We start from the raw sequence: 194433 nt of genomic DNA, 5'->3' as shown, positions 1-194433 counted from the left end.
TGGGGGCGCCCGCCCCGCCCCCGCCGCGCCCCGGGGCGGCGGCCCCCCGGGGCCCCCCCCGCCCCCCCCCCCCCACGACGCGAGCACGACTCCGAAGAGCCCGCTCAGACCTCTCCGCCTCATCACGATCCCCCCCGAGACGGAGAGGCTAGACTCCGGCGCTCGCGGTCACCGCCCGACGCGCGGGTCCTTCACGCCGATTTGACGGTCACTCTTCGCCGCCGCCGGCGTCCATCGACTCGTAGATCTCCTTGCACTCCGGGCATACCGGGTACTTCTTCGGGTCACGGTTGGGCACCCAGACCTTGCCGCACAGCGCGATCACGGGAGTGCCGCTGACGGCGCTCTCCATGATCTTGTCCTTCTGCACGTAGTGCGCGAACCGCTCGTGATCACCGTCGCCGTGGGAGAGATCAGGCCTGGTGTCGCTCTCCGGAAGGATCTTCGTACTCACGTGCTCAGTTTAGTGACGGATCCTCGGGAAACGTCGCGACGAAGGCGAGTTCACCGCCCTGGCGGCGCAGAACGGCGGGCCACAGCCCGTCCGGCTCCTCCGCGAACACGTCCCCGGACTCCGCCGAGAGTACGTACCACGCGCCCTCGTCGATCTCCGACTGAAGCTGACCGGTCCCCCAGCCGGCGTAGCCCGCGAAGACCCGCAACCGGGCGACCTCCGGGGCGAGGATCTCCGGTGGCACGTCCAGGTCCACGAGGCCGACTCTGGCCACGGCCGGGCTGCCGTTCAGCGCCCGCCAGCCGAGCGGCTCGTCGGTGCCCGGGACGTGCGCGAGGGCGAGCGCGCTGTCGAGCGCGACCGGCCCGCCCTGGAACACCACCGACGGGCCGGTCACCAGCTCCGACCAGGGCGGAAGGACCTGGTCGACCGGCACCTCGGTCGGCCGGTTCAACACGACGCCGAGCGTGCCGCCCTCCGGCTCGTGCTCCACGATCAGGACCACACTGCGCCGGAAGTTCGGGTCGGCCAACTGCGGCGTCGCTACGAGCAGCCGACCGGTGGAAATGCCGTCGTCCATGCCTTCATCATGCTTTGCTCGGGAGCGGAGGGAACACAGGACGGTCGGGTCGGTCGGTTACGCGCGCGAGGAGCGTGGGTAATCGGCAGAATACCGGCGTAGATCATCACCCCCCGGAGGATGCGATGCCGCTGTCGAGGGTCGCGATCGCGGCCGTCTTCTTCATCGTGGGGGCGCTGATCGTGTTCCCGATGCTCACGGACTCCTCGCCGCCCTCCCGGGCGGCCGGCAGCACGCCCGCCCCCGGCGTCAGCGTCTCCGCGACCACGAGCCCGAGCCCGACCAAGAGCTCCCGGCCCACGCACAAGGCGTCTCCGACCCACAAGGCATCGCCCACGCACTCGCCGACGCACGGTTCGATCGGGGAGCCGTTGCCCTCCGCCGGCTCGTCCGCGCCGCTCAAGGTCCAGATCGGCAAGGTCCGCTGCCCCGGGCGTACGGTCCAGGTGTCGGTCGTCAACGGCAGCGCGCAGGCCGAGGACTACGCCATCCTGACCGACGGGTCGATCTCGGTGGCGGACCGCATCCCGGCGGGCGCGACCCGCAGGTCCACCGTCAACGTCGGGGAGGACCGCACCACGACCGTCGCCGTGACCTGGCGCAACCTGCCGGTGCAGAGCGTCGACCGGCACGCGAACTGCGTGCGGAAGACGTCGGACCAGACGCTGCCGCACACCGGCCCCGACAGCGGGATGATCGTCGCGCGGGTCGCCACCGGCGTCGCCGCCATGCTGACCGGCGTCATCATCTTCTGGTACGGCCGCCAGTGGCCGCGCCGCCGGGGCAAGATGTTCGACCGCTGAGCGGCGCCCCGTTCCCTCGGCGAGCCACGGCCGCGCCGGCGGAGCAGCGCCCGGACCTCCGGCCGGCCCGTCCGGAGCGGGCAGGCGCCTTCGAAGGCCGCCGCCGGGTGGACGGACGTCTCGCCGCGCCCGCCCACCCGGCGGTCAGGTCACTTGGCGCCGCCGGCGGCCTTCTGCACGGCGGCGGCGACGGCGTGGGAGACGTCCGCGTGGAAGACGCTCGGCACGATGTAGTTCGGGCCCAGCTCGTCGTCGGTGACCACGTCGGCCAGGGCGCGCGCGGCCGCCAGGAGCATGTCCTGCGTGACCGTGCGGCTCTGCGCGTCGAGCAGCCCCCGGAAGACGCCGGGGAAGGCGAGCACGTTGTTGATCTGGTTGGGGTAGTCGCTGCGGCCGGTGGCGACCACGGCGGCGTGCTCGCGGGCGGCGGCCGGGTCGACCTCCGGGTCGGGGTTGGCCAGCGCGAACACCACGGCGTCCTTGTTCATCGTCGCGATGTCGTCGCCGCTCAGGATCCCCGGGGCCGAGACGCCGATGAACACGTCGGCGCCGCGGACGGCGCCGCGCAGGTCGCCGGTGTAGCCCTCGGGGTTGGTGTTCTCGGCGATCCAGCGGAGCGAGTCGTCCAGGTCGTCGCGGCCGGTGTGGACCGCGCCGTGGTAGTCGCACACGACCAGGTGCTTGGCGCCGGCGTGCATCAGCAGCTTGAGCACGGCGTTGCCGGCCGCGCCCGCGCCGGCCAGGGCGATGCGCACGTCGGCGAGGTCCTTGCCGACGACCCGCAGGGCGTTGGTCAGGGCCGACACCACGACGATGGCCGTGCCGTGCTGGTCGTCGTGGAAGACCGGGATGTCGAGCAGGTCACGGAGCCGCCGCTCGACCTCGAAGCACCGCGGCGCGGAGATGTCCTCCAGGTTGATCCCGCCGAACGCCGGCGCGAGGATCTGCACCGTACGGACGATCTCGTCGGTGTCCTGCGTGTCGAGGCAGATCGGCCAGGCGTCGATCCCGGCGAAGCGCTTGAACAGCGCCGCCTTGCCCTCCATCACCGGCAGGGCCGCCTCCGGCCCGATGTTGCCCAGGCCGAGGACCGCCGACCCGTCGGTGACCACCGCGACGCTGTTCCGCTTGACGGTCAGCCGCCGGACGTCCTCCGGGTTGCGGGCGATGGCGAGCGAGACCCGGGCGACGCCCGGGGTGTACGCCATGGACAGCTCGTCACGGTTGCGCAGCGGCACCTTCGACTGCATCTCGATCTTTCCGCCGAGGTGCATGAGGAAGGTACGGTCGCTGACCTTGTGGATGGAGACGCCGTCGAGGCCCTCGAGCGCGTCGACGATCTCCTGGGCGTGCTCGGTGTCGCGGGTGGCGCAGGTGACGTCGATGCGGAGCCGGTCGTGGCCCGCGGGGGTCAGGTCGAGCGCGGTGACGATGCCGCCCGCGCCCTCGACCGCTCCGGTGAGCTGGCTTACGGCCTTGCCGCCCGCCGGCACCTCGAGGCGAACGGTGATCGAATAGGACACGCTCGGCACGGTGGCCACGTCAACTGCTCCTTTGTGAGGCGAGAGTCCGCACGCCAATGGTGTCATCCCTGCGTACGAGGCGACGACGAAGGTCAGCTCACCGCGTGCGCCGCCGTCACGACCATGTCGACACAGGCAGCCGCGGCCAGCCGCGTACTGTCGATGACCAGATGATAAAGGCCGGGATCGGCCGGGTCCGCCCGGTAGAAATGTTTGACGTACGCGGTTCGTGCCCGGTCGTTCTCGGTGAGGAGACGCTCGGCCTCCTGCGCGGACAGCTCCATCGACTCCTGGACGCGGGCGATCCGCCGTCGCCGTGGGCCGTCGAGGCGGACGTGCAGCGCGGCGGGATGGTCGGCGAGCACGACCTGCGCGGCGCGGCCGAGGATCACCGCGCCCTCGCCCCGGTCGGCGACCTCCTTGATCACCTGCTCGGTGTGGTGGACGAACTCCTCTTCGGGGACGACGCCGCGCTGCGGAAGGTGGACGTCCATGCCGCCGAGCGTGACGTTCGGCAGGCGCGCGGCGTCGGCCAGGAGGCGGCCGAGCCCGTGCTCGGCGCGGTCGTCGTGGGCGAGCGCCTCCTCGAGCGAGCAGCCGAGGTCGGCGGCCACGGTGTACGGGATGGCGCGGTCGATGAACGGCACGCCGAGGTGCTCGGCGACCGCGGGGCCGATGGCGCTGCCACCCGCCCCGAACGTCGCGGAGATCGTGATGACTCCGGTCATCACCCGCCCCTCCCGTCGAGGAAGGTCAGAAGAGTGCCGAGGCGAGCTTCCGCCGGGCACGGGTCACGCGCGGGTCGTCCGGCGGCAGGACGTCGAACAGCGCGAGCAGGTGCTTGCGGGCCACCTCCCGCTCGTCGCCCGCGGTCCGGCGCACCGTGGCGATGAGGCGGTCGAACGCGTCGTCGATCCGGCCCTCCACCAGCTCTAGGTCGGCCGCCTTGACCTGGACGGCCGCGTCGTCGGGTCGGTCGGCGGCGTCCTTGCGCACCGTCGCCGGGTCGTACGACTGGGCGCGGCGCTGCAGGTCGACCAGTGCTAGACCGCTCTTGGCGACGGGGTCGTTCGGCGCGGTCTCCAGGATCCGCCCGAACGCCGTGGCGGCGCCGTCGAGGTCGCCCCGCTGCAGGGCGGCCTCCGCCTCGATCTCCAGCGGATCGGCGGCCGGCTGCTGGACGGCGTCGTCCGCGCCGTCGTCCTCGGGCAGCAGGCCCTGCTGGCGGAGCGCCGCGAAGAGCTGGTCCAGCACCTGGCGTACCTGCGGCTCGGGGGCGGCGCCGTTGAGAACGGGGAGCATCTGGCCCGCGACCACGGCCGCGACGAACGGGATGCCCTGCACGCCCATCCGGGCGAGCTGCTGGCCGAGCGCGGGGTTCGCGTCGATGTCGACCTTGGCGAGCACCCAGCGGCCGTCCGCCTCATTGGCGAGCTTCTCCAGGATGGGGCCGAGCTGCTTGCACGGCTGGCACCAGTCGGCCCAGAAGTCCACGAGCACCGGCACGTTGCGCGACCGCTCGACGACCTCGGTGTTGAACGTCGCGTCGGTCACGTCGATGACGTGTTGCGAGGAGTCGTCCGAGGCTCCCGAGGCCGGGCGCTGCTGCTGTCTCTGGGCCGCGGCACGCCGCGCGCCGAGGTCGATCGCGCCGTGCAACGAGAAGTCCGATGACGTCATGTGTCCATCCTGCCGCATGCACCGCCGAACGAATACGCGTGGCCGTCACGTAATCGATCAAGCACCCTCAATGATCACTCGGGTACGTTCCGTGGCCGCCGCTCCGGGGTGATCCGGCGACATCAGAAGCGGGCGGGCTCGGAGTAGTCGCCCCACTCCTCGCGCAGCGCGCCGCAGATCTCGCCGAGGGTGGCCTCGACCCGTACCGCGTCCAGCATGGCGGGGATCAGGTTGTCCTCGGTCCGGGCCACCTCGGTCATCCGGCGCAGCGCGGCGTCGACGGCCGCCTGGTCCCGCGTCCCACGCCGTTCGGCCAGGAGACGGTTCTGCTCGCGCTCGACCTCGTGCCCGACTCGCAGGATCTCCAGCGGCTCCTCGATCGACTGGGTGTGGCAGTTCACCCCGACGATCTTCTTCTCGCCCTTCTCCAACTGCTGCTGGTAGGTGAACGCGGCGTCGGCGATCTCGGCCATGAACCAGCCGTCCTCGATGCCGCGCAGGATGCCGCCGGTGATGGAGCCGTCCGGGCTCATGTCCTTGATCCGGGCGAAGATCCGCTCGGCCTCCTCCTCGAGGCGGTCGGTCAGCGCCTCGACGTACCAGGAGCCGCCGAGCGGGTCGACGACGTTGACGACGCCGGTCTCCTCCATGATCACCTGCTGGGTGCGCAGGGCGATCTCGGCGGCCTTCTCGCTCGGCAGCGCCAGGACCTCGTCGAGGGCGTTGGTGTGCAGGGAGTTCGTGCCGCCGAGCACCGCGGCGAGCGCCTCGACGGCGGTGCGCACGACGTTGTTGTCGGGCTGCTGGGCGGTCAGCGAGACGCCGGCGGTCTGGGTGTGGAACCGCAGCCACTGCGCCTTCTCCGACGTCGCGCCGTACACGTCGCGCATCCAGCGCGCCCAGATGCGGCGTGCGGCGCGGAACTTGGCGATCTCCTCGAAGAAGTCGACGTGGGAGTCGAAGAAGAACGACAGGCCGGGCGCGAACCGGTTGACGTCGAGCCCGCGGGACAGGCCGAGCTCGACGTAGCCGAAGCCGTCCGCGAGCGTGAACGCCAGCTCCTGCGCGGCCGTCGAGCCGGCCTCCCGGATGTGGTAACCGGAGACGCTGAGCGGCTTGTACGCCGGGATGTCGCGCGCGCAGAACTCCATGAGGTCGCCGATGAGGCGCAGGTGCGGCTCCGGCGCGAAGAGCCACTCCTTCTGCGCGATGTACTCCTTGAAGATGTCGGTCTGCAGGGTGCCGTCGAGCCCGTGGACGTCGACGCCCTGGCGTTCGGCCGCGACGAGGTACATGCAGAAGATCGGCACCGCCGGACCGGAGATGGTCATCGAGGTCGTGATGTCGCCCAGCGGGATGCCGTCGAACAGCACGTCCATGTCGGCGGCGGAGTCGATGGCGACGCCGCAGTGCCCGACCTCGCCGAGCGACCGGGGGTCGTCGGAGTCACGGCCCATGAGCGTCGGCATATCGAAGGCGACGGACAGGCCGCCGCCGCCCGCGCCGAGGATCATCTTGTACCGCTCGTTGGTCTGCCGGGCGTTGCCGAAGCCCGCGAACTGGCGGATGGTCCAGGTGCGGCCGCGGTAACCCGTGGCGTACAGGCCGCGCGTGTAGGGGAACTCCCCCGGCCAGCCGATGCGCTCGAACCGGGGATCCGCGGCCGGCGGCCCGTACACCGGATCGACCTCGAGGCCGGAGAGCGTGGTGAAGTCGGCGTCGCGTCGGCGGGAGCCCCGGGAGGTCGGTCGGGGTCGGTTGGTCGGGGAAGAGTCGTACCTCGCCTGCCAGCGACGACGACCCTCTTCGATGTCCCGCATGTCCATGAGCGCTCCTCAGGCCGGTGGCTCTCCCTAGATACTAGGATGTCCTAGTATCTAGCCGCCAACCAGTCTGATGGCGGAGAGACGCGGCCTACTCCTCGAAGTCGCCGGCGGCGACGCGGAGGCCGCGCAGCGTCTCGAACATCCGCTCCAGGTCCTCCGCGTCGTACGCGCCCAACCCGAAGTCCGCGGCGAGGAGGTCGGCGGTCGCGCGCTCGACGGTCTCCCGGCCGCTGTCGGTGATCTCCGCGAGCACGCCGCGGCCGTCGCGGGGGTTGGGCCGGCGCCGGACGTACCCCTGGCGTTCCAGCCGGTCGATGATGTTGGTGACGCTCGTCGGGTGCACCATCAGCCGCTCACCCATCCTCGACAGCGGCAGCGCGCCCTTGCGGCTGAAGGTCAGCAGCACGAGCGCCTCGTACCGGGCGAACGTCAGGCCGTACGGCTTCAGCAGGGCGTCGAGCTCGGCGATCAGGATGGCCTGCGCCCGCATGATCGAGGTCACCGCCAGCATGGCGGGCGACCGCCCCCAGCGGCGCTCCCAGAGATCTCCGGCGCGGGCGATCGGATCGAAAGGCAGGTTGAGCGGCTTGGCCACTCACATACGTTATCGCCTGCCCGGCCCGACATCGGCCGAATCAAGCTTGATATAGCCGCGATCGACCTGTGAATCCCGCGAATCAGCCGCAATCCCGGCGGCCGCCTAAGGAACGCTGACACTCATCATCAAGGCAAGTTATAGTTCCATTGTCGACGCGTGCGGACGACGGCAAAGAGGGGCGTCGCGCAGCGGTTCAACGCAGTGATCGCCCCGGACCTCGCGCACGCGTCGCCAATTCGGGGGGTAATTATGATCGGGAATTCTTCCGCGATCGTGGCACGGGGCCTGGGCATCCGCCGCAGCCGGCGGTGGATCCTGCGTCCCACCACGTTCGACGTGACACACGGTGTCGTGGGCCTGGCCGGTCCGGCGGGTCCGGGCAGATCGGCGGTGCTGCAGGCGCTGACGACCCTGCGCCGCCCGTCCGTGGGCGACCTCGAGGTGCTGGGCCACGACGTGACCCGGCGGGCCGGGCGGCGCGCGGCGCGCGCCCGGATCGGCCTGTTGCCCGCGCGATTCGCCTGGACGTCCGGCTTGTCGACCCGCGACTTCGTCGCCTACGCGTCCTACTACAAATGCACACCCCGCCGGGCGGTCGACGCGATTCTGGAGCGATTCGGGCTGAGCGACGCCGCGGCGCTCGAAATGGACATGCTTCCGCAAGATCTGCGATTGCGCGCCGGGCTGGCCGCGACCTGTGTGCACGAGCCGGAACTCGTCTTTCTGGACGAGCCGCTCGCCGGCATCGGTGATTCCGAGCGGGAGGATCTGATCCCGCTGCTGCGGAGCCTGGCTCCGACGGTCGTGGCCACGGCCGCCGATCCGGCGGAGCTGACGGGGTGGTGCGATCGGGGTTTCAGCATGGTCCGGGGCCGCCTCGTCGAGGTGCCGTGCGCCCCCCGTCCCCGGCTTCGGGTGCCTGCCGGTGTCTGACCTCGGGCGGGTGCTGCGGATCGACGCTCGCCGTACGGCCTTGTTCCTGGCCGTGCCGGCGCTCGCGTTCCTCGGCGCCGTCGCGGCGTGGCGGGCACTGCTGCCGGGCGTCGCCTACTGGGACGACGCCGTCGCGGCGCTGTTCTCCTCGGTGTGCCTGCTCGGTCCGGCCTCGGCGGGGTTCGCCGCCTGGGTCGCCCTGCGCGAGCACCGTCTCGACTACCTCCGGGGGCTGACCGCCCGCTCCCCCGCCCTGGGCCCGCTGCTCGACCTGCTCCTGCTGGTGATCGTCACGCTCTGCGCGTACACCGTCGTGGCCCTGGTCGTCGCCGCCAAGACGATGATCCATGTGGAGGCGGGCCACCCGAAGCCGATCGGGCCGCTCGCCGGGGCCCTCACGCTGCTGGTCTACACCGTCATCGGCTATCTCGGCGGCCGCATGGTCCCGCGGCTGCCGGCCGTCCCGGCCGTCGCCGTCCTCACCTACCTGTGGGGCGCCGCCCGCCCCGGTGCCTGGGCGGACCTGCTGCCGCCGCCGGGCATCGGGCACATCGGGCTGTTCGCCGCGCTGCGCACCGAGCTGCTCGCGGGCCAGGCGCTGTGGGCGCTGGGGCTGGGCACCGTGCTGGTCACCGGCTACCTGTGGGTGCTGACCCGGCACCTCTGGCTCGCGCTCCCGGCGGTCGCGGCGGCGGGCGTCGTCGCGGGCACCACCGTGTGGCTGCACGGCCAGCAGCGCACCCCGCCGGTCGTGCCGCGCGCGTTCTCGTACGCCTGCCGCCAGTGGCCGCTCACCGTCTGCGTGCACCCGGCGCTGCGCGCGGCGCTGCCGTCGCTGGAGGCCGGGCTGACCCCCCTCGCCACCCGCCTGAGCGGCACCCCCGGGCGGTTCGTCCGGGTCGAGCACCGGCCGGACAACGACTTCCCCCGGCCCGGCCGCGGCGTCGTCTACATCCACCTCAGCGACCTGTCCCCGGGATACGCCCACCGCGCCGAGCAGGAGATCGACATCAGCCTGCTGGACGCGCGCACCTGCGGCGACCCCGGGCACGCGGCCGGCGCGCACTACAGCGCCCTCGTGTCGGCGTGGCTGCTCGACGAGGCGCCGCCGCGGCTCACCGACGCCGTCGCCGCGCGGAACTTCGCCCGCTGGGACGAGCAGCGGCGCCGGAGATGGCTGCGCGCGCACTACGCCCGGTACCACTCCTGCGCCCTCCGCGGCAGGGACTTCCGCGAACGCTGACCGCACAATCCACGAACGACGTGCTCTATCTGCCGGTATTCACTATCGTCGGGCCGTGGACTGGAGCCTGCTGAAGTGTGCCCGCTCGGGGCACGTCACCTATGCCCCCGACGAACCGGCCCTCCGGGACCGGCTGCACGTGCCCACCCCCGCCGGAGAGGCCTGGCGCTGCCTGCGCTGCGGCACCTACGTCCACGGTGAGGCGCACGGGAGCGGCCCCGCCGACCGCGCCCCGCTCGTCGCGCGCGGCCGGGAGCTGCGGGACGAGCTGATCATGCGCTTCTTCGCCATCGAGCGCGTGATCCGCGGCCTGCTGATCGTCGCCGCCGCGTACGGCGTGTGGCGGTTCTCGGCCAACCGGGGGTCGATCCAGCGGGTCTTCGAGAAGGACATCCCGCTACTGCGGCCGCTCGCCCGGCAGATCGGCTGGGACCTGGACCACTCGCGCATCATCGAGGAGATCCGGCACGTCTTCACGCTCAAGTCGGAGACGCTGACCTGGTTCGCGGTCGGGCTGCTGGCGTACGCCGTGATCGAGCTCGTCGAGGCGGTCGGCCTGTGGCTCGGCAAGCGCTGGGGCGAGTACTTCGCGGTGGTCGCGACGTCGTTCGGCCTGCCGGTCGAGATCTACGAGCTGACGGACCGCGTCACCGCGGTCCGCATCGGCGCGCTCGTGATCAACGTCGGCCTGGTCCTGTACCTCGTCATCTCCAAGAGGCTGTTCGGCGTCCGCGGCGGCAAGGAGGCGTTCGAGGCGCACCGGCGCGGCGAGTCGCTGATCGAGGTCGAGCAGGCGGCCGTGGCCCCGCACGCGGAGGCCGCCGGATAACGAATTCGCGCGAACGACCAGGTCACCCGCCAGTGCCACCGGGGCCGTACGTCCCGGGGGATGAGTGGGCCTCTTCCGGGGTAATCCCGGTCTTAGCCGAGACCCCTAGAGGAGACGAGAATGGTGCGACCGGAAGCCCCCGAGGACGAACCGGCATCCCCGCGGCCGCGCCGGCCGGGTGTTCGCTGGATCGCGTTCATCGTCGTGCTCCTCGCGCTGATGTACGCCGTCCTGCAGGCCGTGCACGCCCTTCCGCACTGGCTCGACCCCTTCAGCGAGAAGACCAAGGACCGCAGCGGTCCCGCCGTCCTGCGGTCGATCCAGAACCTCTCCCGGTACGAGGCCGCGACCGGCAACTTCCAGGTCATCGTGGACCTGGAGAAGGACGCGCGGTTCCTGCCCGGCGCGATCCGCGGTCAGCGGACGCTGTTCGTCGGCACCGGGAGCGTCGACGCGTACGTCGACTTCTCCGGCCTGGGCAACGGAACCGTCACGACCGACAAGGACCGCACGTCGGTGACGATCCGGCTGCCGCACGCCAAGCTCGAGAAGACCAATTTGGACCCGAAACGCAGTTATGTGTTCGCACAACAGCGCGGACTGTTCGACCGAATTGGGCAGTTCTTCAGCTCGAACCCGAATCAGCAGCAGCAGCTCTACGTGCTCGCCGCCCAGAAGATCCAGGATGCCGCGGGCTCCAGTGGCCTGGCCGAACGGGCCGATACGAACACCAAACAGATGATCATGAACCTACTGCGCGGTTTGGGCTTCAAAACCGTTACGGTGACTTACGCCACATCACCGTGATCTTACCGAGACGGCCTGCGGGGAATAGCACTAACAAAGGGCCGGTTACGGATAAACCGGGGTGATCGTTGTGTCCGTGGCAGGCGCGTCCGCTCTTCACCGCATGTCCGCTCTCCATCGCCGGCCGACCTGGCCGCTCGCGCTGCCCATCGCGGCGGCCGCGGTGGCCGTCGCGCTCCCCGCTCTGAGCGGCTCGACGCCCGAGCGGCCGGCCAACCTCGTCATCGGCGACCTGTTCCCGAACGGCCAGGAACTCCTGCTCGCGCTGATCCTCCTGGCGACCGCGCGCGGCGTGCTCCTGCGCCGCCGGGTCGCGTACTACGTCATCCTGCTGCTCACCGGCCTGTCGGCCCTCGACGCCCTGAGCACCTGGCAGCTCGGCCGGCTCGTCCTCCTCACCGCCGCCATCGGCGCGTTCGTCCGGTACCGGGGGGAGTTCACCGCCTCCCCCAGCCGGGTGCGCACCGCCGTCCGCGCCGGCCTCATCACGTACGGCCTGGCGATCGCGTACGGCCTGGCGGTGATGATCCTGCAGTGGCATCAGATGACGCCCGGCCCGAGCCCGGCCGACGCCGGCCGCGAGATCCTCGCCGGCCTCACCGCCTCAGGCCCCGGCCCCATCCACTTCAGCGGCTCGGCCGACCACTGGTTCGAGGCCAGCCTGGGCGTCATCGGCGGGGGCGGGCTGCTCGCCATGCTGGTCACAATGCTCACGCCCGCGCCGCCGCCCCCGGCGGGCACCGACCGGGAGCGCGCCGAGGCGGCACGCCTGGTCGACGACCAGGGCTCCGACACCCTCGCCCCGTTCGTCCTGCGCAGCGACAAGTCGTACGTCTTCAGCCCCGACCGGCGGGCCGTCATCGGGTACCGCGTGCTGTTCGGCGTCGCCGTGGCGGGCGGCGACCCGGCCGGCGACCCGCGCTCCTACCCGGCCGCGGTCGCCGAGTTCGCCGCGCTCGCGGAGCGCTCCGGGTGGCGGATGGCCGTGCTCGGGGCCCGCGCCGACCTGCTTGACCTGTGGCGCCCGTACGGCCTGCGCTCCATCGAGATCGGCGACGAGGTGCTGCTCTCGCCGAACGAGTTCGGCCTGAGCGGCCGGAGCATGCGCAACGTACGGCAGGCGGTGCAGCGCACCCGCAACGCGGGCGTCACCACGCGGGTCGCGCGCGAGGGCGACCTGACCGCCGACGAGCTCGCCCGGCTGCAGACGGTGGCCGCCGAGGCGATGGGCGGCACCGAGGAGCGCGGGTTCTCCATGAACATGGACGACCTGCTGACCGGCCGGCACGCCTCCTCGGTCGTCGTGATCGCCTGCGACGCCGAGGGCGCGCCGATCGGCTTCCAGCGGTACCTGCCCAGCGCCTGCGGCCGGCGGCTCTCCCTCGACGCGATGCGCCGCGTCCCCGGCGCCCCGAACGGCCTCAACGAGCGGATGATCGTCGATGTCATGGAGTACGCCCGCGACCGCGGCCTCGATGAGGTATCGCTCAACTTCGCGGCGTTCCGGGAGCTGTTCGACACCGCCGAGCGCGGGCCGCTGGAGCAGGGGGGCTACCGCCTGATCCACCTGCTCGACCCGCTCATCAAGGTCGAGTCGCTGTACCTGTTCAACCGGAAGTTCCGGCCGCGCTACGTGAGGAGGGCCGTGGCCTTCCCGTCGTGGGCGAGCCTCGTGCCCGTCGGCGTGGCCCTGCTCACCCTCGAGTTCGGCCACCGCCGCCCACCCCGCGCCCAACCCGATCCCGCCGCGGCCGCCGACCAGGTCCCGGAGGACGGCTACGCCCCCTCGCCGTGGCGCTCCGCCGGGTGACGCGAACGCGTGCGTTCAGTCGCTGGTGAGGGCGGCGATGAGTTCGTCGGCGGCGGAGTAGGGGTCGCAGTCGCCGGACAGGACCTTGCCGGCGAGCACGTCGAGGCGCTGGTGGCCGTGCAGGTCGCCCATCCGCTCGCGGAGCGCGGTCACGGCGATGGCCTCCACCTCGTCGCGGACCCGGGCCAGCCGGCGCCGGCGGAGCTCGCCGGACTCCTCCATCCAGGCGTGATGCTCGTCGAGCCGCCGGATGACGTCGTCGACGCCCTCGCCCTTGACCGCGACCGTCGGCACGATCGGCGGCTTCCAGCCGACGTCACCGGCGAGCGCGATCATGTTGCGCAGGTCGCGTACGGTCTGCTGGGCGCCGTCCCGGTCGGCCTTGTTGACGACGAAGACGTCGGCGATCTCCAGGATCCCCGCCTTCGCGGCCTGGATCGAGTCGCCCATGCCCGGCGAGACCAGCACGATCGTCGAGTCCGCCAGCGAGGCGATCTCCACCTCCGCCTGGCCGACCCCGACGGTCTCGACCAGCACGACGTCACAGCCGGCCGCGTCGAGCACGCGGATGGCCTGGGGCGCCGCCCAGGACAGGCCGCCCAGGTGGCCGCGGCTGGCCATCGAGCGGATGAAGACGCCGGAGTCGCTCGCGTGGTCCTGCATGCGCACCCGGTCGCCGAGCAGCGCCCCGCCGGTGAACGGCGAGGACGGGTCGACCGCCAGCACGCCGACGCGCAGCCCGCGCTCCCGGAACGCCTTCACCAGCGCGCCGGTGGACGTGGACTTCCCGACGCCCGGGGCGCCGGTCAGGCCGATGACCCGCGCCCGGCCGGCGAGCGGGTTCAGCGCGGCCATGATGGGCCGCAACTGCGGCGAGGCGTTCTCGACGAGGGAGATCAGCCGCGCCAGTGCGCGCGGCTGTCCCTTCCTCGCCCGCTCGACCAGATCCTCGACGTCGACGTTCCGCGCCACCCCGGGCCCTCAGACCTTCAGGATCAGGGCGTCGCCCTGGCCGCCGCCCCCGCACAGTCCCGCGGCGCCGACGCCGCCGCCCCGGCGGCGCAGCTCGTACGCCAGGTGCAGGACGATCCGCGCGCCGGACATGCCGATCGGGTGGCCGAGCGCGATGGCCCCGCCGTTGACGTTCACCTTGCCGGCGTCCACGCCGAGGTCGCGCATCGACTGGATGCCCACCGACGCGAACGCCTCGTTGATCTCGATCAGGTCGAGGTCGCCGACGGTCAGCCCCTCCTTGCCCAGGGCGTGCTTGATGGCGTTGGCCGGCTGGGACTGCAGCGAGTTGTCCGGGCCGGCGACGTTGCCGTGCGCGCCGATCTCGGCCAGCCAGGTCAGCCCGAGCTCCTCGGCCTTGGCCTTGGACATGACGACGACCGCGCACGCGCCGTCGGAGATCTGCGAGGACGTGCCGGCGGTGATCGTGCCGTCCTTGCTGAACGCGGGCCGGAGGCGGGCCAGCGACTCGGCCGTCGTGTCGGCGCGGACGCCCTCGTCCGCCGCGAACACGACGGGCTCACCCTTACGCTGCTGGATCTCCACCGGGACGATCTCGTCGTCGAACAGCTGGTTCTTGACGGCGTCGGCGGCCCGCTGGTGCGAGCGGGCGGCGAACTCGTCCTGCTCCTCGCGGGAGATGCCGAGCTTGGCGTTGTGACGCTCGGTCGACTCGCCCATCGAGACGCCGTCGAAGGCGTCGGTGAGACCGTCGTGGGCGGTGGCGTCGAGCACCTCGACGGAGCCGTACTTGTAGCCCTGGCGCGCCTTCGGCAGCAGGTGCGGCGCGTTGGTCATCGACTCCATGCCGCCCGCCACCACGACGTCGAACTCGCCGGCGCGGATGAGCTGGTCGGCGAGGGCGATGGCGTCCAGGCCGGAGAGGCAGACCTTGTTGATCGTCAGCGAGGGGACGTTCATCGGGATGCCGGCCTTGACGGCGGCCTGGCGGGACGGGATCTGTCCCGCGCCCGCCTGCAGCACGTGGCCCATGATGACGTAGTCGACCTGGTCACCGGCGAGTCCGGCGCGCTCCAGGGCGGCGCGGATGGCGATCGCGCCGAGGTCCACCGCTGCGAAGTCCTTGAGAGAGCCGAGCAGGCGCCCGATGGGCGTCCGCGCTCCGGCGACGATGACGGAACCGGCCATGAAACGAGACCTCCGACGAATGGTGGGGGCGACGTTTGCCAACATACCCACAAGAGAGCCGAGACTTTCCAGGGAGGCCACCGCCATGCTCACCCGAATCGATCACGTCGGGATCGCATGCCATGATCTTGAAGAGAAGATCGCTTTCTACGAGAGCACGTTCGGTCTGATCGTGGCGTCCCGGGAGGTCAATGAGCAGCAAGGGGTGAAGGAGGCGATGCTCCACGTGGCGGACGGCCCTGCGGGCGCGTCGTACGTCCAGTTGCTGGAGCCGTTGCACCCTGATACGCCGGTCGGGAAGTTCCTGGCGAAACGGGGAGAAGGCGTGCACCACATCGGATACGGAGTCGAGGACGTGGTGGCCGCGCTGGAGAGCATCGGCGGCAAGGGCGTGCGACTGCTGGACGAGCGTCCGCGGCACGGATCGATGGGCGCATCGATCGCGTTCCTGCACCCCAAGGATGTCGGCGGCGTCCTGACCGAACTTGTCCAGGCGAGGCCGCGCGCGCACTGACTCATTGTCACCCGGGCAGAACCCGGTGCCTTACCCGATCGCTACATGGGCGCTGACAATCGCGACAAACTGCCCAGGTCGTAAAGTTGAGCCCCCAACACGGCAGTGTCGGGAGTACTCTGCTGTCGCCGGAAAGTGGTCCCGCACGTGCCGTACCCCGTAACACGCAGTACTCGCGCGGCCATCGTCTGGTACCTCCACCACTTGTAGCCGTCTCGTCACAGCAGGATTGAGCCTCATGCAGTCCGACATCGACGCCCAGCTCAGCAACTTCTTCGAAGACAGCACGCCCCCACGCGAGTTCGACGTGGTGCTGCGCGGCTACGACCGGCACCAGGTCGAAGAGCACATCAAGCAGCTCGACACCGAGGTCCGCCAGAGCCGCGAGCAGACTCAGGCGTTGCAACGGGAGCTCTCCGACGCACATCGTCAGCTCCAGGAACAGGAGCGACCCACCTATTCCGGCCTCGGCGCGCGCATTGAGCAGTTGCTGCGCCTCGCCGAGGAGCAGGCGACCGAGCTCGTGCAGGCCGCCCGCACGGAGGCCAATGAGATCAAGGCCGCCGCGAAGGTCGACGCCGCGGAGCTGCGCGCGGCCGCGGAGAGCGAAGCGGCCGATGTCCGCGCCACCGCCAAGCGCGAGGGCGACGACATGCGCAACACGGCGGAGCGCGAGGCGGAGGAGGTGCGCACGGCGGCCCGCCGGCACGCCGACGAGCTGACCTCCACCACCGAGCGCGAGGTCGCCAAGCTGCGCGCCACCGCCGACCACGAGGTCGCCGAGAAGCGCGCCGCCGCCGAGCGGGAGATCGCCAAGCTCCGGACCACGACCGAGCGGGAGGTCGCCCAGCTGCGGGCGTCCACCAAACGCGAGCGCGACGAGATCCTCACCACCGCCAAGCGCCAGGCCGACGAGATGCGGGCGCAGGCCAACCGCATCCTCGAGGAGAGCGAGGCGCAGCGGGCCCAGGCCGAGGCCGAGTTCGAGATCCAGCTGGCCGCCCGGCGCGAAGAGGCCGAGCGGCAGGACGCCGAGCGGCACGCGGCCGCGCAGAGCGCCACGCAGAAGCTCGTGGCCGAGGCCGAGCAGCGCGCGGCGTCCGCCGAGCAGCGCGCGACCAAGGCGACCCAGCAGGCCGAGCAGACGCGCCGCGAGGCCGACAGCCACGCCAAGCAGCTCGTCGCCAACGCTCGCAAGAACTCCGAGCAGATCATCGCCGAGGCGAAGTCCCAGGCCGAGCACCTGCTCACCGAGACCAAGAGCGAGGCCGAGCGGATGCGCACCACGGCGCAGCGCCAGGTGGACGAGCTCACGCGCCAGCGGGACAGCATCACCAGCCACCTCAACCAGCTGCGTCAGCTCATCGGCGGCGTGTCCGCGCCGATGGGCGGACCGACCGAGGAGGCCATCTCCGCGCCGCCGGAGAAGCCCGCGATCGCCCCGGCCGAGCCCAAGCCCGCGCCGAAGCCGGCGCCCGCCCCGGCCGCGCCCGCGCCGGAGGCCAAGAAGAAGGACGACGACGACGACTGGTGGCAGGAGTAACGTCGTCCGCCGTTAGACCGCACTGAGCCGGACAAGAGCCTAGGGGCAGAGATCCCCTAGGCTCTTGTCAGCATCTAGCTCAAGGAGACGTGCGTGCCGGCGGAAACCCCCCACGACGGCGGACAGCGCGAGGAGGTCGGGACCCTCGCGGACAGTGCCCGGCAGCCGGCGGGCGAGGTCGCCGCGCTCGACCCGGTCACCGACATCGCGGCCCGGGAGCGTGAGGCGGGCGTCGACGCGCTGTTCCCGTTCGGCCGCCCAGGCCGTCCGCTGACCCGCAGTCACCCGTTCATCTTCGGGTTCTACGGCGCTCTCGGGGTGCTGGCCGCTTACATGCTGGTCAAGGCGGTCACCGACGCCCGGCAGGTGATCGTCCTGATCGTCGTCGCGCTGTTCCTCGCCGTGGGCCTCAACCCGGCGGTCGAGGCGCTGACGCGGATGGGGGTGTCCCGCCGGTGGGGCGTGCTCATCGTCTTCCTGTGCCTGGTCGGGTTCTTCGTCGGCTTCGGCTTCGCCATCGTGCCGCCGATGACCGAACAGATCACCGCCTTCATCAACAACCTCACCAGCGGCAACGGCTACCTCGAGCAGTTGGCGCACAACCCGAAGCTGCAGGACTGGGACCACCGCTACCACCTGCTCGAACGCGCCCAGACGGCGCTGCAGAGCAAGGACCTGGGCAAGCAGGCCGCCAACGGGATCCTCGGCGTCGGCCAGGTGGTGATCAGTGGCGTGTTCAGCACGTTCACCGTGCTGATCCTCACGCTCTACTTCCTCGGCTCGCTGCCGAACATCACCGGCTTCATGTACCGCCTGGCGCCCCGGTCCCGGCGCGCCCGCGTCGCGCTGCTGGGCGACGAGATCCTCTCCCGTATCGGCGGGTACGTCGCCGGCAACGTCCTCATCTCGGTCATCGCCGGGATCGTGTCCTACATCTACCTGCTGATCGTCAACGTCCCGTACGCCATCGCGCTGGCCATGCTGGTGGCCATCACCGACCTGATCCCCCTGATCGGAGCGACGATCGGGGCCGTCCTCGTCACGGCGATCGCGTTCTTCAACGGCTTCTGGACCGGCATCGCCACCGCGATCTTCTTCCTGATCTACCAGCAGGTCGAGAACTACGTGGTCCAGCCGAGGGTGATGAAGAGGTCCGTCGACGTCCAGCCGGCCGTCACGGTCATCGCGGCCCTGCTCGGCGGCGCGCTCCTCGGCGTGATCGGCGCGCTGCTGGCCATCCCCACCGCGGCCGCCGTCGCGTTGATCCTCCGTGAGGTCGTCATGCCGCGGCAGGAGAGCTCCTGACCGTACGGCCGTCGGGTCAGCGGGTCGTACGGCCGAGCGCCGCCGCGAACTCCGCCACCGCGTCGTTGAACAGCTGCGGCTGCTCGACGGCGGTGAGGTGGCCGGATCCGGGTACGGGGGTGAGCTCCGCGTTCGGCAGCGCGTCGGCCATCGCCCGCGCGTCCTCCTCCGTCGTGATCTCGTCCTCCGCGCCGTGGATGACGAGCGCCGGGGACCGCAGCTCGGCGAGGGACTCCAGGGCGTCCGGGCGGGCCGCCATCGCCCGCTGTGCCCACGCCGCGGCCGCCGGGGGTGCCGACTGCACGAGTCCGCGCACACGCCCGTAGATCAGCGCGCGCTGCCGCATCGTCGTCGGCCCGACCAGCCGTGGCAATAAATCCTCGAGGAGGACGTCCACGGTCTTGTCCTCCTCCAGCCGCTCCGCCATGCGCAGCCGGCCGGCCCGCGCCGTCTCGGTGTCGGCCGTGGCCTTCGTGTCGGCGAGCACCAGGCCGAGGACGCGATCCGCGTGCCGGCGGCAGAACGCGAGCGTGACGTAGCCGCCCATCGACAGGCCGCCGACGACGGCCCGGTCGATGCCCTTCGCGTCGAGCAGCGCCGCGACGTCGTCGGCCATCACGTCGACCGAGGGTTCCGCGGTGCCGAGCGGGGACCCGCCGAAGCCGCGCAGGTCCGGTGTCACCACCCGGAACCGCGCGGACAGTGCCTCCCGCTGGGCCAGCCACATGGCGGACGACAGCGGGAACGCGTGCAGCAGCACCAGCGGTGTCCCGTCTCCGACGTCACGGCTGTACAGCTGCACGGCTATCACCTCATCGGGAAGAATCCGGCTCAGCCCGGCGAACGCCCGGACCCAGCTCATCCTGACCGCTGCGGATCGATCCGCCGAGAGGGTGACCGTCTTCGGTCTCGAAGGTTTAGAACTTCCTTTTACTCGACCTCGGTAGGAAGCGGGTACGCCTCCGGCGCGACGCGGCGCACGATCTCGTTCAGCACGATCCGGACGTACGGCTCGCCCACCCACAGGTGCTTGGCGTCGTCGACGCCGACGACCTCCGCCTGCGGCACCCGCTTGAAGCGTTCGCGGGCCTCCGCCGGCTGCAGGTAGTCGTCGCGTTCCGGGACGAGCGCGACGAGCGGGCGGCCGAACTCCGCCCAGGCGTCGAGGTCGGCGTCGGTCGCCCGGTGCAGCGGCGGGGACAGCAGGATCGCGCCCTCGACGAGCGGGTCGTGGCCCCACTTGAGTGCCAGCTCGGTGCCGAACGACCAGCCGAGCAGCCATGCCCGCGGCAGGTCGTGGTACTCGGCGTACTCGAGCGCCGCGGCCACGTCGTACCGCTCGGAGTCGCCGCCGCCGAACTCGCCCTCGCTCGTCCCGCGTTCGCTGGTCGTCCCGCGCGTGTTGAACCGCAGCACGGCGAGCCCGGCGAGGGCCGGCAGGCGGTAGGACGCCTTGCGCAGCACGTGGCTGTCCATCATGCCGCCGTGCGTCGGCAGCGGGTGCAGGCAGATGAGGGTGGCGACCGGCGGCCGGTCCTCGGGCACGGCCAGCTCGCCGACGAGGGTGAGGCCGTCGGCGGTCCGCAGCTCGATGTCCGTACGACGCGCGGGCAGCACCGTGCTCGCCCGGATCTCCCCCATCGCGGTCCCTTCTCAGTAGCGCGGTCCCCGACGGGACCGTTGAATGTTCGGCAGCCGGTTCAGCCGGTGGTTCCAGCACGGCCGGTGCCAGTGCCGCCGGTCGTCGGGCCCACCGGCCTCGGCGGGCCAGGCCACGAGGTGCCCGACGCCGGGTGTGATCTCCTGGTCGCAGCCCGGACAGCGGTACGCCTTGGTCCCGCCGGCCACCGGCCGTACGATCCAGTCGCCGTCCGGCCCCTCCTCGATCCGCTGCGGACCGCCGAACGCGCTCGCCCCGGTCTCCCGGACGGTGTCGCGACCACGGCGGTTCTTGCGCGGACTCATGGCGTTCAGGGTACGGGGACCGGGTCGTACGGGACGAACCACCCACCCGCCACCGCACCGTCGCCCGGTCGACCTACAAGCGCGAGATTTCTTGCTCACCGGAGTGGCCGGTCGGCCGCGGTCACGAACGGTCTCTTGAAAAGCAGTCCGCGTCTACGCGCGGACCGAACTTAGACGAAGGTGAGTCGGACATGACCGCGAAGAAGGACACCAAGACCACCGGCACGAAGAAGGCGTCCGTCCCGGGCCCGTACCGTGGGATGAACGTCAACAACACCGACGGCCTCGTGTCGCTGCCGGGCCAGAGCATCGCGCGGCCCCGCACCGACAGCTGAAGCTGAAGCTGAAGCTGAAGCTGACAGCAACATGGGAGCGGCCCTGCGGGGCCGCTCCTTCCTTTTCGGGGTGCTGGTCATCTCAGCGGAACGTGCGGCCCGCGGTGAACAGCTCCTCCAGCAGCGGCGCGGGCGCGTAGGCCGGCTCGCGGTACTCGGTGTAGAGGGCGCGCAGCACCTCGACCGCGTGGCCGAGGCCGAGCCGGTCGAGGTCGGCGACCGGCCCGATCGGGTACCCGCAGCCGTAGCGCATCGCGGCGTCGATGGAGTCCGCGTCGGCGTACCCCGTCTCGAGCATGCGGACGGCGTCGTTGAGGTACGGGACGCGCAGCGCGTCGACGATGAACCCGGCCCGGTCGCGGCAGTGCACCGGACGCCTGCCGAGCGCGGCGACGTACTCGGCGGCCCGGCGCACGACCTCCGGAGCGGTCACCACGGTCGCGGCGATCTCCACGAGCTCGCCCGCCGGGTCGGGAAGGTTCAGCCCGATGACGTCCTGCGGCCGGTCGGTTGCGGCCGCCACCTCGATCACCGGCACCGTGGTCGTCGTCGTGGCGAGGACGGCACCCGGCTTGGCCACGTCGTCGACGGCGGCGAACAGCGACCGCTTCACCGACGTGTCCTCGGCCACCGCCTCGACGATGAGGTCGCAGTCGGCGAGCAGCCCCAGCTCGGTGCCGCCCTCGACGGGCTGTTCCAGCGCCGTACGGACGGCGTCGGCCTTCTCCGCGTCCCCCGCGACGAACCGGACGTCGGCCCCGGCCCGCAGGCAGCCGCTGATGAGGGCGACGGCGAGCGGCCCCGACCCGACGACGCCCACCCGCGGCGGCGCCCCGGCCGGTTCGGCCTCGGCCGTGGCGGCCGGCTCGTCGTAGGAATAGAAGCCGCGGCCGGTCTTGCGGCCCAGCAGGCCGGCGGTGACCATCTGCCGGAGGATCGGCGCGGGCGCGTGCCGCCGGTTCCGCGTCTCCCGGTAGATCGCCTCGCAGACCTCCAGCGAGACGTCCAGCCCGATGAGGTCCATCAGTGTCAGCGGGCCCATCGGCAGGCCGGTCGCCTTCATCGCCGCGTCGATGTCCTCACGGCTCGCGTGCCCGGCGTCGTACATCGCCGCCGCCTGGTTGAGGTAGCCGAACAGCAGCCGGTTCGCGATGAACCCGGCCCGGTCGCCGACCGTCACGCCGACCTTGCCGAGCCGCTCGACCAGCCCCTGAACGACGGACAGGGCCTCCGGCCGGGTCAGCACGGAGTGAATGATCTCGACGAGTCTCATCACCGGCGCGGGGTTGAAGAAGTGCACCCCGACGACCTGCTCCGGCCGGTTCGTGCTGACGGCGATCTCGGTGACCGACAGGGACGAGGTGTTGGTGGCGAGCACGGCGTCGGCCCGGCAGACCTCGTCGAGCTGCTCGAACACGCGGCGCTTGAGCTGGAGCTGCTCCGGCACGGCCTCGATGACCAGGTCACAGTCGCTGAGCGCGCCGAACGACGTGGACAGCGTGATCCGGTCGAGGATCGCCTGCTGCTCCTCGGCGGACAGCTTCCCGCGCTTGACCGCCCGGCCGGTGGAGTTCTCCAGGTGACCGCGGCCGCGCTTCAGCGCCTCGTCGCCCACCTCCACCCCGACGACGTCCAGCCCACTGCGGGCCAGCACCTCGGCGATCCCGGCCCCCATCGTCCCGAGCCCCACGACCCCGACCTTGTTCAGCGAAGCAGCCATGCCCGCAGTCTCCCAAAGCCCCGGCCCGCTCCCAAGACCAGCCCCGACCGGGAACCGTCACCGGCGCCGATCGCTCGGCGAAGCCGCTTGAGCGACGGAGTCTCCGCCGTCGTCGGCGCTCAGGACCTGGTGTCGCCGTCGTCGCCGAAGTCGGGGACGTCGGCGGACAGCAGGTGATCGGCGCCGCCTTCGAGGGCCTTGGCCGTCTCGGTGGAGCGGGGAAGCATGGTCTTCTCGTAGGTGTGGATCGCGTCGTCGACGGTGGCGACGTTCGCGAGAGCGAGAGCGAGTTCACTGGCGTCGAGCATGGCGAGGTTGACGCCGACGCCGAGCGGAGGCATGAGGTGGGCGGCGTCGCCGAGCAGGGTCACCGTGGGGTTGTGTTCCCAGGTGTGCGGGACCGGCAGGGCGAAGATCGGACGGTCGACGTAGGGGCCGTCGTTGTCGCTGATCATCTGGCGCATGCGGGGCGACCAGTGGGCGTACTCCTCGAGTAGCAGGGCGCGGATGCCGTCGGTGTCGTCGGCGGCCAGGCCGCTCGCGGCGATCCAGTCGACCGGGACTCGTTGGATGAGGTAGACGCGGATGTGGTCTCCGCTGTTGCGCTGGGCGAACAGGCCGCGGTCGCCGTCGGCTGCGGCGGCGCTGCCCTGGCCGACCAGCTCGGCGATGTCCGGATGCCGGTTCTCGACGTCGGAGAACCATGCCTCCAGGAAGCTCACCCCGGTGTACGCGGGAACGGCGGGAGACACGGCCGGGCGTACCCGGGAGAAGGCGCCGTCTGCGCCGATGACCAGATCGGTCTCGACGGTGGTGCCGTCGGCGAAGTGCAACCGCCGCGATCCGTCGGCGGGCCCGCTGATCGTGTCGAGGGCGCGGCCCCAGTGCACGGTTCCCGGTCGCAGTGAGTTGAGCAGCAGGTCTCGCAGTTGGCCACGGTCGATCTCCGGTTTGAAGAGCTCGTCGGCCGCCGGGACGTTGTGGAACGTGACCGTGCCGGTCGGGTCCATCTGCCGCATTTCCTGCCCTTCGGGGCGGGCCAGCTCGAAGAACGTGTCGAGCAGGCCGGCTTCGCGCAGGGCGATCTGGCCGTTGTCGGCGTGCAGGTCGAGCGTGCCGCCCTGGTTGCGCGCGTCGGGCCCGGTGTCGCGGTCGTAGACGGTGACCGCCATGCCGCGCTGCTGGAGGATGCGGGCGCAGGTCAGCCCGCCGGGCCCGGCGCCGATGACGCTGATCCTGGCGTGGTCGGGTGCTGGGGAGTTCATGACCGTTCCTTCCCATCGGATGCTCTCAGCGCCCAGAAAAGCAGATCGAGTCGAAAAGTGCAACGAGTTAACTTATCTTCCGATACAACTTGTGGATACACTCAACTCATGACCGTGCCTCCTGTCGGCCGTCGCGAACGCAAGAAGGCGGCCACCCGGCAAGCGATTGCCGACGCGGCGCTGCGGCTCTTCCTGGAGCGCGGCTACGAGCAGGTGAGCATCCGTGACATCGCCGACGCGGCCGACGTGTCGCCCGCCACGGTGTTCAAGCACTTCACCGGCAAGGAGGCCCTGGTGTTCGACCAGGACGAGGCCCGGGAGTCGGAACTGATCGCCGCAGTGCGGCAGCGAACCGCCGGCCAGAGCATCCTCAACGCCCTCCGGCAGCACGTCCTCGACACCTGGCTGCCGATCGCAGCGCATCCGCAGCGGGCCGAGTTCATCAACTTGGTGGACTCCACGCCGGCGCTACGCGCGTACGCCGAACGCATGTGGACTCGGCATACCGACGCCCTCGGCGCAGCCATCGCCGACGAACTCGGCGTCGACCACGACGACCTCGCATGCGCGACTCTCGCGCGATTCGTCCTCGAGGTCCCGGCTCTCGCTCGCGGCCGGCAGGACCGCCGAGCCGCCGTCGAGACGATCTTCGACGTCCTCGCCCACGGCTGGCGACCGCCGAACGAGTCGCCCGCCCCGTAGCGCCCCGGGCCGTTGCTCCGGGCCACCTCGCGGACCGGACGAAGACGAAGTGGGTCTGACATGACCACGAACAACGACACCGCCGCCATGCCGCAGGACTACCCGAGCCCGTCGGCCGCCGTGCGACCGGGCTACTCCGAGGGCGCGGTCACCGAGCCTTCTGTACGCCGTAGGCGCCGTACTGGGTGGCGGCCAGTTCGGCGTACAGGGAATTGGTGGCGAGAAGGTGGGCGTGACTGCCGATCGCCTCTATCCGGCCGGCGTTCATGACGATGATGCGGTCGGCCAGCGCGACAGTGGACAGCCGGTGCGCGATGATCAGCACGGTGGTGCTGCGGGCGGCCTCGGCGACGGTATCGCGCAGCGCGGCCTCGTTGACCGCGTCGAGTTGTGATGTCACTTCGTCGAGAAGGAGCAGCCTCGGGCGGCGCAGCAGAGCCCGGGCGATGGCCACGCGCTGGCGTTGTCCTCCGGACAGTTCGACGCCATGGGGCCCCACCTCGGTGTCGAGTCCGAGAGGGAGGCACTCGATCATGTCGTTGAGGCGGGTGGCGCGCAGAATCTCGCGCAATGCCTCGTCCCCGGCGGACGGGGCTCCGAGGAGCAGGTTGTCACGCAGGGTTCCCGACAACACGGGCGTCTCCTGCTCGACGTAGCCGATGAGGGCCCGGAGCCGGGCGATCGGCCAGGCGGTGACGTCGATACCGTCGAGGAGGACCCTGCCGGAATCGGCCTCGTAGAACCGTTCGAGCAGGGAGAAGATGGTGGTCTTGCCGGCCCCGGACGGGCCGACGATCGCGGTCGTGCCCAACGCCGGAATCGCGAAAGTGACATCGTGGTGCGCCTTCGGTGCGTCCGGCCGGTAGCGGAAGTGCACACCTTCGAACGCCACCGCGGCCGGGGCGGGGCCCGCGCTCCCGTCGCCGGACCTGCGGCCGAGCCGATCGTCGCGGCCACGCTCCTGGCGAGGTTCCACCGACGGGCCGGTGGGTTCGCGGGGCAGCTGTTCGACCTCGCGAATGCGAGCGACCGCCCCGGCACCGACCTGGTAGCCGGTGACCGCGGCCACCAACTGCTGTGCCGCCGGCAGCAGGTAGGACACATACAGCAGGAATGCGATCAGAGTCCCGACATCGATGGCCTTGGAAGCCACCCGTGCACCGCCGACGCCGAGCACCGTCAGGAAGGCGATCTCTGTCGAGGGCCTCGCCGCGCTGCCGGCGAGAGCCTGCCATTTGGCGGCGCGCAAGCTGCCCTGCCAGGCCTGGACGGCGGCGGCGTGGATGCGTTGACCTTCGGCCTGCTCGGCGCCGGCGGCTTTGACGGTTCGGAAGGCGCCGAGCGTCCGTTCCAAGGCCGCCCCCATCAGTCCAACAGAGCTTTGTATCTGGCGAGTGGCGTGCCTGATCCGTGGCAGTACAACACTGATCACCGACCACGTCAGCGCGATCACGGTCAGGGTGACGGCGAGGAGCACCGGATCCAGCAGTGCCATCAGGGAAAGCGTGGCGAGTGTGGTGAGGCCACCCGTGACCAAGCCGATGAGAGAGGTGGTCGTGACCTCGCGCAGTAAGGTCGTGTCGGAGGTGACCCGGGACATCAGATCACCCGGTTCGGAGTGGTCCACGGCACCGACCCGTAGCCGAAGCAAGCATGACACCATCCGCCCGCGCGCGGACAGCACCACCGACGCCGCGGTCCGCCGCAGCACATAGTCGGCGAGGGCTCCGATCGCGGAACTCACCATCACCAGGGCGGTCATGAGCAACAACGTCGCCGTCAGGGCTCGACGATGCGAGAGTTCGTCGATGAGCCTCCGCGTGACCAGTGGGAGCGCGAGGCCGGCCGCCCCGCTCAGGACACTCAGCACACCGCCTGAAAGAAGGGCGAGGCGGTACGGCCGCACATAATCGAGCAGCACCCGCCAACCGGCTGAGCGATCATTCATTCAAATAGACGCTCCAAATAGGGGAAGGGGTTGCGATCGGCTTGCGAACCACAGCCCCTTCCAACTTGCTTCTGAAATTGCCATCTGCAACTCATCCGAAGCAGGGCGTGTACTTGTATTGGCCCTGGGAAGGGTCTTCCTTCGTGTCACCGCTCCACCCTGCTATCAGCTGCGTCGCCGGTCCGATAGACAGGATCCAGGGAGGTTGATATTCGACATTGCTCATCTTTTCCTCCTACGTCAGGCACCTATCGCCTTCTCTACCTCATTATATACGTAAAGTCGCACACCGATTCGCGACGATCTCGGAACTTTTTCTCTCTATGATGCATAGTTTGCCGTATCATTAGAATGATCAAAACGGAGATTCGGAAACGTCGATGACATTCACGCCTCGAGATCGCCGAGACGAGAGGGGATGGGTCTTCTCGATGCTCAGCCAGATGATCAATGAAAGCGTAATATCGAGGCGTTGCAGCTGCCGGGAGGTCGCCGTCACCAATCCGGCTTGTTTGAGTACGCTGGAGATAATGTCTGGATCGAATATCTCCCAAACGTCGCCAGGAGCCTGGCGGATCAGCTTCTGAAGAGTCGGCTCGTTGCGCGTCAATCCCAAGAAGTACACCTCATCGAAGCCCACCTTGCCAGCCTTCCGCCTGCGGATGATCTCGGGAAGCAGGCCCTCCATCGTGGCAGCGAGGACTGGTTTTCTCTCTCCCGGAGCCGGTCGCATCCGGGCCTGTATCCCCAGTCCGAGAGCGAAGACTCGCGGATCAAGGAAGGGGTGAGAACGTGCGATGCCAAGAGGTGCTGACACTCCCCATCGAACCGCGTCGCCAGCTCGTTGCTCGACCATGTCAATAGCCAAAGACAGAGCCGTCTGAGAACACCTCCGGTACCTGCGTTGGAGCTGCTCCATGGTTCGTTCCCGCAAGTCGTGGCGACGCGCGAACCCTGGTCTGACCCATGGCGGAATCGTGGCGTCCGTTTGCCGACTGAGTCGCTTCTCAGTGCGACGGTGGAATAGGGGTATCCGCCACGCCGACGCAATCGGTTCAATGCCGTACTGCTGCAGGATTCCCCACGGTCCACTGTTGCATTCATACGCCCAGATGTGAACGTGCCTCCACGCCTCCAGCATCCTTCTGCTACGCAGCAAGTCCGCCAGATAGTATGGCTGTATAACGTGCACCTCGTCAGATCCAATGCCCGTGAGCACGGTCAGACAACCTTCTCGGGCAGCCGCATCGGTAGTGCATCGGGCTATCGGAAAGCTCACCAACCCCGGATAAGGCTCATCGCAGAGCGGAGGATCTTCGAAGGGATCAAAGAAGAGCATGTCATCTGCCACGATCTTATGGGCACACATATTCTCTTCACCGCGGAGAATCGTATCGATATATAGTTGCTCTTCGGCGAGAAGGGGTAGCTTCTCGTAGATCAGAGACAAAGTATGCAGCGGATACTCGCCGGCGCCGGAGCGGATCAGATCCCGGGCAAGCAAAGAAATCGAGGTGGAGTCCATTCCTCCAGATAGATGAGCCATCGTGCGTCCATGGATCCGCTCCCGGGTCGCCGCAGTGAGCATAGGCCGGTATTGCTCAGCGATCTCCGCCGGATCATCTGAACCTGGATCCACAATTCTCGACATCCAATCGAAGCACTTGCGCCGCTCGACCTCTGCTCCCGAAACTCCCATTATCACCGCTGTGCCGGGAAGTACTCGCGCGATACCCGCGTACGCGCATTCTTCTCTCGGCTCTTCCTCATGAGGCAGCAACGCCATCAGGTACTCGGCGAAGTATTCATCGTTCAGGCGTTGCGGCTTCTGCGTGGCCGCCAGAGCACTCATTTCGGTAGAGAACAATTGCCGATCGGGTCTGTTCATCCAGAACAGCGGATATCCGCCCATCGGGTCACGAGTTCCGATCAGACGTCGCCCCTTCGCATCCCAGATCACGAGCGCGAAGTCCCCCTCCAGTAGGTCCAGGGCCGACATCCCCATATCTTGATAGGCGGCGAGCGCGAGGTCCGCATCGTTTTCATACAGAGCCGGTGACACCGATTTAATTTTCGATATCAGGTCCTGCTTGTAATAGAGCGAACCCATGAGTGCAGCGATGTCCCCGTCCCTACGGATCCACGACGTCAGGCTCGATGGTTGCCCCGAATGAAGAATTGCGACCTGAACCTGGATCTTTCCTGATCGGCGAATGACAGTAAACCCCGGCGCCATCGACCAGGCCTCCTTCATCGTTATGTGTAGCGAGCGACGGGTGTATGCCGCCGACAGATATCCTCGTCATCGCTGACGATGAAGCCATCCAATTCACACCAACAGTGGAATGCCACCGGGTACGCCACCCCCACCACCAGCGTCGGCCGCAGACCTTGGTCGCGGAGGAGAGCCCAAGAGCACAACGCCTGGTCTTTGCAGTCGAGGGGCAGGGGATGGCGGGCCCTGAGCCGACGATTCGTTTCCCTGATGAAGTCCGCCAGTCGTCGGTGATCTGAACAGGCGGCTCCGGCAGGTGCCGGCCCCTGCCGACGGCAGGCCTGCCATGTTGCAACCGCTTGCGACCAGCCGAGCACCCGGACGGAGACGTAAGAAAGGGTCATCAAAGCCGTCATGCGCGTTTTGACCGAGCGCGTTCTGGTCTGCACCAGCCACAACAAGATCAGCACGATTCGAGACAGTATCGCCGACCGTCCACCAGCCGGTTCAGGGATCTCATTGAGAGAACAGATAAGACCTCTATCCATCAAATCACGCAAGAACGCATCGAGATCTCTATGCACTACCGAGAGAGGCGCCGAGTAGCTGACTGCGGATTTTTCGGCTGCCAAGGCGCTACCGCCATCAAGGACATCGTGCAGCATCTCGACGGCCGTGTTGGAGAGAGCGTAGAACTGTCCACCAAGATCTAGTAGTTGTCCCGTTCCGTCGGGAAGTCTTAGCAACACCACATTCGGTGACAACCGATACTCGCTGCCTACCCCTTGGAGAACCTGGACCTTCATATCGCTCCCCCGCGGCACCTCGGCTCGCCCGGCTGCGCGACTCCGATCTTCATCTCCAACCATCGATGTGGCCGCAACAAAGAAGATCTCCGTTGTCGCCGATCATCGACTCCGATTCATCGGCGACCCAGACCTGTCAGTGCGACATGACCACATATACACCGTTCCGTCCCTCGCTTGAGTCAAAGCAAGGCCATGCTTCATGACAGAATCAGTTGTTCGGCCTCCTGTAGGGTCGTTCGGAGACCTGTTGGGCGGGTCATTCTTTCGTCAAATATGTCACGCGTCGGCCGGCGATCACCCCGCATGCGACACGGGGAGGAGACCCGGTCTCCGCGGTCGGCTGAGCCGAGGAGCGCGTCGCCAGCGCCGACGATCGACGGCCCCCGGCTCGGGGGACGGCACCGCCGACCGGCTGTGCCGCCCCCTCCCTGCTGTTGCCGGTTTTGCTGACTAGCCGCAGGAGTAGCCCTCGTCGCCCCAGTCATCGTCGTCGGTTCGGATCTGGGTGGAGATATGACCGGCGGCGGTGTGCTGAGGCGCGACGGCGATGCCGTTGTGCGGCGCGACGGCGATCTGCGCGCCGGCCGGGACGGCGGTTCCCAGGAACAGGGTTGTTGCTCCGGCGAAGGCCGCTCCTGAGATGGCGATAGCCATCCGCTTGGGAATTCTCATGGAACACACCCCTTTGTTCGATCGACGGACATGCAGTTGGCACACGCTCTGGTCTGAACCGGTACGCGATATGCGGCGCCCATCCACACTCCACTCGACCTCGCATCACTCCCCGAATCAACCCATATCTCGCCATAAGGCTGAAGTTTCACTGATGCTTGGCTGGAGATAAGCGTGTGCTTTAGCAAACCCCAGGCCGCCTTCACCAGGTCTTTTGCGTAGCGTGTCCGATCGCGTCAAGGACGAAGCAAGCACGTTCCGTCACCCCGGTGCGGGGAAGGAGGACCGGTTCATAGCCATAGTCGGTGTAGGCCGCGACGCAGGCGTGGAAGGTCCGCTCCGCCTCCTCGGGAGTCTGACGACGGTCGTCGTCCCGCCGGTAGATCTCCGGCCAGTGCGGGGCGACGAACACCCGGCGGTCGTACCGGAACCGCTGCGCGGCGGCGTGCAGGTGCGGCGGTACGGGCGGCCGCATGAGCCGGAGATAGCCGATGACGTCGACAACGCCGCGATCGAAGAAGACCGGGGTGTTCCCGGCCGCCCCGTACTCCGTCGCGTGCCGGTAGGAGCGCAGGTCCCAGCCGAGCATGAGTTCGGCGAACAGCCCGGGGTCACGCCAGGGCAGCGCCTCGCCGCCGATGGCCACCTGATCCTGGATGATCGCGCGACCACCCTCCGGCGCGCACGCGAACCGCTCGCGGCGCAGTTGCTCGATCAGCGTCGTCTTCCCGGCTCCGGGCCCGCCGGTGACCACGACGAACCGGCTCTGCGACTGAACGGACATGCGAGATCCTCCTCGGTACGGGGAAATGCGGGAACACGCTCGGGGTGAGCGGGAGTTCGCCGGTGGCGCACTGCGGCGAGATGGGGAGAGGCGCGCGGCCGTAAGAGAAGTGGCGCGCGGAGGATGGCGCGCGAGGGGCGCGCGGGCGCTTCCAGGGTAGCGATCAAGCACGGGGAACCCTGGCGTGCCGGTCGAGCTCAGCCGCGCAGGCGGAACCAGGTCGTGGTGCCGTCGCGTTCGGCCTCGACACCCCATTCGGCGGCGAGCGCGGTCACGATGACGATGCCCCGGCCGTTCTCCGCGAACGCCTCGTCCCGCACGTGCGGCACCTCGCCGCCCGCGCCGTCGTCCGCGACGCAGACCTCCAGCACGTCGCCGTCCCGCGCGACCGTGATGCTGACGTGGCCGCCCCTGCCGGACTCGGTGTGCACGACCGCGTTGGTCACCAGCTCACTGGCGCACGACTCGGCGTCGTCGACGGCCGGGGGGTCCTCCCCCACCGGGTCCCGGACGGCCGGCCTCACCTTAGATGAGGCGGCCCGCGTCCTGATGCGCTCACCGTCGTCGCTGAGCCGCATCGAGAAGGGCCTGCACCACGTCCCGGTACGGGACCTGGAGTACATCCTCGGCAAGTACGCCGTCACCGACCCCGCCGTACGGGACCGCCTCTTCGACTGGTGCCGCAACGGCCGCAAGAAGGGCTGGTGGCAGCGCTACGCCACCGACCTCTCCCCCGAGATGATGGACTTCATCGGCCTAGAAGCCGACGCCACCTTCATCGGACTGTTCGAACTGATCCTGGTCCCTGGACTGCTTCAGACCGAGGCGTACGCCCGCGCCCTCATGGAGACAGGCCCGTTCGCGGACGATCCCGAGCGTGTCGATCGGCTCGTCGCCGTGCGAATGCGCCGCCAGGAACTGCTGCACGAAGCTGACCCACCCAGGCTGCGGACGATCCTGGACGAGGCCGCGCTGCGGCGTGAGGTCGGCGGCCGCAAGCTCATGCGAGCCCAACTCCAGATTCTGCTCGACATTTCGGTTCTACCTCATGTAACTATTCAGGTGATCCCGTTCAGTGCAGGCGCACACTTGGGCGTGGCCAGCGCATTTGGCGTCATGCACGTCGGCAGTCGCAGTGACCTTCAAGTCGCGACAGTCGACTCACTGACCGAGATGTCCTATCGAGAAGAGAACACCCAGGTCAGGGCTTATTCAGCAGCTTTCGAACACCTGCACGCGACCGCTCTCTCCGATCGCGACAGCCAAAAATTCATGCAGCGGGTACTGTCGGAACTATGACGATTGTCAGTCTCTCTAAGGCGTCTTGGCGTACCAGCAGCCACAGCGCAAACCAGGGCGGCACGTGCGTACAGGTGGCCGCCCTTTGGCGGACGAGCAGCCGCAGCGGAAACCAGGGCGGCGAAGTCGCCGTCGTGCGTCCTGGTCTCAGCGGGCGATAGGGATTTTTCGGACGGATCGCGCCAAGCAGTAGCCGGGTCGAGCGCTGTTGGCCTTCGGTGGGCGTACCGGATGCTCGGTGAAGCGGTCCGACCGGCCGCGCTCCGACCTGGTTCGCCACGTCTGCGCCAGAGCTTCGCCGAGCCTCTGGCCTGCGGCTGATCCGGCAGTGGATCATCGGATGCGGCCGGACCGCCGGCGGCCGCTTGATGCAGGATCGTCGTCCGCCGGGGCGCCTCTGGTCTTTCTGCGCCGTCTACTGGGAGTAGAAATATCTCCTCCCAGTAGACACTCCAGGAAATGCGCCCCTCGCAGGTGGGTCCGGTCCCTCCCGTTCGGCGGATTTCGGCCTGACTTCGTCCCTGACGCGCGACGATCCGGTGGATCAGGTGCACCTGGCCGACGGTGAACGGCTGACGCCCATCGCGGGGAACGGCGCCGGCGGGACTCGGCACCGCCTCATCCGTGGTGACGTCAATGTCTGTTTCCTGCCAGCATCGTGGCGCCGACGCTTCCTACGGTTGACGTGTGAAAACCGATATTGCCGACGGCGATCAGCACCACCGATTGCCCAGCCCTGTCGTCTGGTTCATGTCGCTTGCGGCTGCGCTCGGGACAGCGACGATCTACCCCTTGCAGCCGGCGATCGCCGAGGTGGCGAGCTCGTTGGACGCCTCGCTCGCCGCGGTCGGGGTAGCGCTTGCGTGCGGACCGATGGGGTACATGGTCGGACTCGGTCTGCTCGTCCCCCTGGTCGACCGATTTCCTCCGGGGCGGGTGCTGTCGGCGCAGGTCGGCGTCCTGGCGGCCGCCCTGTTCGTGAGTGCCGTCGTCGGCGATGTATGGGCGTTGGGCGCGGCGATCGGCGTGACCGGGGCCTGCTCGGCAGTCGGCGCGGGCCTCAGTTCGGTGGTCGGCCGGCTCGCGTCCCCGCATCGGCGAGCGGCGACGCTGGGGATCGTGACGGCCGGGATATCGGCGGGGATCCTCGCCGGCCGGATCGTCGGCGGCTGGCTCGCCGAGGTGATCGGCTGGCGTGGCATGCTCATGATGTTCGCTGCGGCCTGCGCGGCCGTCGCGGTGGGCTTGCTGCTGGTGGTCCCGGGCACCCGGGGAAGAGCCGAGCGTGGTTATCTCGCCACGCTGAGGTCGATTCCGGGCCTGTTCGTCCGGCATCCCGCGTTGCGGCTGGCCGCTGCCCGTGGTGCCCTGTGGTTCTTCGCGTTCTGTGCGCTGTGGGCCGGGCTGGCGGTGGCGCTCTCGAAGCCCCCTTACTCGTACTCGGCAGAACGTATCGGCATGTACGCGCTTGCCGGCCTCCTCGGCATTCTCGCCACCCGGATCTCGGGCATGTGCACCGATCGTGTGGGCGCGCGCCGCGTGATCCTCGTAGGCCTGGTGATCTCCGGAGCCGCGGCGGCGATCGTCGGGTTCGTCCTCCCGAGTGCCGCCGCGGCCTTGGCCTGTCTGGCGCTGTTCGACGCCGGGCTGTTCGCCGCACAAGTCGCGAATCAGAGCACCATCCTCGCGATCGACCCCGCGGCACCCGCGCGGTTCAACAGCGCCTACATGTTCGTCTACTTCGTCGGCGGAAGCCTCGGGACGGCATTCGGCGCCATGGCCGTCGAACGGTTCGGCTGGCCTGTGACAACGGCGATCATCTCGGCCGCCATCGCCATTGCCGCGGTGATCACGCTGGGCGGGAACGATCGCTCGGTTCGATCCACTTCCGCAGGTCGCGCTCAAGGCCATCTTGTCCGGAACTCTTAGCCCCGGTCCGATCAGGCGATAGCGGGCCTTCCCGGATGGTGTGCTCTTCCGAGCCGTACGACGACACGGCCGCCCTGGGTGTGAGGCGGTGCGCCGACCTCACACTTCGGTGCGCTGTCTCGTCGAATCGGTGACGGCAACTGCGACCGAGGGAGTCGGCGACACCATGAGCACCCAGTCCGAGTCGGGGCACGGTCGGCCCGATCCGGGCCTGAACGCGATCATGAGCGAGCGGCGGCAGCTGATCAATCTCGCGTACCGCCTGCTCGGCTCCCTGGCCGACGCCGAGGACGTCGTGCAAGAGACCTACACCCGCTGGTACGCCATGTCGCCGCAGCAACAGCAGGCCATCGAATCCCCCGGTGCCTGGCTGACGAAGGTCGCTGGTCGCATCTGCCTGGACCTGCTCGGCTCGGCACGCGCCAGGCGGGAGCGCTACGTGGGCGAATGGGTTCCCGAGCCGCTGCCCGAACCCACCGAGTGGATCAACGGGCGGTCGGACACCACGGGCGATCCGGCGGACCGGGTCACTCTCGACGAGTCGGTCAGCATGGCCTTTCTCGTCGTGCTCGAATCGATGACGCCGGCCGAGCGTGTCGCGTTCGTCCTGCACGACGTCTTCCGCTACTCCTTCGCCGAAGTGGCCGACATCGTCGGCCGTACGCCGGCGGCATGCCGCCAACTGGCCTCCTCGGCCCGCCGCCGCATTCGCGAATCGCAGGCTCCGGCGCCTTCCGCGAACCGGCAGGCCGGAATCGTCAGGGATTTCAAACAGGCATGGGAGGCCAAGGACCTGAACAGCCTCATCGGCCTCCTCGACCCCGACGCCACGGTGATCGCCGACGGCGGCGGCGTCGTCGCCGCCGCGCTCCGCCCGATCGAAGGCCGCGACCAGATCGCGCACTACGTCGTCGACCTCGCCGCCAGGGCACTCGCCAGCGTGACGCTCCTGGAGCGTACGGTCAACGGTCAGCCAGGTCTGGTGATCCAGCAGGACGGCGTCACCGTGACGGTGTTCGCGTTCGAGGTCGCCGACGACCGGGTCAAGCGCATCTGGGCGGTACGCAACCCCGACAAGCTCGGGCCCTGGACGACGGGCTGACGGGAGCCACGCTCGGCGGAAGCGGCTCTCCGGCCGCGCTTTCTGGCGGTTCGCCGCGCTCCTGCGTCGCTTCGCCGAGCGTTCCGCTCGGCCGTAGGCATGAGCGGCCGAATGCGGCCCGGCCCGGTCAGGCGCGTGGGTCGACATTCCAGGTGGTGGGAAGCTCCGTGTCGCAGAAGGCGCAGTGGTAGTCGTCGTCTCGGACGACGTTCCGCTCCGCGCAGGCCGGGCAGCGGCGGAAGACGACCGGGTGGGTGAAGGCGTCCGGGTGCTCGAGGCCGGCGCGGTCGAGAGCGTCGCGGACCACGGGCCAGGTCGTGACGTCCGGGCAGTAGCCGGTGGACTGGTTGCTGATCTCGTGCACGATCCAGCGGCCCTGGCGGTGGTGGAAGGACAACTCTCCGGCGCCCAGAACGGGCGCTCCGCCCGCACAGGCGACGTGCTCGCTTCGCCGTGGCGCCAGCCGCAGCGTCCCGGTCAGGTCGACGACAAAGGTGAAGGGCTCATCGAGTTCGGCGGCGTCTCGGCCGGTGAGCCAGGCGATGAGGTCGCCGGGAGAGCCGATCCCGTATCCCTCCTCGCCCGGCTTGACCGTCGAGAGCAGATCGACGGGACCGACGTATCGGTAGTGCCGCACGGTCACCCGATCAAGCTAACCGCTGCGCCGTCGGCGGGCGGCCGAGCGCGGGGCGGGTGAGGCCGGTTAAGGCGAGGGCGCGGGTGGAGGCTTCGAGGATGTCGCCGAGCGCCGTACGCGCCTGGGTGAGGTCGGCGATGCGGGAGTCCAGGTCGGCCATCTGGGTTCTGAGGTGGTCGAGCACGCACGCCTGGAGCTCGGTGCCGTCGCCGGCGAAACACGGCATGAGCTCGCGGATGACCCTGGTGGGGAGCCCGGCGGCGAGCAGCGCGCGGATGCGGGCGACGGTGGCGGGGGCCTCCGGACCGACCAGGCCCGGCCACGCCGACGAACTCCGGCGGTTGCTGATGGACCTGGTCGAGCCGTCCCGAGGGCACGAGGGCAGCCTTCAGTACCACCTCCACGAGCAGGAGGACGGCTTCATGGACGAACTGCCGGCCCACCTGAAAGGGGCGCCCGAGGCGTACTTCGGCGTGCTGAGAAGTCCCTATCCGACCGTTGGGGCCTGAGCGGAAAATCGGAGGACTTCGGGCGGAGCAGACCGCAAGATGCAGCCATGGACCGTCAGGAAATCAGCGCCATCGCCCACGGCGACCATCCCATCGCGGCTCCGATCTCGGACGAATCGGTGGGGGTCCTGCTCGATCGCGCTCTCCGGCGGAGCGACGAACGGGTCCTCGATCTCGGCTGCGGAGCGGGGACCTGGTTGATACGTGCGCTGGCCGACCGTCCCGGGCTGCGGGCGGTGGGCGTCGACACCGACGCCTCGGCGATCGCTCGCGCGGAGAAGGCCGCGACCGCCGCAGGAGTGTCCGACCGGGTCGTCTTCCACGCGATGGATGCCAAGGACTTCACCGCACCGAACCGATTCGATCTGGTGCTCAGCGTGGGCGCCGCCCATGCTTTCGGCGGGCTCCTGCCGACCCTCGACGCGGCCGCTGGTCATCTCGCGTCCGACGGCGGGCTGCTCGTCGGTGACGGCTTCTGGGAACGTCCGCCGGGCCGGGCGACTCTCGACGCCGGGTTCGAGGCCGAGGAGTACGACGATCTCGCCACGACCGTCGACCGGATCACGGACCGCGGGTGGGTGCCGATCTACGGGCACGTCAGCACACGGCAGGAGTGGGACGACTACGAATGGTCCTGGACCGGCACCCTGTCTCGCTGGGCTCTCGAACACCCCGAGCATCCGGACAGTGATCAGGCCCTCAGGGTCGCGGCCGAGCACCGTACCGACTGGCTGCACGGCTATCGCGGCACTTTCGGATTCCTCACCCTCTGCCTGCGCCGCGCGCATGACCGCTGAGCCGTTCGCAGGCTCCTGAGCGGCGTTGCCTGCCGCCGCCGCTGAAGGGGCCGGCGCGGTTCTCCGCGCCGGCCCCTTCGTACGCCGCTCGTCTCTGGCGGCCGCGGCGGCATGCCGGGCGGGGACCGGGCGACCCGCCCGGCGCAACTTCAGGCGGGTCGCCCGGGGGTTCACGGGGTGGCGTCGGGGTTCACGCCGACGACGATCGTGGCGAGCAGGCCGTGGGTGATCGGGCCCTTGCGGAGCGGGCGCAGGGTCAGGAGGCCGGCCGATCCGCCGCTCTGGTAGATGCCGTCCTCCTCCAGCTTCGTGCGCCGGGTGGTGTTGATGGCGTACGGCTGGAGCTCGCCGATCCGCTCGGTGACGTTCTCGTCGAAGAAGAACTGGCCGGTGTGGGCCACGTGGCCGCCGGTGTACTTCCGGCCGACGACCTTGCCGCCGATGTGGACCTTGGCGTGGATGTGGATCGCCCGGCCGATGTACCAGCCGGGGTACAGCGTGCGGAACTCCACGACGCCGTGCCGGTCGGTGAGCTGGACGCCCCGCAGGAAGGTGAGCTTGTCGGTCGGCTCGGCGTGCCCTCCACCGCCGCCCGGCGGCGGCGATCCGGGCGGCGGCGCGGTCGGCGTGCCGGTCGGCGGTGGCCCGCCGGGGCCGCCGCCGTTCGCGCCACCGACGCCCATGGCGGTGTATCCGGAGTACTCGCCGAGCGCGTCGCAGTGCCAGATGTCCAGCGCGGCCTTCGGGATGGGCGCGCAGGTGGCCGCGTTGACGACGGTGGCGCGCAGGATGACGGGCACGCCCTCCTTGCGCTCGGTGATGTCGCGGCGGAAGAGCTCGTAGTCGAGGTAGTACGGGCCCTCGGTCAGCTCCGGAACGAGTACGCACGCCGGGCTCGGGCCGCCTGGCGTGCGCGTGGTGGAGGCGCCGGCCGCCGCGCGGCCCAGCGCGACGACTCCGGCGGCGCCGAGACCCGCCCCGCCGAGGGCGGTGAGGGCCGCGCGGCGGTTCACGCCGCCGGCTTTCGGGGACTGCTCCTGCTGTTCGTGGTCGGTCATGCGCTCGCCCACCCTTGGTTGACATCGGCTATGACGATCAGTCGGCCCCCGCGTGGAGGACGCTAGGGGTCTCCCATGAGATTCGGATGAGAGCGGACTGAGAACCGTGAGATTTCCCGCCGCCGTCCGTCGATCCGGCGGAGTGTGGTTCGTATAGGGGGTGAGACACGGCAGCACCCCACGACCGAGGAGAGGACTCCGATGAAGCAGTACATCCTCACCGTCTACCAGCCCGACGGAGACCCGCCGCCCGCCGGCGAGCTGGAGAAGATCATGCAGAAGGTCGAGGCCTGGAACGAGGAGCTCAAGGCCGCCGACGCCTGGGTCTTCACAGGGGGGCTTCATCCCGCCGACACGGCTACGGTCGTACGGCTCCGGGACGGCGAGACGCTGACCACCGACGGCCCCTACACCGAGGGCAAGGAGCACATCGGCGGCTTCACGATCATTCGGGTGGCCGATCTGGACGCCGCCCTGAAGTGGGCGGCCGAGTTCACCCGCATCACGACGCTGCCCGTGGAGGTGCGGCCCATGCTGGACGGCGACTGACATGACCGCGCCCTCCGCCACCGCACGGGTCGAGCGGGTCTTCCGTGAGGAGTACGGCCGCGCGGTGGCCGTCCTGGTCCGTGTCTTCGGCGACATCGGCATCGCCGAGGAGGCGGTCCAGGACGCCTTCGCCGAGGCGCTGCGGCGCTGGCCGTCCGCCGGGCCGCCGCCGAGTCCGGCGGGATGGATCATCACCACCGCCCGCAACCGCGTGATCGACCGGCTGCGGCGGGAGGCCTCGCGCGCGGACCGGCACGCCCAGGCCGCCCTGCTGTACGCCGCCGACGAGCCGCCCGAGGAGGGTCCGGTGCGCGACGACCGGCTCCGTTTGATCTTCACCTGCTGCCATCCGGCACTGGCGCCGGCCGCGCGGGTCGCGCTGACGCTCCGGCTCCTGGGCGGCCTGACCACCGCGGAGATCGCCCGCGCGTTCCTGGTGCCCGAGCCGACGATGGCTCAGCGGCTCGTCCGGGCGAAGGGGAAGATCCGCGACGCCGGGATCCCGTACCGGATCCCCGACGAGGCGGACCTGCCCGACCGGCTGCGAGCCGTGCTGGCCGTCGTCTACCTGATCTTCAACGAGGGCTACGTGGCCGGCTCCGGTGATCGGCTGGTCCGGGAGGAGCTGTGCGCGGAGGCGATCCGCCTCGGCAGGCTCCTGGCCGAGCTGATGCCCGACGAGCCCGAGGTCGCGGGGCTGCTCGCGCTGATGCTCCTGCTGGAGTCGCGCAGGGCGGCCCGTACCGGGCCCGACGGGTCCCTGGTCCCGCTGCCCGGGCAGGACCGGAGCCTCTGGGACCGGGACCTGATCGCCGAGGGACAGGACCTCGTCCGCCGGTGTCTACGGCGTGATCGGCCGGGGCCGTACCAGATCCAGGCGGCGATCAACGCGGTGCACAGTGACGCGCCGGACGCCGCCGCCACGGACTGGGGGCAGATCCTGCGGCTGTACGACCTGCACCTCGCCCTCGACCCGAGCCCGGTCGTGGCGCTGAACCGCGCCGTCGCGGTGGCCGAGGTGGCGGGGCCCGAGGCGGCGCTCGCGCTCGTCGACGCTCTGGACCTCGACCGCCACCACGTGTACCACGCCGTGCGGGCCGATCTGCTGCGCCGCCTCGGCCGCACCATTGAGGCCGAGCCGGCGTACGAGGCGGCGATCGCCCGTACCGAGAACACCGTCGAGCGCGACTTCCTGCGCCTTCGCCTTCAGGCGCTCACCGGCGAGGGGCCGGAGGTCACAGCACCCGGCTGAGGAACGCCCGCGTCCGCGGGTTGGACGGGGCGTCCAGCACCTGCGCGGGCGGACCCGACTCGACGATCACACCGCCGTCCATGAACACGACCCGGTCGGCGACCTCCCGCGCGAACCCGACCTCGTGCGTCACCACCACCATCGTCAGGCCCTCCTCGGCCAGCGCCTTCATAGTGGCCAGGACCTCGCCGACCAGCTCGGGGTCCAGCGCACTGGTCGGCTCGTCGAACAGCATCAGCTTCGGCCGCATCGCCAGCGCACGGGCGATCGCGACCCGCTGCTGCTGCCCGCCCGACAACTGCCGCGGATACGCTCCGGCCCGGTCCTCCAGGCCGACCTTCCGCAGCAGTTCCAGCGCACGCTCCCGGGCCTGCGCGCGCGGCTCACCGCGTACGCCCGTCGGCGCCTCGATCACGTTCTGCAGGACCGTCAGGTGCGGGAACAGGTTGAACTGCTGGAACACCATGCCGATCTCACGGCGCTGCCGGGTGACCTCGCGCTTGCGCAGATGCCGCACCCGGCCGCCGTCCGCGCGGAACCCGATCAGCTCGCCGTCGACGTGGATGGACCCGCCGTCGATCGTCTCCAGGTGGTTGATGCACCGCAGGAACGTCGACTTGCCCGACCCGGACGGGCCCAGCACCACGACGACCTCTCCCGCGTGCACGTCCAGATCGATCCCCTTGAGCACCTCCAGGTGCCCGAACCGCTTGCGGACCTGCCAGGCCCGCACCATCGGCGGCGTATCGACCAACGGTTCTGCGGTCACGGGGCCTCCTTCGTCGGAGGGGCGATCGTGCGGACTGCGCTTTCGATTCCCTCGCTCCGCTCGGTCACGATGGCACCTCCGGAGTCGTCGGGGCCGCCTGGGCGCGGCGGCGCATGAGGACGAAGCTCCAGAAACCCTGCGGCGCGTTACGGGTGGCGCCGCGGGCGTAGTGCCGCTCGATGAACGACTGCCCCACGTACAGCACCGAGGTGATCACCAGGTACCAGAGGCAGGCGACGATCAGCAGCGGGATCGTCTGGAACGTCCGGTTGTAGATTGACTGAACGGTGTAGAGCAGGTCGGCCAGCGCGATCACGCTGACCAGCGACGTCGCCTTCAGCATGTTGATCACCTGGCTGCCCGTCGGCGGCACGATGAACCGCATCGCCTGCGGCAGGACGATCCGCCGCAGCGTCCGCGCGTCGCTCATGCCCAGCGCGTGCGCCGCCTCCATCTGCCCCGGGTCGACCGCCAGCAGCCCACCACGGATGATCTCCGCCATGTACGCCGCCTCGTTCAGCCCGAGGCCGAGGATCGCCGCCAGCAACGGCGTGATCAGATGATTCGTCGACCCGCTCGCGAACTCCGGCCCGAACGGCACCCCGACCGACACCCGCGGCAGCAGCGCCGACAGGTTGTACCAGAACACCAGTTGCACGAGCACCGGAATGCCGCGGAAGAACCAGACGTACGCCCCGCACGACGCCCGCAGCAGGGGGTTGTCCGACAGCCGCCCCACCGCCAGCAGCACCCCGCCCACGATGCCGACCGCCATCGCGATCACCGTGAGCTCCAGCGTCGTCACGATCCCCTGGCCGATGATCTGGGCGTTGAAGTAGCGCCCGACGACGTCCCACTCGAAGTTGTCGTTGGTCACCAGCAGGTGGACGAGCTGCGCCGCCAGCACCAGCAGGATCAGCGAGGCCACCCACCGCAACGGATGCCGGGTGCGCGCCGCGCCGGCGACATCGACCTGCGGGTCCGTGTCGCGGGAGGTCTTCTCCGTCACTGCCACGAACGGTTCACCCCTTCCTGGGCGCGAGGTTCACGCCGGGCTTGTCCAGGGAGTTCGCCGACAGACCCCACTTCGTCATGACCTTGCCGTACGTGCCGTTGGCGATGAGCTCCTTGAAAGCGTCCACCAGCACGTCACGCAGCGGCGACCCCTTGGCGACCACCGCCCCCTGGAACAGGTCGTCGAACCCGTTGGCCTTACCCGTCCCGGCCAGCTCCAGCGCGTTGCCCGCCTCCTTTACGAAGTAAGTCAACGGCGCCTGGGAGGAGAAGAACGCGTCCGCCCGGCCCGACCGCACCGCCAGGATCGACGTCGGCTGGTCCTTGTACGACTGGACCTGCACGGCCGGCTTCTTCTGCTGGACGCAGGTCTGCGCCTGCTTCTTGATCACGTCTTCGGCGGAGCCACCGGCCATCACCGAGATCTTCAGCCCGCACGTGTCGGCGATGGAGGAGATGTGCTTCGGGTTGCCCTTCGGCACCGCGAACACCACGAACTCCCGGACCCAGTCGACGAAGTCGTTCGCGGTCTCCCGCTCGGGGAAGTCACCGATCGGACCGATCGCGAAGTCGTACCGGCCCGCCTTGATCCCGCTGAGCTCGCTCGGCAGCCCGTCGACCGTCACATGCTCGATCTTCACGCCGATGAGCTGCGACAGCGCGGTCGCCATGTCGGCGGCGGCCCCGGTCAGCGACCTGCCGTCCGAACCGGCGATCTCGTACGGCGGGAACGAGCCGTTGTTCACCGAGATCAGCTTGCCCGCGGACTTCACCTTCGCCGGCAGGCGGTCGTTCAGCTTCTGGTTCAGGGTCTGCTTCAGATCGGCGGCGCCGACGCCCGACGCCTTGGACCCGCTGCCGCCCCCGTCGACCTCCGACGGGTTCTTGCCACAGCCGCTCACCACGAGGGCACCCGCGACGGCGAGCGCGGCGACGATCCGTTTCGACACGGTAATGCTCCTAACGAATTGACGGGTCGACGAAGAAACGCCGATTGGCGAGCACCGGCAGCTTGCGGCGGGCGGCCTCCAGCTCCTCGCGGTCGGCCTCGGCCCACAGCAGCCCCGGCCCATCGCCCAGGCGGCCGCGGACGATCCCGAGCGGGTCCACGACCATGCTCGCGCCGATGTTGCGGCGGCCGCACTCGCCGGACGCCGCGACGTAACAGGTGTTCTCCAGGGCACGGGCGGTCACCATGACCTCCCAGTGCCACTCCTTGGCCGGCCCGCGCACCCAGGCCGCCGGCAGCACCAGCAGCTCCGCACCCCGGTCGACCAGAAGCCGCGCCATCTCCGGAAATCTTACGTCGTAGCAGGTCATCAGGCCGACCTGCCATCCGGCGCAGTCGAACACCACCGGCTCGCCGTCGCCCGGGCGCACCCGATCCGACTCCCGGGCCCCGAAGGCGTCGTACAGGTGGACCTTGCGGTAGGTCGCCACGATCTCGCCGTCCCGGACGGCCACGAGCGTGTTGTGCACCTTCCCGCCGCCGGCCGGTTCGTGCATCCCCACCACGACCGTCGTGGCCGTGCCCGCGGTGTGCTCCCGCAGGCCGGTCAGGAACGGGCCGGTCAGCGGCTGGGCCGCGTCGACGATCCGCAGCGGCTCGTCGATGAACAGCGCCATGGCGTCCTCGGGCAGCACCAGCAGGTCCGCTCCCCCGCCGACGGCCTCGTCGATCAGCGCCTGGCAGGACTTGAGATTGCTCGTCCAGTCCTCGGCGACGGCGTACTGCCCGACAGCGATCCTCATGCGAACAACTCCTCGGCGTCGATCGGGTGCGGGGCGATGCCCTGCGCGTGCAGCTCCTCGCAGAACGCCGCGCTCATCGCGGCGTTGGCGGCCCTGCCGTACGGCATCCAGTCCGGGCCGAAGATCTCCGCGCTCGCCTCCAGCTCCGCCAGCAGCCACGGCGTGGTGTCGGTGAGCATGCGGCGCCGCTCCGTCCACAGCCGCTTCGACTCGGTGAACAGCTCCTCCAGGGCCGAAGGCAGCCACGGGTACCGGTCCACGACCGCCCGCTTGACCGCGAGGAGGTGGATGCCGGGCACGAACCCGGTCTGGCGGAAGTAGTCCAGCTCCGCGCCGCGGTGGTCGTCGTACAGATGACGGAACCGGCTGCCGGGGCCGAACAGCTCATCCGGCATGAACGGCGTGAAGATCGCGTCGAACCGCCCGTCGGCCAGGCCCTCCACCAGGGACTCGCCGTCACCGGCCACCTTGACGTTGGGCGGCAGCGGACGCGTGCCGACCCGGTCCTTGCCGGTCTCCCCCGCCACCAGCGGCCCGACCGTCCACGCGATGCCGCCCAGGTCGACTCCCGCCGAGCGCAGCAGCGCCCGCGTCCAGGTGTTCCCCGAGTCCGGCCAGCCGGTCAGCCCGATCCGGGCCTCGGCCAGGTCCTTGGGCGACGTCAGCTCGCTGTCGCGCCGCACCAGCACACACCGCTGCCGGAAACCGCGCATGACGAACACCGGAAGACCCAGCAGCCGGTCGTCACCGCCGCCGCGCCCCAGCGCGTACCGGCTGAACGACGTCTCGCCCCCGTCCAGTTCGGGCTCGGCGAGCACGTCCGGCGTCACCGCCCGTGACTCGATCTCCAGCTCGAAGTCTCGGGATCGCACTCGGCCGGTCACGAGTGGAACCAGATGATCCCAATCGCGCAGGGCCAGGCGAATCCGTGGAACCGACACAACGCTCCATTCGCTCGACATCCCTCGATGGCGACCGACAATATGTTCAGCGAAGAGCGAGTACAATACTCATTTTGTTATCGTACAAAGATTTATCGCAATGAAATCGATAGAACGGCAGGTGGGAGCCCATGCCCGAGCCCTCGATCGACGCCGCCTGGCTCGCCGAGCGCATCGGTGACCGCAGCGCCCGGGGCATCGCCTCGGCCATGACCGACCTCATCCGGCGCGGCGACATCCCCGCCGGCATCCGCCTGCCCACCGTCCGCGCGCTCGCCGCCGTCCTCGAGGTCAGCCCCGCGACGGTCGCCGACGCCTGGTCGACCCTCCGGCGGCACCGCGTCGTCAGCGCCCAGCGCCGCCGCGGCACCGTCGTCGTCGGGCCGCCCAGCGTGCCGCACCCGGTCCGCTACGAACGCATCGGCGACTTCGGCGGCCGTCCGGCGATCGACCTCGCGATCGCCGCGCCCGATCCCGCGCTGCTCCCCCCGCTGGAGAAGGCGCTCGCCGCCGCCGCCCACGCCGAACGCCTCAACGACTACGCCCGCGAGACCATCACCCCGCGCCTGCGCCGCGCGGTCGAGCCGACCTGGCCGTTCCCCGCCGAAGGGTGGCTCGTCGCCGGCGGCGGCTACGAAGGCGTGCAACTGGTGTGCCAGACCGCCGCCCTGCCCGGCGACCGCATCGCCGTCGAGGACCCCACGGGCGCGCGGCTGCTCGACATCCTCGAAGCCCTGGGAGCCGACGTGATCCCCGTCGCCTGCGACCGGGAGGGCCCGATCCCCGCCTCCCTCGCCGAGGCCCTGGCCACCAACCCCGCGGCGTTCGTCTACCAGCCGCGCGCGCACACCCCGTGCGGCCACTCCCTCAGCCGGGAACGCGCGGCCGCGCTCGCCGCGCTCCTCGCCCCCACCAGCACCCTGGCCGTCGAGGACGACGGTCTCGGCGAGGCGGCGGCCACGCCACCGGTGAGCGTCGGCGAGCACCTGCCCGCGCAGACGGTCCTCGTCCGGTCCTACTCCAAGTCCCACGGCCCCGACCTGCGCATCGCCGTGCTCGGCGGAGCCGGCGACACGATCGAACGGGTCCGCGTCCTGCGCAGCTTCGGCACCGGATGGACCAGCCGCATCCTGCAGGACGCCCTGGCCCATCTGCTCGAGGACCCCGGTTCCCGTGCCGCCGTCGACCACGCCCGTACCGTGTACGCGCGGCGGCGCGAGGGCCTCGCCGCCGCGCTCATCGCTCGCGGGATCCCCACCGCGAACGAGGACGGGCTGATGCTGTGGGTGCCGGTCGCCGACGAGTCCGCCGCCCTCGTCACGCTCGCCGCGCACGGCGTCGCGGCCGTGCCGGGCAGCCGCTACCAGGTGCGCCCGTCCGCGCCGCACCTTCGCGTCGCCACCGGCCAGCTCACCGACGATCCGGTCCGGCAGACCGAGATCGCCGACCTCATCGCCCGCGCCGCGGCGTCCCCCGGCGGCTTCGACGCCCATGTCTGACGGGCCCGTCGCCGCGGAGCCCGGCCGAAGTCGCACACGACCATGTGGCGCTGCGGCTAAGGTGGGCGACCGTGCGCCTCGTCATCGCCCGGTGCAGTGTCGACTACGCCGGCAAGCTCACCGCCCACCTGCCCATGGCCCCGCGGCTCATCCTGATGAAAGCCGACGGCAGCGTCTCCATCCACGCGGACGACCGCGCGTTCAAGCCGCTGAACTGGATGAACCCGCCGTGCACCGTCAAGGAGGAAGAGGGCCGCTGGACGGTCACGCACGGCAAGTCCGGTGAGCAGCTGATCCTGACGATCGAGGAGATCCTGCACGACTCCAGCCACGAGCTGGGCATCGATCCGGGCCTGCAGAAGGACGGCGTGGAGGCCCACCTGCAGGAGCTGCTGGCCGAGCACATCACGACGCTGGGCGAGGGCTGGAAGCTGATCCGCCGGGAGTACCCCACGGCGATCGGGCCGGTCGACATCCTGTGCCGGGACGACATGAGCGCGACGGTGGCCGTCGAGATCAAGCGGCGCGGCGAGATCGACGGCGTCGAGCAGCTCACCCGCTACCTGGAACTGCTGAACCGTGATCCGCTGCTCGCGCCGGTCCGCGGGATCTTCGCCGCGCAGGAGATCAAGCCGCAGGCGCGGGTGCTCGCCACCGACCGCGGCATCGACTGCGTCACCCTCGACTACGACGCGCTGCGGGGCATCGAGCGGGACGGCACGCTCTTCTAGATACCTGACAGAAGATGGCAGCCTTCACCGCCATGCTGGTTCCATGAGCAAGCGAGCAGAGGGAACGTTCGTCCTCGACACCTGGGACGCCGAGAAGCCATATGACGAGCGGGACGGGGCCACGTGCACGCGGGTGCACGTCGAGAAGACGTTCAGCGGGGGCCTCACCGGCGCCAGCACCGCCGAGCTGACCACCGTCGGCACCGAGGCCGGGCCCGCCGCGTACGTGGGGATCGAGCGGTTCGAGGGCACGCTCGACGGCCGCACGGGCGCCTTCCTCCTCCAGCACAACGCGGGCGCCGAGCACGGCAAGCCGTGGCTGACCTGGAAGATCGTGGAGACGAGCGGCACCGGCGACCTCAAGGGCATCAGGGGCGAGGGCCAGATCGTCATCACCGAGGACGGCGGGCACTCCTACTCGCTCGACTACGAGCTCGGCTGATCCGCCGCGTCAGCGTTTGTCGCGCTGGCCCTCGGCGAGCGCGCGGGTGAGCCGGTCCGCGCCGCCCCGCCGCTGTATCCGGGCGAACAGGCCGGGGGCCAGGCCGCCCAGCACCACCCCGAAGCGAACGGACGGCGGGGCGACGTCGACCTCCGCGCGGTCCCGCTCGATGGCGCGGGTCACCGCGCGGGCGACGTCGCCGGGCGTGTTGGTGCCCAGGCCCGGCGGCAGGCTCACCCCGGAGTCGGCGAACATCCCGGCGTCCCGGATGAACCCCGGATAGATCGCGGAGACGCCGACGCCGGCCGGCCGCAGGTCCTCGCGGAGGCCGAGGGCGAGCCCGCGCAGCCCGAACTTGGTGGCGTTGTACAGCGCGGTGCCGCCCGCCGCGACCTTGCCCGCGATCGACGACACGAAGACCACGTGACCGCGCCCGCGCGCGGTCATCTGCTCGGCCGCCAGGCGGGCCATGACGATCGGCACGCGCAGGTTGACGTTCACCGCGCGGTCGATCTCCTCGAGCGTGAAGTCGGTGAGCGGCCCGCTCGCGGGCAGCCCGGCGTTGGCGACGAGGATGTCGACCGGGCCGGCCTGCTCCAGGACGCGTACGGCGCCGTCGCGGTCGGAGAGGTCGGCGACGAGCGTCCGGGCGCCGAGCTCGGCGGCGAGGGATTCGAGCACGTCGGCGCGGCGGCCGGTGAGCACCAGCGACGCACCGCGCGCCGCCAGCTCCCGTGCGACGGCCTGGCCGATGCCCCCGGTCGCCCCCGTCACGAGGGCGGTCGCGTCAGCGATCCTCATACCGGCATCCTCACATGTCAGGCCGCGTCGGCAAGGCCCGCCGCGCAACGGGTCCGCGCTTCGTCGATCATGCGGTACCGCACGCCGTACCGGAGCGTGCGCATGAGGGCGTGGCCGGCCACCCGGGTGGCGGGCGAGAGGGGCGGCCGCCCGCCGAGCAGGGCCAGCGCCCACTCCGGCAGCAGGTCGGTGGCGACCCGGGCGAGGAGCGCGCTGGAGATCCGGGTGGCCGGGGTCGGCCCCTTCGGCCGGCGCAGGAACGCGACGGCCTGCAGCACCTCCTCGCTGACGGTCAGGCGAGGACGCGTCGCGGCGAAGTAGTCCTCCGCCTCGGCGACGGGCGTCGAGCCGTACGTCATGCCGAGCACGAACGACGCCGTGAAGCCGAGCCGCTTGATCGGGTCCCGCAGGTAGTCGGAGAAGCGGTTGGTGCCGTGGGTCACCGGCTCGTTCAGCGTGCCGAGGATCAGCCCGGAGACCCCGCCCAGGACGGCCGAGACGTCGCCGTGGACGTGCCAGATCGCCGAGTCCGGCCCGAACAGGCCCGGGTCGCCGGGCGGCCCGGTGTACTGCTCGCCCGGCAGGTGCGCGGCGGCCATCATCGCCCAGAACGCCTCGTCGATGGACGTCCGCGGATCGAACCGGCTCATCCGTCCTCCGATGCTCGGTGGTACGGCGACCACCGTACGCGATCTGCGACAGGATGCAATATCTGTCTCACGTTTCGTACCTGGCGAGACCGGTACCCTGCGAGGCATGCCGCAGGCCACCACCGACGTCCGGGAGCGGGTCGTCAACGCCGCCGAGCGCTGTTTCGCGCGGTACGGCGTCGCCAAGACGACCGTCGAGGACATCGCGGCGGCCGCGGGCCTGTCCCGGGCGACCGTCTACCGCAGCTTCGCCGGCGGGCGGGACGAGGTGATCCTCGAGGTCCTCCTCCGTGACCTGCGCCGCTTCCTGGACCGGCTGGCCGGGCGGCTCGGCGCGCAGAGTTCGGTGCCCGACGGCATCGTCGAGGGCGTGATCGACGCCGTCGCGTTCGTGCGCGGCGAGCCGCGGGTGGCGGCCCTCCTCACCCCCGAGGCCGCCGGCCACACCCAGACGGCCGTGGCCGGGGCCGCCCAGAGCGTGCTGCGCCTGTGCGCCGACCGCGTCCGGCCGTACTTCGCGGCCGCCCAGCGGGAGGGTCTGCTGCGCGCGGACATCACGGTGGAGGGCGCGGTGGAGTTCCTTTTCCGGATCATCTCCTCGATGATCGTCCTCCCCGGCGACGGCGATCCTCGAGACTTCCTGCGCACCTATGTCGTCCCCGCCCTCACAGAGAGCGATTGATCGATGTCCAACGTAAGCGCGGTGCGGACCGCCGTGCGGCCCAGCCCCGCGTTCCTGTTCGTCCTCGGCCTGTTCGCCCTGTCCGGCCTGGCGGTCTGGCGGTACGGCATGAGCCCGGAGCGGACCGCCCGGCTGTTCCTGTTCCTGTTCGTGGTCAGCGGCTGGATCGTGTCGCTGTGCCTGCACGAGTTCGGGCACGCCTTCTTCGCCTGGCGGTCCGGCGACCGGAGCGTCGCGACCAAGGGCTACCTGACGCTGAACCCCCTCAAGTACGGCGACATCACGCTGAGCTTCCTGCTGCCGGTGCTGTTCGTGCTGCTCGGCGGGATCGGTCTGCCGGGCGGCGCCGTCTACATCGACCGGGGGGCGATCCGCGGGAGGATCCGGCACAGCCTGATCTCGGCGGCCGGCCCGATCGCCAACCTCGTCTTCGCGATCGTCCTCGGCGTCGTCATCACCAACCTGGCGAAGGACCCGGCGCACCTGCTGTTCTGGACGGGGATGGCGTTCCTCGCGTTCCTGCAGGTCACCGCGGCCGTGCTCAACCTGCTTCCGGTGCCCGGCCTGGACGGCTTCGGCATCGTCGAGCCGTACCTGCCGCGTACCTGGGTCGCGCAGGCCAACAAGATCGGCGGGTACGCCTTCATGGCGCTGCTCGCCCTGCTGTGGATCCCGGCCGTCAACGAGCAGTTCTTCTCCCTCGTCTACCACCTCACCGACCTGTTCGGGATCGACCAGGACCTCGTCGCCGTCGGCCACGGGCTCTTCCGGTTCTGGCAGAGCGTCGACTTCGGCGGCTGAGCCCCGCCGGCCTCCCGTGTCCACCGTTCGGTGGACACGGGAATGACCGGACCGCCGATCCCGGACCGGCCGGATCGCCGCGACGCTGGAGGCATGAACGACACGGCGGTGCGGGTGCGCGACCTGCGCAAGCGATACGGCGACGTCGACGCGGTGAACGGCGTCGACCTCGACATCTTCCGGGGTGAGGTCTTCGCCCTCCTCGGCCCGAACGGGGCCGGCAAGAGCACGACGGTGGAGATCCTCGAAGGGCACCGGCGGCGGACCGGCGGTGAGGTGTCGGTGCTGGGAACCGATCCCGGCAAGCCGACTCGGCAGTGGCGCGCCCGCCTGGGGATCGTGCTCCAGACCTCGAACGAGCAGCCGGAGCTGAGCGTTCGCGAGATCGTCCGGCACTTCGCGGGCTACTACCCGCGGCCCCGGGACGTCGACGAGGTGATCGAGGCGGTCGGGCTGACCGACAAGGCGGGGGCCCGCCTCGCGCACCTGTCCGGCGGCCAGCGGCGGCGGGTCGACGTGGCGCTCGGCATCATCGGCGACCCCGAACTCCTCTTCCTCGACGAGCCGACGACCGGGTTCGACCCGGACGCGCGGCGGCGGTTCTGGCGGCTGATCGAGGGGCTGGCGCACGGCGGCACGACGATCCTGCTCACCACCCACTACCTGGACGAGGCCGAGGCGCTCGCCGACCGGGTCGGCGTCATCGCCGGCGGCCGCGTCGTCGAGGTCGGCTCGCCGATGGAGCTCGGCGGCCGGGCGACCGCCGCGGCGCGGGTGGGCTGGCTCGGGCCGGAGGGCCGGCAGGCGATCGAGACCGACTCCCCCACGCAGGTGGTGGCCGAGCTGAGCCAGAAGTTCGACGGCGAGGTGCCGGAGCTGACCGTCACCCGCCCCACGCTCGAGGACGTCTACCTCACCATGATCGGAGAAGCCCGATGACCGCCGTCGCGATGCCCTCGCCCGTACGGATCGGGCTGTCCCGCGGGTCGCTGGAACTGAAGGCGTTCTTCCGCGAACGGGAGGCCGTCGTCTTCTCCCTGGGCATGCCGGTCATCCTGCTCCTGATCTTCGGCACGATCTTCAAGGGCGAGGTCGGCCACACGGGCGTGGACTTCCGGCAGTACTTCGCGGCCGGGATCATCGCCAGCGGCATCATGTCGACGACGTTCGTCAGCCTGGGCGTGGCGATCGCGCAGGAGCGCGACGACGGCACCCTCAAGCGGCTGTACGGCACGCCGATGCCGAAGGCGGCCTACTTCATCGGCAAGACGATCGCGGCGCTGGTCCTGTCGGCGCTGGAGACCGTCCTTCTGTTCGCGCTGGGACACCTGCTGTTCGGGCTGAAGCCGCCGAGCACGCCCGAGCGCTGGCTGACCTTCGCCTGGGTGTTCGTCGGCGGGGTGACCGTCTGCACGCTGCTCGGCATCGCGATCAGCAGCGTGCCTCGTTCGGGCCGCAGCGCGGCGGCCGTGCTGAACGTGCCGTACCTGGTCCTGCAGTTCATCTCGGGCGTGTACTTCACCTTCGGCGACCTGCCCTCCGGCGTCCGGCAGGCCGGCGCGCTGTTCCCGCTGAAGTGGATCAGCCAGGGGCTGCGGTCCGCGCTGCTGCCGGACACGCTGCTGGCGGCCGAGCCGGCGCACGCCTGGGAGCACGGGCGCACCGCACTGGTGCTGGCGGCCTGGGGTGTCGCAGGCTTGGTCCTGTGCCTGACGACATTCCGCTGGAAGCGCCGCCGCGACGGATGAAGACCGACGACGCGTGGGACTGGGGACTGGGCCGCTGGGAGACGTACTTCGGCCTGGTCCTCGTCTCGACCATCATGTACGTCCTGAACGACCACCCGACGGGCATCGGTCTGGTCGCGACGGGGATCCTGCTCGTCACGGTGCCGTGGTACGTCCTGTTCGGCCGTCGTTTTCTCGGACGTGACACGTCCGCCCGGGGGGCGTACGCGTACGTCGGCGGGCTCATCGTGCTGTGCGGCGCGGCGGCGCTGACGGCCCCGGAGAGCTCGCTCGTGCTGTTCGCTGCCTGCCCGCAGTGCTTCATGCTGGTGCGCTGGCGGGAGAGCGTGGCCGCGCTCGTGCTCCTCAACGCGGTCCCGGCCGTCCGGTTCTTCCGTGGCAGCGCCGACACGGGAACGGTCGTGTCGTTCCTGGTCTGGACCGTCGTGGTGATCGGGTTCTCCGCCTTCTTCGGCCTCTGGATCGAGCGGATCATCGCGCAGAGCACGGAGCGCCGCGAGCTGATCGCCCAGTTGGAGACGACACGGGCGGAACTGGCCGAGGTGAGCCGGGAGGCCGGCGTCATGGCCGAGCGGGAGCGGATGGCCGGGGAGATCCACGACACGCTCGCCCAGGGCTTCACGAGCATCCTGATGCTGCTGCAGGCGGCCGACGCGTACGTCGGGCGCGACCCGGAGGCGGCGCGGCGGCAGCTCGGCCTCGCGGCGCGCACCGCGCGCGAGAACCTCGCCGAGGCCCGCGCCCTGGTCGCCGCCCAGCCGCCCGCGCCGCTCGGCGGCTCCTCCCTGGACGAGGCCGTCGCTCGCCTGACCGGGCGGATGCGCGAGGAACTGGGCGTCACGGCGGACTACACGCTCACCGGCGAGCCGCGACGGCTGACCGCCGGGGCTGAGGTGGTGCTGCTGCGGGTCGCCCAGGAGGGCCTGGCCAACGTCCGTAAGCACGCGAAGGCCGACCTGGTCGAGGTGCGCCTGGCGTACGCCCCGGAGTCGGTGCGCCTGGAGATCCGCGACGACGGCGTAGGGTTCGGTCCCGACGCGGCGCGCGGCTTCGGTCTGCACGGCATGCGCGAGCGGGTCGGCCAGGTCGGCGGCGCGTTCGACGTGCGCAGCGAGCCGGGGGCCGGAACGACCGTCACGGTGGAGGTACCTGCGTGATCAAGGTATTGCTCGTCGACGACCACCCGGTCGTCCGCGAGGGGCTGCGCGGCATGCTGTCGGCGGAGGACGACCTGACGGTCGTGGCCGAGGCCGGCGGCGCCGCCGAGGCGGTCACGGCCGTCCGCGCGCACGAGCCGGACGTCGTGCTGATGGACCTGCGCATGCCGGGCGGCGACGGCGTCGAGGCGACCTCGCGCGTGCTCGCGCAGCGCCCCCAGACCCGGGTCGTGGTGCTGACGACGTACGACACCGACGCCGACATCCTCCGCGCGGTCGAGGCGGGCGCCGCCGGCTACCTGCTCAAGGACGCCTCGCGGCACGACCTCGCGCAGGCGGTACGCGCGGCGGCGCGCGGCGAGACGGTCCTGGCCCCCTCGGTGGCGGCCAAACTGGTGTCCCGGATGCGCTCGCCGGTCGAGCTGTCACGCCGGGAGATCGACGTGCTGCGGCTGGTCGCCCGGGGCCGTACGAACGCGGAGATCGGCCGGGAACTGCTGATCAGCGAGGCGACGGTCAAGACGCACCTGCTACGGGCGTTCGGCAAGCTGGGGGTCTCCGACCGGACCGCCGCCGTCACCGCGGCGATCGAACGCGGCATACTCCCCGCCCCCGGTCGGTAACGGGTAACTTACTGGACTACAGCTACCTCGTTGGGACCAAGGTGACGCCATGACCGCGACCGCGAGTGAAAAGACCGCCGAGACGTTCCGCTCCCTGAACCCGGCGACCGGCGAGGTCGTCGGTGAGCACCCGATCCACGACGAGGCCGCGGTGAACGCCGCGATCGAGCGCGCCCGCGTCGCCGCGGTGTGGTGGGCCGGCCTCGGCTGGAAGGAGCGCCGGGTCCGGCTGCTCAACATCAAGGGCGCCCTGACCCGGTCGCTGCACCGCATGGCGACCCTGATCCACCAGGAGACCGGCAAGCCGGTGGCCGACGCCCAGCTCGAGACGGTCCTGGCGATCACGCACCTGGACTGGGCCGCGCGCCACGCCCAGAAGGTCCTGGGCCCGCGCAGCGTGTTCCCCGGCCTCGTCTCCATCAACCAGAAGTGCGTCCTGGAGTACCAGCCGCTCGGCGTCGTCGGCGTGATCGGCCCGTGGAACTACCCGCTGTTCACGCCCGTCGGCTCGCTCGCGTACGCCCTGGCGGCCGGCAACGCGGTCGTGTTCAAGCCCTCGGAGTACACGCCGGGCGTCGGCCTGCTGCTCGCCGAGATCATCTCCGAGGTCATCCCGGAGGAGCCGGTGTTCCAGGTCGTGACCGGCCTCGGTGACACCGGCGCCGCGCTCGCCCGCGGCGCGGTCGACAAGATCGCCTTCACCGGGTCGGCGCCGACCGCCCGCAAGGTGATGGCGGCGTGCGCCGAACGCCTCACCCCCATCGTCGCCGAGTGCGGCGGCAAAGACGCGTTCATCGTGGCCGCCGACGCCGACCTCGACCAGGCCGCCGAGGCCGCCCTGTGGGGCGCGATGTCGAACGCGGGCCAGACCTGCGTCGGCGTCGAGCGGGTGTACGTCGTCGACGGCGTCTACGACGACTTCGTCGCCAAGCTGACCGAGCAGGCGCGGGCGCTGCGGCCCGGCGAGGACCGCACCGCCGCGTACGGCCCGATCACGATGCCGAGCCAGCTCGACGTCATCAAGCGGCACGTCGACGACGCCCTCGCCCGGGGCGGCCGCGCGCTCGTCGGCGGCGCGGACGCGGTGAAGGAGCCGTACGTCGAGCCGGTCGTGCTGGTCGACGTGCCGGACGACTCCGCCGCGGTCCAGGAGGAGACGTTCGGCCCGACCATCACCGTGCACCGGGTCAAGAGCGTGGACGAGGCCGTCCAGCGCGCCAACGCCACGTCGTACGGCCTGGCCGGCGCGATCTTCTCCCGCAGCCGCTCGACGGCCATGGAGGCGGCCCGGAGGCTGCGCAGCGGCATGACCTCGGTCAACGCGGTGATCGCCTTCGCGGCCGTCCCGGCGCTGCCGTTCGGCGGGGTGGGCGACTCCGGCTTCGGCCGCATCCACGGGGCCGACGGGCTGCGGGAGTTCGCCCGCGCCAAGGCCATCACCCGCCAGCGCTTCGCCGCGCCGATGAACCTCACGTCGTTCAAGCGCACCGACAAGGACATGGCCAAGCTGCTGCAGCTCGTCAGCCTGCTGCACGGCAAGCACTACCGCTGACGCCGGATGGCCGGCGGCGCCTCACCGGCCGTGCCCGCCCCCCCCCGACCACCGGCTCACCAGTCGTGCATGCCGCCGTCGGCCAGCCGTGCGACCGGCAGGTACTTCGGGTCGTACGGGTGCCGCCGCGCGGCCTCCTCGTCGAACTCGACGCCGAGCCCCGGCCGGTCCGACGGCCACAGCATGCCGTTCTCATAGCGGTAGCCCCAGTCGAAGACCTCGCCGGCCGGGTCCCGGTGGCCCATGTACTCCTGGATCCCGAAGTTCGGGATCGCCAGGTCGAGGTGGAGGCCCGCCGCCAGGCCGATCGGTGAGATGTCGCCGGGGCCGTGCGAGCCGGACCGCACGCCGTACAGGTCGGCGAGATCCATGATCCGGCGCACGTGGGAGATGCCGCCCGCGTGCGTCACGGACGTGCGGATGTAGTCGATGAGCCGCTCGGTGATCAACTGCTGGCAGTCCCAGATCGTGTTGAACACCTCGCCCACCGCCAGTGGCGTGACCGTGTGCGAGCGGATCAGGCGGAACGCCGTCTGGTCCTCGGCGGGCGTCGCGTCCTCGATCCAGAACATCCGGTACGGCTCCAGCGCCGCGCCGAGCCGCGCGGCCTCGATCGGGGTCAGCCGGTGGTGCACGTCGTGCAGCAGGTGGAAGCCGTATCCGAACTCGTCGCGGACCCGCTTCATCAGGGTGGGGATGAAGTCGAGGTACGCGGCGGTGTTCCAGACCTCCTCCGTGGGCAGCGCGCCGGACGCCGGCTCGTACAGGTGCGGGCCGGTGTGCACCCCGTACGTCGAGTCCATCCCGGGGATCTTCGCCTGCACGCGCACGGCGGTGTAGCCGAGTTCGCGGTGGCGCGCGACGTCGGCGAGGAGGTCGTCGACGTCCGCGCCGCTCGCGTGCCCGTAGACGGTCACCGCCTCCCGGGCGCGGCCGCCGAGCAGCTCGTACACCGGCAGCCCCGCGACCTTGCCCTTGATGTCCCACAGCGCCTGGTCGACCGCCGAGATCGCCGTCATCGTCACCGGCCCGCGCCGCCAGTACGCGCCCCGGTAGAGGTACTGCCACGTGTCGCCGATCCGGGCGGCGTCCCGGCCGGCCAGCAGCGGCAGGACGTGCTCCCGGAGATACGCGTCGACGGCGAGTTCGCGCCCGTTCAGCGTCGCGTCGCCGTAGCCGACGACGCCGTCGTCGGTCGTCAGCTTGAGCGTGACGTAGTTGCGGCCGGGAGCGGTGACGATGACCTCGGCGTCCCTGATCTTCATGCGTCCTCCGGGAGCGGATCGGTGAGGTTCTTAGACGCGCCGCGGTGGCTTAGGCGGCCCCGGGCGGCGGGCGGGCGGACTTAGTCCCGGGCGGCGACCGGGATGAGGCATTGTTCCGATGCCCCGCCCACCGCCTTAGGACGAACCTTATGAGTGCGAGGCCGGACCGTCCGGCTCGCGCCGCAAGGAGCACGAACGATGCACCCGGACATCCTCAAGGCCCTCATGGACGAGCGTGACCGTGAGGCGCGCGAGGTCGAGCAGCCCCGCCGCCTGCTGCGCCGCCGCGCCCGGTGAACCTCCCGAAGTCTGTGCGCCCACGCTGAGCCCCGCCTGAACAGGCGCCCTCCATCCAGGCGGGGCTCGACGCGGGCGCACAGGCCGCCGCCGCGAGAGCGCGCCACCGGTCCGGCGGTGTGCGCGACCGCGGTCGGGGCGTGTCTGCCGGCTCCGCCGGCAGACACGCCCTAGGCGAATTCGGTGGGAGGCAGCAGCGGGCCGCCGGCGATCAGGTCGGCGGCCCGTTCCGCCACCGCGATCGTCGGGGCGTTGGTGTTGCCCCGGGGCACCGCCGGCATGACCGACGCGTCGACGACGCGCAGGCCGTCGACGCCGCGCACCCGGAGTTCGGGGTCGCAGACCGAGTCGTCGGCACCGCCCATCGCGCACGTGCTCGTGGGGTGGTAGAGCGTGACGACCTGCCGGCGGACCCACTCGGCGAGGTCCTCGGCGTCCTCTCCGGGGGCGTACTCCCCACCCACGATCCGGGCCAGCGGGCCGGTCGCCGCGATCTCCCGGGCCTGCCGGACGCCCGCCAGGAGAACCTCGAGATCGGCGTCATCGCCCAGGTAGTTCGGGTCGATGAGCGGCTTCCACCGCGGGTCGGCGGACCGCAGCCTCACGCTCCCCCGGCTTGCCACGGCGACGGTCGTGGCGAACACCGACATGGCGCGCTTGTTCGCGTCGGTGAGGCCCTGGTCCAGGTACGGCGTGGGGAGCACGTGGTACTGCAGGTCCGGGGCGGGCAGGTCGGGCCGGGTCCGTACGAAGCCGCCGCCCTCGGCGACGTTCGAGGCGTACGGGCCGCGCCCCAGCGTCTGGTACAGCATGAGGCTGCGCAGGTTGACGCCCTCCCACAGCGCCTTCTTGCTCGGGGTGTGCCACATGACGGGCACCATCGGATGGTCCTGCAGACCGGTGCCCACGGCGGGCAGGTCCACGACGACGTCGATGCCGAGCGAGCGCAGGTGGTCGGCCGGCCCCACGCCGGACAGCATGAGGAGCTGCGGCGAGTTGACCGCGCCCCCGGACAGGATCACCTCCCGCCGTGCGACGGCCCGCTGCTCCGTCCCGCCGCGCAGGTACGCGACCCCGGTGGCCCGCCCGTCCTCGATGACCACGCGGGTGACGAGCGCGTCGGTCGCCACGGTGAGGTTCGGCCGCTCCGCGGCGCGGGACAGGTAGCCGTCCGCGGTCGACCAGCGGCGGCCCCGCCGCTGCGTCACCTGGTAGAAGCCGACCCCGTCCTGCTCGGCGCCGTTGAAGTCGTCGTTGGCGGCCAGGCCGAAGTCCGTCGCCGAGTCGATCCAGGTGCGGACCAGCGGATGCTTGAAGCGCAGGTCCTCGACGCGGAGCGGCCCGCCGGTGCCGTGGTAGTCGGACGCGCCGCGCTGCTGGTCCTCGGCGCGCATGAAGTACGGCAGCAGATCGGCGTACCCCCAGCCCTTGCAGCCGTACTCGTCCCGCCAGGTGTCGAAGTCGTGCCGGTGACCCCGGATGTAGATCATCGCGTTGGTCGACGAGCTGCCGCCGAGAGTGCGGCCGCGCGGCCAGTAGACGGTACGGCCGGCCGCGTTCGGCTGCGGGGCCGTTGTGTAGTCCCAGTCGTACTGGCTCTTGAACAGCGCCGCGACCCCGGCCGGAATGTGGATCTCTGGGGCGTCATCGGGCGGTCCGGCCTCCAGGAGGAGGACCTTCGTGCCGGGGTCCGCGGTCAGCCGATCGGCGAGCACGCAGCCCGCACTACCGGCGCCGACGATGACGTAGTCGTACACGGCCGCCTCCACGCCTCGAGAGCCTGCGCGAAACACTATCGATCAGTGGCGAACCGGAACAGTGGCCCGAATCACGTTCTAGTGCACGATTTCCGGCATCCCCGCAACGAGTCGACTAAGGATCGGCGCGACTACCTCGTAGCGCGCCAGATTAGGGATTTCCCGGCGCAGGCGGCGGGACGCGACGTACGGTAATCGCCGTGCAGCTTCGGTATGGGTTCCGCCTGTACCCGAACGGACCTCAGCGTGCGGCGCCGGCCAGGGCGTTCGGGAGCGCTCGCGTGGTGTTCAACGACGCGCTGCGCATCCGCAAGGACGCCCGCGTCCGTCGCACGGCCCCTCAGGCGACTCACTAGGGTGACGGCATGGCGAAAAAGCGCGACGACCAGCCCGTCGTCCTGTCGAAGATCTACACGCGGACCGGCGACGACGGCACGACCAACCTCGGCGACATGAGCCGTACGGCCAAGACCGACCCTCGGCTCGCGGCGTACGCCGACGTCGACGAGGCCAACAGCGCGATCGGCGTCGCGCTCGCCATGGGCGACCTGCCGGAGGACATCGCCACGCTGCTCACCCGGGTCCAGAACGACCTCTTCGACGTCGGCGCGGACCTGAGCACCCCGATCGTTCCCGACCCGAAGTTCCCGCCGCTGCGGGTCACCGAGGACTACATCACCCGGCTCGAGGCCGCGTGCGACGAGCACAACGCCGACCTGGCCACGCTGCGGAGCTTCATCCTGCCCGGCGGCACTCCGGGAGCGGCGCTGCTGCACGTCGCGCGCACGGTCGCGCGCCGCGCCGAGCGGACCACCTGGGCGGCGCTGACGGTCCACGAGGACATGAACCCGCTGACCGCGAAGTACCTCAACCGGCTGTCCGACCTGCTGTTCATCCTCGGCCGCAAGGCCAACGGCGACCGCGGCGACGTGCTGTGGAAGCCCGGCGGCGAGCGCTGAGCCGGTCGGCGTCCGGCGCCAGGTGATCGGCGAGCCCGGCGGAACGGCGCGTCAGGCGCTCAGGGTGCCCGACGGGGCGGCGCGTCAGGCGAGCGGGGTGCCGGGCGGGGCGGCCTCGAGCCAGGCGAGGAAGCCGGTCAGCGCCGCTCCGCTCATCGCCAGCTCGACGGTGCCGTTGCCGTCCTGGATCTCGAGGATGCCGGCGTCCGGCTGAAGGGCGGCCTCCTCCTCGGCCTCCGGCTTGCGGCGCCCGGAAACGACGAGGCCCCGGCGGTGTACGACCCGCCGGGGCCTCAGCCGAATGCCGAAAATCGCGAACCAGAGCAGCTCGTCACCGTTGTACCGACCGATGCCGAGCCGCCATACGCCACGGCCGTAGGGGTCGCGGAGGCTGCACTCGACCGTGCCGCCGCGGCGTTCGAGCAACCAACGCCGCAGCGACAACAGGGCGAACGCGGCGAGCACCGCCACCAGGACGACAGCGAGCAGCCCGCCGATGTCCCACGCCAGGTACTCGCCCACTCCCCCCTGCTTCCCCCACGAGTCCGGTGCCGGTCAGACCTCTTGGCCGGCGGCCCGCAGGCGCGCGCGGGCCCGCCGCTGCGCGACCGCGGCCTCCTCGCCCTCCAGGCCCGAGACCCGCTCGTACTCCGCGCGGGCGGCGTCGAGGTCGATCTCGCCGCCCAGCTCGGCGTACTCGGCGAGCACCGACACCTCGTCGGAGGCGACCGAGAAGAAACCGCCGGAGACCATCGCGGAGATGGTCTCCGACTCGTCGGCGGGCTTGATCCGCACGACACTGCCGTCCACCAGCAGGCCCAGGACCGGCGCGTGACCGGGCATGATGCCCATCTCACCCTCGATGGTCTTGGCAACGACCATATCGGCTTCGCCGGCCCAGATCTCACGCTCCGGTGAGACGAGCTCGACGTGCAGCTTTGCCACTTGCTCTCCTCCGAACGCGCGAAGCGTTACTTCTGCAGCTCCTGGGCCTTCTTCTCGGCCTGCTCGATGCCACCGACCATGAAGAACGCCTGCTCCGGGAGGTGGTCGTACTTGCCCTCGGCGATGGCCTTGAAGGACGCGACCGTGTCGCTCAGCGACACGTTCTCGCCCTGCTGGCCCGTGAAGGCCTCGGCCATGTACATCGGGTGCGACAGGAACCGCTCGATGCGGCGCGCGCGCTCGACCGTGACCTTGTCCTCTTCGGAGAGCTCGTCGATGCCCAGGAGTGAGATGATGTCCTGCAGCTCCTTGTAGCGCTGCAGGATCTGCTTCACGTGCTGGGCGGTGTCGTAGTGCTCCCGGCCGAGGATGACCGGGTCCATGATCCGCGACGTCGAGTCCAGCGGGTCCACCGCCGGGTAGATGCCCTTCTCCGTGATCGCACGGGAGAGCACCGTCGTGGCGTCGAGGTGCGCGAACGTGGTGTGCGGCGCCGGGTCGGTGATGTCGTCCGCGGGCACGTAGATCGCCTGCATCGAGGTGATCGAGTGACCACGGGTCGAGGTGATCCGCTCCTGCAGCTCGCCCATCTCGTCGGCGAGGGTCGGCTGGTAACCCACGGCGGACGGCATACGGCCGAGCAGCGTGGAGACCTCCGAACCCGCCTGGGTGAACCGGAAGATGTTGTCGATGAACAGCAGCACGTCCTGGTTCTGCACATCGCGGAAGTACTCCGCCATGGTCAGCGCGGACAGGGCCACCCGCAGACGGGTGCCCGGCGGCTCGTCCATCTGGCCGAAGACGAGCGCCGTGTCCTTGAGGACGTCGGCCTCCTTCATCTCCAGCAGCAGGTCGGTGCCCTCACGGGTGCGCTCGCCGACGCCCGCGAACACCGAGGTACCACGGTGGTTACGGGCGACACGGGTGATCATCTCCTGGATGAGCACCGTCTTGCCCACACCGGCGCCGCCGAACAGGCCGATCTTGCCGCCCTTGACGTACGGAGTGAGCAGGTCGATGACCTTGATGCCCGTCTCGAGGATCTCGGTCTTGCTCTCGAGCTGGTCGAACGCCGGCGCGTGCCGGTGGATCGGCCAGCGCTCGGTGACCTCCAGCGTCGAGGACGGGACGTCGAGGGACTCGCCGATGGTGTTGAAGACGTGGCCCTTGACGCCGTCGCCGACCGGCACCGAGATCGCGGCGCCGGTGTCGACCACCGGCGCGCCGCGGACGACGCCGTCGGTGGGCTGCAGCGAGATGGCGCGGACCATGTTGTCGCCGATGTGCTGGGCGACCTCGAGGGTCAGCGTCCGGGTCTCACCGCCGATCGTGACCTCGATCTGCAGCGCGTTGTAGATTTCCGGCATCGTATCGACGGAGAACTCCACGTCGATGACGGCGCCGGTGACGCGGGCGACGCGGCCCGTCGCCGTGGCTGTTTCTACCGAAGCAGTCATGGTGACTCTCACTCACTCCCCGCGGAGCTCTCGGCGAGCGCGTTCGCGCCACCGACGATCTCGCTGATTTCCTGCGTGATCTCGGCCTGACGGGCCTGGTTCGCGACCCGCGTCAGGTTCTCGATCACATCGTTGGCGTTGTCGGTCGCCGACTTCATCGCCCGCCGCCGCTGCGCGTGCTCGGAGGCGGCCGCCTGGAGCAGCATGTGCCAGATCCGGCTCTCGATGTAGTTCGGCAGGAGGGCGTCGAGCACGGCGTCCGCGGAGGGCTCGAACTCGTACGCCGGAAGCACGCCCTGGCTCTGCTCCTCCGGGGCCTGCTCGGACTCCTCGATCTCCAGCGGCAGCAGCCGGCGGACCTGCGCCGTCTGCGTCAGCATCGACACGAACTCGGTGTAGACGACATGGATCTCGGCGACGCCGCCCTCGTCGGCCGGCTTCTCGAACTCACGGACGAGAGCACGGCCGATGGTCTCGGCGTTCTCGAACCGCGGGTTGTCGCTGAAGCCGGTCCACTCCCCGGCGAACTCGCGCTCGCGGAAGCGGTACCAGCCGACGCCCTTGCGCCCGACGATATACGGGATGGGCTCCTTGCCCTGCTCCCGCAGCATCGTCATCAGGCCTTCCGCCTCGCGGATGACGTTCGCGTTGTAACCGCCGGCGAACCCGCGGTCACTCGTGATGATCAGCACCGCGGCGCGCTTGCTGTCGGTCCGCTCGGTCAGCAGCGGGTGGCCGACACCGACGTTGTGGCTGACCAGCGCGGAGATGGCGCGCGTGATCTGCCGGGCGTACGGCCCCGACTCCCGCACCCGCTGCTGTGCCTTGACGATCCGCGACGAGGCGATGAGCTCCTGCGCGCGCGTGATCTTCGCCATCGACCTCGTCGTGGCGATACGGCGCCGGATCGTCCGAAGCTGGGCACCCATGCCTTACTTCTTCCTTACGCGGGTGATCTTCTCCTGCTCGACGTCACCCTCATCGATGGCCTCGACCGGCTGCTCCTGGACGAGCAGGCCGTGGTTCGTGGTCTCGAAGCCCTTCTTGAACTCCGCGATGGCGTCCTTCAGGGTCGACTGGGCGTCGTCGCCGAACTGGCCGGTCTCCCGGATGCCGTCCAGCAGACCCGACTGGTTGCGCTTCACGTAGTCGAGCAGCTCGGCCTCGAACCGGCGGATGTCCTCGATCGGCACGTCGTCGAGCTCGCCGTTCGTGCCCGACCAGATGGAGACGACCTGCTGCTCCATCGGGAACGGGTTGTTCTGCGGCTGCTTGAGCAGCTCGACCAGGCGGGCGCCGCGGTCCAGCTGGGCGCGCGACGCGGCGTCCAGGTCGGACGCGAACGCGGCGAACGCCTCCAGGTCGCGGAACTGCGACAGGAACAGCTTCAGGTTGCTGGTCGCCTTGCGCATCGCCTTGGTCATCGCGGCGCCGCCGACGCGGGACACCGAGATACCGACGTTGATGGCCGGCCGGACGCCCTGGTTGAACAGGTCCGTCTCCAGGAAGACCTGGCCGTCGGTGATCGAGATGACGTTCGTCGGGATGTACGCCGAGACGTCGTTGCCCTTGGTCTCGATGATCGGCAGACCCGTCATCGAGCCGGCGCCCATGTCGTCCGACAGCTTCGCGCACCGCTCCAGCAGCCGCGAGTGCAGGTAGAACACGTCACCGGGGTAGGCCTCGCGGCCCGGCGGACGGCGCAGCAGCAGCGAGATCGCGCGGTACGACTCGGCCTGCTTGGACAGGTCGTCGAACACGATCAGGACGTGCTTGCCCTCGTACATCCAGTGCTGGCCGATGGCCGAGCCGGTGTAGGGGGCGATGTACTTGTAGCCTGCGGGGTCGGACGCCGGAGCGGCCACGATCGTGGTGTACTCCAGGGCGCCGGCCGCCTCGAGGGTGGCCCGCACCTGCGCGATCGTCGAGCCCTTCTGGCCGACCGCGACGTAGATGCAGCGGACCTGCTTGCTCGGGTCGCCGCTCTCCCACGCCTGCTTCTGGTTCAGGATCGTGTCGATCGCGACGGTGGTCTTGCCGGTCTGCCGGTCACCGATGATCAGCTGCCGCTGGCCGCGGCCGATCGGCGTCAGCGCGTCGATCGCCTTGATGCCGGTCTGCAGCGGCTCGCCCACCGGCTGGCGCTGCATGACGCCTGGCGCCTGCAGCTCCAGCTCGCGGCGGCCGGTCGTCTCGATCGCGCCCTTGCCGTCGATCGGGTTCCCCAGCGAGTCCACGACGCGGCCGAGGTAGCCGTCGCCGATGGGGACCGACAGGACCTCGCCGGTCCGCTTGACCTGCTGGCCCTCCTCGATCTTGGAGAAGTCGCCCAGGATGACGACACCGATCTGGCGAACGTCCAGGTTCAGCGCGATGCCGCGCGTGCCGTCCTCGAACTCAAGGAGCTCGTTCGCCATGGCCGAGGGCAGGCCCTCGACGAAGGCGATGCCGTCGAAGCACTCGACGACGGTCCCGACCTCCTCGCGCGCGGCGGTCTCCGGCTCGTAGGCCTGGACGAAGCGCTCGAGCGCGCCCCGGATCTCCTCCGGCCGGATCGTCAGCTCCGCCATGTCTTCTTCGTCTCTCTCCGTGAGTCCGATGCTTGGTTCAGCTCGACCGTTCGATTCGCCGGCGGACGTCTTCCAGCCGGCGAGCGATGGTGCCGTCGATTTCCTCGTCCCCGATCTGGACGGAAATACCACCCAAAACGGAGGGGTCGACCTCAATGTTCAAGTGAACGTCGCGGCCGTACTGCGCCGACAGCGCGGCCGTCAGCCGCGTCTTCCGCGCCTCGTCGAGCTCGACCGCCGTGCGGACCACCGCGACCAGCCGGTTGCGGCGCTCGGCGACGATCCGTCCGTAGCCCTCGAGCGCTCGCTCCAGACTACGTCCTCGGGGATGTGCCACAGCCTCGCTGACCAGCCGCAACGTCGCCGCCGCAGTCTTGCCCTCCAGCAGCGTGGTGACCAGCTCGACCTTGCGCTCGGCCGGCACCCGCCGGTCCACCAGCGCGCCCCGCAGCTCCGGCTGCCCCTCGACGATCCGTCCGAACCGGAAGAGCTCGTCTTCCACGTCGTCGATCCGCGACTGCGCCTCGGCGGCGGCCGCGACGGCGGTCACCGCGAGCTCCTCGACCGCGTCGGCGAGCTCGGTGGACCGCGCCCACCGCAGCCGTACGACGTCGCCGATGAAGTCACGGACCGCCGGGGCGACCTTGCCGTCGAGCACGGCCGTGGCCAGCCCGGCCCGCCGGTCGGCCGGCTGGGCCGGGTCCGACAGGGCCCGGCGCAGCACGTGCTCCCGGTCGAGCAGGTGCACCACGGCGAACAGCTCGTCGCCGAACGCCGCCGGGTCACCAGCGGTGGACAGGACGGCCTCGAGCCGCTCCCTGGCCTCGACGAACGAGGCCCTGCTCGCGCCGATCATTTCTTACGCCCCCGCCCGCGCACGGTCCTCGAGCTCGTCGAGGAAGCGGTCGACGGTGCCGCGACGCCGGGCCTCGTCCTCGAGGGACTCGCCGACGATGCGGCCGGCCAGCTCGATCGCGAGCTCCCCGATCTCCGTACGGAGCTGGGTGAACGCCTGCTGCCGGTCGGCGTCGATCTGGGTGTGCGCCTGGTCGACGAGCCGCTGTGCCTCGGCCTGCGCCTGGTCGCGCAGCTCCGCGATGATCTGCGCCCCCTGCTCGCGCGCCTCCTCGCGGATCCGTGCGGCCTCCTGCCGGGCCTCGGCCAGCTGCGTCTGGTACTGCTCGAGCGTCCGCTGGGCCTCGGACTGCGCCTCCTCGGCCCGCTTGATCCCACCCTCGATCGCGTCAGTGCGCTCCTCGAGCGCCTTCTGGATGCGCGGGATGAGAACCTTGCCGAGGAAGAACAGCACGACGAGGAACGAGAAGATGCCAACGATCATCTCGGCCGCGTCAGGGAAGAGCGGGTTGGGGTTCTTGCTCTCCGCCGCTAGCAGCCCCGCGTGTTGCGCCAGGTACATGGCGTGCACAGCCTTCCGTAAAAAGTCTTGGTCAGTAGACGAACGGCATGACCAGACCGATCAGGGCGAGCGCCTCGGAGAAGGCGAAGCCCAGGATCATGTTCTGGCGAATGACGTTGGTCATCTCGGGCTGACGGGCCATGGCCTGTACGCCCTGGCCGAAGACGATGCCGACGCCGATGCCCGGGCCGATGGCCGCGAGGCCGTACCCGATCGACTTGAGACCGTGGTTGATGTCGACGGCGGCGGCGAGGAGGTTCGTCATTCCTTTTCCTTTTCACTCGGCCGGTGGGGCTCCCCACCGGTCAGGTCTTGGGGTTTTCGGGTTGCTATCAGTGGTCGGCGTACAGACCGGCGCTGATGTAGAACGCCGCGAGCAGTGCGAAGACGTACGCTTGCACCGCCTGCACGAACAGCTCGAAGGCCGTCATGAAGATCGTCAGGATGACGCCGAGAATGCCGACCGGGGCGCCCAGCGGGGTCAGCTTCTCGAAGAGGAAGTGAAAGCCTACCGTCGCGAACAGCGCGACCAGGAGATGGCCGGCGAACATGTTCGCGAAGAGCCGGACCGCGTGGGTGAACGGCCGCAGCAGGAAGGTCGAGGCGAACTCGATCGGGATGACCAGGATGTAGAGCGGCCACGGCAGGTCCGGCGGCATCGTCGCGTTCTTGAGCAGGCCGAAGAAGCCCTGGTGCTTGACGCCGACGACCCAGAAGGTCGCGTAGACCAGCAGGGCGAGGACCATGGGGAACGCGATTCGCGAGTTCACCGGGAACTGCGCGATCGGGATCACCGACATGAGGTTGCCGAGCCAGACGAAGAAGAACAGCGGCACCAGCAGCCGCATCCACTTCTCGGCGTCCTTGCCCAGGAACGGCCGGGCGATCTCGTCCCGGACGAACATGTAGAGGACCTCGCCGACGTTCTGCGCGCCGCGGGGCACCAGCTTGGGCTTGGCGAAGGCGGCCCAGAAGAACGCGACGATGACGATCGCCACGATCAGGCACAGGACGATCGGCTTGGCCACGGCGAACGGGCCGATGTGGAAGAGCGGCTTCCACTGGAAGAGGCCGAGGCCCGGGGCCTCGTCTTGGAAGTCCTTGGCGAGGAGGTGCGGCGCACTCACCCGGCGATCCTTTCGCAGTCGTAGCTCATCAAGGCGGCAACCTTGCTGTCGTCTCGGTGGGCTACGGCTCCGCAGGCCCTACTCAGCGGCCGTAGCGGGCGTAGACCAGGTAGCTCGCGAAGACGAGGCCGAATACCAGCCCGATGGGAAGCAGGGCCGGGACGTGGAGCCAGCGTGCGAGCAGCCACCCCGCTCCGCCGTAGACCAGCATGCCGCCCAGCAGGGTTGCGGGCGCCGCTGACATGTCGTTGGCGAACTTGCGGTTGTCTGCATCGCTGGGCTGACGCCCATCCCCGGTCATCGCGTCTCGGACGATAGCAGGCCACCTCCCGCGTAGTCATATTGGAGTAGTCCATTGTCATCATGCGCCCGACTTGCCCTGGCTCTGCGACCGGGGGGCGGGTTCGACATACGGGGCCTTCACCTTGAGGGTCGCGTTCGTCTCGGCCGCGAGCCAGACGACCGTGAGGGCGATCACCGTCCAGCCGAAGGCACGAGCGTTCCACAGGGTCACGTCTTTCAACGCGATGACCAGGCCCAGCACCACGATGAATTTCACGAGGAAGCTGAACAGGCCGGCCATCAGGACCATCTGTTCGGAAATTTTCGTGACATAGCTGACGACGACCACGCCGAGGGTGAAGAATGCAAGCACCACGACGGTCCCGAGCGCGGAGCCCAGGGCTCCCTTACCGCCGGCGAAGAGCAGGCCGGCGATGATCGCTACCAGGCCGACGAGGCCGGTCGGGATCGCGGCGCCACGGAGGATCCGGGCGTCGTTGGAGTGCATGAGTGCTCCGAGTGTTCACGGTGGGTGTTCGGTTGCCCGCTCGTGAAAGGTATCACAAGCTTCTCACTGGTCGGAATGACCTACCAAGTAATGGTAAAGTCCGCAGCTCACGCGGCCTGCCGAGGACGCTTGTCCGAGGGAGTTTCCTCGCCCGTCCGGTGTCGCCGTCCGTGCGGGCGTAGCTGCGGGAACGCCATCACCACGAGTGCGGCGATCGCGACGACGGTCGCGGCGGCCAGCACGAGCAGCGGCGACTTGGCGGCGGACAGCGCGACCACTCCGAAGGAGAACAGCGCCGTCCAGAGGTACATCACCAGCGCGGCGCCCCGGTGCGAGTGACCGAGGTTCAGCAGCCGGTGGTGCATGTGCTTCTTGTCCGGCGCGAACGGCGACCGCCCGCCGTACGTCCGGCGGACCACCGCCATCAGCATGTCGGCGTAGGGGACGACGAGGATCGCCACCGGCAGCAGCGGCAGCAGCGTCGGGAACCGGTTGATCGACCCCTTCAGGGCCACCGGGTCGAACCCCGACACGGTGATCATGGACGTGGCCAGCATCAGCCCGATCAGCATGGAGCCGGTGTCGCCCATGAAGATCCGCGCCGGGCTGAAGTTGTGCGGGAGGAACCCGACGCACATCCCGGCCAGCACCGCCGCGATCAGCGCCGGGGCGCTCTGGTGATCGAGGTGCGCGACGACGGTGACCAGATAGGCGTACACGAAGAAGGCGAGTGCCGAGACGCCCACGATGCCCGCGGCCAGCCCGTCGAGCCCGTCGATGAAGTTCACCGCGTTGATCGTCGCGACCACGACGAGGATCGTGACCGGCACGCCGTACGACGGCGGCAGCGCGAGGGTCGCGCCGGGCAGCGGGATCCACAGCAGCTGGACACCGTTCATGATGAGCAGCCCGGCCGCCGCGACCTGGCCGGCCATCTTGGTCAGCGCGTCGATCTCCCAGCGGTCGTCGGCGATGCCCACCACGACCAGCAGCCCACCGGCCGACAACAGGCCGACCCACGTGGGGCTCTCGGTGAAGACGTCGCGCATGTGCGGCAGCCGTGAGGCCATCAGGAGCGCGGCGCACATCCCGAAGAACATCGCCAGGCCGCCGATGCGCGGCGTGGGGATGGCGTGCACGTCCCGGTCGCGCACCGGCGTCATCGCCTTGAAGGCGATTGCGAACTTCCGCACCAGGGGAACGAGAAGGTAGGTGACGATCGCCGCCGTCAGGAACGTGAGGATGTACTCCCGCACCGCCCGCCTCCCTCCACCGTCCACCGAGCCCGCCGTGCGGGACCCAACTCTATTCCCGATGACCAAGCGGCGATGGTCACTCGCACCGTCCCGGCGAGGCACGTCGGCCTGGCCCGGGCAGGTTCCATGGCAGGACCGCGTTATCCATCCCTGAGTGTGCCGATGATCACACAACCGTCCGGGCCGCCTGCTATAGGTTCGTCTCCGCTCCGCTACGATCATCGCCCCACCGCGGCGACGTCTCCTGCTGAGGTCAGACGCCCGAGACCCCGCGCTGGTTCGGCTCCCGGCGATTCACCGACGGCCGGAATGCACGAAAGAAGGACCCTAGACCCCGCCCCCGACATTCCTCTCTACCGGCCTCAGGTCATGCGTCACGCATGCCCGTTAGATGTCGGTAGCCCCCCATCGGTTCCAGTCCTTTCCCGGCCACAAAATCACCCGAAAAACCGGCACATCGCATTCTTCGGAAGTGCTACGGTCCTTCCCGTTCATCCAATCTCCGAACACGGAGGATCAATGCGTCGCATTGCGACTCTTGTCGCCACGGGGGCCGTCGCAGCCGCTGCCGCCATCGCCCTCGCCGCCGGACCGGCGAGCGCCGACACCAAGAGCATGGAAAGCGTCGGCAGCAAGGCGGAGCTCCTGAAGGCCGGCAGCCAGCCGCAGGTCAGCGCCACCGCCGTCGCCACTCCCTACTCCTGGGCGACCAGCGGAAGTTCCGGTGTAACGGGGGCCGCGGCGAAGGGCCGCTGGGGCCACTACACCTCCAAGGGCAAGAAGAAGATCAAGATCACCATCACGCTGAAGGACACCGCCCCGAGGGACGGCAAGTACGCGGGCTTCGAGGTCAAGAATCCCAACACGGGCGTGATTCACAAGTACTACGCGACCGCCGCCTACGCCACCGGGACGAAGTACTACTTCGGCACCTACGTGTACGTCCGCGAAGCACTGGTCGGCTCGGACGGGTCGTTCACGCCCGCTAAGGGCTGGAAGAAGGTCGGCTGACCTTTCGCCGTCTGACGGGCTCCGCGGCGCGGCGGGGCCCGTCTTCTTTTATGCCCGGCGAACTCAACGAGTGCTAACATCCCCGTCCGGCACGCCCAAAAGCGATCCTGGAGGGATCAATGCGGCGAATCGCGACGGCCACCCTCGCAGCCGGCGTCATCATCACGACGTTCGCCCTGACCACGACGCCCGCGGACGCGGCGGTCGGCTTCTGGCGCACCGTCGGCCTGTCCGGGGTCGACGCCTTCGGTTTCTACAACACCGAGGCGTCGAAGGTGACGCTGACCTTCGACCTGAAGGACACGAAGAAGGACGGCTACAGCGCCGCCCTCCGCTTCACCTTCACCGGCACGAAGAAGCAGAAGGACGACGTACGGGTCGTCGCGCTCACGGGCGACCAGGTCCAGGACAAGTGGCAGACCGTCACGTCGGCCCGGATCAAGCACATGTACGTCCAGGAGTGCCGCGGCACCTGGAGCAAGGGCAAGTTCACGACCAAGAAGTGCGGCGCCTGGCGCCAGCACTACTGACCCTTCCCAGCGCTCCGTCTCTCCTGTTCGAGCTGGACAGGATCACTCCCCCTCGCTGGAGGACCTTCGCCGCCGAGGTGACCTTGCCGTGGACCAGAAGTTACCAAGATCCCTGGCGTTCGCTGCTCTTAGAGAGCAGTGAACGCCAGGGATCAGGTGTGGGGGCGACTAGATCGCCGACGACGACGCCGACCAGATGACAGGTCCGCGCTTCCGGCACGGATGAGACATCGCCGGTCTTGCCCCCGAGCATGGTGGGGCAAGACCGGTTCTCGTCGCTGGATGCGCGAAGACCGGATGGGCTGGTCAGTGCCGAGGATTGTTGTCGCTACCACGACAGAAATCCTCGGCGAGATCCGGGCTCAGCGGTCGGTGGGCGCGTCCTTGTCGGCGTTCGTGTGGTCTGCGGAGGCAGGGGGCTTCGCGTCCGTCTCGGGCAGCGGCGGACGGGCGTTCTGCGGGTCCTCAGCGAGCTTCGCGGCGTCCTTGTGGTCGTCGTCGGCCGGCGGCTCCGGGGTCGGGTCGTCCTCGTCGCTGAGGAGGACGCCGCAGACCTCGCGGAGGCGCTCCTCTGAGATGGCGCCCGCCCGCAGCAGGCGCGGGACCGCGCCCGTCAGGTCGACGATCGACGAGGGCATGTCGTCGCCGCTCGGGCCGTCGTCCAGGTAGACCGAGACGGAGTCGCCGAGCTGGGTCTCCGCCTCCTCGGCCGTGCGCGACGGGGCGGCGCCGGAGCGGTTGGCGCTGCTGACCGCCATCGGGCCGGTCTCCTTCAGCAGCTCCAGGGCGAGCTGGTGCAGCGGCATCCGGATCGCGACGGTGCCCTTGGTGTCGCCGAGGTCCCAGGCGAGGGTGGTGTTGGCGCGGCACACGATCGTCAGCGCGCCGGGCCAGAACTCGTCGATCAGATCCTGGCCGTACGTGCCGAGGTCGTCGACCAGCGCCTGCGCGGCGCGCACCGACCCGACGAGCACAGGGGACGGCATGTCGCGGCCGCGGCCCTTCGCGTCGAGGAGCGCGGTCACCGCGCTCGGCGTGAACGCGTCCGCGCCGATCCCGTACACCGTGTCGGTGGGCAGGACCACCAGCTCACCACGGCGGACGGCCGAGACGGCGTCCGCGATCCCCTTCGTCCGCTCCAGCGGCTCCGAGCAGTCGTATCGTCGGCTCACGCCCGCCATTCTTCCACCGCCGCGCACCCGCCCGGACAGGGATCACCCGTTCCGGCAGCGGATCACTCGATCACGATCAGGCGGCCTCGATCAACGCCACCCTGGCCGTCGACGGATCCGGAACCGCCTCCCCCGCTTCGCGCAGGCCCGCGAGATGGAACTCAATGGCCTCCCGCATCAGAGAGATGGTCTCCTCTTCGGTCTCTCCGACGGCGACGCATCCCGGCAGGTCCGGAGCGTATGCACCGTAGCCGCCGTCCTCGGCGCGCTCGACGACCACCGCATACCTGCTCGTCACGGCCTCCTCACTCCAGCCTGCTTCAGGATGCTCTGCTCGGTCCCCGGGGGCAAGGTACATGGCGCAATCATCGCGACACGGTGCGTCACCGCACGTGGGAAGTTCGCGAGAACTGTGGATATCGAGGAGGTCAGTCGGTGCCGAGGCGGGCGGTTACGAAGCGGTCGCGGCCGGTGAGGTCCTTGTGGTTGCGGACGTCGCGCCAGCCGAGCTCCTCGGCGAAGATCCAGTAGACCGGGTGGCCCTGGAGGTCGCTGTGCTCGACGGCGACCCAGCCGCCCGGGCGCAGCAGACGCCGGGCCGTACGCTCGACGACGCGGACGGCGTCGAGGCCGTCGTCTCCCCCGCCCCACAACGCCGCGGCCGGGTCGAAGTCGCGGACATCCTCCGGGACGTACTCCCACTCCGACATCGGGATGTACGGCGGGTTGCTCACGACCAGGTCGACCGCGCCGTCGAACTCGTGCAGCGCGTCGCCGAAGTCGCCGAGGTGCAGCCGGACGCGGCCGCGCTCGTCGAGGTCCTCGACGTTGCGGGTGGCGTGGACGTACGCCTTCGGGTCCTTCTCCACGCCGTGCACCCGTGCGCGCGGGACCTCCTGGGCGATGGACAGCGCGATCGCGGCCGAGCCGGTGCCGAAGTCGACCACGAGAGGGTCGCCGACGTCCATCTTGTGGAGCGTGTCGATGGCCCAGCCGGCGAGGACCTCGGTCTCCGGGCGGGGCACGAACACGCCCGGCCCGACCTTCAGCTCGAGGTAGCGGAAGAACGCCCGGCCGGTGATGTGCTGCAGCGGCTCGCCCGCCTCACGCCGCGCGATGCCCTCCCAGAACCGCGCGTCGAAGGCGGCGTCGGGCACGGTGTGCAGCTCGGCGCGCTTGACGCCGTGCACGAATGCCGCCAGCTCCTCGGCGTCGGCGCGCGGCGACGGAACCCCCGCGGCGGCCAGGCGCGCCGTCGCACGGGCGATCTCGTCGGACAACAGGTGGGTCATGTGGCTTCGGCGAGTCTTTGCTCCATGTCGGCGTCGACGAGGGCCTGGGTGACGTTGTGCAGGTCTCCGTCGAGTACCTGGTCGAGGTTATATGCCTTGTAGCCCACGCGGTGGTCGGAGATGCGATTCTCCGGAAAGTTGTAGGTGCGAACCCGCTCGGAACGGTCGACGGTGCGCACCTGGCTCTTGCGCTCGGCCGACGCGGCGGCCTCGGCCTCCTCCTGGGCGACCGCCAGCATCCGGGCGCGCAGGATGCGCAGGGCCTGCTCCTTGTTCTGGAGCTGGCTCTTCTCGTTCTGGCAGGACACGACGATGCCGGTGGGCAGGTGGGTGATCCGGACGGCCGAGTCGGTCGTGTTGACGCTCTGGCCGCCGGGGCCGCTGGAGCGGAAGACGTCGATGCGCAGGTCGTTCGGGTCGATCTGGACGTCGATGTCCTCGGCCTCGGGCATGACGAACACGCCGGCGGCGCTGGTGTGGATGCGGCCCTGCGACTCGGTGGCGGGGACGCGCTGGACGCGGTGCACGCCGCCCTCGTACTTCAGGCGGGCCCAGACGCCGTCCTCGGTGCCCCGGGACTTCACGGCGACCGTGACGTCCTTGTACCCGCCGAGGTCGGAGTGCTGGGCGTCGATGATCTCGGTCTTCCAGCCGACGCGCTCGGCGTAGCGGAGGTACATCCGCAGCAGGTCGCCGGCGAAGAGCGCGGACTCCTCGCCGCCCTCCCCCGCCTTGATCTCGAGGATGATGTCCTTGTCGTCGTTGGGGTCGCGCGGCACGAGCAGGCGCCGCAGCGTCTCCTCGAGCTCGTCGATGCGCTTGTCGAGGTCGGCCGCCTCCTCGGCGAAGACGGGGTCCTCGGCGGCCAGTTCGCGCGCGGCGGCCGCGTCGTCCTGGGCGGCCCGCAGGTCACGGGCGGTCTCGACGATCGGCCGCAGCTCGGCGTAGCGCTTGCCCAGCCGGCGCGCCGTCGCCTGGTCGGCGTGTACGGCCGGATCGGCGAGCCGCTTTTCGATGTCGGCGTACTCGCCGACGAGATCGTCGAGATTCACGTCAGGTCCTCGGTCAGCCGGGTAGGTGGGCGGACAGGCGGAACGCCGGCCGGGGCGGCGTGCCTCCGGCCGGCGTAGCGGTCCGACCTACTTCTTGTTGCCGCCCGCGGCCTTCTTGCCGAAGCGCTTCTCGAAGCGCGCCACGCGACCACCGGTGTCGAGGATCTTCTGCTTGCCCGTGTAGAACGGGTGGCAGCTCGAGCACACGTCGGCGTGGATGACGCCGTTCTGCGCGGTGCTGCGGGTCTGGAAGGTGCTCCCGCACGTGCACGTCACCGTGGTGACGACGTAGTCGGGGTGGATCTCAGGCTTCACTATCTCTCCTCGCTCCGGGTGGTCGCCGGGTCATCCCAGAGGGAGTTCGGGGATGTGAACCGGTACCACAGCGTGTTCCAGTGTGCCAGACACGACAACATGCCGAGGCCACCGGGCATTCCCGCGCCGGTCCGGGGGCTCAGCGCAGCGGGGCGCCGACGTCCTGCAGGTGGCCGAGCGCGTGGGCGTACGACTCGATCAGGCCCTCCTCGGTGTACGGGAGGTCGAGCCGCTCGCAGTGCGCCCGTACGAGGGGCTGGGCGCGGCGCAGGTTCGGGCGCGGCATGCCGGGGAACAGGTGGTGCTCGATCTGGTAGTTCAGCCCGCCCAGGAACCAGTCGGTGACGAGGCCGCCGCGGACGTTCCGGGAGGTGAGGACCTGCTTGCGGAGGTGGTCCCAGCGCTCGTCCGGGCCCGGCATCGGCATGCCCTTGTGGTTCGGGGCGAAGGAACAGCCCAGGTGGACGCCGAGCACCGCCTGATGCACCAGGATGAAGAGGACCGCCTTGCCCGGCGACATGACGCTGAACACCAGGCCGAGGTAGCCGGCGAAGTGCAGGGCCAGGAAGGCCGCCTCGACGAGCGCCGTACGCCGCTGCCGGGCGCCGGTCTCGCCGCGCGCCGCCGAGATCACCGACCGGACGCTGGAGACCTTGAGGTTGAACCCCTCCAGGAGGAGCAGCGGGAAGAACAGCCGGCCCTGGTTGCGGGTGAGCCACCGGGTGACGGCGCCGCGCCGGTCCGCGGCCTGTTCGGCCGTCCAGACGAGGACTCCGACGCCGACGTCGGGGTCCTTGTCCACGTGGTTCGGGTTCGCGTGGTGCCGGTTGTGCTTGTCGGTCCACCAGCCGTAGCTCAGGCCGACCGCCAGGTTCCCGACCAGCATTCCCATGAGGCGGTTCACGCGGCGGGTCCCGGCGATCTGCCCGTGGCCGGCGTCGTGCCCGACGAAGTAGAGACGGGTCGTGAGGATCGCCGCGGGCACGGCCAGGGCGAGCTGCCACCAGGAGTCGCCGACGAACGCGATCAGGGCGAACACGGCGCCGTACAGCAGCAGGTCGAGGCCCACCGTGCCGGCGTAGCGCCGAGTGCGCCGCTCCAGCAGACCGGCGGCGCGCACCTCGCGGATCAACGGGGCGAAGTCGCTCCTGGGCAGGGTGGCTGTCTCGGACATGCGGAAGTCCCCTCGCGTTCGTGGATTAGGTACTGACTGTCACGAGACGCTAGGGACGCGCCGGTGACGCGCCCAGCCGGTGAGCACCCTAGGGATCGGTAGGTTTACCCCCGGTTAAAAGTGGTGCTGGCACCACCATAGCCCGGTTCTCAGGCCCAGTGACCGTAACGCCGACAATCGGCACGCTCGACGGTGAATGATGAGATCCGGAATCGGAGGGAACAGTGAAGAACGGTGCGCTCGCGGCCGTACGAGGTCTCGCGATGGCGTTGCTGGCGTTGCCGGTGTCGCTGGTGTTGTTCGTCTTGTCCATCGTGTTCTTCGCTGTGACGTTCCCCGTCGGGATCGTGCTGTTCCCCCTGGTGACCCGCCTGGTCCGCGCCTATGCCAACGCGCGCCGGCGGCTGGCGCACGAGTGGTTCGGCGTGGAGATCAAGGAGCCGTACAAGCCGAAGCCGAAGTTCCGCGGCGGGTTTCGCGGCATCCTGCAGCGCTACCGGTGGGCCGTGGCCGATCCGGCGACCTGGCGGGACGTGCTGTGGCTGTTCGTGGACGCGACGGTGGGCTTCGTACTGGGGATCATCGCCTTCGTCCTCCCCATGTACGGCCCGTACGGCTGGGTGCTGGCGGCCGGCGTCTGGAAGCCGATCCACGACGCGGGCGGCGGCGAGTGGTACACCTTCATCCACGTCATGAGTCAGGACACGGCCGACAACGCGGCGCTGCTCGGCGTCGTGTACTCGGTAATCGGCATCTGGCTCGCGCCCCGGCTCATGCGGGCGAGCTCCGTGGTCACGAAGGGACTGCTCGCCCCGACGCGGGAGCGGGAGCTGGAGCTGCGGGTCGCGCACCTGACGGAGTCCCGCTCCGACGCGCTGGACACACAGGCGGCCGAGCTGCGGCGCATCGAGCGCGACCTGCACGACGGCGCGCAGGCGCGGCTGGTCGCCATGGGCATGAGCCTGGGCACGATCGAGGCGCTGATGGACCGCGACCCGGAGAAGGCCCGGCGGCTCCTCGCCGAGGCGCGTGAGTCGTCGTCCAAGGCGCTGACCGAGCTACGGGACCTGGTCCGCGGCATCCATCCCCCGGTGCTGGCCGAGCGCGGCCTGGGCGACGCCGTACGGGCGCTGGCGATGGCCAGTCCGCTGCGGACCGAGGTCACGGTCGAGCTGCCCGGCCGGCTGGAGGCCCCGGTCGAGTCCGCGGCCTACTTCGCGGTCTCGGAGGTGCTGACCAACGCGGCCAAGCACTCCGGCGCACAGCGGGTCTGGATCGACATCCGGCACGAGGACGACCGGCTGCGGATCGTGATCACCGATGACGGCCGGGGCGGCGCCGACGCGTCCCATGGCACGGGACTGCACGGGATCGAGCGGCGGCTCGGTACATTCGACGGTGTCCTGGCCCTCAGCAGTCCGGTGGGCGGTCCGACCATGGTCACGATGGAGCTGCCGTGCGTCCTGACGTCCCCCCGGCGCTGACCCCCCGAGAGGGAGAGTGATGCGCGTCGTCCTCGCGGAGGACCTGTTCCTCCTGCGCGATGGTCTGATCCGGCTACTCGAGGCGTACGGCTTTGAGATCGCCGCGGCCGTCGACAACGGTCCTGAGCTGACCCGGTCGCTGCTGACGCTCAAGCCCGACGTGGCCGTCGTCGACGTACGCCTGCCGCCGTCCTTCACCGACGAGGGTCTGCAGGCGGCGCTGCACGCCCGGCGGGAGATCCCCGGCCTGCCCGTGCTCGTGCTGTCCCAGCACGTCGAGCAGTTGTACGCCCGGGAACTGCTCGCCGACGGCAGCGGCGGCATCGGTTACCTGCTGAAGGACCGGGTGTTCGACGCCGACCAGTTCATCGACGCGGTGCGCCGGGTCGCGGCGGGCGGGACCGCGATGGACCCGCAGGTGATCTCCCAGCTGCTGGCCCGGAACGTCAGGAACGAACCGCTCGGCGCGCTGACGCCCCGGGAGCGCGAAGTGCTGGAGCTGATGGCCGAAGGCCGGTCGAACACCGCGATCGCCCAGCGCCTCGTCGTCACCGAACGCGCCGTCGCCAAGCACACGTCCAACATCTTCGCGAAGCTGAACCTGCCGCCCTCCGACGACGACAACCGCCGCGTCCTGGCCGTCCTGGCGTTCCTCGACGGCTGAGCCGGGCCGGCCGGCCCGGTTCAGCGGCGCCGCAGCTCCGCGCACTTGGCGGTGAACTCCTCGGCGCTGAGCAGCCCCTCCTGGCGGAGCCGGACCAGCTCGCCCAGCTTGACGGCCAGGTCGCCGATGCGGCCCACCCAGGCGCGTACCTCGTCCTTGCCCGCGGCCGTGCGTCCGGGGTGGCGTACCGCGTCGGGCCACACCGGCGTTCCGGCGAGGTACGCGTCGATCGCCGCCTCGAACCGCTCGCCGTCGGCCAGAGGCCCCGCGCCCTTGGGGGTGCGTCCGTCCCCGTCAACCGTTCCTACGGACTGAGCATCGATCGGGTGTGCTCAGCCGGATGCTCCGAACGGTGTTGAGCATCCTGGTTCCCCGCGTTCGCTTCGCGTCCGGGCGGCACGGATCGTGTCCGTGGTCTCAGGACGCGGGGGCGGGGTTCCTCACGCCGTGGGGCTTCCGGTGCGGCCTGTACGGTCCGATGCCCCTGCTCATCGCTCTGGTGAGCAGGGGGCGGTGCCGTCCGTCGCCGGATCGAGTGTCCCAGGGCGCGTCGTCCGATTGCCACCGCCGCCGCCTCATGGCGACTGACACCGCGCCGCGGAGTGGTCAGAGGGCGCTGCCAGTGCTGGGCTCCCCATTTAGAGGTGTAGGCCGGGTCGACGGCGACGATCGTGACGCCGAGTTCGGCCGCCATGCCCACCAGCCTGCCGCGCAGCCTGCTCACCGGCATCCCGGAGATCAGCTTGCGGAACCGCTTGCGGTGCCCGTGTTTCTCACGGGTCGTTTCCGCGGTGAAGTCCAGGTCTTCGATCGCGATAGCGAGATCGTGGTGTTTTGCCCAGCGCAACAGTTGGATAAGGGCATGCCGGACCTGGGCGTCACGGTGGGTCGAACTGCCGGTCAGGTCGTAGTGAAACGGGCGCGGCGCGCCGATGGGGTTGCCGTAAGGGTCGAGTCTCCAGGCGGCCAGGTGGTCAGCGTTGGTGTCCACCCCGATCACACCCCCAGTCCGGATGGTTTCCAGCGGGGTGATGATGACCGGTGGGATCGTCCACGAGGCGGTCACATACCAGCGGCCACGCTCCACGTCCTCATGGATGCGGTAGGCCACCGCCCGATTCGTGGTCACCCGGTCGCGCCACTGCTCGCCCCGGTGCGGGAACGACACCGGGGCAGCGAGGACGTACCGGCCGTGCCCGGCATTGGCCAGATACGCCAACGGAGCCGGGAGCTTAATACTGACCTCACCTTCAGGGGTGATGCGGATCGTCTCGTTCCCGTACCGCTTGCCGGACTCGCCATCGGCATGGATGAACCGGCGTTCGGCCTGCCACCTCGCGCACCATTCGGCCTTGGTGAGCTCGGCGGCCTCCAGGTTGTGCCGGGTGCGCAACAGCCGCTTACCACCCCGCACAACCCGCACTCGCGCGGCCTGATAATCGACCTGCAGGCACTGGAGCCGATCCTGAAGCAAGCGCAGGCGCCGCGTCTTGGCGAACCACTCCTCGGGGCTGCGATACCCGCCTGGCGCTTTCTTCGAGCCCTTCTCACCGAGCGGCACAGACAGGCGGTACGTGATCGTGGCGATCCCGGCCTCGAGACTACGGATGTAGGCGAGTTGGCTGCGCCGCGCTAACGCCCACAGGTCATTTGTGGCCTTGGTGATCGAACCGGCCCACCGCGACGACGACTCTGCGGTCAATGCCCGTTTGCGGTCCGCCCACGTGCCGGTGTCGTGATCCGACCCGGTCGCACATCGAATTTTCAGATCACGGCAGGCGAGCGAGCCGAGATGGTCACCCACGAGCCGCAGCACCGTCAGATCCTGGGCTGTGAGCTTCTTGAGCCGGTCACGGATCGCCACACCCGATGGCCCGACCGCAACGAACGGCGCATCAAATCGACGCAGTTCAGTCATAACGGGCCGCCTCCAGCGTCTTGTGAGCGCAGCTCCGGCCGCGCCCCGCCATGAGCACGGCGCAGAACCAGGTCAACCGCCATGCCCCCTGCTGAGTCGCAGGGAACACGCGACCCCGTCCACCAATCCGGAACCGACTACATGCCCTGGCGTCAGCGGTGAGCGATGCGGAGACTGAACCGATCCCCTGCGCCCGTATCCACTCCGCCGAATGCACACGGCAACCATAGCGTCACCGAAAGCAACAGGCTGTGCACTTCTGCATAGCTGGCCTCAGCAGTTCGCTAAGCCGTTCCCATAAATACGCACATCGGCGCATGCTGCGTCATTTACCGCGCCCGTACGGGCCGTCCGGATCAGCTCTGGCCGAGGTAGGCGAGCACGGCCTTGACCCGCCGATGGGTGCTGTCGGTGTGCTGCAGGTCGAGCTTGAGGAAGATGTTCGAGATGTGCTTCTCCACCGCGCCGTCGGTGACGAAGAGGCGGCGGGCGACGGCGGCGTTCGACAGGCCCTCGGCCATCAGGCCGAGGACCTCCCGCTCGCGCGGGGTCAGCGCCTCCAGCCGGTCCCCCCGGCGCCGCCGCCCGAGCAACTGGGCGATCACCTCGGGGTCGATGACCGTGCCGCCGGCGGCGACCCGGCGCACGGCGGCGGTGAACTCCGCGAGGTCGGCGACCCGCTCCTTCAGCAGGTAACCGACGCCCTCCGCGCCGTCCCCGATCAGGTCGGTGGCGTAGCGCTCCTCGACGTACTGGGAGAAGACGAGGATCGGCGTGCCCGGGACCCGCCGTCGCGCCTCCAGGGCGGCCCGCAGGCCCTCGTCGGTGAACGACGGCGGCATCCGGACGTCCACGATGGCGAGGTCGGGGCGGTGCTCCGCCACGATGTCGACCAGCCCCGGGCCGTCACCGGACGTGGCGACCGTCTCGATGTCCTCGTCCGCGAGCAGGCGGATCAGCCCCTCGCGCAGCATTACGGCGTCTTCCGCGATCACCACCCGCACGCCACCAGACTAAGGCCTGTCTCAAAGCCCCCGTCCGTAGCGAGCGGCCGCGCAGTAGGACAGCGGGGCTTTGAGACAGGCCTAGGGGGAAGGTCACCACACGCAGGGCAGGTCCGCGCGGATCACGGTCGGTCCGCCGCGCGGGCTGTTCACCGTCAGGATGCCGTCGATCCCGGCCGCGCGGTCCGCCAGGCCCGCCAGTCCGCCGCCCGGTGTGGCCTCGGCCCCACCGACGCCGTTGTCGGAGATCTCGACGACCACCCAGGTCTGGTCCCGGGCGACGCGCACGGCGGCCTGCGTCGCCCGGGCGTACTTCGCCACGTTGGTGAGCGCCTCGGAGACGATGAAGTACGCGATGCTCTCCACGGCGGCGGGCGGTCTGGTCGGCAGGTCGATCTCCACCTCGACGGGCATCGGTGCCCGGGCCGCGACCGCGGAGATCGCCGCGTCCAGCCCGCGGTCGGTGAGGATCGCCGGGTAGATCCCGCGCGCGAGGTTGCGCAGCTCGGCGATGGCCTCCTTGGCGCCCGCGTGGGCCTGCTGGAGCAGTTCCTGGGCGGCGACCGGATCGGTCTCGAGCTTCGCCCGGGCGCGGCCGAGGTCCATCGCGACGGCCAGCAGTTGCTGCTGGGCGCCGTCGTGCAGGTCGCGCTCGATCCGCCGCCGCTCGGCCTCCGCGGCGTCCACCCCGCGCGCCCGGCTGGCCCGTAGTTGCGCCGTACGGGCCCGGAGCGCCTGGGTCTCGTTCGGTCCCAGGAGGTACCTCGCGATCGCCCCGTGCGCCGCCCCGACGATCCGCACGGCGTACATCGCGAGGACGAGGACGCCGATCCCCAGCGGCACCGCGGGCAGCGTGCTCACCGGGCCGTCCAGCCAGAAGTCGTGCCCGGCGAGCGTCACGACGATGTAGCCGCCCCGATTCTGCGTGATCCAGATCGGCATCGTGACCAGCGAGATCGTCGCCGTCCACAGCACCATCGAGATGACGAACTCCGCGATGCCGATGGGGAAGGCGAGGAGCAGGTAGACGAGGTCCTTCCAGGTCGCGGGGTCGGCGGCCATCGCCTTCCACTTGCGCAGCAGGTTGTTGCCGGCCGGCAGCGCGCGGTACGGGCTGGGGACGTCCACGCCGAAGGCCAGGCGCGCGAGCCGCCGTTCCAACACGGCGGCGCCCCGCCAGAGCACCATGGTCAGCGCTAGGCCGAGGACGCCCACCCAGATCACGAGCGTCCCGACCGAGACCGAGAGCAGCACCGCCAGCGCGACGAAGTAGGCCAGGCCGAATGGGAAGTGCAGCAGCAGGAAGGCGGCCGACCGCCAGGTGAGCGGATCCTTCAGCAGGCGCAGCGGGCCGCGCCTGAAAAAGGCCGATGTGTCGACGGTGCCGTTCACCGGGGTCCCTTCCTGCCGTCTGAGCGTACGGGTCCAGCCTGCTGAACGGCGGGGCGTCCCGCCATGGAGCATTCCAGCCTTCGGCAGGTAGGGCTACCCCCACCTCGTCCGGCCCGGGAAACGACGACGCCCCGGAGGCGTGCTCCGGGGCGTCGTGTCACGCGGGTCAGTCGTTGAGCGTGGTCTTCTGCACCTGCAGGAGGAACTCCGCGTTCGACTTGGTCTCCTTCATCTTCTCGATGAGGAGCTCCAGCGCCTGCTGGGTGTCGAGCGCGTGCAGCACGCGGCGCAACTGCCAGACGATCCGCAGCTCCTCCGGAGCCAGCAGGATCTCTTCCTTACGGGTGCTGGAGGCGTCGACGTCGATCGCCGGGAACACCCGCTTGTCGGCGAGCTCTCGGCGGAGGCGGACCTCCATGTTGCCGGTGCCCTTGAACTCCTCGAAGATGACCTCGTCCATCCGCGAGCCGGTCTCGATCAGCGCGGTGGCCAGGATCGTCAGCGAGCCGCCGTTCTCGATGTTGCGGGCGGCGCCGAAGAACCGCTTCGGCGGGTACAGCGCCGTGGAGTCCACACCACCGGACAGGATCCGGCCGCTGGCGGGCGCGGCGAGGTTGTACGCGCGGCCGAGACGGGTGATCGAGTCGAGCAGCACGACGACGTCGTGGCCCAACTCGACGAGCCGCTTGGCGCGCTCGATCGCCAGCTCGGCGACCATCGTGTGGTCGTCGGCGGGCCGGTCGAAGGTCGAGTGGATGACCTCGCCCTTCACCGACCGCTGCATGTCGGTGACCTCTTCCGGCCGCTCGTCGACGAGGACGACCATGAGGTGGCACTCGGGGTTGTTCTTGGTGATCGCGTTGGCGATCGCCTGCAGCACCATCGTCTTACCGGCCTTGGGCGGCGAGACGATCAGACCGCGCTGGCCCTTGCCGATCGGGCTGACCAGGTCGATGATCCGCGTGGTGAGCTGGCCCGGCTCGCTCTCCAGGCGCAGCCGCTCCTGCGGGTACAGCGGGGTCAGCTTGGAGAAGTCGACGCGGCCCTTGGCCTGCTCCGGCTCCATGCCGTTGACGGTGTCGAGGCGGACCAGGGCGTTGAACTTCTCCCGGCGCTCGCCCTCGCGGGGCTGGCGCACGGCACCGGTGATCACGTCGCCCTTGCGCAGGCCGTTCTTGCGGACCTGGGCGAGGGAGACGTACACGTCCTGCGGGCCCGGCAGGTAGCCGGTCGTGCGCACGAACGCGTAGTTGTCGCGGATGTCGAGGATGCCGGAGACCGGGATGAGGACGTCGTCCTCGCTGATCGTGGGCTCGGAGTCGAAACGCTCGCGGCCGCCACGGCCCCGGTTGCGCTCGCGGAACCGGCCGCGCCGACGCCGGCCGCTGCCGTCCTCGTCGTCGGAGTCGGACTGCTGACGCTGGTTCGGACCGCGCTGGCCCTGGCCGCGGTCCTCGCCGCGCTGCCCGCGGTCGTCGCTGCGCTGCCCGCGGTTGTCCTCACGCTGGCCGCGGTTGTCCTCGCCGCGCTGGCCGCGACTGTCCTCACGCTGGCCGCGGTTGTCCTCACGCTGACCCTGGCCGTCCCGGTTGCGGTTGCCGCGCTGACGCTGCCGCTGACCGCCCTCCCGGCCCGCGTGGTCGCGCGCTCCGCCGTCGCCGGCGGACTCGGTCTTCTCGGCCTTCTCGGCCTCGACCTTGATCTCCTGCTGCTCCTGCGCCGGCGCCTCTTCGCGCTTGGCGGCACGCTCGCGCTTCGGCGCGGCGGCCGCGGGCGCGGCGGCGGTCTCCTGCGCGGCAGGGGCCTCGGCGTCGCTCTTCGCGGCGGGGGCCTGGTCACCGCCTCCGGCGTTCTGCGTCTGCCGCTCTTGGATGGCGGCGATGAGCTGGCTCTTCCGCATTCCGCCCGTACCGCTGATCCCGAGGCTCGAGGCCAGGGCCTTGAGCTCGGGCAGCACCATCGCCGACAGGCCGGTGCCCGAGCGGCGGCGCCGCGGCGCAGCCGTCGTCGCCTTCTCGGCGGACGCGGCCTCAGAAGTCGTGGTGACTGCTGCGTCCGAGAGGAGTTCGGTGGATTCGCTCACTAAGGGTCCTTCCCAGGGAGCGGGTGTGGCCGCCGTCGGCCAGGCAACCCGGTCGTGCGAACCGGCGGGGGCGCCGGATCAGTCGAGCTCTGCTGATCTTCAGGTGATCGGCGAAGAGTTCTGGCCACATCCAGATGGTGGAGGCAGGTCCTCGCGAGAGATCCCCGATTCCGATACGTCCGTAGTTTTGGCTGAACGCTGAACAACGAGCGATTTCGTTGCCGGGGAACCACATCCGTGTCACACGGCCGACATAAGTCGGAGTGGCTGACGAGCCCACGCCCCCGTACGGGGCATCTGGTGCGGCACTTAGCCTAACATCACCTGGGCACACTGCTATTCCCCGGAGACTCGCGTTTCCTGACTGATCGGCTGAACGCATGCGCCGTGGGGGTCAACGTTCAGCGGGTGTATGTGCCACGAAGTACCCACTTCCGAGCCGATCGAATCAACATCGACCCCGGAGACCAGCGCAAGGACCGTCGGCCCGGCCCCCGACACCACCGCGGGCACGCCCCGCGCGCGCAACCGGTCCACCAGCGCGACCGACTCCGGCATGGCCGGGGCGCGGTACGCCTGGTGCAGCCGGTCCTCGGTGGCGTCCAGGAGCAGCTCCGGCCGGGCGGTGAGCGCGGCGATCAGGAGCGCGGCGCGGCCGGAGTTCGCCGCGGCGTCGGCGTGGGGCACGACGTCCGGCAGGAGGCCGCGGGCGCGCTCGGTGGCGAGCCGGTGTTCGGGCACGAACGCCACGGGGCGTACGTCCGGGGCGACGTCGAGCCTGGTCATGCGCGGTCCGGCGGTGCTCTCCCAGGCGATGGTCAGGCCGCCCGCCAGGCACGGCGCGACGTTGTCGGGGTGTCCCTCGATCCGCGTGGCCAGCGCGAGGACGTCCGCGTCGGTGAGGCCCGCGCCCTCCGGATGCAGGGCCCGGGCGGCGAGGATCCCGGCGACCGTCGCGGCAGAGGACGAGCCGAGCCCGCGCGCGTGCGGGATCCGGTTGACGCAGCGGAGCCGAAGCCCGGGCGCGGGCGCCGGACCGATGAGCGCGTACGTCTCCCGGAACGTCCGCACGATCAGGTGCTGCTCGCCGCGCTTGGCGGTCTCCTCGCCCTCGCCCGTGACGTCGATCCACACCCCGGAGTCGGCGAGCTCGATCTCCACGTCGTCGTACAGGGTGACCGCCAGCCCCAGCGCGTCGAACCCGGGACCGAGGTTCGCGCAGGTCGCGGGGACCCGTACGTGGACGGCCGCGGGCGTAGGCCGCCTGGTCATGAGACCTCCTTCGTCGGCCTCATGACCAAGGTGCTCTGCTTACCGGTTCCCTCGCTCCGCTCGGTCACGCGAGTTCCAGGGCGGACGCGGCGGCGTGCGCGTCGACCGGCACCGTGATCGGCGCCGGGGCACCCGAGATGGCCCAGTCGGGATCCTTCAGACCGTTGCCGGTCACCGTGCACACGACGCGCTCGCCGCGGCGCAGGAGACCCTCGTCGGCGGCCTGCAGCAGCCCCGCGACACTCGCCGCCGACGCCGGCTCGACGAACACGCCCTCCTCCCGGGCGAGCAGCCGGTATGCGGCCAGGATCTGCCGGTCGGTGACGGCCTCGATCGCTCCCCCGGACTCGTCCCGCGCCTTGAGCGCGAGGTCCCAGGAGGCGGGGTTGCCGATGCGGATCGCCGTCGCGATGGTCTGCGGCGCCGTGACCGGCTCCCCGCGGACGATCGGCGCGGCGCCGGCCGCCTGGAAGCCCAGCATGCGCGGACGCGCGTCGGACTCCTTGTAGCCCATCCAGTAGGCGCTGATGTTCCCGGCGTTGCCGACGGGCAGGCAGTGCACGTCCGGGGCCGCGCCGAGCGCGTCGATGATCTCGAAGGCGGCGGTCTTCTGGCCGTGCAGCCGGAACTTGTTCACCGAGTTGACGAGCGCCACCGGATAGTCGACGGCGAGCTTGCGGGCGAGCTCGAGGCAGTCGTCGAAGTTGCCGTCGATCTGCAGCAGCTTGGCGCCGTGCACCAGCGCCTGCGCCAGCTTGCCCATCGCGATCTTGCCGCGCGGCACGAGCACCGCGCAGACCATCCCGGCGCGCACGGCGTACGCGGCCGCCGACGCGGAGGTGTTACCGGTCGAGGCGCAGATCACCGCCTTGGCGCCGTCCTCGGCGGCCTTGCTGATCGCGAGCGTCATGCCGCGGTCCTTGAACGAGCCGGTCGGGTTGGCCCCCTCGACCTTGAGGTACACCTCGCAGCCCGTGAGCTGAGAGACCCGGGTCGCCGGCAGCAGGGGCGTGCCACCCTCCAGAAGGGTGACGACCGGCGTCCCGGCCGTCACGGGGAGCCGATCGCGGTACTCCTCAATGACGCCACGCCATGCCCTGCTCACGATGTTCCTCCTGACCTGCGCTGTCGTCCAGCGAGTCTACGGCCAGCCGGACGCGCGTCTCACGTCGTTTCACATCCTGGACGTTCCCCCGCGGACAGGATCATCGCCCGTGCGCTTGGTGGCCGAACCTCGCATACGCGACCACGTGACCATCGCCCTCGCAAACTACGAGCACACCGAGTCGGGAATCCGTGACCCAGGTGGCTACCAGTTCATCCGCAGCGCTCCGGCCACGGGCCGTGGTAGACGGACAATTCCGTGGAGCGGGCAGGAGAGGCCGGCTCGCCGTCAAGGCGGACCGGCTTCTCGGCGGATTTCCCGATACCCGTCGACGAAGCTATAGAGCGCGGTAGGGTGCGGTGCCATGCAGTTACGGTACGCCTACCGCCTTTACCCCACCCCCGCACAGAGCATCGCGCTCGCGAGGGCGTTCGGGTGCGCGCGGGTGGTCTTCAACGACGCCCTGCGTGCACGACGCGACACCCACACGGCCGGGCTGCCGTATCTGTCGGATGGGGAGTTGTCCAAGCTGATCATCACCGAGGCGAAGAAGACCCCTGAGCGGGCGTGGCTTGGTGAGGTATCGGCCGTGGCGTTGCAGCAGGCGCTGGCCGACCTGAACACCGCCTACCGCAACTTCTTCACCTCGGTAACAGGCAAGCGGAAGGGGCCGAAGGTCGCGTCGCCGCGGTTTCGGTCTAAGAAGGACAATCGGCAGGCGATCCGCTTCACCCGCAACGCCAAGTTCGCCGTCACCCCGGGCGGAAAGCTGTGCCTACCGAAGATCGGGGATGTGGCGGTCCGCTGGTCCCGGCAGTTGCCGTCCGAGCCATCCAACGTGACGGTCATCAAGGACGCGTCCGGGAGGTATTTCGCCTCCTTCGTCGTTCAGGTCGGCGAACAACCCCTCCCACCGGCCGATGCCGAGTCCGGGATCGACCTGGGCCTGTCCCACTTCGCGATTCTGTCCGACGGGCGGAAGATCAGCTCTCCGCGGTTCCTGCGCCGGGCGGAGAAAAGACTCAAACGTCTGCAGCGGGCACTGGCCCGCAAACAGCCCGGATCACGCAACCGGGTCAAGGCGCGCCTGACCGTGGCCCGCCAGCACGCCAAGGTCACCGACGCGCGTCGACAGTTCCACCACCGGCTGTCCACGGAGTTGATTCGCGATAATCAAGCGATCTACGTGGAGAACCTGCCGTTCTGGGACTAGCGCGCACGACGCTGGCCAAAAGCGTGCATGACGCCGGCTGGTCGTCCTTCGTGGCGATGCTGGAGTACAAGGCTCGCCTGTATGGGCGGACCGTCCACCGGATCGACCGGTGGTACCCCTCCTCCAAACAGTGCTCCGTTTGCGGGGCACGGGCCGAGTCGATGCCCCTGGACGTCCGATCCTGGACCTGCCCATGCGGAGCGGTCCACGACCGGGACGTCAACACCGCCAAGAACATCCTCGCCGCCGGACGGGCGGAGAGACTAAACGCCTCCCACACCCGTGGGCGGGACGGCACAAGCCGTCCCGGTGGAGGGCAGCTAAGACCACCCCAACCCGGTGGCATGCCCCTTGAAGCAGGAAGCCACAGAGGCGCCGCATGACGCGGCACGGACTGAATCCCCGGCCTCCCGGCCAGGGAGCGCGTCAATGGGAATGGAAGGCCCATCGGCTGGCCGGTCCGGCCCGACGAGACGCTGGTGACGGCCACCCTGCTGTAGAGGTTCCAGCCGAGGTAGACGAGCACGAATGGGAAGAGCGTCCGGCCGACCGCGGTGACGTACGGCTCGTCGGGATCCTTGATCACCGACAGGCCCCGGCCCAGCGTGAACATCATCCCGATCGTCACGACCAGCGAGGCCAGCACGGCCACGCTCAGCGGCAGCAGGATGACGGCCTGCCGGAGGCCGTGATGACGGCCGCTCCCGAGGTGGGAGATGCCCTGGAGCATCACGTAGCGGATGATCGTCCCGGCGCTGAACCACATCGCCAGCGGCACGAAGTACCGCACCGCGAGCCGGAACGCCGACACCGGCAGCAGCGCCGTGCCGAGCGCTCCGTCACGCCGGGCGGCGGAGCGGCCCGGCTCGGCGGGTTCGGCGGCTGGTGCGGCAGAGGCGGCCATCGCCCCGAATGCTAGTGGCCCGGCCTCGCCTCAGCGGGCCGTTCGCCCGCGCACCAGCCGCTCGCTCGCCCTTCCGGTCGTCTCTACTCGTCGCCTTCGACGCGCATGACGCTGGCGACCTCGCGGACGATCTCCTGGTCGCGGAGGTGCTCGACGGTGGCCGAGAGCGCGCCGTCGGGGGCCCGGTGGGTGACGATGACGAGCTGCGCCTCCTCGCCGTGGCCCTCCTGGCGTACGGCCTGGATCGACACGCCGTGGTCCGCGAAGACGTCCGCCACGCGGGCCAGCACGCCGGACCGGTCCGCCACGTCCAGGGAGACGTGGTAGCGCGTGACCGTGTCCGCCATCGGCAGCACGGGCAGGTCGGCGTACGTGGACTCGGCGGGCCCGCGGGTGCCGTGCACCCGGTTGCGGGCCACCGCGACGAGGTCGCCGAGCACCGCGCTGGCGGTCGGCGCCCCGCCGGCGCCCGCGCCGTAGAACATCAGCGAACCGGCGGACTGCGCCTCGACGAACACCGCGTTGTACGCCTCGCGGACGTTCGCCAGCGGGTGCGTGCGCGGGATCATCACCGGGTGCACGCGGACGGACACGCCGCGGCCGTTCCGGCCGTCCTCCGACGGCACCCGCTGGCAGATCGCCAGGAGCTTCACGACACAGCCCATCGCCCGGGCGCTCGCCATGTCGGCGGAGGTGACGTCCGCGATGCCCTCCCGGTGCACGTCCGCGGCCGTGACCCGGGTGTGGAACGCGAGCTGGGCGAGGATCGCGGCCTTGGCCGCCGCGTCGAACCCCTCGACGTCGGCGGTCGGGTCGGCCTCGGCGTACCCGAGGGCCTGCGCCTGCTCCAGCGCCTCGGTGAAACCGGCCCCGGAGGTGTCCATCTTGTCGAGGATGTAGTTGGTCGTGCCGTTGACGATCCCCATCACCCGGTGCACGTGGTCGCCGACCAGCGACTCGCGCAGCGGGCGCAGCAGCGGGATCGCGCCCGCCACGGACGCCTCGTAGTAGAGGTCGACGCCGTGCTCCCGGGCCGCGCCGAAGAGCGTCGCGCCGTCCTCGGCGAGCAGCGCCTTGTTGGCCGTGACGACCGACTTTCCGGACTTCATCGCGTCCAGCAGGAGGCCGCGCGCGGGCTCGATGCCGCCGATCACCTCGATCACGATGTCGACGTCCGGGCGGGTCACCAGCCCGGTCGCGTCCGTGGTCAGCAGCTCCGGCGGCACGCCCTCGCGCCGCTTGTCCTTGCGGCGCACCGCGATGCCGACCAGCTCCAGCGGCGCGCCGACCCGCGCGGCGAGGTCGTCCGCCTGCTCGTGCAGGAGGCGCACGACCTCGGTGCCGACGACGCCGCAGCCGAGCAGCGCGATCTTCAGCGGTGGTCTCAGGGGCTGGACGGAGCTCACGGCGACACCTCCAGGCGCAGCAGATCGTCCTCGGTCTCGCGGCGCAGGATCAGCCGCGCCCGGCCGTCGCGTACGGCGACGACCGCCGGCTTGGGCACGTGGTTGTAGTTGTTGGCCAGCGAGCGGCAGTACGCCCCCGTCGCCGCGACCGCGACCAGGTCGCCGGGGGCGAGGTCGGACGGCAGCCACAGGTCGCGGACCACCATGTCGCCGCTCTCGCAGTGCTTACCGACCATGCGGCTCAGCATCGGATCGGCGTCCGAGCGCCGGGAGGCCAGCGCGGCGGTGTACTCGGCGCCGTACAGAGCGGTGCGGATGTTGTCGCTCATGCCGCCGTCGACGGAGACATAGGTGCGCAGCCCCTCCAGGGGCTTGACCGTGCCGACCTCGTACAGCGTGACGCCGCCGGGCCCGGAGATCGTACGACCGGGTTCGACGGTCAGCCGTGGGATCGGCAGGCCCTTCTCCTCGCAGGCGCGCGTGACGATGCCCCGCAGGTTGTCGGCGATGTGCTTTGGATCGAGCGGGTCGTCGCCCTCGAGGTAGGCGATGCCGTACCCGCCGCCGAGGTCCAGCTCGGGCAGTTCGACGCCGTGCTCGTCGCGGATGGCGACCAGCAGCTCCACGACGCGCCGGGCGGCCAGCTCGAAGCCGTCGGTGTCGAAGATCTGCGAGCCGATGTGGGAGTGCAGGCCGACGAGCTCGAGCTCCTTGATGCCGATGACCCGGCGGGCGGCCTCCTGCGCCGTCTCGCGGGCGAAGCCGAACTTCTGGTCGTCGTGCGCGGTGGCGATGAACTCGTGCGTGTGCGCCTCGACGCCCGTCGTCACCCGGACCAGGACCTTGGGCCGGACGCCCAGCTCACGGGCGAGGTGCCCCAGGCGGGCGATCTCCTCGTACGAGTCGACGACGATGTGGCCGACGCCGACCTCCAGCGCCCGCGTCAGCTCGGCCGTCGACTTGTTGTTGCCGTGGAACGTGATCCGCTCCGGCGGGAACTCCGCCCGGAGCGCGATCGCGAGCTCTCCGCCGCTGCAGACGTCGAGCCCCAGCCCCTCGTCCCGCACCCACCGGGCGACCTCGACGCACAGGAAGGCCTTGCCGGCGTAGTAGACGTCGCCGTCGCTGAAGGCCGCCGCGAACTCCCGGCAGCGGGACCGGAAGTCCTCCTCGTCGTAGACGTACAGCGGCGTGCCGAACTCCGTGGCGAGATCACGGACGTCCACGCCGCCCACCGTCAGCACCCCGTCCTCACGGCGGGCGCCGCGCGGCCACACGCTGGGAACGAGCGCGTTCAGGTCGCTCGGCGGAGGCAGGGGGTGGTCCTCGGGCAGCACGTCCGCGTGCCGAGGACCGGCCGGGTGAACTCGACTCATCGACTGCTCTTTCTGTAGGGGCTCAAAGACGATCGTTCGGGGTCTCGCCGAGCATGCGGAGGGCGTTGCCCAGGACGACGTACGCCGCTTCAGCCAGGCTAAGGCGTGCGCGATGGTGACCGGTGATGGGCTCGTCGCCCTTGGGCAGGGGCGAACACCATTCGTGAACGTCGTGGTACGCGTCGGCGATGAGCTCCAACTGCCGGGTGAACGGCCGCGGGTCGTCCGTCCGCGCCGCCTGCTCGGCCCGGCTCGGGAACTCCGCGAGCAGCGCGAGCAGCCGTGCCTCCCGCGGGTCGGTCAGCGGGCCCTCGGCGGCGCGGACGCCCAGCTCGGCGGCCTGCCGGCGCACGGCGGCCGCCCGCGCGTACGCGAAGCGGACCACGAAGCCCGGATTCTCGAAGGTCAGCGGGCGCTCCGGCCAGGTCGCCCGCGGCACCGCCACGACGCCGTACGTCTCGTCGATGCGCGCGATCAGCGAGGCGCTGACGCCGATCGACAGGAAACCCGGCCCCGTCACCCGTACGTCGCCCACCCCGGGCATCCGGCCGAGCCGGGCGGCGAGCAGGCCCGCGATCTCCGTGGCGGGCCGCCCGGCGGCGCGCGCGAGCCGCAGCGGAAGCGGCGTCGCGTACTCACCGCTCGCGGTGACCGTGGCGGGAACGCGGTCGGGCACGGGCACGGCGAACTCACCCTCGTCGACCGCCCCACGGACGGCGGCCACGACGGCGGCGTTCAACTCGGCCAGGGTCACTCGATGAGACTAACCGACCAGCATGTGGACATTCGGCCGTCACGGGCCGTCGGCACGCGAAATCCTCCGGCCGATGCCGCCGGCAGCAGTGATCTCGCCGCTCCCCTGGTCAGGCCACCGGGCCCGCGCCGGCCAGCTCGCGGACCGTACGGATCAGCTCGGCGGGGTCGAACGGCTTGGTCACGTAGGCGTCCACGCCGATCTCGTGCCCGCGGCGGATGTCGTGCTCCTGGGCCCGTGCGGTGATCATGACGACCTTGATGTCCCGCGTCAGGGGGTCGTCGCGCAGCTTGACGGCCGTCACCCAGCCGTCGAGCCGGGGCATCATGACGTCAAGGGTGATCACGTCCGGCGCGATGTCCCGCACCCGGTCGAGGCAGTCCTGCCCGTCCACGGCGGTCAGCACCTCGAAACCCTCCAGCTGGAGGTTCACGGCGATCAGCTGCCTGATCACCTCGTCATCGTCGACGACCAGTACACGTCCCAGGGTCACGACCGCCAAGCTAACGCCTTCCCCGGCCCGGACACGCGGATAACGGCCACACTCATGCCACACACCCGCGGATCCGCGGGCTCGACGATCTTTTCCCGCGCTCGGGAGAGCGACGTTCGCCCAGCTCATCCGGTCCCGATCGAGCGGCGCGGCGGCAAAACGTGTTCGAGTGTGGTCGGTGAGCTGGTAGTCTCTATCCGTCCCGAGCCCCCTTAGCTCAGGGGATAGAGCACCGGCCTCCGGAGCCGGGTGCGCTGGTTCGAATCCAGCAGGGGGCGCCTTCCAGCAGTCAGCGCGATCTAGCGGCTGACCTGGACAGACGCACGAAGAACGGGCCGGACTCCAGTCTCACTGAGTCCGGCCCGTTCTCGCTGTTCGGCACTGTTCACGAGAGACCTGCGAGAGAGCTTCTCGCGTTCCCGACGCTCCTCCGAAGGCAATCCCCCGCGCGTCACGCCGGAGAGGACGCTGCCAGCCAGCGGAACGCCGAACCCTTGGTGTGGTGTAGACGCTACGCGCGGGTCCTCCGTGGACGTCGGGATCCTCACCGACCCCGGGGGGCGGTGCTACGCCGTCTTCGCGGCCGACGATGAGTCCCTGCCGGAGGTTGCGATCCTCACCGACCCCGGGGGGGCTGGTGCTGCCTCAAGCGAGCACTTCTTAGAGCCTTCAACCCAAAGTTGCGATCCTCACCGACCCCGGGGGCCGGTGCTGCCACTTCTGCCGCCCGTTGTCAACGGTTGACTGACCAACGTTGCGATCCTCACCGACCCCGGGGGGCCGGTGCTGCCCCACGCCGTTGGCGCCCTTCGGCCCGGCCCAGTACGAGTTGCGATCCTCACCGACCCCGAGGGGCCGGTGCTGCAAGCTGTCTCCGGCCGCGCAGGACCTCGTCAAGCACTGGTTGCGATCCTCACCGACCCCGGAGGGCCGGTGCTGCCGAGGGCAACGCGTCTCATGGCCCGTTCCTATCGCATGTTGCGATCCTCACCGACCCCGGGGGGCCGGTGCTGCCGCACGGGCCCAGCGCCTCCTCGGGCTGACCACGTGGGTTGCGATCCTCACCGACCCCGGGGGGCCGGTGCTGCTTCGCCCGGACCTCAGCGGCTCCGGCACCGGTCGAGTTGCGATCCTCACCGACCCCGAGGGCCAGTGCTGCCAGAAGCTTGTCCGTAATGTTGCCGATGACCACGCCGTTGCGATCCTCACTGACCCCAGAGGGCCGGTGCTGCCCAGTCACTCGCGCACCCGGCGTACGTAGGTTCCACTGGAGTTGCCCCATCCTCACCGACCCCGCGCGGGCCAATGCTGCACGGGTCCCTCGCCCCACGCATACCCGATCAACCGGACGTTGCGATCCTCACCAAGCCGGAGGCCAGTGCTGCCCCAGAGAATCCCATGATTAATGACTTTGTCGATGACGTTGCGATCCTCACCGGCCTCGGAGCCCCGGTGCTGCCCGGCCCGGGGAACTTCCCGCGCTCGTTGATCTGCTGGTTGCGATCCTCACCACCCCCCGGGGGGGCGGTGCTGCGCTCGGCGGCTTCGGTTGCACCCGGAACCTTGCCGGTGTTGCGACCCTCACCGGGCCCAGAGAGCCGGTGCTGCTCGTCTCCTTCACGCCCTTTCGGATCCCGGCGTCCTGTTGCGATCCTCACCGACCCCGGAGGGTCGACGCTGCTAGGAGACCTGGGTCCGCGATTGCGCCATGTATCTGCGGTTGCGATCCTCACCGCCCCCGAGGGACCGGTACTGCGCCGCATGTGTCCGTGTGATGGTCAATCGATCACTCGTTGCGATCCTCACCGATCCCCAGAGGCCGATGCTGCGGACGCCGCGCCACCTTTGGCCTTGCAGACCGACCCGTTGCGATCCTCACCGACCCCGGGGGCTGGTGCTGCCCGTCGGGTCAGCAGACGATCCGTCTGCCGCGAGTCGGGTTGCGATCCTCACCGACCCCGGGGGGCCGGTGCTGCCGATCTCCACGACCGACGCCGGGTAGCGGGCCGCGGTGTTGCGATCCTCACCGGCCCCGGAGGGCCGGTGCTGCCCGCAGACTCGGGCGTCTGGAGGCGAGATAGATGGCGGTTACGATTCTCACTGACCCCGGAGGGCCGGTGCTGCACGCCGTACACACGCCACACGTCGCCGCCGAGCGGGGTGTTGCGATCCTCACCGACCCTGGAGGGCCGGTGCTGCACCTGCGGAGGTACCCCAGTGAGGGTCCTCGTTTAGGTTGCGATCCTCACCGATTCCGGAGGGCCGGTGCTGCATCACCTCGGGCCGGGGTTGCGATCCTCACCGACCTCGGACGGCCGGTGCTGCGCCCAGACGGCCAGGACGTCGTAGGGCGTGTGGGTGACGTTGCGATCCTCGCCGACCCCGGAGGGCCGGTGCTTCTGAGCTCTACACGGAGCACACGGACGTCTCTCTGCTGTTGCGATCCTCACCGACCGCAAAGGGCCGATGCTGCCACCGTGTACCGAACGATCGCAGAGACCGAGGGCGTGTTGCGATCCTCACCGACCCCCGAGGGCCGGTGCTGCAAGGTAGTGAGACCCCGAACCGGCACCGCAGATTGAGTTGCGATCCTCACCGAACCCGGGAGGGCCGGTGCTGTCTCGTCGCCTCATACACCGCAGCGAGCACATACCAGTCGTTGCGATCCTCACCGGTTCCGCCGGTGCTGCACGGGCCGCCAGGATTAGGCCCAGTTCCCCGGCCGCGATGTTGCGATCCTCACTGACCCCGGAGGACCGGTGCTGCCCGCAGACCCTGATCGAGGCGGGCGTCTTCCTGGGCATTGCGATCCTCTCCGGCCCCAGAGGTTCGGTGCTGCCTTCCCCGAGGTATACGACGCGCCCTCGATGGCCTTCACGTTGCGATCCGCACCAACCCCGAGGGGCCGGTGCTGCCCTCATCGTCGCCGGTAGCGGTCTCGTCGAAGGCGACGTTGCGATCCCCGCCGACCCCGGAGGGCCGGTGCTGCGCCGGCGATCGGCCCGACAGGGCAATCCTCGCCGCGGATGTTGCGATCCTCACCGACCCCGGAGGGCCGGTGCTGCGCCTCGGCGAGGGTGTTCGCGATCGGGGTGCCGGTGTTGCGATCCTCACAGACCCGAGGGCCGGTGCTGCGCCAAGGACCTGCATGGCGGCCAGGGCTGGGCCGCACTGTTGCGATCCCTCACCGACCACGGAGGGCGGTGCTGCTGGTTAGCTTGCCCATCGTATAAACGCCGTCGACGTTACGGTTTCGTTGAGTCTTAATTCAGTTAAGAAGTTACGTGCCTCGCTCCGAGGACTGTTCGTCAATTCGTCTCCGTTATTCCACGATTCTGGTGAGAGCGACCTCGCCCGGCAGATCGCCTTCGTTGACGGTGATTGTGTAGTCGGTGAACACTCGAGCTGGGCTCTTCTTAGTGGGCGCGATTTGGATGTGGTCGAAGAGCTGATGGGCTGGGGCGGAGCCGTATGCGTCGGCGTGGGTGAACACATATAGGCGACGGAGAGCCATTTCGCCACGAGAGGAGGCGCGGTCATGTTCGAACATGAGGGTAGTGGCGCGCCAGAAGATGGCCAGGTCGTCAGCGGTGACGCCGGTACGGCGGGCGAGGGGGGCGCTGTAGTGGCCGTAGCCGACGTACAGTCCGTAGGGGACGGCGTGTTTGGTGCCCATTTCGGTTGACTCGCCCTTGTCGATGTCGGCTTGGCGGGTTTGGGTGACGCGGGTGATGCCGTGTTCCTGGGCGAAAATCGGCTCGACGGTGCGGGAGAAGGTGAGCTGGATGGGGCCTTGGACACGTCCACAGGAGAATTTCTTGCCCTTTTCCCCTTGGTCGCGTCCGGTGGTCATGACGGCGCCGAACATGCGGACGTCGAAGAAGGTTTCGCACATCCATTTTTGGGCTTCGGTGGCGGCTCCGGGTTTGCCGGGGGTCAGGCCGCGGGCGGCGTAGGCGCGTTCGTGTTGGGCGTTGAGGGAGACGCCGGCTTCGACGTAGATGTCGTAGCCGGGTTGGCCTTCGCCGAGGAGGGCGACGGTGTTGCGGATCTTGCGTTTGATAGCGACGTCGGTGACAAGGCCTTGCATGGTTTCGGGATCGACGCGGGGCATGCCGCCGGCGTCGGGGTCGCCGTTGGGGTTGCCGTCGCGGACGTCGTAGATGAACACGAAGTCGTGTTTGCGGGTGGAGTCCAGGTGTGCAGCGGTGGTGGCCATCGTGATCCTTCCTCAGGGGTGGGCGGGGTCAGGCGTCGGCCGTCGCGCCTTTGGCAGCGCGGGCGGCGGCAATGTCGGTGGCGCGTTGGTGGTCGTAGCCGAGGATGAAGCGGGCTTGGCCGCGCATGTCCAGATGCGCAGGGGGTTCTTCTTTCAGGCGGGCGACCAGGTCGATGAGCCTGCTGTCCAGGGCGTAGCCGGCGCCCCTCGTGAGTTGGCTGCGTTGGAGCTTGCGCAGATGGGCCTTAGCGTTGACGCGCAGGCTTCGGAAGGTGGCCAGCGGTTGTGTCATCGCGACGCTGAAGTAGCGGTCGGCGATGGTGGTGTTGACCTCGGGCAGGGCTTTGCGCTGGATGGCTTCGAAGACGGCGAAGGTGCGGCCCCACAGGTAGGCGGGGTCGTCGGCGTCGATGTTGAGTTCGGGCATGAGCGGCTCCTGGTTGCGACGGCGGTGGGGTGGGCGGTTGAGGATCAGCCGCAGCAACGCGATGCGGGGCGGGTCGATGCGGTGGTCGGCGCGGATGCGCTGCAGCAGGTTGGGCAGCAGGCTGGTCGGCGGTGGGGTGGCGCGGATGGCGGCCAGCAGCAGGACGCGTTCGGTCGCGTGCGGGGCGGTGCCGGTGATGTATTGGTTGCGTCGTTTGTCCCAGCGCCCGGCGGCCTGCACCAGCCGCCGCAGCGGCACCGGTTGCGGGCCGTCGTCGTTCCAGGGGTCAATGACCTGGTGGTCGGTGAACCAGGTCCCGAGGTTGGCTTTGAGAGTGGGGATGGGGACCTCGATCCAGTCCCGGACCACGACCCGGCTCTGGTTCGCCCCGAGCGTGACGGCGTAGAAGGCGTTCTCGTCTGTGGCCGCGAGAGCACGGTCGCCGTAAGGGCGATGGGCTGCGCGGATGAGTTCTTTGACGTCGGCGAGCTGGGGCGTGAACACCGACTGCAGCCAGTCGGGCTCGGCGGGGTCGCGGAGCCACCACACCAGGGCGCTGTCGGTGTTGCGGTGGTGGTGGGCCCGGTCGGTGAGCAGGGCGTTGAGGGCAGCCATGACCTGGCTCCCGCAGTCGGCGCACACCGGGGTGTTGGCCAACTGGATGGCACCGCCCCGGCCTTGGGCGGGCTTGTTGATAGAGATCAGCTGCGCATCACGACCCCGCCCGGACGCGGCCGGGATGGCGCCAGCTTTGATCGGTTCGGGAATCGTGGTCAGCAGCGACCCGACCTGCCCGCACACCAGGCACACTCCCGCCCCGCCTGAAGTGGTGGTGCTTTTGCGCTGGCCGACGACCTGTGCCCAGAACGCCTGGGCTGAGGGCTGCAGGTGCGCCCACGCGCTGTCGACGCGGATCGCGACCGTGTCCGACGGCTTGGCTTCCTCCGGGATTGTGATCTGCAGGTGTCGCTCGGCGTCGAAGAACGTGCATACCGCTTGGGCGGCCGGGTCGGTGGGGGCGCTGTCGCGCCAGCCGTGGATGAGGGCCACGTACTGGTCGTTGCGTTGTTCGGCGTCGCGTTCGGCTTTGTCGCTGTCGTCTTTGAGCATCCCCAGGACGTATTCGAGGGTGTCGACCAGCAGCATCGGGGGCGGGGTGCGCCCGGACCGGTAAATGTAGGGGGTGGCCAGCACGCGGCCCGCAGGGTTGCCGGCATCGGCCAGCGAGCCCAGCTCGACCGGCCGGGATGGCTCGGTGGTGTCGAGGTGGATGACCCAGCGGATGGCGCGTTTGCGGTAGTACGGCGGTGGCAGGTCGACGCGACCCTGCCCGTGTTCGATCAGTTTCTTCAGCAGCATGCGGTCACCTCCTCGCGGCGGCGGGGCCGGCGGTGGGGAGTTCAGCGCCGTGCGGTGGCACGCCCATCACGCCGTGCTTAAGTTCGGCATGGAACCAGCGGTACGTCTCCCCGGCCGGGCTGTAGTGGATGCTGTGCAGCATCACGCCCAGGTCTTTGTCATCGGTGATCGTGTCGCGGTCGGTGGCTGGCCCGAAGGAGGCCGAGCATTCCCGGGTGCCTAGGAACGGCTGGGAGAAGCACCGGCCCCGATCTACGCGGCGGCGCAGCTGGTGACGGTATTTGGCTTCGGGGTCCTTGGCGTGGGAGCGGAGCCGGATCTGCGCGTGGATGCGGTAGGCGACGTCGCGCAGGAAGACGGTGTTGCGCTGGTCTCGGTCGTTCTCCACGTCGTAGCGCAAGCTCGGGTCGGTCATGGCCTTGCGGATCCAGTCGACGGTGAGCATCGAGCCGACCTCGTTGCGGCGGATGGAGGTCCAGCGGATCGGGGCCAGGACGTCGATCTGGGTGATGATGTAGTCGAACTCTGGCTTCCAGTAGATGGCCTCCAGCACGCCCTTGGCGGCCGAGGGGGTCATGACCTCATAGCTGAACCGTTCGGTCTTCAGCTCTGGCCGGGTGAAACACGCGTACGGGCCGGCGACCTCGACGACGACCGGGCCATGCCGGTACCAGGGATGTTCGGTTCTGCTCACAGGCTGTTCTCCTGATCCTTGGGGGGCGTGAGTTCGATGCCACGCTGTGGGTGGTAAGCGCCGCGCCACTCATACAGATCACCGACCAGTTGGCGGACTGGGTGCGGGCTGCCGTCGGCCACCGCGCTGCGCGGGATCGCGGCCAGGTGGGGCTGCAGCTTGCGGAACACCCAGGCGGGGGCGGGTTTGGGCGATCGCAGGAGCCGCAGCAGCGAGTCGCACTCGCGGGCGGCGTCCCCGGTGGCGTAGCGGGTGATGACGGGGACGGTCCGTTCATCGATCATCTTGAACAGCCGTGCGACCTCGGGGAAGTCCAGGTCCCGGCGCAGCTGCTGGATGGTCGTGCCGACGCTGGCGTCCTCGACGCCCTTCAGTTCGAACCGCTCTTTGTAATACAACGCCAGCGCGCCCGGGTCGTCAGGGAACGCCCGGCCCGGACCGAAGTGCCGTCGGGTCGCCGTCAGTGCCGCCCCGTACACCGCCCATGCTCCCGGGTCGCCGTCGGCCGGATCGAACACGATCACACGGCCGTACGGCAGCAGGCCGTTGCGGTTGGCTCGCCCGGCCGCCTGCTGCAGCGCATCGGCGGAGGCCCATGCCCGGATCACAATCGGGAAGTCCAGATCGACCCCGGCCTCGACCAGTTGGGTGGACACCACCGCCACCGGCTCACCGACCGCCAGTCGTTCTCGGATCTGTTCCAGGACCGCGTTGCGGTGCGCGGCGGCCATCCGCGTCGACAGGTGCAGGACCGGCCCCTCACCGGTCCAGCACTCGGAAAGGTGGCGGTGCAGATCGGCGGCGTCTTTGGTGGTGTTGGCGATCACCAGCACCTGACGTTCCCGGCCCGCACGCTCGGCGACCTGCCGTAGCGTCGGCTTTGGTCGAAGCCACCACTCATACCGCGCCCGGCGCAGCTGCCCGTACAGGTGCTCCGGCCGGGCGATCACGTCGTGAATTTGCAGTTCACGGAAGGGGCTGAGCTCGAAGAACGCCGGCTGAGTGGCCGAGGCCAGCAGCACAGTGGTGCCGAAGTATTCGGTCAGATGCCGCAGCACCGACAAGATCGGCAACAACAACCGGTCCGGCAGCGCCTGGACCTCATCCAGCACGATCACCGACCCGGCCAGCCGATGTAGCTTCCGCATCGCGGAGGGCCGGTTGCTGAACAACGACTCGAACAATTGCACTGTTGTGGTCACCACGAACGGCGCGTCCCAGTTCTCCGCCGCCAGCCGCTGCCACCGGCTGGCGCGCCTGCCTCCGTCCAGATTCACGCCACTGTGGTGCTCCAGAACATGGTCCTCGCCGAACAGCTGCCGATACACCTGCGCGTTCTGCTGAGTGATCGACAAGAACGGCACCGCCACCACGACTCGACCAAGGCCATACCGGCGGGCGTGATGCACGGCGAACCCACCCGCCGCGATCGTCTTGCCCGAACCCGTCGGCGCCGGCAACCGGAACATCCCCGGCCGTGCCACCGCCGCGGCGACTGCCTGCTCATATACCTGTTCCCGGATCGCATCCACTGGCGACGGTTCAGCCGCCGTCAGCAGCTGTGCTCGGGACCGCTCGAAGGCGTCGGCGAGCACCCCTACGGGCGAGACCGAACGCCGCAGTTCACCGCCGTTGAAATGCTGCTCGGTGTCGAGGAAGTCCGCATCGACCAGCGCACTGAACACCAGGCGCAACAGCAACTCCGCCGCGAACGCATCCGGCCGCCCCGCCACCCAGTCCGGCAGCGAAGGTCGAATCCCGGGGTGGATTTCCGGGACCAGCTCCGCTGCCCGGGTGACCGCTTCGGTCACCCGCTCCCACTCGCTGGCTTCGACCGCCATTAACGCGGCCTTCAAGGTCGCACGCGAGGGCAGCCCACCGTGATGCCCGAAGACTGCGGCCGCCAGCGGGCCAAGACCCTGCTCATGCGCCAGCCAGGTCCCCGCGAGCTTGTGATCGATCCCGATCGGCTCATCCTTCTCGGCGCGAAGCAGGGCTGCCTGCCACCCGCATGCCGCCTTCCCGACGTCGTGCACCAGCCCCAGATACGCCGCTAACTCTCCCGCCCCGAACACCTCCGCGAACCCTCGCGCGAGGGCGGCCGTACGACGCAGATGCTCCGGCAGCCCATGCCACTGGCCATCCCCGTTGGCGCTGTGAGCGTAGACAGACACCGAAACCTCACCTCCTCCATCGGGACTCTCAGCATGCGAACGGTAACGGAGGGGTCTGACAAAACCAGAGACAGGCTCTCCGCAGGCATCCAGCTTCTCCGCACAGAACCGTTGTTCAGCTGATATCGAGCTAGAACGGCGATGAAGGCCGACGAGTCGGCCTCCATCGCGACATTCGGGCGTTTCTGTGCTAAAGCCCGCTTCGCTGAACATTTCGATCCTCGACGGTTCCTCGTCGCTGCTGGCGAGGCTAGCACTTCGTTCAACGGAGTGGGCATACTCAGCTCCGTCCATGTCCCGACTTGCGCTAGCGTTCATCTCCGTGAGCCCGGTACGGCGCGATGGCGATAGCTCCCTGCTAGAAAGTCAGCCTCAAGCGGCACCCGCTCCGACGCTGCGGGACCAATGTCTGAGCTGAAAAAAGTCCGCACTGGGATCGGCGGGTTAGGGGTTCTGGCAGCAACCCTGGCCGCCGCAGGTCATTCATGGGCGGCAGCGGCATGCCCAGTCATGGCCGTGATTATCTATGTAATCGGCGAGTTGATGCTCCAGCATCGGCGCGACTCAGCGATTGCAGAGCGCGCCAACGCCAAAGATCTGGTGGCCTACGAGGCGGTGAAAGCCGGCAGTATCAACTCAGCTGACCTCGCTGCCTACCTCCTCGACAGACACCATTCGGACGAAAGCGGGCCTGCCGGGTGAGCTAACCGCAGTCGGCTCGGCCGTCCCGATCATTCTTTGAACTGCTGGGACTGCATTGTGACTCGTCCGCAACCAACTCGGAACCGCCTGCGTGGACCGCACGGCCGAGGCCACCGCTGACCGAATTCCCCTCGGGGTCGGCGCTGCTGGGGCATCCCGGGGCACCATCGCTAACCAGTAATGGCCCTTTGCGATCCTCACCGACCCGAGGGGTCGGTGCTGCCGTCCGCGCTCACGGTCCAGACGATCACGACCGGCACGCTGCGATTCTCACCGACCCCCGGGGGCCGGTGCTGCCAGTGACCGGGACGAGCGTGTTGGCCGTGAAGGGCCCGTTGCGATCCCCACCGACCCCGGGGAAGGCCGGTGCTGCGTCGGGGTGACTGGTGCCGTGTTGGTGCTGATCTACATGTTGCGATCCTCACCGACCCCGAGGGGCCGGTGCTGCTTGATTGTTCCAACTCCAACGTGCGAGAGCCGTACAGAAGTTGCGATCCTCACCGACCCCGGGGGCCTGTGCTGCGGCAGCCATAGACAACGTTGCTTCCGGCCCAGGCAGTGTTGCGATCCTCACCGACCCCGGAGGGCCGGTGCTGCCGACAAGGCGCTGGCCGGCCAGCGCGAGAACTACCAGGTTGCGATCCTCACCGCCCCCCGGGGGGCCGGTGCTGCCCGTGATCTTCCATTGGTAGCCTGCCATCTCCTTGCTCGCGTTGCGATCCTCACCGACCCCGGGGGGCCGGTGCTGCTCGCCACTGTTCGGCAGGAATCCTGGCAGTGTGACGTTGCCGCCGCAGCTGTCAAGCATCAGAGGCTGCCACGATCGCCGTCATCAGGCTGCGGGTCACCCTCCTAAGGGACCGGAGCGCCTTCGCGCAGGGCTCGTTGTATCCGTCGGTTCACTGCCATTTCCTGGTTGTCGAGACAACCCGCGTATCGCTTGAGGAGTACCTCAACGGAGTTACCTGCTCTGTTGGCCACCTCAGCGGGATTGACGCCTGCGTTCAGCCATGTCGTGAGTGCAGCATGGCGTAGGTCGTACGGTCGCCCCGCGAGGGGGGAGTCGACCTGGGCGGGCGTGAATGCGAGCTTCCTCGCTTCCTCCCAGACGCGGGAGAACGTCGTGGATCCGACGATGCCACCGCGCTCGTTCTGGAACAGACGGCCGTCGTCGGCAACGCCGAACTCCTTGATGTGCGCTCTGAGGATTTCCACCAGCCACGGCGGGATGGGCACGTTGCGCACCGCGTTGGCGTCGCGCTGCTTGAGTCCCCGAGGGTCGTGCCGGTTGCCGCTGTCGGTCCACTTCTTGGTGGTAACCGGCAGCGTCTTGGCGAGGATGAGCCTCCCCCATCCCTTCTCGGGGAGCTCGCAGTCGCTCTCACAGAGGGCAACGGCCTCGGCCGGTCGGAGTCCGGCGTAGTACAGGACTGCGAAGAACGCCTCCAGCCTGCGCCCACGGGCTCGGTTCCATGACCCGACGTACGAGACGGCCGTCAGTAGCTCGCGTGCCTGGGCATGGGTGATGACCACGCGCGGGTCGACACGATCTGCGGTGGCCGTCCGCTTGGCCTTGAGTCGCTTGAGCGGGTTGTCTGGGATCTCCTCCAGCTCGACGGCGTATTCGAGGGCGGTGTTCAGGCCGCGTCGGCGGCGTCGGAACGTATCGCCAGCAGCCCTCCGCCCTTCCATGGTGAGCGTGAGCCGGTGGAAGACCCGTCGCACGATCGCAGGGTCGGTGATCGAACTGAGCGCCAAGGATCGGCGGCTGAGCCAGCGCACTGCAGGCTCAAGCTTTCGCGGCGGGTCCGCCTGAGCGTTCGCCGGGTGCACGGCCCACAGGAATGCGTGCCGGAGAGCCGTGTCGGTAGGGCGCTCTGGCCCGCCTTCGACCATCACGAGCATGGCCATCGCGAGGCTGTCCGTGATGGATTCGCGGGTCTTCGCGGCAGCTCCCTCCCAGCGAACGGCGACGTAGGCCTTGCAGAAGGCGAAGAAGCTGTTCGCCTTCTTGATCTTGAGCATTGACTGCGGCAGTCCCGTCGCGACGTCGAACTCCTCGCCCCGGCCCATCGCCTGGATCAGTTCGGAGCGGAAGCCGTCGGCAAGCGCGAACGTCGCGAACGTGCTGGTGAACACCTCACCGGCGACAACCCACCGCACCATGTGCGGCTTGGTCTTGCTCTTCGCCTTGCCGATCTTCCATGGTCGCCGGACATCCCGAGTGGTGCCCTTGCTGCCTGGCGTTCCGCGCCGACGAGGTGCGGGCGATTCCTGGACGGCGGTCACGCTTCGACCTCCTCGAGGTCGGCGAGCCAGCGGTCCAGTTCGACGCGGCGAATCCGTATGCCGCCGTTCGGGAGTTTGATCGAACGCGGCCCCTTCCCAAGCTGCCGCCAGCGGTAGAAGGTGGCGCGCGGGACGTCGATCTCGGCGAGGACTTCGGAGATCGTTAGCAGCTTCCCCATGAGGTGTCTCCTGCTGTGATCGGTTGGTATCGCGTCACCGGCGCCGTGCTTGGTGGCTGTGCCGCCGGTGACCGTGGTGGCTGTGGAGCTGCAGACGCCCTGTTGGCGCACGTGGGAGAGGTAGCGCGTAAGCAGAAATCAGCAGAAGTTGTTCTGCTGCTTTTCGCTTACGCCCGCCAGCGGACCGGAGTGATCGAGTCGTGTGGCGGAGGCAACGCCTTGTCGCACTCATCGGGCGTCCTCCAGTGCGGCGGGGTGGACCTCGTACAGGGGCGCGGGCGGGCGTCCGCGACCGGTGCGCGGTGGTGGTGGAAGGCGGCGGATCCAGCCGTGGGTTTCCAGGACGCGCAGGGCCGGGTCCATGTCGGTGATCTTTTTGAACCGGGAGCGGAGTGCGGGTTGGGCGTCACGGGCGGCGAAGCGTGTGGTGGTGGTGTGGCGGGTCCAGTCCAGGAGGGCTTTGGCGTCGGCGGTGGCCGGGTCGGCTCCGATGGCGTCGTAGGCGGATTTGGCGTGTGCGGTGAAGTAGTCGCCGATGTCGCGGGCGTCGGCGAACGTCGCGGCGTCGATCGGGCGGTTCCAGCCGTCGCGTAGATGCTTGGCGAGGTGGAGGAGGCCGGCGATGCGGACGACGGCTCCGACGAACTTGCCGCCCCAGTCGGTCATGTGGGCCAGGTCCCCGTCGGCGCGGAAGCGGGGTTCGGTGTCGGCGAGCAGTTGGGTGATGGCTTCGTGTGCCTCGTCGGTGAAGGTGAGTGTGGCCGGTTCGGGCAGGCGTGCGAGTGACAGGATGAGGGTCTTCATGGTGGTCTGGTAGCTCGCTTCCTGGTCGGTGGGCATGGGGGCGGGCCGGTTCTTGCGGTGGCCGAGCAGCGAGTCCGGTACCGCGTACAGCAGTCGGCCGAGCAATCCCTGATCGCGGAATTGCGGGGTGTCGCCGAGGGCGGCCAGGACGCCGGGCTGGGTGCAGATGCCGAGGGTGACGGTGGCGGCGTCGACGTGTTCGGACGCGCGGCCGACGCGGTCGACCCGCAGCTCTTCGCCGGCGTGGCCTTTCTTCAGGACTGCGAAGTTGGGCGCGCCGGAGTAGCGGCCGGCCGCGATGGAGAAGATCTCTCCCTCGGGTGACAGGACCGCCATCCGGCCGCCCTGCTCGCACAGCAGGGAGGTGAGGACTTCCACCGTGGCGTCGTCGGAGAACAGCCGCGGGCGTGCGGGCACGGTCGCGGCGTCGAGGGCGAGTTTGGCCTCGGTGGCCTCCATGAGCACAAGCGCGCGCTGTGTCGGGTCGAGGCTGCTGGCGTTCTCAGCGGTCTTGGCGGCCTGTTCGGCTTGTGCTTCGGCGACCCGCCGGGTGATGACCGCCTCGGCGATCATCGGCTCCGCTTCGGTGATCAATGCTTTCTCAGCGGCCTTAATAGGTGCGCACATCGCCCGGTAGACCTCGGACTTGCGGTTGCCGGGCGGCAGAACGACGACGACGAACAGGTTCGCCGGTTCCTTCCAGGCCGGGGCCTGGATCCAGACCTTGCCACCTGCCGCAACGGCCAGCACGGCCAAGGCGAGGCATCCGGCGAGGTCGGCGGGTGTCTGGGTGACCTCGGCGAGCGATGCGGCGTACTCCCCCAGCCAGTCCGGCAGGGTCCACAGCGGGAAGGTCGGCAGCGCAGTGACGGTGGCGGTCAGTGGTGTGGGTTCGGGCCACCCTCGTACGTCGGCAGCCGTGATCGCGGCGAGTTCGGCGCTGACGGCTCCGCGGAGTTCGGTGATGGTGCCGTCGGCGGGCGCGTCGTAGCCGAGTTGGATGAGCCGGGTGCCGGTGTCGATCACGCGCCGGGCGTAGGCCAGGTCGCGTACGAGGTGGGCGTAGTAGCCGGCGGTGGCGGCGGTCGGTACGGCGCTGACGAGGGTGTGCAGGTACGGGCCGCCGCCGACCTTGACCAGGTCGCGGCCGAGGGCGCCTGCGACCGGGATGGCGTGGAACGGCTCGCCGCCATCGGCCAGGCCGGTGATGGCCTCCCAGATCCGGGCGTGGGCGGGCCGGTAGAACTCGCTGCCGTCGAGGATCTCGCGGACCTCGGCCAGCACGGGCGGTGCGAGCATCACCGCGCCGAGCACGACCTGTTCGGCCTGGATGTTGTGCGGCTGGACGCGGGACAGGTCGGCGTCGGCCTGGTCGCCGTCGAGGACCCGCAGCGTGCGGGCGGTACTCATGCCGCCTCCGACGGGTGGGTGATCTCGTTGATCAGGGCGCGGGCCGTCGTGTGGGACGTGCGCAGGCGGCGGGCGAGCGTGGTGGCGGTGCCTCCGGCGGCGAGGATGCGGGCTGCGGCGAGGCGGCGTTCGGTCGGGGTGAGTGCCACCGGGCGTATGCCTCGTGCGGCCAGGTCGATCGCGATCGGGTCGAGGATGCCGTCCTCGGGGAGTAGCCGGGCGGTGCGGCGTCGGGCTACCGGCTGGCCGGACGGAGCCGAGTGCTTCATGATGGAGATGCCTCCTTCGGTTACGTGATCGGTTGGGGGCTGCGGTCCGGCGTCGTGCTTGGTGGCTGTGCGCCGGACCGCTTTCGCGTCTCTAGAGCCGGTCGCGGCGGCTCCGGTTGGCGCGGTCGTGGGTGCGGGCGAGGTAGGTCCAGATGCGCCGGCCGGTGCGGATCTTGCCGCCGGTTCCCTTGCAGGCGTGGCAGTGCCGCCAGGCGCGGCCGGACGGTGAGTGGAACCGGCCGAGGCCGCCGCAGTTACGGCACGACCGGAACGGCCAGATCGCGCAGCTGATGAGGTAGACGACGACGGCGAAGACGGCAGCGATGACGATGGCTCCGCTGCCTCCGCTGTGGCTGCTAGCGGCGGCGATCACAGGTGTCACGGGTGGCCTCCAGGCGCGTTTCCGTGGGTTGCTGCAGGTAGGGGCGCTAGGCGCTTGATCGCTGGTCAGGCGGTGGATCGGGTGCTAGCGGGGCCGCTAGGTCTAGCGGGGTGAGGCGCTAGACCTAGCGACTCGGCGCGCGGTCACCGGCGGCGGGCTTGCGCGGCTTCGGCGGCGGCGATGACGTCGGCTCGGGTGATCCCGCGACGGTTCGCGCGCTTGCCGTTTTCGTCCTGTCCCCAAACCTGGCCGGTCGGGATGCCGTATGGCTTGAGGGCGTCGGCGAGGCCGGTCGGTGTCCATCCGCCGTACAGCTCGGGCCGCAGCTGGGCGAGGCGGGCGATGACGGTCTCGGACCAGACCTTTTCCTCGTCGGCGCTGGTCACGGACAGGATGTCGGCGACGAGGGAGATCTTCGTGTCGGCGACGTCGGTGTCCTCGCCGGCGGCGTAGCCGGACAGGGTTCCGGCGGCCTTGCGCAGGGCGCGGGCGCGCTCGCAGATGGCGTCGGCGCCGGGGTTGTCGACGTAGTAGGACCGGACGATCTGCGGGTCGTCCTCGTCGCCGACGAGCCATCCGATGCCCTTGTCCTTCTTGGCGAAGGTGGTGGCCTGGATGCCCTTCTTGTACATCGAGGTTCCGAGGATCATGTCGTTCTCGACCTGGCCCATGACCCGCAGGCACAGTCGGATCCCGACGTTCGCGCTGATCGCGGTCGGTAGGGAGTCCTTATCGGGCCGCTGGGTGGCCAGCAGCAGGATGACGCCCAGGGCACGGCCGAGCTTGATGATGGTCGTGCACAGCTCGCCGGCCTCCTTGCCGAACCGCGGGTGAGCGAACAGGTTCTGGCACTCGTCGATGATGAACACCAGCGGGAACAGCCGCAGCGAACGCTTGGCGGCCAGTTCGGGTGTGACCTTGTTCTCCGGGCAGATGTCCTTGGGCAGCTCGCGGATGGTCTTGGCACGCCGTTCCAGGTCCTTGGCGACCTCGCCCAGCGACTCGACGCAGCGGGCGAAGGTCTCGTCGTCCTGGCCGGAGGCGTAGTGGTGGGCGACCTTCTCGCACGCCGACAGGTCACCGGTTCCCTTGAGCTCGAACACACGCATCTGCGCGAGCGGGTCGAGGGCTGCGGCCAGAGCGAGGATGCGCAGCGCGAACGTCTTGCCCATGCCGGGCATCGCGCCGATGAGAGCGTTGGCATACATGAGCGTGAGGGCGACCTGGCGGCCGCGCGGGTCGGTGCCGAACGCGAACGCCTCGAACAGGCTGACCTTGCCGGTCTTGGCCAGCGGCCAGGCGGCGGGCTTGACCTGGGACATGTCGCGGTCACCGACCCACAACGCCATCCGGCCGGGGTGCTCGTTCGGCACGCTCTCGGGCCACACGCAGCCCAGTGGCCGGCGCAGGCCGGAGGCGAGCTTTTCGCGGCGGTCCATGATGTCGGACACGGTCACGCCGTACGGCAACTCGACGTCGGCGCGCCAGCCGGGGCCGTCGCGGGTGATCGGCGCGGGGAAGGTGATGCCCTCCCCTCCCTTGGCGATGGCCTTATTGATCTCCCCGATGCCGAGGGAGGCCAGTGCCCGGATGACGACCTCGGACGTGAGCTTCTGGACGCGCGGGACGATCACCGCGACGTCGATCAACGGTTTGTCGGCCGGTGAGCCGTACCAGCCGAGCGCGGACACGATCATGCCGAGGGCGAGCAGTTGGGCCAGGCCGGGCGCAGCGAACAGCGTCGACGCGGTGATGAGCGCGGCGACGAGGGCACCGGCCACCACGATGCGGCGGTAGACGACGCGGGCGTCGCGCATCCGCATCAGCTTCAGGTACGTCTCGGGATCGTTCTTGGCCACGGCGTCGAGCCGTAGCGGCATCCCCTCGGCGTCCGAGGCCCACCGGCTCACCGCCGTGACGAGGCGTACGGCACCGCGCGGGGACCGGAAGGTCAGGCGCGCGCCGTACACCGGGATGCGGGCACCGTGGTAGGCGGCGGTGTGGCCGATGTGCCCGGCCGTCCACCGGACGGCGTCGGTGAACTCGGCGCGGTCGCGCAGCCACGGTGCGATCACCGGACGACGCTGCACCGTCCGGGTCTTGAGGGCGGTGGCGAATTTGCCGGGTTCGGGACCGTCCGGGCTGTCGACGCGTACGCGCGTCGTGCCCTCGTCCTCGCTGGTGCGCCGACGGGTGTCTTCGGCGGCCTCATGTCGTGTGGCCGGTGTGCAGGCACCGGGGAAGTCGATCAGCTCTCCCATGCCGTTGACGTCGCTCATTGGGCGTCACCTCCTTCGGTGGTGTCGGTCTTCAGGCGGGCCAGCAGTGCGCCGACGCGGTTGTTTCCGGCGGTCTGGCCGGCCTGGCGGAGTGCGGCGGCGAGGGTGTCGCGGGTCAGGACCTCGCCGCGCTCGCCCGCCTCGGCGGCGATGCGCCGTCCGGTCGCCATGAGGTCGTCAACGTTCGGGACGGTCCGGCGCTTGGTCCGTGGCATCCGGCGGTCGGACCGTCGCCGCCTGGTTGGCGCGCTCGTCCGGCGATCCGTCGTGGACGATGCGGGCTCGCCGTCCGCGGAGCCGTCCGCTCGTACCGGCGCGGCGGGCAGGTCGGGAAGGTCGGCGGCCGGGGCCAGCTCGCCCAGCTTGTAGAGGGCTTTCGTACGGCGCGGTGCCCTCCACCGCCAGGCGATCGGCCCATAGGTGTCTTTGAGGTCGGTGAGGGCGAGGATGCGGTCTCGCTCCCGGACGAGCGCGGCCGGGTAGGAGCGGATCTCCCACAGCACCATCCGGCGCCACAGCCGGACGGTCGGTGCAGGGGCGAGCAGCCACCGTGACAGGCGGACCGAATCCATCCGCGTACCGGCGGCCAGTCCGGCGCGGGCCCGGACGACGTGTGCGGCCACCTCCACGGCGGCGACCCACAGCGCAGGCAGTATCGCGTGGGCGACGACCCCGAACATCGACCGCTCGTCGGCGACGTTGAGGTAGACCGTCGCGCCGGTGAGGGACCAGGGGATCAGTCGAAGCCACCGGATCCGCATGTCCAGCCGCGCGAGCACGATGTCCAGCGCGGAGAACACGGCGATGCCCAGGTCGATACCTATCGGCACCGTGAACGCGAACCATCCGAACGAGTCGGAGGCGGCGGCCTTGACGCGGGCGAAGCTGTTGGCGAAACCGATCAGCCCGAGGGCGGCGACCAGGCCGCCGACCACGACGACCGCGGTCTGCTCGTTCTCGGTGAGCGGCCGGGTACGCGGCTCGGTGCCGAAACCCACCGAGTCCTGTACGGGCACCAGGCGTGGGGCCCCTGCGGTGAGGCGGGTGTCAGCCGTGGTCACGGTGCGCCTCCGCTTGCGTTGTCGGTCGGGCGGGCCCGCGCGGCGTCGTACGTGGTGACTGCGCACCAAGCAGGCGGGCGAGTGCTCGCCCTGGAGTGCCGTTCGCGTGCAGAACCGCGTCGGCGACGAGCAGGATGTTGCTCGCGTCGAGACCGCAGAGCCGTGCGCGCAGATCGACCGGGACGCCACCGAGGCCGGCGGCGATCCGCAGGACGGAGGCCTCGCTCGACGAGCACGGCAGCTCTCCGGCGTCGAGCGCGCAGACGGCGGCGGGCCAGTCGACAAACGCCGCAGACCCGGCGCGGCCGGACTCGACGGTCGCGCAGGCGTCCACGAAGTCCGAGCGCCGGAGCCACACACCGTGGCCGATCAGCAGCTCGACGGCGGCCTCAGTCGGCCGGTCACCCTGCGCGCCGATGCGCAGAAGCGCGGCCAGTTCGTCGGAGGTGCGTCGCATGCTCACGCCACCTCCTGGCGGACGTCGCCGGCGCCCTGCTCGCGCTGCCGACGGAATGCGGCCAACTCGGCGATCTCTTCGGCGGTGGCTCCCGCCCAGATGCCGCGGGCGGGCTTGGTGCGGATCGCGTACTCCAGGCACGCGAGCTGCACCGGGCAGGTGGCGCAGACGTCCTTGGCCACGTCCTCGCGGGCGGTGCGGGCGTCGGGGTGCTCGATCCGGTTGATCGGGTTGGGCCCGTCGTGGAGCTCGGGGTCGAATAGGCACTCGGCCCCGTCGAGGCATTCGTCTCGCAAGTCGGGCGTCGCCAGCTTGCTGGGATGGACGTTCACGTGGTCTCCAGTCGTTTGAGCCGTGATCGGTTGGGTGCGGCAGGCCCGATGCCGTGCTTGGTGGCTGTGCATCGGATCAGCCGAGGTGCAGAGCGGAGGCGAACTGAGAGAGCGCGGTGGCGCCCTGGGAGATCAGTCCGCCGAGGTTGTTGACCATGTGCGCGGCGGCGGTGGGGTTCTTGAAGACGAAGACGATGACGATCGCGCCGAGCACGTAGCGCGGCCACTTCCTGGGCTGCGAAAACATCAGCGAACCTCCCCCGACTGTTCGCTATACAAGTGGTACATGTATAGGTAACGACCCTGCTCGACCACCTGTCAAGTCCCTTCTGCTTGTGGCGCGTCGGCCTCGTGCCGGCCTGACGTGACCAAGGCTCCCCGTCGGCAAGGCCTCGCAGTAGATGACAGCAGGTGACTGGAGATGACTGTCAGCCCTTGTCAGGGCGCGCTGAACCGGCAGAATGGCAGGCCAGTAAACATGTGCGACCTGTTCTGCTAGGAGCGCCGGTGACCACCCCGTTGCGAGCACAGCGGGAACGCCGCGGCTGGACCAAGACACAGCTCGACGCACGCCTGCGCGGCGCCGCCAAGAGGCGCGGCGAGACGCTCCCCCAGCCTGAGAGCCTCGCCCGACAGATCGCGCGCTGGGAGAACGGCCACGGCGGGATGACCCAGCTCTACCAGGAGCTGTTCTGCGAGGTGTACGGCTGCTCTCCGGCCGAACTCGGCTTCGTAACGTCCGCCGAACCGGTCACGCCCGACCTCGAGCCGGCCGACGAACTGGCGGTAGAGCTGGCGCGAGCGTCATCCGTAGACGCCGGCGTCGCGAAGCTTCTCCAGGCCCAGACCGACGGCATCCGCCTCCTCGACGCCCGCCAAGGCGCACAGCTCATCCGGGCTCAGATGGCCGCGCACATCACCCACATCGAAGAACTCAACCGACACGCCGTACGGCCGGGCGTACGCGGCCTGCTCGCCAAGGTGCTCGCCGACACATCCGCCCTCGCCGGCTGGCAGGCACTCGACGTCGGCACGCCCCGCGAATCATGGGAGCACTTCGAACGCGCGAAGGCCGCAGCCCGCGAGGCCGAAGACTCATCGCTCCTCGCCTTCGCCACCGCCGAACAGGCCTACGTCCTGCTCGACCTAGGCGACGCGACACAGGCCGCCGAACTGGTGGCCTACGCCCGCGAGCAAGCCGGAACGGCGGTACCCGCCTTAATGCGAACCTGGCTCGCCGCCGCGCACGCCGAGATGTCCACCGCCAGCGACAACGCCGACGCCGCGCGACTCGCGCTCGACGAAGCGAGCGACCTCCTCCCCGCCGAATCTGACGACGTGCTGCCTTACCTCGTACTCAACGAGACCCACCTCGCCCGCTGGCGCGGCAACTGCCTCGCGCGACTCGGCGACGAAGACGCCATCGAAGAACTCACCGCCGGCCTCGCCGCCGTCGCCGGCACCTACGCCCGCGCCGAGGCCGGCGTCCGCATCGACCTCGCCACCGCCTTACTGGTACGCGGCGAACAGGCGGCAGCTGAAGAGCAACTACGCGCCGCACGCCTCCTGGTCAGCCGCACCGGATCGTTTCGCCAGAAGCGCCGGATCGTAACCCTTACCGAGCGCGAGCGGTAATCCGAACGTCGGCCTGTAGGCCGGGTTCTTAACCGGCAGGTCTCTGAGCTGCGTCCACGCTGCCCCCTTGTCGCTGGCCTGGGCGGGATGGTCTCGGCTGTTCTCAACGTTTCGCGCGTGATCGCGAGGCGATGTGCCCTCGCAGATCTGGGTGATCTTCGCTGCGCCAGTGGTCGACCTGAGCTTCTACCTACGAGCATGGCGTCTGATCTGCGGTGACGCTTGTGGATGTCTTCCGGCGTCTTCCGCTGGTTTCCGTGCGCTCACGGAACTGAGACGGAGCACGCTTGCCCCGGCGCTGCAGTAGTTGGTGAACTGCCAAGGGGATTTTGCTGACCTCGTCTGTCTCGTCGATCGCGCCTCTGGCCTGCGGCAAAGGTGTCTGGGCATTTCTCGTCGTTTCACGCTCGATCACGTCGTCGTGTGCCCTGGATGTGCCCCGCCTGCGCTGGAGCGTTGCGCTGGTGGCCAGCTCCGGCCAGGTGAGCGGCGTTTCGGATCATCCGAGGAGCTTCTACTCGTCTCTGTAGGTAACCGGTTCACCTGGTGTTATGCGGCATTAGTTGCAATCAACGCAGCTTGCGTCTGGTCCGGTTTTCGCGCCACAAGTGGTGCCTATGGCACGTAGGGTGACCATTGTGCTGGAGGTTGAGGCGGGCGAGCTGCTCCTGGTGCGCTTCTCCCCAATGAACGTGCCAAAACTTGTCGAGGATGCCGAAGACTCTGCGGATGAGCTGGTGGCGCGGGGCGAGAAGCCGATCTACTCCATCTCGACCTTTGGCCTGGTCAAGACGCCTGACGCCAGCGTGGAAGATCTCATCGTGCGGATCTGCGCTGAAGCCCCATGTGGCGGCAAGACGATCTGGTTGACGACCGGCTCCGCCTTGACCGAAGCTGGCTTCGAACCCAGGCTGTCCGAGCCGCCGCCGCATCATTACGATGTGGTACTGGGCGAACGATTGCTCGTGTCGGACGTTGAAAGACTCGTCAAGTCCTTCGAGCCCGGACGGGAGAAGAACCCCGCATGGAGGAAAAAGCGATCGTGATCAGGCCGCCTGTGGTGAGGATCCAGATCGACCTGAACGCGCGGAGCAGCGACGGCTACGTGAGAGCTCGCTTGTCGCGCGCTGACGGCCCAGTCGTGTCTGGGGACCAGGTCCAGGTGTACGAGCCGGATGACCGTGTCGCTGCACCAGCCCGCGTAGCGCGGATTGATCACCATCGAGGCTTCGTCTACCTGGATGTGGACTGGGCCCGGCTGGATGATGATGATCACGTACAAGTCCCGGTGGTTCTTGTCGCGAGTTCTCGTGGCCTGGTGAGTAACGCAGCAACCGCGCGGACGATGCGGCTATCCGTGACGGAGCGTGTTCGGGCAACTGCGTTCGTGCCAGTAGGAGACCCTGGGCCGCTGACGAGTCACCAAACACGATCGGCAACCGTACCTTCGCGTATTACCAAGAAAGATGTGACGGCCGCCTAGTGAAGATCCTTGCCTGTCTCCTGTGTGACCGTGCGACGATTCGCGAAGGTCTACTCCACATCCTCGGCGGCGGCGCTACCCTCCTTGGCCGCCCCAACTTGCCTGCGGCCTTGGACGTGGATCTGGCGTTGCTTCTGCAGCCAGATGATCCTGAAGAGGTTCTCGGGGACCATCGAATCGGAATCACTGTCGCACCGGAGGGCGGTTCCACAGTCGCGCAGGTTGAGTTTGCGTTGATGGCTGCTTCCCTCGATCCTTTCCCTGACCCGATGCCAAACCTGCCGATTTCGGTACCACTGCGTAACGTTGCTGTAAGTGCGTACGGTCGTTACATCGCGCGTGTGGTGTACGACCAGACTGTTTTGAACGAGCTTCGTTTTTCGGTGGACAAGCAGACTTCCCCTGGGGTGACCCAAGCAGCTGATTCGACCGGTCCCTGAGATCGCCAACGCCCTACGTTGCTTTGGGCTGGCCAGGTGCGTGGCGAGAGCTGCGGCCGGTCTCCGCCAGGGCGAGGCGTTCGGGTTGGTCCTAGACCGCATCGACTCCGAGCTAGGGATGATCACCGTTGACCAACAGGTCGTCGTGATCGACAGGCGGCCGGTGCTGGCCTCGCCGAAGACCTCGGCGTCGATCCGGGACGTACCGATGCCGGTCTTCCTGAGTGACGCGATCGACGAGCACGTCCAGGCGCTCCAGCTCGGCGCTGACGCGGTGCTGTGCCGTACTCCGCGCGGTGGTCTGCTGCGGCGGGACTATTACAACAAGCGGATATGGAAGCCAGCGATCAAGGCGGTCGGCCTACCCGAGGACACCCCGTTCCACGATCTGCGGCACCCCTTCGCCAGTACGGCGCTCGCCGGGGGCGTACCGATCTCCGAGGTCTCGCGGTGGCTCGGGCACAAGTCGATCACGACGACGGTGGACCTGTACGGGCACCTGGTGCCGGAGGCCGGCGGCCGGGCTCGTGACGCGCTGGACAAGGCGTTCGGGCTCGCGCTCGATGTGCCCTCAAAGTGCCCTGACGGGGGTGCCTGACGTGCTGCGCTCCAGGTCAGCGGGGTGGATGACGGACGAGTCGGCCTGTAGGCCGGGTTCTTAACCGGCAGGTCTCTGAGCTGCGTCCACGCTGCTCCCCTGTCGCTGGCCTGGGCGGGATGGTCTCGGCTGTTCTCAACGTTTCGCGCGTGATCGCGAGGCGATGTGCCCTCGCAGATCTGGGTGATCTTCGCTATGCCAGTAGTCGACCTGAGCTTCTACCCGCGATCATGGCGCTGACCTGTGGTCATGCCTGTGGATGTCTTCCGGCGTCTTCCGCTGGCTTCCGGGCGCTCACGGAACTGAGACGGAGCGCGCTTGCCCCCGGCACGGTAGTAGTTGTGAACTGTGCCGTAGGCAGTCACGACCTGCGGCACGATCACTGACAACGTTCTGAGCTGGGTGAAGCCTGCCAACGTCTGTCATCAGTTGTCGACCGTTCTCGGGCCCATGCGCCCTCGCTGTGTCCCTGTGACACAAGATGATCTTCATGACGTGGGACAGATTGCATTTTGTCCATGGTGTCTCCTGGCATCCTGGATCACATGCGTCAAGCGGACTGGATTCAGACGGTAATCGGCAGTCTCGGGGTTCTGGCCACTCTGGGCGTGGCGTGGATGGTGTATCGACTAGAGAAGAAAGAACGTAAAGCGGATAAAGCTGAATCGAGAGCTCTTCAGGAGAAGGCCCACAAGGAAGCTCAAGAGCGTGAACGCCAAACCCATCTAGACCAAAAAGAACGCGAACAGCGCGAGCTTCGAAGAATGCAACATCAAGACGATTACCGAGCCGCCAGAGAGGCACTGAACTCCATAGACGGCATATTTGAGAAAGTCTCACGCGGTAGTCTTCTCACACGATCACAAGCGGCAGATTTGCGACTGGTAGAGCTAGGCGAAAAATTGAAGGCCATAGGCAAGAGAGTTGAACGACTCTATCCGCCACTGACCTCAGTTGTTTATTCGGTTAGCGTACTGGACGCGGCTAGCCTGCCTGACGAGAGAGAACTCTCGTACGCTCTGAGGAGCGACGGAGTCGACAACAAAGAGCTTTATAGCGTGATGAAACGTTCAATTGAAGCCGCAGTCGTTCAATACGAGACAGCAAAGGAAGGACTGGCGGGCGTGAAAAAAGCACGAGATGCTATCGCTAAAGAGTGGGGCAGTTAGTAGCAATAAAAGCAGTGGGAGGGGCGGGCGCGATCTTTGGCCGGTGTCCTGCCTTGGGGCGGGAGCCCGGGGGCACTCAAGCTGTCCGGCGGAATCGGGCTGGTCTGCCTACCCGTGGTTTCCCGAGTCGTGCCCCCGGGCTTAGGGACCCGCCCCAAGGGAGGTGGGTAAAGATCGTGACCGCCCCGGCTTCGCGCGGACACCTCGGCCGGAAGCCTTCCTTCGGCGCGCGATGCGGTGGCCGGCCCCTGGTCGCCCAGTTCGCCATCCGGCTCTGTGCTGCTGTGCGGATTGGGCGGCCCGCTATCCGCCGCTTGTCCGCGCCAGCCGACAGGCTGCGAAGCCCGCCCGTCCCGGAGCGGAGCCTCAGCGGAACGGAGGGCAGGTGCCGAGTCGGCGGCGCGTGCGGCCCGTTTGTCGGGCCGCCTTGAAGCTGTACAGGAAGTTTGCACAGGCTCTGAAGGGGGCCCGATTATGCAACCGACGTGCTGCAGTCTAGGGGGCCGCTGGTCGCGTGAGTCGACTCATGGAAGGCGCCTCACGCATCCCTCCGAGACGCTAGAACGATTCGGCCCTTGCCGTGGACTACTTCAACGAGTCCGCGGCCGTCGAGTTCGCCGAGTGCCGAACGGATGGTATTGCGAGAGGCCTGAAATTGTTCGGCTAGCTGCGCCTCACCAGGTAGCTGCGATCCAGCCGGGTAGTCACCGGCTTCGATGGCCTCGATCAGCTCAGCCGCGATGCGCCGGTAGCGGGGAGTCCTGTCCGCCTGTTGCTCGCTCCGAACGATCCGGCCGACAGCCGGAAGAGTGTCAACGAGACCGTCAGCCTCCAGCTTCTTCAGCGCCTCGCGGGCAGTACCTCGAGCTACTCCGAACTCTGCCGACACCGCTGCCTCGGAGGGAAGCTTGTCACCTGGTTTGAGTTCGCCTGTGCGGATGCGGTCGCGCAGGGCAGCAGCGATCTTGAGGTAGACGGCATCGCTGCTCTTAGGCCTGGCCACCTGGCTCCTTCCACCTTCCACGATCGTCCGTGGAGCCGACAGCATCCACGCGTGGCTCCTGCTCGGCGCAGAGAGGTCCAGAGTAGAGGGCAGTGTTCATGCGTGGACGCTGCCAGGCGCTGGCTGGTCACGGTTGTAGGTCACGAAGTCGTGGAACTCACTCCCGCTCATGTGGTCGAACCGGACCAGCGCAGCGTCGACGAACAGAAGTAGGTCCGTATCGGTGGTCGCGACGTAGCACGACCCGTCGTCTCGCTTCCAGAGTGGGACACCCTGGACCTCGTTCGGAAGGCGTGTCCACCCCGACAGAGATTCACTCGGCGGAATGATCAATGCAGTGCCCTTCGTTTCGGCGCTATTAGTGGCGATGAGGGCTGAGCGAGCGTCCCGACAAGGCGCATCGTGGACGGCCTTGAGCTGCCTGTCGATGATGTGCCAGCGCGCTCCGGTTGTGAGGGGATGCGGGACGTCTGCCCCTCAACAGACGCCCCGCATCCCGGGGGGACCGGCTGCCCACTGTCAGGGTCAGCGGACAGCCGGGAAAGGTCCGCACGGCCGGCTTCGTCGGGGGCCGTCGTCGGCCGTGCGGAGTCTTCATGAGAGGACGCGGATGATCGAGCCGGTCAACTCGTCCGGGTCGGGCGCGTCGACGAGGCACCATCGGTCGCCAGCGCGAACCATCGCCCACCAGCGGCGGGTGAAGGGACCGAACCATACGACGGCGGAGGGGAATCGGCGCCTCAGGATCGAGGTGGTCGCGATGATGTCGCCGCCGACCGGCGGTGTAAGCCCGTCGACGAGCGTGGCCGCCGTCATGGGACCGGCTCCGCGTCCCTGCCGTCGAGGCGGAGGACGCGAGCGAGACGCTCGGCCGTCCGTTCGATGTCTTCGGCCGGTCCGAGGTACTCCAGCTCGGGCGGTGCTTCCCTCGTCGCTCCCGCCCACATCCAGTACCACGCGAGGTGGCCGGAGTCGTCCCACTGGCAGAGCACCGTCTGCTTGAGTCCGGGGCTCATCCTGGCCCCTCGGGTGTCCTGCTGCGCCGATGGATCGGCAGCGCTGTTCTTCGCCATCACCATGCGCGTCCCGAATGGCTCGGCGGACAGTCCGCGAGCGGTGAGGGCCACCGCAAGGGCCCTGATGTGCTTGGTGATCGTCTCGGGGGTTGCGTCCGATCCTGGCTTCATGACTCGCCCATCCCGCCTCTCCTTGCGTAGTGTCCGTGGACATGTGGGGCCGCAACGGAGATGAGACCGCTGACCGGGGCTATCGCATAAGCCCGCACCGGTTAACAGGCGCGTGTTAACCGAGGGGGTGAGTCGGCCTCGGTGAGCGATGCTTACGGCGTGACATGGGACGGTGACGACGCGGAAGCGATGACGCCGCTACGGCAGGCGCGGGCGGAGTTCGGGTGGAAGGTACCCCGCCTCATTTCGGTGCTGAGACGGTGCGCCGGACAGGCGGGTATCACGCTCGGCGACGACAAGACCTTGAAGACTACGATCTCACGCCACGAGAACGGCCGGGTCCGGCCCGGTGAGGAATGGCGGAAGCTGTATCGCCTCGCGTACGGCCGGACGGACGAGGAACTCGGATTCGGACCGACGGGCCAGCTTCCCGACCGCGTCGCTCCGCTAGATGACCTCCGCGATCGGCTCGCCGCCGCCAGGCGTGTCGACATGCCGCTCGTCCTGCAGATGCACCGCCAGGTGCACCAAATCCGCATTCTCGACCGGCGGCTGGGCGCTCCTTCACTCTTGGAGCAGACCCGATCGGTGATCGCGACGCTCGCCGACCTCGTCTCACACAGCCTCCAGCCGTCCGTACGGCAAGCACTCGCTACGGCTCTGTCGGATGCCGGCGCTCTGGCCGCCTGGCAGGCGCTCGACGTCGGCGCGATTCAGCAGGCCTGGAACCATTACGAGATCGCCAAGACCGCAGCACGCGAGGCGGACTCTCCGATGCTGCTCGCGCATGCCATGGGCGAGCAGGCGTACGCCCTCCACGACCTCGGCCGGCTCACAGATGCGCTCCACCTCGTACGAGCGGCTCAGGCCCTCACGAAGCGCGGGCCGGCCTTGCTGCTCTGTTGGCTACGGGCCGTCGAGGGCGAGATTCAGGCCTCTCTCGCCGACGACGAATGTCGCCGAACCCTCGAGCACTCGGCGGCGCTCCTCCCGGCCGAGACCGTCGATCCACAGCTGCCCTTCATCGCACTGAACGAAGCGCATCACGCGCGCTGGCGCGGTCACTGTCTGGCTCGGATCGGCGATCCCGGTGCGATCCACCATCTGACGACCGCGCTGGACCACATGGACACCGCATTCGTACGCGCGGCGGCCGGTCTGCGATGCGACCTCGCCCAAGCGTTCCTCACACGGGGCGAACTCGACGAGGCACGACAGCACCTCCGAGCCGCCAAGATGCTCGCGAATCAGGTCGGATCGGTACGGCAGCGCAGACGCCTCATGAGCATGGGCCTCGCCGCCTAAGAGGCTGTTCCCTGCCCGCGCTGCGCGAGGATGTACAGCAGCCCGACGAGAGAGCCTGACCCGAGAACCTCGCCCCTGCTGATCAGCCCGAACACCTCACTCATCGGGACCCATCCGATGCGGGCTGCCTCTTCCAGGTCGGTCGGCTCGCCCACCAGCTCGGCCCCGCGGCCGACGTAGATCTCATGCGGCGTGTCCACCATGCCGACCATCGGTTGGAAGCTCAGCGCGTGCTTCAGAGGCGCCGGCTGCCATCCGGTCTCTTCCCGGACCTCACGGGCCGCGGCGACCGCCCCGTCTTCGTCCTTCTCGACGATGCCTCCGGGGAGCTCCCAGCCCCAGGAGTCGTCGACGAAGCGGTGACGCCACATCATCAGCACCTCGTCGGCGTCGTTCAGGACCAGGGCCACCGCCACCCGCTGGAGCCGTACGACGTGGTATTCGAAGCGGTTGCCGTCCGGCGGCTCGATATCGACCAGGGTCAGCCGGACCCACGGATTGTCGTAGATCGTGCGCTCGCCGAAGACCTTTGTCCTCAACTCTTCAGGACGCTCGTCACTGCTCACCTTCGGAACCTACCGCCATGTCCTACTTGTTGCCATCGGCTAAGCGACAGCACGTCGCTCGACGTCACGCACAGATGCCTGTCAGAGGTCGAGGACCTCGACCGCTTTCTGGTGCATTGCCCGGTCGGTGCCTGGTCGACAGAGGACGAGCACCCGGCCGGCGACTCCGTACCTGCACCTATCCCGTGATAGCGAGTGTCGACGCAGGCAGGAGTGGTTCGGTGGAGCGTACGGTCTTATGCCGACGATGTTAGTGACGCCGCGTCAGGAGGTCTGAAATGCCCGGCGTCTCGTATGGTCCGGATGGCCCACCGTGCAGTCCGCCTCCGCAGCAACCGGGCGTGAGGGTGCCGCGCGGAGAGTCGACTGAGTCCGGCAAGGGCCTGTTCGGCGTGCTGCTGGATCGCAGTTTCGACGAACTCGTGACCGTTAGGTTGCTCCGGACCCTCTACACATTCGCGCTGGTGTGCCTCACCGGAATCAACTCGGTGATGTTCCTCTTCGGCTGGTCACTGGCCGCCGGATCGTTCTGGCCGGCCTTGGGCTGGGTGATGGTGACCGGCGTGCCTGCACTGTGGCTTGCCCAGCTCGTCGCCACGCGGGTGGCGATTGAGTACCTGATCGTCCAGTACCGGATCAGCCAGGACCTCGTGACGGTGCGAGAGGCCGTCAAGGGCCTGCGGGGATGACCTCATGACCTGCGGCCGGTGTGGCGCTCACCTGCGGTCGAGCCAGTGCCCACGGTGCTCGGCCCTTACGCCCGAAGTCTCGCATCCACCAGCGCCACCTCCGTCTCCGAACGCGGTCCCATTCACCGAGTGGACCGCACAACAGCACAGCCGTCTCGCCAGCGGCCAGGGCGTGCCCGCGCTGAGCAATGCCGCGCTGTCCCGGAGCGTCTCCGGTCGGGGCACAGCGATGGCGTGCGCGGCCGCCTGGAGCCTCCCGTACGGCGTCGTCATGCTGGTGAGCGCCTCCATGACGGCAAGCGCGGCGTACCACCACTACGTCAGCAACCCCGACCGGTGGGGTCCTCCCCCGCCGTACATGACGTACATGCTCATCCCCGGCGCCCTGATATGGCTGATCTGTACGCTCGCCGAGGTTGTGTTGGCGCGCTCGCTCGGCAGTGCGTATCCGCCGCTGGGTCCACTGGCCGGGATTCCAGAATCCGCGCTGCCTCAAGTCGCCCGGAGTGTGATGCGGGGCTTGGACCGCCGGCTCGGAAGCGGCGGCGGCTGCGCGGCACTGATCGCCATGATGGTCGCGGGCCCAGCGCTCGTGCTCACCTGGTCGTTCGTCACCGCTCACGCCATGGCGCTATGGCTGCTCGTCCTCGCGGCGGCCACCGCGGCGGACCTGGTGAAGGTCGTACGGACGCTACGCCGGCGCCTCTGCGGGCTTGAGACTGGCGTCACGCGTGGAGATGTCGCGTATGACCCAAATCACGGTGAGTGAGGGTGAGCCGGGCCTTCACAGAGACTGACCGCCTCAATCCGCAGCCCGAGTTCTCGGTCGCTGCAGAGCCTGGCTTTGTTCGCGAGTCCTGGCAGTTGTGCGGGAGTTTGAGCACCGCCCAGATCCGGCATGGGTCGATGCTCGCGAGTTTCGGCACCACCCGCTACGGCACCCTTGCGCCGTCGGCCGTGCACATGCAAGCCGGTGCGACGTTGGTGGGCAGTTACGCCGCCCGGGCAGCGCGGCAGCATGCACTCGGCGGCGAAGGAGTGCGTTATCCCTTCGCTTGTGAAGTCGACCTCCTCCGGCCGTTGCCGGAGCTGGCCGAAAGATAGCCGATACGTTCCTGCTATCGGCGAGGAAGACCGGATCCTGCCATAAATCCGTGATTGAGCCGCTGATGGTCTCTGTACCGGCATGATGTCATAGCGGGGTGTGATCGCATGGCTACGAGGAACGGGGTCCGATGTCGGCTAGCCGGTTCATTGGGGTGGGTGTTGGTGACTACGCGGGCGCTCCAGATCGTCATCTTGCTCATGCTGTTCCAGATGTGGCCGACGTGTCTGCACTGCTTGGCGGCTTCTCTTGTGAGGTGCTGCGTAATCCCGCCGAGACCGCGCTGCGTGATCGCCTGAAGAAGCTGAAGGGGTCGATGATGGGCGGTCCGTTGATGCTGATGTGGAGTGGCCACGGGGTCGGGTCGGTGGCGGACAGTCTGCGCTTGCTGGCGACGGACAGCGACGCGGATGCTGTCGGCGGGTTGGGGGTGAGTGATGTCGCCGGCCCTTGTGCGTTGTCGGGCGCGGCCCAGGTGTTGTTCGTCATCGACACTTGTTTTTCCGGAGCTGGGGTAGCGGCGGGTGAGGTCGCGCATCGGCTGATGCAGACGGCCTCGCCCCAAGGACGCCACGTATGGGTGGGAGTTTTGACGTCCTGTATGGATGTGGAGACGGCTCGTGATGGCTTGTTCGGCCGGGTGCTGCGCAAGGTGCTGGAAGAAGGCCCAGATGATCCTGACCTTAGGGTGACGCGCTGGTCCAAGCACAGCCGCTTCGTCCGTGGTGATGACGTGTGTGATGGTGTGTTGAAGGAATGGACCAGCGACGTTCAGCGGCCGGAGTTCGCCGCGCGTGGCAGCGCATGGTGGATGTTCGAGAACCCCCTATGGGAGCCGGGCGCACCGGAACAGGTGGTGGAGCATCTGTTGTTGGCGGCGCGTGGTGGCCATCGGACTGATGAACGATCGTGGTTCACCGGGCGTACCAATGAGGTGAACCAGGTCGTCGCCTGGGTCACTTCGACCTCGCCAGGGCTTCATGTGGTGACGGGATCGGCGGGGACAGGAAAGTCGGCGATCGCGGGCCGGGTGGTCAGCCTGTCCAATCCGCAAGAACGGCAACGACTGCTGAACGAGGGGCACGCGTGGGAGCACGACGATCCAGGCGAGCGCTCGGTGCACGCGCATGCGCATGCTCGGGGCTTGACCTCGGATCGCTTGGCTGAGGTGCTGGCGGATCAACTGGTGACCAGCAAGGTGCTTCAGCGACAGGACGCCCCGCGTAACGCGAGCGAATTGGTCGGCCAGGTGCAGAGCGTCGTTGAACACGGCGCTCAGCCGCCGGTGCTGGTGATCGACGGTTTGGATGAGGCGCGCGGGGAGGCGTTCGCGATCGCGGAGGACCTGCTGGTGCGGTTGGCACGGTTCGCCGTGGTGATCGTGTCGACTCGCGAGCTAAGCCGTGGTGATGAACGACCGTCCCTTCTGGGGATCCTGGCGCCGGAGGCAGCAGCCGTCGATCTTGATGATCCCGCAGTGCAAGCGCGTGGCCAGCAGGACGTGGCTGCGTACGTGGCGGCCCGGCTAAGCGGGGTAGCTGCAGCGATGGACCCGGTCAAGATCGGTGACTACCTGGCGGGAATAGGATGACGACTCGACGTGCGCCGTTCTTGCTGGCCCGGCTGGCGACCGACCAATTGCTGGCCGCGCCTATCGACACCTCTCAGTCGGACTGGCGTGCTCGGGTGAGCACGAGCATCGAGGCGGCATTCGAGTTCGATCTAGCCCGCGTGGGCGAGCCGGTCCATCGTCCGCTGGCCGACGATCTAGATGTAGCGGGACTTGCCCGAGCGGTGCTGGTCGCCTTGACATGGGGGTTCGGGGCGGGTTTGCCCGAGGGCGAGTGGGCGGAGATCGCCCACGCCATAGCACCGGTATTCGAATCCGATCGTGATGACGTGCTGTGGGTGCTGGAGCAGTTGGGCCGCTACATAGTCCAGGACGGTGAGGACGGTACCGCCGTGTATCGTCTCGCCCATCAAAGCTTGGCCGATCACTTGCGGCCTCCGTATCAGGCGGGGCACGAGCAGCCGTTCGATCCGCAGGCACTACCGGTGGCCCGAGCGCTGACCGATCGCTATCGGGAGCTGTTGGAGGCCGACGTGCCAGCCAATGCTCCGGGTTACCTATGGCGTTATTTGTGGCGTCATGCCGCTGCTGCAGGCCCATCAGGGATTGAGCTTCTACGCGGGTTGGCAACTCTTAGTACGGACTTGGAACCCGACGTTGCCACGGCAGCCCTGCAAGTCGCCGCGGTGCTAAGTCACTGGGGGCATCGGGTCGACGCTGTCAGCCTGGCCGAGGAGGCCGTCGAGTTGTGGCGGGAGCAGGCCGCGACCAACCCCGCCTACCTGCCTAACCTCGCCAGCGCACTGAACAGCCTCGGCCTCCGTTATAGCGAGGTGGGGCGCCGCGATGACGCCATCACCCCGGCCGAGGAGGCCGTCGAGCTTTACCGAGAGCAAGCCACAACCAACCCCGCCTACCTGCCTAACCTCGCCGGCGCACTGACCAACCTCGGCGCCTGCTACAGCGCGGTGGGACGCCGCGCTGACGCCATCACCCCGGCCGAGGAGGCCGTCGAGCTTTACCGAGAGCAAGCCACAACCAACCCCGCCTACCTGCCTAACCTCGCCGGCACGCTGACCAACCTCGGCACCTGCTACAGCGCGGTGGGACGCCGCGCTGACGCCATCACCCCGATCGAGGAGGCCGTCGAGCTTTACCGAGAGCAAGCCACAACCAACCCCGCCTACCTGCCTGACCTCGCCCTGACACTGAACAACCTCGGCGCCTGCTACAGCGCGGTGGGGCGCCGCGATGACGCCGTCACCCCGATCGAGGAGGCCGTCGAGCTGTGGCGGGAGCAGGCCGCAACCAACCCCGCCTGCCTGCCTGACCTCGCCATGACACTGAACAACCTCGGCACCTGCTACAGCGAGGTGGGGCGCCGCGCTGACGCCATCACCCCGACCGAGCAGGCCATCGAGCTTTACCGAGAGCAAGCCACAACCAACCCCGCCTACCTGCCTAACCTCGCCATGACACTGACCAACCTCGGCGCCTGCTACAGCGCGGTGGGACGCCGCGCTGACGCCATCATCCCGGCCGAGGAGGCCGTCGAGCTTTACCGAGAGCAAGCCGCAACCAACCCCGCCTACCTGCCTGACCTCGCCCTGACACTGAACAACGTCGGCCTCCGTTATAGCGAGGTGGGGCGCCGCGCTGACGCCATCATCCCGACCGAGCAGGCCGTCGAGCTTTATCGAGAGCAGGCCGCAACCAACCGCGCCTACCTGCCTGACCTCGCCATGACACTGAACAACCTCGGCACCTGCTACAGCGCGGTGGGGCGCCGCGATGACGCCATCACCCCGACCGAGGAGGCCGTCGAGTTGTGGCGGGAGCAGGCCGCAACCAACCGCGCCTACCTGCCTGACCTCGCCGGCACGCTGACCAACCTCGGCGCCCGTTATAGCGAGGTGGGGCGCCGCGCTGACGCCATCATCCCGGCCGAGGAGGCCGTCGAGCTTTACCGAGAGCAGGCCGCAACCAACTCCGCCTACCTGCCTAACCTCGCCGGCGCACTGACCAACCTCGGCGCCTGCTACAGCGCGGTGGGGCGCCGCGCTGACGCCATCATCCCGGCCGAGGAGGCCGTCGAGCTTTACCGAGAGCAGGCCACAACCAACCCCGCCAACCTGCCTGACCTCGCCGGCGCACTGACCAACCTCGGCATCTGCTACAGCGCGGTGGGGCGCCGCGCTGACGCCATCACCCCGACCGAGGAGGCCGTCGAGCTTTACCGAGAGCAAGCCATAACCAACCCCGCCTACCTGCCTGACCTCGCCGGCGCACTGACCAACCTCGGCGCCTGCTACAGCGCGGTGGGACGCCGCGCTGACGCCATCACCCCGACCGAGCAGGCCATCGAGCTTTACCGAGAGCAAGCCACAACCAACCCCGCCTACCTGCCTAACCTCGCCGGCGCACTGACCAACCTCGGCACCTGCTACAGCGCGGCGGGAATGCTGGATCGGCTCGAACCGGTCTGGCGTGATGTTGTCGCGGGCTTGCGGTCGCAGGACGCCGCGTTCTTGTTGATGTTCCGGGCGAGTGCTGCCGAGGCTGGGGATCCTGACGTCGTCCGATGGCTGACTGCCGGACTTGCACTGGCGGAGAACAACCGTAGCCTGCTGCGAGGCCTGCATGACCAGGCCCGCAGGCACCGTACTGCCAACAAGGAAGCATTCGATCTGGCCTGGCGGGAACAGGGAAACCAGGGACTGCCCGGCTGGCTGACCCTCGACCCGGCGCTCCTCTCGGCCGCTGACTCATGGATTGCCACCCCTACCTATACCGATGAGGGCGATCATCTGATCGCCCATCCTGAGTTGCTCGAGCCTTCCGCCGATGACGCGGTGCACGAAGCGCTGATGGCAATCGATGAAGACAAGGCAGGCCGCTACCAGGCTATGCACGCGGCCGCGCGGACCAGCGGAGCCGAGGCCGCCTACCGACCCCTGCTCCTGACCATCCTCGCCTACGAGTTCGCCACCGCGAGCCCGAACAGCCAGCGGTCTCTTCTGCTCGACCGTCGAACAGACCTATTCACCGACATCGTCACCGGAGCCTTCGCCCGGATGGCCGATAACAACCCAATGGCCGCGCAACGGGCGGTCGCACTCCTCGCACTCGCCGCCACCGACGATCACGAACCCGTTCTGGACGCACTCGAAGACCCGGTGCGTTTCCCCGAATTGCTACGCAGCCTCACCCACCGCGCCGATCCCACCGCGCTCGCCGCAGCGGCGACGGTCGCCTACACCGCGGCGACCACCGATCAGCAGGCCGCCACCGCCCTCTTCTACCTCGCCACCAGTCGTGCGATCTCCAGAGACGCGGACCAGGCCGCTGAACTACTCGCCCAAGCCCGCCGAGCAGCCCCGGAGCAGTCCCCGGCCTGGATCGCCTCACTCGCTGACATTGGAGCTCGCCACCCCGCCGTTCTTCCTCTCATCCCGGCCCTGGCTTCCCCTCTATCCCCATCCGGCGACGACCCGACCGCTACCTCAAAATCCCGGTCAGACGGCCCGAGTGAGGACTCCATATGACCCCCACCGATCTGATCGTCGTGCTGCCCGGGATCATGGGCAGCGCCCTGCGTCGGCACGGCAAACTTGTATGGGCACCATCAGCCGGCACAGCCATCCGTGCCATCTGCACCCTCGGGCGATCCCTCACCGACCTGAGATTGCCCGAAGGCGTCGGCGACGATCACCCCGGTGACGATGTCGAACCGGCCGGGCTGATGCCCGACTTGCACGTCCTGCCCGGCATCTGGACTCCCGTGAAAGGCTATGACGTCCTGCTGAAGCGGCTGCGTTCGCTCGGCTACCGCGAAACCCTGACTCACCCGGGCGCCACGCCGGGGAACCTGCTCCCGGTCGGCTATGACTGGCGGCTATCCAACCGATACAACGGAGCCCGCCTGGGCACCATCGTCGAACCGGCCCTCCAACGCTGGCGCGCCCAAGGCAGCCAATACGCCGACGCGCAACTGATCTTCGTCTGCCACTCCATGGGCGGCCTAGTAGCCCGCTGGTACATAGAGCACTGCGGAGGGGCCGACATCACCCGCAAGCTCATCACGCTCGGCACTCCCTATCGCGGCGCCCCCAAGGCTCTGGAACAACTCGTCAACGGCGTCAGCAAGGCCTTCGGCCCGCTCAGCACCCACCTCACCGACTTCGCTACCAGCCTGCCCGCACTCCATCAACTTCTGCCTGAATACGCCTGCATTGAACACCACGGCACGCTCGCGAAAATTGCCGAAGTGCATCCCCCAGGCTTGAACAGGCAGATGACACGTGACGCGGCGCTCTTCCACACTCAACTGCGCGACGCCGAAACCAACCGTCCCGATAGCCTGAACTCCACGCACGCCATCGTCGGCATGCAACAATCCACCACCAGCACCGTCCGCCTAGCTGACGGCCTAGTCGTTCCCCTCGACACCTACCAAGGCGACAACCTGTTCGGGGACGCCACCGTACCGATCGTCGGGGCCTGCCGGCCTGACGTTCCCATGGACAGCAACACCCTCCGCCGCATCCCCGACAAGCACGGCAACCTACACCGCAATCGGGCCGCACTCGACGAACTCGAAGGCGTCCTCACCGCCCGAAACATTCACATCAGAGCACCTGACACCATTCACGCACGCGTACACGTTCCGGAGTTCGCCCTCGCCGGTCAACCCCTACCCATCGAGGCCACCCTCAGCAATAATCACCAAGTCGCCTGTCGAATCACCGTCACCAACGAGACCGGCCAACTCATCCAAGCCCGCGTGATCACACCACCGCACCGCACGTTCATTGAGGGACTCCCACCCGGGGCCTACACGATCGACTTCAACGGACTCAACCCCACTCCCCCCATCAGTCCAGTCAGCAGCACAACTTTGATATGGGACCCGACAATAACCACCTAGATTCACGGGAATAACTTCAATCAGCAACCCAGAGTTTGCAACTCGTCGGCGGCATCCATGGAATCGGCTAAACACCGCTCATCGGCGTGACAAGACGCCCAGAGGACGACATCGCCAGATCAAACGTTGCGATACTGAGACATCGAGTAAGAACAAATCGATGTGTAGATTCACAGATGAATCCACTTCTCGCGGATATCGATCACGAAGCTCGCGAACACGTGGTGTCCTTTCTCGCGAAAGAAGCCAGGAGCCGATCAACGAATCCCCGGGGCAGTAGCATCCGCGAATGCGAAACATCGAGACGCTGGTGCCAGATGCAGCGCAGGCCGACGCCGCTGGCCTACGCGAGCTTGACGCCGACGTGCTCGCTCGGTACGTGGCCGACCCGGAACACCCGTGGTGGCGGCGCAGGCCTTGCGTGCTCGCGCTGGCCGGGCGGTTGCCGGAGCGGTATGTCGGTGACTTGATCGCATGTGTCTCCGACCCAGGAGACGTGGCCGAGGTTCGCATTGCGCTTCTCGACCTCCTCGCGGAGCGGGCGGAACTTCTGCCGTGGCTCAAGCACGAAGACCGGCAACAGGAACGCTCGTACGGCATGCCCGAGGTGATTCTCAAGGCACGCGGCATGCTCGGCGACCGCTCGGCCGCACGTGGGTTGGCAACGCTCGCGGCCTCTCCTTGGCCGCATTGGCGGACGGTCGGTGAGGCCGGGCTGGACGCACTGGTCACGCGGTACGGGGTCGAGGTGGTCCTGGCCGACCTCGGTGACCTGCGGCCGGAGGACCGCGTCTTCCACGTCCGGATGCGGCATCGCGCCGGTGCGGACGTGACCGACACGCTGGCGGATCCCGATCGTGGCGTCGCGTACTTGGTCCAGTCGCTGCTTTCGGACCCGGACCGACTCCGCAGTTACCTCGACGAGGCGCCGACGACCGAGGCGAAGCTCTGGGCCGCGTACGCGCTGTATCGCCTCACCGGTGACGCGGCGGAGACCCGAGCGGTATACGACGCCCTGGGGAGTCCTCGGGTCGAGGTGGCCGGTCTGGATGACGAACTTCGCAACGCGATCCTGCATCAGTATGCGAGCGACTGCGAGCCGTACAGCGATCCCCGGTGGCGCATCGAAGCTCTCTGCACCGAGCCACCCAGCCGCCCCGATCAGAACGAGCAGCTCCGCCGGGCAATGGCCGCGCTAACTGCGGCGGGCCTCGCGCCCAAGCCCCCGGTCTCTTGTGGCGAGTACAACCAGCAGGGCGGTGGGACCTACCACGTGATCGAGTTCGGCGAGAGCAAGCTGTTCATCAGCGCCCTTGGGCGGTTCGCCAGCGGTGACGACACCGACCTCATTGGCCGCCGGGCCCTCGAATCGGCCGGCTTCCGCTGGATCGACGAGACCACCGGCGCGATCCGAGTCACCGACCTCTGCGTCTACTACTTCGGCAAGCGCGAACCCCTCAGCGTCGACACCCTGCTGTTCTACTGGCAGGACTAGGGATCCTCACGAGAACGCCGCCGGCTCTGCGCTCGTCTATGGCCAGGCCAGTCGCCTTGATTCGGACGGGATTTCCAACAGGGCGGGCGGTACTGACCGGCCTTCACGAGAGACTCACGAGAGAAGGGCGTGATAAGTTTCATCGCTTCATGAAGTCCGCGCAGGTCAGCACGGCATTGGGTCGATCCTTCTGACATGGCCTCCGGAGCCGGGTGCGCTGGTTCGAATCCAGCAGGGGGCGCGCTTTTTGATCACGGAAAACCCCGGCCGACCAGCCCGAACGCTGGCAGCCGGGGTTTCGCGCATGTGCAGCCGTATGCCACCGGACGCAGCCGCATCTCCATGATCGCGCACTATCCGCGTATTCGATTTTCGGCCGTCTTCCCAGGTGAGCCACCAAAGGAAGAAGCCCCGGCGTACTCACCGGGGCTCCCACACTAGCCGACCAACGCGGCGTCGATCTTGTCGAACCATCGTTCGTCGTGGCCGTCAAGGCGGCGGCGCAAGCGCCGCCGCAGGCCGCCCGCTGCGGCACGCCCTACGGGCGTGCGGCGTGGGCGCCGGTCCCTCCGGTCGTGCCGGTCGGGCGGCCCAGCGGACGAACAACCAACCGCGGATTCTCTCCACCGACATCCGGGCGGTTCGTTCTCGCGGGACGGGCGCAGGGCCGCCGGCCGACTCGCATTCGCTCGCCCTACGGGTGCCTTTGGCATCAGACGGCAGCCCCGCTCACGTCATCACGGGAGTTGGTTGATCGAGCGCGCCCCTGGGGGCTCCTCCGCCCCCAGACCCCCGCGAGCCGGAGCACCCGCCCGCGCGAAAGGGTCTGTCACCACGTCCCGCCGTTCGCGCGGACGGGCACCCCGGACCGATGCGCTCGCATCAGGCCCCCGAACCGACCCATCCCGTCAGAACGTCAATGACCTCAGCCGCACATGTCGGGGATCAGCGTCGACAGGTATTCCGGCTGACTCCAGGAGGCACAGGATCTCATTCGCACGTCGAGTCCAGAAGTAGTAGTCGCCATCGGAGCAGCTCATGCCGACACCAGGGCCGCTGAGGAAGACCGGAGCGACGGGAAAGGCTCCGTGGATCATCCTGAACGGTACCGGTCGTGATTGTAAGACGAGCTTGAACAGACCTCGCGGGTGGAAGCTCACCCGGCGGGGACGCAGGTCCAAGCGAGCGAGAGGGCTACTGAGACTGATGCGCCCGAACCCGCCCCTCATCGGGATGTTGAAGCCGCCGATATACGAGCGGACCTCGGAATCCGAAAGGGACATAGCGACTCGACCTAGCCTTCCGGTGTTGGAACAACGATAGTTCCCTTGAGCCGACTCGTCCGCCACGATCACCTAGCAGATCAGGTCAGCTCTAGGACCAGGATGCGCTTCCGCTCTCTTCCCCGATGGCTTCATCACCTGGCCCATGTCGAAGGCCAGACCGGCGGGTGACAAAACGGTGCCCATCGTCGACAAGCACACCGGCCGGCTGACCCGTTGGCCATCACTGCCCAAAGACGTCCTGGCCGTCCAGTACTGCAACTACCTCCACGGCCGCCCGATCGAACTCGGCCCGAGCTCCAGCCAGGGTCGACGCTAACCGCGGCGCATCAGCCGGGCGACCGCCGCCATCATCTCGTCGGTCATCTCCTCGGTACGGTCCTCGGCTACTGCGTTCTTGACGCAGTGCTTCACGTGGTCGTCCAGCAGGCCGAGGGCCACCTTGTCCAAGGCCGCCTGGATGGCGGAGATCTGGGTGAGGACGTCGATGCAGTACCGATCTTCATCGACCATGCCCTGGATGCCACGGACCTGGCCCTCGACGCGGCGTAGCCGCGTCTGCAACTGGTCTTTCGTCGCGCTGTAACCGCGAGTCCTTCGGGCGGAGGCCGCCGGCGGGCGTGTCGGTGTACTCATGTCCTTGACTGTACCAAACCCCGGGGGGGTATGTTATGGTCCTCTTCGCCTACCCCAACCGGGTACGGGCATAACGAAGGGAGCCCCCATGTGCAGCTGTTCGACGAGCGCTGAGACGACCAGCCAATCCATCACGGACGGCCGTGACTACGTCGTCACCGGCATGACCTGCCAGCCGTGTGCGACGAAGGTGACGTCCGCGGTGCAGCAGGTCGACGGCGTCACCGGTGTGTCGGTCGACCTGGCGACGGGCCGGCTGACGGTGAGCGGCGACGCCGCCGACAGCGAGATCCAGGGCGCCGTGACGGGCGCCGGCTACCAGATATCCAACGTCTGACCGCTCAACGGTCATGTTCGCGGCGGGGCCGCCGATGACGGCGCCCCGCCCGGAAGGGACTCCCCCATGTCTCCCGATCCCCGACGCTGGCGGGCGCTCGCCGTGCTCGCGGGCGCCCAGTTCATGGTGATCATGGACACGTCGATCATCGGAGTGGCCCTGCCCGACATGCAGCGTGCGCTCGGCTTCAGTCAGGGCGGCCTGCAGTGGGTCTTCAACGCCTACGTGGTCGCCCTCGGCGGCCTGCTCCTGCTCGGCGGCCGCCTGTCGGACCTGTTCGGCGCCCGCCGGGTCTTCGCGGCCGGCTGGCTGGTGCTCATCGCCGGATCCGTGCTCGCCGCGGCGGCCGGCGGCCCCGGCCTCGAGATCGCCGGCCGGGCGGTGCAGGGCGCCGGCTCGGCGCTGATCGCCCCCTCCTCGATGACCCTGCTGATGGTCCTGTTCTCCGGGCAACCGAGCGAACTGCCCAAGGCGATGGCCTTCTACGGCGCGGCCGCCCCGGCCGGCGGCACCGCGGGAGTCTTCCTCGGCGGCGTCATCACCGAATGGCTGAGCTGGCCCTGGGTGTTCATCATCTACATCCCGATCGGCCTGCTGAGCCTGGCGCTCGTCCCGGCGCTCCTGCCCGCGATTCCCGGCCGCAAGACCGGCGTCGACCTGCTCGGCGCCGCGGCCGTGACCGGCGGCCTGGCCCTCGCGGTGTACGCGATCGTCCAGGCACCCGAACGAGGCTGGACCGCGACCTCCACCGTCCTCGAACTCGCCGGCGCGGTACTCCTCCTGGGTATCTTCGTGGCGATCCAGCGGGCCGTCCGTGCTCCGCTGATGCCGCTGTCGATCTGGCGGACGCCGAACCTGGCGGCGGCGAACGTCGCGATGACGCTGCTGGGCGCCGCGTGGATCCCGATGTGGTACTTCCTCAACCTGTACCTGCAGCAGGTCCTCGGCTACGGCGCCTTCCCCAGCGGCGCCGCACTGGTGCCGATGACGGCACTGATGATGCTGCTGATGGTCGGCGTCACCGGCCGGCTCATCGCCCGGTTCGGCACCAAGCCGCTCATCGTCACGGGGCTGGTCGTCCTCGCCGCCGGCCTGGGAGTCCTGTCCACCATCCATCCGCACGGCGGTTTCGTCACCGACGTGCTGCCCGGTTCGCTGATCTCCGCCGTCGGCATGGCGCTGGTGTTCATCCCGGCCACCATGGCGGCCATCGGCGGCGTGGCACCGGAGCAGGGCGGGCTGGCCTCCGGCATCGTCAACACCACCTACCAGATCGGCTCGGCCGTCGGCCTCGCCGCCATGACCGCCATCGCCACCTCCCACGGCGCCGGCCGCCTCGGCGACATGGGCGCCCTCACCCACGGGTTCCAGGCCGCCTTCATCGGCGCCGCCATCGTCGCGCTCGCCGGCGCGGCACTCGGCCTGGCCACCCTCCGCACTCCCAAGCCCGTACCGGAGCCGGAGCGGGAGAGCGTTAGCGCATAGGGCCGGCGATGTGGCAGGGCTCACATCTGCCCATCGAATACCCCCACAGGGTATTCGATGGGCAGAGTCGGTCGTAGGCACCGATCAACGACGAGCAGGGGGAGAAAGCGATGAACACCCCGCCAGGCTCGGCATCTTCAGCCTCGAGCTGGCGGCGGTGTTCGGCGCGGCACTGGGGCCGGCCCCGTCGGGGCCGAGGAGAAGCCGCACACCGCGCACGGCGGCGTGGACCACGGCAGTACCGGTCACGGCGGTCATGGAGGCGCGTTGTGGTAGCGGTAGTGCCGGTGACGCAGGTGGGCGGTCTCATGCGCGAGCAGGACGCGGCGTTCGTCTGCGTTCAGGGTGCGCAGCGTGCCGGTCGACACCGCGATGCGGCCGTGGTCTTTGCGGCCGGCGGGGACGGCGAACGCCTCGATCGCGGGCTGGTCCAGGACGACGAGGCGGCCGGTTCCCGGGCCGAGCCGGGCGCAGGCGCGCCGCGCGCGGCGAAGAGCGGCGACGCGGCGTGCGGTGATCCAGACGACGGCGGACGCCAGCGTCGCCAGGGCGAGCATCGCGAGTTTCGCGGCGACGGGCGAGACCGGGTCGGCATGGTGGAGGCGGTCGCCGGACCAGGCGCCGACGGCGGCGACCAGGGGAAGCCGTCCGATGAGCGTCGCGGACAGCAGCGCGTTTCAGGGAGTGGTGTGGGCGCCGGCGGGCGCGGCGGTCAGCGCCGGTGCCAGGACCCCGGTGCGCAGGTGGGCGACTAGGGGGGCGGTGAGGCGGCCCAGGGCCTGGCTGAGGAGGTAGGCGACCGGCAGGGCCAGGAGGGCTGCGCCGATGACATCGTGGGGGTAGTGGTCGCCGAGGTAGACGCGGGTGAAGCCCTCGAAGACGGCGAACGCGGCGGCGACGGCGGACAGGCGGCGGTCGAGCAGCCACAGCGCCGCCACCGCCGCCGCGGCGACGGTGGCATGGCCGCTCGGAAAGGCGTAGTCGGTGCGGACGGGGCAGGCGGAGACGAAGTAGTCGTGCGGCATCGAGTAGCACGGCCGCACCTCGGTGATCAGCTTCTTGGCCACCTCGGCGACGGCGAAGGCCACCGCGACGGCAACCGGCGCCGCCAAGGCCAGGGCCATGGCGTGGGTGTCGCGACGCCGGGCGTTCCACCAGCCGACCAGCATGAGCACCGCGAACACCCCGAGGCCGGCGTTGGTCCACACCTCCAGCGGCGTGTTGAGCCACCGGGTGTCGCGGGCGATGTCGGTGATCGCGGTGAACAGCGAGCCATCGATGCCGGAGCCGTCGAAGGCGAGCACGGAGTGGACTGTCATCGAGGATGATCTCCAGAAGCTGAGGAAGGCCGCAGACCGGACCAGGCGAGCCACCCAGCCGAAATCCACAGACTCGTAGAAGCTCAGGGACGGTGCCGGTTTCCGGCGGCACGCCGGCCGGGGTGTGCCACGCCCGGCCGGCGTGACAGACTCGACGGCGCACCGACTTCTACACACTCGTAGAAGTTCTACAGGACTGTAGAGGATGAATGGAGGGCGGCCAACTCGTGAACGCCCCGCACGCTCCGGGGGAGCGCAGACCGGGCGGCGCGCTGGAGGCCGAGGTCCTCGGCCTTCTGCAGTCCTCCCCCCAGCCGCTGACCCCCGGGGAGGTCCTCCAGGGCCTGGGTGAGGATCTGTCCTACAGCACGGTGGTGACCGTGCTGTCCCGGATGTTCGACAAGGGCCTGCTGCGGCGCGGCAAGCAGGGCCGGGCGTACGCGTACGCACCGGTCGCCGACGCCCACGGGCTGACCGCTCGGCGGATGCGTCAGGTGCTGGAATCCGACTCCGACCGGGAGGCGGTCCTCACCCGCTTCGTGGAAGACCTGTCCGCCCAAGACGAGCACCTGCTGCGGCAGCTCCTCGGCGACCTGCCGGATCAGGAGTGAACAACGTGCTGATGCACCTGCTGGTCTACCTGCCGCTGCTGTTCCCCGTGGCCGCCGCGCCGGCCGCCCGGCCGCTGGCCGACCGCCTGGACCCACGGCTTGCGACCTGGCTCCTGACCACGACCGCACTCGCCCTGGCCGGCTTGAGCTGCGCGGCTCTGGGCGTCTTGGCCGCAGCCGGTGTGGTGCGCCTGCCGCCGGCGGCGTACGTGGGTCACTGGTCGGCGTCCACCGTGCGCAGAGGCGACCCCGTCTCCACGGTCGAGGCGGTCGCGGCCGCCGCCGTGCTGGCCGCCGCCGCGGGAGCCGGGCTGCGGATGCTGTGGCGGCGGATGCGGGCACTGGCCGCAGCCGCGTTCGAGGCCGCGTGCCTGCCCGGACGCGGCCAACTGGTCGTCGTCGACGACGACGCCCCCGACGCCTACGCGCTGCCCGGCCTGCCCGGACGCATCGTGGTCTCCACCGGCATGCTCGACGCCCTCGGCCCCACCGACCGGGAGGCCATGATCGCGCACGAACGCGCCCATCTGGCCTGCCACCACTACGCCTTCGTCGCCGTCGCCCACTTGGCCGCCGCGGTAAACCCGCTGCTGCGGCCGGTGGCCACCGCGGTCGCCTACACCGTCGAACGCTGGGCCGATGAGCGCGCCGCCACCATCTGCGGCGACCGCCGTCAGGTCGCCCGCGCGGTCGGCAAGGCGGCCCTGGCGACCGCCCATCGCCCGGCTCGCCGACGGCTGCCCGACGCCGTTCTCGGCCTGCTGGGGCGGCGGCGCGGCCCGCTCGCCGCCGCCGGGCCCGTTCCGCGCCGCGTCGCCGCCCTCCTCGCCGAACCCACCGCCTCGTCCACACCGCTGGGCGTGCCACTGCTGCCGCTGGCCGGAGCCGCCGCCGTGGTCGGCTCCAGCGCCCTGTGCGCGTTCGCCGCCGCCCACGACCTGCACCTGCTGCTCGAACTCGCAGGCGCCTGACTGGCGCCCGCCCATCCCGCCGAAACTCCGGACCTCGGGGAGAACGCCGGTGCCGACCACCACTCCCGACCAGGGCCGCACACCGGGCCGCGCCCAGCTGTGGCCGCTGTACGCGGCCGGCTTCACCACCGCGTTCGGCGCCCACAGCGTCGCGGCCAACCTGGGTCGCTTCACCACCGGCCACCACGACTCGGCCTCGCGCTGGGTGCCTACTCCGCCGGCGCTCGGCGCAGAGAGGCACCACCGGCCGGACGACCTCTCCCGCAAGCACCTCGCCGGGTGACGTGGCGTCCTAATGTGAAGGAAGCCCCGGTGATCGATAGGTCACAATGGTGCTGGCTCAGGAAGGGAGACGGACAGGTGGCGATCGCAGGGCCGCTTGAGCGAGCAATCATGGAGGCGCTGTGGGATGCCCGGGAGCCGCTGCTCATCCGTGAGCTGATGGAGAAGGTGAACGCCGGATCGGCGAAACGATCGGCGTACACGACGGTGCAGACCGTCGCCGACCGCCTTGTCCAGAAGGGGTTCCTCGTACGGACGGCCGACCGTAACGCCTGGCGGTACGCTCCGACGCGCAGCCGTGAGGATCACGTCGCGCAGGTGATGGCCGAGGCGCTGGCCGGCACCACCGACCGCGGTCCGGTCCTGGCCCGGTTCGCGGAGACCATCGACCCACAGGACGCTCACCGGCTCCTCGTGGAGCTCGCGCAGCGTTCGGCGCCGACGGAACCACGTCTGTGAGCCCGCTCGTCGGTCTTGGAGTGGTAACGGTCGCCCTCGCCCTCGGCGCGGGCCCGTTGCTGAGCCGGAGCGCCTGGTGCCAGCGCATCCCCCGTATCGCCGCCCTCGCGTGGTTGGGTGCCCTGGCGGGCGCACTCGCCGCACTGGTCGGTGTCGTCGTGCTCGTGTCCACCGGCCAACATGGCCTGGTGCACAGGGCGGCGGAATGGGCTGCCAATTGCTGGCACCATCACGACGGATCCGGTGGACCCGCGGCGTACGCCTTGAACGTGGCCCTTCTCGTCAGCGCCGTCCTCGCCACCTGCGTGACCGTCAACAGGTATCGGCGCACCGTCGCCCAGCGCCGTCGTCACCAGGAGGCGCTGCAGTTCGTCGTACGGCTCCCCGGTGACATCGACGATGTCTGCGTCCTCGATCACCCGGTGCCGGTCGCGTACTGCGTGCCATCGCGCAAACGTCCGATCGTGGTGAGCAGCGGTGCTCTCGACCAACTGGACGACGTTCAACTCGAGGCGGTCCTGGCCCACGAACGGGCGCACCTCCGCTACCGCCATCACCTCTTCCTCACGGCTGTCGACGCACTGGCGGCGGCGCTGTTCTGGCTGCCGACCTTCCGCCACGCGCGCCGTTGCCTTCCTCTCCTGCTGGAGATGACCGCGGACGACGTCGCCGCCCGACAGTGCGGTCGCCGTACCGTCGCAATGGCTCTTCGGAAACTGACCATCGCACCGAGCCCCCTCGGTGGGCTGGCCGCCCACAGCGGCGACAGGTCGGAACTCGATCGGCGCCTTGCCCGGCTGGAGACGCCGCCTCTCGTCGTCGACGAGGCTCGTCTGCGGCGCCTTACATGGGTCACGGCGATGAGCTCGGTAGCGCTCCCGACCCTGATCTCAGCAGGCTGGCTGGCCTCGCTCCCGCTGTTCTGCTGATCGGGACACCAAGACGACGCCGCTCGCGGCGACGGTCGCACGGACGACACCGACACGGTCCGCGAAGGTGACACCTTCGGCATAGGAAGCCGCTACCTCCGACGAATCTTAGGAGACTACGGCAGCTCGCCGAGGAGCTCGGGCCGACGTTCGCGTCGAAGCGAAGGCAGGAATTCCTCGTCAACCACGGAGTTCGCCGTCGTCATCACGCGAGAGCTTCAACATCTAGGCGGCCACGTCGGTCTTAGCGCTTACCGAATCACCTCGTCAGGTAGCAGAAGATCGGTCAAACCTCCTACACTCCGTCAGAGATCGGCCGCCCCCTGCTTCACACGAGGCACGGCCGACCGCCGAATCCCGACAGGGAACCGGGGACCCGAGACTTCCGGGGCGAATCCGGACCGTACAGCGTCCGTAGGGCTACTCCGGCCCGAGCCCGACAGCTAACCCGGTAGGCGGCCAAGGAGAGGAGTTCTCACGTGGCGTTCTTCCGCCCGGTCACCAACGCGTACGCCGTAGGGCATCCACGGTGGCGTCGATCGCTTCGGCTGTGCGCGACCCTCTCGGTGACGACCGCCCTGGCTCTCACGGCGGTGCCGGCCGAGGCGAGCCCGAAACCGTCGGCCGCAGCAGCGAAGAAGGAGCTGGAGAAGCTCAACGGCCGGGTCGACAAGCTCGTTGATCAGTACAACAAGGTCAAGACAGAGCTGGACGCGGCGAAGAAGAAACTGAGTGCGCTCAATGGCCAGATGAAGGGCGAGCAGCGCGTCTACGAGAGGCTGCACTCCCGGGTCGCGCAGATCGCCTTCGATGCGTACAAGAGCGGAACCCTGGACTCGAGCGCCGCTACCCTGCTCGCATCCAAGAATCCCGACGCGGCGTTGAACCAGATGTCGGTGTTCACTCAGCTGTCGAACAACCGCGGCCAGGAGCTCGCGGCGTTCCTGGCCTCCACCCAGCGCCTGCGGCGCGAACACGCCGAGGCGCAATCGGCGTATCAGGCCGTGTCGCAGAAGGCCGCCGAGCTCAAGAAGCGCAGGTCCATCGTCGAGAAGGCCATCGCCAAGCAGAAGAGTCTGTTGCGCAAGGCCGGCGAACCCACCAGTTCACACGGTCCGGGCGGCACGTACAACGGACCCGCCTCGGGCCCGGCGCGCAAGGCGGTGGAGTACGCCTACGCCCAGCTCGGCAAGCCCTACATCTGGGGCGGCACCGGGCCGAAGGGCTATGACTGCTCCGGGTTGACGATGATGGCCTGGCGCGCCGCCGGCGTTAACCTCCCTCGCGTCGTCCCCGACCAGTACAACGCGACCCGGCACGTGGCAAGGGCCGACCTGCAGCCCGGCGACCTCGTGTACTTCCTCGGCATGGGTCACGAAGGCATTTACGTCGGCGGCGGCAACTTCATCCACGCCCCGAAGACCGGCGACTACATCAAGATCGTCAGCCTGTCGAACCCCTACTGGGTCGCCCACTACGAAGGTGCCAGCCGTCCGTAGGGGCTCGCACCCTCCGGTTTTGCATATGGCAGGAGCACACCGGAAGCCGACGCGTCTTCGGAAGGGACTCGGCCTCCTCCCCGCTCTGGTGACCGCCTGGACGTTCGGCATCGTCGGACTCGACTGGGGTGGTGCGATCATCGGGGTCGTCATCTTCGTCTGCGCAGTCATTCCCGGGTCGAAGAGCTCGCGCTAGGCGGGCTGCACCAATGCTCCCGGGCTCGGCGGCTTCGGCTCGCATCCGTACCGGCCCCTTGGCGTCCGACCTCGACCCCTGCCGTAACTCAGCGCCGCCAACGTCGTGGGCCGATGCCCTTGAGCCTCGCCACTCTCCGGGCAGCAGGGTGGAATCCTTGCCGCTCCAGAAGGGTCACATTCGTTGAGCGACGCCCCGGATCAGATGGATTCGCCGCTCCTGCTTAGGATCGCCTCACCTAATTCTTTGAGGACCGGTGAGGCGTGAATCTGACGACGCAGCTGGCGCTGGGCCTGGCAGCGGGCGGCACCATCTTTCTTGGCCTGTTGGCCGGACGCTGGCCTGTGCGTAACGCGACGCTGCGCACGGGACTGGGGATGCTGGCCGCAGGCATCCTCGTCTACCTCATGGTGGAGATCGTCGGCAACACCGCCGGGCAGGTGAGCACCAGCTGGCGTGACGCGGTCGGCGGCCATGCCAGCCACGGTCGAGCGTTCGGCCTGACGGTCCTGCTCGTTGTGGGATTCCTGATCGGCTTGGCCGGGCTCGCGTGGCTGCAGCAGCGCCTCGGCAGGCTGCTGACCCGCAACGCACAGCGCCGCGTGGAGCGCCGCGCTCGGCTCGCCGAGGCCGGCGAAGCGCCGACCGACACGACGGCTACCACGGCGGCGGCGACCCCGGGAGAGCAGCTCGCCTTGGCGATCGCCTCCGGTATCGGCCTGCACAATCTGAGCGAAGGCCTGGCCATCGGGCAGAGCGCCGCGACCGGACGCACCGCCCTCGCCGCCGGCCTGGTCATCGGATTCGCCCTCCACAACTCCACCGAGGGCTTCGGCATCGTCGGCCCACTGGTCACCGATGACACCCGTGTTCCCTGGCGCAAACTCGGCTTCTACGGCCTGCTCGGCGGCGGCCCGACGTTTCTCGGTGTGCTGCTAGGTGGGGTTTGGACCAGCCAGGCGGTCGATGTCTTCGTGCTCGCCGTCGCCGGTGGTGCCCTGCTGTACGTGATCGGCCAGCTCCTCGGCGGGTTGCGCCGGCAGGCGGCCCAGGTCGCCGCCATGACGTTCCTCGCCGCCGGCTTCGCCATCGGCTGGGGTACCGAGGTCACCGCCACGGTCGCGCTCAACGGCGGCAGCACCACCGCGGCGGCCTGTTCCGGTGGCACCACCGAAGCCGACGGCGACGTCATCGGCGGCACCTGTGCCTCAGCCTCGGCGAAGGCTCCCCAGCCGGCACTCGCCGCCGCCGACGCCAAGCGCCAGCAGCAGACCGCGGCCGACCTACTGCACGAAACCGCCCTGCGACCCACGATCGAGGCCGACGGCACCCGCCACTACACGCTGACCGCTTCACAGTTCCCCTGGCAGCTCTACCCCGGCCGCGTGGTCAACGCCTGGGGCTACAACGGCAGCGTCCCCGGACCGCTACTGCGCTTCACCGTCGGCGACAAGGTCGCCATCACCCTGGTCAACCACCTTCCACAACCGACCACCGTGCATTGGCACGGCCTCGCAGTGCCGCAGGCCGCCGACGGCGACCCGATGACCGCCCCGAGCGTCGCCCCCGGCGGCACGGCCACCTATCGCTTCACCGTCACCGACCAGATGGTGGGCACCCACTGGTACCACTCCCACGTCAACACCGACTTCCAGGTCGACGCCGGCCTGCACGGTGCCCTCATCGTCGACCCCGCCCCCCACAGCCCCGCCGCCGCGGCGACCCCGGCCACGGGCGTCGACGCGCTGGTCACCCTGTCGGCATTCAAGATCGCCGGCAGCGAGACCGAGAACGCCTTCACCATCGACGGCAAGGCCCATCCCCTCGCTCCAACCCTCACCGTCCGCCAGGGACAGCGACTGCGCCTCCGGCTGATCAACGACAGCGCCGAGCAGAGCCACGTCATGCACCTGCACGGGTACACCTGGACTCAGATCGCCCGCGACGGCAACCCGGTGACCGGGCAAGCCAACAGCAACAACATCAACCTCGGCCCCGGCGAGACCGCCGACATGCTCGTCGTCGCCAACAACCCCGGAACCTGGATGTTGCAGTGCCACATCCTCGACCACCAGATCAACCCCGGCCCCAACGGCGATGGCGACGCCACCCACATGGCCGACATGGGAGGCCTGACCACCTTCCTGACCGTCACCCGCTGAACCGGCCGCCCCACCACTGACGCCCCAGGCCACCACGACAACTCCTACACTCTGTAGGATCATGGGGCGCGGCTGGATTCAGCCTGCACACGCGCCCGGACACCGAGGGCTTCGAGAGGACGGCCATGACCACCACGCACGGGCACCCCGGTGATCACCCTGAGTCCGAGGTCGAGCATGCGGGCCACCATGACGAGCACGCGCATATGGGCGTGGTGACCTGGAGCATGGCAGCGCAGGCGACGCTGCACTGCCTGACGGGCTGTGCCATCGGTGAGGTGCTGGGCATGGTAATCGCGACCGCGCTGGATTGGCCGAACCTCCCCAGCATCCTGATCGCGATTCTGCTGGCGTTCATCTTCGGTTACGCGTTGACCATGCGCGGTGTGCTCCGGGCCGGCCTGTCGTTCCGTGCCGCCTTCGGTGTCGCGCTGGCGGCCGACACGGTTTCCATCACACTGATGGAGATCCTCGACAACAGCGTGGTGGCCTTGGTGCCGGGTGCAATGGACGCGGGGCTGAGTGACGCGCTGTTCTGGGAATCGCTGGCCGGCTCGTTGCTCGTGGCTTTCCTGCTCACCACCCCCGTTAACCGCTGGATGATCGGCCGAGGCAAAGGGCACGCAGTGGTCCACCAATACCACCACTGACTGGCGGGAACTGTCCCCCCACTGCCGAAACCGTACGGCGATCACGGTGCCACGCAGTCAAGGAGCCACCAGGCCGAGTACTCGGGCCGATTGGGTTCGCCAGCGAAAACCGGCCCGCCAAAGGTTGATCAAGGGGAACAACGACCCACGCGTGCTCGTGGGCGGTCGCGTCGCACAAGGGGTCGGAGCGGCGCTGCTGTCTCCCGCCGCGCTGTCACTGGTGGTGGGCCTGTTCGATGGGGAGGAGCGGAACAAGGCCCTGGGCATCTGGTCCGCGCTCGGCGGCGGTGGCGCCGCCCTCGGCGTACTCCTCGGCGGCCTGCTGACCGCGGGCCCTGGGTGGCCGTGGGTGTTCCGCATCAACATGCCCATCGGGCTGGTGATCGCCGTGGTGCTCACCGCCCTGCTGCCGGCGCGGCGCGCGTCCGCCGACCGGCCGCGGCTCGACGTCCTCGGCGCGATTCTGGTGACGTCCTCCTCCGCGACCTTGATCTACGCTCTCATCGCGGCCGGTGAACGCGGATGGCTGACCGCGCTGACCGGGTCGCTCGTCCTGGCGGCCACCGTGGGCTATGTGCTCTTCGTGCTGTGGCAGAGGCGGGCCCGGTCGCCCTTGATGGATGTCCGGCTGCTGGCCCGGCGGCCCGTGGCGACGGGCGTCTTCCTCATCTTCATGGCGACCGCACTGATGATCACAGTCTTCTTCGATCGGCCGGTGGGGTGTCCGAGCGCCGGCCATCGCGGGCCTGGCGATCGCGGCGATCGGCATGGCCGTCCCCGCGGTCTCCATGCACCCCGTGAGCGTCACCATCGGCGTGGCCGTCGCGGCGGCCGGCACCGGCGCGATGTACGTCCTCGCCTCGGCGACCGCCCTCGGCCAGGTAGCGCCCCATGAGGCCGGGATCGCCTCCGGCATCGTCAGCACCTTCCACGAGTTCGGCGCATCCTTCGGCGCCGCGGTCGCGTCAAGCGTCGCGGCCGCCGGCCTGGCCGGAACCACGTTGAGCGGCTTCGCCAGCGGGTTCACCGTGGCCGCAGTCGCGGCAGCCGTCGCCGCTGCCGCCGCCGCAATGGTGATACCCGGCCGCTCGAAGTGACAGGGCCAAGACCTCCGCAAGGCGTGTTTCGAAGCCTGGCCGGTGTGCGGGAGAGCGGCGGGTCGTGATCGAAAGGCAGTGAGGTCTCCGGTAGTGGGTTCAACGGCCAATAAGACGTCGTTTCATTTGGGGCGAGTGGCCTGGCGGCAGTTGCCGCCGATGTGGGGGCGTCGTGGCAGACGGTGTACCGGCGGTTCGCCGAGTGGAGTCGCGCACGGGTGTGGGCGAAGCTGTATCGGGTGATCCTGGATGAACTCGGTGCTGGTGGAGACCTGGGCTGGTCGCGGTGCGCGATCGACTCGGTCAGCGTCCGGGCCGCCAAAAAGGGGACCTGGCGGGCCCGAATCCTGTCGATCGCGGCAAGTATGGGTCGAAGATTCATGCGGCATCGAGTCCTCCCAGCGGCTGGGCCGGCACCGCTGGGTGGTCGAACGGACGATGTCGTGGCTGAACGGCTGCCGCAGACTCCACCGTCGCTACGAACGCAAGGCCGACCACTTCCTGGCGTTTGTCGGCATCGCCGCGGCTCTCATCTGCTACCGCCGACTCGCCAAATAAAACGACGTCTTAGTTGTGAGCCGTCCTCGTTCCTCAGCGCATGGAGACCCTTTGAGCACACCCCAGTACACCCCGCACGGGCTCGCCTACGAACGCACCGGTTGCAGCGGCGACGCCCCGATCGTCCTCATCCACGCCGGTATAGCCGACCGGACCATGTGGGATGCCCAATGGGAGGCCCTCACGGCCGAGTTCGACGTCGTTCGCCTCGACCTTCGCGGCTTTGGCGAGTCCAGCCGACCACCCCTTGGTCGCTGGTCCCATGCCGAGGATGCCCTGTCCGCGTTGGGCTATCTCGACATCACTCGGTGTCACCTCGTGGGAGCCTCGTTCGGCGCCGGGGTCGCGACCGAGGTCGCCCTGCTCAAACCGGAGCTGGCTCTGTCCCTGCTGCTCTGCCCGCCAGGCGGGAGTCTGTTGGCGGAGTTGACCGAGGACCTCAAGAACTTCTTCGAAGCAGAGAAGTGCGCCCTGGCCGCTTGCGATGTCGACGCAGCAGTAGCGCTACTCCTACCTCCAGCCCGCCGGCGGCATGGCCGTGGAGGGCCAGCCGATCCCGATGGGAATGCTGTCACCGGACGGCCTCGACTTCCTGCGACGCAACCCGTCGTTCGACGGCTGGGTCTACACCGCCACCCTCCAGGGCCGATACGACCGCAACGACCGCCCACTCGAGACCGAGTACCGCCACCCAGGCACCGAACGACGGCTGGCGGCGCTGACCCGCGTCGCCACTGCTCGCGGACTCCGACCGGGCCAGGTGGTGCTCGCGTGGCTGGCCTCCGGGAGCCCGGCGCTGACCCCGATCGTCAGAGCCAGCAGCGTCAAACAGATCGAGCAGGCCGTGGAAGGCGCATCCACCATCCTCACCGAGGATGAACTGGCGGCGCTGGACGGCGCATAGGCGACGACGCGAGGCCGAACGCCAGCTGCACGCTGACCTGGCGACCACGATGGCCGAGCTCGTCGCCAACCTGCGGCGTGAGCGGGACCAGCGTCAGGCAGCGGGGCAAGAGACGGCCGCGATGGAACCGTTCCTGCACGGGCTCGGGGTCGAGGAGTATTGCGGTACTACACCGCCACCGACGGTGACGGATGCTCTCCACGGAAATACGCATCAGTCGATGATGCGAGCTCCAGCACACGACCCCGTTCCAGCGCCAGCCGCGTCACGGGGAACCTCGATCCGCCCGGCACGGGCGACACCGTGGGCGAACGGCAGGGTCTTGGTGGCCGTGACATGTCGATCTTGCGTGACTGGGTTTCCTCGGTTGTCTCACCGTAATGTCATCAAGATCATTCTCGGAATCGTGGCATTCCCCAGGTGCTGCCGGTCGTGGCCGCTAGCGGCGCCGCCCGGCGGGGTTCAGCCGGATCTCGATGTCGTTGGACGTCGCCTCCGACGCCGGATCGGCGGTTGCGCGGACCCGTATCGGACGGCCGGTGTCGGCCTCGACGAAGGACAGGGGTGGGCGGCCTTCCTGCAGGTACTTGTCGCCCCATTGCATCAGTGACAGGAACACCGGCAGCAGGTCCTCGCCGGCCTCGGTCAGCCGGTACGCGTCGCGGGCCCGGCTCCCCGGCTCCCGATAGAGAACGGGCTCGACGATCTCTGCGGCCTTCAGCTGTTTGAGTGCCCGCGACACCGCGGGTGCCGAGGTCCCGATCCGCGCCACGAAGTCGTCGAACCTGGTCGTGCCGTAGAAGAATTCGCGGACCACCAGGAACACCGTCTTGGTGCTGAGCAGGTCCAGCACCCGCCCCGCCGAGCATCCGTCGCCGATCGACCACGTATCCCGGTTGCGCAGCAGTTCCTCGAACCTCATGGCCACCTCGCCATTGTAACTAATGCTTGCGTTATCCAGCGCGGCGTGATGTCATCTGACTAACGACATCGTTAGTCAGATGGAGAGGTGCTGTGGTTGCAGTAGCGGGCAGGGTGGCCGTGGTGACCGGGGGGCGGCGTGGACTAGGCGCGGCGCTGGTGGATGAGCTGCTGGCGCGCGGGGCGCGAAAGGTGTACTCCACCGCGCGCTCGGCGTACATCGACGACCGGCCAGAGGTGGTGACCGCCGAGCTGGAGGTCCGCTCGGCGGCGTCGGTCACCGCCCTCGCGGAGGTCGCCGCCGACGTCGAGATCGTGTTCAACAACGCTGGGATCCTGCTGCCGGATCCGCTGCTGACGGGTGACTTCGAGCGCGTCACCGCGACCTTCGACGTCAACGTCTTCGGGCCGCTGCGGGTAGCACGGGCATTCGCGCCGATCCTGGCCGCGAACCGTGGGGGCGCGCTGGTGAACATCCACTCCGTGCTGTCCTGGCTGGCCGGCAGCGGCGCCTACGGGGCGTCCAAGGCGGCGGCGTGGTCGGTCACCAACTCGCTCCGACTCGAACTGGCGCGCCAGAACACCCAGGTCGTTGGCGTGCACGCAGGGTTCATCGACACCGAGATGGTCTCCGCCATCGAGCTGCCGAAGGCGACGCCGGCCGAGGTGGCCGCGCGAATCCTCCACGGCCTGGAGGCCGAGGCCACGGAGGTGCTCGCCGACGACGTGACAGTCACCGCCAAGGCGGCGCTGTCCGGCCCCGTGGAGCACCTGACCTTCTCTGCCGCCCGCTGACACCACATCTGGACACTCGAGGAGTACGAAGCGCCATGCCGCTGTGGACTATTCATCACACGCCCGGAACCTTCACCGACGAGGAAAAGCACCGACTCGCCGCGCACATCGCGGACCATTACGAACAGGTCGGGCTGCCCCGGTTCTACGTGGTCACGCTGTTCCACGAGACCCGGCCAGAGGAGTTCTACGTCGGCGGGGAGCCCGCGCCGGTCGGGGTTCGCATCGCCATCGATCACATCGCCCGGCGCACCCCCGACCGGGAGAGTCGGCGCCGGACCGCCCAGTGGGTCAAGGGCATGCTGCAGCCCCACCTCGAACGGAACGCGGGGCTGCACTGGGAGTTCCACATCGACGAGACCAGCGACGAGCTCTGGATGATCAACGGGATCGCGCCGCCCCCGGCAGGATCCGACGCCGAGAAGCTCTGGGCTGAGAGCAACTCGGCGTCCCCCTACTGACCGCGCCGCCGGTACCGCGAGAATGGCTGAACATCCCGGGCAAATCTGTGTAGGCAGAGCCGGGAGCTCGGCTAGTGCCAGTCGTCGAATCGGTAGCCCTCGAAGGCTTTCCTGCCCCCAGGCGAGAGGCCCGCGATCATTATCCGCCAGGTAATCGCTTGTCCTCGCTCTGCCTGATCCCAGACCGAAAGGCAAAAGACTTATGATTTCCACGATCCTCCCGAGCAGCTACTTCGCTCCGCTGGAGAAGGTCCAAACCGGACTTGGTGCCGATGACCAGCTGGCATGCCTGAATCTGGTCGCCCGCTTCGAGTGGTGTTTCGACTCACGCAACTTCGACGCACTGAGCGAGATGCTCACCGAAGAATTCGTCCTGGATCATGTATGGGGCTACCGGGAGGGCCGGGAAGCAGCGATCGCGCTGCTGCGCGAGAAGTTGCCGATCAATGATGGACTGCGCCATGCCAGCCTCAACCCAACCGTCCACGCCGAGGAGGACGGCACCGCAACCGCGCTGTCCTACCTGCTCGGCGTGCTGGTGGGCGAGGACGGGGACGGACCACAGCGGCCCATCATCGCGGGCGAGGGCCTGCGGGTGGACCGGCTCCGCAAGGACGACGGCCTATGGCGGATGACCGCGTGCACCGTGGACCAGATGTGGGTGCACAGCTCGTTCCCCATCCCCGACACCGAACGAGCGCACTACCGTTTGGACGCCGCTTCCCGACCCCGGACCTGACCACACCACAGCCTCGAGACGCCTGGGTCACCGCGATCGTTGATCTCGACACTGACAAGGATCACAATGAATGACTCAACACCCTTGACTGTGGCCGTGCTCGGCCCCGGTGGCGTGGGCGGCCTGCTCGCCGCACTGCTCGCCCGCGCCGGACACCGAGTGATCTGCCTGGCCCGCGAGACGACCGCGGCCACGCTACTCCGCACCGGAATCAGCGTGCACAGTGCCCAGTTCGGAGACTTCACCGCAGCAGTCGAAGCCGGTGCCGAACTCACCGAACCAGTCGACCTGTGCCTGATCACCTGCAAGCAGACCGCCCTGGAGGCCGCCTTGCAGCGCGTCCCGCCGGCGACCGTCGACAACGGCGTGATCGTTCCGCTCCTCAACGGTGTCGAGCATCCGGACCTGCTGTGCCGGCGGTACCGCCCGGAGCTGGTGGCGCCGGCCGTCATCCGCGTCGAATCCACCCGGATCGCTCCCGGAGTCATCGAACATGGCAGCCCGTTCACCGACATCGACCTGGCCGGCGATGCCGTACCCGCCAAGCGCCTCGACGCCACGGCCGCGATGCTCAACGCAGCCGGCGCGCACACCAAAGTGCAGCCGGACCAGACCGCCACGCTGTGGCGCAAGATGAGCTTTCTTGCGCCGATGGCACTGCTGACAACACGCCACGGACTATCCATAGGCGAGCTACGCACCGCACGGAGGCACGAACTGCTCGAACTCGTCGAAGAGACCACAGCGATCAGCCGCGCCTTCGCAGCCGAGATCACCACCGATGCGGTGATGCGGGTGTACGACGACTTCCCACCCGAGACCAAGTCCTCAATGCAACGCGATGCCGAAGCCGGCCGCCCACTGGAACTGGACGCCATCGGCGGGGCACTGCTTCGCGCCGCAGACCGACATGCCACGCAGGCACCGATCATCAAAAGACTGGTCACAGAGTTGACAGTGCTCGCTCGTTCAGCAGCGCCCTGATCGACCGCCGAAAGTTGAAGCGTTCGGCGGCGGTGTCGGGACCCGGGTGAGCGGCCGCCGAGCCGTCGACCGCGTTGCCGCGTCCGCATGACGGTCACCTCCACGTGGGGGTGATCGGGTCTGGTGCACGCGCTACGACGCCCGGACGCGTCCTCTCCATGCCCGGCAGGGCGATCCGAAGGCCCTATCCCCGCGCCGGAAGACATATGAGGTTCCCGGAAATCGGTATGAGATCCGTGTGGCGCAAGCACCGGCCCGGCTTTCCATGTGCCGGTATGTCTTATCTGCCGCATCAGCAGCTCATACGATCCGATGAGAGCGCGACTCGGCCATCCAGCGATCAGCCTGCCGACTACCGAGGGTTCGGCGACAGCGATGTTGGCGGCCAGGCTCGCGGCACTACCGATGATGAGCAGCGTCCACGGGAGCACCCCTCTGCGCCTGCCATAGCGGGAGTCCAGCAGCAGAGACATCGACGAGACCGCGATCATCCCGTCGACCGAGACCGGAAGCAGCGCCGCAGTCCATGATGTCTCCCCATGTCGCCGGGCCAGCAGATACGCGTGCTTGTACGACACGGTCGCCGCGATGGCGGCGAGCACCACGACGCTGACGATCGTCGTCCACCGGATCGCCCGCTCAGCGCTGGAAGTCCCCTCAGCCACGGCGACCTCCCCCACGGGGAGTCCCTGGTAGGGATACGCGATCCTCGATGATCAGGAGTCGACCCGAGACCGTTCCCATGTTCTGTGTGCCCTGCAGGGGGCGCCATCAGCAGTCAGCGCGATCTAGCGGCTGACCTGGGCTAACGGCCAAAGAACGGGCCGGACCGATGTCTCACCAGGTCCGGCCCGTTCTTACTGCGGGGATGTCACTGTCCAGCCCGTCAAGGCGCACAGTCGGGCCAGCGCGCCGGAGCGAGCCGCGTCGGCCCGGGCGCGCCCTGCGGTCAGCCGGTCGCCGGGCGCCGCTGCGGCCGTATTGGCGGCGATGACCCGGCCGTCGGGGTTCACCAGCGCGCAGGGAGACCGCTCGGCGCACAGCGCGGGCATGATGCGGCGTTCCAGGTGGTCGCAGGGGACGTCCAGGGCCGCCACCCCGAGGGGCCGGGTGCCGTGGAAGACGGGAACGGACAGCGTGAAGGTGTACTCGTTCGTGCACGCGTAGTCGACGTACGGGCCGGTGACGTGCTGCTCTCCGGAACGGATCGGCACGTCGAACCACTCGTCGTTGAAGTAGTCGAAGAAGTCGGGTCCGTCCGGGTCGAGGTTGACACGCAGTGGCTCGGGAGTTCCGCCGTCCGGCCGCCACCACCATTCGAGCCAGTACGGGGCGTCGCGCAGCAGGCCGGGGGCGGCCACGATGCCGGTGCCGATGGCCAGGCCCTCGAAGGCGTCCAGGGTCTCGCGGATGCGCGGGCGCAGTGCGGCGATGTCGCCGAGCGCGTACGCGTCGGGCCGGGCCGCGAAGGAGGCCTCGAAGGCGGCGGCGGTGTCGCGCAGGGACCGCAGGATCCGCTCGATGTCGTCGGCGAGGGAGACCCAGGCCCGTTCGGAGGGTGATGTCGTCACTGCTCCGCCTCGGTACGGTAGACGCCGACGCGCCATCGGATCAGTAGTTCCACCTCGTCGGTGACCTGCTGTTCGGCGAGTCGCCGGGCTCGTTCGGGGTCTCCGGAGGCGACGGCGTCGACGAGGGCGAGCCGGCCTCGTACGGCCTCGGCGTGGTCGGCGTCGCCGAGCAGGGTCCAGGTCAGATCGCCCCACTCGGCGCGCAGGTTCGCCTCCTCCTGGGTGAGCCGGGGCGACTGGGCCGCCAGGGCGACCGCGACGCCGAACTCGGCGTCCGCCTGGCGGCGCTCGGCGGCGGTGTCCGCCGCTGCCAGCCGCGCGGTGCGCCGGCGCAACGTCTGGATCTCGGGGGCCGTCGCGCGCCGGGCGGCGAGGGCCGCTGCGGTGCCGAAGACCGCCAGCCGCAGGTCGCCGAGTTCGCGGAGTTGCCGGACGGTCAGGTCGGCGTGCCCTGGACGGCTGTGGGGGCCACCGGCCGGCCGGGCGACGAAGCTGCCGCCGGCCCTGCCCCGGCGGGTCACGACGAGGCCGCGCTCGCGCAGGGTCGCCAGCGCCTCCCGGAGCGTCAAGGTGGCGACCCCGAGTTGGTCGGACAGCGTCGCCTCGGAGGGCAGGCGCTCGCCAGGAGCGATCAGGCCGAGGCGGATGGCCTCCGCCAGCCGATCCGCGATCTGGTCGGCCCGGCCGGCCTGGCCGTTGCCCAGTGCCTGGATCGCGCGGACGGCGGCGGTGGTGAGACCGGAAACGGGTGGTGCCGGCGCCATCGCACCTTCCTCGGTTAAGTCCTGGTATCGAACCTTGACACTAAAACATTTAGGGCTAGATGATTTGCGAGCCCAACGCAACGATCATGTAGCGCAGCGTGTCAGCGCAGGTGCCCGAGCCGGGACCGGTGTGGGCGCGCGGCGAACGATCACCAGCCCCCGCCTGGTCCCGCCAGACCGGCCGACAGATCAACGAGGCCATCATGACCGACAGCACCGGCTTGTCGACCGAACATGACGAGGACGCGGCCCATCTAGCGCGCCTCGGTTACAAACAGGAACTGCACCGCGTCCTGGGACTGTTCGACAACTTCAGCGTGGCCTTCTCCTATCTGTCGCCGATGGTCGGGGTGTACTCGCTGTTCGTGCTCGGTGTGGGCACCGCCGGACCTCGCTACCTGTGGCTGATGGTGCCGGTGGTCGGCTTCATGCTGCTGGTGGCACTGGTCTTCGGGGAGCTGGCCAGCCACTACCCGATCGCCGGCGCGCTTTACCAGTACGGGAAATGGAGTGTCGGCCCGCGGTACGGCTGGTGGATCGGCTGGATCTACGGCCTCGCCCTGCTCGTCACCGTCGCCAGCGTCGACACCGGCATCGTCAGTTACCTGACCGCGCTGCTGAACAATCTGTTCGGGACGCATCTGAACGGCACCTCGCACGGCACCATCCTGGTGGTCACGGTGCTGCTCATCGCGATTCAGACCCTGATGAACACCGTGGGCGCCAAGCTGATGGGGCGGATCTCCCAGCTCGGCGTGTTCGTCGAGACCATCGGTACCTTCGGGGTCGCCATCGCGCTGGGCATCGCCGGGTTCCACCACGGGTTCGGCTTCCTGTTCTCCAGCAAGGGCGCCGAGCACGCGTCGGCCAACCCGCTCAAGGTCGACTTCGGCGGCCACTGGCTCACCGGCGCCGCGCTCGTCGCCGTGCTCGCGCACGCCTACATCTTCTACGGCTTCGAGTCCGCCGGAGACATCGCCGAGGAGACCAAGTCGGCGTCGCGTATCGTGCCCCGGGCGATGCGCTCGGCGCTGCTGTACGGCGGGGTGGCCTCGGCCGTCCTCGTCATCGGCCTGCTGCTGGCCATGCCGTCCGACCCGAAGGGCTACGCCAACGCCGCGTCGTTCGAGGGCGGGGTGCCCGCCATCCTCGGCCAGCTCCCGTCCTGGTCGCAGAACCTGTTCCTGGTGGTCGTGTGCGTGGCCTTCTTCTCCTGCGGCACCGCGGTCCAGGGCGCGGGCTCGCGGCTGATGTACTCCTACGCCCGGGACAAGGCCGTCCCGTTCAGCCACAAGCTCAGCGTGGTGTCCCCGCGGTTCCACACCCCGGTCAACGCGCTGCTGGTCGCCGGCGTCGTCCCTGTGCTGTTCACCCTGCTGGTCAATGTCAACCCGGCGCACAACGTCCACATCCTGTGGTTCGAGCTGCCCGCCGGCGTCAACGCGCTGACCCTGCTCGTCTCCTTCGGCGTGTCGGGCATCTACCTGTCCTTCCTGCTGACCGTGGTGGGTTCGATCATCGCCAGGGCCCGGGGCTGGCAGCCGGCCGGGACGTTCCGGCTCGGACGCTGGGGCTGGCCGGTCAGCATCCTGGCCGCGGCGTACCTGGCGCTGATGCTGCTCAACATCGTCTGGCCGTCCGGCCTGTCCAGCCCGCGCGGCAGCCTGTTCAACTTCGACTGGATCACCCTGATGGTGATCGTCGTGCTCCTGGTCATCGGCGCGGTGTACTTCGTGCTCGCGCGTCCCTACCAGCGCCTGTCGGTCACCGGGCAGTCCGGCGCCCCGGCGACCGACGAGGCCGCCCAGGTCGGGGAAGGCGCCCAGTGACGACGGTACCGACGGTCATCGACGGTACGCCGGACTCCGGCGACTGACGCCGCCGTGCCGGACCCGCGGACACCAGGTCTCCGCCCGCGGGTCCGGCAGAGGTTCCGCTGGGGAGGACGGTACTGATGACCGAGCTGCCGCTGTCCGGGGTCCTGGTCGCCGACTTCGGGCGGGTGCTGGCCGCGCCGTACGCCACCATGCTCCTCGCCGATCTCGGCGCCGACGTGATCAAAGTCGAGCGGCCGGAGCATGGGGACGACACCCGCGCGTGGGGGCCGCCGCACGCCTACGGCGAGGCCACCTACTTCCTTTCCGTCAACCGCAACAAGCGATCGGTCGCGCTCGACCTGCGCGACGAGACCGACCGGCGCCGGGCCCGCGAACTGATGCGCCGGGCCGACGTGCTGATCGAGAACTTCCTGCCCGGTGCCATGGAACGGTTCGGGCTCGGCTACCAGCAGGCGCACGCCTGCAACCCCGGCATCGTCTACTGCTCGGTCACCGGATTCGGCGCGGGCGCCGGGGCCGCGCTGCCCGGCTACGACCTGCTCATCCAGGCGGCCGGGGGCCTGATGAGCGTCACCGGCCCCGGTCCCGGCGAGCCGGTCAAGACCGGAGTCGCCGTGGTGGACGTCCTCACCGGGCTGCACGCGGCGGTCGGCGTCCTGGCCGCCCTGCGCCACCGCGATGCGACCGGGCGGGGACAGCACGTCCAGGTGAACCTGCTGTCCACCCTGCTGTCGAGCCTGGTGAACCAGGCGGCCGGCTACACCCTCGCCGGCGCCGTGCCCACCGCGATGGGCAACCGGCATCCGTCGATCGCGCCGTACGAGCTGTTCCCGACCCGCGATCGACCCATCGTGATCGCCGTGGGAAACGACCGGCAGTTCGCCGCGCTGTGCAGCGGACTCGGCGCACCCGAACTGGCCGACGACCCGCGCTTCACCAAGAACGCCGATCGGGTCGCCCACGTCGAGGAGCTCGCCGGCCTGCTGGCGCGACGGCTGCGCCGTGCGGGCGCCGACGACTGGTTCGCCCGCCTGACCCCCTTGGGCGTCCCCTGCGGCCCGGTGAACGACCTGGCCCAGGCATTCGAACTGGCCGAGCACCTCGGCCTCGCCCCGTACGCCGCCCTCCCCGGCGACGGGCCGGAGATGAATCTCGTGTCCGACCCGATCGGGCTGTCCGCCACCCCGGCGCGGTACTCGCTACGCCCCCCGCGTCTGGGGGAACACACCGATGAGATCACCGCCTGGCTCGACGATCCTGATCCCGGTACGGGGCCAGGAACGTGATCAGCGTGGTCGGCATCGCCTCGGGCAAGGCGGCGGCGCGAGCGCACAGGTCTCGGGAAACAACCCCGGCGAGGCCCGATCCGCCCCGCTTCGTCCCCTCCCTCAGGTAGGGCGCCCGGCGTTCACCGAGTCTTTTGCGCGGCGAGACCGTGCGCTGCACTCGTAGGCTGAAGCGCTATGGCAGGGGCGGAGCCGAGACGGGACGGGTCGGGATGCCGGAACAGGTGGTGACCTCGGCACTCGCGGTGATTCCGGGGCCGGGAGAGACGGTGACCTTCGTTCGGCAGGAACGCGGCCCGTACGCGGGCTTCTGGTTGCTGCCGGGCGGCAAAGTGGAATTCGGCGAGCCCATCTCCGAGGCGGCACGGCGCGAGGCCCTCGAGGAGTCCGGTTGCCATGTCACGGATCTGTCGCTGACCGGAGCGTACGAGATCCTCGGGCCGGACCATCACTTCGTGATCTGGGCCCACCGCAGCAAGCACGTCCTCCAGGTGCCGGAGGACTTCCAGGGGCATCATGTGACCGGTGTCCAGCAGGTGCCGTGGAACGCCGTCGAACCGCACCCGACCGACATGCCGATCCTCAACGACGCGGGGGCCGCGGCCTATGCCCGGGAGTTGATCGATGACCGGATGCGCCGTGCGGGCATCGTGATGACGAACCTGCTGAACGGAGAGACGTTCGGAGCCTCCGCCGCCGAACTGCGGTAGCGCGTCCACCAGGCAGCGGAGTCATCCCTTCGCGGCGAGAACGGGATCTGGTCCGCCGGGCGCGGTTCGGCCGGCCCCCGTCGGGACATCAGCGCCGGGAGCGGCGGGGACAGGCCTTCGCCCGGGCCAGCAGGGCGCGCATCTGCAGCACGGCGTGGGCCGGGTTCCGCGGCGGCGTGGCGAAGGGCAGGCGTACGTCGCGGTGACCGCCCTGCCGGCGAAGGCGCAGGACGACGCCGTAGCGGTCCAGCCGCAGGGGTCCACACGGGTCACGCCGAGCAGGAGCCGGGGGTCGACCAGCTGGGCCAGCAGTTCGACGGCGTCCCCGTGGGCGCCGGCGAGGTGGGTGAGCAGCTCCGCCTCGGTCGCCGCGAGCGGATCGGGCTCGACGGCGGCCAGTTCGTCCACCTCCAGCTCGAACCACCGTCCCTCGTGCTGGAGTTCGGCGGTCACCGTTTCGAAGCACAGGTCCTCCGCGCTCGCGCTCTGCTGGTCGAAGCTCAGCCAGCCGCCCAGCAGGACGCGGGCGCGGACCCGGTCGGGCAGCGGCACCGGAGCGACGTCGGTGAACTCCAGCGAGGCGGCGAGGTCGCCGCCCGGCGCCCGGGCCACCTCCGCGCCCACGTGGCTGCCGGCCGGGACCGTCAGCAGCAGGCGACCGGCGCCCGCCGGCGAGTGCAGCCCGACGAGGTCGACGCGGTGAACCTCGGTGTTCAGGGTCAAGGACCGGGCCGCCACGAGTACGGAACGGACGAGCTCGGCGGGGGTCGGTTCCGCGATCGGCGCCGCGGAGTGATCGGTAGCGGACATCCAGCCTCCCTAAGTAAGGTAAGCCTAACCTTAGTCACCGAGAGGACGGCCGTGAACAGCTCCCGCCCGAAGGCCAAACGCTCCCGCGCCCTGGGGATCCCGCTCACTCCCAAGTGCGTCCGCTACTTCGAACGCCGCCCGTACCCGCCCGGCCCGCACGGACGGGCCCGCAAGCAGACGTCGGACTACAAGACCCGGCTGCTGGAGAAGCAGCGGCTGCGCGCCCAGTACAACGTCAGCGAGAAGCAACTGCGCCGCGCCTTCGCGCGGTCCGCGCGCGGCGAGGGCCGGACCGGCGACGCGCTGCTGGCCGAGCTGGAGACGCGCCTGGACGCCCTGGTGCTGCGGGCCGGGTTCGCCCGCACGATCTACCAGGCCCGGCAGTTCGTCTCCCACCGGCACATCCTGGTGGACGGCGCGCGCGTCAACGTTCCCTCCTACCGCGTACGGCCGGGTTCGGTGATCAGCGTGGCCGAACGCAGCCGGGCGATGCCGCCCTTCCTCGAGGCCGCGGCCGGCGGGCACGCGCCGGAGCACGTCCCGGAGTACCTGCGGGCCGACCACACCGGCCTGGTGGCGCGGCTCGTACGGCCGCCGCAGCGGCACGAGATCCCGGTCCGGTGCGACGTCCAACTCGTGGTCGAGTACTACTCACGCTGACGGAACGTCTCGGGCACGAGAACGCCGGGCACCGCTCACCCGGGCCGAATGCTCGGCGAAGCACCGTCAAAGGGCGAGATTTCGTCCCGGTTCGCCGCGCTCGCGGCGCCCTTCGCCGAGCCTTTCGCCCGCCCGGTGGGCCGGCCGGAGATCCGGGGCCGTTAGCCGGCGTGTCCGTGGGCCGCGTGGGCCCAGACGTCCAGCAGCCGGCCCGCGGAACCGCCGATCGGGCCGACGGCGTCGGCCAGGGTGGCCGCGTCCGGGAGACGCGCCGCCTCGATCGCCGGTACCGCGTCCGCGGCGTCCTCGATCGTGGAGGAGCAGACCGAGAGCAGGTAGTCGGGCACGGTCAGCGCGGGATCGACGCACCCGACGACCGGGGTGCCGACGGCGGTGATCAGCGGGAACACCGTACCGGGGATCCCGACGGCCGCCTCGGCGCGCGCCGAGGCCTCCAGCGTCGGCACCGCGCTGATCTCGTACTGCGTCCAGAGGCTGCGGTCCTCCCGGGGGTGGAGGCCGACCAGGATCGATTTCCCCGACGCCCGCAGCCGCTCCGCGGCCGCCAGCAGCAACTCGGTGCCGGGCGCCGCGCCGCCGGTCCCGTCGGGGTGGGTCACGCTGGTGACGACCAGCACCAGTCCCGGCTCCGGCTTGCGCACCGGCAGCGCGTCGGTCTGCGGCGAGCCGACGACGCGTACGGGACGCCGGGTTCCGAGATAGCCGGCGAACGCGCGGCCCTCCGCCGGAGACGACGAGGTGATGGCGCGCAGCCGCCCTCGGAGCCGCCGGGCTCCGAGGGCCTCGGCGGGACCGAGGTAGGCCAGCGAACTCGCGACCGCCGGCAGCCGCCGGAAACGCGCCGCGCACTCCAGCGGCCAGTCGCCCGCGCCGGTCACCACCAGCAGGTCGGCGGGCGGCGCGTCGGCCGGTGTCGCGACCGGCACCGGGTCGCCCGCCGCGATCTGCGACAGGTCCGGCACCAGTTGGGTCAGCCGCCAGCCGCGCCGCGCGGCCTCGGCCAGCAGCGGTTTGACGTGATAGGTCCCCCACGGTTCGTTCGTCGCGATCAGCACGCGGAGCGGGCGTGGCCGTGGCGAGGCCCACGCCGGGCCGCCCAGGCCGACCACCCCCGCGGCACCGACCCCGGCGATGCCTCCGAGCACGGCCCGGCGCGACACCGCGGCGGCGTGTGATCGTTTTTCGTTGCTCATGCGTGGCACCGTAGGAGTCCGGTCCGGCCGGCCGGTTAACGGCCCGGGAACCAGCGGTGATCACACGGCTTTGCTCACCTGGTCACCATCATCCAGATCAGGCCGGCGGCTACCTCGCCGCGGCGAGGCAGGCCGTGCCTCGGACCGTTGAACACGCCCTCGGTAGGCTGGAACGCGGCAGTGGACGTTGTCGGCGGGGGGTGCATGCACGCGGAGCGAAGGTTGGGAACGGACGGCGGCCTCGAGCAGGCGATGTCCGCCTTCCTGGAGTCACGCCCACGTCTGTTCGGCATCGCGTACCGCATGCTCGGAAGCGTGGCCGAGGCCGAGGACGTCCTCCAGGAGGTCTGGCTGCGCTGGCAGCGGACCGACCGCACCGTCGTCGTCGACCCGCCCGCGTTCCTCGCCCAGATCACCACCCGCTTGGCCATCAACGTCGCCCAGTCCGCCAGGACGCGACGTGAGACGTACATCGGGCCCTGGCTGCCCGAACCCGTCGACACCAGCGTCGACCCGGCCGTGGGCGCGGAACGCGGAGAGGCGCTGGAGTTGGCCCTCCTGTTCCTCCTGGAGAAGCTCAGCCCGACCGAACGCGCGGCGTACATCCTCCGCGAGGCCTTCGACTACCCCTACGGCGAGATCGCCGGCATCCTCCAGCTCAGCGCGGTCAACACCCGCCAGATCGTCAGCCGCGCCCGCAAGCGCCTGTCCGCCGAGCGGCGCGGCCCCGTCGACAGCGCCCAGCACCGGCGGCTCCTCGACGCGTTCCTCGCCGCCGCCCGGACGGGCGACGTCGCCGCCCTCGAGGACCTCTTCGCCACGGACGTCGTCAGCTACACCGACGGCAACGGCATCAGAGGTGCGTCGAAGTTCCCCGTGGCCGGCCGCACCCGCGTGGCGAGATTCATCGTCGCCTTCGGTCCGCGTTTCTGGCCGGGCGCGGACCTGGAATGGGTGCAGACGAACGGGCGCCCGGGCCTTCTGATCTCCCACGGCGGCACCGCCGTCGCACTGCTGAGCATCGACGCCCTGCCCCAGGGCATCAACACGCTGCTGTGGGTGATGAACCCGGCGAAGCTCGAGGCGTTCGCACGCTCGCGTGGCCGCCTGAGCGTCGGCGACATCCCGTCGGAGGATCCTCCCCGACCCTGAACCCTGGCGGATCATCCAGTGCCGACGCCGAAGCACTGTGCGAAGGTCCATGGCAGGGTGAGCTGCCACCGGGGTTTACTGACGCCCATGAATTCGACGAGGCGTCGTACCGTGGTGCCCGCTCGAGACGCACGCGCGGTCCGGCTCGCGGCCGGTGACCGTGTCCGTGTGGTCGACCTCGAGGGCCGGCAGGTGGGCGATGTGTTCTGCTTCGCCGCCGAGGACCCGTCCGAACACCTCAGCGCCGCGCATACCCGGACCCAGCTCGGCCGGCTGTTCCCGGCGCTGCGGGAGTCGTTCGTCACCGACCGGCGGCGGCCGATCCTGACGCTGGTGGACGACACCTCCCCCGGCGTGCACGACATGCTCATCGCCGCCTGCGATCCGGCGCGCTACCAGGCCCTCGGCGTCGAGGGCCGGCACGCGTCATGCGCGGAGAACCTGCACCGTGCCCTCGGGGAGGTGGGCCTGCGGACCGCCGTCGTTCCCCAGCCGGTCAACGTCTTCATGCGGATCTCGATCGAGGAGGACGGCGGTCTGACCTGGCTGCCCGCGCTGAGCGGGCCGGGAGACAGCGTGACCTTCGAGGCGGCGATGGACTGCGTGCTGGTGGTCTCCGCCTGCCCGCAGGACGTCGTCGGCATCAACGGGGGGAACGAGCCGACGGCGCTGGCCCTCGACCTGTTGCCCGCCCATGAGCCCACCGAGCGGGTCCCCGCTCTTCATCACACAGGAGATGAGCAGTGACCACCATCGACTCCGGAGCCGCCCACCCGGCTCTGAAACCCCTGCACGCCGCCGGGCTGGACCTGCGGAACCGGCTCGCGGTCGCGCCGATGACGCGCGTCTCCGCCGCGCCCGACGGCACGCCGACCCGGCAGATGGCCGAGTACTACGCCGCGTTCGCCCGCGGTGGCTTCGGCCTCGTGATCACGGAGGGCACCTACACCGACGACCGGTACAGCCAGGGGTACTTCAACCAGCCGGGCATCGTGACCGACGGGCACGTGGCGGCCTGGCGGGAGGTCACCGAACGGGTCCACGCGGCCGGTGCCCGCACCGTGCAGCAGTTGATGCACGCCGGAGCGCTGTCCCAGGGCAACCCGTACCGGCCGGGGACCATCGGCCCGTCGGCGGTCGCGCCACTGCGCGAGATGATGCCGGAGTACGGCGGGAGCGGGCCGTGGCCCGTCCCCCGCGAGATGACCGCCGCCGACATCGACGAGGCCGTGGCCGGGTTCGTCGCCGCCGCCGGGAACTCCCTGCGCGCCGGGTTCGACGGCGTGGAGGTTCACGCCGCCAACGGCTACCTGCTCGACCAGTTCCTGACCGACTACACCAACCGGCGGACCGACGGCTACGGCGGCGCGCTCCTCGACCGTCTGCGGCTGACCGCCGAGGTGGTCAAGGCGGTTCGCGCCGGTCTGGGCCCGGACGCGGTCATCGGCGTGCGCCTGTCCCAGGGCAAGGTGAACGACTTCACCTACCGCTGGCCCGGCGGCGCGCGCGACGCCGAGGTCATCTTCGGTGCGCTCGCCGAGGCCGGGGCGTCGTACCTGCACATCGCCAGCGAGGGGCGCGCCTGGGTCGAGAGCGCCACGCTCGACGGCGGGGCCACCATCACGGCGCTCGCGCGCAGGGTGACCGGTCTCCCCGTCATCGCCAACGGCGGCATGCACGACCCCGCCCAGGCCGCGGAGGTGCTCGAGGACGGGCACGCCGACCTGCTGTCCCTCGGACACGGCGCCCTCGCCAACCCCGACCTGCCCCGGCGGCTGGAGAGCGGAGCCGCGCTGGCAGAATTCGACCGCCGGCTGCTGGAGCCGATGGCGACGCTGGACAATGCCGAGCGCCACCGCCGTGAGCGGGCCGGCGCGGTGTCGTGAGTCCGGCTCCGGCCGGAGTGGACGGGGATGACGCGATGGACGAGTCGGGCTGGCGGGCCGGGGCCCGGTGCGTGTTCACGCTGACGTTCGACGTGGACGCCGAGGCGGCCGTCCTCGCGCACGGGCGGCGGTTCGCCGACCACGCGATGACGATGTCGCACCAGGCGTACGGCCCGGAGGTCGGCGTGCCACGGCTGCTGGAACTACTGGCCGACCTCGGCGTGCCGGCGACGTTCTTCGTGCCGGGCTGGGTCGCCGAGCGGCGGCCCGGCCTGGCGGCCGTCATCGCGGAGGCCGGGCACGAGGTCGCGCACCACTCGTACAGTCACCGTCCGCCGACCGGGATGAGCGCCGCCGAGGAGCGCGCCGACTTCGAGCGGGCGCTGGAGGTCTTCGCCGACCAGGGCATCGAGATCGCCGGGCACCGCGCCGCAGGCTGGGAGGCGACATGGCGCACCCCCGAACTGATCGCCGAGCACGGGCTGCGGTACGACTCCTCCCTGATGGGCGATGACCGTCCGTACCTGCTGACGACGTCCGGCGCCGACGTCGTGGAGCTGCCCGTGCACTGGTCGCTGGACGACTGGGAGCAGTACGCCTTCCTGCCCGACCCGCACGTCGGCTCGGTCATCGAGTCCCCGGCGAAGGCGCTGGAGATGTGGCGGGCGGAGCTGGACGCCATGCGGCACTACGGGTGCCTGTTCAACCTCACCAACCACCCGTTCCTGACCGGCCGGCCCGGCCGGGCCGTCGCGCTGCGCACGCTGGTGGAGTACGCGCTGGAGTGCGGCGACGTCCGGTTCGACCGGTGCCGGGACGTCGCCGAGCGCGTTCGCGCGGACCGGACGCTGCCCCGCCGCGACCCGGAGCCGCCCGTCGTCGACCCGGCGGTCTACCCGGTCGACTGACCCCGGATCCAGGCCGGGCCGGCGGGACCTTCGCCGTGGCCCCTTCACCTGGGGCTTTCGTCGCGGCCCGTCGCCCCGGTCAGGGGAGCTGCCGGAGCGTGTCGGCCCGTAGCGCGAGGAACAGGTCGACCAGGTCCTCGGTCCGGTTGACGTCCCGTCCGGTCAGCTCGGCGATCCGCGCCATGCGGTTCCGCAGCGTGTTGACGTGCACGTGCAGCGCCGCGGCGGTGGCCGCCCAGTGACGGTCGTTGTCCAGGAACGCTCGCAGACTGGTCTCCAGTCCCCCGCCGCGCGCGCCGTCGTGGACCCGCAGCGGGCCCAGTACGGCCGAGGAGAAACGCCGCAGCGTCTCAGGGTCGTGCCGGCCGAGCAGCAGCAGGTGGGTGTTGAGGTCGGCGTACGCCATCACCGCCGGGCCGCCGCCGCTCCGGCGGCGGAGTACGCGGCAGGCCTCCCGCGCCTCCAGCACCGGACGGCGCAGGCCGGCCGCGTCCGGAACGGTCCCACCGAGCCCGGCGACCAGGCGGCTGCCGCCGAACCGCGGTGCCAGGTCGGTCACCAGGCGCCGGGCGAGAGCGGCGAACTCCGCCTCCGCGCCGCGCCAGGACACGATGACGACGACGTCCTGGCTGGCGGCCGCGGTCACCACGGGAACGCCCTGGGTCAGGAAGAACCCGGTCACCGCGTCGCCCAGGCCGGTCGTGCCGGGGCCGTCGTCGTCGGCGAACGCCAGTGCGCACACCGCGAGCGGGTGGTTCGCGTCGATCCCGAACGCCCGCAGGCGGCCCGGCAGCTCCGCCTGCCGCCCCGGTCCGGACAGCACCATGTCCAGCAGCTCGCCCGCGAACCGCATCTCGATCGCGTGCACGGCCTGCCGCTTGGCGACCTCGAGGCTGAGGAACGACGCCGCCTGCCCCATGGCGTCCTGCTCGGCCGGGCTCAGCTCGGCCATCGGACGCAGGCACACCAGGCCCGCGTCCACCTCACCGAGCGCCGCGATCAGGAAGATCGACGCGCACCCGCCCGAGCCGAGGTCGAGTTCCAACGGCGGCGGGCGCCGGGCCAGGGCCTCGGCGACGAGACGCGCCTGCCCGGCGTCCAGGTCGGCGCCGGCCGCCGCGACGACCCTCGCCGTACGGTCGATCACGGCCAGCGGCAGGTCGTGGTCGCGGCGCAGCACCCGCAGGATGCCGGACGCACCGGCTCCTCGTGCCATCACGTCGGTGAGCGCGTCGCTCCGCCGGATGCGCCCCAGCAGTTCCCGCTGGCGCTCCTCGGCGTACGCGGTGGCCATGGCATGGGAGAGAGCGGTGAACGGAACGTCCTTCGACAACTCGATGAGCGGGAGGCCCGCCCGACGGCAGGCGGCGACCAGCTCCTCCGGGACCCGGCGGACGCTCTCCCGCAGGCCGAACACGACCCCGCCCGCACCCGCGCCCGCGACGCGCGCCACGAACGCCTCGGCGTCATCGGGGCCGGCGCACCACAGGCCGTTCGTCAGGACCAGCTCCCGTTCCCGCAGGTAGGGGGACGGATCGGGCAGCTCGGTGGTGTGCACCCAGCGCATCTCCGCGTCCAGCGCACCGGCGGCACCGGGCTCCAGCACCCGCAGTTCCAGAGTGGGGTCGGCGACCAGCCGCCGGATCGTGACCATTCCTGGAAGTTAACACAGTGTCCAGCAGACGGGAGTGGATGTTCATCCACTCTTCAGCGGGCTGACCTGCGTGCTTTTGTAACCCCACGAGAGCACGCCGCGCGGCATCATCGAGGCGCGGCCCGAGGAGGTTCCCATGTCCGCCGAAACCATCGCCTCCGGGCACGCAGAGACGGCGCGTTTCGACGCGCACGGCATCGAGCCGATCCCCGAGCACGGCCGGGACTCGACACCGCTGGAACAGTTCTGGATCTGGGCGGGCGCGAACATCGCGCCGATCAACTGGGTGCTCGGCGCGCTCGGCGTCACGCTGGGGCTGACCGTGGTGGAGACCCTGGTCGTCGTCGCGGTCGGCAACCTCTTCGGCTGCGCGGCGTTCGGGTTGTTCAACCTGATGGGGCAGCGCACCGGCGTCAACCAGATGCTGCTCGGCCGCGCGACGTTCGGCCGCCACGGCGCCGCCGTTCCCGGCCTGATCCAGGGACTGCTCGCGATGGGCTGGGTCGGGGTGAACACCTGGGTGGTCCTCGACCTGGTGCTGGGCATCCTCGCCCGCCTCGGTGTGCACGGCGGCTCCGGCACGAAGTACCTGATCGGCGGCCTGATCATGGCGGCGCAGCTGGGCCTGGCGCTGCTGGGCTTCTACGCGATCCGAACGTTCGAGAAGTACACCGTCCCGCTGACCGTGGTGGTGATGGCGGTGATGACGGTGCTGGCCGTCGCCCGCGCGCACCCGCACTGGTCCACCCCGACGCATCCCCTCGGCGACGGCGGGAAGGCGACGGCCATCACCCAGCTGCTGACCGCGATCGGCGTCGGGTGGGGTATCTCCTGGCTGCCCTACTCCGGCGACTACAGCCGATTCGTCCGCCGGGACACCGGCGAGCGCGCGACCGTCCTGGCCACCGCCGCCGGGGTCTACCTGCCCAGTGTGTGGCTCGCGGCGCTGGGCGCGGTGCTCGCCGGGTCCGGCGGCGGCGGCGACCCGGCCGACCTGGTCGCCCGGACGTTCGGCGTGATGGCCGTCCCGGTGCTGCTACTGATCATGCACGGCCCGATCGCGACGAACATCCTCAACCTGTACTCCTGTTCCCTCGCGGCGCTGACCGTCGGCGTCCGCGCCGCCCGCTGGAAGGTCACGCTGTTCGCCGGCGTGATCGCTTCGGCGGTGCTCGTCGTGTTCATCCGCTCCGACAGCTTCGCCGGCGCCTTCGACAACTGGATGAGCTCGATCCTGGTGTGGATCAGTCCCTGGGCGGCGGTGGTCGTCGTCGACTTCTTCGTCCGGCACCGGGGCCGGCCGGACGTCGCCGCGCTGTACCACGACGATCCCGGCGAGCCGGCGTTCAACCGGCCGGCGCTGGTGAGCCTCGCGCTGGGCATCGTGGCGGCGTGGAGCTGGCAGTACGGCCTGGTCCCGGTGATGCGCGGGCCGCTCGCCCGCCTGCTGGCGCACACCGACTTCTCGTGGCTGGCCGGGATCGTGGTGGCGGGCGGTCTGTACTACGCGCTCGGCCGCCGCGATCTCGCTCCCCGGCCCGCACGATGACGCGGCCGCCGCTGCGGCGTGCCTTCCCTATCGGTCGGAGGGGGTACGCCGCAGGACGAGGAGCGCGACGTCGTCCTGCATCGGTTCCCGGCCGATGAGCGCGGCCATCACCGCCGCGCAGACCTTCTCGGGAGCGTCGGGGCGCACGGCGTCGCACAGTCTGCCGATGCCGGTGTCGAGGGAGACGCGCCGCCGCTCGACGAGCCCGTCGGTGTAAGCGCAGAACAGACCGCCAGGCGGGATCTCCACCGTGGAGGTGTGCCGCTTGGTCGCGACATCGGCGCCGATCACCAGGTCGTGGCTGATCCGCGGTTCCAGGGAGACGGTCGGCTCTCCCGGACGGGCGAGGACCGGGGGCAGGTGACCGGCCGAGGACACCCGCACCCGCGCCAGATCCGGGTCGCAGACCGCGTACAGGACGGTCGCCATGGCTCCCGGCTCGAAGTGCTGCATCTTGTAGTCCAGCTTGCGCAGCACTTCGGCCGGGTCGTCCGACTCGAGGGCGTAGGAGCGGAGGGCGCTGCGCATCCGGCCCATGATGACCGCCGCCTGCAGACCATGGCCGGCGACGTCTCCCATCACCACACCCAGCTCACCGGACGGCAGCTCGAAGACGTCGTACCAGTCACCGCCCACGCTCGCCAGGCCCGGACTGTACCGCGCGGCCATCTCGACCCCTTCGAGGTCCGGCAGGGCGGTCGGGACCAGGCTGCGCTGCAGCTCACGGGCTGCCGTCCGCTCGGTCTCGGACAGCAGGGAACGCGCCGCCAGCGCGACGCGGTCGGCCGCCATCCGCAGGAACGTGACCTCCTCGTCGGTGAACCGGTGGGGACGCATGGTCCCCACGTGCAGGACGCCCAGCGGCGCGCCGTCGCTCACCAGCGGAACGCCGAGCAGCGACTGCAGTCCCTTGTCCACGAGAAGCGGGTTGACGATGTCCGCCGTACGGACGTCGTCGATGATCGACGGCTCCAGGTTCGCGGCGACGCGTCCGGCGAAGCCTTTCCCCACCGGCACCCTGACGGCCTGGTAGACCTCCTCCTCGATGCCCTGGGCGGCGGTCGCGACGAGGTGCCGGCCGGACTGGTCGAGCAGCAGGACGACCGCGGTGTCGGCCTTGAGGATCTCCCGCACCCGAGCCAGCAACTCGTCCAGAACGTCGTCGACGTTCATGTGCGCGAGCGCCGCGTCGGTGATCGCCCGGAGATGGGCGAGCTCGACCTCGGCGGCGGCCGACGGGGCTTCAGGGCGGGGGGCCATGCCGCCAGGGTAGTCGTGGTCACCGGTTGGAACGCACCGGCCTGGACGGGGTCCGGCTGCCGGGATCGGTCTTCGATTCCGTACTCGTCGTACGGCCCGACCTGCGACGACGGATTCGCCGTCGAGTGCGTTTCACCGTCCGTAGCCGGGGCAGTGGGCTAGGTACGCCGTCGCGCGAGCGACTTCCGAGGTACCGGGATGAACCGATCCGACGATCTGTGCCACGTCCTGACAGAGGACCATCACGCGCTGCGGCAGCTCCTCGTCGAGCTGAAGCACCTGACCGTCTCCGAACCCTTGTGGCGATCGTTGGCCGACCTGCTGATCGCCGAGATGACCCGGCACTCGGTCACTGAGGATTCCTACCTGTATCCGGTGGTCCGTGACCGTCTGCCCGGTGGAGGCCGGCTCGTCGATGAGTACCTCGCCGAGCACGAGAAGCTCGAGCGGATGGGAGAGATCCTGGAGAGGAACGATCTGCCCGGCGCGGAGCTCTCCCGCCTCCTGGCGCGGTTGGACACCGAGGTGCGCGCTCACATGCGGGCCGAAGAGGAAGAGCTGTTCCCGATGCTGATCGAGCATCTCGGCGCGGAGGAGCTCGCCGGCCTCGGGCGGAAGGCCGCGGCGGCGAAGCAGGAGGCGTCGATCCGGCAACGCCTGCCGGACCGTCCCGTGCTGAACGCGATCATCGCCACTGGTGCGGGACTGGTCGAACGGGTCCGTGGCCATCTGCGCGGCCGGGCGTATCCGCGCTGACCGGTTCGCCGGGCGGGGCCGCCGTCAACGGCCCGGGCCCTTGACGGCGCACGGCCGTGACCCACGCGCGGAGGCGTCGGTCACGGCCGTGGATCACGGGTCGGGGGTCAGCCCTTCGGCCGGAGCCGGACGACCTGCGGATCGTGGTCGCTGGTCTGGCCGGCGAACTCCGCGTTGATGTGCACCACGTCGTAGTCGGCGCCGCCGCTCACGCGCGGGCTGGTCAGGATGTGGTCCAGCACCTGCGAGTTGCCGTCGTAGACGTAGCTGTACCGCTCGGCGAGCGGCAGGTCGGCGATCAGGTCGTGCAGCACGCCGCCGGCGGTCAGCGTCTGCAGCGCCGGGGAGAACTGGTAGTCGTTGAAATCGCCCACGACCACCACGTTCGCGTTGTGGTCGGTCTTCAGCAGGTTCTCGAGGAAGCCGTGCACCACCGTGGCCTGCTGCTTCCGCTGGACCTCGGACGACCGGGCGGGCGGCTGGAATCGGCTGTGCAGGCTCTGGTCCCCGCCCTTGGAGTTGAAGTGGTCGGCGACCACGATCACCCGGTGCCCGTGGAACTCGAACATGCCGGCCAGGGGCTTGCGGCTGTCGGTCCAGGCCGCGTTCCCCGGGTCGACGCGCCCGGGCGACACCGACAGCCCGGCCTTGCCGTGGTCCTTGACGACCTGGACCGCGGTGGTCGAGTTCCCGCCGGAACGGTCGATGAAGGACACCCGGTCCGGGTTGAACAGGAACGCCACCCGGATGTTGCCGCCCGGCTGGCCGCCGTCGGCGTCGTTGACCGGGTCGATCTCCCGCCACTGGTAACGGGGACCGCCCGCGGCGACGACCGCGTCGACGAACTTGCGCAGCGTGACGTCCGCCGCGACCGTGCCGTCGTCGACCGCGCCGCTGTTGTCCTGGATCTCCTCCAGCGCGACGATGTCGGGCGTCGCCAGGTTGTGCACCACTCCGCCGGCCAGCCGGTCGAATTTGGACTGGGCGTCGCTCGGCGCGAGGTTCTCCACGTTGTACGTGGCGACCGCGAGTTCCTTGTGCTTCTGCTCGCGCGTGACCTCGGGCGTGAGGCCGCCGTCGTGCAGCGTGCCCAGGCTCGTGGCCTGCAGCTCGTACCCGCCGTAGCTGACGTAGTCCAGCGGGCCCTCGGTCGTGCCGGTCAGCACGTCACCGACGTTCGCCTTCGGGAAGGGGTGCGCCGAGTCGGGGAGCAGCGTGGTGACCTCGATACGGCCGCTGTTCGGGTCGGCGTAGGAGGAGTAGATCACCCCGCCGTGCGCGCTGCGGTGGTCCGCCGGCCTGGTGGTGACCCACAGCTCGTCGTACTCGTTGGCCGGCGCGATCACCGGCGCGTCGTCGACCCGTACGCGCATGCCCTCCAGCGACTCGAACAGGTCCAGCGCGTACGTGGACGGCTGCAGCGCCGACGACTCGATGCTGCCGCCGGCGGCGTCCGGCGCGTAGGCGGACGGAACGGTGTCCGGGCCGAGCGTGAACGCGGCCGGCAGCGCGTTCCCCGAAGAGAGCACGGTCCACTTCGGCTTGGTCAGCTCGGTGACGGACTGGTTGCCGCTCGCTGCACCGCCCGGGTAGTACTCGCTGACCGTGCCGGAGACCAGCACCGAGTCACCCGGCTGCACGGCCGGCGTGCTGGATCCGGTGAAGACGAAGAGGCCCTCGCTCGTACGGGGGTCGTCGTCCGGCTGCGGGTCCTGGAACCAGAACCCGCGCGACGAGCCGGTCGCCCGGACACCGGTGACGATCCCGGGGACGTTCGTGACGGACTTCGCGCCGTCCGGGGAGATCCGCGTCGTGCCCTGGATGTCGTGGATCCGTACGCTGCCCGGCGTCGGCGTCTCGGTGGGGGTGGGCGTCGGGGTCGGCGTCGGATCGCCGGACCCTCCGCCGCTGCCGGTGGGCGTCGGCGCGGCCGCGGTGAAGTCGGCCCCGTTGTCGTCGGTGTCCGCGAGGCCGGCCCCGCGGTTCACCGAGGTCGTGTTGGTCGCGGCCGGGGCGGAGGTGCCCTCGCGGACCACGGCGCCGCCGAAGCCGACCAGGTCGCGGACCCGCGGGTCGGCCGCGCAGTCGGCGGCGGTCAGGCAGGTGAGAGCGTCGGAGCCGGTGACCAGGGCGACGGTGCCCGCCGTCGCGGACATGCTGATCGTGCCCGTGGCGTCCGGCGTGGGAAGGGCGACCGTGCCGCCGCTGCCCTTCGCCTCGGCGACCAGGTAACGCGAACCGGCGGCGATGCCGCCGGTCAGCTTCGTCACCTGCCACTTAGAGGTCGGCCCGGGCGAGGCGGACAGGTACTGCACGCTCCAGCCGTCCACGGACACCGGCTGGGAGCCGCGGTTGGCCAACTCGACGAAGTCCTGGGTGAGGGTCGCGCCGGAGTTACCGCCGCCCCCGTACACCTCGGCGATCAGCGCGTCGGACGAGGGGGCGGCACCGGCGACCCGTGGGATGACCAGGGCGCCGAACGCCAGCGTGGCGGCCACTGCGCCGAGCACACCCACGTGGCGAAGAGGGACAGAAGACACCTCGGTCCTCTCGGAGAAGAAAGGTCGGACGCAGGCATCCTCGCGGTGGTCAATTAAGACAGGCAGGCGACTTGGTCACGTCTGGATTGCGTAATGATGTGCGCTTTGCCCTTCTCGGGGAGCGCAGGGCCTTCACGGGGCCTCTCTTGAGGTGCCGTCGACGGCCATCGCGGCGTCCCACGGCCGCCGCGTCTCCGCGGCGTGCCTCGCCCCGCCGGACCCGTGGCGGGCCACTCGCCGTAGGACGGCACAATGTTCTCTTCTAGGAACGGTCGACAGGAAGGGATCGCGCATGGAATGCCCGGCGTGCGGGACCGATGTGCCCTCAGGCCGGTCCGCCTGTCCGCAGTGCGGAACGCCGCTCCCGTCGGCGGGAGAACGCCCCGGCCCGAGCCCGTACTCCGCCGATGGAGCGCCGAAGGGCCCCCAGGCCGGGTCGTCCAACCCGCGGACCGAGCCGCTTCCCCTCCCGGCATGGGACGCGGACGAGGAGCGGCCCTGGAGCGCGCCGCCGGACCTCCCGCCGGCCGCCGGTGCGGGCGAGACGCCGCCCGACTCCGGCAACGCCACGCAGATCCTGGGCCCTCCGGGCGCGGACCCGATGCCGCCCGGGCCGCCTCCCGCCCCCTGGAATCTCGGCGCCCCGGCGGCGGACCCCATGCCGCCCCCCGCTCCCTGGAACCTCGGCGCTCCGGCGGCGGACCCGATGCCGCCCGAGCCGCCCTCGACCGGCTGGGACCCCGGCCCGCCGGGAGCGGGCCCGATGCCGTTCGAGGCTCCCCCGGCCTCCTGGAGCCCCGGCCCTGCGGGGACCGGTCCGACGCCGCACAAGTCGCCCGTCGGACAGGCCGCCGGACAGCCCTTCGGCGGTCCGGCGCCGGGCCTCGCGCCGCCCGGATACCAGCCGAACGGCTGGGATCAGGGCATTCCACCGGCCGCCGGGGAGACCACGGGGGCATCGACCGACGCCGACAGGAAGAAGAAGCGGACGATACTGCTGGCCGGCGGGATCGCCGCGGCGGTCGTGGTCGTCGGCGGTCTCGTCTACGTCCTGACCCAGGGATCCTCGGGAGGCGGAACGCCGGCCTCCCAGGCGACGGCGAACACCGACACGGCCGCGCGGCAGGCCGCCGCCGTCGACAAGATCCTGGGGTCCGGTCAGGTGGCCCGCGGGCACCTGCCGTCCCGCCTGCGGACGTGCGACGACGTCTCCGCGGGCGTCGCCGGATTCCAGCAGGTCGTACGGGACCGGCAGCAGGAGGTCGCCCAGACGAAGGCGCTCAAGGTCGACCGGCTGCCGAACGGCTCCCGTCTCCGCCAATCGATGCTCGCGGCCTACCAGAACTCACTCGAGGCCGATCAGGCGTACCTCGGGTGGGCGCGGAAGGTCCGGGCACGGAACTGCGGCGGCAAAATCGCCCCGCTCACGGCGCCGTACCAGGACGCCATCGCCGCCAACGACAAGGCCGGCCCCGCCAAGCGCAGGGTGGTCGCCCTGTGGAAGCCCATCGCCTCCGCCCACGGCCTGCCCGCCTACGCGTGGAACCGCCTCTGACCGGCCGTCCCACGGACGCGAAGAGTCCCGGGCATCGGGAGCCTCATGATGCCCGGGACTCGTGATCACGGCGATGGGCCATGACCGGTCGGCTCGCGACCTATCGGTCCAGGATCGCGATCCTGTGCTGCCGCGAGGGCATGAGCCCCATGCGGAAGGCGGCCGTGCCGAGGTCGATCGGCGCTCCGCAGGTGAACGCCGGGTTGTTCCTGCAGGAGGACTGGAGGACGTCACCGTTGGTGCCGCGGACGGTGACGTGCACGTTGTTACCCATGGTCGTCACCGTCACGCAACTCGGCACGAAGCCCGGATGCCCGGTGGTGAACACGGTGGTGAAGTTCGCCCAGGCGCCGGGCGTGGGTGTCGGCGTCAGGTCGACCTGCTGAATGAAGAGCTGCCCGTTCTGGGTCTGCGCGACGGTCTTCGTGTTGCCCTGGACCGTCGAGTCGATGCAGGGACCAGAGGCGCCCGCGGGACCGGTCGGGCCCGTGGGACCCGTCGGACCGGTTCTACCGTTTTCGCCGTTTTCACCGCGCGGACCGGTCGGGCCCGTGGGACCCGTCGGACCGGTTCTACCGTTTTCGCCGCGAGGACCAGTCGGGCCCGTGGCGCCGCGATTGCCCTTACGACCCTTGTGGCCCCGGAGTCCACGCGGACCTTCGGGGCCTTCCGCGCCTCGGAGGCCGGGCTGCCCTTCGCCGCCCTTGACTACCGCCTTCGCTCCCCCTCTCCCCGAACCTCCGCCGAGAGCGTTGCCGAAGTTCTCCCAGCAGCTGATGTCTGAGTCCTCGCAGAAGTCGAAGGCCGAGAGATTCGCCGACCGCATGGAGGACGTTCCCTGCATGATGCGCTCGGCATCGGCCGACGCCGGCAACGCCACTGCGACGCCCAGGCCACCGACTGCCGCGGCGGCCGCCAGAGGTACGACACGCGACCGCGTCTTGCCGCGAGCCGCGCCGTGTTTCCCGTAACGAGTCAATTTGGACACCTATAACAAGTCGAGAAGGCTGGATTTCGGATTGACCGAAGATTGCGCGATGTGAATACCCCGCAGCTCATCACCTGACGCGCTTCGTGGTTAATGATCGAGCAAGGCTCATTCCTCACAGAACGGCGATCGCGGCCTTTGGCTCAGGGCCGCACGAATTACGGCTTAGGCGGCGCGTAACGGATGACACCGGCCTAAGCCAGGTCGTTCCCGTTCACCCCGACTTCAGCACGGGACGCCCGTCAACGACAAACCGGAAACGTTCGCCGTCAATACCCTGAACAATGCAGTTCCGCTCCATCGTCACAGGCGGCGCCAGGCGACCCAGCTTCCGGAATCGGTCCAATGCACCGAGATCGGCGCGAAGCCCGGCGGAGCGGCGGGCCAACTGGCCCGCGGTGACTGGTGAGGGTCCCAGGGCACGATGACCAGCGTCAGGCCCTGCGGTAGCGTTCGAGCATCACGGCGGTCGATGGGTTGCAGGTGGCTTTGCACCTGGAATGCCTGAGAGATCCAGACGCGCCAGCTCATATCCCGGTAGTCGATCCCGACGCGGTCATCGGGGCGGAGCGCGGCACCGGCCAGGCTGCTCGCCTTGTCAAGGGTGTCCGCCCAATGACGGGCGTCCCGGCCGACGACCACGGCCACCGCCGCCAGGTCCGCGGCGACGGCGAGGGCGACCAGGGCCCGCACGGCCTTGCGCCCCTTGGCGAGGACGAGGATCAGCAGCGACAGGAGTACGACCACCGTGACCCACCAGAACCTCAGGCGGTCCCAGCTCCACGTCAGCGCGCTCATCTCCGGGAAGTCCAGGGACAGGAAGAAGCCGTGCGTGAGGCGGCCGCCCGCGTGCAGCAACACCACCAGCGCACTGGCCAGCGTCAGACCGGCCGTGGCCAGCGCCGCCTTCGCGACGCCGATCCGGGTGGCGCGTACGACGAGGGCGGCCCCGGCCAGGAACAACGCGGGCGCCAGGCAGCCGAGATACCGGCCGTAGGCCAGGTTCGCGACGGTCCCCTCGTCCGGCGTCGCGGCCGAGGTCGCCAGCGCGATCCCGGCCGCCGTCACCAGGGTCAGCACCGCCGTCGCCCGCATCGCGAGTGGTGTGCTCTGGCGGAGTGCGGCCAGTGCGGCGGCCACCAGGCCGACACCGGCCAGGCCCCAGGTCGACGCGACGAGATACCAGATCTTTCCCGCCGCCAGCGCGAACGTCCAGCCCAGGCCGCTCGAGGTGGTCAGCCGCTCGACCAGCAACGAACCCAGGGGCAGGGCGCCACCGGGATAGATCTCCGCACGCACCCAGGTGTTCAGCGCCCAGCCGGCCATCACGCCGGCGACCAGTACCGCCGCGGCCGCGCCCACCTCGCGTCCGGGGAGCCGGCGGCGCGCGAGCATGACGGCCAGCAGCCCCGCGTGCGCGATGACCACGATGAGGCCGCGGGTGTGCGCGCTGGAGCAGTAGGCAGCGAGCGCGCTCGCGGCCACCCCCCATCCCGGCCCCCTCCGCGCGATCCACGAGTGGACGCACAGCAGCCAGGTGAGCAGCGCCAACGGGAGCACCGCATCACTCATCGCGTACTGCCCGTAATAGACCACCGACGGCAGGGACGCCGTCACCATCGCCAGCAGGTAGGCCCGTCCCCGCGAGAGCCCGAGCCGGCGCAGCGCCACATGAGCGGGCGCCAGCAGAGTCGCGCCGATGAGCGCGTTGATCACCAGGACGATCCGGTAGATCGTCAGCGGGTCGTTGCTCAACCAGTACGCCGGACTGATCAGCAGCGGATAGCCGGCCTGATAGAACGTCCGCCCGGACAGGTCGCTCGACGCGCCACCGGCCAGCAGCCGCGCCGCCAGTAGATATCCCCACTCATCCGGTACCACAATTGGAAAGCCGTGGAAAGCGGCCAAAATTATCCGGACCGCCACCTGTGCCAGCCAGCCGCCGCACACCACGGCCGGCCACCAGCGCATCCGACTTCTGACCAGAATCGCCGGTGCGTGCACTGATTCTTGCGGTTTCGTCCTCCCGAGCAAGCCCATGTCGTCTCCCCCGAAAAACCGACCTGTCGCATATTCCGACCCGGCCGACGAGCCTGCGGCAATAGATCAACGACAAACGTTAACCGGGCTGCGTCGCGCCCTCACCGGCGAGACGTGAAAAACCCGTGCACGCACGAAGCAAAGAAGTCTCCGTCCGGGCCACTGTCAATGGACACGCCCCGGCGCCCGCCCATCAGCGGATCCGCAACTCCGCCCGTACGGTCGTCTCGTCGATCTCGCTCGTGCGGATGGTCACGGACAGCCGCCAGGGACCGGCCGCGGGCAGGGGCGGCCAGCTCGCCGCGAACCGGCCGGTTCCGGTGCGGGTGAGCCGTGCCGGGAGCGGGCCGATGGCCAGGCGCGGCAGCGTCCAGGAGGCCGTGATCTGCGGGACGTCGCGGGCGCGCCTGTCCGGCGCGCGGACCGTGAGGTCGCCGCGGCCCAGCCCCCGCGCGGCGTTCGGGAGACGGACCGTCAGCCGGCCGGAGTCGCCGCCGGCCTGGAAGCGCACCGATCGGGTCGCCGGGCGGGCCGCGTACGCCTGCGCGGCGGGCGGGGACTGCACCAGGACCGCGGTGAGCGCCAGCACGGACGCCGCGCCCGCGGTCTCGACGGCGAGCATCCGCCCCGGCCTCCGCCCGTCCGCGCCGCGCAGCCGGGCCCGTACCCGCCGGGCGGCCAGGAGCACGAGGCCGAGCACCGCGACCTTCGCGGCCAGGAGCCGCCCGTACGCCGTCGTGAACACGGCCGCCGGAGTCTCCACCCGCAGCCACGCCTGGACCAGGCCGGTTGCCACCAGGACCAGGACACAGCCGACCGCGACGCGGGAGAACCGGCCGGCCGTCGCCCGCCCGAGTTCCGGATGCCGGAGCAGGACCGGCAGCGCGACCAGCCCGCCCACCCACAGCGCCGCCGCCAGGAGGTGCGGGACGTCGGCCGTCATCGCGATCGCGTCGTGGGCTCCCGCGCCGGCATGGCCCGCGACGCTCCAGGTGGCGGCCAGTCCGGCCGCGATCAGGCCGCCCGAGACGGCCGCGAGGACCCACCGGAGTCCGGGACGGCCGGCGATCCGTTCGCGCCGCGCACCCGTCGCGGGTGTACCCGCCGCCCAGACCAGCACGGCCGGCACGATCCCCAGCAGCACCGTCCGCGCGGCCAGCGCGGCGCCGTACCGGTCGTGCAGCGTCTGCCGGACCAGACCGGCGTCGAACACCCCCGCCAGATCCCGGCCGGCCGCGTACGGTCCGGCCAGCAGCATCGCCGCGCCGGTGGCGACGGCCGACACCGCCCAGGCCGCGACGAGCAGCCGGCGGATCCCTCCTCGCGCCGCGACCCATGAGCCGCCGTAACCGCAGAGCGCCGCCGCACCGACCAGCACGATGAACCCCGCGAACCCGGCGAAGCGGGTCAGGCCGAACGCGAGGCCCAGCGCGCGGCTCGCCCGCGCGGGCCGGACGTGCGCCACGCGGCTCGGGGCACCGATCGAGAAGGTGAACGCGCCGCCCACCGGGTGCGAGTCGGCCGAGATGACGCGCCAGGTCACCGTGTAGGTCCCGCCTCGCGCTCGTACCCGCAGCCCCGGCAGGCGCATCGCCAGCACCGCGGCGCCCGCCCGCCGCACCACCCCGTCGTCGGCCCGGTCGCCGTCCGGGCCGATCACGGCGACGCCTTCGGGTGCGGCCCGTACCGGCTCGCCGAAGGTCAGCGTCACCTCGGTCGGCGCGGCCGTCAGCACGGTCCCGTCGGCCGGCGTCGAGGAGACCAATGCGGCATGCGCGGCAGCCGGGGACGCCGCGAGCACGAGGACCGTGAACGCGGCGGCGCAGACCGCGAGCGTCGCGGCCGCGAGCCGCCGGCGACACGCCGCCGTGCCGTCAACCATCGGGCGGCCGATCGCCGGGCGCGAGGACGGGAGCGCCGACCGAGATCGGATCGGACCGGGAGAACAGCAACGTCAACCGCACCCGCTCCCCGACGCGGACGGCGCGTCTCGGCTGCATGATCATGACGTGCAGCCCGCTCGGAGTGAGTGACACGGTCCGACGCGCCGGCAGGGGCACCGAGTCGACCGCGACCATCGCGTTCTCGAGGCCGCGGTGCATCATGACGATCGGCGACAGGTCCGTGCGCACGGCGATCAGCCGATCCGCGCCTCCGCCGGTGTTCCGCGCGGTGAGGTACGCCGAGACCTCCGTCGACGCGGAGACCCGGACCGCGTAGGCGCCCGTCACCCGCAGGCGCGGCCGGGCGCCGGCGTCCGAGGCGGCCGGACCGCGGCCCAGCGCCCACATCCACAGCCCCAGGCCGAGCACGGCGACGCCGCCGGCCACGTAGAGCGCCTCGCCACGGCGGGGAGCGATCACGCCCTCATTCAGCCGCGAACCGGTCGGACCGGGCAACGGTTCGCCGCCGGAGGTGCGGTCGGACGGCTCCTGCCTCGGAGAACGCGTGCAAGCCGATGAAAACCGGCCGGGCACATCACCGGCCGACGGCGCGGCTGCCCCCGGGGGGGGGGTTGGGGGCGGACCAGGACCTGGCCCCCCGCGCCCACCCACAAAACCCCCGCCCGCCAAAACCCCCCGCCCCCGGCCCGCCCCCCCCTCGGCCGGTGGTTCGGCGCGGTCGTCAGGGGGTGGCCCGGTCCACCGCCTCCCGTGCGCCCAGCCGCTCGATGCGCCGCCGCGCGCGCTCGATGTTCTCCGGTGTGGGGTCCCGGCCCTCGGCCATCGCCAGGTCCTCGGGGTCCACCGGCGTCTCAGAGCCCGTCCGCAGGTCGGGGCGGCGCCGTTCGGGCCCCTCGGTGCGGCGGCGTGGTTCGGCCCCCTCGGTGCGCTCGGACATCGTCGTCTCCTCTCAGCCGTCTCCCGTGTCAGCTCTTCGAGCGGGCCTTCGCCGTCTTGCGGTCGTTGGCCTTCTCCAGCGCGTCGACGAGTTCCTTCTTGCTCATGTTCGAGCGGCCGGAGATGTCCATCCTCTTGGCGAGGTCGTACAGGTGCTCCTTGGACGCGTTCATGTCGACGCCGCCGGCGCTCTTGCGCGACGTGTCGCGGCCGCCCTCGGACTGCGGGTCGGAGGGCCCCTTGGCGCCCTTGTTCTTCGGCTCCCAGTGGTCGCCCACCTTCTCGTGGGTGTGCTTCAGCGCGCCGTACGCGACCCGGTGCGCGCGCTCTCCCTCGCCGTACTCCTCGACGGCCGAGTCGTGGGCCTTGGCGAAGGTGCGCTGCGCCTTGGCGTCCGAACGCTTGATGGTGTCGGGCAACTCGCTCTTCTTGGCCGTTCCCTTCTTGGTCGTCTTGGGCATCTCTCGCTCCTCCCGGTACGAAGGTCGGACGCCATCGGCCATACCCCGAGGTACGCCGTCACACCTGCCGACGGGTGCGTCGCCGCTCACGCGTGCCGCGTACGACCGGCCCCGCCGGGCCGCATCAGCCTGCTTTCCCCTCAAAGGCCGATGGAACGGAGGCTGGTAGGCGGCGGCCGCTCTGGGTAGGCACCTCACCTGGACATCGAGGGATCACGAACGGAGGAGTGACGGGTGCGGAGGCTGCGCCGGGTCGACGAGCGCGTGATGCGGGCGATGACGTCCCTGGGCTGCGGGGCACTGGACGAGGTCATGCCGCGGGCCTCGCGCGCCGCCGACCAACTGCTCGTGTGGTGGCTGATCGCCGCCGCGCTGCGGGCCGGCGGCGACCGGCGGTCACGGCGCGCCGCCGTACGCGCGGCGCTGGCGATGTCCGTGGCGGGGACGCTCGCCAACGGGGTACGGATCTTCGTCTTCGACCGGGAGCGCCCTCCGAAGACGCTGGGCGGCCGGCGGCCGGGGCGGGTCCCCGACTCGCCGGGGTTCCCGTCGGGGCACAGCGCGGGCGCGGCGGCCTTCGCCACGGTGCTGGTGTGCGAGGCGCCGTGGCGCGTGAGTGTTCCGGTCGCGGCGCTGGCCTCCCTGGTCGCCTACTCGCGCGTCTACATCGGCGCGCACTATCCCGGGGACGTGGCGGCCGGGGCCGCCACGGGGGTCGCGGTCGCCCTGGCCGTGCGCGGCCTCCCCATCGCCGGCGACTCGTGATGGCGCCTCCCGCGTGACGGCCGCCGGTGGGGTGAGAATGAGCGCATGGGCAGGGTCGCGTACGGCACCGCACTGGTCGTCCTCACCGCCGCGACGGCGTGCGGTTCCGGCGGCGAGTCCCGGGCGGACAGCCCCTCACCCCCTCCCGGCGGACCCGCCGCGACCTCCTCCGCCCCCGTACGTACGGCCGGGTCGTGGCCGACGTACCACGGCGCGAACGACCGGTCGGGGTTCGCCGCCGGTTTCCCCGCGCCGAGCGCGCTCGGCGACGCGTGGACGGCGAGGCTCGACGGGGCGGTGTACGGACAGCCGATCGTCGTGGACGGCACGGCGTACGTCGGCACGGAGAACGACACCGTCTACGCGCTGGACCTCGCGACGGGGCGGCGGGTCTGGCAGCGGCGCCTCGGCACGCCCGTGCCCCGGTCGGCGCTCCCGTGCGGGAACATCGACCCGCTCGGCATAACGGGGACCCCGGCGTACGACCCGGGCACCCGCACGGTGTTCGTCGCCACCGAGACGACCGGTGGGTGGCACACCCTCGTCGCGCTGAACGCCGCGGACGGACGCGTGCGGTTCACGCGGGGCCTCGACGTCGTGGCCGGCCGGGACCCCACGGCGGAGCAGCAGCGCGGCGCGCTCGCGGTCGCGGGCGGCCGGGTGTACGTCCCGTTCGGCGGGCTCGCCGGCGACTGCGGGAACTACGTCGGCTACGTCGCCGCCGCGCGCACCGACGGCGGGAGGGAGGTCGCGTCCTACGTGGTCCCGACCCGCCGGATGGGGGGCATGTGGGCGCCGTCCGGCCCGGCCATCGTCCCGTCCGGCGACGTCTACGTCGCCGTCGGGAACGGCGCGAGCCTGAGCGGAGCCTACGATGGCAGCGACTCGGTGCTGCGGCTCTCCGCCGACCTGTCCCGCCGCCTGTCGTACTTCGCGCCGAAGAACTGGGGCTCGGAGAACAGCGAGGACCAGGACCTCGGCTCGACCGGCCCGCTGCCGCTGCCCGGCGGCCGGGTGCTGATCGCGGGGAAGACCGGCGACATCTACCTGCTCGACGGCCGTGACCTCGGCGGCGTCGGCGGCCAGCGCGCTTCCCTGCACGGGTGCGTCTCCTTCGGCGGCATGGCCCGGAACGGATCTTCGGTCTACCTGCCCTGCGAGGAGGGCCTGCAGCGCGTGGACGTCACCGGGGGCAGCGGGCTGCGCCGCGTCTGGCGGGCGCCGGGCGACGTCAAGGGCTCACCGGTGGTCGGCGGCGGCGCGGTGTGGACCCTCGACACCGGCGCCGGTGTGCTGCACGCCCTGTCCGAGTCCGACGGGCGTTCGCTCGCGGCGCGGCGGATCGGGGAGGTCAGCCGGTTCGCCTCGCCGACCCTGGCCGGGTCGCTGGTCCTCGTCCCCACGATGCGGGGCGTCACCGCCATCAGCGTCCGCTGATCCGCCGTCACGGATCAAACCTTGGTCCAGACCGGTGCCGTAACCGTCATTTCGGCACCGCATGAATCAGACGAAACGCTTCGCTCGGCGACAAGCCGGGTAATCAAGCGATCATGCGCACCGCCATCTTGGACGTCGGGTCCAATGCCGCCCATCTCAAGGTCGTCGACCTCGTCCCCGGCGGGCCCATACGCACGGTCGTCTCCGTCAAGGAGCCGACGCGACTGGCCAGGGCGGTCCTGGCCGACGGCCGGCTCGGGCGCGCGGAGACCGACCGGGTGGTGGCATCGGTGGCGGCGACCGCCGATGAAGCCGCGCGGATGGGCGCGGCCGAGTTGATCCCCTTCGTGACGTCCGCGATCCGCGACGCGCCCAACCGGGAGGAGGTCCTCGACCGGGTCGCCGCGGAGACGGGCGTGGAACTGGGCTTCCTGGCCGGCTCCGACGAGGCCCGCCTGACCTTCCTGGCCGTGCGCGCGTGGTACGGCTGGTCCGTCGGACCGGTCGTGCTGGCCGACATCGGCGGCGGCTCCATGGAGATCGCCACGGGCGACGGCGCGGAGGCCGACGCGGCGCTGTCGATGCCGCTCGGCGCCGGCCGGCTGACCCGTGAGCACCTGACCGGCGACCCGCCGGACCGGCGGCAGCTCGAACGGCTCCGCGCGCACGTCGCGGACCGGCTGGCCGCGTACGGCGTCGACCGGCTGACCGACGGGTCCTCCGGCCATCACGCGGTGGCCACCTCGAAGATCTTCACCCAGCTCGCCAAGCTCTCCGGAGGCCGGAGCGCGGACGGCCGCCGGGTCCTGGAGCGTACGGCCCTGCGGCGGCGGATCGCCGGCCTGGCGGCGCTGACCGCCGAGGAGCGCGCGCGGCTCAGAGGCGTCTCCCGCGCCCGTGCCCGCCACATCCTGGCCGGCGCCGTCGTCGCCGACGAGATCATGACCGCCCTCGGGGTACGCCGCCTGGAGATCTGCCCCTGGGCGCTGCGGGAGGGAATCGCGCTGCGCAGGATGCGATGGCTCGAGGCGGAGGCCGGCCAGGCGAACGACATCGAGCACCTCGTACGACCGCTGCCCGGGGACCGGCTGAGAGCGGGCCCTGGGCGGGACAAGGACGAGGGCCCCTCCGGGACGTCGCCCGGTGGGGCCCTCGATGTGTGCACCGGTGTGCGGGTCGCCTCTCGGCGAAAGGCACAACGCGGCTCCAGCCGAACGGTATTCCGCGAAGGCGATAGGTGAGGCCCGGGGACACCAGGCACACCGGCCACGACAGGTGTAACAGAAGCCGGGGGACGGGTTGTTCCCGCCCGCGCCATGAACTTTTCCGCGCGACGGATCAGGGCTCGACCCGGCATACCCGACTGACGGCGCCTGATCGGAGCGCGCCACGGACCGGACACGGCCTGGTCGGGTGGACGCCGCGGGTGGTCGCGCGCCGCTCAGCCGCGGCCGGGCCGGCGGCCGAGCAAGCGCTCCATCTCCCGGCGGTCCCGCTTGGTGGGCCGCCCGGCACCGCGTTCGCGGCGTGCGATCGGGAGCAGCGCCGACGGCGGAGGCGGCGGCGGGCTGTGGTCGGTATAGCACTCGACGGCGACCGGCGCGCCGACCCGTTTGCGCACGACGCGGCGCACCACGACGACGCGCTCGCGTCCGGCCAGACGCACCCGCACCTGGTCTCCGGGTCTCACGGCCGCGGCGGGCTTGACACGCTCGTCGTTCACCCGGACATGGCCGGCCCGGCAGGCGGCCGTGGCCAGCGAGCGGGTCTTGACGAGCCGCACCGACCAGATCCACACATCGACTCGTACGGTCTCCTGATCCGCCGCCATGGATAGACCTTAATCCAGGCCGAAGCCGTGACCGTCGCGCGGGAGTCGCACGGCCCATCTCCGTCGAAGGTGCGCCAAAGCCCACCAGGCGAAGGAATCCCCTGCTTCGGCGACCTGTCTCAGACGACAGGGGTACATAGAACGGACAATGTGCGGGCAAAGTGGTCGCCATGGGTGATCTGCCATCGCTGGTGTTGCTCGTCTTGTTCCTGCTCAGTGCCGGGATCATCTGGTACGCCGGGATACGGCTGTCCGACACGACCGACGTCCTGTCCGAACGCCTGCACCTGGGCAGCGCGCTCGGCGGGGTGATCCTGCTCGCGGTCGCGACCAACCTCCCGGAGGCGGCGATCACCGTGAGCGCCGCGCTCTCCCACCACCTCGACGTCGCGGTCGGCAACATCCTCGGCGGCATCGCCGCGCAGACGGTCGTCCTGGTCATCCTGGACGTCGCCGGGACCGGCGGCGCGCCGCTGACCTATGTCGCGGCGAGCCTCAGCCTCGTCCTGGAGGGCGCGCTGGTGGTCGCGGTGCTGGCGGTGGTCGTCATGGGCACGCAGCTGCCCGGCGACCTGGAGTTCGCCCGGCTCGACCCCGCCTCCGTCCTGATCGCGGTCGTCTGGATGGCCGGCCTGCTGCTGCTCAGGCGGGCGGGGCGGGGACTGCCCTGGCACGAGGGCGGCGACGCCCCCGACACCCAGCCCGAGCCGAAGGGGCACTCCAGGACCAAGAAGGAGGCGCGGGCGACCTCGTCGGGGATCGGCACCCGCCGCGCGGCGCTGGTGTTCGGCGTCGCGGCGGTCGTCACACTCGTCGCCGGCGTGGTCATCGAGCGCAGCGGCGAGGAACTCTTCGGCCGGCTCGGCATGAGCGGTGTGGCCTTCGGCGCGACCGTGCTCGCGGCGGCCACCGCGCTCCCGGAGATCAGCACCGGGCTGACCTCCGTCCGGATGGGCGACCACCAGCTCGCGATCAGCGACATCTTCGGCGGGAACGCCTTCCTGCCGGTGCTGTTCCTCGCCGCGTCGCTGATCTCGGGCCGGCCGGTGCTGCCCGACGCGCACCGGTCGGACATCTACCTCACCGCGCTCGGCTCCCTCCTCACGCTGGTCTACATGGCGGGCCTGATCTTCCGGCCCCGGCTCCAGCGGCTTCGGATGGGAGTCGACAGCCGCGCGGTGCTCGCGCTGTACGCGCTGGGGATCGCCGGCCTCCTCGCCGTCGGCGGTTGAACCCGCCGGCCCCGGCGCGTTCCACCAGCTCTTTCGGGGGTAGCCCTGGCCGCATGACGGGGAACCAGAGTCTGCGGGAGATCGCCGGCGCGCGGCTCGGCCTCGCCGAGCTGCGGCCCGCGCAGGAGGAGGCCGCGGCCGAGCTGGTGAAGGGCCGCGACTGCCTCGTGGTCATGCCCAGCGGGGCGGGGAAGTCCGCGATCTACCAGCTCGCGGCCGTCGCCCTCGGCGGACCGGCGGTCGTCGTGTCGCCCCTGCTGTCCCTGCAGCGGGACCAGGCCCAGAAGCTGCGGGAGCGCGGCCTCACCGCCATCAGCGTCAACGCGGCCGTCGGCGAGAAACGCCGCGACCAGGCGTACGCCCTGCTCCGCGCGGGAGCGACGGGCTTCGTCTTCCTGGCACCCGAGCAGCTCGCCCGGCCCGACGTGCGGGCGGTGCTGGCCGAGGCGCCGCCCGCGCTGATCGCGATCGACGAGGCGCACTGCGTCTCCGCCTGGGGCCATGACTTCCGCCCGGACTATCTCCGCCTCGGCGGCGTCGTCGAGGGCCTGCCGCGCCGGCCGGTGGTCGCCGCGCTCACCGCGACGGCGGCTCCACCCGTGCGGGAGGAGATCGTCGAGCGGCTGCGGCTCCGCGACCCGGCGCGGGTCATCCGCGGCTTCGACCGGCCCGAGATCCGCCTGTCGGTCGCGATGTTCCACGACGCGGACGAGAAGGAGGCCGCCGTCGTGGACGCGGCGCGGCGGCTGCCCGGCTCCGGCATCGTGTACGCCGCGACCCGCCGGGAGACCGAGGAGTACGCCGAACGGCTCGGGGTCCGGGCCTACCACGCCGGGCTGCGCAAGACCGAGCGGACCGCGACCCAGGCGGCGTTCATGGACGGGGAGACCATCGTCGCGACGAGCGCCTTCGGGATGGGCATCGACCGGCCCGACGTGCGCTTCGTCGTCCACGCCTCCGTCCCGGGGTCCCTCGACGAGTACTACCAGGAGATCGGCCGGGCCGGGCGGGACGGCGAACCGGCGGAGGCGATCTGCCACTATCGCCCGGAGGACGTGGGGCTGCGCCGCTTCTTCGCCGGGGGCCTGCCCGACGAGGAACTCCTCGCCCGCGTCGCCGCGGCGGTCGACGGGCCGATCTCCCGCCGCGACCTGGCCCGCCGCGTGGACGTGTCGGACCGGCGCGTCACCGCGCTGCTCAACCTGCTCGAGACCGCCGGCGCGCTGCGCCTGCGCCGCCGCGTCGAGCCGCTCCCCGACGCGCCGCCCCCGCAGGAGGCCGCCGCGATCGCCCGGGAGATCGCCGAGAAGCACCGCTCGGTGGAGCGCTCCCGCGTCGAGATGATGCGCCGGTACGCCGAGCTGACCGACTGCCGCCGCCGCTTCCTGCTGCGCTACTTCGGCGAGGTGATCGAGGACCCCTGCGGGAACTGCGACAACTGCCGGGCGGGCACCGCCACCCCCGCCGACGCCGAGCGTCCGGCGTTCGCGTCCGGCGCCCGGGTCGAGCACCAGGACTGGGGCGGCGGCATCGTCCTCGGTGCCAAGGAGGGCCGTCTCACGGTGGTCTTCGACGAGGTCGGCTACAAGGAACTGCTCGCCGAGACGGTGCTGGAGGAGGGCCTGCTCGCCCCGAGCGACCGGTGAGCACACCGGCGACCGATCGGAATGGCGGCCGGGCCGCTGGGTAGGGGCGGCGCATGGACCGACCGGAAGCACCCGTCTCAATGACCGGATACCCGCGCATCGCCGTGATCACCGGCACCGACTCCGGGATCGGCAAGGCGACCGCGGTCACCCTGGCTGAGCGCGGTTACGACGTCGGCATCACCTTCCACTGCGACGAGGACGGCGCGAAGGGAACCGCCGAGGAGGTCCGGGGGCTCGGCCGGAACTGCGCCGTACGCCGCCACGACCTCACCGATCCGGTCACCGCGGCCCGGGTGGTGGACGAGCTGGCCGACGAGCTCGGCGGCGTCGGCGTGCTGGTGAACAACGCCGGGACCGGCAGCAGCCGCCCCGTCCTGGAGATGGACTACGACGAGTGGCGCTCCGTCGTCTCGGTGGACCTCGACGGGGCGTTCCTGTGCTCGCAGCGCGCCGCCCGCCGGATGATCGCCCAGGGCGGCGGCGGCCGGATCGTCAACGTCACGAGCGTCCACGAGGAGTACCCGCGCGTGGGATCCGGCCCGTACTGCGCCGCCAAGGGCGGGCTGAAGATGCTGACCCGCGTCCTGGCGCTGGAGCTGTCGGCATACGGGATCACCGCCAACACGATCGCGCCGGGCGAGATCGCCACGCCGATGACCGGGCAGGCGGACCAGCCGCCCGAGCCCGGCAGCCGGCCCGGCTACCCGCTCGGCCGGCCGGGTCACGCGCGGGAGGTCGCCGCCGCGATCGCCTTCCTCGCCGACCCGTCGGCCTCGTACGTCACCGGCGCGTCACTGTTCGTCGACGGCGCCCTGGGCCTGATGGGCCCGCAGGCCGCGGGTGCCCTGCCGTCCGCGGACTGGCGCGAGGGCTGAGCGTACGGGAGCGGCCGGTGCGCGGTGGTCGCGCCGCTCACCGGCCGGACCGGGGCGTCAGAGCTCGATGAGCGTTCCGCGCTGCACGACCTGCACCTTGTCCTGGAGGCCGCGCCGACGCACCTCGGCGTCGAAGTCCGACAGCGGGGACTTCATCACCGTGTAGTCGTTGTGGTGGATCGGGAGGACGCGGGAGGCGTTCACCAGCTCCACCCAGTCCGCGCCCTGCTTGCCGTCCATGGTGACGAGCAGGGCATTGAGGATCTTCGTGCCGCCGAGGTGGACGACGCCGACGTCGATGTCCGGGTAACGGCGCGGGATCTCGGCCAGGTCGTCGTACATCAGGGTGTCGCCGCTGATGTACATCCGAAGGTCGACCCGCCCGCCCCGGGAGCCGAACTCCAGGATGCTGCCCATCACCGGCGGCAGCATCATCTGGAACGCCCCCGGCGCGTGCCGCCCGGGGGCCGAGATGACCCGCAGGACCCGGTCGCCGCTGACGAACTCGTGGTCCTCCCAGGTGCGCAGGCCGTGGGAGTTGCCGAAGCCCTGCGGCTTGAGCCGCCGTGCCGCATGGGGCGTGGTGACGATCGGCAGCTCCTTGTCGAGGTTCCGCCGCGCCACCCGGTCCCAGTGATCACCGTGCAGGTGAGACAGGACGATGCCGTCCAGCGGCGGCAGCCGGTCCACGGGAACCGCCGGATCCAGGAGCCGGGTGGTCATGACGCCCCAACCCAGGTGGACCTTCTGGCCCCGGCGGATGAAGTTCGGATCGGTCAGCAGCGTGAACCCGCCGTACCGGATCACGGTGGTGGCGTTCCCGATGAAGAACAGCCCATCGGACTTCGGAATCAGGTCCTCTTCGGTCATCACGATCCCCCAGTCGATGTCGTACCCCTCGGGCCCATGATCGAGCGGCGCTGAGGTCATCGACGCTCCGGAAGCCGCCCGCCGACCGCGGCACGCGGGTAAAACGTGCTCGCGAGCCGTGAGGACGCATTTCCGCCGGGTAGTGCTCTCCCGCACTGAGGGGAGGCGCCATTGAGAAGCATCGAGAAGCTGAGCGAGCTGACGGAGCTGGTGAGCGGGCGGGAGGGGCTGTACCTGCGGCACTCGGGCGGGCCCGAGTCGGACGCCGACGGGACGAGCCGTGACTACGAGAGCGGACTGGAGTTGCCCGGCCTCTCGGTCGTCCCGCTGAGGTCGCCGCAGTGGTGGAGCCGCCCGTTGGAGGATTGGATCGCCCGCCAGATCCGGAAATATGCGCACTTGGCGGAGGAGGGGGACGACCGGCATGCCTGGATCCTGGCCGGCGAGGTCTGCGACTTCGGCCCGGACCATGAGCCCCTCGTCGCCGACTTCGAGCCCGTCGCCGCCCTGAGTGACGACCTGCTGAAGGAGGCTGAGGAGCGCTACCACGAACGCTTCGAGGTCGGCCGCGACTCGCTCCAGTGAGTTCCCCGGCCCCGTACGCCCAAGTGGGGCCCACGGCGCCGGTCAGTCGTCCTGTTGGGCGCGGCGTTCGGCGCCGGTCTCCTCGGCGTAGCCGACGTCCTGGCCCTGTACCCGGCCGACGAACGTCTCGTTCGGTGTCGTCCCGGTGGTGGTGCCCTGGTCCGGTGCTTCCGGGTCGGGCTCGCCGCCGACGTCGCGGCTGTTCGCCACGCCCTCGTCGAGCGGCACGTCCCGCTCCGGCTTCTTCACGCCCATCTCCCTGCTCCCTTCCGGTCGGTCAGCGGTTCGCGCGGAGGCCCCGGTAGGTGGCGGCCGTGACGACCCCGTACGCCAGGTGCGGCACGACGTCCGAGATCCACCCGGCGGCCCCCCACGTACGCGGGTCGGTGAGGCCCAGCGCGACGGCCGGTCCCTCGCTCGCCACGGACGCCGCCGCCCCGAGGGCCAGCGCGTCGGGCAGGGTCCTCCCGCGCGAGCGGATCAGGCCGTACGCGACGCCGACCCCGATGCCCACGCCGAATCCCAGCAGGGCGCCGAGGGCCTGGCGGCGGTTGTCGGCGGTCTCGTCCTCGCCGAGCGACACGCCGGCGCGCTCGGTCATCTTCTCGACCATCTGTTCCGGGACCTGGCTGCCCGGCCGTCCTCGCAGGGCCATGTCGGCGTACGTGACCGCGTTCAGCGCGGCCGTACCCGCCGCGCCCGCCAACGCTCCGCAGAGCGGACCGTTCACGATGAGCCCCCTCGTCGCTCTTCCCGTCGTGAAGAGCCCCTTTCCCGGGACAGGAGAGTTATGCCGGTCTGCCGGAATGCCTGCTCGCCGGGAGGGTAGACGGGGGTCGTGACGATGACCGCCGTGGAACTCTCGCGCAGCGATCTCGGGTGCGCGGGCATCCGGCGGATCCGCTGCGGCCGGGGCTTCCGCTACGTCGACCCGGACGGCGAGCCGGTGCGCGACCCGGAGACGCTCGCCCGGGTCAAGGCCCTGGTAATCCCCCCGGCCTGGGAGAACGTCTGGATCTGTCCCAACTCCGACGGGCACATCCAGGCGGTCGGTACGGACACGGCGGGCCGTCGCCAGTACCGCTACCACGACCTGTGGCGCGAGCAGCGGGACCGGGAGAAGCACGACCGGGTGCTGGAGTTCGGCCGGGTGCTGCCCCGCCTCCGCGAACGGGTCGAACGCGACCTCGGAGGGAGGGGGCTGACCCGGGATCGCGTGCTCGCCGCCGCAGTCCGCCTCATCGACCTGGGGTTCTTCCGCCCGGGCGGTGAGGAGTACGCGGCGGAGAACGGCACCTATGGTCTCGCGACGATCCGCAAGGAGCACGTCAGCCTGAGCGGCGGCCAGATCATCTTCGACTACGTCGCCAAGGGTTCGAAACAGCGCGAACAGGCCGTCGCCGACGACGACGTCTGCGCGGTCGTCCGCAGCCTCAAACGGCGCCGGAGCGGCGGGCAGGAGCTCCTCGCCTACCGGAGCGGACCCCGCTGGCACGACGTCACCTCGGCCGACATCAACGACCATCTGCGGGAGCTGTCCGGCGGGGAGTTCTCCGCCAAGGACTTCCGCACGTGGCACGCCACCGTCCTGGCCGCCGTCGGCCTCGCGGTGTCCGAGCGGGCCGCCGCGGCGAACGGCACCCGCAAGCGGGCCGTCGCCCGTGTCGTCCGGGAGGTCGCGGACTACCTCGGCAACACCCCCGCCGTCGCCCGCGCGTCGTACATCGACCCCCGGGTGATCGAGCTGTACGAACGCGGCGTCACGATCGCCCCCATCCTCGGCCGGCTCGGCGAGAACGGCGACTTCGGCGACCTCGCCACGCGCGGCCCCGCCGAACGCGCCGTCCTCAAGCTGCTGACCGAGCACGGCTGACCGAGCACGGCCGACCGGGCGGCGGGGCCGGCCGGCGATTTCCGGAGGGACCGTTCACGCGAGGGCGGCGCGGTCGACCTCGGGGATCCACACGCGGTCGTCAGCCGGGTCGGGGACGGATGGGACGGGCAGCGCGGCGAGCAGCCTGCGCAAGCGGGGATCCCGGTTCTCGCGGCGCCAGGTGACGGACCACAGGTGCATCACCACCGGCTCGATGATCGGGATCCGCCGCATCCGCGGGTCCTCCAGGTCCGTACCGGCCTCGCTGAGCATGACGGCGCGCCGCTCGCGCCGCAGCTGCCTCCCGTAGTCGCGGACGCCGATCGCGGGCTCGGTGAACCGGACCGGAACGCCGAGTTCGTCGCGGAGGCGGCTCAGGTAGCCGCGCCATTCCTCGGCGCCGCCGGGATCCGGCATCGCGATCCCCGCCGTCCGGAGGTCGGGCAGCCGCAGCACCGGCCGGTCGGCGAGGGGGTGCGCCTCGTCGACGAAGGCGTGCAGCGGCTCGAGGTGCACGGGCCGGTGGTCGAGGTCGGCGGGCCAGGGGCCGCCGAGGTCGTGCACGCGGCCGAACGCCGCGTCCAGTTCGCCGGTCCGCACCGCCGGCAGCGCGGTCGCCAGGCCCTGGCGCATCGTCGGCTCCACCCGGAGGTCCGGCGTACGCCCGGCGGCCTCCCGCAGGACCCGCAGCGGCGTGAAGCGCTCAGCGAACACCTCGACGCGCAGCGGGGCCGCCGTCTCGCGGACGGCGGCGACCGCGGTGTCGTACGCGGCGACGGCGTCCCGGGCGAGCGGCAGGAACCGCCGGCCGGCCGGGGTGAGCTCCACCCGGCGCGTGGTGCGGTCGAACAACGGCACTGCCAGGGCGTTCTCCAGTCGGCGGATGCGCTTGGACAGCGCCTGCTGGGTGAGGAAGAGCCGAGCGGCGGCCCGGCCGAAGTGCAGTTCGTCGGCGAGGAGGACGAACGCCCGCATGCCCTGGAGATCGGGTTCCACCCGAAAGACTCTCGATTGACAACCGCCGGATGTCAAACGGCCGCAGAAGTTGTTGGACACGGTTTCTGAGCCGCCGGTTTCCTGACGCCATGACCGTTTCCCCGGAGACAATCCTCGAACCGACCCTTCGTACCGCCGAGGCTCCCGCCCCGCCCGCGACCGAGCAGGTGTTCCAGCGGCTGCTGCGCGAGCGCATCATCGTGCTCGGCCAGGAGGTGGACGACGAGATCGCGAACCGGATCTGCGCCGAGATGCTGCTGCTGTCGGCCGAGGACCGGAGCCGCGACATCCACCTGTACATCAACTCGCCCGGCGGCTCGGTGACGGCCGGTATGGCGATCTACGACATCATGCAGTTCATCCCCAACGACGTGGCCACCCTGTCCCTGGGCTTCACCGCCTCGATGGGACAGTTCCTGCTGTGCGCCGGGGCGCCGGGCAAGCGGTACGCCCTCCCGCACACCAGCATCCTCATGCACCAGCCGCTCGGCGGGATCCGCGGCGCGGCCGCCGACATCGCGATTCAGGCCGAGCACATGCGCATGGTGAAACGCCTCTTGTTCCAGCGCATCGCCCTGCACACCGGACAGCCCGTCGAGCGGATCGAGGCCGACGCCGACCGCGACCGCTACTTCACCGCCGAGGAGGCCCGCGCGTACGGCTTCGTCGACCACGTGGTGCACTCCGCCGACCAGGTGCTCTCCCAATGAGCGGCGCGCCGCCGGTGGTGACGAGGCCGGTCGGGTACCGGCACGGTTCCGACACGCTCGAAGGCGTGCTGATGACCAGTGAGGCGATCCCGGCCCCGGCGCCCACGGTCCTGATCCTCCACGGCGCGGAGGGCTTCAGCGACGCCCTGATCGAGATCGGCAGGGAGCGCGTCCTGCCGCAGGGCTACCACGCGTTCGCCGTGGACCTGTTCGGCAAGGGCGTGAGCGCCTCCACGCCGGAGGAGTTCGACGCGCGCATGGGGCCGTTCCTGGCGGACCGCGCGATGCTCGCGGACCGGCTGGCCACCGTGATCTCCGTCGCCGCCGGGCTGCCCGAGGTCGACGCCTCGCGCCTGGCCGCCATCGGGTTCTGCTTCGGTGGGCTGTGCGTGCTCGACATGGCCCGGGCCGGCCTGCCCGTCAGAGGGGTCGCCGCCTTCCACGGCGTGCTGACGCCTCCGCCCGACCGGCCCGTACGGCCGATCGACTGCGCGGTCGCCGTCTACCACGGCTGGGATGACCCGTTCGCGCCGCCGGAGGACGTCGTGGCGCTCGCCGGCGAGCTGACCGAGGCCGGCGCCGACTGGCGGCTCGAGGCGTTCGGCCACGCGAAGCACGCCTTCATGGCCCCGGTCGTGAACATGCCCGAGCGTGGGATCCAGTACGACGCCCGTACCGCCCGGCGCGCCTGGTCGGCACTGGAGGGCTTCCTCGCCGAGTGCCTCTCCTGAACGGGACCGTGTGGAGGTACGGCTCCGTCACAGGTAGAGGCCGAACTCCTCGGGCTCGGCCGCCGGGCGGGACGGCAGGTCCTCGGCGCGCAGGGTGACCAGGTCCGTTCGCGCGGGCCGGTCGAGGCCGGTGACGCGCTGCGCCTGGCGTGCGATGGCGCCGTCGAGCAGGTTGCGCATGAACCGTCCGTTGCCGAACGACGGGCCGCGCGCCGTCCGACGGAGCATCGCCCGCAGCGCGTCGCCGACCTCGGGCGCGAGGACGAAACCGTCGTCCGCGGCCAGCCGCTCGAACACCGCGCACAGCTCGTCGTCGGTGTAGTCGTCGAAGTGCAACTGCTTGGCGAACCGCGAGTCGAGGCCCGGATTAGCGAGCAGGAAGTCCGCCATCTCCTGTTCGTAGCCGGCGACGATGACGACGAGGTCGTCCCGGTGATCCTCCATGAGCTTCACCAGCTCCGCGACGGCCTCGAGACCGAAGTCGCTCTTGAACGACGGCTGCGTGAGCGTGTACGCCTCGTCGATGAAGAGCACCCCGCCCATCGCCCGCTCGACCAGCCGGCGGGTCCGCGGGGCGGTCTGGCCGATGTACTCCCCCACGAGGTGCGCCCGGGACGCCTCGACCAGGTGGCCCGAGGACAGCGTCCCGAGCTGCTTGTAGATCCGGGCCAGCAGCCGGGCCACCATGGTCTTGCCGGTGCCGGGGTTGCCGGTGAACACCATGTGCCGCGCCGGGGTGGTGCCCGGCAGTCCCTGCTCCCGGCGCAACCCCTCCGCGCGCGTCATCGCGATGAGGAGGCCGGTCTCCCGCTTGATCGTCTCCAGCCCGGTCAGGGCCTCCAGCTCGGCGAGGGGGTCGTCCTCGACACCGGAGGAGCCGAACACGCGGGGCACGTCGGCGCGTTTGACGATGAGCTCGGCGTCCGGCTCCGTACGGCTCCGCGCGGCCGCCAGCGCACGGTCCGCCAGCTGGGAGACGAGGCGGGCGTTGCGGAGGGTCAGCGTCGGCGGCGTCGCCGCGAGCAGCTCACCGGCGGCGTCGCGAGCGCGTTTGTACGTCCGCACGCCCCGCCGGCGCACCTCGCGGTCGAACAGCTCGGCGTACTCCTCGACGGTGAACGGCCGGGTGCGGGCGACCCGGAACCGGTCCAGCAGGGCCGGATCGGCCTCGCGGATCCGCTCGATCCCGTCCTCGCCGCACAGCGCGACCAGGTGGAGGTCCGGGTGGACGGTCAGGAGGCGGTGCAGCTCGCCGATCATCTCCTGGCCGTTGCCGACCTCGCCGGCGAACTCGTCCAGGCCGTCGATCACCAGCAGCCGTTCCCCGGCGGCGTCGCGGACCTCGGCGTGCAGTCTGGCGGCCGCCTCGTACAGGGGCCGGCCCGCGAACACGGTGTGGGTCAGCCAGACCGGCTCGCGGGGCAGCCGCAGCACCGTGGCCAGTTCGCCGACGGCGAGGCGCCGGCCGGTGCCCTCCGGCCCGGCCAGGAGCACGCGCACGGTCTCGCCGTCCTCGGTGACCTCCTGGAGCAGTTCGACGACCTCGGGCTGGCCCACGAGCCCGGTGGCCACGTCGGCGGACGCGGCGCTCTCGGCCCGGGCCGCGGGCCGGTCCTCCCGGCCGGTCGCGAGCTTGGCCGCGAGCGGGTTGACGACGCGGCGGCGCGGGGCGTACAGGCGACGCAGGTCGCGCTGGAACTCGTCGATCGGCGTGTGGTCCCGGCTCCCGCTGCGCTGCGGCTCGCCGGGCAGGCCCTGCGCGCACGCCACCATCCGGGTCGCCATGTCGAGCCAGGCCCGGCAGGCGTCGGCGGCGCCCTCGACCAGCGCCTCGGCCAGCCACAGCCGGATCTCCTCCTGCCACGCGGTGGCCCGGAACCCGCTCCGCTCTCGCCGGAACCGCGCGGACACCTCCTTGTACAGGTCGTCGTCGAGTACGGCGGCCAGCTCGACGGGCACCCGGTCCAGGCCGCACTGCAACAGCAGCCGGCTCAGCTGGGTACCGATGAGCCGGCTGCGCGGCACCACCCCGGCCAGGTGGTCGGTCGCCGCGCGGAACCCGGACCACACCCACTCCAGGTAGCCGACCGGCCCGGCCAGCTCGGGGACCTCCGCGAGGATCTCGTCGTCGGCGTGCGCGGCCCACCGCGCGCGGAGTTCGCTCTTCGTCAGGTCCGCG

Annotated in this window: 191 protein-coding genes, 1 tRNA gene, 3 pseudogenes, 1 CRISPR repeat array and 1 riboswitch (1 of these 197 running past the window's edge); of the genes and pseudogenes, 92 read left to right on the top strand and 103 right to left on the bottom strand. The window is 69.9% G+C overall.

Annotated features, from left to right (window positions below; translation table 11 throughout):
* Positions 1-208: 208 nt before the first annotated feature.
* Together AB0L00_RS05590 and AB0L00_RS05585 are read right to left on the bottom strand one after the other, a co-directional pair.
* Complete coding sequence (locus AB0L00_RS05590; protein WP_364392443.1) at positions 209-454, bottom strand: DUF3039 domain-containing protein; 246 nt, start codon at positions 452-454, stop codon at positions 209-211.
* A gap of 4 nt (positions 455-458) precedes the next feature.
* The gene (locus tag AB0L00_RS05585; protein ID WP_345359824.1) at positions 459-1034 is read right to left on the bottom strand and encodes a YqgE/AlgH family protein; all 576 of its coding nucleotides are present in this window, start codon (positions 1032-1034) and stop codon (positions 459-461) included.
* Between the two features lie 125 nt (positions 1035-1159).
* Here AB0L00_RS05585 and AB0L00_RS05580 point away from each other — a divergent pair, with 125 nt between their 5' ends.
* Positions 1160-1837, top strand: coding sequence for a hypothetical protein (locus AB0L00_RS05580; protein WP_364428750.1), 678 nt, complete (start codon positions 1160-1162; stop codon positions 1835-1837).
* A gap of 149 nt (positions 1838-1986) precedes the next feature.
* Here AB0L00_RS05580 and AB0L00_RS05575 read toward each other — a convergent pair whose 3' ends face one another.
* The 5 genes from AB0L00_RS05575 to AB0L00_RS05555 form a co-directional block, all read right to left on the bottom strand.
* Positions 1987-3378 carry an NAD-dependent malic enzyme gene (locus AB0L00_RS05575; protein ID WP_364428747.1) on the bottom strand — a complete coding sequence of 464 codons (1392 nt, stop codon included), beginning with the start codon at positions 3376-3378 and terminating at the stop codon, positions 1987-1989.
* Positions 3379-3452: 74 nt separating this feature from the next.
* Positions 3453-4088 (bottom strand): cytidylate kinase-like family protein, encoded by a 636-nt coding sequence (locus AB0L00_RS05570; protein ID WP_364428744.1) that lies wholly within the window; start codon positions 4086-4088, stop codon positions 3453-3455.
* A 25-nt stretch (positions 4089-4113) separates the two neighbouring features.
* The gene (locus tag AB0L00_RS05565) at positions 4114-5040 is read right to left on the bottom strand and encodes a tetratricopeptide repeat protein (RefSeq protein ID WP_364428741.1); all 927 of its coding nucleotides are present in this window, start codon (positions 5038-5040) and stop codon (positions 4114-4116) included.
* 122 nt (positions 5041-5162) lie between these two features.
* Positions 5163-6866, bottom strand: coding sequence for a methylmalonyl-CoA mutase family protein (locus AB0L00_RS05560; RefSeq protein WP_364428738.1), 1704 nt, complete (start codon positions 6864-6866; stop codon positions 5163-5165).
* A gap of 88 nt (positions 6867-6954) precedes the next feature.
* A complete protein-coding gene (locus AB0L00_RS05555) occupies positions 6955-7461 on the bottom strand; it encodes a MarR family transcriptional regulator (protein WP_364428735.1) in 507 nt (168 codons plus the stop codon).
* Positions 7462-7665: 204 nt separating this feature from the next.
* Here AB0L00_RS05555 and AB0L00_RS05550 point away from each other — a divergent pair, with 204 nt between their 5' ends.
* From AB0L00_RS05550 to AB0L00_RS05530, 5 genes are all read left to right on the top strand, one after another.
* The gene (locus AB0L00_RS05550) at positions 7666-8397 is read left to right on the top strand and encodes an ATP-binding cassette domain-containing protein (RefSeq protein WP_364428732.1); all 732 of its coding nucleotides are present in this window, start codon (positions 7666-7668) and stop codon (positions 8395-8397) included.
* The gene (locus AB0L00_RS05545; protein WP_364428729.1) at positions 8390-9640 is read left to right on the top strand and encodes a hypothetical protein; all 1251 of its coding nucleotides are present in this window, start codon (positions 8390-8392) and stop codon (positions 9638-9640) included. The genes AB0L00_RS05550 and AB0L00_RS05545 overlap by 8 nt, the downstream gene beginning before the upstream one ends.
* Before the next feature lie 55 nt (positions 9641-9695).
* Positions 9696-10469: a DUF2127 domain-containing protein gene (locus AB0L00_RS05540; RefSeq protein ID WP_364428726.1), complete on the top strand. Its 774-nt coding sequence runs from the start codon at positions 9696-9698 to the stop codon at positions 10467-10469.
* A 120-nt stretch (positions 10470-10589) separates the two neighbouring features.
* Positions 10590-11276, top strand: a complete 687-nt coding sequence (locus tag AB0L00_RS05535) for a DUF4230 domain-containing protein (protein ID WP_364428724.1) — start codon at positions 10590-10592, stop codon at positions 11274-11276.
* 103 nt (positions 11277-11379) lie between these two features.
* Positions 11380-13086, top strand: a complete 1707-nt coding sequence (locus AB0L00_RS05530; RefSeq protein WP_364428721.1) for a phosphatidylglycerol lysyltransferase domain-containing protein — start codon at positions 11380-11382, stop codon at positions 13084-13086.
* A gap of 15 nt (positions 13087-13101) precedes the next feature.
* Here AB0L00_RS05530 and meaB read toward each other — a convergent pair whose 3' ends face one another.
* Together meaB and AB0L00_RS05520 are read right to left on the bottom strand one after the other, a co-directional pair.
* On the bottom strand, positions 13102-14058 hold the full coding sequence (gene meaB / locus AB0L00_RS05525) for a methylmalonyl Co-A mutase-associated GTPase MeaB (protein WP_364428718.1): 957 nt from the start codon (positions 14056-14058) through the stop codon (positions 13102-13104).
* A 9-nt stretch (positions 14059-14067) separates the two neighbouring features.
* Positions 14068-15246, bottom strand: a complete 1179-nt coding sequence (locus AB0L00_RS05520; protein WP_364428715.1) for an acetyl-CoA C-acetyltransferase — start codon at positions 15244-15246, stop codon at positions 14068-14070.
* A gap of 85 nt (positions 15247-15331) precedes the next feature.
* Between AB0L00_RS05520 and mce the strand changes: the two genes are divergently transcribed.
* The 3 genes from mce (at position 15332) to AB0L00_RS05505 (ending at position 18608) form a co-directional block, all read left to right on the top strand.
* Positions 15332-15760, top strand: a complete 429-nt coding sequence (mce, locus tag AB0L00_RS05515) for a methylmalonyl-CoA epimerase (protein ID WP_364428712.1) — start codon at positions 15332-15334, stop codon at positions 15758-15760.
* A gap of 238 nt (positions 15761-15998) precedes the next feature.
* The gene (locus AB0L00_RS05510; protein ID WP_364428709.1) at positions 15999-17303 is read left to right on the top strand and encodes a DivIVA domain-containing protein; all 1305 of its coding nucleotides are present in this window, start codon (positions 15999-16001) and stop codon (positions 17301-17303) included.
* A 93-nt stretch (positions 17304-17396) separates the two neighbouring features.
* Positions 17397-18608 carry an AI-2E family transporter gene (locus AB0L00_RS05505; RefSeq protein ID WP_364428706.1) on the top strand — a complete coding sequence of 404 codons (1212 nt, stop codon included), beginning with the start codon at positions 17397-17399 and terminating at the stop codon, positions 18606-18608.
* A gap of 16 nt (positions 18609-18624) precedes the next feature.
* On the opposite strand, the gene AB0L00_RS05500 is transcribed toward AB0L00_RS05505, so the two are convergent.
* The 3 genes from AB0L00_RS05500 to AB0L00_RS05490 form a co-directional block, all read right to left on the bottom strand.
* Positions 18625-19410, bottom strand: coding sequence for an alpha/beta hydrolase (locus AB0L00_RS05500; protein ID WP_364428703.1), 786 nt, complete (start codon positions 19408-19410; stop codon positions 18625-18627).
* Between the two features lie 128 nt (positions 19411-19538).
* Positions 19539-20249, bottom strand: a complete 711-nt coding sequence (locus tag AB0L00_RS05495) for an alpha/beta hydrolase (RefSeq protein WP_364392400.1) — start codon at positions 20247-20249, stop codon at positions 19539-19541.
* 12 nt (positions 20250-20261) lie between these two features.
* The gene (locus AB0L00_RS05490; protein ID WP_364428700.1) at positions 20262-20573 is read right to left on the bottom strand and encodes an ATP/GTP-binding protein; all 312 of its coding nucleotides are present in this window, start codon (positions 20571-20573) and stop codon (positions 20262-20264) included.
* A gap of 191 nt (positions 20574-20764) precedes the next feature.
* Here AB0L00_RS05490 and AB0L00_RS05485 point away from each other — a divergent pair, with 191 nt between their 5' ends.
* A complete protein-coding gene (locus AB0L00_RS05485) occupies positions 20765-20908 on the top strand; it encodes a hypothetical protein (RefSeq protein ID WP_364428697.1) in 144 nt (47 codons plus the stop codon).
* Between the two features lie 82 nt (positions 20909-20990).
* On the opposite strand, the gene AB0L00_RS05480 is transcribed toward AB0L00_RS05485, so the two are convergent.
* The gene (locus AB0L00_RS05480; RefSeq protein WP_364428695.1) at positions 20991-22628 is read right to left on the bottom strand and encodes a 3-hydroxybutyryl-CoA dehydrogenase; all 1638 of its coding nucleotides are present in this window, start codon (positions 22626-22628) and stop codon (positions 20991-20993) included.
* A gap of 119 nt (positions 22629-22747) precedes the next feature.
* Complete coding sequence (locus tag AB0L00_RS05475) at positions 22748-23893, bottom strand: NAD(P)/FAD-dependent oxidoreductase (RefSeq protein ID WP_364428692.1); 1146 nt, start codon at positions 23891-23893, stop codon at positions 22748-22750.
* A 108-nt stretch (positions 23894-24001) separates the two neighbouring features.
* Here AB0L00_RS05475 and AB0L00_RS05470 point away from each other — a divergent pair, with 108 nt between their 5' ends.
* Complete coding sequence (locus AB0L00_RS05470) at positions 24002-24595, top strand: helix-turn-helix domain-containing protein (RefSeq protein ID WP_364428690.1); 594 nt, start codon at positions 24002-24004, stop codon at positions 24593-24595.
* 148 nt (positions 24596-24743) lie between these two features.
* On the opposite strand, the gene AB0L00_RS05465 is transcribed toward AB0L00_RS05470, so the two are convergent.
* The 6 genes from AB0L00_RS05465 to AB0L00_RS05440 form a co-directional block, all read right to left on the bottom strand.
* The gene (locus tag AB0L00_RS05465; RefSeq protein ID WP_364428687.1) at positions 24744-26516 is read right to left on the bottom strand and encodes an ABC transporter ATP-binding protein; all 1773 of its coding nucleotides are present in this window, start codon (positions 26514-26516) and stop codon (positions 24744-24746) included.
* A 382-nt stretch (positions 26517-26898) separates the two neighbouring features.
* Complete coding sequence (locus AB0L00_RS05460) at positions 26899-28797, bottom strand: asparagine synthase-related protein (RefSeq protein ID WP_364428684.1); 1899 nt, start codon at positions 28795-28797, stop codon at positions 26899-26901.
* Between the two features lie 2 nt (positions 28798-28799).
* A complete protein-coding gene (locus AB0L00_RS05455) occupies positions 28800-29564 on the bottom strand; it encodes a lasso peptide biosynthesis B2 protein (RefSeq protein ID WP_364428681.1) in 765 nt (254 codons plus the stop codon).
* Between the two features lie 453 nt (positions 29565-30017).
* Positions 30018-30239, bottom strand: a complete 222-nt coding sequence (locus AB0L00_RS05450; protein WP_364428678.1) for a hypothetical protein — start codon at positions 30237-30239, stop codon at positions 30018-30020.
* A gap of 202 nt (positions 30240-30441) precedes the next feature.
* The gene (locus tag AB0L00_RS05445) at positions 30442-31023 is read right to left on the bottom strand and encodes an AAA family ATPase (RefSeq protein ID WP_364428675.1); all 582 of its coding nucleotides are present in this window, start codon (positions 31021-31023) and stop codon (positions 30442-30444) included.
* Positions 31024-31220: 197 nt separating this feature from the next.
* On the bottom strand, positions 31221-31601 hold the full coding sequence (locus tag AB0L00_RS05440) for an ATP-binding protein (RefSeq protein WP_364428672.1): 381 nt from the start codon (positions 31599-31601) through the stop codon (positions 31221-31223).
* Here AB0L00_RS05440 and AB0L00_RS05435 point away from each other — a divergent pair.
* The 3 genes from AB0L00_RS05435 (at position 31573) to sigJ (ending at position 35353) form a co-directional block, all read left to right on the top strand.
* The gene (locus AB0L00_RS05435) at positions 31573-32322 is read left to right on the top strand and encodes a DUF5753 domain-containing protein (protein WP_364428669.1); all 750 of its coding nucleotides are present in this window, start codon (positions 31573-31575) and stop codon (positions 32320-32322) included. The two genes, AB0L00_RS05440 and AB0L00_RS05435, sit on opposite strands and share 29 nt — an antisense overlap.
* Positions 32323-33009: 687 nt before the next feature.
* Positions 33010-34251 (top strand): MFS transporter, encoded by a 1242-nt coding sequence (locus tag AB0L00_RS05430; protein WP_364428666.1) that lies wholly within the window; start codon positions 33010-33012, stop codon positions 34249-34251.
* A gap of 166 nt (positions 34252-34417) precedes the next feature.
* Positions 34418-35353: an RNA polymerase sigma factor SigJ gene (gene sigJ / locus AB0L00_RS05425; RefSeq protein ID WP_364428663.1), complete on the top strand. Its 936-nt coding sequence runs from the start codon at positions 34418-34420 to the stop codon at positions 35351-35353.
* Positions 35354-35480: 127 nt separating this feature from the next.
* Here the strand turns inward: sigJ and AB0L00_RS05420 are convergent, their stop codons facing one another.
* Both AB0L00_RS05420 and AB0L00_RS05415 read right to left on the bottom strand, forming a co-directional pair.
* A complete protein-coding gene (locus AB0L00_RS05420) occupies positions 35481-35996 on the bottom strand; it encodes a hypothetical protein (RefSeq protein WP_345359911.1) in 516 nt (171 codons plus the stop codon).
* A 4-nt stretch (positions 35997-36000) separates the two neighbouring features.
* Positions 36001-36228, bottom strand: coding sequence for a hypothetical protein (locus tag AB0L00_RS05415; protein WP_364429022.1), 228 nt, complete (start codon positions 36226-36228; stop codon positions 36001-36003).
* On the opposite strand from AB0L00_RS05415, the gene AB0L00_RS05410 reads away from it, so the two are divergent.
* A complete protein-coding gene (locus tag AB0L00_RS05410) occupies positions 36227-36499 on the top strand; it encodes an antibiotic biosynthesis monooxygenase (protein WP_364428660.1) in 273 nt (90 codons plus the stop codon). The genes AB0L00_RS05415 and AB0L00_RS05410 overlap by 2 nt on opposite strands.
* A gap of 47 nt (positions 36500-36546) precedes the next feature.
* The gene (locus AB0L00_RS05405; protein ID WP_364428657.1) at positions 36547-37296 is read left to right on the top strand and encodes a class I SAM-dependent methyltransferase; all 750 of its coding nucleotides are present in this window, start codon (positions 36547-36549) and stop codon (positions 37294-37296) included.
* 170 nt (positions 37297-37466) lie between these two features.
* Here AB0L00_RS05405 and AB0L00_RS05400 read toward each other — a convergent pair whose 3' ends face one another.
* Positions 37467-38354, bottom strand: coding sequence for an intradiol ring-cleavage dioxygenase (locus AB0L00_RS05400; RefSeq protein ID WP_364428654.1), 888 nt, complete (start codon positions 38352-38354; stop codon positions 37467-37469).
* A 201-nt stretch (positions 38355-38555) separates the two neighbouring features.
* On the opposite strand from AB0L00_RS05400, the gene AB0L00_RS05395 reads away from it, so the two are divergent.
* Together AB0L00_RS05395 and AB0L00_RS05390 are read left to right on the top strand one after the other, a co-directional pair.
* Positions 38556-38903: a YciI family protein gene (locus AB0L00_RS05395; protein WP_364428651.1), complete on the top strand. Its 348-nt coding sequence runs from the start codon at positions 38556-38558 to the stop codon at positions 38901-38903.
* A gap of 1 nt (position 38904) precedes the next feature.
* The gene (locus tag AB0L00_RS05390) at positions 38905-40155 is read left to right on the top strand and encodes a sigma-70 family RNA polymerase sigma factor (protein WP_364428648.1); all 1251 of its coding nucleotides are present in this window, start codon (positions 38905-38907) and stop codon (positions 40153-40155) included.
* On the opposite strand, the gene AB0L00_RS05385 is transcribed toward AB0L00_RS05390, so the two are convergent.
* The 5 genes from AB0L00_RS05385 to AB0L00_RS05365 all read right to left on the bottom strand — a co-directional run bounded on the left by AB0L00_RS05385 (position 40139) and on the right by AB0L00_RS05365 (position 44574).
* On the bottom strand, positions 40139-40891 hold the full coding sequence (locus tag AB0L00_RS05385) for an amino acid ABC transporter ATP-binding protein (RefSeq protein WP_364429019.1): 753 nt from the start codon (positions 40889-40891) through the stop codon (positions 40139-40141). The genes AB0L00_RS05390 and AB0L00_RS05385 overlap by 17 nt on opposite strands.
* 97 nt (positions 40892-40988) lie before the next feature.
* The gene (locus AB0L00_RS05380; RefSeq protein WP_364428645.1) at positions 40989-41939 is read right to left on the bottom strand and encodes an amino acid ABC transporter permease; all 951 of its coding nucleotides are present in this window, start codon (positions 41937-41939) and stop codon (positions 40989-40991) included.
* 7 nt (positions 41940-41946) lie between these two features.
* The gene (locus AB0L00_RS05375; protein ID WP_364428642.1) at positions 41947-42888 is read right to left on the bottom strand and encodes an ABC transporter substrate-binding protein; all 942 of its coding nucleotides are present in this window, start codon (positions 42886-42888) and stop codon (positions 41947-41949) included.
* Positions 42889-42898: 10 nt separating this feature from the next.
* A complete protein-coding gene (locus AB0L00_RS05370) occupies positions 42899-43690 on the bottom strand; it encodes a nitrilase-related carbon-nitrogen hydrolase (RefSeq protein WP_364428640.1) in 792 nt (263 codons plus the stop codon).
* Positions 43687-44574 carry a hypothetical protein gene (locus tag AB0L00_RS05365; RefSeq protein WP_364428637.1) on the bottom strand — a complete coding sequence of 296 codons (888 nt, stop codon included), beginning with the start codon at positions 44572-44574 and terminating at the stop codon, positions 43687-43689. The genes AB0L00_RS05370 and AB0L00_RS05365 overlap by 4 nt, the downstream gene beginning before the upstream one ends.
* A gap of 188 nt (positions 44575-44762) precedes the next feature.
* Between AB0L00_RS05365 and AB0L00_RS05360 the strand changes: the two genes are divergently transcribed.
* From AB0L00_RS05360 to AB0L00_RS05350, 3 genes are all read left to right on the top strand, one after another.
* Entirely contained in the window at positions 44763-46130 is a 1368-nt protein-coding gene (locus AB0L00_RS05360; protein WP_364428634.1) for an aminotransferase class I/II-fold pyridoxal phosphate-dependent enzyme, read from the top strand.
* 71 nt (positions 46131-46201) lie between these two features.
* Positions 46202-46861, top strand: a complete 660-nt coding sequence (nucS, locus tag AB0L00_RS05355; protein WP_345359947.1) for an endonuclease NucS — start codon at positions 46202-46204, stop codon at positions 46859-46861.
* Positions 46862-46904: 43 nt separating this feature from the next.
* Positions 46905-47303 carry a DUF3224 domain-containing protein gene (locus tag AB0L00_RS05350; protein WP_364428631.1) on the top strand — a complete coding sequence of 133 codons (399 nt, stop codon included), beginning with the start codon at positions 46905-46907 and terminating at the stop codon, positions 47301-47303.
* 9 nt (positions 47304-47312) lie between these two features.
* Here AB0L00_RS05350 and AB0L00_RS05345 read toward each other — a convergent pair whose 3' ends face one another.
* Positions 47313-48104, bottom strand: a complete 792-nt coding sequence (locus AB0L00_RS05345) for an SDR family NAD(P)-dependent oxidoreductase (RefSeq protein ID WP_364428628.1) — start codon at positions 48102-48104, stop codon at positions 47313-47315.
* Positions 48105-48121: 17 nt separating this feature from the next.
* The gene (locus tag AB0L00_RS05340) at positions 48122-48754 is read right to left on the bottom strand and encodes an oxygenase MpaB family protein (RefSeq protein WP_364428625.1); all 633 of its coding nucleotides are present in this window, start codon (positions 48752-48754) and stop codon (positions 48122-48124) included.
* 106 nt (positions 48755-48860) lie between these two features.
* On the opposite strand from AB0L00_RS05340, the gene AB0L00_RS05335 reads away from it, so the two are divergent.
* From AB0L00_RS05335 to AB0L00_RS05305, 7 genes are all read left to right on the top strand, one after another.
* Entirely contained in the window at positions 48861-49436 is a 576-nt protein-coding gene (locus AB0L00_RS05335; RefSeq protein ID WP_345359959.1) for a TetR/AcrR family transcriptional regulator, read from the top strand.
* Positions 49437-49439: 3 nt separating this feature from the next.
* The gene (locus tag AB0L00_RS05330; RefSeq protein WP_364428622.1) at positions 49440-50237 is read left to right on the top strand and encodes a site-2 protease family protein; all 798 of its coding nucleotides are present in this window, start codon (positions 49440-49442) and stop codon (positions 50235-50237) included.
* A 93-nt stretch (positions 50238-50330) separates the two neighbouring features.
* Complete coding sequence (locus AB0L00_RS05325; RefSeq protein ID WP_364428620.1) at positions 50331-51176, top strand: ABC transporter ATP-binding protein; 846 nt, start codon at positions 50331-50333, stop codon at positions 51174-51176.
* The gene (locus AB0L00_RS05320; RefSeq protein ID WP_364428617.1) at positions 51173-51985 is read left to right on the top strand and encodes an ABC transporter permease; all 813 of its coding nucleotides are present in this window, start codon (positions 51173-51175) and stop codon (positions 51983-51985) included. Before AB0L00_RS05325 ends, AB0L00_RS05320 begins: the two co-directional genes overlap by 4 nt.
* Complete coding sequence (locus tag AB0L00_RS05315) at positions 51943-53142, top strand: sensor histidine kinase (RefSeq protein ID WP_364428614.1); 1200 nt, start codon at positions 51943-51945, stop codon at positions 53140-53142. Before AB0L00_RS05320 ends, AB0L00_RS05315 begins: the two co-directional genes overlap by 43 nt.
* Positions 53139-53765, top strand: coding sequence for a response regulator transcription factor (locus AB0L00_RS05310; RefSeq protein ID WP_364428611.1), 627 nt, complete (start codon positions 53139-53141; stop codon positions 53763-53765). The genes AB0L00_RS05315 and AB0L00_RS05310 overlap by 4 nt, the downstream gene beginning before the upstream one ends.
* A gap of 49 nt (positions 53766-53814) precedes the next feature.
* A complete protein-coding gene (locus tag AB0L00_RS05305) occupies positions 53815-55317 on the top strand; it encodes an aldehyde dehydrogenase family protein (protein WP_364428608.1) in 1503 nt (500 codons plus the stop codon).
* Between the two features lie 56 nt (positions 55318-55373).
* On the opposite strand, the gene manD is transcribed toward AB0L00_RS05305, so the two are convergent.
* Entirely contained in the window at positions 55374-56582 is a 1209-nt protein-coding gene (gene manD, locus AB0L00_RS05300; protein WP_364428606.1) for a D-mannonate dehydratase ManD, read from the bottom strand.
* A gap of 467 nt (positions 56583-57049) precedes the next feature.
* Positions 57050-58648: a GMC family oxidoreductase N-terminal domain-containing protein gene (locus AB0L00_RS05295; protein ID WP_364428604.1), complete on the bottom strand. Its 1599-nt coding sequence runs from the start codon at positions 58646-58648 to the stop codon at positions 57050-57052.
* A 188-nt stretch (positions 58649-58836) separates the two neighbouring features.
* Between AB0L00_RS05295 and AB0L00_RS05290 the strand changes: the two genes are divergently transcribed.
* Together AB0L00_RS05290 and AB0L00_RS05285 are read left to right on the top strand one after the other, a co-directional pair.
* Positions 58837-58992: a helix-turn-helix domain-containing protein gene (locus tag AB0L00_RS05290; protein WP_364428602.1), complete on the top strand. Its 156-nt coding sequence runs from the start codon at positions 58837-58839 to the stop codon at positions 58990-58992.
* A 9-nt stretch (positions 58993-59001) separates the two neighbouring features.
* Complete coding sequence (locus AB0L00_RS05285; protein WP_364428600.1) at positions 59002-59595, top strand: cob(I)yrinic acid a,c-diamide adenosyltransferase; 594 nt, start codon at positions 59002-59004, stop codon at positions 59593-59595.
* A gap of 84 nt (positions 59596-59679) precedes the next feature.
* Here AB0L00_RS05285 and AB0L00_RS05280 read toward each other — a convergent pair whose 3' ends face one another.
* The 12 genes from AB0L00_RS05280 to AB0L00_RS05225 all read right to left on the bottom strand — a co-directional run bounded on the left by AB0L00_RS05280 (position 59680) and on the right by AB0L00_RS05225 (position 69157).
* Positions 59680-60117: a DUF2550 domain-containing protein gene (locus AB0L00_RS05280; RefSeq protein WP_364428598.1), complete on the bottom strand. Its 438-nt coding sequence runs from the start codon at positions 60115-60117 to the stop codon at positions 59680-59682.
* Between the two features lie 33 nt (positions 60118-60150).
* The gene (locus AB0L00_RS05275; RefSeq protein WP_252808340.1) at positions 60151-60540 is read right to left on the bottom strand and encodes a F0F1 ATP synthase subunit epsilon; all 390 of its coding nucleotides are present in this window, start codon (positions 60538-60540) and stop codon (positions 60151-60153) included.
* A gap of 26 nt (positions 60541-60566) precedes the next feature.
* Entirely contained in the window at positions 60567-61997 is a 1431-nt protein-coding gene (gene atpD / locus AB0L00_RS05270; protein WP_364428595.1) for a F0F1 ATP synthase subunit beta, read from the bottom strand.
* Between the two features lie 8 nt (positions 61998-62005).
* Positions 62006-62926 carry a F0F1 ATP synthase subunit gamma gene (locus tag AB0L00_RS05265; protein ID WP_364428592.1) on the bottom strand — a complete coding sequence of 307 codons (921 nt, stop codon included), beginning with the start codon at positions 62924-62926 and terminating at the stop codon, positions 62006-62008.
* A 3-nt stretch (positions 62927-62929) separates the two neighbouring features.
* On the bottom strand, positions 62930-64567 hold the full coding sequence (atpA, locus tag AB0L00_RS05260) for a F0F1 ATP synthase subunit alpha (protein WP_364428589.1): 1638 nt from the start codon (positions 64565-64567) through the stop codon (positions 62930-62932).
* A 37-nt stretch (positions 64568-64604) separates the two neighbouring features.
* Complete coding sequence (locus AB0L00_RS05255; protein WP_364428586.1) at positions 64605-65423, bottom strand: F0F1 ATP synthase subunit delta; 819 nt, start codon at positions 65421-65423, stop codon at positions 64605-64607.
* Positions 65424-65426: 3 nt separating this feature from the next.
* Positions 65427-65984: a F0F1 ATP synthase subunit B gene (locus tag AB0L00_RS05250; RefSeq protein WP_364428583.1), complete on the bottom strand. Its 558-nt coding sequence runs from the start codon at positions 65982-65984 to the stop codon at positions 65427-65429.
* A 31-nt stretch (positions 65985-66015) separates the two neighbouring features.
* Complete coding sequence (atpE, locus tag AB0L00_RS05245) at positions 66016-66249, bottom strand: ATP synthase F0 subunit C (protein WP_345360013.1); 234 nt, start codon at positions 66247-66249, stop codon at positions 66016-66018.
* A gap of 67 nt (positions 66250-66316) precedes the next feature.
* Positions 66317-67111 (bottom strand): F0F1 ATP synthase subunit A, encoded by a 795-nt coding sequence (gene atpB, locus AB0L00_RS05240; protein WP_364428580.1) that lies wholly within the window; start codon positions 67109-67111, stop codon positions 66317-66319.
* Positions 67112-67193: 82 nt separating this feature from the next.
* Positions 67194-67355 carry a hypothetical protein gene (locus AB0L00_RS05235; protein ID WP_345360019.1) on the bottom strand — a complete coding sequence of 54 codons (162 nt, stop codon included), beginning with the start codon at positions 67353-67355 and terminating at the stop codon, positions 67194-67196.
* A gap of 117 nt (positions 67356-67472) precedes the next feature.
* The gene (locus tag AB0L00_RS05230) at positions 67473-67901 is read right to left on the bottom strand and encodes a hypothetical protein (RefSeq protein ID WP_364428577.1); all 429 of its coding nucleotides are present in this window, start codon (positions 67899-67901) and stop codon (positions 67473-67475) included.
* A gap of 107 nt (positions 67902-68008) precedes the next feature.
* Positions 68009-69157, bottom strand: a complete 1149-nt coding sequence (locus AB0L00_RS05225; protein ID WP_345360025.1) for an MraY family glycosyltransferase — start codon at positions 69155-69157, stop codon at positions 68009-68011.
* Between the two features lie 519 nt (positions 69158-69676).
* Between AB0L00_RS05225 and AB0L00_RS05220 the strand changes: the two genes are divergently transcribed.
* Both AB0L00_RS05220 and AB0L00_RS05215 read left to right on the top strand, forming a co-directional pair.
* Positions 69677-70168: a hypothetical protein gene (locus AB0L00_RS05220; RefSeq protein ID WP_364428574.1), complete on the top strand. Its 492-nt coding sequence runs from the start codon at positions 69677-69679 to the stop codon at positions 70166-70168.
* 119 nt (positions 70169-70287) lie between these two features.
* Entirely contained in the window at positions 70288-70698 is a 411-nt protein-coding gene (locus AB0L00_RS05215) for a hypothetical protein (protein ID WP_364428571.1), read from the top strand.
* 362 nt (positions 70699-71060) lie between these two features.
* Here AB0L00_RS05215 and AB0L00_RS05210 read toward each other — a convergent pair whose 3' ends face one another.
* The 6 genes from AB0L00_RS05210 to AB0L00_RS05185 all read right to left on the bottom strand — a co-directional run bounded on the left by AB0L00_RS05210 (position 71061) and on the right by AB0L00_RS05185 (position 75703).
* Positions 71061-71870, bottom strand: a complete 810-nt coding sequence (locus AB0L00_RS05210) for an L-threonylcarbamoyladenylate synthase (protein ID WP_364428569.1) — start codon at positions 71868-71870, stop codon at positions 71061-71063.
* A gap of 76 nt (positions 71871-71946) precedes the next feature.
* The gene (locus AB0L00_RS05205) at positions 71947-72228 is read right to left on the bottom strand and encodes a type II toxin-antitoxin system HicB family antitoxin (protein WP_364428566.1); all 282 of its coding nucleotides are present in this window, start codon (positions 72226-72228) and stop codon (positions 71947-71949) included.
* A gap of 70 nt (positions 72229-72298) precedes the next feature.
* On the bottom strand, positions 72299-73162 hold the full coding sequence (gene prmC, locus AB0L00_RS05200) for a peptide chain release factor N(5)-glutamine methyltransferase (protein WP_364428563.1): 864 nt from the start codon (positions 73160-73162) through the stop codon (positions 72299-72301).
* Positions 73159-74214, bottom strand: a complete 1056-nt coding sequence (gene prfA / locus AB0L00_RS05195; RefSeq protein ID WP_364428560.1) for a peptide chain release factor 1 — start codon at positions 74212-74214, stop codon at positions 73159-73161. Before prfA ends, prmC begins: the two co-directional genes overlap by 4 nt.
* Positions 74215-74301: 87 nt before the next feature.
* Positions 74302-74529 carry a 50S ribosomal protein L31 gene (rpmE, locus tag AB0L00_RS05190; RefSeq protein ID WP_364428557.1) on the bottom strand — a complete coding sequence of 76 codons (228 nt, stop codon included), beginning with the start codon at positions 74527-74529 and terminating at the stop codon, positions 74302-74304.
* Between the two features lie 139 nt (positions 74530-74668).
* Entirely contained in the window at positions 74669-75703 is a 1035-nt protein-coding gene (locus AB0L00_RS05185) for an acyl-CoA desaturase (RefSeq protein ID WP_364428554.1), read from the bottom strand.
* Positions 75704-75927: 224 nt separating this feature from the next.
* Here AB0L00_RS05185 and AB0L00_RS05180 point away from each other — a divergent pair, with 224 nt between their 5' ends.
* Together AB0L00_RS05180 and AB0L00_RS05175 are read left to right on the top strand one after the other, a co-directional pair.
* Positions 75928-77187 (top strand): sensor domain-containing protein, encoded by a 1260-nt coding sequence (locus AB0L00_RS05180; protein WP_364428551.1) that lies wholly within the window; start codon positions 75928-75930, stop codon positions 77185-77187.
* A gap of 19 nt (positions 77188-77206) precedes the next feature.
* Complete coding sequence (locus AB0L00_RS05175) at positions 77207-77851, top strand: response regulator transcription factor (protein WP_364428548.1); 645 nt, start codon at positions 77207-77209, stop codon at positions 77849-77851.
* A gap of 20 nt (positions 77852-77871) precedes the next feature.
* Here the strand turns inward: AB0L00_RS05175 and AB0L00_RS05170 are convergent, their stop codons facing one another.
* The 7 genes from AB0L00_RS05170 to thrC form a co-directional block, all read right to left on the bottom strand.
* Positions 77872-78054 carry a hypothetical protein gene (locus AB0L00_RS05170; RefSeq protein WP_364428545.1) on the bottom strand — a complete coding sequence of 61 codons (183 nt, stop codon included), beginning with the start codon at positions 78052-78054 and terminating at the stop codon, positions 77872-77874.
* A gap of 101 nt (positions 78055-78155) precedes the next feature.
* Positions 78156-79769 carry an IS200/IS605 family accessory protein TnpB-related protein gene (locus AB0L00_RS05165; RefSeq protein WP_364428542.1) on the bottom strand — a complete coding sequence of 538 codons (1614 nt, stop codon included), beginning with the start codon at positions 79767-79769 and terminating at the stop codon, positions 78156-78158.
* A gap of 356 nt (positions 79770-80125) precedes the next feature.
* Positions 80126-80773: a response regulator transcription factor gene (locus AB0L00_RS05160; RefSeq protein ID WP_345360055.1), complete on the bottom strand. Its 648-nt coding sequence runs from the start codon at positions 80771-80773 to the stop codon at positions 80126-80128.
* A 93-nt stretch (positions 80774-80866) separates the two neighbouring features.
* Complete coding sequence (locus AB0L00_RS05155) at positions 80867-82165, bottom strand: sensor domain-containing protein (protein WP_364428539.1); 1299 nt, start codon at positions 82163-82165, stop codon at positions 80867-80869.
* Between the two features lie 166 nt (positions 82166-82331).
* The gene (gene rho / locus AB0L00_RS05150) at positions 82332-84248 is read right to left on the bottom strand and encodes a transcription termination factor Rho (protein ID WP_364428536.1); all 1917 of its coding nucleotides are present in this window, start codon (positions 84246-84248) and stop codon (positions 82332-82334) included.
* Between the two features lie 336 nt (positions 84249-84584).
* Positions 84585-85520: a homoserine kinase gene (gene thrB, locus AB0L00_RS05145; protein ID WP_364428533.1), complete on the bottom strand. Its 936-nt coding sequence runs from the start codon at positions 85518-85520 to the stop codon at positions 84585-84587.
* Between the two features lie 64 nt (positions 85521-85584).
* Positions 85585-86625, bottom strand: coding sequence for a threonine synthase (gene thrC / locus AB0L00_RS05140; protein ID WP_345360067.1), 1041 nt, complete (start codon positions 86623-86625; stop codon positions 85585-85587).
* A gap of 364 nt (positions 86626-86989) precedes the next feature.
* Between thrC and AB0L00_RS05135 the strand changes: the two genes are divergently transcribed.
* The gene (locus tag AB0L00_RS05135; RefSeq protein WP_364428530.1) at positions 86990-87838 is read left to right on the top strand and encodes a transposase; all 849 of its coding nucleotides are present in this window, start codon (positions 86990-86992) and stop codon (positions 87836-87838) included.
* Positions 87839-87894: 56 nt separating this feature from the next.
* On the top strand, positions 87895-88221 hold the full coding sequence (locus tag AB0L00_RS05130) for a transposase (protein ID WP_364429017.1): 327 nt from the start codon (positions 87895-87897) through the stop codon (positions 88219-88221).
* A gap of 604 nt (positions 88222-88825) precedes the next feature.
* Here the strand turns inward: AB0L00_RS05130 and AB0L00_RS05125 are convergent.
* The 4 genes from AB0L00_RS05125 to AB0L00_RS05110 all read right to left on the bottom strand — a co-directional run bounded on the left by AB0L00_RS05125 (position 88826) and on the right by AB0L00_RS05110 (position 92765).
* A complete protein-coding gene (locus AB0L00_RS05125) occupies positions 88826-90112 on the bottom strand; it encodes a homoserine dehydrogenase (protein ID WP_364429014.1) in 1287 nt (428 codons plus the stop codon).
* Between the two features lie 32 nt (positions 90113-90144).
* Complete coding sequence (gene lysA, locus AB0L00_RS05120; RefSeq protein ID WP_364428527.1) at positions 90145-91524, bottom strand: diaminopimelate decarboxylase; 1380 nt, start codon at positions 91522-91524, stop codon at positions 90145-90147.
* A gap of 22 nt (positions 91525-91546) precedes the next feature.
* Positions 91547-92278: a DALR anticodon-binding domain-containing protein gene (locus tag AB0L00_RS05115; protein ID WP_364428524.1), complete on the bottom strand. Its 732-nt coding sequence runs from the start codon at positions 92276-92278 to the stop codon at positions 91547-91549.
* Between the two features lie 109 nt (positions 92279-92387).
* Complete coding sequence (locus tag AB0L00_RS05110; RefSeq protein ID WP_364429011.1) at positions 92388-92765, bottom strand: response regulator; 378 nt, start codon at positions 92763-92765, stop codon at positions 92388-92390.
* 212 nt (positions 92766-92977) lie between these two features.
* Between AB0L00_RS05110 and AB0L00_RS05105 the strand changes: the two genes are divergently transcribed.
* Positions 92978-93049: transfer RNA gene (locus AB0L00_RS05105), tRNA-Arg, on the top strand.
* A gap of 255 nt (positions 93050-93304) precedes the next feature.
* Positions 93305-94083: direct repeats of the CRISPR family, unit length 22 nt; unit sequence GTTGCGATCCTCACCGACCCCG.
* 2010 nt (positions 94084-96093) lie between these two features.
* Here the strand turns inward: AB0L00_RS05105 and cas7c are convergent.
* From cas7c to cas3, 4 genes are read right to left on the bottom strand one after another with little or no spacing between them, the layout of a single operon-like run.
* On the bottom strand, positions 96094-96990 hold the full coding sequence (cas7c, locus tag AB0L00_RS05100) for a type I-C CRISPR-associated protein Cas7/Csd2 (protein ID WP_364428521.1): 897 nt from the start codon (positions 96988-96990) through the stop codon (positions 96094-96096).
* A gap of 28 nt (positions 96991-97018) precedes the next feature.
* On the bottom strand, positions 97019-98776 hold the full coding sequence (gene cas8c / locus AB0L00_RS05095; protein WP_364428518.1) for a type I-C CRISPR-associated protein Cas8c/Csd1: 1758 nt from the start codon (positions 98774-98776) through the stop codon (positions 97019-97021).
* Between the two features lie 4 nt (positions 98777-98780).
* Positions 98781-99470 (bottom strand): type I-C CRISPR-associated protein Cas5c, encoded by a 690-nt coding sequence (cas5c, locus tag AB0L00_RS05090; RefSeq protein ID WP_364428515.1) that lies wholly within the window; start codon positions 99468-99470, stop codon positions 98781-98783.
* Positions 99467-101644: a CRISPR-associated helicase Cas3' gene (cas3, locus tag AB0L00_RS05085; RefSeq protein WP_364428512.1), complete on the bottom strand. Its 2178-nt coding sequence runs from the start codon at positions 101642-101644 to the stop codon at positions 99467-99469. The genes cas5c and cas3 overlap by 4 nt, the downstream gene beginning before the upstream one ends.
* Before the next feature lie 405 nt (positions 101645-102049).
* Between cas3 and AB0L00_RS05080 the strand changes: the two genes are divergently transcribed.
* Positions 102050-102346 (top strand): hypothetical protein, encoded by a 297-nt coding sequence (locus AB0L00_RS05080; protein WP_364428509.1) that lies wholly within the window; start codon positions 102050-102052, stop codon positions 102344-102346.
* An 852-nt stretch (positions 102347-103198) separates the two neighbouring features.
* Here the strand turns inward: AB0L00_RS05080 and AB0L00_RS05075 are convergent.
* The 10 genes from AB0L00_RS05075 to AB0L00_RS05030 all read right to left on the bottom strand — a co-directional run bounded on the left by AB0L00_RS05075 (position 103199) and on the right by AB0L00_RS05030 (position 112055).
* The gene (locus tag AB0L00_RS05075) at positions 103199-104635 is read right to left on the bottom strand and encodes a tyrosine-type recombinase/integrase (RefSeq protein ID WP_364428506.1); all 1437 of its coding nucleotides are present in this window, start codon (positions 104633-104635) and stop codon (positions 103199-103201) included.
* Entirely contained in the window at positions 104632-104814 is a 183-nt protein-coding gene (locus AB0L00_RS05070; RefSeq protein ID WP_364428503.1) for a helix-turn-helix domain-containing protein, read from the bottom strand. Before AB0L00_RS05070 ends, AB0L00_RS05075 begins: the two co-directional genes overlap by 4 nt.
* 228 nt (positions 104815-105042) lie before the next feature.
* Positions 105043-107028, bottom strand: coding sequence for a DUF3987 domain-containing protein (locus AB0L00_RS05065; RefSeq protein WP_364428500.1), 1986 nt, complete (start codon positions 107026-107028; stop codon positions 105043-105045).
* Positions 107025-107297 carry a hypothetical protein gene (locus tag AB0L00_RS05060; protein WP_364428497.1) on the bottom strand — a complete coding sequence of 91 codons (273 nt, stop codon included), beginning with the start codon at positions 107295-107297 and terminating at the stop codon, positions 107025-107027. Before AB0L00_RS05060 ends, AB0L00_RS05065 begins: the two co-directional genes overlap by 4 nt.
* A gap of 91 nt (positions 107298-107388) precedes the next feature.
* Positions 107389-107679 (bottom strand): hypothetical protein, encoded by a 291-nt coding sequence (locus AB0L00_RS05055; RefSeq protein WP_364428494.1) that lies wholly within the window; start codon positions 107677-107679, stop codon positions 107389-107391.
* Positions 107680-107822: 143 nt separating this feature from the next.
* The gene (locus AB0L00_RS05050) at positions 107823-109958 is read right to left on the bottom strand and encodes a cell division protein FtsK (protein ID WP_364428491.1); all 2136 of its coding nucleotides are present in this window, start codon (positions 109956-109958) and stop codon (positions 107823-107825) included.
* Positions 109955-111019 carry a DUF2637 domain-containing protein gene (locus tag AB0L00_RS05045; protein ID WP_364428488.1) on the bottom strand — a complete coding sequence of 355 codons (1065 nt, stop codon included), beginning with the start codon at positions 111017-111019 and terminating at the stop codon, positions 109955-109957. Before AB0L00_RS05045 ends, AB0L00_RS05050 begins: the two co-directional genes overlap by 4 nt.
* On the bottom strand, positions 111006-111482 hold the full coding sequence (locus AB0L00_RS05040) for a hypothetical protein (RefSeq protein ID WP_364428485.1): 477 nt from the start codon (positions 111480-111482) through the stop codon (positions 111006-111008). Before AB0L00_RS05040 ends, AB0L00_RS05045 begins: the two co-directional genes overlap by 14 nt.
* Complete coding sequence (locus AB0L00_RS05035; RefSeq protein WP_364428482.1) at positions 111479-111808, bottom strand: WhiB family transcriptional regulator; 330 nt, start codon at positions 111806-111808, stop codon at positions 111479-111481. The genes AB0L00_RS05040 and AB0L00_RS05035 overlap by 4 nt, the downstream gene beginning before the upstream one ends.
* 76 nt (positions 111809-111884) lie before the next feature.
* A complete protein-coding gene (locus tag AB0L00_RS05030) occupies positions 111885-112055 on the bottom strand; it encodes a hypothetical protein (protein ID WP_364428479.1) in 171 nt (56 codons plus the stop codon).
* 188 nt (positions 112056-112243) lie between these two features.
* Here AB0L00_RS05030 and AB0L00_RS05025 point away from each other — a divergent pair, with 188 nt between their 5' ends.
* From AB0L00_RS05025 to AB0L00_RS05005, 5 genes are all read left to right on the top strand, one after another.
* On the top strand, positions 112244-113443 hold the full coding sequence (locus AB0L00_RS05025; RefSeq protein WP_364428477.1) for an XRE family transcriptional regulator: 1200 nt from the start codon (positions 112244-112246) through the stop codon (positions 113441-113443).
* Between the two features lie 629 nt (positions 113444-114072).
* Positions 114073-114489, top strand: a complete 417-nt coding sequence (locus AB0L00_RS05020; RefSeq protein ID WP_364428474.1) for a hypothetical protein — start codon at positions 114073-114075, stop codon at positions 114487-114489.
* Between the two features lie 436 nt (positions 114490-114925).
* The gene (locus AB0L00_RS05015; RefSeq protein ID WP_364428472.1) at positions 114926-115366 is read left to right on the top strand and encodes a hypothetical protein; all 441 of its coding nucleotides are present in this window, start codon (positions 114926-114928) and stop codon (positions 115364-115366) included.
* 40 nt (positions 115367-115406) lie between these two features.
* The gene (locus AB0L00_RS05010; protein ID WP_364428469.1) at positions 115407-115964 is read left to right on the top strand and encodes a site-specific integrase; all 558 of its coding nucleotides are present in this window, start codon (positions 115407-115409) and stop codon (positions 115962-115964) included.
* A gap of 545 nt (positions 115965-116509) precedes the next feature.
* The gene (locus AB0L00_RS05005; RefSeq protein ID WP_364428467.1) at positions 116510-117133 is read left to right on the top strand and encodes a hypothetical protein; all 624 of its coding nucleotides are present in this window, start codon (positions 116510-116512) and stop codon (positions 117131-117133) included.
* Between the two features lie 538 nt (positions 117134-117671).
* Here AB0L00_RS05005 and AB0L00_RS05000 read toward each other — a convergent pair.
* From AB0L00_RS05000 to AB0L00_RS04990, 3 genes are all read right to left on the bottom strand, one after another.
* Positions 117672-118136, bottom strand: a complete 465-nt coding sequence (locus tag AB0L00_RS05000) for a GntR family transcriptional regulator (RefSeq protein ID WP_364428464.1) — start codon at positions 118134-118136, stop codon at positions 117672-117674.
* A gap of 594 nt (positions 118137-118730) precedes the next feature.
* Positions 118731-118952, bottom strand: a complete 222-nt coding sequence (locus tag AB0L00_RS04995; protein ID WP_364428461.1) for a hypothetical protein — start codon at positions 118950-118952, stop codon at positions 118731-118733.
* Positions 118949-119323, bottom strand: a complete 375-nt coding sequence (locus AB0L00_RS04990) for a hypothetical protein (protein WP_364428458.1) — start codon at positions 119321-119323, stop codon at positions 118949-118951. Before AB0L00_RS04990 ends, AB0L00_RS04995 begins: the two co-directional genes overlap by 4 nt.
* 141 nt (positions 119324-119464) lie before the next feature.
* Here AB0L00_RS04990 and AB0L00_RS04985 point away from each other — a divergent pair, with 141 nt between their 5' ends.
* Positions 119465-120628 (top strand): XRE family transcriptional regulator, encoded by a 1164-nt coding sequence (locus tag AB0L00_RS04985; RefSeq protein WP_364428455.1) that lies wholly within the window; start codon positions 119465-119467, stop codon positions 120626-120628.
* On the opposite strand, the gene AB0L00_RS04980 is transcribed toward AB0L00_RS04985, so the two are convergent.
* Positions 120625-121194: an NUDIX hydrolase gene (locus AB0L00_RS04980; protein ID WP_364428452.1), complete on the bottom strand. Its 570-nt coding sequence runs from the start codon at positions 121192-121194 to the stop codon at positions 120625-120627. The genes AB0L00_RS04985 and AB0L00_RS04980 overlap by 4 nt on opposite strands.
* A gap of 341 nt (positions 121195-121535) precedes the next feature.
* On the opposite strand from AB0L00_RS04980, the gene AB0L00_RS04975 reads away from it, so the two are divergent.
* The 8 genes from AB0L00_RS04975 to AB0L00_RS04940 all read left to right on the top strand — a co-directional run bounded on the left by AB0L00_RS04975 (position 121536) and on the right by AB0L00_RS04940 (position 132582).
* The gene (locus AB0L00_RS04975; RefSeq protein ID WP_364428449.1) at positions 121536-121883 is read left to right on the top strand and encodes a DUF4282 domain-containing protein; all 348 of its coding nucleotides are present in this window, start codon (positions 121536-121538) and stop codon (positions 121881-121883) included.
* Positions 121884-122154: 271 nt separating this feature from the next.
* Positions 122155-122652 carry a hypothetical protein gene (locus AB0L00_RS04970; protein ID WP_364428446.1) on the top strand — a complete coding sequence of 166 codons (498 nt, stop codon included), beginning with the start codon at positions 122155-122157 and terminating at the stop codon, positions 122650-122652.
* A gap of 2 nt (positions 122653-122654) precedes the next feature.
* Positions 122655-122987 carry a hypothetical protein gene (locus AB0L00_RS04965; protein WP_364428444.1) on the top strand — a complete coding sequence of 111 codons (333 nt, stop codon included), beginning with the start codon at positions 122655-122657 and terminating at the stop codon, positions 122985-122987.
* Between the two features lie 224 nt (positions 122988-123211).
* On the top strand, positions 123212-124579 hold the full coding sequence (locus AB0L00_RS04960; protein WP_364428441.1) for an ATP-binding protein: 1368 nt from the start codon (positions 123212-123214) through the stop codon (positions 124577-124579).
* Positions 124576-128103 carry a tetratricopeptide repeat protein gene (locus AB0L00_RS04955; RefSeq protein ID WP_364428438.1) on the top strand — a complete coding sequence of 1176 codons (3528 nt, stop codon included), beginning with the start codon at positions 124576-124578 and terminating at the stop codon, positions 128101-128103. The genes AB0L00_RS04960 and AB0L00_RS04955 overlap by 4 nt, the downstream gene beginning before the upstream one ends.
* Positions 128100-129485: a hypothetical protein gene (locus AB0L00_RS04950; RefSeq protein WP_364428435.1), complete on the top strand. Its 1386-nt coding sequence runs from the start codon at positions 128100-128102 to the stop codon at positions 129483-129485. The genes AB0L00_RS04955 and AB0L00_RS04950 overlap by 4 nt, the downstream gene beginning before the upstream one ends.
* A gap of 289 nt (positions 129486-129774) precedes the next feature.
* The gene (locus tag AB0L00_RS04945; RefSeq protein ID WP_364428432.1) at positions 129775-130980 is read left to right on the top strand and encodes a hypothetical protein; all 1206 of its coding nucleotides are present in this window, start codon (positions 129775-129777) and stop codon (positions 130978-130980) included.
* Positions 130981-132408: 1428 nt separating this feature from the next.
* The gene (locus tag AB0L00_RS04940) at positions 132409-132582 is read left to right on the top strand and encodes a hypothetical protein (protein WP_364428429.1); all 174 of its coding nucleotides are present in this window, start codon (positions 132409-132411) and stop codon (positions 132580-132582) included.
* On the opposite strand, the gene AB0L00_RS04935 is transcribed toward AB0L00_RS04940, so the two are convergent.
* A complete protein-coding gene (locus AB0L00_RS04935; protein ID WP_364428427.1) occupies positions 132579-132899 on the bottom strand; it encodes a metal-sensitive transcriptional regulator in 321 nt (106 codons plus the stop codon). The two genes, AB0L00_RS04940 and AB0L00_RS04935, sit on opposite strands and share 4 nt — an antisense overlap.
* An 88-nt stretch (positions 132900-132987) precedes the next feature.
* On the opposite strand from AB0L00_RS04935, the gene AB0L00_RS04930 reads away from it, so the two are divergent.
* Entirely contained in the window at positions 132988-133236 is a 249-nt protein-coding gene (locus tag AB0L00_RS04930) for a heavy metal-associated domain-containing protein (RefSeq protein ID WP_364428424.1), read from the top strand.
* Positions 133237-133302: 66 nt separating this feature from the next.
* Positions 133303-134721 carry an MFS transporter gene (locus AB0L00_RS04925; RefSeq protein WP_364428421.1) on the top strand — a complete coding sequence of 473 codons (1419 nt, stop codon included), beginning with the start codon at positions 133303-133305 and terminating at the stop codon, positions 134719-134721.
* 254 nt (positions 134722-134975) lie between these two features.
* Here AB0L00_RS04925 and AB0L00_RS04920 read toward each other — a convergent pair whose 3' ends face one another.
* Both AB0L00_RS04920 and AB0L00_RS04915 read right to left on the bottom strand, forming a co-directional pair.
* Entirely contained in the window at positions 134976-135278 is a 303-nt protein-coding gene (locus AB0L00_RS04920) for a M48 family metalloprotease (RefSeq protein WP_364428418.1), read from the bottom strand.
* 120 nt (positions 135279-135398) lie between these two features.
* On the bottom strand, positions 135399-136040 hold the full coding sequence (locus AB0L00_RS04915; protein ID WP_364428415.1) for a phosphatase PAP2 family protein: 642 nt from the start codon (positions 136038-136040) through the stop codon (positions 135399-135401).
* A 227-nt stretch (positions 136041-136267) separates the two neighbouring features.
* On the opposite strand from AB0L00_RS04915, the gene AB0L00_RS04910 reads away from it, so the two are divergent.
* From AB0L00_RS04910 to AB0L00_RS04850, 13 genes and pseudogenes are all read left to right on the top strand, one after another.
* Positions 136268-136651 carry a BlaI/MecI/CopY family transcriptional regulator gene (locus AB0L00_RS04910; RefSeq protein ID WP_364428412.1) on the top strand — a complete coding sequence of 128 codons (384 nt, stop codon included), beginning with the start codon at positions 136268-136270 and terminating at the stop codon, positions 136649-136651.
* Complete coding sequence (locus AB0L00_RS04905; protein WP_364428410.1) at positions 136648-137622, top strand: M56 family metallopeptidase; 975 nt, start codon at positions 136648-136650, stop codon at positions 137620-137622. Before AB0L00_RS04910 ends, AB0L00_RS04905 begins: the two co-directional genes overlap by 4 nt.
* A gap of 49 nt (positions 137623-137671) precedes the next feature.
* Positions 137672-137905 carry a hypothetical protein gene (locus AB0L00_RS04900; protein WP_364428408.1) on the top strand — a complete coding sequence of 78 codons (234 nt, stop codon included), beginning with the start codon at positions 137672-137674 and terminating at the stop codon, positions 137903-137905.
* Positions 137902-138363: a BlaI/MecI/CopY family transcriptional regulator gene (locus AB0L00_RS04895; RefSeq protein WP_364428406.1), complete on the top strand. Its 462-nt coding sequence runs from the start codon at positions 137902-137904 to the stop codon at positions 138361-138363. The genes AB0L00_RS04900 and AB0L00_RS04895 overlap by 4 nt, the downstream gene beginning before the upstream one ends.
* A complete protein-coding gene (locus tag AB0L00_RS04890; protein WP_364428403.1) occupies positions 138360-139292 on the top strand; it encodes a M56 family metallopeptidase in 933 nt (310 codons plus the stop codon). Before AB0L00_RS04895 ends, AB0L00_RS04890 begins: the two co-directional genes overlap by 4 nt.
* A 338-nt stretch (positions 139293-139630) precedes the next feature.
* A riboswitch (cyclic di-AMP (ydaO/yuaA leader) is annotated at positions 139631-139766 on the top strand.
* Between the two features lie 5 nt (positions 139767-139771).
* Positions 139772-140791, top strand: a complete 1020-nt coding sequence (locus tag AB0L00_RS04885) for an NlpC/P60 family protein (protein WP_364428400.1) — start codon at positions 139772-139774, stop codon at positions 140789-140791.
* 459 nt (positions 140792-141250) lie between these two features.
* On the top strand, positions 141251-143149 hold the full coding sequence (locus AB0L00_RS04880) for a multicopper oxidase domain-containing protein (protein WP_364428397.1): 1899 nt from the start codon (positions 141251-141253) through the stop codon (positions 143147-143149).
* Between the two features lie 125 nt (positions 143150-143274).
* The gene (locus AB0L00_RS04875; protein WP_364428395.1) at positions 143275-143799 is read left to right on the top strand and encodes a DUF4396 domain-containing protein; all 525 of its coding nucleotides are present in this window, start codon (positions 143275-143277) and stop codon (positions 143797-143799) included.
* A 151-nt stretch (positions 143800-143950) separates the two neighbouring features.
* The gene (locus AB0L00_RS04870; protein WP_364428392.1) at positions 143951-144694 is read left to right on the top strand and encodes an MFS transporter; all 744 of its coding nucleotides are present in this window, start codon (positions 143951-143953) and stop codon (positions 144692-144694) included.
* Positions 144645-144896, top strand: coding sequence for a hypothetical protein (locus tag AB0L00_RS04865; RefSeq protein WP_364428389.1), 252 nt, complete (start codon positions 144645-144647; stop codon positions 144894-144896). The genes AB0L00_RS04870 and AB0L00_RS04865 overlap by 50 nt, the downstream gene beginning before the upstream one ends.
* Before the next feature lie 141 nt (positions 144897-145037).
* Positions 145038-145454, top strand: a pseudogene (locus AB0L00_RS04860) (transposase); the annotation flags it as partial.
* A 15-nt stretch (positions 145455-145469) separates the two neighbouring features.
* Positions 145470-146120 (top strand): annotated as a pseudogene (locus AB0L00_RS04855) (alpha/beta fold hydrolase); the annotation flags it as partial.
* A complete protein-coding gene (locus AB0L00_RS04850) occupies positions 146014-146358 on the top strand; it encodes an aldo/keto reductase (protein WP_364429008.1) in 345 nt (114 codons plus the stop codon). The pseudogene AB0L00_RS04855 and the gene AB0L00_RS04850, both read left to right, overlap by 107 nt.
* Positions 146359-146797: 439 nt before the next feature.
* Here AB0L00_RS04850 and AB0L00_RS04845 read toward each other — a convergent pair whose 3' ends face one another.
* Positions 146798-147280: a helix-turn-helix domain-containing protein gene (locus AB0L00_RS04845; protein ID WP_364429005.1), complete on the bottom strand. Its 483-nt coding sequence runs from the start codon at positions 147278-147280 to the stop codon at positions 146798-146800.
* A 92-nt stretch (positions 147281-147372) separates the two neighbouring features.
* Here AB0L00_RS04845 and AB0L00_RS04840 point away from each other — a divergent pair, with 92 nt between their 5' ends.
* The 4 genes from AB0L00_RS04840 (at position 147373) to AB0L00_RS04825 (ending at position 150258) form a co-directional block, all read left to right on the top strand.
* Positions 147373-148074, top strand: coding sequence for an SDR family oxidoreductase (locus tag AB0L00_RS04840; RefSeq protein WP_364428386.1), 702 nt, complete (start codon positions 147373-147375; stop codon positions 148072-148074).
* 35 nt (positions 148075-148109) lie between these two features.
* Positions 148110-148535, top strand: coding sequence for a tautomerase family protein (locus AB0L00_RS04835; protein WP_364428383.1), 426 nt, complete (start codon positions 148110-148112; stop codon positions 148533-148535).
* Between the two features lie 202 nt (positions 148536-148737).
* Complete coding sequence (locus AB0L00_RS04830) at positions 148738-149274, top strand: nuclear transport factor 2 family protein (RefSeq protein ID WP_364428380.1); 537 nt, start codon at positions 148738-148740, stop codon at positions 149272-149274.
* Positions 149275-149340: 66 nt separating this feature from the next.
* Positions 149341-150258 (top strand): 2-dehydropantoate 2-reductase, encoded by a 918-nt coding sequence (locus AB0L00_RS04825; protein ID WP_364428378.1) that lies wholly within the window; start codon positions 149341-149343, stop codon positions 150256-150258.
* A gap of 302 nt (positions 150259-150560) precedes the next feature.
* Here the strand turns inward: AB0L00_RS04825 and AB0L00_RS04820 are convergent.
* From AB0L00_RS04820 to AB0L00_RS04810, 3 genes and pseudogenes are all read right to left on the bottom strand, one after another.
* Positions 150561-150923, bottom strand: a pseudogene (locus AB0L00_RS04820) (DUF2637 domain-containing protein); the annotation flags it as partial.
* A gap of 192 nt (positions 150924-151115) precedes the next feature.
* Positions 151116-151829, bottom strand: coding sequence for a cache domain-containing protein (locus AB0L00_RS04815; RefSeq protein ID WP_364428375.1), 714 nt, complete (start codon positions 151827-151829; stop codon positions 151116-151118).
* Positions 151826-152593 (bottom strand): GntR family transcriptional regulator, encoded by a 768-nt coding sequence (locus tag AB0L00_RS04810; RefSeq protein ID WP_364428373.1) that lies wholly within the window; start codon positions 152591-152593, stop codon positions 151826-151828. Before AB0L00_RS04810 ends, AB0L00_RS04815 begins: the two co-directional genes overlap by 4 nt.
* 203 nt (positions 152594-152796) lie before the next feature.
* Here AB0L00_RS04810 and AB0L00_RS04805 point away from each other — a divergent pair, with 203 nt between their 5' ends.
* The 3 genes from AB0L00_RS04805 (at position 152797) to AB0L00_RS04795 (ending at position 156427) form a co-directional block, all read left to right on the top strand.
* Positions 152797-154422: an APC family permease gene (locus AB0L00_RS04805; RefSeq protein ID WP_364428370.1), complete on the top strand. Its 1626-nt coding sequence runs from the start codon at positions 152797-152799 to the stop codon at positions 154420-154422.
* 125 nt (positions 154423-154547) lie between these two features.
* The gene (locus tag AB0L00_RS04800) at positions 154548-155717 is read left to right on the top strand and encodes a CoA transferase (RefSeq protein ID WP_364428367.1); all 1170 of its coding nucleotides are present in this window, start codon (positions 154548-154550) and stop codon (positions 155715-155717) included.
* Between the two features lie 212 nt (positions 155718-155929).
* Positions 155930-156427: an NUDIX domain-containing protein gene (locus AB0L00_RS04795; RefSeq protein ID WP_364428364.1), complete on the top strand. Its 498-nt coding sequence runs from the start codon at positions 155930-155932 to the stop codon at positions 156425-156427.
* 21 nt (positions 156428-156448) lie between these two features.
* Here AB0L00_RS04795 and AB0L00_RS04790 read toward each other — a convergent pair whose 3' ends face one another.
* Entirely contained in the window at positions 156449-157237 is a 789-nt protein-coding gene (locus tag AB0L00_RS04790) for a hypothetical protein (protein WP_364428361.1), read from the bottom strand.
* Between the two features lie 51 nt (positions 157238-157288).
* Between AB0L00_RS04790 and rpsD the strand changes: the two genes are divergently transcribed.
* Complete coding sequence (gene rpsD, locus AB0L00_RS04785; protein WP_364428358.1) at positions 157289-157897, top strand: 30S ribosomal protein S4; 609 nt, start codon at positions 157289-157291, stop codon at positions 157895-157897.
* A gap of 161 nt (positions 157898-158058) precedes the next feature.
* Here rpsD and AB0L00_RS04780 read toward each other — a convergent pair whose 3' ends face one another.
* Positions 158059-159111: a hypothetical protein gene (locus AB0L00_RS04780; RefSeq protein ID WP_364428355.1), complete on the bottom strand. Its 1053-nt coding sequence runs from the start codon at positions 159109-159111 to the stop codon at positions 158059-158061.
* A gap of 222 nt (positions 159112-159333) precedes the next feature.
* Here AB0L00_RS04780 and AB0L00_RS04775 point away from each other — a divergent pair, with 222 nt between their 5' ends.
* The 4 genes from AB0L00_RS04775 to AB0L00_RS04760 all read left to right on the top strand — a co-directional run bounded on the left by AB0L00_RS04775 (position 159334) and on the right by AB0L00_RS04760 (position 163057).
* Complete coding sequence (locus tag AB0L00_RS04775; RefSeq protein ID WP_364428352.1) at positions 159334-160263, top strand: RNA polymerase sigma-70 factor; 930 nt, start codon at positions 159334-159336, stop codon at positions 160261-160263.
* An 87-nt stretch (positions 160264-160350) separates the two neighbouring features.
* On the top strand, positions 160351-161010 hold the full coding sequence (locus tag AB0L00_RS04770) for an urea carboxylase-associated family protein (protein ID WP_364428350.1): 660 nt from the start codon (positions 160351-160353) through the stop codon (positions 161008-161010).
* Positions 161007-162149: an NADH:flavin oxidoreductase gene (locus AB0L00_RS04765; RefSeq protein ID WP_364428348.1), complete on the top strand. Its 1143-nt coding sequence runs from the start codon at positions 161007-161009 to the stop codon at positions 162147-162149. The genes AB0L00_RS04770 and AB0L00_RS04765 overlap by 4 nt, the downstream gene beginning before the upstream one ends.
* 35 nt (positions 162150-162184) lie before the next feature.
* Entirely contained in the window at positions 162185-163057 is an 873-nt protein-coding gene (locus AB0L00_RS04760; RefSeq protein ID WP_364428344.1) for a polysaccharide deacetylase, read from the top strand.
* Positions 163058-163136: 79 nt separating this feature from the next.
* Here AB0L00_RS04760 and AB0L00_RS04755 read toward each other — a convergent pair whose 3' ends face one another.
* A complete protein-coding gene (locus AB0L00_RS04755; protein ID WP_364428342.1) occupies positions 163137-164711 on the bottom strand; it encodes a PucR family transcriptional regulator ligand-binding domain-containing protein in 1575 nt (524 codons plus the stop codon).
* Positions 164712-164847: 136 nt separating this feature from the next.
* Between AB0L00_RS04755 and AB0L00_RS04750 the strand changes: the two genes are divergently transcribed.
* Positions 164848-166260 (top strand): cytosine permease, encoded by a 1413-nt coding sequence (locus AB0L00_RS04750; protein ID WP_364428339.1) that lies wholly within the window; start codon positions 164848-164850, stop codon positions 166258-166260.
* Positions 166261-166287: 27 nt separating this feature from the next.
* On the opposite strand, the gene AB0L00_RS04745 is transcribed toward AB0L00_RS04750, so the two are convergent.
* Positions 166288-167520 (bottom strand): GAF domain-containing SpoIIE family protein phosphatase, encoded by a 1233-nt coding sequence (locus AB0L00_RS04745; RefSeq protein ID WP_364428336.1) that lies wholly within the window; start codon positions 167518-167520, stop codon positions 166288-166290.
* A 198-nt stretch (positions 167521-167718) separates the two neighbouring features.
* On the opposite strand from AB0L00_RS04745, the gene AB0L00_RS04740 reads away from it, so the two are divergent.
* Positions 167719-168276 (top strand): hemerythrin domain-containing protein, encoded by a 558-nt coding sequence (locus AB0L00_RS04740; RefSeq protein ID WP_364428334.1) that lies wholly within the window; start codon positions 167719-167721, stop codon positions 168274-168276.
* A 107-nt stretch (positions 168277-168383) separates the two neighbouring features.
* Here AB0L00_RS04740 and AB0L00_RS04735 read toward each other — a convergent pair whose 3' ends face one another.
* Positions 168384-170816 carry an endonuclease/exonuclease/phosphatase family protein gene (locus tag AB0L00_RS04735; protein ID WP_364428331.1) on the bottom strand — a complete coding sequence of 811 codons (2433 nt, stop codon included), beginning with the start codon at positions 170814-170816 and terminating at the stop codon, positions 168384-168386.
* A 292-nt stretch (positions 170817-171108) separates the two neighbouring features.
* Here AB0L00_RS04735 and AB0L00_RS04730 point away from each other — a divergent pair, with 292 nt between their 5' ends.
* Positions 171109-172371, top strand: coding sequence for a hypothetical protein (locus tag AB0L00_RS04730; RefSeq protein ID WP_364428329.1), 1263 nt, complete (start codon positions 171109-171111; stop codon positions 172369-172371).
* Between the two features lie 100 nt (positions 172372-172471).
* Here the strand turns inward: AB0L00_RS04730 and AB0L00_RS04725 are convergent, their stop codons facing one another.
* From AB0L00_RS04725 to AB0L00_RS04700, 6 genes are all read right to left on the bottom strand, one after another.
* Complete coding sequence (locus AB0L00_RS04725) at positions 172472-172645, bottom strand: hypothetical protein (protein ID WP_345360155.1); 174 nt, start codon at positions 172643-172645, stop codon at positions 172472-172474.
* Positions 172646-173662: 1017 nt separating this feature from the next.
* Entirely contained in the window at positions 173663-175330 is a 1668-nt protein-coding gene (locus AB0L00_RS04720) for a hypothetical protein (RefSeq protein WP_364428326.1), read from the bottom strand.
* 262 nt (positions 175331-175592) lie between these two features.
* A complete protein-coding gene (locus AB0L00_RS04715; RefSeq protein ID WP_364428324.1) occupies positions 175593-177281 on the bottom strand; it encodes a copper resistance protein CopC in 1689 nt (562 codons plus the stop codon).
* Positions 177274-177762 (bottom strand): copper chaperone PCu(A)C, encoded by a 489-nt coding sequence (locus tag AB0L00_RS04710; protein ID WP_364428321.1) that lies wholly within the window; start codon positions 177760-177762, stop codon positions 177274-177276. Before AB0L00_RS04710 ends, AB0L00_RS04715 begins: the two co-directional genes overlap by 8 nt.
* Before the next feature lie 262 nt (positions 177763-178024).
* On the bottom strand, positions 178025-178240 hold the full coding sequence (locus AB0L00_RS04705) for a hypothetical protein (protein WP_345360161.1): 216 nt from the start codon (positions 178238-178240) through the stop codon (positions 178025-178027).
* A 28-nt stretch (positions 178241-178268) separates the two neighbouring features.
* A complete protein-coding gene (locus AB0L00_RS04700) occupies positions 178269-178700 on the bottom strand; it encodes a ChaB family protein (RefSeq protein WP_364428318.1) in 432 nt (143 codons plus the stop codon).
* Between the two features lie 234 nt (positions 178701-178934).
* Here AB0L00_RS04700 and AB0L00_RS04695 point away from each other — a divergent pair, with 234 nt between their 5' ends.
* The 3 genes from AB0L00_RS04695 (at position 178935) to AB0L00_RS04685 (ending at position 182143) form a co-directional block, all read left to right on the top strand.
* Positions 178935-179465 carry a phosphatase PAP2 family protein gene (locus tag AB0L00_RS04695; protein WP_364428316.1) on the top strand — a complete coding sequence of 177 codons (531 nt, stop codon included), beginning with the start codon at positions 178935-178937 and terminating at the stop codon, positions 179463-179465.
* 45 nt (positions 179466-179510) lie between these two features.
* Positions 179511-180902, top strand: a complete 1392-nt coding sequence (locus AB0L00_RS04690; RefSeq protein ID WP_364428313.1) for a PQQ-binding-like beta-propeller repeat protein — start codon at positions 179511-179513, stop codon at positions 180900-180902.
* 113 nt (positions 180903-181015) lie between these two features.
* The gene (locus AB0L00_RS04685; protein ID WP_364428310.1) at positions 181016-182143 is read left to right on the top strand and encodes a hypothetical protein; all 1128 of its coding nucleotides are present in this window, start codon (positions 181016-181018) and stop codon (positions 182141-182143) included.
* Positions 182144-182343: 200 nt separating this feature from the next.
* Here AB0L00_RS04685 and AB0L00_RS04680 read toward each other — a convergent pair whose 3' ends face one another.
* Positions 182344-182733, bottom strand: coding sequence for a S4 domain-containing protein (locus AB0L00_RS04680; RefSeq protein WP_364428307.1), 390 nt, complete (start codon positions 182731-182733; stop codon positions 182344-182346).
* A 170-nt stretch (positions 182734-182903) separates the two neighbouring features.
* Here AB0L00_RS04680 and AB0L00_RS04675 point away from each other — a divergent pair, with 170 nt between their 5' ends.
* From AB0L00_RS04675 to AB0L00_RS04665, 3 genes are read left to right on the top strand one after another with little or no spacing between them, the layout of a single operon-like run.
* Positions 182904-183965 carry a hypothetical protein gene (locus AB0L00_RS04675; RefSeq protein WP_364428304.1) on the top strand — a complete coding sequence of 354 codons (1062 nt, stop codon included), beginning with the start codon at positions 182904-182906 and terminating at the stop codon, positions 183963-183965.
* Between the two features lie 53 nt (positions 183966-184018).
* On the top strand, positions 184019-185611 hold the full coding sequence (locus AB0L00_RS04670; protein ID WP_364428302.1) for a RecQ family ATP-dependent DNA helicase: 1593 nt from the start codon (positions 184019-184021) through the stop codon (positions 185609-185611).
* Between the two features lie 53 nt (positions 185612-185664).
* The gene (locus tag AB0L00_RS04665; RefSeq protein ID WP_364428299.1) at positions 185665-186489 is read left to right on the top strand and encodes an SDR family oxidoreductase; all 825 of its coding nucleotides are present in this window, start codon (positions 185665-185667) and stop codon (positions 186487-186489) included.
* 57 nt (positions 186490-186546) lie between these two features.
* Here AB0L00_RS04665 and AB0L00_RS04660 read toward each other — a convergent pair whose 3' ends face one another.
* On the bottom strand, positions 186547-187419 hold the full coding sequence (locus tag AB0L00_RS04660; RefSeq protein ID WP_364428297.1) for an MBL fold metallo-hydrolase: 873 nt from the start codon (positions 187417-187419) through the stop codon (positions 186547-186549).
* Between the two features lie 111 nt (positions 187420-187530).
* Here AB0L00_RS04660 and AB0L00_RS04655 point away from each other — a divergent pair, with 111 nt between their 5' ends.
* Complete coding sequence (locus tag AB0L00_RS04655) at positions 187531-187944, top strand: DUF6098 family protein (protein ID WP_364428294.1); 414 nt, start codon at positions 187531-187533, stop codon at positions 187942-187944.
* Between the two features lie 42 nt (positions 187945-187986).
* On the opposite strand, the gene AB0L00_RS04650 is transcribed toward AB0L00_RS04655, so the two are convergent.
* Entirely contained in the window at positions 187987-188199 is a 213-nt protein-coding gene (locus AB0L00_RS04650; protein ID WP_364428292.1) for a hypothetical protein, read from the bottom strand.
* Between the two features lie 22 nt (positions 188200-188221).
* A complete protein-coding gene (locus AB0L00_RS04645; RefSeq protein ID WP_364428289.1) occupies positions 188222-188674 on the bottom strand; it encodes a hypothetical protein in 453 nt (150 codons plus the stop codon).
* A gap of 123 nt (positions 188675-188797) precedes the next feature.
* Between AB0L00_RS04645 and AB0L00_RS04640 the strand changes: the two genes are divergently transcribed.
* Positions 188798-189817, top strand: a complete 1020-nt coding sequence (locus AB0L00_RS04640) for a DNA topoisomerase IB (protein WP_364428286.1) — start codon at positions 188798-188800, stop codon at positions 189815-189817.
* Between the two features lie 54 nt (positions 189818-189871).
* Here the strand turns inward: AB0L00_RS04640 and AB0L00_RS04635 are convergent, their stop codons facing one another.
* The gene (locus tag AB0L00_RS04635) at positions 189872-190813 is read right to left on the bottom strand and encodes a LysR family transcriptional regulator (protein ID WP_364428283.1); all 942 of its coding nucleotides are present in this window, start codon (positions 190811-190813) and stop codon (positions 189872-189874) included.
* 89 nt (positions 190814-190902) lie between these two features.
* On the opposite strand from AB0L00_RS04635, the gene AB0L00_RS04630 reads away from it, so the two are divergent.
* Positions 190903-191523 carry an ATP-dependent Clp protease proteolytic subunit gene (locus AB0L00_RS04630; RefSeq protein ID WP_364428281.1) on the top strand — a complete coding sequence of 207 codons (621 nt, stop codon included), beginning with the start codon at positions 190903-190905 and terminating at the stop codon, positions 191521-191523.
* The gene (locus AB0L00_RS04625) at positions 191520-192254 is read left to right on the top strand and encodes a dienelactone hydrolase family protein (protein ID WP_364428278.1); all 735 of its coding nucleotides are present in this window, start codon (positions 191520-191522) and stop codon (positions 192252-192254) included. Before AB0L00_RS04630 ends, AB0L00_RS04625 begins: the two co-directional genes overlap by 4 nt.
* Before the next feature lie 27 nt (positions 192255-192281).
* Here the strand turns inward: AB0L00_RS04625 and AB0L00_RS04620 are convergent, their stop codons facing one another.
* Positions 192282-194433, bottom strand: partial view of an AAA family ATPase gene (locus AB0L00_RS04620; protein ID WP_364428275.1) — the 3' portion only. Its footprint extends 512 nt past the window's final position; the window shows 2152 of its 2664 coding nt (coding positions 513-2664); its start codon lies off the right edge, out of view; it ends in the stop codon at positions 192282-192284.

The sequence above is a fragment of the Actinoallomurus sp. NPDC052308 genome (genome assembly GCF_040679195.1).
Classification (GTDB): domain Bacteria; phylum Actinomycetota; class Actinomycetes; order Streptosporangiales; family Streptosporangiaceae; genus Actinoallomurus; species Actinoallomurus liliacearum.
This window is presented reverse-complemented; position numbering and strand designations above follow the sequence as displayed.

Excerpts from the sequence above, each read along its gene's own strand:
- AB0L00_RS04770 (WP_364428350.1), top strand. The coding sequence starts at position 160,351 with ATGAATTCGACGAGGCGTCGTACCGTGGTGCCCGCTCGAGACGCACGC.
- AB0L00_RS05255 (WP_364428586.1), bottom strand. The coding sequence starts at position 65,423 with ATGATCGGCGCGAGCAGGGCCTCGTTCGTCGAGGCCAGGGAGCGGCTC.
- sigJ (WP_364428663.1), top strand. The coding sequence starts at position 34,418 with ATGAGCACCCAGTCCGAGTCGGGGCACGGTCGGCCCGATCCGGGCCTG.
- AB0L00_RS05205 (WP_364428566.1), bottom strand. The coding sequence starts at position 72,228 with ATGTACCTTGCCCCCGGGGACCGAGCAGAGCATCCTGAAGCAGGCTGG.
- AB0L00_RS04730 (WP_364428329.1), top strand. The coding sequence starts at position 171,109 with ATGGAATGCCCGGCGTGCGGGACCGATGTGCCCTCAGGCCGGTCCGCC.
- AB0L00_RS05175 (WP_364428548.1), top strand. The coding sequence starts at position 77,207 with ATGCGCGTCGTCCTCGCGGAGGACCTGTTCCTCCTGCGCGATGGTCTG.
- AB0L00_RS04850 (WP_364429008.1), top strand. The coding sequence starts at position 146,014 with ATGGGAATGCTGTCACCGGACGGCCTCGACTTCCTGCGACGCAACCCG.
- AB0L00_RS05330 (WP_364428622.1), top strand. The coding sequence starts at position 49,440 with ATGTCCAACGTAAGCGCGGTGCGGACCGCCGTGCGGCCCAGCCCCGCG.
- AB0L00_RS04830 (WP_364428380.1), top strand. The coding sequence starts at position 148,738 with ATGATTTCCACGATCCTCCCGAGCAGCTACTTCGCTCCGCTGGAGAAG.
- AB0L00_RS04810 (WP_364428373.1), bottom strand. The coding sequence starts at position 152,593 with ATGGCGCCGGCACCACCCGTTTCCGGTCTCACCACCGCCGCCGTCCGC.
- AB0L00_RS05385 (WP_364429019.1), bottom strand. The coding sequence starts at position 40,891 with ATGGTGCGGGCCTGGCAGGTCCGCAAGCGGTTCGGGCACCTGGAGGTG.
- atpE (WP_345360013.1), bottom strand. The coding sequence starts at position 66,249 with ATGACGAACCTCCTCGCCGCCGCCGTCGACATCAACCACGGTCTCAAG.
- AB0L00_RS04760 (WP_364428344.1), top strand. The coding sequence starts at position 162,185 with ATGGACGAGTCGGGCTGGCGGGCCGGGGCCCGGTGCGTGTTCACGCTG.
- AB0L00_RS05005 (WP_364428467.1), top strand. The coding sequence starts at position 116,510 with ATGCGTCAAGCGGACTGGATTCAGACGGTAATCGGCAGTCTCGGGGTT.
- AB0L00_RS05535 (WP_364428724.1), top strand. The coding sequence starts at position 10,590 with ATGGTGCGACCGGAAGCCCCCGAGGACGAACCGGCATCCCCGCGGCCG.
- AB0L00_RS05350 (WP_364428631.1), top strand. The coding sequence starts at position 46,905 with ATGAGCAAGCGAGCAGAGGGAACGTTCGTCCTCGACACCTGGGACGCC.
- AB0L00_RS04670 (WP_364428302.1), top strand. The coding sequence starts at position 184,019 with ATGACGGGGAACCAGAGTCTGCGGGAGATCGCCGGCGCGCGGCTCGGC.
- AB0L00_RS05570 (WP_364428744.1), bottom strand. The coding sequence starts at position 4,088 with ATGACCGGAGTCATCACGATCTCCGCGACGTTCGGGGCGGGTGGCAGC.
- AB0L00_RS04705 (WP_345360161.1), bottom strand. The coding sequence starts at position 178,240 with ATGTCCGAGCGCACCGAGGGGGCCGAACCACGCCGCCGCACCGAGGGG.
- AB0L00_RS04755 (WP_364428342.1), bottom strand. The coding sequence starts at position 164,711 with ATGGTCACGATCCGGCGGCTGGTCGCCGACCCCACTCTGGAACTGCGG.
- AB0L00_RS05135 (WP_364428530.1), top strand. The coding sequence starts at position 86,990 with ATGCAGTTACGGTACGCCTACCGCCTTTACCCCACCCCCGCACAGAGC.
- prmC (WP_364428563.1), bottom strand. The coding sequence starts at position 73,162 with ATGACCCACCTGTTGTCCGACGAGATCGCCCGTGCGACGGCGCGCCTG.
- mce (WP_364428712.1), top strand. The coding sequence starts at position 15,332 with ATGCTCACCCGAATCGATCACGTCGGGATCGCATGCCATGATCTTGAA.
- AB0L00_RS04925 (WP_364428421.1), top strand. The coding sequence starts at position 133,303 with ATGTCTCCCGATCCCCGACGCTGGCGGGCGCTCGCCGTGCTCGCGGGC.
- lysA (WP_364428527.1), bottom strand. The coding sequence starts at position 91,524 with ATGAGTCGAGTTCACCCGGCCGGTCCTCGGCACGCGGACGTGCTGCCC.
- AB0L00_RS05440 (WP_364428672.1), bottom strand. The coding sequence starts at position 31,601 with ATGCGGCTCAGCGACGACGGTGAGCGCATCAGGACGCGGGCCGCCTCA.
- AB0L00_RS04660 (WP_364428297.1), bottom strand. The coding sequence starts at position 187,419 with ATGACCTCAGCGCCGCTCGATCATGGGCCCGAGGGGTACGACATCGAC.
- AB0L00_RS05410 (WP_364428660.1), top strand. The coding sequence starts at position 36,227 with ATGACCCTGGTGGGGAGCCCGGCGGCGAGCAGCGCGCGGATGCGGGCG.
- AB0L00_RS04875 (WP_364428395.1), top strand. The coding sequence starts at position 143,275 with ATGACCACCACGCACGGGCACCCCGGTGATCACCCTGAGTCCGAGGTC.
- AB0L00_RS04800 (WP_364428367.1), top strand. The coding sequence starts at position 154,548 with ATGACCGAGCTGCCGCTGTCCGGGGTCCTGGTCGCCGACTTCGGGCGG.
- AB0L00_RS05165 (WP_364428542.1), bottom strand. The coding sequence starts at position 79,769 with ATGACTGAACTGCGTCGATTTGATGCGCCGTTCGTTGCGGTCGGGCCA.
- AB0L00_RS04955 (WP_364428438.1), top strand. The coding sequence starts at position 124,576 with ATGACGACTCGACGTGCGCCGTTCTTGCTGGCCCGGCTGGCGACCGAC.
- AB0L00_RS05065 (WP_364428500.1), bottom strand. The coding sequence starts at position 107,028 with ATGAGTACCGCCCGCACGCTGCGGGTCCTCGACGGCGACCAGGCCGAC.
- AB0L00_RS05475 (WP_364428692.1), bottom strand. The coding sequence starts at position 23,893 with ATGAACTCCCCAGCACCCGACCACGCCAGGATCAGCGTCATCGGCGCC.
- AB0L00_RS05460 (WP_364428684.1), bottom strand. The coding sequence starts at position 28,797 with ATGAAGGAGGCCTGGTCGATGGCGCCGGGGTTTACTGTCATTCGCCGA.
- AB0L00_RS05480 (WP_364428695.1), bottom strand. The coding sequence starts at position 22,628 with ATGGCTGCTTCGCTGAACAAGGTCGGGGTCGTGGGGCTCGGGACGATG.
- AB0L00_RS04970 (WP_364428446.1), top strand. The coding sequence starts at position 122,155 with ATGCTGGTGAGCGCCTCCATGACGGCAAGCGCGGCGTACCACCACTAC.
- AB0L00_RS04825 (WP_364428378.1), top strand. The coding sequence starts at position 149,341 with ATGAATGACTCAACACCCTTGACTGTGGCCGTGCTCGGCCCCGGTGGC.
- manD (WP_364428606.1), bottom strand. The coding sequence starts at position 56,582 with ATGAAGATCAGGGACGCCGAGGTCATCGTCACCGCTCCCGGCCGCAAC.
- cas8c (WP_364428518.1), bottom strand. The coding sequence starts at position 98,776 with ATGCTGCTGAAGAAACTGATCGAACACGGGCAGGGTCGCGTCGACCTG.
- AB0L00_RS05235 (WP_345360019.1), bottom strand. The coding sequence starts at position 67,355 with ATGTCAGCGGCGCCCGCAACCCTGCTGGGCGGCATGCTGGTCTACGGC.
- AB0L00_RS04950 (WP_364428435.1), top strand. The coding sequence starts at position 128,100 with ATGACCCCCACCGATCTGATCGTCGTGCTGCCCGGGATCATGGGCAGC.
- cas7c (WP_364428521.1), bottom strand. The coding sequence starts at position 96,990 with ATGGCCACCACCGCTGCACACCTGGACTCCACCCGCAAACACGACTTC.
- AB0L00_RS05305 (WP_364428608.1), top strand. The coding sequence starts at position 53,815 with ATGACCGCGACCGCGAGTGAAAAGACCGCCGAGACGTTCCGCTCCCTG.
- AB0L00_RS04700 (WP_364428318.1), bottom strand. The coding sequence starts at position 178,700 with ATGCCCAAGACGACCAAGAAGGGAACGGCCAAGAAGAGCGAGTTGCCC.
- AB0L00_RS04990 (WP_364428458.1), bottom strand. The coding sequence starts at position 119,323 with ATGAAGCCAGGATCGGACGCAACCCCCGAGACGATCACCAAGCACATC.
- AB0L00_RS05470 (WP_364428690.1), top strand. The coding sequence starts at position 24,002 with ATGACCGTGCCTCCTGTCGGCCGTCGCGAACGCAAGAAGGCGGCCACC.
- AB0L00_RS05400 (WP_364428654.1), bottom strand. The coding sequence starts at position 38,354 with ATGACCGACCACGAACAGCAGGAGCAGTCCCCGAAAGCCGGCGGCGTG.
- AB0L00_RS05030 (WP_364428479.1), bottom strand. The coding sequence starts at position 112,055 with ATGTTTTCGCAGCCCAGGAAGTGGCCGCGCTACGTGCTCGGCGCGATC.
- AB0L00_RS05560 (WP_364428738.1), bottom strand. The coding sequence starts at position 6,866 with ATGGACATGCGGGACATCGAAGAGGGTCGTCGTCGCTGGCAGGCGAGG.
- AB0L00_RS05060 (WP_364428497.1), bottom strand. The coding sequence starts at position 107,297 with ATGAAGCACTCGGCTCCGTCCGGCCAGCCGGTAGCCCGACGCCGCACC.
- AB0L00_RS05510 (WP_364428709.1), top strand. The coding sequence starts at position 15,999 with ATGCAGTCCGACATCGACGCCCAGCTCAGCAACTTCTTCGAAGACAGC.
- AB0L00_RS05250 (WP_364428583.1), bottom strand. The coding sequence starts at position 65,984 with ATGTACCTGGCGCAACACGCGGGGCTGCTAGCGGCGGAGAGCAAGAAC.
- AB0L00_RS04675 (WP_364428304.1), top strand. The coding sequence starts at position 182,904 with ATGGGTGATCTGCCATCGCTGGTGTTGCTCGTCTTGTTCCTGCTCAGT.
- AB0L00_RS04930 (WP_364428424.1), top strand. The coding sequence starts at position 132,988 with ATGTGCAGCTGTTCGACGAGCGCTGAGACGACCAGCCAATCCATCACG.
- AB0L00_RS05580 (WP_364428750.1), top strand. The coding sequence starts at position 1,160 with ATGCCGCTGTCGAGGGTCGCGATCGCGGCCGTCTTCTTCATCGTGGGG.
- AB0L00_RS05450 (WP_364428678.1), bottom strand. The coding sequence starts at position 30,239 with ATGAGAATTCCCAAGCGGATGGCTATCGCCATCTCAGGAGCGGCCTTC.
- atpA (WP_364428589.1), bottom strand. The coding sequence starts at position 64,567 with ATGGCGGAGCTGACGATCCGGCCGGAGGAGATCCGGGGCGCGCTCGAG.
- AB0L00_RS04945 (WP_364428432.1), top strand. The coding sequence starts at position 129,775 with ATGCGAAACATCGAGACGCTGGTGCCAGATGCAGCGCAGGCCGACGCC.
- AB0L00_RS04725 (WP_345360155.1), bottom strand. The coding sequence starts at position 172,645 with ATGGGTAACAACGTGCACGTCACCGTCCGCGGCACCAACGGTGACGTC.
- AB0L00_RS04920 (WP_364428418.1), bottom strand. The coding sequence starts at position 135,278 with ATGCTCGCCCTGGCGACGCTGGCGTCCGCCGTCGTCTGGATCACCGCA.
- AB0L00_RS05220 (WP_364428574.1), top strand. The coding sequence starts at position 69,677 with ATGCGTCGCATTGCGACTCTTGTCGCCACGGGGGCCGTCGCAGCCGCT.
- AB0L00_RS05370 (WP_364428640.1), bottom strand. The coding sequence starts at position 43,690 with ATGAGGATCGCTGTCGGGCAGTACGCCGTCGCCGAGGACTGGACGAGC.
- AB0L00_RS05050 (WP_364428491.1), bottom strand. The coding sequence starts at position 109,958 with ATGAGCGACGTCAACGGCATGGGAGAGCTGATCGACTTCCCCGGTGCC.
- AB0L00_RS05445 (WP_364428675.1), bottom strand. The coding sequence starts at position 31,023 with ATGTCCGTTCAGTCGCAGAGCCGGTTCGTCGTGGTCACCGGCGGGCCC.
- AB0L00_RS04780 (WP_364428355.1), bottom strand. The coding sequence starts at position 159,111 with ATGAGCAACGAAAAACGATCACACGCCGCCGCGGTGTCGCGCCGGGCC.
- AB0L00_RS04845 (WP_364429005.1), bottom strand. The coding sequence starts at position 147,280 with ATGAGGTTCGAGGAACTGCTGCGCAACCGGGATACGTGGTCGATCGGC.
- AB0L00_RS04805 (WP_364428370.1), top strand. The coding sequence starts at position 152,797 with ATGACCGACAGCACCGGCTTGTCGACCGAACATGACGAGGACGCGGCC.
- AB0L00_RS04865 (WP_364428389.1), top strand. The coding sequence starts at position 144,645 with ATGTACGTCCTCGCCTCGGCGACCGCCCTCGGCCAGGTAGCGCCCCAT.
- AB0L00_RS05455 (WP_364428681.1), bottom strand. The coding sequence starts at position 29,564 with ATGAAGGTCCAGGTTCTCCAAGGGGTAGGCAGCGAGTATCGGTTGTCA.
- AB0L00_RS05285 (WP_364428600.1), top strand. The coding sequence starts at position 59,002 with ATGGCGAAAAAGCGCGACGACCAGCCCGTCGTCCTGTCGAAGATCTAC.
- AB0L00_RS04720 (WP_364428326.1), bottom strand. The coding sequence starts at position 175,330 with ATGCGCTGGTGGCCGGCCGTGGTGTGCGGCGGCTGGCTGGCACAGGTG.
- AB0L00_RS04940 (WP_364428429.1), top strand. The coding sequence starts at position 132,409 with ATGTCGAAGGCCAGACCGGCGGGTGACAAAACGGTGCCCATCGTCGAC.
- AB0L00_RS05565 (WP_364428741.1), bottom strand. The coding sequence starts at position 5,040 with ATGACGTCATCGGACTTCTCGTTGCACGGCGCGATCGACCTCGGCGCG.
- AB0L00_RS05395 (WP_364428651.1), top strand. The coding sequence starts at position 38,556 with ATGAAGCAGTACATCCTCACCGTCTACCAGCCCGACGGAGACCCGCCG.
- AB0L00_RS05405 (WP_364428657.1), top strand. The coding sequence starts at position 36,547 with ATGGACCGTCAGGAAATCAGCGCCATCGCCCACGGCGACCATCCCATC.
- AB0L00_RS04750 (WP_364428339.1), top strand. The coding sequence starts at position 164,848 with ATGTCCGCCGAAACCATCGCCTCCGGGCACGCAGAGACGGCGCGTTTC.
- AB0L00_RS05485 (WP_364428697.1), top strand. The coding sequence starts at position 20,765 with ATGACCGCGAAGAAGGACACCAAGACCACCGGCACGAAGAAGGCGTCC.
- AB0L00_RS04650 (WP_364428292.1), bottom strand. The coding sequence starts at position 188,199 with ATGGGCGTGAAGAAGCCGGAGCGGGACGTGCCGCTCGACGAGGGCGTG.
- AB0L00_RS04995 (WP_364428461.1), bottom strand. The coding sequence starts at position 118,952 with ATGACGGCGGCCACGCTCGTCGACGGGCTTACACCGCCGGTCGGCGGC.
- thrB (WP_364428533.1), bottom strand. The coding sequence starts at position 85,520 with ATGACCAGGCGGCCTACGCCCGCGGCCGTCCACGTACGGGTCCCCGCG.
- AB0L00_RS04935 (WP_364428427.1), bottom strand. The coding sequence starts at position 132,899 with ATGAGTACACCGACACGCCCGCCGGCGGCCTCCGCCCGAAGGACTCGC.
- AB0L00_RS05130 (WP_364429017.1), top strand. The coding sequence starts at position 87,895 with ATGCTGGAGTACAAGGCTCGCCTGTATGGGCGGACCGTCCACCGGATC.
- AB0L00_RS05320 (WP_364428617.1), top strand. The coding sequence starts at position 51,173 with ATGACCGCCGTCGCGATGCCCTCGCCCGTACGGATCGGGCTGTCCCGC.
- AB0L00_RS05520 (WP_364428715.1), bottom strand. The coding sequence starts at position 15,246 with ATGGCCGGTTCCGTCATCGTCGCCGGAGCGCGGACGCCCATCGGGCGC.
- AB0L00_RS05335 (WP_345359959.1), top strand. The coding sequence starts at position 48,861 with ATGCCGCAGGCCACCACCGACGTCCGGGAGCGGGTCGTCAACGCCGCC.
- AB0L00_RS05360 (WP_364428634.1), top strand. The coding sequence starts at position 44,763 with ATGCCCGAGCCCTCGATCGACGCCGCCTGGCTCGCCGAGCGCATCGGT.
- AB0L00_RS04835 (WP_364428383.1), top strand. The coding sequence starts at position 148,110 with ATGCCGCTGTGGACTATTCATCACACGCCCGGAACCTTCACCGACGAG.
- AB0L00_RS04790 (WP_364428361.1), bottom strand. The coding sequence starts at position 157,237 with ATGTCCGCTACCGATCACTCCGCGGCGCCGATCGCGGAACCGACCCCC.
- AB0L00_RS05345 (WP_364428628.1), bottom strand. The coding sequence starts at position 48,104 with ATGAGGATCGCTGACGCGACCGCCCTCGTGACGGGGGCGACCGGGGGC.
- AB0L00_RS04690 (WP_364428313.1), top strand. The coding sequence starts at position 179,511 with ATGGGCAGGGTCGCGTACGGCACCGCACTGGTCGTCCTCACCGCCGCG.
- AB0L00_RS05340 (WP_364428625.1), bottom strand. The coding sequence starts at position 48,754 with ATGAGCCGGTTCGATCCGCGGACGTCCATCGACGAGGCGTTCTGGGCG.
- AB0L00_RS05185 (WP_364428554.1), bottom strand. The coding sequence starts at position 75,703 with ATGTCCGAGACAGCCACCCTGCCCAGGAGCGACTTCGCCCCGTTGATC.
- AB0L00_RS04715 (WP_364428324.1), bottom strand. The coding sequence starts at position 177,281 with ATGGTTGACGGCACGGCGGCGTGTCGCCGGCGGCTCGCGGCCGCGACG.
- AB0L00_RS05435 (WP_364428669.1), top strand. The coding sequence starts at position 31,573 with ATGCGCTCACCGTCGTCGCTGAGCCGCATCGAGAAGGGCCTGCACCAC.
- AB0L00_RS04625 (WP_364428278.1), top strand. The coding sequence starts at position 191,520 with ATGAGCGGCGCGCCGCCGGTGGTGACGAGGCCGGTCGGGTACCGGCAC.
- AB0L00_RS04740 (WP_364428334.1), top strand. The coding sequence starts at position 167,719 with ATGAACCGATCCGACGATCTGTGCCACGTCCTGACAGAGGACCATCAC.
- AB0L00_RS05530 (WP_364428721.1), top strand. The coding sequence starts at position 11,380 with ATGTCCGCTCTCCATCGCCGGCCGACCTGGCCGCTCGCGCTGCCCATC.
- AB0L00_RS04680 (WP_364428307.1), bottom strand. The coding sequence starts at position 182,733 with ATGGCGGCGGATCAGGAGACCGTACGAGTCGATGTGTGGATCTGGTCG.
- AB0L00_RS05215 (WP_364428571.1), top strand. The coding sequence starts at position 70,288 with ATGCGGCGAATCGCGACGGCCACCCTCGCAGCCGGCGTCATCATCACG.
- AB0L00_RS04745 (WP_364428336.1), bottom strand. The coding sequence starts at position 167,520 with ATGGCCCCCCGCCCTGAAGCCCCGTCGGCCGCCGCCGAGGTCGAGCTC.
- AB0L00_RS05325 (WP_364428620.1), top strand. The coding sequence starts at position 50,331 with ATGAACGACACGGCGGTGCGGGTGCGCGACCTGCGCAAGCGATACGGC.
- AB0L00_RS05495 (WP_364392400.1), bottom strand. The coding sequence starts at position 20,249 with ATGGGGGAGATCCGGGCGAGCACGGTGCTGCCCGCGCGTCGTACGGAC.
- AB0L00_RS05080 (WP_364428509.1), top strand. The coding sequence starts at position 102,050 with ATGTCTGAGCTGAAAAAAGTCCGCACTGGGATCGGCGGGTTAGGGGTT.
- AB0L00_RS05390 (WP_364428648.1), top strand. The coding sequence starts at position 38,905 with ATGACCGCGCCCTCCGCCACCGCACGGGTCGAGCGGGTCTTCCGTGAG.
- AB0L00_RS05265 (WP_364428592.1), bottom strand. The coding sequence starts at position 62,926 with ATGGGTGCCCAGCTTCGGACGATCCGGCGCCGTATCGCCACGACGAGG.
- AB0L00_RS05490 (WP_364428700.1), bottom strand. The coding sequence starts at position 20,573 with ATGAGTCCGCGCAAGAACCGCCGTGGTCGCGACACCGTCCGGGAGACC.
- AB0L00_RS05070 (WP_364428503.1), bottom strand. The coding sequence starts at position 104,814 with ATGGGGAAGCTGCTAACGATCTCCGAAGTCCTCGCCGAGATCGACGTC.
- AB0L00_RS04665 (WP_364428299.1), top strand. The coding sequence starts at position 185,665 with ATGGACCGACCGGAAGCACCCGTCTCAATGACCGGATACCCGCGCATC.
- AB0L00_RS04630 (WP_364428281.1), top strand. The coding sequence starts at position 190,903 with ATGACCGTTTCCCCGGAGACAATCCTCGAACCGACCCTTCGTACCGCC.
- AB0L00_RS04685 (WP_364428310.1), top strand. The coding sequence starts at position 181,016 with ATGCGCACCGCCATCTTGGACGTCGGGTCCAATGCCGCCCATCTCAAG.
- AB0L00_RS05230 (WP_364428577.1), bottom strand. The coding sequence starts at position 67,901 with ATGCACTCCAACGACGCCCGGATCCTCCGTGGCGCCGCGATCCCGACC.
- atpD (WP_364428595.1), bottom strand. The coding sequence starts at position 61,997 with ATGACTGCTTCGGTAGAAACAGCCACGGCGACGGGCCGCGTCGCCCGC.
- AB0L00_RS05585 (WP_345359824.1), bottom strand. The coding sequence starts at position 1,034 with ATGGACGACGGCATTTCCACCGGTCGGCTGCTCGTAGCGACGCCGCAG.
- AB0L00_RS04915 (WP_364428415.1), bottom strand. The coding sequence starts at position 136,040 with ATGACAGTCCACTCCGTGCTCGCCTTCGACGGCTCCGGCATCGATGGC.
- AB0L00_RS04795 (WP_364428364.1), top strand. The coding sequence starts at position 155,930 with ATGCCGGAACAGGTGGTGACCTCGGCACTCGCGGTGATTCCGGGGCCG.